Raw genomic sequence first — 229,050 nt, forward strand, 5'->3', positions numbered from 1 at the left:
CTCTGCCACGACGGACGCTCCAGCGCGCCGGCGCGCCGCGACCTGGTGCTGCTGGAGTCGAAGTCCGCCGACGGGAAGGCGCTGGTGGACAAGGTCCTGCGCCGGCTGGGGGTGCGGCCGGTCACCGTGAGCAAATACTGCCTGGCGGTCGCGGCGCTGCGGCACCTGCCCGCCAACCGCTGGCACCCGGTGCTGCGGCGCTATCTCGTCCTTCGTCCCGAACCAGGCGTCCAACGCCTGACGGCCAGGGCCTCGGCAGGGTGCTGGAGCCAGGCGGCCGCGCGAGGAGGCAGGCGGGTTTGCGCATAGCAACAGCGGCTTACGGGGTCCAGGCCGGGTCCCGGCCGATGATGCCGAGGAGGCGGTCGAACTGCGGGGCGCTGTCCGGCACTTCCACCGGCGGGCCGAAGGCGCCGCGTTGCCGGCCCATCTCCGCCATCTGGTCGGTGAAGCGGAGTGCCCGCGAGACGGCCTCGGGGTCCGGCTCGTAGTCCTGGCCGGTGGCCCTGGCCAGGTCCCAGCCGTGTACGACCATGTCGACGAGGTACATGTGGGCCAGCGTGGTCATCGGCAGGCCCATGGCGGGGCTGGTGCCCTCCCACGCCTCGGGGCGCGCCCAGGCGGCCAGCGTGCGCTCCGCCCGCTCGGGGAAGTCGCCCGCGTACGGCTCCTGCTCGGTCATCTCGCCCTGACGGCCCAGCGACTCGAACAGGTCCGCCACCCACTCGAGGTGGTTGATCAGGTCCTTGACGTCGAACTTCGCGCAGGGCGTCGAGCCCCCGAGCTGCTCCGGCCGCACCGCGCGGACCAGCCCCGCGGTCCGTTCGGTGGCATGCGTCATCAGCGGCATCATGTCATCCATGGCAGCCATGATGCCCCGCCCGCCCCAGGCGCGGCTTGTAGAAACGCGACAGCGCGGCTGGGTCGATCCGTACGCGGGGCTCGACGCCTTCGATTTCTTCCGGCAGGCGCCATCGGCGGAGATTGCGGCGTTCGTGGAGCACTTCTGGGTCGTCACCTGGACCGACCTCGCCGAGCCGTACGAACAGCGCATCGTCTCGCACCCCACCGTGAACCTGACGATCACCGAGGACTTCCACCAGTTCGCGGGGGTGATCAAGGGCGGGTTCTCGTACACGATGCGGGGCAGCGGCCGCGTGCTCGGCACGCGCTTCCGCCCGGGCGGCTTCCGGCCGTTCCTCGGCGCTCCGGTGTCGCGGTTGACCGACCGTTTCGTGGAGATCGGCGAGATGTACGGCGCGGCGGGCGCCTGCCTGGTCGAGCAGGTTCTGGCCGAGCCCGACGCGCGGGCCGCCATCGGGCTCGTCGAGAGGTTCCTGCTGGGTCTGGGACCGCAGCCGGATCCGCTGGCCGAGGAGGCCGCGGCGCTGGTGGCGATGGCCGAGAACGACGTCTCCTTGACCAGGGTCGATGAGCTGGCCGCCAGATCGGGGCGGTCGGTGCGCTCGTTGCAGCGGTTGTTCCGGGACTATGTCGGCATCGGCCCCAAGTGGGTGATCCGCCGCTTCCGGCTGCACGAGGCGGCGGAGCGGGTCTACGAGGGGCTGGACCTCGCGACGCTGGCCGTCGAACTCGGCTATACGGATCAGGCTCACCTGACCCGCGACTTCACCGCCGCGGTCGGGATGCCACCCGCGGCCTACGCCCGCCTCAGAGGATAGGCACGGACGTTAATCGACGAGGTGATTTGCCGGGGTTCGGGGGGTTTTATGGGAATTGTGGGTTTCTGCGCGTCCGAGAGCATCCCGGCCAGCGTAGCCGCTGCTCACGCGTTCGTGCCGCGAATCTGATGGGTACGGTCGTCATATGCTTGAGCGCATTCACGAGATATCGGGAGTCTTGCTAAGCGCGGACGGATATCTTGACGATTTCTGGCCGAATTTCCGGAACATTGATGACGTGTTCTGGAAGCTCCAGCGTATTCAGCGCTTCGAGGCCGGGGAGCCGAGTTGGCTGGCGATGATGGACGGCGACTGGGAACGCTCGCTCAAGCTGGTCGACGACACGGGCGACGGGGGCCGGAGCAGCGCCTACCCCTGCCGGCGGATCCGGATCGTCGAGCAACCCGTCACCCCTTACCTGCAGTGGGAGATGCACGTGCTGGCGCTGCGGGTGGAGGTGGCCGAGCAGGTGCGGGTGCTCGACGCGGGGGAGGTGTCCGACCTGGAGATCGACCGGCGCCTGCCGGAGCTCGTCGTGCTGGGGTCGTCCGTCATGTACGAGGTGACGTACGACGCCCGCGGCACCCACAGCGGCGCGAGGCGGATCGACGACCCCGATGTGATCGCGGCCTGCCGGGGCGAGCTCGACAAGCTGTTCGCGGCCGGGGAGGACTTCCAGGCCTACTACGAGCGGGAGATCGTGCCGATGCCGGCTCCCCGGGTGACGGCCGTCTGAGGCCGCCACCCTCGGATGACGGCCGTCACAGGGGCAGGCCGCCGGTGGCGGAGCTGGTGGAGCCGGTGGCCCGGTAGGCGGCGATGGTGCGTTCGGCGATGCGCATCTGGTGGATCTCGTCGGCGCCGTCGGCGAAGCGGGCCCAGCGGGCGTGCTGGAACATGCCGGCCAGCGGCGTGTCCGTCGAGTAGCCGAGCGTCCCCTGCACCTGGATCGCCCCGCCCCCTTGCACTGGTACAGCTCCGTGACTCCTCCGCTCCCTGAAGGGAGCGGCTTCTCGCTAAGCCGCTTGCGCAGCCTCGCGAAGGGCAAGCCCTGCCCTCAAGATGTTGGTCGCCGCGTTCACGTCGGCGTGCGCGGAAAACCCGCACGCCGTACATCGGAAGACGGCTTGGGTGACACGGTTGTCCTTCGCGCAGTGCCCGCAGCGCGAGCACGTACGGGAGGTGTTGGCGGGGTTCACTGCGATCAGCTCTCGACCGGCGCTTTCAGCCTTGTGCGAAAGGATCGTCACGAACGCGGACCAACCCGCGTCGAGAATGCTCTTGTTCAGCCCGGATTTAGCCGACTGGCCGTTAGCCAGGTAGCCGCCTTCGCGGTCCGGTTTCGGCGCGGCACGCCGGGTCATGCCCGCGACGTTCAGCGCTTCGTGCACGATCACGTCGTAGCCGCGAACCAGCGCAAGCGCGGCCTTGTGCGCCGAGTCGAGGCGTTGCCGCCGCACCTTGGCATGCAGGGCCGCCACCCGCGCGACGGCCTTACGGCGCCGCTGGGATCCTCGTTTCTTACCGGCGAGCTCCCGCTGGGCCGCTGCCAGACAGCGCGCGGAGGTGGCAAGGTGCCGCTGGTTGTCGAGGTGGTCGCCGTCGCTGATCGTGGCCAGCCAGGCGACACCCATGTCAACACCCGCAACCGCGCCCGTGGCGGGAAGGGTCTGTGCGGGCACCTCATCGCACGACAGCACGACGAACCAGCGGGCGCCTTCCCGCTTGATACTGATCGTTTTGACGGTGCCCAGCACACGACGGTGCCGGTGCACCCGCACATGCCCGACGCCCTGCAACCGCACGTAGGTCGCCGTCGGGTGCTCGGGTTGGGAGTCCCACCGGCAGCCGTCGCCGTCCTTGGGCCACTGGACCGTGTCGAACCAGCCCCGCCCCTTGAACCGCGGGAACCCTGGCGTGCGGCCTGCTTGGACGCGGTCGAAGAACGCCCGGTATGCCTTGTCCAGCCTGCGCAGGGTGGCCTGCTGGGAGGAGAACGACCACCGGCCCTGACCGTCGGAGTCGTCGGCGCGGATGTGCTTCAGCTCCGCCGACTGCTCGCCGTAACGCACCCTCACCCCGGCTTTGCGGTAGGCCGTACGGCGGTGTTCGAGAGCCGCGTTGTACAGCTCCCGGTGGTCTTCCAGGCACTGCGCGAGCGCGGCGGCCTGCTTGCTGGTGGGGCGCAGCAGGAACTTGAACGACCTGCGCACACCCCACCTCCCACGCTCGGTAACGAGACCACCACGGTATCGGCTGGCACCGACAAACCCGGAAGGAAAGCTGTGACGCGCGGACCTGACAGGTCAAGGCACGCTCGGTCCTTGGCGGCCCTCCCGCTCCCGATTCCCCCGTCGTCTAAAGGCGACGGTTCCTCGAGAGACTCTGATGGCCATACCCGCCACCGTGTCACGGCCGGCGGAGCGGCGTGAAGGCCCAGGACATGCGCGGCTCCACGGCCCAGTGGAAGACCCTGCGCACCGGCGGCGTGCAGAGCAGGGTGGCGGCGGCCACGCCGAGCAGGATCGACAGCGGCACGCCCAGCTCGAACCGCTCGGCGACCTTCACCACGAACCCGTGGAGCAGGTAAGCGTACATGGTGGCCGAGCCCAGCCCGCTGAACCACGTGTGCCGCGCCGGGGTCACCGCCAGGAACGCCGCCACCAGCACCGCCCCCGCCAGCAGCAGCCCCAGCCGCACGGCCGTGCCGGTGAGGTCGTCCACGTGCAGCGCCGAGTTGGGCAGCCGCCACCTGATCCACTCCGTCGGCACCTGGTCGTGCACGAGCAGCGCCGCCGCCAGCCCCAGCCCGAGCGTCAGGAAGCCGGTCAGCCGCATGTACGGCCTGCGCAGCCACGCGAAGTGCTCCGGCTTGAGCATCAGCCCGAGCACGTAGAACGGCAGCAGGGCGAACGTCCGGTTCATGGCCAGCTCGCCGGGCAGCGCGCTCAACCCGGTCAGCAGCGACAGCGCGACCGCGATCGCCAGCGGCCACCTGAGCTGCTGCCACACCGGCGTCGACAACCGCCACAGGAACAACGACAGCAGGAACCAGGTCAGGTAGTACGGGTCCAGCAGGGTCAGCTCGAACTTCCCGTACAGGATCAGCCGCGGCAGCGAGTACGCCACCTCGAAGATCAGGTACGGCACCGCCAGCGTGGAGATGAGCTTGCGCGCCTTCCCCGCCGAGAACGTGAACCGGCGCGACAGATAGCCGCTCAGCACGATGAACAGCGGCATGTGGAAGACGTAGACGTAGAAGTAGAGCGCGTGGGCGAGGGGATGATCCCGCTGGTCCTCGATGAGGTGACCGCACACCACGAGCAGGATGGCCAGGTATTTGGCGTTGTCGAAGAACGGGTCCCTGGCGGTCACGGACCGGGCGTCAAGGGTGGCGGGAGAAGTCACAGGCCCTCCTCCGTCGGACCTGTGACTTCAGCAGTGCTGTGTCCATGGGCTCGTTCGCTGCGCTCACTCACAGACCCCGCACCCTAGCCACCGAGCGCGTAACCGCCAGGAAACGCCGAGTGAGGGCTTACCGAAGGGCCGGTGTCGCCTCGCGTACCGTGTCCGCCAGCGCGGACGCGGCGGCGGCGTCGAGCCTGCCGTCCACCACGGCCGTCACGACCCGCCTGGTCAGCGTGTCCTCGACGACGAGCGGCCGGTCCCAGGCCAGCGCCTGCCCCACCCCCGGATAGTGCTCGACCCGCACGAACCACGGGTCGCCGTCCGACTGCACGAAGACGAGCGTCCAGTCCCGCCCCTCCGGCGTGGTGCCGGACAGGGCGACCCAGGGATCGCGGCTGCCGTGTACGGCCTCCTCGTCCCCGGGGAGCGCGATCCGGGCGGTGGAGGTGCCGGGTGCGCGCCAGAAGAAGCCGCCGTAACCCGCGCCTGCGCGCCCCTTGGTGGCCGAGCTGCGGACCTCCAGCGGCGCGCCGGTGAGGTTGGTGAGCGTGAACGCGAAGTCCAGCGCCCAGAAGTCCCCGAACGGCCGGGCCGTCACCGTCCGCTCCTCGCGCGCCACCAGCCGCCCGCCGGGCCCCGCCCACTCCAGGTGCTCGACGAAGCCGGAGTCGTCGAGCCGGGAGAACGACAGGTGCCGCTGCGTGCCGTGATCGTCCAGCCAGGCGGGCCCCTGGTCCTTGACGTACGTGCGGCCGCCCCAGAAGTTCGCCCCGCCCAGGTCGGAGATCGCCACCCCGACCCCGAGGTGGTGCACGTGGTCCTCGGGACGCACCTCGGTCACCTCGACGCCGCCCAGCGTCCGCACCCCGTGGAGGTAGGGCCGCGGGGAGTCGGTGGCCGGCAGGTCGGGCCGCAGCTCGTACGAGGCCACCGCCTGCCCGGAGGCCAGCAGCTCCACCCGGGTCCAGGGGACGTCCAGCTCCGAGTAGAGCGACAGCGTCTCGGCGCTGCGGGCCGTCAGGTCGGCGACACCCGGCAGGAACCGGTGCGTGACCTCGCCCGAGGCGGCGTCCCGCTCGACGTCCTGGAAGCGCTCCGGGATCGGCAGCGGCTCGGGAGCCAGCCGCACCGCGTCCAGCACCTGCGTGAACGACTCCGTGGCGGACAGCGGCACCATCAGAGCGGCGCCCGTGCGGACGTGGTCGATGAGGTTCTCCAGCAGGTCGGTCCGCTCGTACACGGTGGTCGTGACCGTGCCGTCCGGCAGCTCGACCTTGAGCCGGTCCTGCGTGTAGACGAGCGTGGCGCGGCCCGCGTCGCCGTGCACGACCAGGTACGGCTCGCTCCGGCCGGTCGCGCAGAGCGTCACCGCGATCGTGATCACGACGCCGTCTTCGAGGCGGATCCGCAGGCAGGACGTGTCGTCCGACTCGATCGGGTGGGCGTGGTAGAGCTCGGCCTCGATGCCTGCGACGGGGCCGTCCACCAGGGCGAGCGCGGTCGCGACGGCGTGCGCGAACGGGTTCGTCAGCGCGCCGTCCACCACGTCCACGCCGTCGAGCCGGCGCCTGCCCGACCAGGCCGAGCGGGTGAAGTAGGTCGAGGGCCGCTCCCAGGCGCCCGCGCCGCCGATGCCGCGCACGCGCCCGATGGTGCCGTCGGCGATCAGCGAACGCAGCGCGGGCACCGCCGCCGAGCCCAGCGACTGGAAGCCGACCTGGCAGGCCAGCCCCGTCTCCGCCACCGCCGCGGCGATGCGGGCGTGCGCGGCGGGGCTCGCCGCGGGCGGCTTCTCCAGCAGCACGTGGGATCCGGCGTGCAGGGCGGTCACCGCGAGGTCGGCGTGCGTGTGGATCGGCGTGCAGATGACCGTGATCTCCGCGCCGGTCTTCGCCAGGAGCTCGCCCAGGTCGGGCGACTGCAGCGGCGAGCCGAAGTCCACCTCGGCGGGCCGCACGTCGCAGATCCCCGCCAACTCGATCAGCCCCTGCTCGGCCAGTCTGCGCAGATTGCCCAGATGGTGCCGCCCATGGCCGTGCGCACCAGCGAGTACCACCTTCATCGCGACCACCTCAGTCCGAGCCCCGCGTGCGCGCCCGCCCGCAGGACCCCGTCGGAAATCTGCACCGGGTACGGCTCCGCCAGCAGCCCGAGGGCCGCGAACGACGCGTCCTCCACGTCCTCCGCCATGACCGGCAGCGGCAGGGCCAGCGCGAGCTGCCCGGACACCTCGCTCAGCAGATGCGGATAGACCGGCACGTCGTACGTCCTGGCCAGCTCCACGATCCGCAGGAACGGCGTGATGCCGCCGACCCGCACCACGTTCGGCTGGACGACGTCGCACGCCCCGGCCGCGAGCAGGTCACGGAAGCCGTAGGTGGTGTAGACGTTCTCCCCGACCGCCACCGGCACGTCGATGGAGCGCCGCAGCTCCACGTGCGCGGCCACGTCGTCGGCGGGCAGCGGCTCCTCGATCCAGTGCAGCCCGAACTCCCGCAACGCGGAGATGGCCCTCCGCGCCCGGTGCAGGTCCCACCGCTGGTTCGCGTCGATCATCAGCAGCCGGTCGGGCCCGATCACCTCGCGCACGGCGGCCACCCTGGCCACGTCCTCCGCCAGGTCGGGCCGGCCCACCTTGATCTTGACGCCCCGGTAGCCGGCGGCCACCCAGCGCCGCGCCTGCTCCACCAGCTCCTCCAGCGGGTAGTGCAGGTTGACGCCGCTGCCGTAGACCGGGACCTCGTCGCGCCGCCGGCCCAGCACGTCGGCCAGGCCGCCGTCGCCGCAGCGCAGGTCCCAGAGCGCCAGGTCGATCCCGGCCAGCGCGATCGTGGTGATCCCGCCCGGACCCGCCTCGCGCAGGTGCCGCCACAACCGGTCCCACACCACCTCGGGGTGCGCGGGCAGCCCGATCAGCGCCTCGCGCAGGTCGTGGTCGAGCAGCGCCCGTACGGCGTGCGCCCCGATCTGCGGCGTCCACGAGAACCCGGTGCCGGTCCGCCCGTCCTTCAGCGTGACCTCGCACACGATCACGTGGTTGGCCGGCACGTCCGCGCCCCAGGGCCGCGGCAGCGGGGCCGTCCGCAGCTCCGTGCGCAGATCCACGATCGTCACTGCGCCACCAACTCGAGCCCGGTCTTGATCAGCGCTTCCAGCTCCTCGAGGTGCTCGCCGGTCACGTCCACCAGCGGCGGGCGGACGGCGCCCACGTCCAGGCCGCGCAGCCGTACCCCGGCCTTGACCAGGGCGACCGGGTAGCCGGGGACCTTGCCGCGCAGCCGTACGAGCGGGGCGTAGAAGCCGGTGAGCAGCCGCTCGTCACCGTTCAGGTAGGCCAGCGCGATCTCCGGCGCGAACGCGAACACCGCGCTGGAGTACAGCTCCACGCCGATGCCCCGGTAGGCGGGCATGGTCAGCTCGGCCGTCGGCAGCCCGTTGAAGAACAGGAAGTCCGGGTACGCCTCCCGCACCGCCAGCACGGTCCGCTGCATCCGGTCGATGTCGCCGACGCCGTCCTTGAGCCCGATCACCCCGGGGATCCCGGCCAGCTCCACCACGGCCTCCGGCTCCAGCACCACCGAGCCCCGCTGGTAGACGATCACCGGCAGCTCCGCGGCCACCGCCGCCACGTACGCGGCGAAGCCGTGCCCGGGCCCCTGGGCCAGGTACGGCGGCATGAGCAGCAGCCCGTCGGCGCCCGCCTCGCGCGCGGCCCGCGCCTGGTTCAGCGCCGTGCCGAGCGGGCCGCCCGCGCCCGCGAACACCGGCACCCGCCCGCCCACGACCTCGGCCGCCACGCGCACCGCCCGCGCGTGCTCGGCCTCCGACAGCGCGGAGAACTCGCCGGTGCCGCACGCCACGAACACGCCGCCGGGACCGTGCTCCATGCCCTGCCGGATGTGCTCGGCCAGCACCTCCTCGGCGAGCCGGCCGTCGGCGTCGAAGGGGGTCACGGGGAAGAACAGCACACCGCTCAGGTTCATTCGGCTTCCTTCAGTTCGGTGCGCCAGCTCCGCTTGGGCTGCCAGCCGAGCAGGCGCTCTGCCTTGGTGGTCGAGAAGGCGGGGGTGGTGCCGGTGAGTCCGGCGGCGAACGGTTCGGTGCTGGGCACGACGTGGGGCAGCAGGTCGGCGAGCGGCTTGCGGGCCAGGGCGTCCGCGGCCCCGGCGAAGAACACCTCGCCGTTGGGCACTTCGGGCAGCGCCTCGGCCAGCACCGTGATCAGGTCGGCGCAGTCGCGGGCGTCGATGTAGTTGAACAGCGAGACCCCGCCCAGCTCCGGCCGGTCGAGGCGCTCGCGCACCGTGTGGCCCGACTGGGTGGGCGCGCCCGCCCACTCCTCTGGCGGGATGACGAAGCACGGCCTGACCGCGGCCATCCTGGTCGTCCCGGCCAGCGCGAACGCCTTCATGGTCTGCTCGGCCACGACCTTGGACAGGTTGTAGGCGTTCCACGGGCGCACCGGGTGGTCCTCGTCGATCGGCAGGTACGCGGGCGCCCAGCCGCCGGGGGCGCCGTACCCGATGACGGTGGGGCTGCTGGCCACCACGACGCCGCGCACGCCCAGCGCGACGGACGCCTCGCAGACGTTGAACGCGAGCTGGGTGTTGACCTTGAAGATCACCGATTCCGGGAGGCTGAACGGGGTCGCGATCGCGGCCAGGTGGATCACGGTCTCGGGCCGGAACCTGGCGATGACCTCGAAGGTCTCGCCGGTGTCCGTGAGATCGGCCGGTAAGGCGATCGCGGCCTCGGATGGCGTGCCCGGCGTTCTGTCGACGCCGATGACCTCGTGCCCGGCCGCCGCGAGCGTGGTGACCACGCTCCGGCCGAGGCGTCCTGCGCTTCCGGTGACGAGGACTCTGCTCACCGTGGGGGCTCCTTCAAGACTGCAAACAGTTGCACTAAACCTTTGTGTCCTCGGGGCGAGGTCGTCAAGAGGCGATTTCGCCCCCCGTGCTGGAGCAGGGGTTTCCTGAGGCAACGGGGCGGCAAGCGCTTTCATGGTACTCAGGGTTTCTGCAAGCGGTTGCGTTAGGGTGGGCGACTGTGACAGTGACGATTCGTGATGTGGCCCGGGCGTCGGGTGTGCATGTATCGACCGTGTCGCGGACGTTCTCCGCGCCGCACATGGTGAACGCGGCCACCCGCACCAGGGTGCTCACGGTGGCCGAGGAGCTGGGATATCGCCCCAACCGGGCGGCCAGGGCGCTCACGACGGGCCGCACCCACAACCTCGGCCTGATCGTGGCCGACATCGCCAATCCGTTCTTCCCCCCGCTGATCAAGGCGGCCCACTCGGCGGCCCGGCAGCGCGACTACCACCTGTTCGTGGCCGACACCGACGAGGAGGCGGCCACCGAGGAGGAGCTGGTGCAGGCGTTCTCCAAGCAGGTGGACGGCCTGGTGCTGTGCAGCCCGCGCTCGTCCAACAAGGCGCTGGAACGGCTGGCCGCGCGGGTGCCGTTCGTGGTGATCAACCGGCGGCTGCGCGGTGCCGCCACGGTGCTGATGGACGTCGGCCACGGGGCCAGGCTGGCGGTCGAGCACCTGACCGGGCTCGGCCACCGCCGCGTGGCGCTCGTGTCGGGCCCGGCCGGCTCGTGGACCAGCTCGGAGATCCGTACGGCCGCCGAACAGGTGGAGGGTGTCGAGCTGGTCGTCATCGGCCCCAACGCGCCCACCGAGCGGGGCGGGCTCGCCGCCGCGCGGCGGGTGCGGGACTCCGGGGCGACCGGCGTGCTCGCCTACAACGACCTGGTGGCGATCGGGCTCATCGAGGGGCTCGGTGACCTGGGGCTGGGCGTGCCGCGGGACGTCAGCGTGGTCGGGATCGACGACATCGTCTCCGGACGGCTGAACCGCCCCAGGCTCACCACCGTCGCCATGCCCACCGCCGCGGCCGGCCGGCTCGCCGTGGACCTGCTCATCCAGGAGGTGACGGCCACCACGTCGCTGGAGACGCGCCTGGTCATCAGGGACTCCACCGCTCCGCCACGATAGCTGGCCCGCTGCAAACGGTTGTACTAACTGCGCAGCGAATTCATCTGACTTCTCGGGCGATCAAGCTCTCTAACTGGGAAAACGTCGTAACGATATATCGGTAACGGCTATGTAACGTCTGCAAAGGGTTGACGTAACTTTCCCGCCAGCTATAGGAAAGCGCTATCCATTCACATCTCGCCGGAAGGTCCGTGAATGACGAATGAGTTCCGTCATGGCTGACACGGTGGCGGTGAAGACCCGAGCCCCGCGCAAACCGGCCACGCAGGCCGGCGGAGGCGGGCCCCGCTCCCTACGTGCCCGCCGCGAGGCGAGGGCCGCCTACCTGTTCCTGGCGCCCTGGTTCGTCGGCCTGCTGGTCATCACGGTCGGCCCGATCATCGCCTCGCTCTACCTGTCCTTCACCGACTACAGCCTCCTCAAGGAGGCCAAGTGGGTCGGGCTGGACAACTACATCAAGATGTTCACCGAGGACGAGAGGTTCATCGCCTCGTTGAAGGTGACCACGATCTACGTGGTCGTGTCGGTCCCGCTGCAGCTGGCCTTCGCGCTTGGGCTGGCCCTGGTGCTCGACCGGGGGCTGCGCGGGCTGTCGTTCTACCGCTCGATCTTCTACCTGCCCTCGCTGCTGGGCGGCAGCGTCGCCATCGCGATCCTGTGGCGCAAGGTCTTCGGCGCCGACGGCCTGGTCAACGCGGTGCTGTCGATCTTCGGCATCCAGGGGCCCGGCTGGGTCGGCGACCCCGACACGGCGCTGGGCACGCTGATCCTGCTGCACGTGTGGACGTTCGGCGCCCCGATGATCATCTTCCTCGCCGGGTTGCGCCAGATCCCCAGCAGCTACTACGAGGCGGCGGCGGTGGACGGGGCCGGGACCCTGCGCCAGTTCCGCTCGATCACGCTGCCGCTGCTGACGCCGATCATCTTCTTCAACCTCGTGCTCGAGGTGATCAAGTCGTTCCAGTCGTTCACGCAGGCGTTCATCGTCAGCAACGGCAAGGGCGGCCCGGCCGACTCCACCCTCTTCTACACGCTCTACCTCTATCTGAAGGGGTTCAAGAGCTACGACATGGGCTACGCCGCGGCGATGGCGTGGGTCCTGCTGGTCATCATCGCCGCCCTGACCGGAGTGAACTTCCTCGCGTCTAAGTATTGGGTCTTCTATGGCGACACCAAGTAGGCCGGTCCCGGTGCTGTTCCGCCCCTTCAAGGGCGGGCCGGTGGTCAAGCACATCCTGCTGATCGGCTTCGGCCTGGTCATGCTCTATCCGCTGCTCTGGATGATCTCCAGCTCGCTCAAGCCGGAGGAGCTGATCTTCCGGGAGCCGGGGCTGTGGCCCAGCCAGGTCACCTTCGACAACTACACCGCGGGCTGGACGGCGCTGAAGCACCCCTTCGGCTACTACCTGTGGAACTCCGCGGTCGTCACCGCGCTGTCCGTGGTGGCCAACCTGGTGGCCTGCTCGCTGGCGGCCTACGCCTTCGCCCGGCTGAACTTCCCGCTGAAGAAGCTCTGGTTCGCCATCATGCTGGGCACGATCATGCTGCCGCACCACGTCGTGATCGTGCCGCAGTACATCATGTTCTCGAAGCTCGACCTGATCAACACGATCTGGCCGCTGGTGATGCCCAAGGTGCTGGCGACGGACGCGTTCTTCGTCTTCCTCATGGTGCAGTTCATCCGTACGCTGCCGAGGGAACTGGACGAGGCGGCCGAGATCGACGGAGCGGGCTATTGGCGCATCTTCATCAGAGTGGTCATGCCGCTCTGCCTGCCCGCGCTGGCCACGACCGCGATCTTCACGTTCATCTGGACGTGGAACGACTTCCTCAGCCAGCTCCTTTACCTCAACAACCCGGACAACTTCACTGTCCCGGTCGCGCTGCGCACGTTCCTGGACGCCAGCAGCGACTCGCAATGGGGACCCATGTTCGCCATGTCGATCATCGCGCTCGGTCCCATCTTCGGCTTCTTCCTGGCCGGCCAGAAGTACCTGATCCGTGGCGTGGCCACGACGGGACTGAAGTAGTCCCATCCACCCCCCAACCAGAAGAAACCCCTAGGAGGTAGAGCCGTGAGCTCTGGCAAGAAGGTGTGGTCGGCGGCACTGCTCGCCACCGCGATGCTGGCGGTCACCGCGGCCTGCGGCAGCGGCAGCGGCGGCGAGAGCGCCGATGGCAAGATCAAGCTGCGCTTCTCCTACTGGGGTAGCGCCGCGCGGCAGCAGATGACCGAAGAGGCGATCAAGAAGTTCGAGGCCAAGAACCCGAACATCGACGTCGAGGGCGAGTTCTCCGACTTCGCGGCGTACTACGAGTCGCTGTCCACGAAGGTCGCGGCCAGCGACGCGCCCGACGTCATCACCCTCGAGATCCGCGGTCTGCGCGAGTACGCCGACCGCGGCACGCTGGCCGACCTGGCCAGCACCGTCAACACCGGCGACATCGACCCCAAGGTGCTGGGCACCGGCGCCATCGACGGCAAGCAGTACGCCATCCCCACCGGCGTCAACGCCTTCTCCCTGGTCGTCAGCCCGACCGAGCTGGAGGCCGCGGGGCAGAAGCTCCCCGACGACACCAAGTGGACGTGGGACGACTACGTCAACCTGGCGTCGAAGATCAGCGAGAAGAGCGGCGGGAAGATCTACGGCACGCAGCAGAGCTTCAACCCGGCCTACCTCCAGATCTTCGCCGCGCAGAAGGGCGAGCCCTTCTACAACGGCAACAAGATCGGCGTCTCGCCCGAGACCATCAAGGAATGGTGGACCACCCACCAGAACCTGATCAAGACCAAGGGCTCGCCCGACGCCGCCAAGACCGCCGAGATCGGCGCCCAGAGCGTGGACCAGTCGCTGCTGGCCACCGGCACCGGCGCGATGGGCATGTGGTGGAGCAACCAGCTCGGCGGCATCGCCAAGAAGTCCGGCAAGGACGTGGACCTGCTCCGGATGCCGAAGCGGCCGGGCGCCACGACCGGCGGCATGTTCCTGCAGCCGGCGATGTTCTACACCGCCTCGTCGAAGTCCGAGCACGCGGCCGAGGCCGCCAAGTTCATCGACTTCATGATCAACGACCCCGAGGTGGGCGGGATCATCCTCAGCGACCGCGGCCTGCCGGCCAGCTCCAAGGTGCTGGCGGCGGTCAAGGACAAGCTGCCGCCCACGGACAAGAAGACGCTGGACTTCCTCGACAAGGTCAAGGGTGAGCTGGCCGACCCGCCGGCCGCTCCGCCGAAGGGCGCCAGCGCCATGGAAGACATCCTCACGCGCTACTCCGAGGAGGTCCTCTTCGGCAAGATGACCCCCGACGACGCCGCGCAGAAGTTCATCACCGAGGCCAACGCCTCGATCGCAGGCTAAAGGAGAGACATGAAGTACGCGTTCGTCGGGCTCGGGCACCGCGCGCAGATGTACGTCGACGCGCTGCTCGGGGAGTGGCGCGACGCCGGCACCATCGTCGCCCTGTGCGACACGAACCGGACCCGCATGGACTACTACGCCGAGCGGATCGGTCACGAGGTGCCGCGCTTCACGCCCGATGAGTTCGACAAGGTGCTCGAGCTCGCCGACGCGGTCATCGTCACCACCGTCGACGCCACGCACGCCCGGTACGTGTGCGCGGCGCTCGACGCGGGGCGCGACGTCATCGTGGAGAAGCCGCTGACCGTCGACGCCGAGGGCTGCGCGGCCATCGCCGAGGCGGCCGAGCGCAGCAGCGGCAAGCTGATCGTCACCTTCAACTACCGCTACTCGCCGCGCAACTCGGCCGTGCGCCGCCTGCTGCAGGAGGGCGCGATCGGCCGGGTGACGTCCGTGCACTTCGAGTGGACGCTCGACACCATCCACGGCGCCGACTACTTCCGCCGCTGGCACCGCGAGCGGACCAACTCGGGCGGGCTGCTCGTCCACAAGTCCACCCACCACTTCGACCTGGTCAACTGGTGGCTGGCGGCCGCCCCGCAGACCGTCTTCGCCCAGGCCGACCTGCGCTTCTACGGCTCGGACAACGCCCGCGAGCGCGGCGTGACCGACCGTCCCGTGCGGGGCCAGGGCGCCCCGGGTCTCGGTACGGACCCGTTCATCCTGGACATCTCCAAGGACGCCCGGCTCAAGCGGCTCTACCTGGACGCCGAGCACGAGGACGGCTACCTCCGCGACCAGGACGTCTTCGGCGACGGGATCACCATCGACGACACCATGTCGGTGATGGTCCGCTACACCAACGGCGCCGTGCTCACCTACGCCCTGAACGCCTACGCACCCGCCGAGGGCTACCGGGTGGCGTTCAACGGCACGGCCGGGCGGCTGGAGCTGGAGGTCGTCGAGCGGGCGTGGACCCCGCCGCACGCGGCCATCGACCCGAGCGCCGCCTCCAAGAAGCACAAGGCCGACTCCTGGGAGAGGCTCACCCTGCACCGCCACTGGAGCGAGGCGGAGGAGGTGCCGATCGAGAGCGGCGCCGGCGGGCACGGCGGCGGCGACCGGCTGCTGCTGAACGACGTCTTCCGCGGCCCCGGCGACGACCCGCTGGCCCGGCAGGCCGGCTACCGCGACGGGATCCGCAGCGTGCTGACCGGCCACGCGGCCAACGTGTCGGCCGCGACCGGCGAGCCGGTGCACCTGGTGGACGACGGCACGCGTGTTCGCTGAGCTGGCCGAGGTCGCCGCCGCGCGGCTCGGGCCGTACCCGTCTCTCCCGGGGCCCGAGCTGCGGCAGGCCGCGCGGGCCGCGATGGGGGTGCTCGACCTGGCCGCCGACGACGTGCGGGTCGAGCGCTCGTGGACGGACGGGGACCTCGCCGGGGAGGAGCTCTCCTGGTCGGTGGGGTTCGGGCCGCGCACCCACGCCTACCTGCTGCGTCCCCGGGACGCGGCCGGGCCGCTGCCCGGGGTGGTGGCGCTGCACTGCCACGGCGGGATGAAGTGGGCCGGCAAGGAGAAGATCGCCGACGGCCCCGCCGAGCCTTCCCCCGAGGTGCGGCGGGTCAGGGAGCTCCTGTACGGCGGTCGCGCGTACGCGAACGAGCTGGCCCGGCGTGGGTTCGTGGTGCTGGCCCCCGACGTGCTCACCTGGGGCAGCCGCCGGTTCCCGCTCGGCGTGGACGAGCCCGGCCCTTACGACGCGGCCGCCAGGGATCACGAGCACGTGGTGGCCAAGTACTGCGCCGCGCTCGGCACGTCCTTCGCGGGCGTGGCGGCGGGCGAGGACCTGGCCGCGGCGGCCTACCTCCGATCGAGGCCCGACGTGAGCGCCGTCGGGTGCGTCGGGCTGTCCGGGGGCGGCCTGCGGGCCGCGCTGCTCGGCGCGTTCGACCCGGACATGCGGGCCGTCGTGGTCGCCGCGATGGTCTCGTCCTACCGCGACATGATCGACGGGTACGTCGAGAAGCACACCTGGATGCTCTGGCCGCCCGGGCTGCCGCGCCTGGGCGACTGGCCCGACCTGGTGGCGGCCCGCGCGCCCGAGCCGCTCATGGTCCAGTACGCCCTGCGCGACCGGCTGTTCCCCGAGCCGGGCATGCGCCGGGCGCACACCATGATCGAGGAACGTTACCGCGAAGCTCCTGACGCCTACGAGGCGGTGTGGGCAGACGTGCCCCACAGCTTCGACGTGACCAGGCAGGAGCAGGCCTTCGACTGGCTGGCCCAGCGGCTGAAGGCCTAGGAGACCGCCGCCGCCCGGGACCTGCCCCCGGGCGGCGGCGCTCTGCGTTCATTGGCCGAGCCTAGTTGCCCGACTTCCAGGTGGCGATGAGCTTGTCGTAGTCGAGCGTCTCCGGCCTGCCCCGCTCGTCGGCCAGCTTCGGCGCGGGCGCGCCCGGCTGGTCGAGCCAGTACTGGGCGGGCCGCTCCGGGTTGAGCTTCGGCGCGCAGTTGCCGCCGTAGCCGCGCCGCTCCAGCCGGGCCAGGATCTCGTCCTGCTGCTTGGCCAGGTTGTCCATCGACTGCTGGGCGGTCGTCTCGCCGGTCACCGCGGTGGCCACGTTCTGCCACCAGAGCTGGGCGAGCTTGGGGTAGTCGGGGACGTTCGTCCCGGTCGGGGTCCACTGCTTGCGGGCCGGCGAGGCGTAGAACTCGATGAGCCCGCCGTACTTCTTGGAGTTGTCGGAGAAGAAGTCGCTGCGGATGTCGGAGTCGCGGATGAAGGTCAGGCCCTTGATCGACTTCTTCAGCGACACCGACTTCGACGTGACGAACTGCGCGTACAGCCAGGCCGCGGCCCGGCGGTCCTGCGGCGTGTTCTTGAGCAGCGTCCACGAGCCGGCGTCCTGGTAGCCGAGCTTGTTGCCCTGCTTCCAGTAGGCGCCGTGCGGGCTCGGCGCGATGCGCCACTTGGGCGTGCCGTCACCGTTGACGACCGGCAGGCCCGGCTTGGTCATGTCGGCGGTGAACGAGGTGTACCAGAAGACCTGCTGGGCGATGTTGCCCTGCGCCGGCACCGGGCCCGCCTCGCTGAAGTTCATGCCCGCGGCCTCCCGGGGCGCGTACTTCTTCAGCCAGTCCACGTACTTGGTGAGCGCGTAGACCGCCGCGGGGCCGTTGACGTCGCCGCCGCGGGTGACCGACGAGCCGACCGGGCGGCAGTTCTCGACTCTGATGCCCCATTCGTCCACCGGCAGGCCGTTGGGGATGCCGGGGTCGCCGTTGCCCGCCATGGACAGCCAGGCGTCGGTGAAGCGCCAGCCCAGCGACGGGTCCTTCCTGCCGTAGTCCATGTGGCCGTAGACCTTCTTGCCGTCGATGGTCCCGTTGCCGTTGATCTTGTTGGTGAAGAAGTCGGCGATGTCCTCGTAGGCCGCCCAGTTGACCGGGACGCCCAGGTCGTAGCCGTACGCGGCCTTGAACTGCTTCTTGATCTCCGGGTCGGTGAACCAGTCGTAGCGGAACCAGTACAGGTTCGCGAACTGCTGGTCGGGGAGCTGGTAGATCTTCTTGTCGGGGCCGGTGGTGAAGCTGATGCCGATGAAGTCGTCCAGGTCGAGCGTGGGCGAGGTGACGTTCTTGCCCTCGCCCGCCATGTAGTCGGACAGCGGGAAGACGTAGTCGCCGCGCGAGTGGGTGCCGATGAGGTCGGAGTCGTTGACGTACGCGTCGTAGATGTTCTGGTTGCCCTGGATCTGGGTCTGCAGCTTCTCGATGACGTCACCCTCCTGGATCAGATCGTGCTTGATCTTGATCCCGGTGATCTCGGTGAACGCCTTGGCCAGTGTCTGCGACTCGTACTCGTGGGTGGTGATCGTCTCGGAGACCACGTTGATCTGCATGCCCCGGTACGGCGCCGCGGCCTTGATGAACCAGTCCATCTCCGCCAGCTGCTGGTCCTTGGACAGGGTGCTCGGCGTGAACTCCTCCGTCACCCACCGCTGCGCCGCCGCCTTGCCGTCGGACTCCTTGAAATCGCTCGTGGGCTTCTTCGCGCCCTGCGTGCAGCCGGCCACTACCAGGACGAGCGCGGCCAGACCTACCGCCGCGGACCTGCCTGCCCGATGCCTCATCGCTCGGCTCCTCCTCTGTTAGCCCCATATCCCGATCACGACCGCCACCAGCAGCGCGCAGCCGAGTGCGAGCCACATGGACAGGTCGGTGACAGCCATCCAGCCGGCCAGCACGACGGCCGCGCTGATCAGGCCGATGTAGAGCCGGTCGCCACGGTCGGTCTCGATGCGCAGGAAGCCGCGCCTGGCCACGGGAGGGGAGATGCGGGCCCAGACCGCCATGACGACCAGCAGCAGGGCGAGCCCGGCGAACACCAGGGCCGTCGGGACGGTCCAGACCATCCACTCCAGCATCCCTAGACCCTCCCCATGGTGAATCCCTTGGCTATGTAGTTGCGGACGAACCAGATGACGATCGCGCCGGGGACGATGGTGAGCACGCCCGCCGTCGCCAGCAGCGCCCAGTCCACGCCCGCCGCGCTCACCGTCCGCGTCATCGTGGCGGCGATCGGCTTGGCGTTCACCGAGGTGATCGTCCTGGCGATCAGCAGCTCGACCCAGCTGAACATGAAGCAGAAGAACAGCGTCACGCCGATCGCGGACCGGATCATCGGCAAGAAAATACGGATGAAGAAACGCGGCAGCGAATAGCCGTCGATGGCCGCGGTCTCGTCTATTTCCCGGGGAATTCCCGACATGAAGCCCTCGAGTATCCACACGGCGAGCGGCACGTTGAAGAGCATGTGCGCGATGGCGACGCCGAGGTGCGTGTCGAAGAGGCCGACGCTCTGGTAAATCTGGAAGAACGGCAGCAGGAACACCGCCGGCGGCGCCATGCGGTTCGTCAGGAGCCAGAAGAACAGGTGCTTGTCCCCGGCGAAACGGAACCGCGAGAACGCGTACGCCGCCGGCAGCGCCACGACGAGCGACATCACCGCGTTCATCGAGGTGTAGATGATGGAGTTCAGATAGCTCGAATACCAGGAGGAGTCGGAGAAGAAAGTGGCGTAGTTGTCGAACGTCACGCGCTGCGGGATGAGCGAGAAACTGCCGAGGATGTCCTCGTTCGGCCGGATCGACATGCCGAACATCCACAGCAGCGGCAGCATCAGCGTGGCCACGTACAGCCAGAAGACCGTCCGTGCCCAGGGCAGTCGCCGCTCGGTGCGCCTGGCCATCCGGGTCACCTCCCCGACCTGGTCAGCACGGTGAAGAAGACGTAGCAGAGGATCTGCACGATCAGGAAGTAGAGCAGCGAGAACGCGCCCGCCGGGCCCAGGTCGAACTGCCCGACCGCGATCTTCGACAGCAGGATGCTGAGGAACGAGGTGGCGTTCCCCGGGCCGCCGCCCGTCACCACGAACGGCTCGGTGTAGATCATGAAGCTGTCCATGAACCTGAGCAGGATCGCGATCGTCAGCACCCCGCGCAGCCTGGGCAGCTGGATGTGCCGGAAAGTCGCCCACGCCGACGCGGCGTCGATCTGGGCGGCCTGGAAGTACGGCTCCGGGATCGAGCGCAGGCCCGCGTAGGCCAGCAGCGCCACCAGCGGCGTCCAGTGCCAGACGTCCATGACCAGGACCGTGATCCAGGCGTCGGTGGAGTCCAGCGTGTAGTTGAAGTTGATCCCGAGGACGTTGTTGACCGCCCAGCCGCCCAGCCCGATGTCGCCGCGGGCGAAGATCTGCCAGATCGTGCCCACCACGTTCCACGGGATGAGCAGCGGCAGCGCGACCAGCACGAGCGCCACCGACACCCAGACGCCGCGGCGCGGCATCACCACCGCGAGCGCCACCCCGAGCGGGATCTCCAGCAGCAGCACCTGCGCCGAGAACAGCAGGGTCCGCACGAACGCCGAGCGCACCTCCGGGTCGCGCGAGATCTCGCGGAACCAGTCCAGGCCCACGAAGATCCGGTCATTGGGGTTGAAGACGTCCTGCACGGAGAAGTTGACCACGGTCATCAGCGGGATCACGGCGGTGAACGCCACCGACACGACCACCGGCAGCACCAGCCACCAGGCCCGGTTGTCCTTGCGCTTCAGGTCCGCGGCCCGCGGCTCCTCCTGGACCTCGCTCACGCCGTACCCCTTCCGTTCAAGGGCGCGAGGGAGCCGCACCTGACCTCGTCCCGGAACAGGAACGTCCGGTCCGCGGGGAAGTGGAGGAACTCGACCGAATCGAGCTGGTAGGGCGCGCCCGCCTCGGTCCTGGCGATCAGCGGGTGCTCGCCGACCCTGGCGTGGACCAGGTCGTACGCGCCCATCCGGTCGATGCCGGTCACCGTGGCCGGCACGCCCGGCGACCGGCCCGCGCCGGTGATCTCGACGAACTCCGGGCGCACCCCGATCCTGACCGGCCCCGGCGGCAACTCGTCCGCGTCGTCCGCGTGGACCAGGCCGACGTCCGCCTGGCCGACGCGTACGACGTCGCCGACGATCTCGGCCGGGAGCATGTTCATGCCGGGCGAGCCGATGAAGTGCCCCACGAACTCGTGCGCCGGCGACAGGAACAGCTCGGCCGGCTCGCCCGCCTGCACGATCGCCCCGTCGTTGAGCACCACGACCTCGTCGGCGAACGTCAGCGCCTCCGTCTGGTCGTGCGTGACGTAGACGAGCGTGTGGCCGGTGTCGCGGTGGATCTCCTTGAGCTTGCTGCGCAGCGTCCACTTCAGCGCCGGGTCGACCACGGTGAGCGGCTCGTCCAGCAGCACCGCCGCCACCTGGGAGCGCACCAGGCCGCGGCCCAGGCTGACGATCTGCTGGCGGCCCGCGTCCAGGCGCCGCGACCTGCGGCCGAGCAGGTGGTCGAGGCCGAGGAGCCGGGAGACCTGGCGGACCCGCTCGTCGATCTCCTTCTTCGGATATTTCCGGTTCCGGAGGGGGAAGGCGAGGTTGTCGTAGACCGACATCTCCTCGTACAGGACCGGGAACTGGAAGACCTGCGCGATGTTGCGGCCCGAGGTGGGCACGTCGGTGACGTCGCGGTCGTCGAAGAAGATCCGGCCCACCGTGGGGGTGAGCAGGCCGGAGATGATGTTCAGGAGCGTGGTCTTGCCGCAGCCGCTCGGGCCGAGCAGCGCGTACGCCCTGGAGCTCTGCCAGGTCCAGGTCATCGGCTTGAGCGCCCAGGTCTGGCCGCCGTCGTAGCTGTGGCCCACGCCTTCCAGGCGGATGTCAGCCATGCAGGTCGACCTCCGCGGCGCCGGTGGCGAGCAGGCGCCCGCCGTCCTCGTCGAAGACGAAGACGTGGGCGGGGTCCACGTACGCGACCGCGGGCTCGCCGGGCGTGAACAGCCGGGTGCCCGTCAGGTGCGCGACCAGGTGGACGCTCCCCTGCAGGAGCAGGTGTACGAACGTCGCGCTGCCGGTCACCTCGGCCAGCCTGATCTCGGCGGGCAGCTCCAGCGCCCCCGGCCCGGCGCGCTCGATGCTCACCTGGTGGGGGCGGATGCCGAGCAGGACCTCGCGGCCCGGCGCGTGCGCCCTGGGCGCGGGGAACGACGTGCCCAGGACCTCGATCCGGCCGTCACGTACGACGCCGGGCAGCAGGTTGAGCGGGGGGTCGCTGAGCGTGGCGGCCACGGCCAGCGTCGGCGGGTGCGCGTACATCTCGGCCACGTCGCCGACGTGCTGGATCCTGCCCTCGCCCAGGACCACGGTCGGGGCGGCGAACGTCAGCGCCTCGTTCGGGTCGGCCGTGGAGTAGAGGACCACGCCGGGGGAGTCGGCGAACATGGTCTTCAGGTCGGCGCGCAACTGCTCGCGGAGCTTGAAGTCCAGGTTGGCCAGGGGCTCGTCGAGCAGCAGCAGGTCCACGGGGCGGGCCAGCGCGCGGGCGATGGCGGTGCGCTGCTGCTGGCCGCCCGACAGCTCGGCGGGGCGGCGGTCGAGCAGCCCCGCGATGCCCATGAGCTCGGCGACCTCGCGCACCCGGCGGTCGATCCCCGCGCCCCGGAACTTCGGGTCGAGGCGGAGGGGAGAGGCGATGTTCTCGTGGACGGTCAGGGACGGGTAATTGATGAATTGCTGATAGACGAAGGCGACCGAGCGTTTTCGCACCGAAATCGCGGTGACGTCTTTTCCGTCGACCATGACGCGGCCCGAATCCGGCGGTAACAGTCCGGCGGCGACGCGCATCAATGTGGTTTTTCCCGCGGTCATCGGGCCGACGAGTGTGGTCATTCCGTTGGATAATTCCAGGCGAACGTCGTCAAGCCAGGTCTCCCCGCGCTGCCGTACGAAGACGCCATCGAGAATCAGCGTCACTGTGCCGGTCCTCTCTGCTCGCCTCCATCTAACATGATCTGTAACTGTGTGCAAAGAGGGCATGTGGTGTGACTGTGCAGAATGTGACGGATGAGTAATCACGATTCGATGTCGGGGCAGCCGTGAACGGCCGGGCCTATCACTCCGGCGGCTTTTTCCCTGCTCATCGACCGTTATCTGAAGATTTTCGTGACCAGCTCGTGGAGTCGCTCCCGCTCGCCGGCCGTCAGCGGCGCCAGCGTCTCCCGTTCGACGCGCTCCACCAGGGCCCGCCCCCGCTCCAGCGCGTCACGGCCCGCGGGCGTCAGCGAGACCCGGTAACGCCGCCGGTCGGCCGGGTCGCGCTCGCGCTCGGCCAGCCCCGCGCCGATCAGCTCGTCCATCAGGCGCACCATGTCGCTCGGATCGAGCCCCAGCCGGCCGCCGATCTCGCGCTGGGCGGCGGGCCCGGAGTCCGACAGGGTGGCCAGCACGGCGAACTGCCACAGGCTCAGCCCGGCCTCGTCCGCCAGCCGGGCCGCCACGGCGCGGCGGCTCCCCACCCCCACCTTGTGCAGGACGAAGGTCGTGATCGCGAGCAGGGTGGGCGGCAGGTCCATGCCTCTTAGTGTAGGTTGTCACCAATAATTGGTAGTTACCCACTAATTCTCGCTGGAGGCCCCCGATGGACGCGCTCTACCCCCGCCTGCTGGTGCGTGACTTCCCGGCCAGCGCCGCCTTCTACCAGGGCGTGCTGCGCGAGCTGCTCGGCGTCGAGCCGGTGAAGGTCCTGCCCGGATACGCCAACTGGGACATCGAGGGGGAGGCCGGGCTGGTCCTGTTCGGCCGGGACCGGCTCGCGGCCGCCATCGGCACCGCGGAGCCGCCCCAGGCTGCTCAGGACACGTCGATGCTGGTCATGAAGGTGGACGACGTCGACGCGGCCGCCGCCGTCCTGGCCCGACACGGCGCCACCGTCGTCGCCCCGCCCCAGGACCGCCCCGACTGGGCGCCCACCCTGCGGACCGCCCACCTGCGCGACCCGGAGGGCAACCTCATCGAGCTCCAGTCGTACTGAGCCTCGTCAGGGGAGGATCGAGTCCACGTAGCCGCCGTCCACCCGCACCGCGCCGCCCGTGGTCGCGGAGGCGAAGGGTGAGCTGAGGTAGACGACCATGTTCGCGATCTCCTCGGGCTCGATCAGGCGCTGCAGCAGCGACTGCGGCCGGTGCTCCCGCATGAACGCCCGCTGCGCCTCCTCCCACGGCAGCTCCCTGTCCACGAGCTGGTAGACGAAGTCCTCCACGCCCCCCGTGTGCGTCGGCCCGGCGAGCACCGAGTTGACCGTCACCCCCGTGCCCGCCGCCGCCTTGGCGAAGCCCCGGGAGACGCCCAGCAGCGCGGTCTTCGTCATGCCGTAGTGGATCATCTCGACGGGGATGGCCACGGCGGAGTCGCTGGCGATGTACTGGATCCGGCCCCAGCCGCGCTCGATCATGCCCGGCAGGTACGTACGGGTGAGCCGGACCGCGGCCAGCACGTTGACCTCGAAGTAGCGCCGCCACTCGGCGTCGTCGATCTCCAGCGCGGGCCTGGCTCCGAAGATCCCCAGGTTGTTGACCAGGATGTCCACCCGCGGCAGCGCGTCCAGCACCGCCGCGCAGCCCTCGTCCGTGGTCACGTCGCCGGGCGCCTCGATCAGGTCGCCGACGCCGATCTGCTCCATCGCCATCGCGACGGAGTTGGCGGTGCGGCCGTTGATCCCGACGCGGGCCCCCGCCATCACCAGCCCTTCGGCGATGGCCGCCCCGATGCCCTGGGTCGAGCCGGTGACCAGCGCGGTCTTGCCACTGAGATCGATGCGCACGATGTCATTGTCGGTGATCGGGTGCCGCAGGTCACGCCGGGACACGTGTACGGCGCGCCGGATGCGTAGGCTTGAGGTGGCGTGGAAGGGGCGTGGGTGCACCGGATCATCCTGTGGCTGGTCGTGGCGGGCGCCTTCGTGGCGAGTCTGGTCGTGCCCGGCGACTCCTCCGAGGTGGAGGAGTGCCAGTCCCGCGACACCCGGGTCGTCGCCCCGTACGCCGTCACCGGCTACTGGGTCATCCCCCGCGCCGATCCGTGCGTGACGCGGCGCATGGTCGAGGCCGTCCACGCGATCGGCGGCGACACGCTCATCACGTTCGGGCCGAGGTTCAGCGCCCGCGAGGACCCCGTCTTCGCCGACTGCCTCGTGGACGGGCGGCCGTGCGCCGAGGTGCCCGGCGTCCGGCGCGTCTACACGTACGTGACCAGCGAGGAGTTCGGGAAGGGGCTGCTGCGCTGCCCGGGGCTGGACCGGCGGATCGAGAGCCGGGGCCGGATCTTCTACCGGGTCTCGCTGGCCGGGTCCTGTGCGGACCCCGTCCACGATCTCGTGCTCGTCTCCACGGACGGCGACGGGCTCGGCAACCTGATGACCGAGGCGGCCGCGTACGGGATGACGGTGTTCCCCGGGCTGCCCGCCGCGCCCCAGCAGGAGGGCAAGCCGTGGCAGCCCGACGCCACGCACATCCCCGCGCTGAGCGCCTTCACCGCGCGGGTGCTGGCCGACTACCGGGAGCGGTTCGGGAGGTCGGCGGCGTTCGGCGGGGTCTACCAGTCGTTCGAGCTGGCCATGCGGGGGCGGGGACCGAAGGATCCGATCATCGAGCTGTACGCGGCCCAGCACGCGGTCGTCGCCGCGGCCCTGCCCGGGAAGAAGATCGTGGTCAGCCCGTACATCGACGCCCGGAGGGGCCGCGGGTTCCCGCCCGGGCAGGTGGAGAAGGGGCTGGCGGACATCGCCGCGACCCGGGCCGGGGCGCCCATGGCCGTCGCTGTGCAGGACGGGCGGGGGACGGGGAAGGTGCCGGTGTACGGGGTTCATGAGGGGGAGGCGCTCGTCGCTCGGCGATTGGTGCCGGTGGTCGGGGATGTGAGCAATGCCCGGGCGTACTACGGGTCCACGCGCGACTACATCGAGGCCGCGGCGCGGCGGGTGCCGTCCGGGGTGGAGCTGTGGGTGAACGTGGAGGGGTTCGAGCCGACGCCGGTGGAGGGGGAGTGCGGGCGGGTCGATCCGCTGCCGTTGCGCGGGCGCACCACGAAGAGCCGGATCGACTCGCAGGTGATGGCGGCGGGGACCCAGGCCGGAAAAATCATCTCTTATGGGTGGGACCCGTTCTTCACCTGCCAGGCCCGCTACGACACGCCCTCGCTGGCCGACGACATCGTGAACGGCTGGCGGCAGCCGATCATCGTCGGCGCCACCCGCAAGGAGATGAACGGACGGCCCGGCATCCTCGTCGAGGGTTACAACCTGCGCGGCGGAACGCTCCGCTTCGACCCGCAGGGGGCGGTGGTCAAACAGGAGTGGTACGGGCGGGGGCGGCTGGAGTCGGCGTGGGCCCCGTACGTACCCACGGGCCCCTGGACCTCGATCACCGCCACGAACGAAACCGGCCACTCGAGCACAAGCGGCTACACGATCCGTTAGGTCGGTGCTTAGGCCAGCGCCTTCACCAGGATGTCCGCCAGCAGGGCGGCCTGGCTGCCGTCCTCATCCAGATCCGGATCGAGGATCGTCACCTCCAGCCCGGCGGCTCCCGGCAGCTGCGTCAGGCCACGGATCAGCTCGGTGAGCTGCGCGGCGTCGAGCCCGCCCGGCGTGGGGGAGTCCACGGCGGACAGCACGGACGGGTCCAGGATGTCGGCGTCCACGTGGATCCAGAACCCGTCGAGCTCGTCCCGCACCAGCACCTTGCTCGCGTCGTCGAGGGAGATGTCGGTGCCCGGGAGGTGCGCGATGCCGCTGTCCGCGATGTCCCGCAGGTCCTCCTCGTCCCGGACCCCGATCACGATCACGTCCTCGTCCCTGACGTACGGCCGCAGCCCGTCGATGTCCGACAGGTAGTCGTCGCCGCGCCCGGTGATCAGCGCCAGGTCCTCCCCGGCCGCCGCCCCGACGTGCGGGCTGTTGCCCAGGTGCCGGAAGTCGGCGTGCGCGTCCAGGTACGCCACCCCGTACCGCCCGCTCCTGCGCAGGGCGAGGGCGGGGCCGAGCATGATCGAGCAGTCACCGCCGAGCAGCACCGGGAACCCTCCCGCCGCCCGGATGCCGGTCACCTTGTCGGCGAGCTCGCGGGTGTAGGCGGCGATGGCTCGTCCATTGCGCACGCCGCTCCCCGGCTCCCACGTGGCGACATAGCGCGGCGGCACCAACGTCCCCGCGTCGGCGGCGCCGAGCCGCCGCACGAGCCCCGCGTTCCGCAGCGCCCAGGGGGCCTTGTAGCAGCCGGGGATGGTGTCGGGGGCGAGCGGACGCAGGCCGAGATTGGACGGGGCGTCGAGGATCGTCAGATGTCTGTCAGGGGTTATTCTGTTCATAGTCGTGACGGTAACAGAGGGGGGATGGATGCGCCAGTTCGCTGAAACGGGTCTTGCGGCGCTGGATCTGGCCAACACGTGGGACGAGTACCTGGACGACCCGGAGCGCCTGCCGGACCCGGCGGCCCTGCACCGCTTCTGCCACGAACTGGACCTCCCGCCCACCTCCGCTCCACTCCCGACCACGCGGCCCGGACCGCGGGCGGGGGCGCGGCCGGAGCGGCCAGGGGAGGCTCAGCCGGCGGCGTCACCGGCGGCGTCACCGGCGGCGTCACCGACGGAGGGGTCGGCGGAGGGGCTGGAGGCGGGACCGGTGGCGTCACTGGCGGTGGGACCGGAGGCGCAACCAGTGGGGGAGCCGTTCGGAGGCGGGCCGAGCGAGGGTCCGGCGGGGACGGGCGGGCCGGACGCGGAGGACCTGCGAGCGGTGCGTGCGGTGCGGGAGCGGCTGCGCGCCGTGCTGTCCTGCGAACTTCCTGAGCGGACGCGCGCCCTGGCGCAGTGGGCGGGCGAGCTGCCGATCCGGGTAGTGGTGGAGGAGTCGGGCGGGGCGCCACGACAGCGGCTCACCGCGCCGCAGGGAGCCGACCTGGCCGAACGACTCGCGGTCCGGTCCGTCGCCGAACTGCTCGACCTCGCCGCCTCAGGCGACTGGGACCGCCTGCGCCTCTGTGCGGCCGACCCCTGCAAGGACGCCTTCGTGGACCACAGCCGGCCGGGCAAGCGCCAGTTCTGCTCGACCCGCTGTGCCAACCGCGCCCACGCCGCCGCCTCCCGCGCCCGCCGCCGCTGACGCCCCCCGCCGCTGCTCTTACGCGCCGACGCTGACACTCCCTGCTGCCCGCGCCGCCTCCCAGGCTCCCCGCCGCCTCCAGGCTCCCGGTGCCCACGCCTCCAGCGTCCATGCCCCCAGTGCCCGCGCCTCCGGTGCCCGCGCCCCCAGTGCCCGCGCCTCCGGTGCTGGCGCGCTCTGTGGCCTCCCGCGCGCCCTGGGGCGGCGTCCGGGCGGCGGGAATTGTCGGTCAGGGTCGATAGCTTTCGATCATCCCCCCGACGATGGAGGTTGGTCGATGTATCGACAGGGCGACATCCTGATCATGCCCGTGCCGGAGGAGTCCGCCCCGCGCACGCTGCGGCCGGAGCCGCGGGATGCGCGCGGCCGGCTGGTTCTGGCCCATGGCGAGGCCACCGGACACTGCCACGCGATCCCCGGCCCTGGCACCCTCTCCGGCGGCTTCCTGCACCTGCCCGAAGGCGGGCGGCTGGTGCACGAGGAGCATGCCGCGATCTCGCTGCCCAAGGGCTGGTACAGGGTGATCAGGCAGCGTGAATACGTGCCCGGCTCCCACCGGGTGGTGGCCGACTGATGACGACCTTGACGTGGGAGCGGGTGGCCGTGGCCACCGGGCCGGGGGAGGACCCGGAGGCGGCCGTCCGGCAGGCGTACCGCGAGGCCGGGCTGGCCGAGCCAGAACACGTGCTCGTGCTGCCCTCGCCCGCGGCCGGGGCCGTCGCGGCCGCCTGGCTGACGGGCGGCGACGCGGTGCGCCGCGCCCTGGAGCAGGCCGGGCTGGGCGCACTGCCGGACCGTTCACCGAGCGACGGCGGCTCACCGACCGGGTCACCAAGCGGGGACGGCTCATCGACCGGGTCACCGAGTGGGGACGGCTCGTCGGGGGATGACCGTGTCGTGATGCGCGATTCGCGTGGCGACAGCGGGGCCGAAGGGCGGGAGCCCGGTGACCAGGGCGTGCCTGAGCTGCGTCGGGCGATCGGCGAGGCGCTCAGGTCGTGGGAGTCGTACGGGGATCCCGGCCGGTCGGTGCGGGACGTGGTCCGTACGGTGCCGTGGGAGCGGGCCAGGGCGGCGGCCTACGCCGAGCTGGGCCCCGTCGGCTGGGCGGCGTTGTGGGACGAGACCGGCGGGCGGCTCTGGCCGCAGGCCAACCGGCTGGTCAACGACATCCGCCAGGGCATCGCAGCGCTCGGCGGCGAGGCCGGTGAGGCCGGCAGGGCCGGTCAGGTCGGCGAGGCCGGTCTGGCGTTGCGACGGGTGACGCTCGACGCGGTGCTGGGGCAGCACGACGCCCCCTGGCTGTCGGCGTTCGACGGGCACGAGGGGCTCGACGGGCTCAAGCGGGCGGCCGAGCGCACCGGCTGGTGGTGGCCGTTCGAGCGGCTGGCGATCGTCACCGAGCGACCCGCCGAGCTGCACCTCGACGAGATGGGGCGGTTGCATCGGGCGGTCGGCCCGGCCCTGTCCTACTCGGACGGGTTCGCGCTGCACGCCTGGCACGGCATGCCCGTTCCCGCCGATTTCGGCGCCGCGATGCGCGAGCTGACCGTCGAGCGGATCCGCGAAGAGGAGAACGCCGAGCTGCGCCGGGCCATGCTGGAGCACTTCGGGCTCGACCGCTATCTGGCCGAGTCGGGGGCCAAGCCGGTGCACTCCGACGAGACGGGTGTTCTGTGGCGGGTGGAGCTCTCCGACGACGAACCGCTGGTCATGGTGGAGGTCGTCAACTCCACGCCCGAGCCCGACGGCACCAGCCGCACCTACTTCCTGCGGGTGCCGCCGTGGGTGCAGCGGGCGCGGGAGGGGGTCGCGTGGACGTTCGGGGTCGTCGAGGAGGACTACCGGCCCGAGCGTGAGACCTGAGGTCAGGGCCAGACCGCGGGGATGCGTTCGAGGATGCCGCCGGTGAAGACGTCGTAGAGGCCGAGCGGCTCCAGGTGCACGTAGCCGATGTGGCAGTCGCAGGCCGCGGCCGGACAGGGCCGGGGCCGCAGCGCCGCACGGTAGGAGCCGTCGTACAGGTTGCCCAGCACCTCCGGGATGAAGTGGCAGCGGCGTACGGTGCCGTCGCCGTTCACCGAGATCACGCTGTCCCCCGTCCGGCAGGGCAGCCCGGCGCTCCGGTGCGGGAAGCGGCTGACGTGGAAGAGCGGGTCGATCGCCGACCACTCGGCCGCCTCCTCGTCGGTGTAGAGGCGGCCCTCCTCGGCGTTCACCCACAGGTACGTCTGCTCGGGCAGGTCCGACCGCAGCCGCCGCGCGTCCGGCAGGTGCGCCGGATCGCCGACGATGCCGACGCTGTGGCGCACCGGCAGCGAGCGGATCTTGCCCAGGAAACGGTCGTACGCGACCTGCGTCGGGTGGTACGTCACCCACAGCGCGGCCCGGTCCGACGCCTCGGAGAGCCAGTCGGTACGGCAGCTCAGGTTCGTCTGGATGGCGACCTTGGCGACGTTGGGCAGCCAGGAGAACTCCACGAGGGCCCGGCGGTACCACGACCTGACCAGCCCCTCACCCCACGGCGTGAACAGCACCGACACCTCGAACGGCTGCTCGCCCACCCAGCCCGCGAACCGCTCCAGCGCCTCCCGGTCGGCCCGTAACTGCTCGGGGCTGTCACGCCGCTTGGCGAACGGGCAGTAGGCGCAGTCGTAGTCGCAGCTCGCGAGCGGCCCGCGGTAGAGGATGGTCAGCATGCCGCGTACTCCTCCATGAGCCGCCTGACCTCGGGCGAGAAGAGGGCGGGCCCGATCGCGTCCGAATACGCCAGCCCCTCCGCCGTCAGCCGGACCGTCGCCGGGTCCGCCAGCAGCCACTCGCCGAACTCGTCCAGGGCGAAGTCGGCCAGCACGTCGCCGCCGAACCGCTCCGCGTACAGCCGCCGCGAGAGCCCGTCGCCCTGCAGCAGCGACTGGATGAGGTGGCGCCGCTTGCGCTCCTCCAGCGACAGCGAGAAGCCCACGTTGGCCACGTCGAACTCGTCCTGCCGCACGTAGTCGTCGATGATCGAGCGCACGTGCCGCGCCCCCACGGCGTACTCGAACGAGTAGTGGAGCTCGCTCGTGTACGAGCGGGCCCCGCACCCCAGCCCCACCATCCCGTCGGTCTGGCAGCAGTATCCGGTGGTCGAACCCGTGCCGGGCAGCCGGAACATCCGCATCGAAACCTGCTCGTACCCGGCGGCCAGCAGGTGCTCGCGCCCGGCCCAGTACAGTTCCAGCCGCTGGTCGTCCCACGCCCGGCCCTGCTTGCCGAGCCCCGTCAGCGGCCGGACGTAGAGCGGGTATAGGTACAGTTCCTCGGGCCGCCACCCGAGCGCGGTGTCCAGCGAGTACAGCCACGACTCCGGCGTCTGGCCGTCGATGCCGTAGATCAGGTCGATGTTGAGCACCGGCACGCCCGAGGCCCTGATCGCGTTGAGGGCCGCGTCCACCTCGGCCCGCTTCTGCGGGCGTACGGCGGAGCGGGCCTCGGCGTCGACGAAGCTCTGCACGCCGATCGAGACGCGGGACGTGCCGCGCTCGGCCAGGACGGTCAGGCGGTCGGGCGTGGCGGTGGCGGGGGAGGTCTCCACCGACAGGGGGACAGCGGCGAGATCCACCCCCATCGTGCGCTCGGTCAGGTCGAACAGCCGGGTCAGCTCGCGCGCGCTGAGGTACGTCGGCGTCCCGCCGCCGAACGCGGCCGTGGTGAACGCGGTCTCCTCCAGCGCGTCCCGCACCTGGACGGCCTGCCGCTCCAGGGCGTCGAGGTAGGCCGCGACCAGTTCCTCGGGGGCGCCGGTGCGGGTGAAGAGGTTGCAGAAGCCGCAGCGCATCTCGCAGAACGGGATGTGCACGTATAACGCGCCCGGCCGTTCCCCGGCCCACACCTCCTTGAGCCGCGGTCGCGGATCGAGCGGCCGGTAGGCGGTCTTGTGCGGATAGGCGTAGACGTAACCCTCATAAGGCCGCATTACTCTCCAGAACGAACTCGGTGTAGGGGACCGTCCAGACCACCTCGTGGCCGATCCGGTGGCCGACGTGGCCGTCCTCGCCGTACGCCGTGCCGTGGTCGGAGCAGACGATCACCAGGCAGGGACGGCGGCGGCGCATCAGCGCGTAGAGGCGTCCGATGTGCCGGTCGACGTACCGCAGCGCCGCCGCGTGGCTCTCCAGCGAGTCGCCGGCGGCTCCGGGCAGGTAGAAGTGGTTCGGCTGGTGCAGAGCCGACACGTTGACGAACAGGAAGACCGGTTCGCGCCGTTCGGCCAGCGCCTCCTCAGCGCGGTCGATCTGGCGCTCCAGCGACGACGGGTTCGTCACGCCGAACGCCGGCTCCCAGTGGCTCTCGGCGAACAGGCTCGGCAGTGCGGACCCGAGCGGGGTCAGCTTGTTGAAGAAGCCGACGCCGCCGACGCACACCGTGTGGTAACCGGCCCGCGCGAGCCCGGCGGGCAGGTCGGGCGCGTCGAACACCCACGTGCGGCCCCCGGTGGTCTCGCTGCCTGGGAACGCGGCCGCGAACAGCCGGTGATGCGGCCCCGGGGTCACCGGAGTGGGCAGGAACCCGGCGAACATGGCGGCGTGGGCGGCGTACGTGAAGCTGCCCGGGCTGTGCCGCCGCTCCCAGGACACGCCGGGCGGCAGGAGGTTCGGCAGCGACCCGGCGGCCTCGAGTGCGACCGCGACGTCGTAGCGGAGCGTGTCGAGCGTGACGAGCAGGATGTCATGGCTCCCCACGATCCCGTTCATGTCGAACGGCCCGCTCGCCGCTATGTCGCCCGTGACTGCCATGCCCTCGCCGCTTGCCGCGATGCCGCCCGTGCTCACCGTGCCCCCGCCAGGACCGCGCGTACCTGCTCTGCATACGTGTCCCGCCCGTGCCCCGCGAGATCTCCCAACCCCGGTAGCAGATCCCCGAACGCGTTCACCTCGGCCACCGCCACCGACCGCCAATCCGCCCCCACCATGACGTCCACCCCCGTGGCGAGGCTCCGCGGAAAGCAGGCCGCCGCCCGCGAGCACGCCTCCAGGACCCGCTCCCACAGGCCCGGCCGCGACCGTACGGCATCCAGATCGCCCCGCGACCCGCCAAGATGCAGGTTCGTCATCGGGCTGCGGCCGGCCCGCAGCACCGCGTGCGTCGGGACCCCGGCCACGGTCACCACCCGCAGGTCGAACACCCTCCCGCCGGTGGACGCCTTCGGAAACCACCGCTCGACGTGCAGCCCGTCGCCGGCGAGGAAGTCGACGATCCGCCGCACGTCACCGGCGGAGGTGTACGTGCGCACCCGCAGCGAGTTGCACAGCACCCCCTCAACCCAGGCCGCCGACGTGACGGCCCGCACCCGGTCGCCGTGCGCCTGGAACGCGATCACCCCGGACGCCGACGACCCGTGCGCGGGCTTGACGAACACCCGGGACCAGCCCCGGCGCTCCATCTCGGCCCGCAGCCTGTCGTACGAACCGGCCTCGAAGGCGGGCGGCACTGGCACCCCCGCCCCGGCCAGCACGGCGTGACAGCGCCGCTTGTCGAACATCACCGAGATCTCCTCGATGTCGCCGATCAGCCGCACACCCGGAAGGGCCGCCACCCGCGACAGCCCCGCCGTGAACGCTTTGTACCAGGTCGCCCCGCCGCCGACCCGCGCGGGATCACCCGGCCCGCGCAGCAACTCGTCGGCCTCGGCGTCCTCGCCCGGAGAGTCCACGCGCAACAACGAACCCTCGGGCGCGCCGATCTCCCGCCCGGCCAGCACGTCCCGCCACGGGATGACGTACGGCTCCGCCAGCCCGGCGGCCACGGCGGCGTCCCCGAACATCGTCACCCGCCGATCCCCGGGGGTCCCGACCACGGCGAACCGCACGTCACTCACTCCGTCACGGCCACGTAGCTCGAGTCCGGGCCGGACAGGTCGACGTCGACGCCCGGCAGCGCCGCGGTCAGGCGGGCTCTCATCTCGGGGCCGATGGCGTGGCGAGACAGGTCCAGCCGGCGCAGGTGGGTGAGCGGCTGGCCGCTGAGCAGCGCCTCCGCTCCGGCGTCGGTGACGACGCCCATCGCCAGGCTCAGCGTCTCGAGCCCGGCCACGATCGGCGCGGACGCCGCAGCGGCGGCGAGCTCGTCCTGGATCTGGCTGTTCTGCAGCCCCAGATGGCGCAGCCGGGGCAACCGCTCCCCGCTCAGGATTCCGGCGACGTCGCCGACCGTGGCGTCACCGCCGTACGTGTCGACCCCGAACCACATGTCGAGGTGCTCCAGCGCGGGCAGGTCGCACGCGCCGACCCCGCGAACCGCCTCGCCCGGCAGTCCTCCGGTCTCGAACCGCAACACCTTCAGCGCCTCGTGCCGCACCGGCGAGAACCGCAGACCGGTGCCGCCGCGCACCTCCAGCCGCTCCAGCTTCGGGTACGCCTCCAGCAGCGGCGCGATGTCGGACTGCGTGATCCAGGAGATCTCGCAGTCCTCCGGCGACATCGCGCCGAGGAAGAGCGAGCGCAGCTCGGGCAGCCTGCCGGCCTCGTCGGCCAGCCGGCTGACAATCTCACTGCTGTCGGTGTCGTAGGGCTCCTCCCACCCGCCGATCACGACGGCGGTGACCTGCGAGGTGTCGACGTGCTCGAAGAACCAGTCGAAGCACTCGGCGATGAGGTCGGGGAGGTCGTCGTCGTAGGTGTGGGCGCTGAGCCGCCAGGCAGCGGACCCGGCCTCGGGCGGCTTCTCGTCGCCCTGCCATGGCACCTCGGCCACCGGCAGGCCGACGTAGCTCTGGTCGTAGGTCTCGTAGTGGCTGGGCTGCTCGTCGAACTCCCGCATCACTCGTCCACCGCCACGTAACGCCACACTTCGCCGTCCTCTTCGTCCACGTCTGGCTCTTCGTTCTCGGAGACGTCGACCTCCACCCCGGGCAGCGCCTCGATCACCCGCCGCATCATCTCGTCGGACATGTAGTGGTGATGCAGGTCGAGCACGCGCAGATGGGTCAGCGGCTGGCCGCTGAGCAGCGCCTCCGCCCCAGCGTCGGTGAGCACTCCCATCGACAGGCTCAGCGTCTCGAGCCTGGCCACGATCGGCGCCGACGCTACGGCGGCGGCGAGATCGTCCTGGATCTCGCTGTCCTGCAGCCCCAGATGACGCAGCGCGGGCAGCCGATCGCCCCTGAGGATGGGCTCGACGTCAGAGACGTTGCTGTCGCCGCCGTACTCGGGGACGCCCAGCCAGAGCTCCAGGTGCTCCAGCGCGGGCAACTCGCTGAGGGCCACGGCGCGAACGGCTTCTCCGGGCAGCCCTCCGGTCTCGAACCGCAGCACTTTCAGCGCCTCGTGCCGCACCGGCCGCAGGCGGAGAGCGGAGCCGCCGCGCACCTCCAGCCGCTCCAGCTTCGGGTACGCCTCCAGCAGCGGCGTGATGTCGGACTGCTGGATCCAGGAGATCTCGCAGTCCTCCGACGAGATCGCACCCAGGAAGAGCGAGCGCAGCTCGGGCAGCCTGCCGGCCTCGTCGGCCAGGCGGCGGACGATGGGCGCACTGCTGTCGCTGTAGCAGTCTTCCCACGCGCCGATCACGATGGCCGTGACCTTCGCGGTGTCGACGTGCTCGAAGAACCGGTCGAAGCACTCGGCGATGGGGCCGTCGCCCGAGCTGCCGGCGCTGAGCCGCCACGCCACGGAACCGGCGTCGGTCTGCGGCCCGACCTCGTCCCTGGCGACCTCGGCCACCGGCAGGCCGGCGTAGGTCTCGGTGTAGCGGTCCGAGGGGCTCGGATTGTCGTCGTCGGTCACGGATGATCCTCGGGTCGGGGGCCTGACGCGTCCTGTCCTACCAGAACCTGCCGGCACTTCCGTCCCACCAGTTATGGTGCGCCGTACCCGATTTGATCTAGGAGGGCACGCCGATGAACGTGAGGGAGCCCGACTGGGCGTACGTGGCCAGGTCCTTGGTCAAGGTCTTGGCCGTCACCGCGGCGCTGTACCTGGCTTTCAGCACGATCGACCGGGTTCTGTGGTTGTTCGCCGACTACGACGACGAGCGGACGGCCCTGGTGTACGGCACGGCCGCCCGCGTCGCGAACCCGGACAAGCGCCTGTGGGAGGGGCATGGCGACGCCGGATGGCTGCTGAACACCACCTACACCCTGGAGGGCGAGCCGCGCCGGGCCGGTCACAGCGCGGGAGGGAAGGAGTACGAGATCGTGCCGAACTGGTTCGGCACCGTCCGGGCCCCCTCCCTCAACGGGCCGTCCGGCAGCTTCTCCTACGCGATCACTGTCCTGGAGACGAGACCCGACGTCGTCAAGAAAGACGTTCGGAAGACCATCGACGCTCTTCCTCAGACGCTCGACGCGGTCGCGGTCGTGCAGTTCGAGCAGCCGATGACCAGCGAGCAACTCATCGCCTTCAACCTCAGGCACAAGATCTGCGGAGGGAGGGACGTCTCCTACGTCTACGCCCCGTCCCGGAGCGAGTACGACGACTCCAGCAACGATCCCCCGCTGAACGCGGTCGTCTGGAACCGCGACATGACCGAGGACCTCATCCAGGGGGAACTCACCTATCGGTGCGAGGCCGAGCCCGAGACGGCGCTGGCGGAGTTCCGCAAGTGGGTGGGGCAGCTCGACAAGTGGGACGATCTCAGCGCGTTCATGCTGGACTACCGGTGGCTCAACTGGGCGGCCGAGGATGGTCTCGTACACGGGCTCGTCGTCGACGGCTGGAAGCTCGCCGACCTGCGCAAGCTCCTGGACGACTCCGAAGTGCGGACGATCCGGCTCGCCGACGTCGCCTTCGACTTCGACTTCGACGGGGATGAGTAGCACGAAGGCGTACGTCCTGTGGCATGTCCACCACGTCGCCGTAGACGAGGCCGGAAACTCGAACTGGTTCGATCCTGGCTATTATTCCCTCTCGGTCGTGTTGCCGAGCGTCCACAAGGACGCCATGGGGAGTGCGCGCAGCCTGTCGCCGAAAGGCAGGACCTGTTCGCCGGTATAGAGGACGAACCCAGCGCGAAATCTCGCTCCGAGCCGGTCGGCCAGGTGACGCAGTCCACGGAAGTCGTCGCCTCGCACGGTTTCGGCGGCTTTGATCTCAATGCCGATCACTTCGCCGGATGCGTGCTCCAGGACGACATCCACCTCCACTTTGTCGCGGTCTCGGTAGTGGAACAGCTGGACGGATTCGTTGGCCCAGGTGAGCTGACGCGCCACCTCACCGATCGCGAAATTCTCGAGCAGTGGGCCGACGGGGGCGGTGACGTCTCTGGCGCGTTCGGGTGACATGCCGATGAGCCGGCCGCCGAGTCCGCTGTCTGTGACGAGCAGCTTGGGCGTGGAGATGGCGCGGCGAGTGAGATTCGACGACCAGGCCGGTATGCGTTTGATCACGAAGACCAGTTCCAGGAGGTCCAAATAGCGGGAGAGCGTCATCCGAGGGAGCCCCACGTCGCCGGCGATCGACTGGACCACCGCCAGTCCGCCCATCCGGGCCGCTATGACGCTGAGAAGCCTGCGCATCTCCGCTGGACGTTCGATGTCGGAGATCTGGCGGACGTCTCTGGTGATCAGATCAGTTATGTAGGAGTCGAAGAACCTGTTGCGTCTGCGTCCAGGGTCCCGCCGGACCGCCTCCGGGTAGCCGCCGCGAAGGGCCCTGTCCACGTAGTCAGGCTTACGGAGCGAGCAGGGTTGCATGGAAACGTCGACGCCATGTGTGAAGACGTAGTCCACGAATCCGTCCGGAGCGCTGTCGATCTCCCCCTGGGACAGCGGCCACAACTCGATGGTCTCCGTCCTGCCGGGCAGGGCGTCCGGCAGATCGCGTAGGTCCAGCAGGCGTGCGGAACCGGTGAGGAGATAACGGCCTGCACGCGGATCCCGATCGACCTCGTGCTTGATCGGCAGGAGTAGTTGCGGGGCACGCTGGATCTCATCGATCAGCAGAAGTGCGTCGTGCCGGACGAAGGCGACGGGGTCCTCTTCGGCCGCGGCCAGGACCGCGGGGTCATCCAGGTAGAGCTGGCGGGCGTCGTCCACCTGGCCGGCGATCAAGCTCGCCAGCGTGCTCTTTCCCACTTGCCGAGCGCCGTTGACGACGACCACCCGTGTGTCCGCCAATGCTTCCAGCGTCATGGCTTGGGCGCGGCGAGAGAACAGAACCGGCTGTGTCACACTGACGCAGATTACCGCAGCTCACCTGCCCGTGTGGGCAGTTTGCCGCTAGCCTTGTGGGCGTTCTGCCGTACATTACGTGGGCGTTCTGCCGAAGGATGTGTGGGCGTTCTGCCGGAGAGTGTCCCCAGCGAAGGGTTCGGGCCACCCGCCTACTACGGCCCTCAGAAAAGGCGAGGTCGGGGCGCTGTCGCCGGTTCCGGATCAGTCCAGGAGGCGCGCCGCTCGTGACCAGGACACCCCCATGGGTCCCATGGGTTCGCTCCTGTCCTACCAGAACCGGCGGACACTCCACCCCGACAGTCTCCACGCATCACAGCCGCTATCGTGCGCCGTATCCGATTTGATCTAGACCGCAGGCAGGAGCGCGCCGATGAACGGGAGAGAGCCCAATTGGGCGTACGTAGCCTGGTCTCTCGTCAAGGTCCTCGCCGTCACCGCGGCGCTGTACCTGGCCTTCAGCGCGGCCGACCGGGTTCTGTCGGTGTTCGTCGACGACGACGAGCGCATGGGCCTGGTGTACGGCACGGCCGCCCGCATTGCGAACCCGGACAAACGCCTGCCGTACGGTCAGGGCGACGCCGGATGGCTGCTGAACACCACCTACACCCTGCACGGCGAGCCGCGCCGAGCCGGTCTCAGCGAGGGCCGGCGGGAGTACGAGATCGTGCCGAGCCTGTTCGGCACCGTCCGGGCCCCCTCCCTCGACGGGCCGTCCGGCAGCCTGGGCGATGCGGTCTCTTCCGTGGTACCGGACACCGCCGTCGACTCAGGAGATGTCCGGCAGACCATCGACGGTCTTCCCCAGACGCTCAAGGCCGTCGCGGTCGTCGAGTTCGCACAGCCGATGACCAGCGAGCGGCTCGTCGCTTTCAACCGGAGGCACAAGATCTGCGGAGGGGCGGACGTCTCCTACATCTACGCCCCGTACTACTACGACGACTCCACCAGCGAAACCCCGTTGAACGCGGTCGTCTGGAATCGCGGCATGACCGAGGACTACATCCGAGAGGACTTCGCCTATCAGTGCGAGACCGAGCCCGAGGCGGCGCTGGCGGGGTTTCGCCAGTGGGTCGGGCGGCTTGACGAGGGCGACGACCTCAGCGCGTTCATGCTGGACTACGCGTGGCTCAGCGAGGCGGCAAAGGAGGGCCTCGTATACGGGCTCGTCGTAGACCGCTGGAAACTCGCCGACTTACGCAAGCTTCTGGACGACTCCGACGTGGGGACGGTCCGGCTCGCCGACGTCGCCTTCGACCTCGGCGAGGCCGAGTAGCGTGAAGGTGTACGTCCTGTGGCATGTCCACCACGTCGCGGTGGACGAAGCCGGAAATGTCCCGCACTTCGAGGATGGCGAATTCTCGGCTCGTGAGGATTTGGGGGACGACGTCAAACTGCTGGGCGTCTATTCGACACCAGGTCGTGTCGAACAGCGCATCAGGGCGGCACGAAAACTTCCCGGGTTTCGAGACGAGCCTGACTGTTTCTGGTCTGCCGAGGTCGAAGTCGACGAAGACGCCTGGGCGTCGGGCTATGTGACGGAATGAGCCTCGCGGGACAGGAGCAGTCCGAAAACCCGAGTTCGGCGCGATGTGCGGTACAGCAGGCCAGGCTGCGCATCCATGGAACCAGCGGGTGAATGCTTGATGCTGGCAGGTGCGGTCCGGGCGGGACGAGGACGCTGTTCATGCTCCACGGCGGCGCGGCGGCAAGGCTGGCACTACCAAGAACCAGGGTGCAGCCAGCAATGCCGCTCTGCACGGCCGTGCGCGATTACCAGCGTGGCGGACAGGGTGAGGGGGTCGACATCTGAACTACTTCAGATAACCTGCTGAGGTGACGACTAAGAGCTTTCCGTACAGCGCGTTCCTCAGAGGCCCTTCTGAGGTGCTTCCCACACTGGACAACGCTGATGTCATCCTCGAACGACGCGATGACGAGAACCTCATCCTGATGCGCGCCGAGCGATTCCAGGCCGGGATGACCAGCCTGCGGATCGCCGCTCGCGCGCTGGCCATCGTCGCTCGCCGCAACAGCGCACTCGCGGAGGAAGTCCTCGCGGAGGAGCTTCCCTGGCTCACCTGGTTGCCCGAAACGGAACGTCAGGAGTGCGTACGTGAGTTGCTCAGCCACCTGATGGCGGGCGCGGACACGGGAGAGTTGCTGCCTTTCGGTAGGTCGTTGACCTCATGGCGCTCCACCGCGGTGATCTGGAGCGATCCGCACCTTGCCGGTGAGTTGCAGGGGCCCTTCGCCGGCGACGGGGCGGAGGTCGCGCGCCCGAAAGACGATTCGTGATGGCAGGCCGAGGAGACGACGTTCCGCGCCCCAACCCCTGGCGCGTTCGATTCGCCGATCGCCGCGCCGCCGAGGGGTGGACGCATCTGCTCGCCCAGGCTCCGGAAAATCTGGACCGGGCATGGGTGGCCATCACCAGCGATCCTCGACGTGTGGATTGCCGGCAGCACCCGCTCAAAGGTGCGCTCGGCATCGTAAAAGTGGCTGGTGCAGCACTCGAACAGTGGCAGTACGAAGCGACGTCCGGCGGGCGGCTGTGGTACGCGATCGACGACGAGCAACGCACCTTGTGGATCACGCGTGCGGGAACCGGACACCCAAAGCAGACCGACCAACGCCGTTGATCGCCGCCATCCCGCGGTCGGGAGCCTGGCAGGTCTCCGTCACTGACAGCGGGCCTTGCCTCGATTAACGGATCCACGCTCACCGGGTCTCCCTCACGAAGAATGCCGTCGCAGGCAGAGCCTGCGCTTTGGTGGGGGCGTCTGAGCGGAGCGAAGCCCGACAAAGGTCGGGGCTTTGGCCCGACTGGAAGCAGCGCCTGAGCTCCGTGCGCGAAGCGCCCCACTGCGAAGACCTTGCGCGCCGCCAGGCGCGCCCCGGGAAGGCGCCCGAGCGGCAGCGAGGACCGCTCGGGGCGGGGTCCAGCAGGCCCACCCGGTAATCGGGCAACGGGTGGGTGCTGCCGCGCAACCTACTGCTGACTATCCGAAGAGGGTGCGGCCCCAGTAGTCGCCGGCGTCGCGGACGCCTGGTGGGCAGGCGAACAGGCCGCTGGAGACGTGTTTGATGTACTCGTTCAGGGCGTCGTGCTTGGCCAGGTTCATCTGGATCGGTACGAACTGCTTGCGCGGGTCGCGCTGGTAGGCGATGAAGAACAGGCCCGCGTCCAGGCGGCCGAGGCCGTCGGAGCCGTCCACGAAGTTGTAGCCGCGGCGCAGCAGGTGCGCGTTGCCGTTGGAGGTCGGGTGGGCGAGCCGTACGTGGGCGTCGTCCTTGATGTACGGCTGCCCGTCGGCCCCCTTCGACGCGAAGTCCACCGGGTCGAACTCGGCCTTCTTGCCCAGCGGCGCCCCCTCGCCCTTGTCCCGGCCGAAGATCTGCTCCTGCTCCACGAGCGACGTGCGGTCCCAGGTCTCGATCCCCATCCGGATCTTCCTGGTCACCATGTAGGAGCCGCCCGCCATCCAGTCGCTGCCGTCCTGCGCGGAGGCCCACAGCTGGTCGCGGAGCAGGGCGGCGTCCTCCAGCTTGAGGTTGTTGGTGCCGTCCTTGAAGCCCATCAGGTTGCGGGGCGTCGCCTGGGAGCGGGAGGTGGACGACGTACGGCCGAAGCCGAGTTGCGACCAGCGTACGGAGACCTTGCCGAAGCCGATCCTGGCCAGGTTGCGGATGGCGTGCACGGCGACCTGGGGGTCGTGGGCGCACGCCTGCACGCAGATGTCCCCACCGGAAATTTCCGGAATGAGCTGCTCTCCCGGAAATTTCGGCAAGTCGGCGAGAGCCGCGGGCCGCTTGTCCGCAAGCCCGAAGCGGTCGTCGAACAGCGACGCCCCGAACCCGATCGTCAGCGTCAACCCCGACGCGGGCAGCCCCAGCGCCTCGCCCGTGTCGTCGGGCGCGGCCTCCGGCGCGCCGCCCACCGCCCCGTACGACCCCGCCTCCTTGCCCTGCGTGAGCCGCGCGGCCGCCGCCGTCCACTCCTGGAGGAGTTCGATCAGCTCGGCCCGCTTCTTCGTGGTGACGTCGAACGCCACGAAGTGCAGCCGGTCCTGCGCCGGAGTGACGATGCCCGACTGGTGCTCGCCGTAGAAGGGGAACGGGTCGGAGGTCGAGGAGGCGTGCGCGACCGGCGGCTCCTCGAAGAGCGTGTTCGAGGCCACGACACCGGCCCCGACCACGGCGGCGCCCGCGGCCCCCAGCCCGAACAGCCCCCTGCGGCTCACCCGCTGGCTCATTGCCGGAACCTCCCGCTACTTGGTGATGACCGGCGCGATCTTGCTGATCGGCTCGGCCAGCGCGTTGATCGCGTCCGACAGGGTCTTCAGCTCAGCCTTGGACAGCTCGTTGTGCAGCTTCCAGCCGTCGCCCTTCTGGTGCGCGTCGAGCGCCGCCTCGGCCGCCGCGAACTTCTCGTCCAGCGTCTTCACCAGGTCGGGAGCCCGGTCCTCCAGCACCGGCCTGAGCGACTGCACGGCCGCCTTGGAGCCTTCGAGGTTGGCGTCGAAGTCCCACAGGTCGGTGTGCGACCAGATGTCCTCCTCGCCGGTGATCTTGCCGGTGGCCACCTCGTCGAGGAGTTCCTTGGCGCCGTTGGCCAGGTTCAGGGGGGTCAGCTCGGCGGCGTTCGACTTGTCCACGATCGTCTTGACGTCGGCGATCAGCTTGTCCGCGACGGCGCCGTCCTTGCTGATGTCCTTCTTGATCCACAGGTCCTTCTCGATCCTGTGGAAGCCGGTCCACTCCTGGCCGTCGGCCAGGTCCGCCTCGCGGGCGTCGATGGCCGGGTCGAGGTCGCCGAAGATCTCGGCCACCGGCTCGATGCGCTCCCAGTACGTACGCGCGACCGGGAACAGCTCCTTGGCCTTGTCGATCTTCCCGGCCTTGACCGCGTCCACGAACTCCTGCGTCTTGACCAGCAGCGTGTCGCTCTGCGACTTGATGTAGCGCTTGTAGCTGGCGACCGCGTCGGAGAGCTCGGCGTCCTCGGTGAGCGCCTTGTGCTCGCCGGTCACCTTGAACGCGTTGCGGATGCCCTTGCCGATCATGCCGGGCTTGCACGCGGTCTCGTACGCGCCCGCCGGCAGCTCGGCGATGAGCTCCCTGGTCAGCCCGGGAACGATGTTCTCCACCTCGGCCATGACCCGGTCACCCGGGGCGTACACGTAGAACTCGGTCACCTTGGTGCCGCCGTTCGTGATCGTGAACGTCGTGGTGCCGGCCTCGACCTCGGCGGCGCCGACCTTGCACTCGGTGTCCGACGCGGCCACGGTGATCTTGCCAGGCCCTGCGGGGGCGGAGGAGGCGGCGGGGGTGTTCCCCGAGCCGCAGGCGGCCAGCGTCGCCAGGGCGAGCGCCCCGAAGGACAGGCGGATGGGGGTGCGCATGGTGCTCCTGTTCAGGCCGCGGAGGAAGCGGGCGACGGCGTGGACTTCACCCGCGTGTTGCGCAGGAAGAAGAAGAGGGTCGGGACGAGGTAGCAGACCCAGGCGATGACCTCGGCGACGCTGGGCTGGGGCGTGATGTTCAGCATGCCCGACAGCAGGGTGCCGTACCAGGAGTCGGCGGGGATGACGCCGCTGATGTCGAAGGCGTACGTGCTCAGGCCGGGCAGGAGGTTGGCCTCCTGCAGGTCGTGCACGCCGTACTTGAAGATGCCCGCGGCCACGAGGATCAGCAGCAGCCCCGTCCAGGTGAAGAACTTGGTGAGGTTGATCTTCACGGCGCTGCGGTAGAGGCCCCAGCCGATGAGTACGGACGTGAGCAGCCCCAGGCTGATGCCGATGAGCGGCTCCGGCGTGGTGACGGCGCCCTGCACGGAGGCGAAGAACAGGATCGCCGTCTCCAGCCCCTCGCGGGCGACGGCGAGGAAGGCCATCACGACCACCGCGATGGAGCCCAGCTCCAGCGCTTCGGAGAGCTTGCCCCGCAGCTCGCCGGAGAGCGCGCGGGCCGCCCGCCGCATCCAGAAGATCATCCAGGTGACGAACACGACGGCGAGCAGCGAGGTGATCGCGTCGAACAGCTCCTGCCCCGTGTGTCCCAGGTGGGCGGCGGTGAACGTCAGGAGTGCTCCGAACCCCACGGACAGCGCGACGGCCGCGCCCACTCCCGTCCACACTTGCGGGAGCTTGTCCTTGCGGTCACTTTTGACCAGGAAAGCGACCAGGACCGAGACGACGAGTGTCGCCTCGAGACCTTCGCGCAGTCCGATGAGGTAACTGGCGAACACCGTTACTCCCGTTAGCTGAGGTTTTGCTTGGCATTCCCTGAGGAAAGGCTTACCTAAATTAGGGCAGGCGAAGCATACCTAGCGCAAGGGCCGGAAGCGACAGTGTGCGGCGAGTCACGTTCGCAGGTGGAAGGTGATCATCCCTTCGTCGCGCCGGCGGTGAGGCCGCCGACGAGGTGACGTTCCGCGACGGCGTAGAACCCGAGCGCGGGCACCATGGCCAGGACGAGATAGGCCAGGATGCGGGCGGTGTCGGAGGCGTACTGGCCCTGGAACTGCTGGATGCCCAGCGGCAGCGTCCAGCTCGACTCCTCGTTGAAGACCACGAGCGGCAGCATGAAGTTGTTCCAGCTCCCCACGATGGCCAGCACCGAGACGGTGGCGATGGCCGGCCTGGCCATCGGCAGCAGGATCCGCCAGAAGAACCCGAACGGGCTGCAGCCGTCGATGATGGCCGCCTCCTCGATCTCGCCCGGGATACCGCGGAAGAAGCCGCGCAGAATGATGATCGTCAGCGGCAGGCCGAAGGCCGCCTGCGTCAGGATCACGCCGAGCGGGTTGCCCAGCAGCCCGAACGTGCGCAGCAGCACGAAGATCGGCAGGATGGCCACCGCGAACGGGAACATCAGCCCGGCCGTGAACAGCGTGAAGAACAGCTCCCTGCCACGGAAGGCGAACCTGGCGAAGACGAATCCCGCCAGCGCCGACACCCCGACGGTCAGCACGGTCGTCACGACCGCGATGAACGTGCTGTTCCACAGCTGCAGCCAGAACGAGCCGGAGCCGATCACGTCGGTGTAGTTGCCCGTCGCCCAGGTGTCGGGCAGCCCGAGCGGGTTGGTGGACAGCTCGCTGGTGGACTTGAAGCCGCCGATCAGCGCGTACACCACCGGGATGATGATGAACAGGCCGACGACCCACGCGATCAGATGCAGCGGCAGGGTGTTGCGCCGCGGCGAGGACTTCTTCCGATGGATCATCGGCGCTCTCCCATCGAGGTGGTCGCGCCCTCCAGGTCGCGGCGCATCACGAACCGCTGGTAGACGAGGGCGAAGACGAGGCTGAGCGCGAACATCACGACGCTGATCGCGCTGGCGTAGCCGACCTGGGAGCGCTTGAAGCCCCAGTCCATCATCGTGACGGCCATCGTCTCGGACGAGTGCGACGGCCCGCCCTGGGTGAGGATCCACACCAGGTCGAACAGCTGGATCGTGTAGATGACGGAGAGGAAGACGCTGATCCGGATCGTGGGCCCGAGCAGCGGCAACGTGATGTGCCGGAACGTCTTCCAGCTCGTGGCCCCGTCGATCTGGGCGGCCTCGATGAGCTCGTTCGGGATGCTCTGCCGCCCCGCGAGATAGATCATCATGTGGAAGCCGAAATATTTCCACATCATCACCAGGAAGAGCGACGGCATCACGGTGTCAGGGTCGGCCAGCCACTCCGAGTCGAGCCCGAACACCGACAGGAACTGGTTCGCCAGGCCGGACTCGGGCGAGAGGATCAGCGAGAACAGCACGCCGGTGATGACCTCGGAGAGCACGTACGGCGCGAAGAACACCACCCGGTACAGCGCCCGCCCGCGGATGCGCTGGTTCAGCAGCATCGCGATGGCCAGCGAGAACGGGAGCTGGATGCACACCGACAGCAGCACGAGGACCAGCAGGTGCCACAGGTCCTGGCCGAAAATTTCGGTGCCGAAAAGCCGGGTGAAGTTGTCGAGCCCGATGAAGTTGGTCGGCAGGCCGCCGAATCCGTTCCATCTGAACACGCTGGCGTAGAACGCCACGAGGATGGGCGCGACGACCAGCAGCAGGAAGAGGACCAGGGCGGGCAGCAGGAACAGGGCGATGGTCACCCAGCGGCCGCGCCGCCTGGCGGCAGGGGCGGGGGCCGGAAGCGTGACCGCCTCCGGCCCCTTGATGAGGGTCGTCATCCTTCGCTCTTGGCCACTTCGGTGATGGCCTTGCCGACTTCCTCCGGCGTCTTCGTACCGGCGATGAGCTCGGCCACGCTGTCGTTGACCTGCTGGCCGACGGCGGGCGGGTAGGCCTGGTCGAGGTAGAGCTGGTAGCCGCCGGCCGCGGCCAGCGCGGTCGCCACCTGCTTGAGGTTGGGGTCCTTGACCGCGCTCTCCTCGCCCTTGAGCACCGGCAGCACGCCGCCGGCCGCCACGGCCTTGGAGTGGTTGTCCATCTCGGTCATGAACTTCACGAACTGCACGGCCTCCGCCGGGGCGTCCGCGCCCACGGCCAGGCCGCCGCCACCGCCGAACGCGTCGGAGATCGAGCCCTTGCCGCCCTCGACCGCCGGGAAGGGGAAGAAGCCCAGGTCGTCGCCGAGGCCCTTGCCGGCGTCCTTCTGCACGGAGGGCGCCCACTGGCCCATCAGCTCCATGGCGGCCTTGCCGTTCGCCACGGTGGCCGCCTGGCCGTCCGGGGTGCCGTACCCCGCGCCGAGGAAGCCCTTCTGGAACGGCTGCAGGTCCGCCAGCGCCTTGACCTGCTGCCCGGCGGCCACGAAGTCGGGCTTGCTGAAGTCGTGGTCGACGGCCGCCTGCTTGAGCGCGTCGAGGCCGGCGATGCGCATGGCGAGGTAGGCCCAGTAGTAGTGGCCCGGCCACTTCTCCTTGCCGGCCAGGGCGATCGGGGTGACGCCCGCCGTCTTCAGCTTCTTGACGTCCTCGAGGAACGCCGACCACGTGGCGGGCGGCTGCGTGATGCCGGCCTTGGCGAAGAGTTTCTTGTTGTACCAGAAGCCGACCAGGCCGATGTCGGTCGGCAGCCCGTACGTCTTGCCGTCGATCTGGTACGCGCTGAGCGCGGCCGGCGTGAAGTTGGGCAGGACGTCGGCGACGTCGGAGGAGATGTCCTTGACCAGCCCGGCGTCGACCTGCTGCTTGAGCACGCCGCCGCCCCACGTGGCGAACAGGTCGGGGGCCTTGCCCGACTGCGTGATCGTGGTCAGCTTGGCCTTGTACGCGTCGTTCTCCAGAACCGTCGCCTTGATGGTGACGTTGGGATGCTTGGCCTCGAACTCCTTGGCCCGCTGCGCCCAGAGGGACTTGAGCGGCTCCGTGGTCGACAGGTGCCACCATTCAAGAGCGACCTTGGCGGCCGAGCCGCCCTGCTGGGGGGCCGTGCTGCTGCCTCCACCGCCCCCACCGCCGCAGCCGGTTATGAGCACTGCGGTCGCGATCAACACCAGACTGCGTTTCATCAGGGGTCCTCTCCTCAGACTGGCCCGGCCTGCCGTACGGACCCCCTGCACGTGATTCCTGGGACTCAGCGTGACTCATGGGGCACGGTACGACGCACCGCGCGTGAAAGTTTCGTTACCACCCCGATAGTTTCGCTGCCTGGATCGTAGGTAAACGCTGCGTAAAGCGTCAACACCTTGAGTGGGAGCGATCCCAAACCGAAACTTTCGGATACACTCCCGAACGTGTCAGCGAAGCGGCGGGTGACGATCGCACTGATCGCGGAAGAGGCCGGGGTCTCCATTCCGACGGTGTCCAAGGTCATCAACGGACGTCCAGAGGTCGCTCCGGCGACCCGCCATCGAGTCGAACGACTCCTGCAGGAACACGGCTACCAGCGGCGCATCAGCCAGGACGACACCCCGGCCGGCCTGGTCGACCTGGTCTTCGCCGAGATCGAGTCGCCGTGGGCCATGGAGATCGTGCGCGGTGCGGAGGGCGCGGCCCACGAGGCCGGTGCCAGCGTGGTCATCTCCGTCCTGCACACCCATGCCGGACCGGGCCGCGACTGGCTCGAACGCCTGGCCGCCCGCCGTACCGACGGCGTGGTCATCGTCGCCTCGCGCCTGTCCACGGGCATCCAGGCCCAGCTCAGCGCGCGCTCGCTCCCGTTCGCCGTGGTCGACCCGGAGGGCGAGCCCGCCCCCGGCGTCGTCTCGGTCGGGGCCACCAACTGGAACGGCGGCCTGGCCGCCACCCGCCACCTGCTCGAACTCGGCCACCGGCGCATCGCCATGATCAGCGGCCCCACGGACATGCTGTGCAGCCAGGCCCGCGTGGACGGCTACCGCGCGGCCCTGGAGACGGCCGGGGTGCCGATCGAACCGGAGCTGATCCGGCGCGGCACGTTCCTGGTGGAGTCGGGCCACGACGAGGGCCACGCGCTGCTCTCCCTGGACGAGCCCCCGACGGCGATCTTCGCGGGGAGCGACCTGATGGCCTTCGGCGTGTTCGAGGCGGCCCGCCAGCGCGGCCTTCGCGTCCCCGAGGACCTGAGCGTCGTGGGCTTCGACGACCTGCCCCTGTCCAAGTCGGCCTGGCCACCCTTGACCACGGTACGCCAGCCGCTGCAGGAGATGGCCGCCCTGGCCACCCGCACGGTCCTGGCCATGGGCCGCGGCGAGGTCCCGGAGACCAAGCGGGTCGAGCTGGCGACAGAACTCATCGTCCGAGACAGCACAGCCCGCCACGAGTAGGCATCCGGGTAGGTGGGCCGACGCTCACCCACCCGTTGCCCATCTGGATGGTGGGCCTGCTGGACCCCACCCCGACCGGTCCTCGCTCCGCTCGTCCCCGGCCGCGCCTGACGGCGCGCAAAGGTCTTCGCATGGGGCGCTTCGCACCCGGGGCTCAGGCGCTTCTTGTTTCAGGCGCCTTCGGCGCACCCCCCGCGCCTTGCGGCGCCATCGCCCACCCGTGACCCGGTTACCGGTCTGGCCTGCTGGAGCCCGCCCCGAGCGGGCCTCGCTTCGCTCGGCCTCAGGGGGCGCGACGACTTGCTCAGCGCCTGGCGCTGCTCCAGACCGTCGCAGTATCCCGGAGCAAGAAGCGGTCGTACCGCTGGGCGCCAGCCCCATGCAGTATTCGGGTGGCCCTGGTTGATGATGTGGACGCCGCGGAGAGGTGACGCCCCATCCGCTGGCAGCATCCGGATGCGGGGTAAGCATGCCATCGGTGCAACGGGAGCCCCGCGAGTAACCTGCCTCGCCGTACTCTGCAGAGCATGAAAGGCGTGTCATGAGCGCTCACCCCCTTCACCGCGGCATGACGACCTATGGCCGGGATGCTTGCTGATCCGTAGCTGTCAGCTGAAGTGTTTCGACGGTAGCCGCACTTACGGTGGCGATCCGCGAAGATCCATGACTCGCCGGAAGCGATCAAGTCGGAGCCTGTTCTGACGGCATTTACATGGCGCCATCGCCCAGGCAGCGATCTTCGAGGTGCGCGGTACAGGCCCACGGAGCACCCCATAGGCTCTGCCTGTGCTCACCATCGCCTTCGACGTCGGAGAAACGATAGTCCGAGACGACCGTTATTGGGCCTCGTGGGCCGACTGGCTCGACATCCCTCGCCACACCCTCTCTGCGCTGGTCGGCGCCGTTGTCGCCCAGGGCCGAGACAACGCCGACGCCCTCCGTCTGCTCCAGCCCGACATCGACCTTGACGCCGAGTACGCCGCCCGAGAGGCCGCTGGCCGTGGCGAGCGGATAGAGGAGGACGACCTCTATCCCGACGTTCGCCCAGCCCTCATCGCGCTACGCGCAGCGGGCCACCGCCTCGTGATCGCCGGGAACCAGACGGAGCGGGCCGCCGAGCTGCTGCGGGCGCTGCGTCTCCCGGTGGATGCGGTCGCCACGTCCGGCGAGTGGGGCGTCGCCAAGCCCGACCCTGGTTTCTTCGCCCGCCTGATCGAGTTCACCCAGGCCCCACCGGACCACATCGTGTACGTGGGCGACCACCCGGCCAACGACGTCGGCCCGGCCAAGGCGGCAGGCTTGCGCACCGCCCACATCCGCCGCGGGCCATGGGGCCACCTCTGGGCGGGCACGCCGGACGCCGCGGCGGCTGACTGGCAGATCTCCACGCTGACAGAGCTGGCGGCCATTGTCACTTAACCCTGGGTAGTCCTGTCACGAGGCCGCTACAGTCCGGAATGAAGCCTCGCACTAGAGCTCGTAGCGGGCATGGTCGGGATCGCTCCAGATATCGTCCCGTCGCCGTGCCGTACCCTGCAGCCTTCCCATCCCACGGCCGCTCTTCCCCCGCCTCCAGGTGCAGGACCTTGGGAAGGCCGTACAGGCATCGGTCCCTCGCCATCCAGTTCGAGGCCGGGCACCGCAGGGCAGCGCTGGCGCCCGCTTTGTCGCGGCCATGAACAACGGTGACCCCAGGCGATCGACCACGTCTACGAGGACGACGCCGGTCCTCGTCCCGGTGTCCGGCCACCCCGTCGCCGCCCCCGCGTCTCGCCGCCAACCAGCACCTGCAGAGCTTCGGGCTGCCGATCGAGGCGCGTCCGAGACACGTGTACGTGGCCGGTAACATCGCCCTGCTCATCGTGGACCGGTCGATGCGCGGCACGGCACGCGACGGCTCCGAGCTCGACATGAGCGGCACCGCCACCGACGTCGTCCGCCACGGCCCCGACGGCCAATGGCGCTACGTCATCGACAACCCCCACGGCACAGCCTGACCGGCTCAGCGGGCGAACTCGGCCGCATTGTTCCGCGTCCGTCGCCTGTCGGCGCGCGCGGGGCCACCGGTCACCTCCTCGACCGTGTTCGTGTCGGCACCGGCTCTCCGACCGAAATGATCTCGTCGCCTTCGATGAGCACCGTAGTGTCCGGCAGGGCTGGCCGCGGGAGGGGTTGATCATCGCCATAGGCACTGAGGATCGGGCGCAGGGAACCTGTCGAACAACGACAAAAAGCGCATGTAACCGTGGAGTTATCGAGGGGGCTGATCGCTCAAGGCCGTGACCAGCCGGGCGACCAGTACGCGCGTCTCCTCGAAGGAGGCTTCGCTCAGGGCGGGGCTGCCGAGGATCGAGCGCATCACGCCCATGCCGAGCAGGAGCGCCCCCACCATTTCGGCCCGCAGGGCGGGGTTCTCGCCGCCCATCCGCGCGGCGAAGTCGGGCAGGTAGCCCTCGCAGATCTGCGTACGCAACTGGTCGCGGATGGCCGGGTGGCCCGCGGAGCGCAGCATCACCAGGAGTGGGTGCTCGCCGGCGAACTGCTCCCAGTCGGCGAAGACGACGTCGTGCAGCAGCGTGTCGGTGATGTGGGGGAGCGGACGCGCCGGATCGTCCGTGAGGCCGGCCGGGATCTCCACGCGTACGGCCTCCTCGTGGAGTCGCTCCTTCGAGCCGAAGTAGCGGAAGACGAGAGCCGGATCGACACCCACGTCGGCCGCGATCTCACGTACGCCCGTGCCGTCGTAGCCCTGGCGGGCGAAGCGCAGGCGTGCGGCGTCGAGCAGCTTGGCGCGGGTGGCGGCTTTGTCGCGGCGTTTCGGCTGGTTCATGCAGGTCATCATAAGTCATCGATCGTTGACTTAGCAGGTCGCCGGGCCCTAGCATTCTTGTCACCGATCGATGACTTGAGGGGGTTCGGCAATGCGTACCTACGTGATCACCGGCGGCACGGACGGCATGGGCAAGGGCTTGGCGCTGCGGTTCCTGCGCCGCGGGGACAGAGTGATCGCCGTGGCCAGCGGGGAGGAGAAGGGACGTGCCTTACTCGCCGAGGCGCGCGGGCTCGGCGCCGAGGGCAGGGCCGTGTTCCTCCGTGCCGACCTGAGCACCGTCGCGGGGATGCGGCAGGTGGTCGAGGAGGTGGCGGCGACCGCCGAGGCCGTGGACGGGCTGGTGTTCGCGGCCCAGCGGTTCCGCCCCAAGCGCGAAGAGACGGCGGACGGGCTGGAATTCACCTTCGCGCTGGCCTACCTGAGCCGGTTCGTCATCGGCCACGGCCTGATGGAGCACCTGGAACGCGCGCAGGCGCCCGTCGTGATGAACATCGCCGGACCCGGTGGCCTGCCGGGCCGCGTCAACTGGGACGACCTCCAATGGCGCGAGGGCTACACGGGGATGCGCGCGGCGATGCAGTCCTCTCGCTGCAACGACCTGCTCGGAGCCGGTTTCCCCGCCCGCTACCCGGCCGCCCGTACGCGTTATGTCCTCTACAACCCCGGCTTCGTGAACACGAGCATGGCCGACCCGCTGCCGCAACCCAGGCGTGCCGTCACCAAGACGCTCGCCCGGTTCTTCGCGATGCCGGTCGGCAAGGCGATCGAGCCGATCACCGCACTGCTGGACACCGCGCCCGGACCCGCCGTCACCGCCTACATGCGCGGCAAGCCGTTGCCGCTGACCGGCAAGGACTTCGACCCGGCCGCCGCGGCTCGCCTCGACCGCGTGACGACGGACCTGCTCGGACAGATCGCCGCGACTCGGTGACGCGCGCGGCGGTGCGGATCGGGGGAGGGCCGTTCGGGCGGGCGATCGTGATCACGCGGGTCGGGTCGGGCGCTGGTCGGGTCGATCGCGGGGGTGACCGCCGCCAAGCCGCTCAGGCTCGACCCGCCTCTCAGCGGAAGTCGTCCGCGTGGTCGGCGGCCCATTCGGCGAACGTGTGCCCCGGGTGGCCGGTCACCTTCTCCACCACCGTCGAGGTCGGCGCGGGTATGCCGTCACGGGCCGCCCACTGCTTCATGATCACCTCGACGCCGACCGCCGGCACCGTCCGGCCCATCTCCTCCCGCGCCTGCGCCTCCGACACCACCTCGATGTCGATCGGACGCCCGATCGCCTCCCCGATGTGCTCGACCTGCCGCCGCAACGTGAGCGACTCCACCCCGTACACGGTGTACGCCTGCCGCTCGTGCCCGGGCTCCGTCAACGCCGTCACCGCGAGCGCCGCCAGGTCCTTCTCGTGGATGGGGGCGGTCTCGGACTCCGGGTACGGCAGGCGCACCACGCCCCTGGCCCGGATCGTCGCCTGCCACCACCACCGCGTGTTCGTCGCGAACATCCCCGGCCGGATGAACGTCCAGTCCAGCCCCGAGCTCTCCACGGCCGTCTCGACGATCCGGTGCTGCACGGCGATCGGGTTGCGTTCGGAGCCCTCCATCACGATCGCCGCCGACGACAGCAGCACCACCTGCCGCACCCCGGCCGACCTAGCGGCCTCGACGAAGCCCTCGACACCGTCCGGTTTGGCGTACACGAACACCTTCGTGGCGCCCTCCAGCGCGGCCGGCAACGTCTCGGGAAGCTCCAGGTCGGCCGCCACGACCTCCGCGGAATCGGGCAGGCCGCCCTTGCCCGGGTCCCTGCTCGTCACCCGCACCCGTTCGCCGGCCGCCAGCAGACCGGCGGCGACATGGCGCCCCACACTGCCGCGAGCCCCGAAGACCACCATCACCATTGCCGCAGAACCTCCCTAATCCTCGGCCGGGCCGAGCAGCCTGACCAGCTCATCGTGCAAGCGGCGGCGCACCTCGGGCGAGAGCGGCTCGTCGCCGAAGATGTCCCGGACGAACTGCGGCATCGTGATCGGCGCGAACACCACCGCGTAGGCGACCAGCAGCGCGAACGCCGGATCGACCCGCCCGGTGACCTCCCCGTCCGCCTGCCGCCCGCGCATCCGCTCCAGCGACTCGGCCATCCGGGCGCGTTGCGCCTGCGCGTACCGCTGCCCCTCCTCGGCGTCGGCGAACGGGCAGTCGCCCAGCGCCTGCCACACCACCAGCCGCGCCCATTCCGGGTCGTCGAGCGTGCGCGCCAGCTGGGCCCCGACCGACTCCGCGAACGAAGCCGACGCGGCGTCGGACGAGGCCTCGTCCGCCTGCCGGCGCCGCCGCAGCTCCTCCAGCAGCCCCTGCTTGCCGCCGAAGTAGTAGGAGATCAGCTGCTGGTTGACGCCGGCGCGGGCGGCGATCCCGGCGGTGCGCGCGCCGGAATATCCCTTCTCGCCGAACTCGCTCACGGCGGCCCGCAGGATCCGCTCCCGCGTCAGCTCCGCCGCCTTGCCGCGCTCCTCAGGGCGCGGCGCCCTCCGTGCCGCCATGCGTGGAACGGTAGAGCATCAATCATTTGGTTGACAAGTGTCACCTGGATGATTGAGAGCCCGTCAGGCGGTGGGACAACCAGGCGAGGGCGAGCGGGTAGCGGTACTCGATGGCGCCGTGGCCGGCGTCGAAGAGCTCGAAATAGACGTTCTCGTCCTTGACGCCCGCCGCCTCCAGCGCCCGCCGGAACGCCACCGCCCCGAAGTCCAGGAAGTACTCGTCCTTGCTCCCGGCGTCCACCCAGATCGCCCGCATCGATCGCAGGGCCTCGGCGTGCCGGGGGGCCATCAGCACGGGATCCCACGACAGCCAGCGCTCCCACACCTCCGGCACGACGGCGCCGGTGTCGTCGAAGGGCAGGCGTACGGTCCCGTCGGGGTCCGCGGAGTAGGCGGCCGCGTACGCGTACATCTCCAGCAGCTCCAGGTCCCCCTCCTTGGTCCCGGCCAGGCGGCCGCGGAAGTCGGCGAGGAAGGTGTCGTACGAGCCGCCGTACATGTCCCGCAGCCTGCGCGCCACCTCGGGGAACGACGGGCGCGAGCACACCTCGAACAACGCGTCACCGGCGTGCGTGGCCAGCGCCCCGAACACGTCGGGCGCCAGCATCGCGGTGACCATGGCCCCGTAGCCGCCGCTCGACTTGCCGGTGACCGCCCGGTGGTCGCGGTCGGCGATCGTGCGGTAGCGGGCGTCCACCCACGGCACGACCTCGTCCCGCAGGTAGGAGTGGTAGCGCCCGGTGCCGGGGGAGTCGAGGAACTGGCTGCCGCCGAGCGCGGTCCACGCGTCCACGTACACGACGATCGCGGGCGGGGCCTCCCCTGAGGCGAAGACGGCGTCCGCGAGCTCCGGGTACGGCTGCCGGAACGGAGCCCGGTTCAGCCACATGGCGACGTGGCCGGTGTAGCCGAGCAGCACGTAGATCGAGGGGTAGCGGCGGGAGGGATCGTCGTCGTACCCGGGCGGGACGTACACCATGATCGGGCGCTCGTGCGGGTCCCCCAGCGGGTTACCGCGCAGCAGGGCGCTGTCGATGACGTCGTGGTCGAGACGGCCGGCCAGTTCGGCGGACCAGGGCAGCATGAAGAATCCTCTCAGCCGGCGGACGAGGTCACCGTGTCGATGCCCGCCTGCGTGACGGAACGACCGGAGACCAGGACGAGTGTGAGCTTGCGCAGGTCGGCCAGGCGTTCGAGCGGATCGCCCCGGACCGCGATCAGGTCGGCCCGCTTGCCCGCCTCCAGGCTGCCGGTCACCCCGCCCACCCCGCAGGCGTCGGCGGCGCGCACGGTGGCCATCTCGATGATCTCCGCGTGGCCGAACCCGGCCTGCGCGAACACCTCCAGACCGGCGACGTAGCCGTCGGTCTCGTTGGGGATGCCGCCGTTGGCGAACCCGGCGTCGGTGCCCGCGACGAGCCGGATCCCGGCCTCCCGCATGGCGGACACCGTGTGCAGCCAGGCATCGATCATCTCGGGCCCGTAGGTCTCGCGCATCCGCCAGAACACGCCGTGCACCGTGGGGCACACGTACGTGCCGCTGGCCGCGACGAGGTCGGCCAGCTCGGCGTCGTATTCGTGCCCCGACGGGCCGAAGAACGTGCAGTGCTCGACGGTCGTGACGCCCGCCTCGATGGAGCTGCGGATGGAGGCGTGCGCGTGGGCGTGGGCGGCGACGCCCTTGCCGCGCGACGCGGCCTCCTCCACGACGACCCTGAGCTGCTCGGTGCCGTACTGCGGGACCCAGCTCGGCGGCGCGCCCGGCGTCATCAGGCCGCCGGAGGCCATCACCTTCAGGCAGTCGGCGCCCGCCCGGAGGTTCTCCCTGGCGACGCGGCGGATGGCGGGCTCGTCGTCGGCCTCGCCGCCCATGTACCAGCAGTGGCCGCCGGTGATCGTGATGGGCCTGGTGGCGGCCACGATGTGCGGGCCGACGGCCAGGCCCTCCTCGATCGCGTCGCGCAGGGCCAGATCGAGGAAGCCGCGCGAGCCCAGGTCGCGGGCGGTGGTGACGCCGGCGGAGACGAGCTTGCGCGCGTTCTCGGCCATGCGTAACAGCAGGTGGTGGTCGCTCTCGGGGCTGCGCCGCGTCACCGGGTCGACCTTCGCGTCGAACCCCAGGTGGACGTGCGCGTCGATCAGCCCGGGCAGCACCGTGTGGCCCGGCAGGTCGAGGACCTCGGCGGCCTCGCCCCCGCTGCCGCGCGGCCCCACGGAGACGATCCGGTCGCCGTCGAGGAGGACCTCGCCGTCGGCGATCACCTCTCCGGGCCGGCCGGTGAGCACTCTGGCGGCGCGAATGATCCTCATACCGCCAGCCTGCCACGCGCCTTAAGGCGACGAGAAGGAGATCTGAAGCGCGCCCTGCGACCTTGGAGACATCGAACAACCGGAAAGGACGCAACGATGACCCAGACCGCCGAGTACGAGATCAACTGCCTCTTCGACGCCCCCCGCGAGCTGGTGTGGGCCGCCTGGACCGAGCCGGAGCGCTTCTCGCGGTGGTTCGGGCCGCGGATGCTGAGCACGCCGGTCGGCCGGATCACCCTGGACACCCGCCCCGGCGGCGTCTGGCGGGCCACGCTGGTGGGCGAGGAGGGGTTCGAGGCGACGCTGGACGGCACCTACCGCGAGGTGACGGAGCCGGAGCGGCTGGTGTTCACCACGGGCGACCCGGACAACCCGGGCGAGGGCCCGGCGTCGGTGGTCACGATCGACTTCACCGAGGTGGACGGCAAGACGGGGATGCGCTTCCACCAGTACGGCGTCAACACCGACGCCGCGCACGCCGAGCAGGCCAAGGCGGGCTGGATCGAGTTCTTCGACCGGCTGGCCGAGTACCTTGCCTAGCCCTCAGAGCAGGTCGGCCGCCTCGTCGAGCTTGCGGGCGGCGCCCTGCCGGTACGCGGCCGCGAAGGCCTCCTCGCCGAGCGCCTCGCGTACCCTGGCCGCCGCCCGCTCGACGTCGGCCCGCTCGGCCGCCCCCGCGGGGGTCTGGTTGCGCTCCCTGGCGGCGGCCGCCAGCCCCAGCAGGACGGCCGCCTTCTCGGTCGGCCCCGAGGCCGCGGCCGCGCCCTCCACGGCGAACGCCATCGTCCTGACATCGCCCATCCTGCGGGCCGCGGCCAGCGCCTCCACGTGCATCTCCATGGCCGCGGCGGGGTCCCCGCGCAGCTCCGTGAGGTAGCCCAGCTCGATCAGCGTGTCCGGCACGTACAAGGGGGGCTCGACGCCCGGGCCGCGCGGCACCCCTTCGAGCAGCCGGCGCAGGTGCGTCTCGGCCAGATCCAGCAGCCCGGCCCGGCGCGCGGCGAAGGCGAGGCCCATCTCGCCCATGATCGCGCCCTCCACGTAGCCCTGGCTCTGCGCCAGCTTCATGGCCCGCTCGCAGAACTCCATCGACCGGTCGTAGTCGCCGGTCTGCATCGCGATCCAGCCCAGCCAGGCGATGCGCGTGGAGACCTCCGGCCACAGCCCCAGGTCCTCGGCCATCCGCAGCCCTTCGCCGAACAGCCGGGTGGCCCGCTCCGCGTCGGTCGCCATCTCGGCCAGTGACGCCAGCCAGGCGGTGGCCTGCAGCAGCCCCCACCGGTCGCCCAGCTCGGTGAACAGCCGCGCGCTCTCCTCGCCGGTCCGTTCGAGCGCTTCGATGTCGCGCGTCGTGAACGCGTCCCTGGCCTGCCTGGCGAGCGCCGCCGCGACGCCCCACCGGTCGCCGGTCTCCCTGAACGCGGGCAGCGCCCGGCCCACCAGCTCCTGTCCCGTCGGCATGTCCTTGACGTGCATGCCCACGAACAGCTCGGCCCTGGCCCGGTCGCCCGGATCCTCGACCGCCGCCAGCACGGGCTCCCAGTCGACCTCCTCGCCCAGCATGAGCGCGAACCCGGCCTCCCAGGCCGCCGCCCTGGCCCGTACCGGCGAGGCGTCCCCTTCGACGGACAGGGCCGCCGCCAGCGACCGCCGGCCCTCGGCCAGCCGGCCGCGCAGGAACCAGTACCAGGCCAGCGCGTTCACCAGCCGGGCCGCCCCGTCGGCGTCCTTGCCGGCGACCGCCGTGTCGAGCGCCGCCCGCAGGTTGGCGGCCTCCGCGTCCAGGCGCAGCAGCCAGTCCCGCTGGTCGTGCCCGTACAGCTCCGGCTCGGCCGCCACGGCCAGCGCCAGGTAGTGGCGCAGGTGCGCGAGGCGTACCCGGTCGAGCTCGCCCGCCTCCGACAGCCTGGCCCGGCAGTACTCCGACACCGACTCCAGCAGCCGGTACCGGACGCCGGCGGGGGCCTCGACGACGACCACGAGCGAGCGGTCGACCAGGCGGGCCAGCAGGTCGAGCACGTCGAGCTCAGGGGCGTCGCAGACGGATTCGGCGGCCTCCAGCGTGCAGCCGTCGGCGTGCACGGCCAGGCGGCGCAGGACGCGGCGCTCGTCCTCGGACAGCAGTTCCCAGCTCCAGTCGATCACCGCGGTGAGCGTCTGCTGGCGGGCCGGCGCGCCCCGCTGCCCCGAGGCCAGCAGCTTGAACCGGTCGTCCAGCCTGGCCACCACGCCCTGGACGCCCAGCGCCCGCACCCGGGTCGCGGCCAGCTCCAGCGCCAGCGGGATGCCGTCGAGCCGCCGGCAGAGCTGCGCCACGGCCGCCGCGTTGCGCGCGTCGAGCGCGAAGCCGCGGGCCGAGGCCGCGGCCCTGGTGACGAAGAGCCTGACCGCGTCCGAGCGCGCCATGACCGCCAGGTCGGCGCTGCCCGGCACGTCGAGCGGCGGCACGCTCCACAGCACCTCGCCGGCCACGGCCAGCGGCTCCCTGCTCGTGGCCAGGATCCGCAGGTCGGGGCAGGCGCGCAGGAGCGCCTCGGCCAGCTCGGCGACCTGCTCGACCACGTGCTCGCAGTTGTCCAGGACCAGCAGCATCCGCCTGGCCCTGAGCGCGGCGGCCAGCGGCCCCAGCGGGTCGGCGGAGGCCGCGTCCTCCCTGATGTCCAGCGCCGCCGTGACGGCCTCGACGGGGGAGCGGGACGCCTGGTCGAGCGCGACCAGCCAGGCCCCGTCCGCGAACCCGTCCACCAGCCGGTTCGCGGCCTCCAGCGCCAGCCGGGTCTTGCCCACCCCGCCGCTGCCGGTGAGCGTCACCAGCCGTTCGTCGCCCACCAGCGCGCACACCTCGGCCAGCGCCTCGTCCCGGCCGATGAGCTTGCTGACGGGGGCGGGCAGGTTCGTGACGGGGCGGTCGGCGGGCACGCTCAGGGCCGGGTCCTGCCCGAGTATCGCCTGGTGCAGGGCGACCAGCTCGGGTCCCGGGTCCAGGCCGAGCTCGTCGGCCAGCCGGTCCCGCAGCTCGCCGTACGAGGCCAGCGCCTCGCTCTGGCGTCCCGCGCGGTAGAGGGCCCGCATGTGGACGGCGCGCAGGCGTTCCCTGAGCGGATGCCTGGCCACCAGGTCGCCCAGCTCGCCCACCAGCAGCCCGTGCTCGCCCAGCTCCAGCCGCGCCTCTGCGTGCTGCTCCAGCGCGGACAGCCGCTGCTCCTCCAGGCGCAGGATGGCCGACCTGGTGTACTCCTCGTCGGCGAAGTCGGCGTACGCCGGCCCCCGCCACAGCGCCAGCGCGTCGGCCAGCAGCCCCGCCCTGGTCCTCGGGCTGTCACTGGCCTCCGCCCGGGCCAGCAGGGCGGCGAAGCGCGCCGCGTCCACGGCCCCGTCCTCGTGGCGCAGCAGGTAGCCGGGGGCGCGGGAGACGACGAGGTTCTTGCCGCCGGGCTCGGCGTCCTCGAACGCCTTGCGCAGCTGCGAGACGCGCACCTGCAGCGCCCCGGCCGGATTGCCCGGCGGCTCCGCGCCCCACAGGTCGTCGACCAGCCGGTCCGCGGACACGGGATGGCCCTCGTGGACGAGCAGGTCCACGAGCAGCGCCCGTACCTTGAGCCCGGGAACCGTGACGCTCTCGCCGGCGTCCGTCCACACGGCCAGCGGACCCAGCACCCCAAAACGCATGCACGTCACCTTATGCGCGGCCTTAAGCCCACGAAAAGAACATCGGAAGCCCCTTACAGCACTGTGAAGACAACTGAAAGGGGAACGAGATGAACACCACCACGCTGGAGGGCACGCCCACGGGCACCCGCGCCGGCCGCCGGGAATGGACCGGGCTGGCCGTCCTGGCCTCCGTGGCCCTGCTGCTCTCGGTCGACGTCAGCGTGCTCTACCTGGCGCTTCCGCACCTCAGCGCCGGCCTCGGGGCCAGCGCGCCGCAGCAGCTCTGGATCATGGACATCTACAGCTTCATGCTGGCCGGGTTCCTGGTCACCATGGGGACGCTGGGCGACCGGATCGGGCGGCGCCGGCTGCTGATGATCGGGGCGACGGCGTTCGGTGCGGCCTCCGTGGTGGCCGCCTACTCGGTGAGCGCCGAGATGCTGATCGTGGCCCGGGCGCTGCTCGGCATCGCGGGGGCGACGCTGATGCCGTCGTCGATGGCGCTGATCAGGAACATGTTCCACGACGCCAAGCAGATGGGCACCGCGATCGGGCTCTGGTTCAGCTGCTTCATGCTGGGCATGGCGGCCGGGCCGATCGTGGGCGGGCTGCTGCTCGAGCACTTCTGGTGGGGTGCGGCCTTCCTGATGGGGGTGCCGTTCATGGTGGCGCTGCTGGTGGCCGGGCGGACGCTGCTGCCCGAGTACCGCGACCCGAACGCGGGCCGGCTCGACCTCGCCAGCGTCGCGCTGTCGCTCGCGACCATCCTGCCGGTCGTGTACGGGCTCAAGGAGATCACGAGGAGCGGCTGGCACCCGGTGCCCGTGGTGGCGGTCGCGGCCGGGGCGGCGTTCGCCGTGATGTTCGTACGGCGCCAGCGCCGGCTCGCCGACCCCCTGCTCGACCTGCGCCTGTTCGGCAACCGGGCCTTCGCGACCACGCTCGGGACCATGCTGCTCGGCGGCATCGTGATGGCCGGGACGACGCTGATGACCACCCAGTACCTGCAGACCGTCGAGGCCATGTCCCCGCTGGAGGCCGGTCTCTGGCTCGTGCCGCAGAACCTCGCCATGATCGTCGCCCTGACCCTGGCCCCCGCCCTCGCCCGCCGCGTCGGCACCGCGTACGTGATGGCCGGCGGATTCGTCGTGGGCGCGGCCGGGCTGTTCCTGCACACGCAGGTGCCGAGCGCCGGTGGCACCGGCCTGGTCGTGACCGGGCTCGTCCTGGCCTCCGCGGGCATCGCGCTGCCGATGGGCGTGGGCAACGGCGTCATCATGACGGCCGCGCCCGCGGAGAAGGCCGGCTCCGCGGCCTCGCTGTCGGAGACGGGCGGCGAGTTCGGCGTCGCGGTGGGCGTGGCCGCGCTGGGCAGCCTCGGCAGCGCCGTCTACCGCGGGCAGCTCCCCGAGCACCTGCCGGTGGAGGCGGTCCGCGAGAGCATCACCGCCGCGGTGATCGCCGCCAAGGACCAGCCCGACCTGCTGGACCTGGCGCGGGCCGCGTTCACCACGGGGCTCAACACGGTGGCGGTGGTCAGCGCGATCACCTTCATCGGCCTGGCCGCCCTCACCCTCGCGGTCCTCCGGCGCCACGCGGCATGACCCTCCGCACCGCGACTCACGCCGGACCGGCCCCCGGGGCCTGTCCGGCGTCGTCGCGTTTCGCGGTTTCCCGGCGACGGGCGGCCAGCAGCAGCACGGCCGGCACCACCGCGAGCACGAACGGCGACGGCTCGAACAGCGCGGCACCACCCAGCGCCCACACCCCCACCCCGACCCCGAGATAGGCCGGCGGCACCTGCCCCCGCCGCCCGAACCCCACCACCAGCGCCCCGATCAGCGCCAGCGGCACCGCGAAGCTCCCCCAGACCAGCCAGAACGCCCCCACCTCCGGCGCGAGCCGCGACAGGTCCTCCGGCCCCGGCGGGAAGAACCACATGCTCCCGCCGAACCAGCCCGGAATGTGCGCGGCGCTCAGCACGGCGGTGGCGACCAGGTGCACGCAGCCCAGGAACACCAGCATCCCGCCCGCCCGCCTTACGAGAACGGAAGTATCGGAACTCATGGTTCCGAATCCTATAAGCTGGTCCGCATGAGCCAGCCGGTGGGTCGCCCCAGAGACGGACGCGTGGACGAGGCCATCGCCGCGGCGGCCCGCGAACTGCTGGCCGAGCAGGGGTACGCGCAGCTCACCGTGGACGCGGTGGCGGCGCGGGCAGGCGTCGGAAAGGCCGCCATCTACCGCCGCCACGCCACCAAGCAGGCCATGATCTTCGCGGCCGTCATGCACGACCTGGAGCTGGAGACACCCCCCGACACCGGCTCCCTCACCACCGACCTGGCCGCCCTCACCCACGTCATCGCCACCACCCTGAGCGCGCCGCCGCCCGGAGTCGTGCCGGGGCTGCTGGCGGACGTGCACGCGGACGAGGCGATGGCCGCCGCGTTCGCGGGCACGTTCGTCAGAGCCGAGCGCGAGTGCGTGACCGAGGTGCTGGACCGGGCGGTGGCGCGCGGCGAGCTGCCGTCCCGGCCGGATCCCGCGAGGGTCCACGCCATGCTCCTGGGGTCGATCTTCGCCTGGCTCTTCCTCCTGCTGGAAGACCCCGGCCGGCTGGACACCCTGGCGAACACCCTGGCCGCCGACGTGGCCCGCCTCCTGACCGGCAGCACCACCTGACGCTCACTGCGCCTATGGGGCCGCCTCAGCTGGAGGGCGGGGCCTTCTTGGCCGAGCCGCGGTAGCGGTCGGCGTCGTAGCGGCGGTCGTTGTCGTCCAGTTTGGCCTGGGCCGCCTCCACCAGGTCCACGCCCAGCACGTCGGCCAGCCGGATCAGGTAGAGGGTGACGTCCCCCAGTTCGGTGCGTATGCGGGCGAGCGCCTCGGGATCGGGCTTCCCGGACTCCTCGGCCGTGAGCCACTGGAACTCCGCCACCAGCTCCCCGACCTCACCCGCCAGCGCCATCGCCAGGTTCTTGGGCGTGTGGAACTGCTCCCAGTCCCTGACCCTGGCGAACTCGCGCAGGCGTTCGGCGAGGCGTTCCAAGTCCGTCGTCACGTCGCACGACCTTACCCATCACCGCCGGTATGTTGCTGCTCGTGAATGGGGTCGAGCTGTTCCTGTTGGGCCGGACGCTGATGAAGATCGGCGAGGAGGCCATGCCGACCGAGGGCATCGGTGAGCACTCCACGAGCGTGCGCACGGTGCTGATCGTGGTGAGCGATCTGCGCGGACACCCCGACACCACCGTGGGTGAGATCGCCGCCCGCACCGGGCTGCCGCAGAGTGCCGTGTCGGCGGCCATCGCGCGGCTGAGGTCCGTGGGCGCGGTGATCGCCGAGACGGACCCCGCGGATCGGCGGCGCACGATCATCCGCGAGGCGCCCGCGGTGTCCGAACGGGTGACGCAGGTCAGGGACACCCCGATCGACGCCGCGCTGGGGGCCGCGCTGGGCACGGACGACCCGGGGCGCGTGGCGGAGACCGTGGCGGTGCTGGAGGAGCTGGCCGCCAGACTGATCCCCGGGATAATGCATCGAACTTGATGTATCAAATTTGATGGATTAGCTTGGAGGTCATGAACGCAGACATCTTGCGCATGCCGGGCGTCGACCTCTACTACGAGGTGCGCGGCAGCGGTCCGCTCCTGCTGATCTCGCAGAGCGGCGAGGGCGACGCCGGTCGCACCGTTGACCTGGTCGATCGGCTGATGGACGCGTACACGGTGATCACGTACGACCGGCGCGGGCTCAGCCGCAGCACGGTGCCCGGCGCCGGTGTCAGCGTGCGCGAGCACGCCGACGACGCGCATCGGCTGCTGGCCCACCTGACCGACCAGCCCGTGATCATGCTGGGGCAGAGCCTGGGCGCCTCCATCGGACTCCACCTGGCCGTCGAGCACCCCGAGCAGCTCAGCCTGCTCATCGCGCACGAGCCCGTCTCGCCGTGGCTGCTGCCCGAGGCCGAACGCGCCGAGCACCGCAAGGAGCTGGCCGAGCTCCAGTCGCTCTACCGCGAAGGCGGCCTGCCGGCGGCGATCGGCCAGGTGAAGCGGGTGCTCGGCATCACCGAGGACGCCGAGAGCGACCTGACCCCGCAGCCCATCACGCCGCGACGGCAGGCGAACTTCGACTTCTTCATCCGCCACGACTTCACCGCCGTCGTCGAGGACGAGCTCGACCTGAGCGGGTGCCGTACCCGCATCCTGCCCGCGGCCGGGCACGCCACCCCGCACCACGTCTTCGACCGCCGGTGCGCGGCCGAGCTGGCGGAGCTGCTGGGCACGGAGCTGGTGGAGTTCCCGGGCGGGCACAACGGCAACACCAGCCATCCCCGGGCATACGCGGCCCGGCTCCGCGAGGTTCTCCAGTTCGCCGGCTGAATCACCAGTGTCACCCCGTACCTGTACGCTTCCGCGCGTGTCCGAATTATCGGTTTCCGGCTATGAGATCAAGGGTGTGCTCGGCCAGGGCGGCTTCGGGATCGTCTACCTCGCCCTGCAGTCGGCCGTGGGCCGCGAGGTCGCGCTCAAGGTCGACAACCGGGTGCTGCTGTCCGACCGCGACCGGCGCCGGTTCCTGCGCGAGGTCACGGCCGCCGGGGCCCTGTCCGGTCACCCGCACGTCGTGGCCGTCTACGACGCGGGGCTGCTGCCCGACGGGCGGCCGTACATGGTGCTCGAGCTGTGCCCCGGCGGGTCGCTGGCCGGACGCAGGCTCTCGCCGGTCGAGGCGCGTGACGTGGGCGTACGCATCGCCGACGCGCTGGCCGCCGCGCACGCGCAGGGGGTGCTGCACCGGGACGTGAAGCCGGGCAACATCCTGGTCGACCGGTACGGTCAGGTGGCGCTGTCCGACTTCGGGCTGGCCACCATGCCCGCGTCCGGGCCCGAGGCGTCGGTGACGCGCGAGTCCCTGACGCCGTCGTACGCCCCGCCCGAGGCGTTCGAGCTGGCCGAGCCGAGCCCGGCCGGTGACGTGTACGCGCTGGCCGCCACCGTCTACGCGCTGCTGAACGGCCGCCCGCCGCGCTTCCCCGAGAGCGGCGTGCCGAACCTGGCGATGATCCTGGCCCTGCACCGCCTGCCCGTTCCGGACATTCCCGGCGTGCCGCCCCAGCTGACCGCCGTGCTGCGCCAGGCGCTGGCCAGCGACCCGCGCCGGCGCACGCCCACCGCGCAGGCGTTCCGCGACGCCCTCGCTGCCGTCCCGCTCGGACCCGCCCCGGCTCCCTCCGGGGGACGGCACGCCGCGCCGTCGGCCCCCTCCCAGCCGATGCTCCCATCTCAGCCTCAGCCGACGGGGCAGCACCTGAGCCAGCCGGGCCCGCCGCCGGGTGGCCACGCGGACACCGTGCCACCCGCCCGGCGCGGCACCTCGAAGGCGCTGATCTCGATCGCCGCCGCCCTGGCCCTGGTGATCTCGACAGGCGTCGGCGTGGTCGTCTACACGTACGTCACCAGGGAGCCGGGCGGCAAGCACGAGTCGTCTCCCAGCGCTTCGGCCTCCACCCAGTCCACCGAAGAGGCGGAGACCGTGTTCAAGGGGCTGAAGACGTACACGGAGAACTGCCCGGCGAGCAAGGTGCGCGGCGGTGAGGCGGCGTGCGTGCAGGAGTCGGAGTGCTGGGGCGGCCTGGTCATCATCTCCGGCGACACGAAGGCCAGGCGGGTCGGGTGCGAGGAGCGGCACGCGTGGGAGACGTTCGCGGTCGCCCCGATCCCGTCGGACGCCGAGACGTACGTGCAGCAGGACCTCGCCAAGCACCCCACGGTCAAGCGGATCTGCAGCCGGGCGGTGCTCCTGGCCAGCAGGGTCGGGACGGCCAGGAACCTCGGTACGGCCGGATGGATGGTGGACGTGATGCCGCCGACGCAGGCGCAGTTCGAGAACGGCACGCGCTTCCTGCGCTGCATCGGCGGACTGAGCGGCCAGGAGCCGCGCCGGTCCTACTTCCACCGAGGAGCTTGACGGGCTCGCCACGCCGCCCTGACCCTCATGGTGGCGCAGCCCGCGGTGGTCAGGACGGTTAGGCTGCCGGAATGGACTTGAAGGATCGGGTACGCGAGCTGCGCGCCGAGGGCCGCTCCCCGAAAGAGATCGCCAAGGCGCTGAAGGTGTCGCCGTCCGTCGTGGCGCCGCTGGTGCGGGCCATCGCCTCGGAGGCCCCCGCCGCCGAGCCCGAGGTGGTCGGGTGCTGGGTCAACGTCGGCTGGAGCGCGGGGCTCACCGTCGACCCGGCCCGCGGATGGGTGGACGAGGCCCCCGGCGCCGGCCTGGGCGGTCTGGTGTGCGTGCTGGTCGCGCGGCGCCACACCTGGGACAGGATGACGGTGGCCGGCTTCCTCGCCGACGTCTACTGCCTCGGGGCGAAGAACGCGATCGGCCCCGACGTGCTCGACGACCGTGACCTGCGGCGCTTCCGCCAATACTTCTTCGGCGAGTACGCGGGCTTCCAGGAGGCGCCGATCGAGCTGGCCCGGAACCTGGTGTTCGGGTCCGTCGACTACGCGCGGACGCTCGGGTTCGAGCCGCACGAGGACTTCGCTCCGGCGGCCGACGTGCTGGGCAAGTGGGAGGGGGACGCGGCGATCACGTTCGGCCGTGACGGCAGGCCCTTCTACGCGCCGGGGCCGGACGACGACCCGGCGAGGGTGCTGCGGACGCTGCGGCGCACGCTCTCCGACGAGGACTTCGACTACGTCACCGAAGGCCCGTGACGCGCATCGTGATGTTGAGGCGGCCGGAGGCCAGGCCGGTGGCGGGATCGCCGGTGCCCGGACGGACCTTCGGCACGCCGTGGTAGGCGAAGCGCGACGGCCCGCCGAACACGAACAGATCGCCTGAGGCGAGTTCGACGTCGGTGTACGGCCGGCCGCGCGTCTCGGTGTTGCCGAAGCGGAACAGGCACCGGTCGCCGATGCTCAGCGACACCACTGGGGCGTCGGACTTCTCGTCCTTGTCCTGGTGCATGCCCATCCTGGCCTGGCCGTCGTAGAAGTTGATCAGGGCGGTGTCGGGTTCGTACGTGTCGCTGGGGCGTCCGTACGCGTCGGCCAGGGCGCGCCGCCCCAGCTCGCCCAGCCACGCGGGGAACTCGGCCACCTGCCGGCCGTTCACGTCGTGGGCGATGCGCGTGTACCGGTACGGCTGCCAGTGCCACCCCACGCACACCGTCTGGACCGACATCACGCCGCCCCTGGGCAGCACGGTGTGCCGGATCGGCACCGGCCCCGTGGCCCACTCGCGGCACGCCTCGACGAGGTGGCGCTGCTCGTCCAGCGTCAGCCAGCCGGGCACGTGTACCGCACCCGGCGCGATCTCCCGCCTCACGCCGTCTCCCGGCCCTTCCATGCCTGGTACGCCTCCGGCAAGCATCTCGAACACGGCCGGTACCCGGCCGCCACCGCGTCACCGGCGTCCGCGAAGAAGACCCGATGCCGGATATATCCCCCGCGGGCGATGGCGCGCAGCGCCGAGGGGCAGTCCAGCCGCCCGTACAGCCGGACCCCCCGATGCCCGCCCAGCGTGCCGGGCACCGCACTCGCGTACGGACGGCCGTCGGCCCCCACCAGCGTGTACGTCATTTCGCGTCGTGGAAGACGAGCCCCAGCGTATGCCGCAGCCCGGACCGGACGGTGCTCACCCCGTGCCGCACGGGGGAGGCCGACCAGCCCCGCGAGGAGCGCACGGGCCGGTCGCGCGTGGTGAAGATCAGCCCGTGCCCCTGCGGCAACAGCGTCACCGTCCCCCGCGACTGGGCCCGCGGCCGCTGCTCCACCAGCAGGAACTCGCCGCCGGTGTAGTCCTCGCCCGGCCGGTCCAGCCCGATCACGACCTGCAACGGGAACACCAGGTCACCGTAGAGGTCGCGGTGCAGCGCGTTCCAGTCGTCCCGCTTGTACCGCAGCAGGATGGGCGTCGGCCTGGTCTGCCCCGCTCTGTGGCACATGTCCAGCCACTCGTCGAAGTCGTCCGGCCACGGCGCCGGCTGGCCCAGCCTGGCCGCCCAGTCGCGGGCGATCGGCAGCAGCCGCGGGTAGAACGCCGCCCGCAACTTGTCCACCAGCGGCGGGAACGGCCGGCTGAAGTAGCGGTACTGCCCGGCGCCGAACCGGTGCCGCTCCATGTCGATCGTGGACCGGAACAGCCCGACCTCGTCGTACAGGCCGGCGATCTCCTTGCACTCCTCGGGGGTGAGCACCGGCGGCGTCAGCGCGCACCCGTACGAGTTGACCTCTTCCGCCAGTTTCGCCCAGTCCATCGTGACCTCCTTCGTCAGCTCCTCCGTCGTCTCCTTCGTCAGCTCTGCCGTCGTCTTCTCCGCCAGCTCCTCCGTTAGCTTCGCCGCGTTCATCCGACGGCGCTCCAGAGCTGCGGCTGCAGGGCGCCTTCGAGCGTGAGCAGCTCGTGCTTGCGCTCGATGCCGCCCGCGTACCCGGTCAGCGTGCCGTCCGCCCCGACGACGCGGTGGCAGGGCCGGACGACGAGCAGCGGGTTCGCACCGACGGCCGCGCCGACCGCGCGGATCCGCTCACGCGGCGCGCCCACCCGCGCGGCGAGCGCGCCGTAGGTCGTCGTGGTCCCGTACGGCAGCTCGTCCACGGCCTCCCACACCCGCTCCTGGAACGGGGTGCCGCGGGTGGCGAGCGGCAGGTCGAACGTGACCCGCTCGCCCGCGAAGTACTCGGCGAACTGCCGCTCGACCTCCTCGAACGCGGCCGGCTCCCACCGCAGACGAGCCCCTGCGCCCACGTCGAACGACACGCGCGTCAGCGCGGAGCCGTCACCGACGAGCAGGATCCGGCCCAACGGGCTTTCGATGATGCTGTGGATGTCCATACCTTCTTCAACACCGCCGAGCCCTCAAAGGTCAGCGGTTTTCGGACATCACAGCCCCTCCTCAACCCCACACCCCAGCCGCAGCCCCACCCCCCGCGCCCGCGCAGGACATGCCCCTCCACCGACGGACCTCGGCCGCCGCCTGTGGACGATCAAGCGATCATGGGCGTACGCTCGGTGACCATGGCCGAGTCGCGCGAACACACCTTCACCGGCACCACGGGCCTCAACACGGTCGGCGTATGGCCCCACGACCGGCCGCGCTACGTGGCCATCCTGATCCACGGGTACGGCGAGCACATCGGCCGCTACGAGTACGTGGCGGACCGGCTCGTCCGCCACGGCGCCGCCGTCTACGGCCTCGACCACATGGGCCACGGCAAGTCGGCGGGCGACCGGGTGCACATCGCGGACTTCGAGGACGTGGTCACCGACGTCTACTCCGTCGAGGAGCAGGCCAGGGACGACCACCCCGGCGTCCCCGTCGTGGTGATCGGCCACTCGATGGGCGGCATGATCGCGGCCCGCTACGCCCAGCGCTACGGCGACGGCCTGGCGGCGCTCGTGCTGTCAGGCCCGGTGATCGGCGAATGGGCGATCGTCCCGACCCTCCTGGCCTACGAGGAGCCCCCGGACGTCCCGATCGACCCGGCCACCCTCTCCCGCGACCTCTCGGTGGGCGCCGCGTACGCCGCCGACCCGCTGGTGTGGCATGGCCCGTTCAAGCGCACCACGCTGGAGGCGTTCGCCACGACCCTGGCCACGATCGCCAAGGGCGGCCGGCTCGGGCCCCTGCCCACGCTGTGGGTCCACGGGTCCGACGACGAGCTCGTCCCACTGAGCGGGAGCCGTCCGGGGGTCGAGGCGATCAAGGGTACGGACCTGACCGAACGGATCTACGAGGGCGCCAGGCACGAGGTCTTCAACGAGACCAACAAGGACGAGGTGCTGGACGACGTGACGGCCTTCATCGACCGGGCTATTTGACCGGCAGCCATACGTACCCCGAGCCCCGCGTACGGGTGAGCTCGATCTTCCAGCAGCCCCGCTTCGGAAAGACGAACCCCGTGCCCCACTCCTCGCCGGGTTTGTGCCAGCTCGACCCGCCGTGCTCCTCGGGCCCCCAGGCGAGCTTGGCCGGCGTACCGTCGGGCAGCGTCGCCTTGACCCGCAGCGGCCCTTCACCCGTCATCCGCCACACGATCTTGATCTCTTCACCGCGCGCCAGCGGCGGACCCGCCACGAACAGCAGCCCCCACAGCTCCGCCTCCCGCCCCACCCCCCGCACCTCGGGAAACCCTCCGGTGAAGAGCACCGAAGTCCCGTTGCACGCAGCCCTGGTAGCCGTCGCACTCGGACTTACGACACTCGGACTTACGGCACTCGGGCTTACAGGACTCGGGCTTATAGGACTGGGACCGACGGGACGGGGACTTACGGGACCCAGGACTGCCGACCGCGCCACGGACGCCACGGACGCCGGCTCGTGAACCTCAGCCGAACACCCGGCGGAGACCACCAGCAGCGTCACCATCATCAACCACTTCATGCAACCTGTACTCCGGCCGATCCCGGCAGGTTCCAGCCGGCGAGCCGGACTCGCACGAAGCATCGGCGACAACAGCCTGAAGCCTTGACGTGACCGGTTGGTCAGACCTTGCGCCAGCCCGGCACCCAGGCCCCGCCCTCCTCGACGACGTAGTCACCGAAGAGGGCAGGAGCTTCCTGGCGCATGAGCTCGCCGATGCGCTGGAACAGCAGGCGGATCTCCTCCTCCGCGCCGGCGGCGGTGCGGGCCTCGATCGTGTGCCGCAGCGTGCGCACGTTCGCGGTCCACACCAGCCCGGTCGCCACGCCCTCCGGGGCGAACCTGCGCATGAACGAGGTGCGGTGCTTCTTCTCCGAGAACGGCACGCCCTCCTCATCGAGCCCGAAGTGCTCGGCCATCCACAGCTGGAACTGCTCAAGCTGCTCCAGCACCGCCGTGGCCCGCTTCATCAGCTCGTCGTCCTCCCGTGCCCAGTCCGGGAACCAGAACGGCAGCTCGTCCAGCCGGACGAAACGCAGCGACTCCTGCGAGACGGCCACACCCGGGCGGTGCCGAACCAGCTCGTGGGTCAGCACCCGGCTGACGTTGTGGAGCACGAAGCTGAAGCTGACGTGCTCGAGGACCGAGCCGTGGGCGCTGGCCAGGATGTTGCGCAGGTAATCGTCCTGGTTCTCCCTGATCCTGACCACGTTGGGATTGAGGCCGGGCTCGAAGGAGCGGTAGCAGAGCCGACCGGCGAACTCGGCGAGGTTCTGCGCGTCGAGGTCGCCGCGATCGAGCCGCTCCAGCCAGCTCTCGCCGCCGACCTCGGCCAGGTAGCGGGCCAGCTCGTCGTAGTCCAGCGACGGACGGGCGACGATGAAGACCTCGGGTTCGACACTACGCATGAGAGAGCCCCCGCTCGGATCGGCTTTTGACGGCCCCAAGCCAACCAGCTCCTGCCGCTCGGCGCGAGTCGGTCGCCGCCCCCTGGACACTCCTCGCGGGCATCCCAAGTCCAAGTTCAGCCGGCGCCATGGTTCACGGCTTCGACCTCCCCGATCCCGCGACCGCTGAAGGTCTCGGGCCCCGCTCAGGCGAACGCGGGCTCCTCCGGCTTCTGTCGATGGGTCGCGTCGCCGATCCGTCATCGGCGGCCGCCTGCGCGAACGATCGTAGGGCGTGGACGGTGGCGTCGGGGATGGGCAGCGCGTCGAGATCGGCCCGAGCGAGGACGTCGGGTTGCGGAAACATCCTGGTGAGGCCGACTGGGGCGAGGCCGGGCACGACCGTGCCGAACCGGCCGGCGAGGTCACCCAGGATCGCCCGTGCCCGTGCGGCGTCCGCCACCCCGGCACGCACGATGTCATGCACGCCGACTTCGAACGGATCCCAGGAACCGCACGTCTTCGCAGGGTCGTCGAGGGCGAAGATGCGCCGGGCCCGGTGGACGTGGTGGATGAGTCCGTTGAGCCGGGGGAGATGGGCGACGAGCAGTAGTTCGGCAGGAGACCGCTGGGTGATCTCGATCATGCCGGGGTCCTGATCGATCAGGATGGTGCGCCGATAAGAGGTGGACGAGACCGCTTCGACAGTCGGTGTCGCGCGTGCGGCCAGGTGGGCCAGGGCGGCCGCGAAATCGAGTGACTTGTCATGAGTGAGCCGGAGGGCCAGTCCACCGTCGGCCTGGAGGCGGTCGGTGACCCGCCGCCGGGCCCGCAGCTCCCGCGGGGCGCCGTGGAAGGTGTCCGCGAGGACCCGGTTGAGCTGCCGAACGCTGCCGAAGCCCGCGGCGAAGGCAATGTCGGCTATGCGAAGGTCAGTGTCGTCGAGCAGCCGGCGGGCGAAGTGCGCGCGCCGGGAGCGGGCGAGCTGGTCGGGCGTGACCCCGGCATGCTGAAGAAACATGCGCCGCAGGTGACGTGGGGACACGCCGAGCCGACCGGCGAGACCGCTCTCCGTCGCCTCGTCCAGCGCTCCGTCGGCGATGAGTTCGACCCCGCGGCACACCAGCTCGGGCATGTCCGCGACGGCGGCCGATTCCTGCCGGTACGGGCGGCACCGATGGCAGGCGCGATACCCGGCCGCCTCCGCCGCGGCTGCGGACGGGTAGCGGGTGGTGTTCGCCGGGAGAGGGCGTCCCGGGCAGTCGTCCCGGCAGTAGATCCCGGTGGTCAGGACGGCGCCGACTGCGTTCACGCTTCCAGCATGGCATCCACCGGCCCGCCGGATCGGACGGATCCGGACCGGCTGCCAAGGCTGGCCGAATGTGACCAGATCTGCTGATCAGGGACCCGCGAGAATTCGGGCTCACCCATCTCCCCAAGGACATTCCATGAGCGCCGCATCGAACAAGCAACTCGTCATCGACGCCTGGCGGACCTTCGCCACGCGTGACGCCGGCCGGGTCCGCGACGTCTTCGCCCCTGACGCAGAGTGGCTCGCCCCTGCCGACAACGCGACCTCCCGCGCCATCGACGGAACACACCATCTCATCGGGCGGGACCGCATCGTGCGCTTCCTGACCGAGGAGTTCTCCACGGTCTTCGTCGACAACGTGTCCATCGAGTTCGGCGGCTTCCACGCCGACGGCGACACCGTGGTCGTCGAGCTGCGACTGCAGGCCACCCTTGCCCACGGCGGCCACTACGACAACGACTACTGCTTCATCTTCGAACTGGAGTCCGGTCTGGTCAAACGGGTCCGCGAATACATGGACACACAACGCGGCGCGGCATGGTTCCACTCACCCGCGAAGGCGAACCGACAGGACCGACCCGAAGCGCCCACCACCCACCACTAATCCGGAAGCCCAGGCCGGGGCCGGCGACGGCCGTAACCCCAAGGCCGGGGATGGCGACAGCCATAACCCAAGCCCGGGAGCGACGACGACCGTAACCCCAAGGCTGGCGGGGGCGACAGCCGTAACCTCCAAGGCCGGGGACGGCGACAGCCGTAACCCCCAAGCCCGGGAGCGACAGCCGTAACCCCAAGGCCGGGAGTGACGACGACCGTAACCTCAAGGCTGGCGGGGGCGACGGTCATAACCCCAGGCCCGGGGCGGCGACGCCGTAACCTCCAAGGCAGGGGCGGCGACGCCGTAACCTCCAAGGCCGGGGCGGCGACGCCGTAACCTCCAAGGCCGGGGATGGCGACAGCCATAACCCCCAGGCTGGCGGGGGCGACGCCGTAACCCAGAGGCCGGGGCAGCGACGGTCATAACCCCAAGGCCGGAGGCGACGACGGCCGTAAATCCTAGGCACATCGCCTCCAGCGGCGGATCGAGGTGCAGCTCGACCGCCCCCTGCGTGTATCCCAGGTAACTAGCCGCCGCCGTCGCCAGCCGCCCGTCGCCACGCCTGCTCGCGCAACCCGGCGGCCGTGGCCAGCCCGCCCTCCCTCTCCTGGAGAAAGGCCACGAACCGGCCACCGGATCCGAACGTGCCGCGCATGTCCTGCACGACGCCCTGCATACCCCGCCTGACCAGCATCGCGGCAGGTGCCCTGGCGCCAAGCTTGTGCCTGTGGTGCTCGTACGGAGTCCGTACGAGCACCACAGGCAGCGGCCACGCACCGCGCAGTCAGCAGCGGTCGGCGAGGAGCATCACACCATCGGGAATCGGAACGCGCAGGTCGTAAGCGCCTTCGCTATTGGGCGTCGTGGCGTCGAGCAATCAAAGGAACCGGTTGCGCGGTCCACGGAGCAGGCAACCCAAGGCACATCTCCCCTTCAGCCCGACCCCCACGCCTACGTGGGGGCCGATGACTTTCCCCGGGCACGCGGGTCTGCATATGAGAGGAGGCGATATGTGCGATCAAGAAAAGGCACTGGCCGCGGGGGTTGCGCTGCTGGAACGGGCGATCGACTACGCGCTGGGCAGCCTCCGCGTCGTCACCCCGGCCACCCTGTGCCGTCCCACTCCCTGCGCTGACTGGAACCTCCAGCACCTGCTCGACCACCTGGCCGACTCACTCCAAACCCTGAACGACGCCGCCTCCGGCCACATCCCCCCAGCACCGCCACAAATGCTGGGCATTCCGGCCCCAACATCCAGACCACCCAACCCACGCCCATCGCCCGCTCGGGCCCCCCAAAGGCCGACCACCCCCGCACCAGGCAACGGCAGTGGCGCTCCCTCACCGCGCAGCCTTCGCAGGCACACGGCACCCGCATCCGGCGGCACAGACCCCGCCTCCTTGCGCTCCGGCCTTCGTGGGCCGGCTGCATCCACGTCGGGCGGAGGGGATGGCGCCTCTTCGGGCACTGGCCTTTGCGGGTCGGCTGGATCCGCGTTGGGGGGAGGGGGCGGCGCCTCTTCGGGCGCTGATCTTCGTGGGTTGGCCGGATCGGCGTCGGAGGGAGGAGAGAGCGCCCCTTCGGGTACTGCTCTTCGTGGGGCGGCCGCATCCGCGACCGGAGGAGGAGAGAGAGCCCCTTCGAGCTCTGATGTCTGCGCGGTGGGTGCGTCCGCGACCGGAGAGGGAGACGGCACCGCTCTGTGCTTCAGCGGCTTTGCGCCGTGGAGGGAAGGATGCGGGGCCAACCCGGCCCTCTTTCTCAGGGACCGCGCCACAGAGGTGCTGGGTGTGTGGGTGGGCGCGGTTAACCATCCCGGCATGGTCTCCATAAGCGACCGCCACCTGACCGCCCCCATGGTGGCCGCCGCGGGTGCGATCGAGATTGCCGTGCACGGGTGGGACGTGGCCAGAGCCTGCGGTGAGCAGCACCCGATCCCCGCCCTCATGGCCGAGGAACTGCTGGACCTGGCCCAACTGTTCGTCACGGACGTTGACCGGCCGCACAGGTTCGCCCCGCGGAGGACCCCGGCCCCGTTCGCCTCAGCCCAGGACCACCTTCTGGCCTATCTCGGCCGTGACCCGAACTGGCCAACGGCCCTCTGACCAGCTCAACAATCCCAACCTCAAAGACAGAACAATCAGCCCATCCAGCATTTCTCGCTCACACGCCGTACGATCATCCTGTACCGCAACCACGTCGGGGATACCGACCACAGAGCCCAGCACATGTCCGGCCGGTCGTCAGCGGGCGGCGACACCCGATCGCCGTGACCCGGCCGACCAACGTGGTGGCGACGACCGTTCTTCGTGCGGCCGTCGCCACCACCACGCCTCGCGCTTCCCGCACAATGCGAACGCACGCCTGAGGCCTGCATCCGGGCCCGGGCTGCGACCGGGGCCGGGGCCGGGGCGTGGCGGGGCCTAGGGTCGTGGCCGCGATCCACGTCTGGGGTCCGCGACGGCGTCCAGGGATCATGAGCCCGCGCCTCAAGGCATGCTCCTAGCCCATGTTTCTGCCTGCTCTCTCAGCCCTCGGTCTCGGGTTCCCGCCCTCGGGTTCCCGCCCTCGGGTTCCCGCCCTCGGGTTCCCGCCCTCGGGTTCCCGCCCTCGGGTTCCCGCCCTCCGGTTTCCGGTCTCGGTCCTCTGCCCCGGTCACTGGCCTCGGTCCTCGGTCCTCGGTCCTCGTCGCCGGTTCCCAGCTCTCCTATCTCGGTGCCCGGTCTCGGTCCAGCCCAAGTTCCCGATCTCGCCATCTCGTCTCGCCGACCCCGCCTGGGTTCTTTCGTCTCGCGTCCCCGGTCTCGGCCCGGTCCATCGGGCCCCGTCTCGGTCCTTCCGCCTCGCGTCCCCGGTCTCGGCCCGGTGCATCGGCCCCGGTCTCGGTCCTCCCGACTCGCGTCCCGTCTCAGCCCCCTGCCTCACCCCTTTCTCGGCCCCGTCCGGGCCCCCGGGTTCGGCACTCGCGCCTCCGCCCCTGTGTAGTCGTACGCCTGGGTTGGTGCTTCAATCCCTGGCGTCGGGTGTCGGGTGTCGGGTGTCGGGTGTCGGGTGTCGGGTGTCGGGTGTCGGGTGTCGGGTGTCGGGCGGTTAGGTGTCGGCCTGGAGGACCTCCAGGACCTGTTCGCCGTACTTCGCCAGTTTGTTTTCTCCGACACCGTTGATCTGGCTCAGCTCCGGCAGTGAGGACGGTCGGGCGGTGGCGATTTCTCTCAGGGTCGCGTCGTGGAAGATGACGTACGCGGGTACACCCTGTTCCTTCGCGGTGGCGCCCCGCCACGAGCGGAGGCGCTCGAAGAGTGGGGCGGCTTCGGCGGACAGCTCGGCCACCGCCTGGGCTTTCGATGAGGTGGCGACCTTGGCTCGGGCGGGGCGCAGGGTGTCGCGGCGCAGCAGCACCTCGCGCTGTCCTCGTAGCACCGACGCGCTGTCGTCCGTGAGGACCAGGGCTCCGTAGTCGGACTCGACGGCCAGCAGTCCCTGCGCCAGCAGTTGCCGCACCACGCCGTGCCACTCCGCGTTGCCCAGGTCAGCGCCCACGCCGAACACGGTCAGCGTCTCGTGGCCGTGTTGCAGCACCTTGGCGGTCTTCTTGCCGAGCAGGATGTCGACCACCTGCCCCACCCCGAACTTCTGCCGCCGCTCGCGCGCCAGCCGCAGCACCGTCGACAGCACCTTCTGGGCGGGGACGGTGCCGTCCCAGGATTCGGGCGGATTCTGGCAGGTGTCGCAGTTTCCGCATGGTTCGGCGCCCTTCTGGCCGAAGTAGTCGAGCAGCATCACCCGCCGGCACCCCACGGTCTCGCACAGCGCGAGCATGGAGTCGAGGTGGACCACCTGGCGGCGGCGGTGGGCCTCGTCGCCTTCCATGGCCATCCGCCGGTGCTGGACGACGTCCTGGAGGCCGTACGCCATCCACACCGTGGCCGGGAGGCCGTCGCGGCCCGCGCGCCCGGTCTCCTGGTAGTAGCCCTCGACCGACTTGGGCAGGTCGAGATGGGCGACGAAGCGTACGTCGGGCTTGTCGATGCCCATGCCGAACGCGATCGTGGCCACCACGATCAGCCCCTCTTCGCGCAGGAAGCGGGACTGGTGGGTGGCGCGGGTGCGGGCGTCGAGACCCGCGTGGTACGGCACGGCGGCGATGCCGTTGTCGACCAGGAACTCGGCGATCTTCTCGACCGAGGAGCGCGACATGCAGTAGACGATGCCGGAATCGCCGGGATGTTCGGTGCGCAGGAACTCCAGCAACTGCCGCTTGGGCTCGCTCTTGGGCGTGATGCGGTAGTGGATGTTGGGCCGGTCGAAGCTGGCGACGAAGTGGCGGGCCTCGCTCAGGCCGAGTCTTGAGGAGATCTCGGCGTGCGTGGCCGGGGTGGCCGTGGCGGTCAGCGCGATGCGCGGCACGTCGGGCCAGCGCTCGTGCAGCGTGGAAAGCTCGAGGTAGTCGGGCCGGAAGTCGTGCCCCCACTGCGCCACACAGTGGGCCTCGTCGATGGCGAACACCGAGATCTCGCCCTTGGCCAGCAGCCGCAGCGTGGCGTCCACGCGCAGCCGCTCGGGGGCGAGGTAGAGGAGGTCGAGCTCGCCGGCCAGGAACTCCGACTCGACCAGCTGCCGCTCGTCGAAGTCCTGCGTCGAGTTGAGGAACCCCGCGCGTACGCCGAGCGCCCGCAGCGCGTCGACCTGGTCCTGCATCAACGCGATCAGGGGTGAGATGACGACCCCCACGCCGCGGCGCACCAGGGCGGGGATCTGGTAGCAGAGTGATTTGCCGCCGCCGGTGGGCATGAGCACGAGCGCGTCGCCGCCGGCCACGACATGGTCGATGATCTCCTGCTGCCCCGCCCTGAACGAGTCGTAGCCGAATACGCGGTGCAGAACGTCGGTGGGGGTATCCATGTGGCTACCTTACGTGTTCGCGGGTGAGCGTTTCGTGAGTTCCGCCGACGGCGATCGGGGGCTCCAACGCGCTCGCCTTGGCATCCCCCAGTCTGCCCGACGGTGATCGGTCCGTGAGCCCCACTCTTTCCACTCCGGCGGCGCTACGCCGTCCCGTTCGCGTCGCCGTCGCGCTCCGGTCCAGGGTGAGGAGGGCTGGGGTCCTTCAAGGGTCCCATTGAGGGAGGGGAGGGGAGGGGAGGGGACGGGTCCTTCGAGGAGGGGCTGAGGTCCTTAAGGGCTCCCGTGGGGCAGAGGCGCTGAGGTCCTTCGATGGGGGGAGGAGGGCTGGCGCCCGTCAAGGCGGGGAGGTGGGCTCAAGGTCCCGCAAGGGGGAACGGCGGGCAGGATGCTCCGTGCGATTGGGGATCAGGGCGGATTGTGGCTTGGCGTGGCGAGGGTTGGCGCCGGTGGCCGCGCAGGGTCAGGGCTGCTCGGTTGGAGGAGTGAGGTGTTTAGGCGATGGCGAGGGAGGGTTGACCGGCGGTGGCTGGTCACGGTGAGGCTGGTGGGTTGGAGGAGTGAGGTGTTTAGGCGATGGCGAGGGAGGGTTGATCGGCGGTGGCTGGTCACGGTGAGGCTGGTGGGTTGGAGCAGCGAGGTGTTTAGGCGATGGCTGGGCGAGGGGCGAAGGCGGTGGCTGGTCCCGGTGAGGCCGCTGGGGTTGGGGAAGTGAGGGTGGTTAGGGGATGGCGGGGCGAGGGTCTCGACGGGGTGGCTGGGCGCGGTGAGGGCGCTGGGCTGGGGGAGCGGGGGCTGGGGTTAGGCGGTGGCGGGGGCGGGGTGGGTGTTGCGGTGGTAGGCGATCAGGGAGAGGGCGCCCAGGGCGCAGGCGGCCGCCACCGCTCCCATCACCGCCGGATACCCCACGACCTGCGCGATCCCGGCCGCCAGCAGGGGCGCGACGGCCTTGGCGGTCGTGATGGGCAGCGCGAGTGCCCCGCTCAGTGACGCGTACGCTCCCGTGCCGTAGCGGTCGGCCAGAAGCGCCGGCCGGGCGATCGTGCCCACGCCGAACCCCAACCCGAACAGCACCACCCCCGCCACCGCCCCGGCCGGGCTCCGGCCGACCAGCGGCAGCAGCACCGCCGCCAACCCCTGCACCCCGAACATCACCGCGGTGATCAAGGCCACCGACCAGCGGCCCTGCAGGCCCGTGGTGACGAGTCGGCCCGTGACCGACAGCACCCCGAGCAGGCCCGCGACGGCGGCGGCGAAGACGGGAGCGTGGCCGAGGGTGATCAGGTACGTGACCAGCAGGACGCCCATGACCGACACCGCGCCGGTCTGGGTCAGGAAGGCCGCCGCCAGCAGCCAGAAGGGACGTTCGCGCAGGGCCGCCCCGACGACCTCGCGCCGGTTCACGTGCGGGGGCGCGGCCCGGCTCCGTACGGCCAGGGCGTGCAGCGGCACCGAGGTCAGGGCGTAGCCGGCGGCCAGGATGACCAGGGCCTGGCGCCACCCGTACAGGTCCACGAGGAAGCCCGTCAGCGGCAGGAAGATACTGGACGCGAAGCCCGCCACGACGGTTACCGCGAGTAACGCCCGCGCCCGCCGGGTCGCGTCGAACCAGGCCACGATCACGGCGAAGGCCGCCTCGTACAGCACCATCGCCGACGCCACGCCCAGCACGCCGCAGACCAGGTACAACTGCGCCACGGTACGCACCTGAGACCACGCCAGCACCGCGAGCCCGCCCAGCACCGACCCGAGGGTCATGAGCCCGCGCCCGCCGTGCCGGTCGAGCCAGCGGCCGATGAGCGGCGCCGCGACCCCGGACACCAGCACGGCCAGCGTGATCGCTCCGGTCAGCTGCGCGACCCCGGCGTGGAGGTCGCGGGACATGGGTGGGATGAACACCGAAAACGCGTAATAAAGCACGCCATATCCGGCGGTTTGCGTGATCGAGAGAGCGCCGATCATCCACATGGGGGACTTCGGCACGGTGGCGTCGATCACTCCAGGATCGTTCCCGTTCACCAGTCAGAAATACGGTGATAAATGTCACTTCGCCCGGTCAGGAATAGCGCACCGTGAAAGCGGAATAGCGTCGAGTCATGACCTTTTCCTATGTGGTGACCGGCGGCGGGCGTGGCATCGGAAAGGCCGTGGTCGAACGGCTCCTCGGCGAGCAGGACACCGTGGTGGCCGTCGAACGCGACCCCGACGCCCTCGCCTGGGCCGGCCCTCGAGTCATCCCGCTGATCGGCGACGCGGCCGACGAGGAGGTCGCCGCCTGGGCCGCCGACCTGGCCCAGGAGGCGGGCGTCCTGCGCGGCTGGGTGAACAACGCCGCCGTGTTCCGCGACGCCTCCGTACACATGTCCCCGATCGCCGAGGTCAGAGCCCTGATCGCGGCCAATCTCGACCTCGCCGTGGTGGGCTGTGCCACCGCCGTACGCCACTTCCTCGCGGCCGGTACGCCCGGCGCCGTCGTCAACGTCACCTCCCACCAGGCCACCAGGGCGGTGCCCGGCAGCCTCCCCTACTCGACCGCCAAGGCCGCCACCGAGGGCCTGACCAGGGCGCTGGCCGTGGAGTACGGCAGGCACGGGATCAGGGTCAACGCCGTGGCCCCTGGCTCCGTGGCCACCGAACGGTATGAGGCGTTCCTGGAGGCGCAGCCGCCGCAGGCGCGGCAGGCCGTCGAGGAGCAGCTGGCCACGCTGCATCCCCTCGGCCGGGTCGCGACGCCCGCCGAGGTGGCCTCCGTCGTGGCGCACCTCCTCTCGGACGAGGCGGCGTTCGTGAACGGCGCCACCATCCCCGTGGACGGCGGCCGTACGGTGCTGGGACTCGATCCCGAAGCTCGGGAATGAAAACCGTTGCCACCTGGTTGTGCAGGCCATGAAGAAGAACCTGCACCCCGCGTACGGCCCCGTCGTCTTCCGTGACCCGAGCGTCGGGTTCGCGTTCCTTACGCGCTCGACCCTCACCAGCGACAGGACGATCGAGTGGGAGGACGGCAGGACGTACCCGGTCGTCGACGTGGACGTCTCGTCCGCCAGCCACCCCTTCTACACCGGCCGCGGCCGCATCCTCGACACCGCGGGCCGCGTCGAGCGCTTCAACCAGCGCTACGCGAACCGCCGCAAGTGACGGGTGGCCCCGCGGGCACGGGTGTGCCCGCGGGGGAAGCCGCGCCGGTCCGCCAGTGGGGGCATGCCTGCGCTACTGCTGGGTAAAAGGTGGTCACCGGCGTCGGAGCAGTGGTGATGGCGATGAGTCTCTCTGGGAAGGAACGCCGCATTCTCGCTGAGATCGAGGAGGCCCTCGAGCGAGAGGACCCCGAGCTGGCCAGGCGCGTCGCGGCGATCAACAAGATCGAATCGGACGGGGACTTCCCCCGGGCGTACGGTGATCGCCTGCGCAGGTGGGTGCTAGCGCACGTCTGGATGATCTTCACGGCCGGCGCGCTCGTGATCTTCCTGCTCCTGCTCGCCGTACTGACCACCTGAGAGCAAGCCTCGCCGTACTGACCACCTGAGACCGAGCAGTCAGCGCCGCCGGCGCAGCAGCGCCAGGTCGGCGGCGGCCACGACGGCCACCACGGCGGCGATCGCGGCCTCCCAGCGCCAGACCTCCGCCCCCGTGTTCGCGGCGAGCACCGCGAAGAGCACCGCCGCCGCCATCCCCAGCACCAGCGCGACCAGCGACAGGATCCGCCGGGCGCGCAGCGGGCTGCGTGCGGTCACCGGCTCCGTGCCCGCCCGGTTACGCAGCCACATGGTCTGTCCCCTTTCCGTACGGTCAGGCGAGGCACCTCAGGGCCGCGACGACGCGCGGGTCGATCCCGTGCGACGCGGGCAGCCGCCCCACCGTGGCCTCCACGAACTCGGGGTACGACAGCGAGGCCGTGACCCCGTCCACGGCGGCCCAGATCTCGTCGGCCGTCTGCTCCACCTGCACCTTGGCCTCCTGCTCGGCCAGCACGAACCGCCCCACCGCCACCCGCCACAGCGTCCGCCCGTCGGCCTCGGCCTCGGGGACGGGCGCGCCGACGTCGTCGGCGTGGGTGGCGTACTCGGAGTCGTAGTGGAAGGCCTGCCGGCCGCACGGGTAGGGGCCGGCCATGGTGTCGATCAGCCCGCCGGGGCCGAGCTCGCGCATGCGGCGGCGCGTCTCGCCGTTCTGGGCCCGCCATTCCTCCAGCACTTCCGCCACGGGCCGGTCGCGCCGCTGCCGCACCGACCACTCGTTGAAGTCGTTGTAGCCGGACACACCGGCCGTGGAGAGCCCGGTCAGCAGGTCCTGCACGGTCCCGTCGAGGCAGGCGTGGTTGTACAGCTCCTCGCCCGCCAGGTGGCCCAGCACGTCGCGCACCGACCATCCCTCGCACCGGGACGGCCGCCGCCAGCCGGCCTCGTCGAGCCCGCTGAAGAACCGGTCGAGCCGGGCGGCCTCCGCGTCGAAGATGTCGAACGGATTGAAGTGTTTGAGCAGCTCGTCGGCCATACTCCGGACGCTACCCGCTACGTGCCCGCTTTCACGGCCATCGATCCGACGGCGGACCTGACCCGGTCGTACTCGCCGGCGCAGGAGGGCGCCCGCTCGGGCGGGACCCAGCCGCCCTGGGCGATCCGGTCGTATTTGCCGGGGTCGGCGCCGTACAGGAGGCAGGCGAACGTGGCCGATTCGGGCGGCCCCGACAGATGGTCGATGCCGGAGTGGCCGGCGAGCAGGTGGCGGGCCTCGGCGGCGGCCACCACGCGCTTGGGCGCGTCGGAGGCGAGCGTCAGCGCCGCGAACTGGTCGGCCTGCTCCTCGCTGTCGGCCAGGCCGTTCAGCGTGGCCAGGGCGTGGCCGAGCTGGTGGTGGAAGAGCACGGACAGCGCGCCGTCCATGCGGGCGGACCTGGTACGGGCGTCGGTCTCCTCGGTCTCGGAGATGCCGTCCATCACGCGGCGCACCTTGTCCACGAGCTGGTAGCAGATGGTGATCCGGCGCTCCTCCTGGTCCCAGGCGGCATCCGCCGCGTCGCAGTCACGGGCGACGACCTTGACCGGCGCGGGCAGCCGGATCCGGGTCTTGAGCGCGTCGCCGTCCTTGAGGAGCTCCCTGGCCTGCTCGGCGCTCGGCGAGCCCGGCCGCTCGTAGCGTACGGACAGTTCGGATGAAGGCGCCGCCCCCAGCGTGCTCGTCATACTCAGGACGAGGGCGATGAGGGGATGCGGCATACGAGGCTCCTTCGGGGGTCGGTAGATCCACGCAATGCGACTGTCCATGCGCGCAAAGCGTGATCCCTAAACCTGAGGGCCCCCGAAAAGCCCGAAGGCCCGGCCCCTGGGAAGGGACCGGGCCTCCGTCCTATGGATTAACGACGCCACCAGCTGCCGTAGACCCGCACGGAGTCCGTGCGGCTCTTGGCACCGTCGAGCTCGTCGTTGCCGTCGAACACGGCGCGGAAGGTGCCGCTCTTGTAGGCGCGGGTCTCGGCGTAGAACTTGCCGCCCCACTTGGTCTTGGCGGAGGCGACCCACTTCCAGCCGCTGGAGCCGTTGGCGCGGAAGTAGACGTTCACCTTCTCGCCGCGGACGCCCTCCCAGCCGTCGTCATCCACCTGGAGACGGCCGGAGAACTCGATCGTACGACCCTTGCGGATCTTGTACGGGTCGGCGGAGAAGCGCGAGATACGAGTCTCGGACTTGCTCTTCTCGAGCTCGACCGAGAAGAACGCCGTGTCCGTCGCGATCTGCTTGCCGGCAGAGTCGAAGGCTACAGCGGTGGCCTGCCACTTGCCCTGAGGGTCGCCCTCGGTGAAGCCGACGGCGAAGCGCCAGCCCTCGAGGTCCTTGACGTCCTTGGCGCGGAGCGTGCGGGCGCCCTCGGGCGCCACGCTGAGCTCGACCTTCTTGACGTCGGAGCTGGCCCCGATGTCGAAGTACGCGGTCGTCTCGGAGCCGGGCTCCACCACGACCGGATTAGGGTCGATGTCGCGGATCTTGAGCTGGGTGTCCACCTTGGTGGCCGCCGAAGCAGTGCTCGCGCCCGACATCAGCATGGCCCCGCCCACAAGGGCGGAAACGATACCAAGTGCGATCTTTCTCATGAGGGTGCTGATTCCTCTCCCCGTATTGACTTGGAGCCGGCTCGGGGTGGCCGACCCCTTTACTACTTTGAGCCATGAGAAGGGGAAAAGGTTGGCTAAAGTTACAGAAAATATTTGATCACGCTGATCACCAGCGGTTATGCGAGGAAAGTACTTGACCGGCTACAGTCTGGCGCATGACCGACGTCTACACGCTCGGCGAGCCCTTGGGAGTCGTCTCCAGCGGCCGGGTTCGCCACGAGAGCGAAGCCCGGCTGGACGTGTGCGGGCCCGAGTTCACCCTGGCCATCGCGCTGGCCAGGCTCGGGCACCGCAGTGCGTACCTGGGCAAGGTGGGCGATGACGAGCTGGGCGCGAGGGCGCTCACCGCGCTCAGGGGCGAGGGCGTGGACGTCACGGACATGCGCGTGTCCGAGGGGCTGCGCACGGGGCTGATCCTCAGGGAGTCCCGCGTCGGCCGCTCACTGAAAGTGACGCAGTACCGCGCGGGCTCGGCGGGCTCGCGGCTCACTCCGGGCAACGTGCCGATCGACCGGATCGCGGCGTCGAAGATGCTCCACGTGACCGGGCTCACGGCGGGCCTCGGCCGGGACGCGCTCGACGCGGTGCGCACCGCCGTGAGCGCCGCGAAGAACGCCGGGGTGATGATCTCCTTCTCCGTCGACTACGTGCCCGAGCTGTGGCCGTCGGTGCGCGAGGCCGAGGAGGTGCTGGGCGAGCTGGCCTGCGAATCGCACCTGCTCTTCCTCCGCCAGGACGAGCTCGACCTGGTCAAGCCCGCACTCACGCCGGAGCGCGAGGTCGTGGTGGACCGCGGCGCCAAGGGCGCGAGCGTGCGCGCCGACCGGATGCGCTACGACGTGCCGGGCTGGCAGGTCCCCATCGTGGACACGGCCGGCGCGGGGGAGGCGTTCGCGGCCGGTTACATCAGCGCCGCGCTCGACGGCCTCATCCCCCAGGAGCGCCTGCACCGCGGGGCGCTGTTGAGCGCCGCCGCGGTGACCAGCGTCAGCGACTGGCAGGGGTTGCCCACCAGGTCAGACCTCTAGTTCGTGGTCAGCGTGAAGGTCGAGGTCGTGTTCTTGATGTTCTGGTAGTTGTTGCTGAACTTCAGGTTGTTGATCGTGGCCGACCCGACGGCCGGGCCCTGCCCCGGCTCGGGCAGCTCGTTCACCCAGATGCCGAACCCGGACTTGGCGTCGAAGGCGTCGCCGCTCTTCTGCGCCCCGCTGATCGAGACGTTCGTGAGGATCGTGTCCTTGACCGGGTTCAGCGGCGCGCTGCCGGAGTAGCCGGTCTGGAACATGATCCCGCTGTACGTCGGGTCCACGATGTCCAGGTTGTTGACGCGGATGCCCTGGAACACCTTGGAGGAGGAGAACAGCCACAGCGCCGGGAACGTCTGCTGCCCCCAGAAGTGCCCGCCCGCCCGGACCAGCGAGATGTTGTCGAACGTCGTCGGCGGGCTGGCGCCGAACCCGTTCATCGGGATCCCGAAGTCCAGCGAGCTGATCGTGACGCCCGGGTAGGTCAGCGTGTCCGCGACGTAGATGTTCCTGAAGGTGTTGTCGTAGCCGCCGTACACGGCCACGCCCGCGGCCCGCCAGGTGAGCAGCGAGGTCAGGTTCTCGAAGACGTTGCCGGTCTGCTCGCCGGGGTTGTTGTCGGTGGCCGAGAACAGCGCGAAGCTGTCGTCGCCGGTGGCCCTGGCCTCGACGTTGGTGACGTGGTTGCCGGTGCTGCCGTTGGTCATGTTCAGGCCGTCGGCGAACAGGTTGCGGATCCGCGAGTTCCTGATCGTGATGTTGTCCGTGTTCGTGCCCCAGTAGAGGCAGATCTGGTGCTCGGCCCAGACGTTGTCGATCGTCATGTTGGCCACGTTCGAGAAGTCGAAGACCTTGCCGGGGCCGTCGATGCGCGAGGTGTAGTTGCCGAAGTAGGCGAAGTTCGCGAACGTCGAGCCGTTGGCCGAGGACTCCGTGCGGAAGCCCACGTCGGTGTTGTCCTGGCCGGTGGGGGAGTAGAACCTGGTGAACCAGGGGCCCGCGCCGACGATCTTGACGGCCTTGCCGTACACCTGGAACTTGCCCGAGGTCTGGTAGTCGCCCTGCGGCAGGTAGACGCCGGTCAGATTGGCGTCCATGCGGGCCTTGTCGAGCGCGTTCTGCACGTCCTGGTGGGTGAAACCGGTCGGTACGGCGTACTTCGCCGGGTCCGGGTTCGCGACCGGGGTCGCCTGCTCGAAGTCCACGAAGTCGATCGCGTACGTCTGGGTGTTGGCCACGTCCTTCTGCAGCCTGATCGTGCTGCCCTTGGGCACGGTGGCGCCGAGGAGCACGTTCGCCTCGTCGTAGATGTGCCTGGGCGGTCCAGAGCCGGGGGAGTTGGTGGGACTGGCCTCGGCGCCGTAGAGCCAGGCGTAGCGGGAGGTCAGGTTGACGGCCTTGAGGAACGAGCCGTTGACGTAGACGTTCAGGGTCGAGCTGAGCCCGCCGCCGCCCGCCGCGTCGGGCATGGAGAAGCGGGTGACCAGGGTGTTCGTGTCCGCCCTGGTGGTGAACTCGACGTACGCGCCGGTCTGGTTGAGCGTCACCGCGCGCCGCCCGGACGCCTCGCCGGCGATCGTGCCGATGTCCCTGCTCGGGCCCACGCGCGTGGCCCCGCCGCCGATCACGGCGTCCTCGGCCTCGTACGTGTCGTACGGCATGTTCGCGCCGCGGCCCACGAACAGCGGCAGCTCGCTGGTGTTGTTGGCGCGCTTGACGGGCAGCTCGTTGGCGTCGTCGGCGAGCACCGTCTTCACCGTGTATTTGCCGTTGGCCGCGGTCCACGTGCCCAGGCTCACCGGGCTCGTGGTCGCGCCCGCCGCGATGGCGCCGGCGGTCGAGCCGGTCAGGGTCTTGACGACGGTGCCGGAGCCGTTCGTGACGGTGAGCGTGATGCCGTGGGAGCCGCCGCTGGAGGCCACCGTGCCCTGGTTCTTGATCGCCACCGAGAACGTCACCGTGTTGCCCGCGGCCGGATTGCCCGGCGTCCAGGCGACGGGGGAGGCGATCAGGTCGGCCGTGTCGACCGGCTTCACGGTCAGGGTGCCGGTGGCGGTGTTGTTGGCCTCGTTCAGCTCGACGACCTTGCCGTCCTCGTCCACCTTGGCGGACAGCGGGTAGGTCCCGGCGTCCCTGGCGCCGATGTTCGCGGACACGGTGGCCGACGCCCCCGCGGCCAGCGCGCCCACGTTCGCGCTGCCGACCTTGGTGGTGCCCGCGTAGAAGTTCACGGAGGTCGCGGCGGCGGCCGCGGTGCCCGCGTTCCTGACCGTGGCCGACAGCGTGACCGCGTCGGTCTCGACCGGCGCGGCCGGGGACGACGAGAGATCGCCCACGGTCAGGTCGGGATTGGCCGACGGGGTGCCGAAGATCTGGAACTCGGCCACCTGCCCGCCCGGCGCGCCCGAGTTGGCGGTGATCTGCAGCCGGACGTCGGCGGCCTTACCGGTCACCGGGATCGTCACGGAGTTGCCGGTGGCCGGGTCGAAGGTGTAGACGGCCTGTGCGACCAGGGTGCTGAAGGCGCTCGCGCTCTGCTCCCGGCCCAGCACCTGGATGGTCTGGGTCCGCCTGGCCCAGGCGGGGTCGGGGTTGAGCTTGAGGGTGATCGAGCTCAGGTCGGCGTTGGCGCCGAGCTGCACGGTCAGCGTGCCGGGGTAGGCCGCGCCCTCCCAGTACGTCTGCAGGTTGTCGTCGTTGGCGTTGGCGGCCACGTACGTGTGGGTGTGCGAGGACTCGGTGATCGCCTTGCCGAGCGCCAGGTTGGCGCCGCCCGGCGGCGGGTTGTCCGGCGCGCTGCCCCACACCTCGAACTCGGAGAGCTGGCCCGCGGGCCAGCCGGTGTTCGCGGTGATCTGCAGCCGGACGTAGCGGGCGGTCGTGGGGGCGAAGGTGATCGTCGCGGTCGGGTTGAAGGTGTACGTCGCCGAGGCGACGATCGTGCTGAAGGGGGAGCCGGTCGTGCTGCCCTGGACGGTCAGCGTCTGGGTACGGCTCGGCCAGCCGGACGGCAGCTTCAGCACGAGCTTGTTGACGCTCGCGCTGACGCCGAGGTCGACCTGGACCCATTGCGGGAAGGCGTTGTTGGCCGACTCCCAGTAGGTGGCCTGGTTGCCGTCGGTCACGTTGGGGGCGGCGTAGACGTCGGTGGAGCTGCTCGCGGTGGCGGTCCTGCCGGCCGCGAGGTTGGTGTCGGCCGCCGCGTAGGCGGGTGTGGCCAGGAATCCGAGGACTAACGTAAGGGCGGCTAAGAGTGCTCTCATGGGGGTGGCCCTTCCGGGTAGGACGGATGGCCGAACCATAGGATGTCGAGCAGATAGCCGCAATATTTCGACGAGATTTCGCAAACAGTTGACTGACAGGAAGTGCCGCCCGCGGTCTTCCCTTGCTGGTCAGGAACTTGCGAGGGCTGGGAGAACGCTGCGGAGGCGGCGCAAAGCCTGACGTCGGATCAACGTAAGCCGTTGCAAGCGCTTGCGCTGAAGGCCGTATAGTTTGCGCATGACGCGACGACTCGCAGAGGTGGCCAAGAAAGTCGGAGTCAGCGAGGCGACGGTGAGCCGGGTGCTCAACGGCAAGCCCGGGGTCTCCGACGCGACCCGCGAGGCCGTGCTGACCGCCCTCGACGTGCTCGGCTACGAGCGCCCCACCCAGCTGCGCGGCGACCGGGCCCGGCTGGTCGGCCTCGTGCTCCCCGAGCTGCAGAACCCGATCTTCCCGGCCTTCGCGGAGGTGGTCGGCGGCGCGCTGGCCCAGCAGGGGTTCACCTCCGTGCTGTGCACCCGCACGGTCGGCGGCGTCTCCGAGGCCGACTACGTGGACCTGCTGCTCCAGCAGCAGGTCAGCGGCGTCGTCTTCGCCGGTGGCTTCTACGCCCAGGCCGACGCCGCGCACGGGCACTACGAGCTGCTGCACGAGCGCAAGCTGCCGACCGTGCTGGTGAACGCGGCCGTCCAGCACCTCGACTTCCCGCAGGTGTCGTGCGACGACACGGTGGCCGCCGAGATGGCCCTGGCCCACCTGCGCGCGCTCGGCCACGAGCGGGTCGGCATGGTGCTCGGGCCGAAGGACCACATGCCGTCGCGGCGCAAGCTGGAGACGTTCCAGGCCGAGGGCGGGGATCCCGGGCTGGTCGAGCACACGATGTTCTCGCTGGAGGGCGGGCACGCGGCCGCCGCCCGGCTGGTCAAGCGCGGGGTGACCGGCGTGATCTGCGCCAGCGACCTGCTCGCGCTGGGCACGATCAGGGCGGCCCGCCGGGCGGGGCTCTCCGTGCCGGGGGACATCTCGGTCATCGGCTTCGACGACTCGGCCCTGATGAACTGCACCGATCCGCCGCTGACCACGGTCCGCCAGCCGATCGACGCCATGGGCCGGGCCGCTGTCGACCTGCTGGTCGCGCAGATCGACAAGGCGGTGGTGCCGGCGGACGAGCTGCTGTTCGAGCCGGAGCTCGTGGTCCGCGCCTCCACCGCCCGCCCCCGCTCGGCGGCTTAGCGGCCGAGCCCGCCCCGTGCCCCCACCTCCCCCCGGGGGGCCTCAGCCCGTGCGGAGGGCCACGTAACTCAGTCGTTATCTTGCAATATGAAGTCGAAATATTGCGAACATCCGTCCCCGATCCTATGGTGTGGGCACCTCGCATCAGAAGGGTCAGACCATGCGGAGATCCACTGGGCTCTTGCTCGTATCCGTGCTCGGCCTCTCAGCCACAGCCTGCGGCTCCGGCAACCCCGCCACCCCGTCAGCCGGCGCCGGCGGTGCCAAGGCCGTGACGATCACGGTGGCCTGCCAGCCCGCCAAGTCCGCGCCGAAGGAGCGCCAGGCCTGGGACGACGACGTGGCCACGTTCATGAAGGCGCACCCGGGCGTGACGGTCAAGAGCACGGACCAGCAGCCCTGCTTCGACCCCAAGACGTTCGGCCCCAAGCTGGCCGGCGGCCAGATGGAGACCGTCTTCGTGGTCCCGGTGACGAACTACGACGACGTCATCGGCCAGGGCCAGGCGCTCGACATCACGCAGTACACCGGCAGCATCAAGAACTGGAACGACCTGCGCCCCGACGTGCGCGAGCTGGTGACCAAGGACGGCAAGGTGTACGGCGTGCCGAACGTCCACTACGGCGTCGGCCTGGTCTACAACCGCTCCCTGTTCACCAAGGCCGGCCTCGACCCCGACACCCCGCCCAAGACGTGGGCCGAGGTCCGCGAGGCCGCCAAGAAGATCGCCGCGCTCGGCCCCGGCTACGTCGGCTACGGCGAGTACTCCGGCGGCAACACCGGCGGCTGGCACTTCACCCAGGCCATCTACGGCCGCGGCGGCAGCATCCTGACCCCCGACAACAAGAAGGCCGCGTTCAACTCGCCCGAGGGCAAGGCCGTGCTGCAGAACCTGCACGACATGCGCTGGGTCGACAACAGCATGGGCAACAAGCTCCTGGTCGGCTGGGAGTCGCTCATGATGGCCATGGGCAGCGGCAAGGTCGGCATGATGCTGGGCGCGCCCGACGTGGTCACCGACGTGGTCAACAAGTTCAAGGGCAACGTCGCCGACTACGGCATCACCGGCTTCCCCGAGGCCAAGGCGTCGCTGAGCGGCGGCGAAGCGTTCATGATCAACCCGAAGGCCACCCCCGAGGAGGCCAAGGCGGGCCTGGAGTGGGTCGACTTCCGCTTCAACACCGTCGGCAAGGGCCGCTTCGACTTCGCCCGCGGCAAGGCCATCGGCAACCCGGTCGGCGTGCCCGACAACGCCGTCTACGGTGACTCGGCGACGGGCAAGGCCATCCAGGCCGACCGCGAGAAGAACGCCTCGCTGCCGGTCACGAACTACGCGCCGTACGTGCAGGCCGCCGCGACGATCCCGCCCAAGGCCGAGCCGGCGCACGCGCAGGAGCTGTACGCCATCCTCGACGTGGTCATGTCGGGCGTGCTGAGCCGTAAGGACGCCAGCGTCGACCAGCTCCTGACGGACGCCGAGACCAAGGCGAACTCCATGCTGGCGGCCAAGGGCTGACCTCGATGGGAATCTTGCGGCGCAACCTGACGGCCTACGGGTTCCTCTGCGCGGCCCTGATCTGTTTCACGGTGTTCGCCTGGTATCCGATGGTCAGGGAGTTCATTCTGAGCTTCCAGAAGACCGACCTGATCAACCCGCCCACCTGGGTGGGGCTGGACAACTTCAAGGCGGCGGTCCAGGACCCGGCCTTCGGCGAGGCCTGGCTGAACACCGTGGAGTTCACGCTGCTCGCGCTGCTGTGCGGCTATGCCGTGCCGTTCGTCGTCGCGCTCGTCCTCAACGAGCTGCGCCACGCCCGGGCCTACCTGCGGTTCGTGGTCTACCTGCCGGTCATGCTGCCGCCGATCGTGGCGGTGCTGCTGTTCAGGTGGTTCTACGATCCGGGGCCCGGGCTGTTCAACCAGGTGCTGGACTTCTTCCACCTGCCGCCGCTGGCCTGGCTGGACTCGTCGTCGACCGCCCTGATCTCCCTGGTCCTCGTCTCGACCTGGATGAACATGGGCAGCGCGACGCTGATCTACCTGGCGGCGCTGCAGAACATCCCGCCCGAGCTGTACGAGGCCGCCGAGCTCGACGGGGCCGGGATCCTCAAGCGGATCAGGCACGTCACGATCCCGCAGACCCGGCTGATCCTGCTGCTCATGCTGATGCTGCAGATCGTGGCGACCATGCAGGTGTTCATCGAGCCGTACATGCTGACCGGCGGCGGCCCGGAGAACGCGACCGTGAGCGTCGCATACCTGATGTACCAGTTCGCCTTCTCGCAGATGAACTACGGCCAGGCGGGCGCGCTCGGCATGCTGCTCATGCTCGCGCTCCTCGTCTTCGCGGCCTTCCAGCTCAGGACGACCCGTGAGGACAGGGCATGACGGCTACCGAACACAGGCGGGCCCCGGTGTCCGAGCCGCCCGGCAGGGCGAGGCCGACGCGGCGGCGAAGGTCGCCGAAACCGATCCAGGTGCAGTTCCGCACGATCGTCTCGCCGCACCAGCTCAACAGCAGGTGGGGCCGGCGGATCTACTGGCTGGTGCTGATCGCCGTCATCGTGGTCTTCACGCTGGCCTTCGTCTTCCCGCTCTACTGGATGATCACCGGCGCCATGAAGACGCCGGAGGAGATCGCCGAGATGCCGCCGTCGCTCGTCCCGGCCGATCCGACGCTGGAGGCGTTCTTCGAGGCCTGGGACCTGTTCGACATCGGCACGCTGCTGGCGAACACCGCGTACTACGCGCTGGGCGCGTGGCTGTTCTCCATGGCGGTGGACGTCACGGCGGCGTACGCGCTGTCGAAGCTGCGCCCGATGTTCGGCAACGTGATCCTCGGCGCGATGCTGGCCACGCTGATGATCCCGCCCATGGTCATCCTCATCCCGCTCTACGTCACGATCGTTGACCTGGGCCTGCTCAACAACGCCTGGGGCCTGTGGTTCCCGGCGGCGGCGAACGGCTTCAACATCTTCCTGCTCAAGCGGTTCTTCGACTCGATCCCGCGGGAGCTGATCGAGGCGGCGCAGATCGACGGCGCGGGCCCGCTGCGGGTGCTGTGGTCGGTCGTGCTGCCGGTCTCCAGGCCGATCCTGGGCGTGGTCTCCATCTTCACGATCGTCACCGCGTTCAAGGACTTCGTCCTGCCGCTGCTGGTCATGACCGACAGCGAGAAGATGACGATCAGCGTGGGCCTGTCGCAGACGGCGGGCGCGGTGACCCAGAACCAGATCATGGGCGGGCTGGTCATCGCCAGCATCCCCATGATCATCGTCTTCTTCGTCTTCCAACGGCACATCATGGCGGGGCTCACCGCCGGAAGCATCAAGGGATAAGCGCATGTCGCAAACGTGGTGGCGGGGGGCCGCGATCTACCAGGTCTACCTGCGTAGTTTCGCCGACGGGAACGGTGACGGGATCGGCGATCTGGCCGGCCTGCGCTCCCGCCTGCCGTACCTGAAGGATCTCGGGATCGACGCCATCTGGCTGAACCCGTGGTACCCGTCGCCGATGGCCGACGGGGGCTACGACGTGGCCGACTACCGCGACATCGAGCCGGTGTTCGGCACGCTGTCCGAGGCCGAGCGGTTCATCGAGGAGGCGCACCAACTCGACATCAGGGTCATCATCGACGTGGTTCCGAACCACAGCTCCACGGAGAGCGCCTGGTTCAAGGAGGCTCTGGAGAACCCCGCGGCGCGCGAGCGCTTCTGGTTCGCCGACGAGCCGCTGAACGACTGGCAGTCCATCTTCGGCGGCTCGGCCTGGACCCAGGTCCCCGACGGCCAGTGGTACCTCCACCTGTTCGCCCCGGAGCAGCCGGACTTCAACTGGACCAATCCCGAGGTCCACCGGGAGTTCGAGGACGTGCTGCGGTTCTGGTTCGACCGCGGCGTGGACGGCGTGCGCATCGACTCCGCCGCCCTGCTGATCAAGTCGGACACGAAGTACGAAGACCTCGACGAGGTCCACGACGTCTACCGTCGGTGGCGCGAGGTGGCCGACGAGTACGGCGAGCGCATCCTGATCGGGGAGGTCTGGCTCCCCGACCAGGAGCGTTTCGCGCGCTACCTGCGGCCCGACGAGCTCCACACGGCCTTCAACTTCGACTTCCTGTCCTGCCCGTGGGACCCGGCCGAGCTGCGCAGGGTCATCGACCTGACCCTCGCCACCCACACCCCCATCGGCGCCCCGCCGACGTGGGTGCTGTCCAACCACGACGTGACGCGCCCGGTCACCCGGTACGGCCGCGCCGACACCACGTTCGCGCACGGGGGCCGCCTCCACGGCACCCCCTCCGACCTGGAGCTGGGCTACCGGCGGGCCAGGGCGGCGGCCCTGCTGGCCATGGCGCTGCCCGGCTCCGTGTACGTCTACCAGGGCGAGGAGCTGGGCCTCCCCGAGGTCGAGGATCTCGCGGACGAGCTCCGCCAGGACCCGATGTACGCCAGGTCGGGCGGGACGAACCCGGGCCGGGACGGCTGCCGCGTGCCGCTGCCGTGGTCGGGGGAGGAGCCCCCGTTCGGCTTCGGCGCGGGCACGCCGTGGTTGCCGCAGCCGGAGGGCTGGCGCAAGCTGACGGTCGAGGCCCAGCGCACGGACCTGGGCTCGATGCTCAACCTCTACCGGACGGCCCTGGGCCTGCGCCGTGACCTGCTGGGGGACGGCACGCTGACCTGGCTCCCGGCGGGCGGCGAGGTCCTGGCCTTCACCAGGGACTCGGGCCTGACGAGCGTCACCAACCTGGGGCCCGACCCGGTTCCGCTGCCCGCGGGCCGGCTCCTCCTGGCCAGCGGCGCCCTGGAGGACGGCGCGCTGCCCTCCGACACCACGGCCTGGCTGACGAGGGACTGACACCGAGCACCATCAGCCCGGGGGCGGCCGGCACCGCCCTCAGGCGGCGCACATGCACGTGACGAACGCGTCCACCAGCCGCCGCACGGCCTGCCGCCGGTCGCCGCGCCGCCAGACGACGGCCAGCCGGCTCGGCGGCAGCCCCACCACGGGCCGGCTGACCACGTCGTCACGCCGGTAGAGCTCGGCGTTCCCGGCCGAGACCAGCACCACGGCCCGCCCCGACGCGACCAGCTCGAACGCCTCCTCGGCCGTCTCCGCCTCCGCCCCCACCACGGCGGGCGCCGGCCGTTGATCGCCGGCCAGCCAGAAGTCCCGCATGGGCCCGGCGGAGACCGGCAGCGCCACGAACGCCTCCCCGGCCAGGTCGGCGAGCGTGACCTCGGGGCGGGCGGCCAGCGGATGGTCGGCGGGCAGCGCCACCCAGCGCTCCTCCGTGCTGACCACCGTCCAGTCGTACTCGTGGCCGGGCACGGGCAGCCACGCGACGGCCACGTCGACCTGGCCGTCGCCCAGCCCCACGGTGGGGTCGCTCCACGGCACCTGCCGGAAGCGCAGGTCCCAGCCGGGCAGCGCGGAGGAGATGGAGGGCACGAGCCCGCGCCCGATCCGCGTCTGGAACCCGACGACCAGCATCCGCTCCTCGCGCGCCGCCGCCACCGCCCGCTGCGCGCCCTCCCACTGCTCGATGATCCGCCGGGCCTCGGGCAGCAGCGCCGCCCCCGCCGCCGTCAACGCCACGGTACGGCGGTCGCGCTCGAACAGCTTGGCCCGCAGCGACAGCTCCAGCTGCCTGATCTGCCTGCTCAGCGAGGGCTGCGAGATGAAGAGCCGCTCGGCCGCCGCCCGGGTGAAGCTCAGCTCCTCGGCGACCGCCACGAAATACCTGAGATCCCGAATATGGGCATCCATAGCAAAAAGCTATAACAGCCGGTCTTGGACGGGCTGGTGAGCCGCGACCCACGATGGAGCGCATGAGAGATCTGTCAGGAAAGACGGCATTGGTAACCGGAGCGTCGCGCGGCATCGGGCGGGCGATCGCGGAGCGGCTGGCCGCCGACGGGGCCCGGGTGATCGTCCACTACGCCAGCAACGACGACCTGGCCAAGGAGACGGTGGCCGCGATCGAGAGCGCGGGCGGGCAGGCGTACGCGGTGAAGGCGGCGTTCGAGGACGGCGTGGACGCGTTGTTCGAGGGCCTGCGGGGGGAGCGGCTGGACATCCTGGTCAACAACGCCGCCATCCTCGCCGGGGTGCTGGGCACGGTGAGCGAGGAGCAGTTCGACCGGGTCTTCGCCGTGAACGTGCGGGCGCCGTACTTCATCATCGAACGGGCCCTGCCGCTCCTGAACGACGGCGGCCGGATCATCAACATCTCCTCGGCCGTCGTCCGCATCGCCCTCCCGGACCTCGTCTACTCGATGACCAAGGGAGCCCTGGACACGCTGGGCTTCAGCCTGGCGCCCCTCCTCGGCGACCGGAACATCACCGTGAACACCGTCTCCCCGGGCGTCACGGAGACGGACATGAACGCCTGGCTGCGCGCGGACGACGGCACCGCCGAGCGCGCGGTCACCGAGGTGACGGCGCTGGGCCGCATCGGCCGCCCGCAGGACATCGCGGACGCCGTGGCGCTGCTCGCGAGCGAGGGGTCCCGGTGGATCACCGGTCACGTCCTGGACGTCACCGGCGGCTACTTCCTCGGCCCGCGCGGCGGCGTGATCCCTGGCTAGGGGGGCCGGTCCAGCGGGTGGCGCCGCTGGGGTCCCGGAGCCACGCCTCCAGCGCCGCGCGGGCGTCGGCGGCTCCGGCGGGCAGCCGCAGCGCCCTGAGTAGCATCCACAGCGTCCCCTGCAGCGCGCGCCGCGCCGCTCGGCCAGGTGCGCGTGCGCGTCCCGCAGCCGGGCCAGCACGTCGGGCGGGACCTGCCCGTCGAGCAGCTCCAGCAGCCGCAGCGGCTCGTCGAGCACCGGCCCGAGATAGGGCAGCTCGCCGGGAAACCCCCGCAGCGCCTCGTGCAGCTCGGCGAGCGCCCGCCCCAGTGCGGTCACCGTCGGCACCCGCGCCACGACCGGCGCGGGGCGCAGGTGGATCCGGAGGTTGAACGAGTCGTTGAGGACCACCGGCTCCAGGACCCGGATGCCGTGCTCCTCGGCCAGGGCGACGGCGGCGGCCACAGCGGGGACCATCTAGGCGGACTCCCTGATCACCAGCTCCGTGGGCATGATCACCGGCTCGGCCGGCCCGCCCTCGAACAGCCCGAGCAGGAGCTGGACCATGGCCGTCGCCTGCTCGGCCACCGGGTGCCTGAGCGTCGTCAGCGGCGGCTCGGTGTATTTGGCCGCCTCGATGTCGTCGAAGCCCACCACGGCCACATCGTCCGGCACCCGGCGGCCGGAGTGGCGCAGTGACTGCAGGGCGCCCACGGCCATCAGGTCGTTGGCCACGAAGACGGCGTCGAGGTCGGGGTCGTCGCGCAGGAGCTGCCGCATCGCGACCGCGCCCGACTCGCGGGTGAAGTCGCCGATCGCCACGATCGACCTGAGGTCGGAGTCGCGCAGCACGTTGCGGTAGCCGGCCAGCCGGTCCTGGCCGCCGATCATGTCCTGCGGGCCGGCGATCGTGGCGATCCTGCGCCGTCCCGTCTCCACCAGGTGCCGGACCCCGATCTCCGCCCCGCCGACGTTGTCGTTGTCGACGTACGGGATGTCCACGGGGACGGCGGGCCGCCCGTAGGAGACCACGGGGACGCGCAGGCGCGACAGCGCGGCCGGCAGCGGGTCGGCGCCGTGCATGGAGATCAGCATGACCCCGTCGACGTGCCCCCCCGAGATGTAACGCTCCACCCGGGCGTGGCTCTTGGCGGAGGAGGCCAGCATGAGCACGACCTGCTTGTTCACCGCTTCGAGCGCCACGGACGCCGACCTGATCACCGTGGAGAACATCGGGTCCTCGGAGAAGACCCGGGTGCCCGGCTCGCTGACGACCAGGGCGATCGAGTCGGTGCGCTGGGTGACCAGGCTGCGCGCGGCCGAGTTGGGCACGTAGCCCAGCTCGTCGATCGCGCGCTGCACGGCGTCGCGGATGTGGGGCGCCACCGTCGTCTGGCCGTTGACGACCCGGGAGGCGGTGGCGCGCGAGACCCCCGCCCGGGCGGCGACCGCCTCGAGGGTCGGGCGTCTCATGAATGCACCAAGTGGGAGAGCACGGAAAAAATCTACAGGCCGTTCCTGGTGATGACGTCTCTGTACCAGAGAGCGCTGTCCTTGAGGACCCTGGCCTGGGTCGCGTAGTCGACGTGCACGATGCCGAACCGGCGCCGGTAGCCCTCGGCCCACTCGAAGTTGTCGAGCAGCGACCAGACCAGATATCCGCGCAGGTCCGCGCCCGCCCCGATGGCCCGGTGCACCTCGCGCAGGTGGCCTTCCAGGTACGCCACCCGCTCGTCGTCGTGGACGCGGCCGTCCTCCACGACGTCGTCGAAGGCCGCGCCGTTCTCCGTGACCATGAGGCCGACCTGCGGATAGTCCTTCGAGAGCCGTACGAGGAGCCGCGACAGGCCGTCCGGCACGATCGGCCAGCCCATCGCGGTCGTCGGCGCGTCCGCCGCCGCGAACCTGACGCCCTCCGAGCCCGGCCACGCCGCGTCGGCCGGCAGCCCCGGGCACGACTCGACCACGCACGGGTTGTAGTAGTTGACGCCGACCAGGTCGATCGGCGCGTTGATGAGCTCGAGGTCGCCGTCCAGGACGTGCTCCGTCCCGCCGTTGCGCGCCGCCGCCTCCAGGACCTCCGCCGGGTACGTGCCGTGCACCGCCGGGTCGAGGAACTGCCTGGTCAGCAGCGCGTGGACGCGGTCCGCGACGGCCGCGTCCGCCTCGCCGGCCACCGCCGAAGGGTCGTTGACCTGGGCGGGGGTGAGCACGGGGGAGGAGTTGACCACCAGCATGAGGCTGCGCGCGCCGGACGCGCGCAGCCGGCGCGCGGCCAGCCCGTGACCGAGCAGCAGGTGGTGCGCCGAGCGCAGGGCGTCGGCCGGATCGCGGCGGCCCGGCGCGTGGACGCCGTTGCCGTAGCCGAGGAAGGCCGACACCCACGGCTCGTTCAGCGTGGTCCAGTCGCCTACCCGGTCGCCGAGCCGGTCGTGGACGGCCTGGGCGTAGTCGGCGAACCGGTAGGCGGTGTCGCGATTGGTCCACCCACCACGGTCTTCGAGGGCTTGGGGAAGATCCCAGTGATAAAGCGTGACATAAGGCGAAATTTCGGCGGCGAGTAGCTCGTCCACGAGCCGGTCGTAGAAAGCCAGCCCGCGCGGGTTGACCGGACCCGCGCCGTCCGGCTGCACGCGCGGCCACGCGACCGAGAACCGGTAGGCCGCCAGCCGCAGCTCGCGCATCAGCCCGATGTCCTCGCGGTAGCGGTGGTAGTGGTCGCAGGCCACGTCGCCGGTGTCGCCGTCCGCCACCTTCCCGGGGGTGTGGGAGAAGGTGTCCCAGATCGACTGGCCCCGCCCGTCCTCCTTGACCGCCCCCTCGATCTGGTACGAGGCCGTCGCGGCACCCCAGACGAACTCCTCGGGAAAGATCATCCCTTAACAGCTCCTTGCATGATTCCACCGATGATTTGCCTGCCGAACAGGGCGAAGACGGCCACGAGCGGGAGCGTGCCGATCGCCGTCCCGGCCAGCCCGAGCACGTAGTCGTTGACGTAGCCGCTGGCCAGCGTGGACAGCGCCACCTGGACCGTCGGGTTGTCCGGGTTCAGGACGACCAGCGGCCAGAAGTAGTCGTTCCAGGCCGACATGAACGTCAGCATGCCGAGCACCGCCGCCGCCGGACGGGCGGCGGGCAGCACGACGTGCCAGAACAGCCCCCACGTCGAGCACCCGTCCACCCGGCCCGCCTCCAGCAGCTCCGTGGGCAGGGCCCGCGACAGGTACTGGGTCATGAAGAACACGCCGAACGCGTTGACCAGCGCCGGGACGATCAGCGCGTAGTTGGTGCCGGTCCACTCCAGCTTCACCATGAGCATGTAGAGCGGGATGATGCCGAGCTGGGCCGGGACCATCATGGTGGCCACGGTGATCACGAGCATGACGTTCCTGCCCCTGAACTTCAGCTTGGCGAAGGCGAACCCGGCCAGCGTCGAGAAGAACATCACCGCGATCGAGATCGACCCCGCCACGATGACGGAGTTGACCAGCGCGAGCCCGAAGGGGACGGTGTCGAAGACCCGGGAGACGTTGGCGAAGAAGTTGCCGCCGGGGATCAGCGGCGGCGGCACCTGGGCCAGCGCCGAGTTGTGCCGGGAGGCCACCACGACGCTGTAGTAGAGCGGGAAGGCCGAGAAGAAGGCCACCGCCGTCAGGGTCAGATAACGCAGCCTCATATGACGCCCCCTTTCACCCTGTGGGTGATCAGGAAGTTGACCAGCGCGACGATCACCACGGCCAGGAACATCAGCCACGACGCGGCCGAGGCGTAGCCGAAGTCGAACGTCGAGTTCGCGAAGCCCTGCTCGTAGACGAACAGCGCCAGCGTCTGGAACTGCCGGTCGGGCCCGCCGGTGGCGATGCCGCCCCCGCCGCCGCTGCTCTGCCCGAACAGCAGGGGCTCGGCGATGATCTGCATGGCCCCGATCGTCGAGACGATGACCACGAAGACGATCGTCGGCCGGATCATCGGGATCGTGATCCTGCGGAGCTGGGTGAAGCCGCTCGCGCCGTCGAGGGTGGCGGCCTCGTACAGCTCGCGCGGCACGGCCTGCATGGCGGCCAGGAAGATCAGCGCGTTGTAGCCGGTCCAGCGCCACATGATCATCACGGAGAGCGCGAGGTGCGAGGTCGCGGTGCCGGCCGCCCAGTCGATGTTGCCGGCGCCGAACCACGAGAGCACCCAGTTGATCAGCCCGAAGTCCCGGCCGAAGAGCTGGCTGAAGATGACCACGACGGCCACCACGCTCGTGACGTTCGGCAGCAGCAGCGCCACCCGGAACAGCGTCTGGAAGCGCAGCCGCCGGTTGAGCAGGTGCGCCAGCCAGATGGCCAGCAGGAGCTGCGGCACGGTCGAGAGCACGCCGATGGACAGGGTGTTGAACGTGGCGTTCCAGAAGTACCCGTCGCTCAGCAGCGTCGAGTAGTTGTCCAGCCCGATGAACGTCTGGGTCTCCGACAGCAGCGACCACTCGTGCAGGCTCACCCAGGCCGTGTAGACCAGCGGGAACAGCCCGAAGGCGCAGAAGAGCAGGAAGAACGGCGCCACGTAGGCGTACGGCGACACCCTCAGGTCGAGGGTGTGCCGCACGCTGCGCCTACGCCGTCGCGGGACCGCGAGGGGAAGGGAGCTCATTTGATCTTCTTGACGTCCTCGAGCACCTGCGCCCACGCCTCGTCGGGCGTCTGCTTGCCCTGCTCCACGCGGCCGAGGCCGTTGCCGATGGCCGTGCGCACGTCGGCCTCCTTGGGGCCGAGGTGCTGCGGCTTGAGCGCCTTGGCGGCGTCGGAGTAGATCTTGCCGATGGGGGCGTCGCCGAAGAACGGCTTGGTGAAGTTCTGGATCGACGGGTCGTCGTACAGGGCCGGGATCGACGGGAACGTGCCCTCCTCCTTGAACACCTTGGCCTGGTTGTCCTTGGAGGTCAGGAAGTCGATCAGCTCGGCCGCCTCCTTCGGGTGCTTGCTCTGCTTGGGCACCATGAGGTGCGAGCCGCCGCTGTTGCCCGAGCCGCCGGGCACGGTCGCGATGTCCCACTTGCCGGCCGAGTCCTTGGCCTGCTCCTGGATGAAGCCGGTCATCCAGGCCGGGCAGATGATCGTGGCGAACGAGCCCTTGGCGAAGCCGGTGTTCCACGGCGGCGTGAAGGCCGCCAGCTTGGCGGTCAGGCCCTCCTGGGTGAGCTGGTTGGACAGGTCCCAGGCCTTCTTCACGTCGGGGTTGGAGGCCGCGATGATGTTGTCCTGGGCGTCGTACAGGCCGACGGGCGCCTGGTTGACCATCGCGCGGAAGATCTCGCCGGGGGAGTCCACGAACTTGGCGCCCGCCAGGTTCGCCCCGGCGAACTTCTTGCCGGTCGCGATGTACTGCTCCCACGTCGGCCAGAGGGCCGCCACCTCGGTCCGGCCGGTCGGCAGCCCGGCCTTCTTGAACAGGTCCTTGCGGTAGCACATGGCCAGCCCGCCCACGTCGGTGCCGAGGCCGAGCACCTGCGTGCCGTCCTTGCTCAACCCCTGCTGCCACTTCCAGTCGAGATAGTCGGGCTGCCGCTTGTCCAGCCCGTACTGCTTGAGATCGACGAACTTGCCCGGCTGGGCGGTGAACGTGCTGATGTAGCCGACCTCGACCGCCTCGACGTCGCCCGCGCCGGCGTTCGTGGCCAGCCGCTTGACGAGGTTGCTGTGGTGGTCGTTGAACTGGGTGACGTTCTCGACGATCTCGATGTCGGGGTGGGTCTTCTTGTACTCCTCGTAGAGCGGTTTGAAGCCGAAGTCGCCGAAGAGGCCGACGGTGAGCTTGATCTTCTCTCCCGGCTTGGCGCTCTGCGCGGCGGTGCTCCCGCCGCCGCCGCCTCCGCCGCCGCAGGCCGTCGCCAGGGCGAGCAGGGACGCGGTGATCAAGGGCATGGCGAATCGCCGGACGCGAGGGGTCATGGAACCCTCCATGGTCGGTGCTTGCGAGGTAGGTGAGAGAGCGCTCTCTCAAGAGATTCGCGGCGCTCACACCGGCCTGTCAACGGGGGTTAAATAACGATCCGGCTTAGCGAGAGAGCGCGTTCACGGGTTGAGCGCGCGGCCGGCCATGCGGGCGTACATCTGGCCGGGGCTCGGGGCCTCGGTGAGGAAGCCAGGCAGCACGGGCAGCTCGATGGCGAACGGGTCGAGCCGCTCGTACAGCTCGTTCGCGTCGGCGGGCCGGTCGTCCGGCAGCTTCTCCAGCAGCTGCGACAGCAGCGCGCCCAGCTCGCGGGGCAGCCCGGGGATGGCCGGCGGGCGCTCCTTGACCTGCTTCTCGAAGACCATGTAGTCGGTGGGCCCGGTGAACAGCTGGCGCCCGGTCAGCATCTCGTGCAGCACGCAGCCGAGCGAGTAGAGGTCGCTGCGCGGCTCGGCGACGCCGTGCTGGATCTGCTCGGGAGCCATGTACGCCGGCGTGCCCAGGATCTGCCCGATCCTCGTGAACGTGGTGACGTCGGCGTCCCGCAACATGGCCAGCCCGAAGTCGAGCACCTTCACGCTGCCGTCGGGGCAGAGCATGAGGTTCGTGGGCTTGAGGTCGCGGTGGCAGATCGCCAGGGCGTGGGCCGCCGACAACACGGCGCACGCCTGGGCCGCGATCGCGGCGGCCCAGGAGACGGGCAGCGGGCCGTGCTCGCTGACCACGTCGGCCACGGTGACGCCCTCGATGAACTGCATCACCTGGTAGAGCCGCTGCTCGTGGGTGCCGAAGTCGTAGAGCACCGGCGCGCCGGGATGCTCGAGCCGGGCCAGGATGCGGGCCTCGCGGATGAACCTGCGCTCCAGCTCGTGATCGTGCCCGCTGGGCAGCCTGAGCAGCTTCACCGCGACCCGGCGGTCCAGGTGGCGGTCGTGGCCCGCGTAGACGGCGCCCATGCCGCCTTGCCCGAGAGGGAGGTCGTCGAGCACATAGCGGTCACCGATGACCATTCGCCCCTCCCCGCAGCCTTCCGGGAAAAAACTACACCGTCACGAGAGGGAATGCCGTCCTCTCCCGCGACGGCTCCCCAGCGACCGAGCCCGCCTCACGAAGTGAGGCCATGAGCAGGGGGATGAAGGTGGCCGTCGGCGAGGCCGTCGAGGCCGAGCCTGATCAGCGCCTGCCCCAGCGTCGAGGTCTCGCGGATGGCGTCTTCGAGCACGGCGAGCTGCCGGAAGGCGTCGCCGTAGGCCTTCTGCTCCTTCAGCGACAGGCGCGGCAGCCGGGTGCGGCGCACGTCGAACCTGCTGGAGCCGGTGGTCGCCCGGCCGCCGGCGGCCCGTAGGAAGCCCGCGAGGAAGTCGGGGTCGAGCCGGCGCGCGTCCACCCGGTAGAGCGTCAGATGGGGCCCCAGCATCGCGCCGCCACCGTCGCCCATCACGCGCACGCTGGAGTAGGAGGCCACCACGTCGCCCGGCCGGATCGCGATCAGGCCCTGCTGCAGGGTGGTGGAGCCGGACGGCGACGTGCCGTTGAGCACGTCGTCGGAGGTCAGCACGGGCACCTCGCCGCCGTCCACCGTCATCTTGGGCGGGGCCTGCGACGTGGTCACCAGACCTTCCTTGATCAGGTCGCCCAGCGTGGTCGCGGGCTGGTCGAGCGGCTGCTCCAGGACCTTCAGGTCGGGCGGCGCGGAGGCGGCGGCCATGAAGCGGTCGCGGGCCTCGGCGTAGGCCTTGCCGACGTCGTCGCGCCGCTGGTGGCGGGCCGGGGTCATGTCGACCTCGTCGGCCAGCAGGTCGATGATGCGCACGGTCTGGTCGGAACGGTCCTCCAGGTACGCCTCCCAGGCCGGCTCGACGCTCGCCAGGTCGGCCGTGGCGTCGAGGATCAGCACCTCGGACGGCGGCCGCTCGCCCGCCGCCGGCCGGCGCAGCAGCCAGAGGTCCGACCCCGGCAGCGCGATGACGGCCCGCAGGGCGCCGGCGCGCAGCAGGTTGGCCCGGATGCGGCGGCCCGCCTTGCGGCTGGCGGCGGCCGGGGGCATGAGGATGGCGACCAGGCCGCGCGGCTTGACGTGGGTGAGGCAGTGCTGCACCCAGGCCAGCTCCGGCTCGCCGCGCGGCGGCAGGCCGTACTCCCAGCGCGGGTCGCCGGTCAGCTCCTCGTAACCCCAGGCCCGCTCGTTGAACGGCGGATCGCACACCACGGCGTCGGCCCGCTCCCCGGCGAACCCGTCGTCGCGCATCGAGTCGCCGGCCACGACCTCGGCCTCGACGCCGCGCAGCCGGAGCCTGGAGGCGGTGATGGCCGCCGAGGTCTCGCTGAGCTCCTGCCCGAGCATCCTGGCCGTCCCCGGCTCCGCCTGGGCGTGCTGGTCGTGGCCGGGGGCGAGGAGCAGCGTGCCGACGCCGCAGGCCGGGTCGAGGATCGTCGAGCCGCCCGGCCGTACGAGCCTGACCATGAGCCCGGCCACGTCCTCGCGGGTCACGGAGAGCTGCCGCGAGTGCGCCTCGAGATAGCGCTCACAGAGGAACTCGTACGCCGTCAGCGCGCCGAGCTGCTCGGCCAGCTCCAGGACGAGCTCCGCCAGCTCCGGCTCCAGCCCGCCCTCGGCGGGCGATCCGGGACCCGGTTCATTCTGGGGGGCCGGGCGGGTCAGCAGGGCGCCTGCCTGGGCCACCAGCTCGCCCAGCCGCAAATCGCCCGCGGCTTTCAGGCGTTGCCACACCCGATCTCCCAGGGAGACCTGGTAGGACTTCCCATAGCGACGTAGCCAGGACTCGACCTGCCGGAGCGAGAAGAGCGGCTGGTTGGCCGTGCCGCCGATGGGAGCGGGGAAGTCGTCGTGGCGACGGCGCCAGTTGCTCACCGCGGCACGCCCGACACCGGCGAGCCGGGCGATGTCCCCGGCGTTGACGGTCGGGTCGTGGCTCATGGTGCCCAGAGTAGTTCACAAGAGTCTTCAGCGCATCTGCTTGTGAAGTCTTTCAACCAATGATTTACTGCTGGGTATGAAGCACAACATCCGCTATGCCGCCGGATCAGACGTGGGCCGCCGCAGGGAGCAGAACGAGGACTCCGGCTATGCGAGTGGCCGGCTGCTCGTGGTGGCCGACGGGATGGGTGGACACGCGGCCGGCGAGCTGGCGAGCTCGGCGGCGATCGCCGTCATGCGCGAGCTGGATGCCACGCTTCCCGAGACGGGCTCGGACCTCGAGGGGGCCCTGGAGGGCGCCGTGCACGAGGCGGCGCGCAGGCTGGTCGAGCTGGCCGACATCGACCCCGCGCGCAGGGGGATGGGGACCACGGTGACCGCCATGCTGTGGGACGGCTACCGGTTCGCCCTGGCTCATCTCGGTGACTCCCGCGGATATCTGCTTCGCGATGGTGCTCTCTACCAGATGACCAAGGATCACACACTTGTGCAGTCGATGGTGGACGAAGGGCGGATAACCGAGGACCAGGCCGCCGTGCACCCCCGGCGTTCGATGGTGCTGCGGGTGCTGGGCAGCGAGGGCAGGGCGGAGCCTGACATGGCGCTGCGCGAGGCCGAGCCTGATGACCGCTACCTCCTCTGCTCCGACGGCCTCACGACCGTACTCGGTCCCGAGGTTCTGCACGAGGTCCTGACCACCGTGGCAGACCCGGCCTCGGCCGTCCAGCGGCTGATCGATCTGGCCAACGAGGGCGGCTCGCCGGACAACGTGACCGTGATCGTGGCCGACGTGGTCGCGCCGGGCTCCGGCGAGGCGGCCGTCTATCGCGTGGGGGCAGGTGCTTAACTGGAGTCCCAGGAGGCTCACCTGCCTCACCAGTCACAAAACCGAAATATTGGCTAATAGCACGACACTTTCCGAGTGATTCGCGCAATTTCCCGATGGCGCTACTACAGTCCATCGTGATTTATCGGTTTTCTGGGAGGAGTCACCCTGGACCCGATCGCGGACGAGCTGCTGAAGACGGTGCGGCAGGAACTCGGCTACAAGGAGAAAAGCGGCCAGTTCACCAAGTTCGGCCAGTGGTATGCGGATCGCGTCCAAGACACCCAGTACCGCAACGGGCCGTGGTGCGACATGTTCATCGCCTGGGCCGCGGACAAGGCCGACCTCAGCCAATATGTGGGCGAGTTCGCCTGGACGCCCTCCCACGCCGCCTGGTTCATGAAACAGGGGGCGTGGACGCAGAAGCCCGAGCCGGGTGCGCTCGTCTTCTTCGACTGGAAGGGCGGCAAGAGCTACAAGGGCATCGACCACGTGGGGATCGTGGAGAAGGTCAGCGGCAAGAAGATCCACACGATCGAGGCGAACGTGGACCGGATCTGGCTCAAGCGCAAGACGCGCGAGACGGACAAGGTCGTCGGCTACGGCATCCCGCGCCTGGTCAAGGCCAGCGCCGACAAGCTAGGGGAGATCCGCTCGACCGAGCGGCCCTTCGTGCCGGCGCCGCGCGTGGAGACCGGGCAGGGGTCGCCCCTGGACTTCCTGGGCACGCCGCCCGCGCTGCTGACCGCGATGGTGCTCATGACCGTCGCCCTCTCCCTCCGCGTCACCGGCCGCCGCCGCGGCACCCACCGCCGCCTCACCTGGCCCTGGAACGCACCAACCACCCCGGACGCGCCACCCGGGCCCGCGCTCGAACGGGTCACGATCCGCGCCAAGGCGGCGCCCCCGGAGCCCGCGCAGGCCGAATCCCGTCTCACTCCGGCGCCGGCGGCCCGCCCGGCCAGGGCGCGCGTCCCGGCCGCCGCGGCCACCAGGCCCCCGACCTCGACGAGGCGCAAGCCCTACGAGCCCGGCTAGCCCGCGCTCCGGCCCGCGAAGGGTTAGGCCGTGAGGTCGATGACCACCTTGACGTCGTGGCCGCGCTCGAAGGCGTCCAGGGCGCGCGACAGCGGGACCCGGCGCGTGATCAGCCGTTCGAGCCACCCGAGGTCGGCCTTGACCAGCGCGTCGGCGGCGTCCCTGTAGTGCCGCAGGTTGGCGTTGACGGTGCCGAAGACCACGTCGTTCTCCAGGACGATGTCCCGGTTGATGAGCCCCGCGTCCACCCGGTGCTCACGCCCTCCGGGTGAGAGCCCGGCCAGGCAGACGATCCCCGCGGCGGCCGTGCCCACCATGGCGTCGATGACGAGCGTCCCGGCCCCCGTGCACTCGATGATGACGTCCGGCCTGACCGTGGTGAGCTCCTTCAGCGACGAGCCGGAATGGTAGGTCCCGCCCAGGTCCTCCACGAGCCGCGACTTGAGCCCCGCGGATGAGCGGTTGAGCACGTGGACCTCCAGCCCCCGCTGCCGCCCCATCAGCGCTGCCAGCAGCCCGATGGGCCCGGCCCCGGTGACCAGCAGCGTTCGGGGCTCGAACCAGGCCCGCGACCCGATCCGCTCGATCTGCTCCCACGCCTTGGCGACCACCGACGTGGGCTCGACCAGCACGCCGACGCTCTCCAGCGACGGATCCAGGCGCACGGCGTAGCCGCCCTCGACCGTCCAGCGTTCGGAGGCGTACCCGTCGATCTCCTTGATGCCCCGCTCGGTGTACTCGCCGTTGCGGCACATGTCGAACTCGCCCCGCTTGCAGGCCCCGCAGGGCACGGGGTCGGGCCGCCGCACCACCCCGACCACCAGGTCGCCGCGGGAGAACGCGGACCCGTCGGGCACCTCCAGCACCCGGCCCAGCGACTCGTGCCCGAGCACCATGCGCTCCTTGCCGGGCGGCGGCCAGCCGTAATCGGCGGTGATCAGCTCCCTGTCGGTCCCGCAGACTCCCAGCGCCAGCCCCTGGACCAGCAGTTCGCCCTTGCCCGGCGCGGGCTCGGGGACCTCCTCGACGGCGAGCGTCCCCTGCTTGCCCGGTGCGAACGTCAGTGCGCGCATGCGGTGTCACCCCCTCGGGCCCCCTACCCGGATGCCGGGGAGAAATAGTAGGACGTCCAAGTACCAATTAATAGGACGTCCTAGTATCTTCGGAAGGAGAGCCCTCACGAAGGAGTGAACAGGCGTGCACGTCCCGGTACACCCAGTCCGTTTCGTGACCGCCGCGGCCTTGTTCGACGGCCACGACGCGGCGATCAACATCATGCGGCGCATCCTCCAGTCACAGGGGGCCGAGGTCATCCATCTCGGGCACAACCGGTCCGTGGACGAGATCGTCACGGCCGCTCTCCAGGAGGACGTCCAGGGCGTGGCGATCAGCTCCTACCAGGGCGGCCACGTGGAGTTCTTCACCTACCTCGTGGAGCTGCTGCGCGAGCGCGGGGCCGGGCACGTCAAGGTGTACGGCGGCGGCGGGGGAGTGATCGTCCCCGAGGAGATCGAGCTGCTGCACTCGCGCGGCGTCACCCGCGTCTTCTCGCCCGAGGACGGCCAGCGGTACGGGCTGCCCGGCATGATCAACCAGCTCATCGAGGAGTGCGACGTCGAGCTGGACGGCTCCCCGTCGATCGAGGCCGTGGTCTCGGGCGACCAGGCGGCGCTGGCCCGCGCGATCACGCTCATCGAATCGGGGCGGGCCCCGGAGGCGCTGGTCGAGGGCCTGAAGGGCGCCGCGACGGGCAAGAGCGCCCCCGTGCTCGGCATCACCGGTACGGGCGGCTCCGGCAAGTCCTCGCTCACCGACGAGCTGGTCCGCAGGTTCCGCGTGGACAACGACGACAAGCTGCGCATCGCGGTCATCGCCATCGACCCCACCCGCCGGCGCGGCGGCGGCGCGCTGCTCGGCGACCGCATCAGGATGAACAGCCTGAGCCCCCAGACCTACTTCCGCTCCCTGGCCACCAGGGGCGCCGCCAACGAGGTGCCCGCCTGCCTCGACGAGGTGATCACCGCCTGCCGGGCCGCGGGCCACGACCTGGTGATCGTGGAGACGCCCGGCATCGGCCAGGGCGACGCCGGGATCGTCCCCCACGTGGACGTGCCGATCTACGTGATGACGCCCGAGTTCGGGGCGGCGTCGCAGCTCGAGAAGATCGACATGCTGGACTTCGCCGAGGCCGTGGTGATCAACAAGTACGAGCGGCGCGGCGCGGAGGACGCCCTGCGCGACGTGCGCCGCCAGCTCGTACGCAACCGCGAGGCGTTCGGCGCCAGGCCGGAGGACATGCCGGTCTTCGGCACCATCGCGGCCCGCTACAACGACGCCGGGGTCACGGCCCTCTACCAGCACCTCAAGCCCCTCCTGCTGGGCGAGCCCGGGCCGGGGCTGCTGCCGAAGGTGTCCGGGCGCACCTCGCAGGCGTCGGCCGCCATCGTGCCGCCGGCCCGGGTCCGCTACCTGGCCGACATCGCCGAGACCGTGCGCGCCTACCACGCCGAGACGCTCGCCCAGGCCGAGGTCGCCCGCCGCCGCCAGCAGCTGGCCGCCGTGCGCTCCCTCCTGGAGGACTCCCGGCTGGAGGAGCTGGAGGCGCAGGCGGAGCGGGAGCTGAGCGAGGAGAGCCGGGCCCTGCTGGCCGCCTGGCCCGCCGTCAAGGAGCGCTACACCGCCGACGAGCTGGTGGTGAAGGTGCGCGACCGCGAGATCCACACCCCGCTCTGGCGCGAGACCCTGTCCGGCAACCGGATCCCGCGCGTGGCCCTGCCGCGCTACAGCGACCACGGCGACCTGCTGCGGTTCCTGCGCGCCGAGAACCTGCCCGGATCGTTCCCCTTCACCGCCGGCGTGTTCCCGTTCAAGCGCGACGACGAGGACCCGACCAGGATGTTCGCCGGTGAGGGCGACCCGTTCCGCACCAACAGGCGCTTCAAGCTGCTGTCCGAGGGCCAGCCCGCGACCCGGCTGTCCACGGCGTTCGACTCGGTGACCCTCTATGGCCATGACCCGGACCTGCGGCCCGACATCTACGGCAAGGTCGGCACCTCGGGCGTCTCGATCGCGACGCTCGACGACATGAAGGTGCTCTACGACGGGTTCGACCTGGCGGCGCCGAACACGTCCGTGTCCATGACGATCAACGGTCCCGCGCCCACGATCCTGGCCTACTACCTCAACACCGCCGTTGACCAGGCCCTCGACCGCTTCCAGGCCGAGCAGGGGCGCCCGCCGTCGGCCGAGGAGGCCGCCGGCCTGCGCGCCCGTACGCTGGCCACGGTCAGGGGCACCGTGCAGGCCGACATCCTCAAGGAGGACCAGGGCCAGAACACCTGCATCTTCTCCACCGAGTTCTCGCTGCGGATGATGGCCGACATCCAGGAGTGGTTCATCGAGAACGGCGTGCGCAACTTCTACTCGGTCTCGATCTCCGGCTACCACATCGCCGAGGCCGGGGCCAACCCGATCAGCCAGCTCGCCTTCACGCTGGCCAACGGCTTCACGTACGTGGAGGCGTACCTGGCCAGGGGCATGAAGATCGACGACTTCGCCCCGAACCTGTCGTTCTTCTTCTCCAACGGCATGGACCCCGAGTACAGCGTGCTCGGCCGGGTGGCCCGCCGCATCTGGGCGGTGGCCATGAGGGAGCGCTACGGCGCCGGGGAGCGGTCGCAGAAGCTGAAGTACCACATCCAGACCTCGGGCCGGTCGCTGCACGCCCAGGAGATGAACTTCAACGACATCCGCACCACCCTCCAGGCCCTGATCGCCATCTACGACAACTGCAACAGCCTGCACACCAACGCCTTCGACGAGGCGGTGACCACCCCGTCGGCCGACTCGGTGCGCAGGGCCATGGCCATCCAGCTCATCATCAACCGCGAATGGGGCCTGGCCAGGAACGAGAACCCGCTGCAGGGCTCGTTCGTCGTGGAGGAGCTGACGGACCTGGTGGAGGAGGCCGTGCTCGCCGAGTTCGAGCGGCTGTCCGACCGGGGCGGCGTGCTGGGCGCGATGGAGACCGGCTACCAGCGCGGCAAGATCCAGGACGAGTCCATGCTGTACGAGATGCGCAAACACGACGGCTCGCTGCCGATCGTCGGGGTCAACACGTTCCGCAACGGCACGGACGAGCCTCCGGCGCACAAGCTGGAGCTGGCCAGGGGCACCGAGGAGGAGAAGCGCTCGCAGCTCGACCGGCTGCGCGCCTTCCACGAGCGCAACCGCTCGGAGGCCCCGGCGCAGCTCGCCCGGCTGCGCGAGGTGGCGATGTCGGACGCGAACGCGTTCGAGGTGCTGATGGACGCGGCCCGCGTCTGCTCGCTCGGCCAGATCACGGAGGCGCTGTTCGAGGCGGGTGGCCAGTACCGCCGCAACGTCTGATCCTCGCGCGTGGGTGATGAGGGGGCTCGGGAGCCGCGCGGATAGGATCACGAATCGGGAACATCGCTATCCAGGAGGCTTTCATGTCCGACGTCACTTTCAAGGGCACGCCCGTCGCCGTGGGCGGCACCTTCCCGCGGCCCGGCGACAGCGCGCCCGCGTTCAAGCTGGTGGGCGGCGACCTGGCCGAGCACTCGCTGGAGGACTACGGCCAGAAGACCAAGGTGCTCAACATCTTCCCGAGCCTCGACACCGGCGTCTGCGCGGCCTCGGTGCGGCGCTTCAACGAGGTGGCCGCCGAGCACCCCGAGGTGGCCGTGCTCTGCATCTCCGCCGACCTGCCCTTCGCCCAGAAGCGGTTCTGCGGCGCCGAGGGTCTCGACAGCGTGGTCACGCTCTCGCTCATGCGGGGCCGTGAGTTCCTGACCGACTACGGCGTGGCGCAGGAGTCGGGGCCGCTGGCGGGGCTGGCCGCGCGCGCGGTGGTCGTGCTCGACGGCGACAACCAGGTGGTCTACTCCCAGCTGGTGTCGGAGATCACCCAGGAGCCCGACTACGACGCCGCGCTGACGGCGCTCAAGTAGCTCAAGCGGTGAGACCGGGGGTCCAGTCCAGGACGTGGACCCCCGGTCTCAGCTCCTCCTGGCCACGCCGCACAGGATCAGCGACGACTCGGGCCCGTCGACGAAGTCGATCATGTCGGCGTGGTCGGGACGCCACTCCGGCAGCCAGACGAGGCCCGGGTCGACCAGCTCGAACCCCTCGAACAGCGCCGCGATCCGGCCCCGGCTCCGGAACGTGAGCGGGGCGTTGGTGCCCCGGTAGACCTCGGTGATCGCCTTCACGGCCGCGGCGCGGGCGTCGCTTGTGCCGTGGGACATGACCAGGTAGCTGCCGGGGGCCATGGCGTCGCGCAGGCTCGCCATGATCTCCCGGGGGTGGTCGGAGTCGGCGACGTAGTGCATGGTCGCCGTCAGCAGCACGCCGACCGGGCGGCTGAAGTCGATCGCCGCCATCACCTCGGGATTGCGCAGGATGCCCTCCGGCTTGCGCAGGTCGCCCTCCACCGCCGTCGTGTCACCCTGCCCGGCCAGCAGCGCCCTGGCGTGTACCAGCACCACCGGATCCCGGTCCACGTAGACCACCCTGGCCCCCGGGGTGATCTTCCTGGCCACCTCGTGCACGTTGTCCTGGCCCGGCAGCCCCGTGCCGAGGTCGAGGAACTGCGTGATGCCGGACTCGGCGAGGTAGCGGACGGCACGCCCCAGGAACGCGCGGTTCGCCCGGATCGCCGCGCGTAACTCCGGAGCCGTGTCGAGCAGCTTCTCCGCCGCGGCCCGGTCGGCAGGGAAGTGGTCCTTGCCACCCAGGAAGTAGTCGTAGAGCCGGGCGACGTTGGGAGTGTGCGGATCGAAGGCTGGCGACTCTCGTTCCAACCGTCATTCCCCCGATCAAGAGTTAACGATCTTCGACCTGGATTCTACGGATCTATACCGACATTCACTGCCGAATACCCTTCGATCTAGGCTGATGTTGTGGACGACACCGGTGTGCCCGTGGAGATCCCCGAGACGGTCCGGCGGATCGTGTCCCTGGTGCCGTCCCTGACCGAGTCGGTGGCGGCGACCGTGCCGGAGGCGCTGATCGGGGCGACCGACTGGTGCTCGCACCCGGCCGACCTGGACGTGACCAGGGTCAGGGGCACCAAGAACCCCGACCTCGACGCGATCAGGAGGCTCCGGCCCGACGTGGTCCTCGCCAACGCCGAGGAGAACCGCGCGCCCGACATCCAGGCTCTGCGCGAATCGGGCATCGCGGTCTGGGTGACGAAGATCGAGACGCTGGATCAGGCTTTCGGGTCGCTGGAGCGCATGTTCCGGGAGGCGTGCCGTGCCGGACGCCCCGAGTGGCTGGACGCGGCGGAGCAGGCGTGGCGCGCGCCCGTGGAGGGACCGCGGCGCACGGCCGTCGTCCCGATCTGGCGGCGGCCGTGGATGGTGGTGGGGCGCGACACGTTCACCGGGGACGTGCTCAGGCGGCTCGGCGTGGACAACCTCTACGCCGGCCACGAGGAGCGCTATCCCAGGATCCCGCTGCCCGAGCTGGTCGAGCGGCGGCCCGACCTGGTGGTGCTGCCGGACGAGCCGTACGCGTTCTCGGAGGCGGACGGCCCCGAGTGCTTCCCCGGGCTCGCCTGCGCGCTGGTCAGCGGGCGGCTGCTCACCTGGTACGGCCCCTCGCTCGTGCAGGCGCCCGCCCTGCTGCGGAGCGCTCTCACCGGATCAGCGGGCCCGTAAGCGTCCGGCGGCGGCCAGGGCGGCGTCCACGGAGGCGGCGGAGAGCACGTGCTCCATGACGATCACCGCCATCCCCACGATCCCGGCCCGGTCCTCAAGCGAGGTGGGCACGATCTCCAGGTTCCTGGTCGTGTACGGCAGGCTGTGCCGGTAGACGATCTCCCTGATCCCGGTCAGATAGTGCTCCCGGGTCTCCGCCATGTCCCCGGCCAGCACCAGGACGCCCGGATTGAGCAGGCTGACCGCGGTGGCCAGCACGAGGCCCAGCGTGCGCCCCGCCTCCTGGGTGCGGGCGATGGCCGCCGGATCGCCCGCCTGCACCAGGCGTACGACGTCGCGGCTGGACCCCTGGCCCAGGTCGGTGGCCAGGGCGTGGCCGCTGGCCAGCGAGGCCACGCAGCCGCGCGAGCCGCACGTGCAGACCCGGTCGTCGTGCTCGTTCAGCCGCACATGCCCGATGTTGCCGGCGGCCTCCTCGACGCCCCGGTAGATCTGCCCGTCGAGCACGATCCCGGTGCCGATCCCGGTCGAGACCTTGATGAGGATGAGCGAGTCCGTGTCGCGCCACGACGACCACCACTCGCCCAGTGCCATCGCGTTGGCGTCGTTCTCGACCAGGACGGGCACGTCGTAGGTCTCGCCGATGGCCTCGCCCACCGGATAGCCGTCCCACCCGGGCATCAGGAACGATCTGATCATCCGCCCGGTGGTGTGGTCCACGGAGCCGGGCAGGTCGAGCCCGATGCCGCACACGTCGCTCGCCGGCCGCCCGGCCCGGTCGAGCAGCCGCTGGAACGCCTCCCGCACCCACGACAGGACCGCGTCGGGGCCGAGCTCGATGCGCATCTCGGCCCGCTCCTCGGCCAGGGCGCGGGCGGCCAGGTCGGTGAGCGCCACGCCGGCGTGGCTGGCGCCCAGGTCGGCCACCAGCATCAGGCGCCGGCCGGCGTCCACGTCGAGCACCGAGGGCGGTCGCCCGCCCCCGGAGGCCGCGACACCGGACTCGTGGATGTATCCGGCGTCGATGAGCCGGTCGACCCGGTCGGTGATCGTCGACCGGGACAGGCCGGTGTACTCGATCAGTTCTTTGCGCGTACGGCAGGTGCCATGGCGGATGAGCTGGAGGATCTGCCCTGCCGTCAGCATGATCTATCCCTTCTCCGCCCCTGCCGTGAGGCCCTCCGTCAGCAGTCGCTCACTGGCGAAGAACACGATCACGATGGGCAGCGTGAGCACCACCGAACCTGCCATCAGGACCGTCGTGGGGATCTCTATGCTCCCCGCCAGCTGCGAGAGGCCCAGGGACACCGTCCAGCTCTCCCGCTTCTCCACGAGGAAGAGCAGGGCGAACAGGAACTCGTTCCACGCGATCATGAACGCGTAGAGGCCGGTCGCCATCAGCGCGGGTTTGGACAGCGGCAGCACCACGCGCCAGATGGTCGAAAGCCTCGTGCACCCGTCGATCGCGGCCGCTTCCTCCACGCTTCGCGGCACGGTCTCGAAGTAGTTGCGGAGCATGTATACCGTGACGGGCACGGTTTGCGCGATATACACGAGGATCAGTCCGAAAAGGGATCCGCGTAGCCCCAGCATCGTGAAGAGTACGAAGAGGGGGATGGCCAGCACGATCGCCGGAAACAGGTACACCGCCAGGAAGAGGAAGTGCACCTGCCGCCGCCCGAAGAAGCGCAGCCGCGCGACCGCGTACGCGCCCGGGATCGAGATCAGCAGCGTGACCGCCACCGAGGCGAGCGCGACGATCGCGCTGTTCCTCAGGAAGCTCAGGAAGCCCTGGCGGGTCAGCACGTCCACGTAGGTGTCCAGGGTGAAGCCGCGCGGCCAGAGCGAGCCCGGCTCCAGGATCAACTCCTGGATGTCGCGCACGGACAGCATCACCATGTAGAGGAAGGGGAACGCGGTCATCAGGACGAGCACCATGATGACCAGCGGCTTCAGCACCCGGAGGAGGGCCCGCTCGAACCTATCTCTGCTCACCTTCACCCCCGCCGAAGAACCGCAGGTAGACGACCAGGAACACGACCAGGAAGACCGCCAGCACGATCGCCTGCGCGGCCGAGGCGCCGATGTCGTCGCGGGCGGTCAGGAAGTTGTAGACCCGCACGCTGACCACCTCGGTCCCGGCCCCGCCGCCGGTCAGCAGGTAGACGTCGTCGAACTTGGTGAACGTGAACACGAACCGCAGCACCGACAGCAGCGCGATGATCCGCCAGAGCTGCGGCATGATCACGTATCGGAACCGCTGGGTCGGCGTGGCCCCGTCCACGACCGCGGCCTCGTCCAGCTCCGCGGGCAGCGCCTGCAGCCTGGCCAGGATGAACAGGAACGCGAACGGGAAATACCGCCACGCCTCGAACGCGATCACCGTGAACAGCGCCACCGGCACCCGCACGCCCAGGAGCTCGCCCCTGGCCTGGCTGAGGAACGCGATCGGCTCGTGGAGCCAGGTGTTGACGATGCCGTACTGGGGGTTGAGCATCGTCTCCCACAGGAACGCCACGGCCACGACCGGCGCCACGTACGGGATCAGGATCGAGGCCCTGACCAGGGTCCGCCCCCTGAACCTGTCGCGCAGCGCCAGCGCCGCCACCAGCCCGATCGCGATCGACAGCGCGGTCCCCGCGACGGTGTAGACGAGCGTGTTGACCAGGGACGACCAGAAGCCGGGCTCGGAGATCACGTACGAGAAGTTCTCCAGCGTGTAGTGGCCGAAGATGCCGACCCGGCGGATGTTGATCAGCCGGGCGTCCTGGAACGCCAGCATGATCGCCCACAGCAGTGGCAGCACCACCACGACCAGCGTGATGACGAGCGTCGGCGAGATGAGCGCCAGCCCGGCCCGCCCTTCCCGCTGCCGCAGAGTGGGGGTCACTGGCGGATCCCGCGCTTGATCGTCTCCACGTCGGCCTTGGCCCGGGCGGCGGCGGCCTGCGGGGTCAGGGAGCCGTCCACGACCGCGCTGAGCGCCTTGGGCACGGGCAGCTCGCCCATGGTGGCGCCGATCAGCTTGCCCTGCCCCTGCGGGATCCCCCAGCGGGCGAAGGTGTCGGGACTCTTGCGCAGGGCGTCCAGCACGTCGGCCGGGTAGATGCCGGCCAGCGGCTTCTTGGAGTCGACCCCGGCGGGCAGCTTGTTCCATTTGTCCTCGAAGCCCTTGCGGGTCGGGAACTTGCCCTCGGGCGCCATGCCGATCCAGCGCTCGTAGCCCTCGTTCATCATGTAGGCGACGAACTTCGCGGCGGGGTCCTTGGCGGCGTCACGGGTGACCGCCCAGGAGACGATCTCGCCGTACTGCGCGGGCGCGCTCCCGTCGGGCCCCTTCAGCGCCGTGACCACGCCGGTGTTCTTGGCCAGCCACTCGGGGTCGGCGCGGCACTCCTGGCAGCTCGGCAGCGCGTCCTTACGGAGCCCGGCCAGCTCGTCGAGGATGAACGACGACCAGATCGTCATGGCCGCCTTGCCGGAGAAGTAGGTGGCCCGGGTGGAGTCGACGTCCTGCTTGCCCTTGACGGAGTAGTCCTTGGCGAGCTTGCCGTAGAACTCGAACGCCTTCACGCACTGCGGCGAGTCCAGGGCGACATTTCCGGAATTGTCGACGAGCTGGCAGCCGTTCGCGAGCGCGACGTGCTCGAAGCTCTGCGCGGTGAACGAGTCCTTCGGCGCGATCGCCAGCGTGATGCCCGCGACGCCTCCCGTGTTGAGCTTGGCGGCCGCCGCCTGCAGCCGCTCGTACGTGTCGGGCGGCTGCAGCCCGGCCTTGTCGAACAGGTCCTTGCGGTAGAGGATCAGCTGCGCCCACCCGTCGCTCGGCACCGCGAGCAGCTTCCCGCCCGAGCTGTCGAGCTCCAGGGCCCGCGGCGAGAAGGAGTCGCGGCCGAGCTGGTCGACGACCTTGCCGGGGGTCTCGGTGTCGAGCAGGTCGTTGGCCTCCAGCTCGCGCACCGCCGCCAGCGGCAGCGCGCCGATCACGTCCGGCAGGTCGCCGGCCGCGGCGGCGGCCGTCACGGCCTGGCTGAACTGGTCCTCGGCCATGGCGACCAGCTTCACCTGGATCCCGGTCTTCTTGGTGAAGTCGGCGGCGATCTGGTTCTGTACGGCCATCCGGTCGTTGAGGTTCTCTTCTGTCCAGACGGTGATCTGGTTGCCGGCGGACGACTCGCCACCGTCGCCGCACGCCGCCAGTGAGGCGGTGGCCAGCAGCGCGACGGAGAGGACGGCGGTTACCTTCTTCGGCATGGCACGCTCCTCCGATTCGGGGATATGCCGCCCTTACCCTCGCCATGACCTCGGCAACGTTCGGTAGTCGATAACGAGACCGGTCTGTACCCGCTCCGTGCCTACACGCCTATGATCGGATCTTTGTCGCAAAAGATCTACTTTGGGGCATTTCGGTCATCCGGAGGTCACTGCACTAGCTAGAAAGCCCAGGTGTGCGGCCTGGCAGGCGATGTCGGTAAGGTCACTTTCCGGAAGACACGCTGCCAGAAACCCCAATTTCACCAGCCGCCCCCGGCGGAAGTCGTAGACTTAAGAGTGTTACGAGCGCAACTATCGTATGCAAACAAGTACTAAAGCTTTGACTTTTGTTTGATCATTAAGCGTAAGTGTGGGGAATGCGCGTCATCACGTTCGAGCAGCCAGGCCGTGTCCGCGTCAGCCTGGAATCGCCAGCCGACCTGGCGCCGGGATCCGTACGAGTCCGTACGATCTACTCCGGCGTTTCGGCAGGCACGGAGCTCACCGCCTATCGCGGCACAAATCCATATCTCAACCGTCATTGGGACACCGAGCGCCGCCTCTTCGTCGATGGCCAGACGCACGCCTACCCGCTGACCGGCTGGGGCTACCAGGAGGTCGGCGAGGTCGTCGAGGCCGCGCCCGACGTCGCCGACCCGCCGGTGGGCAGCATCGTGTGGGGCATCTGGGGCCACCGCGCCGAGGCCGTCGTGCCGGCCGAGAAGCTGGTGGGGCACGTGATGCCGCCCGGCGCCGACCCGCTGACCGGCGTGTTCGCCCGGGTCGGGGCCATCGCGCTCAACGCGGTGCACGCCTCCGACGTGCACCTCGGCGACCAGATCGCGATCTTCGGGCAGGGCGTCATCGGGCTGCTCGCCACCCGCCTGGCCGTGCTGAGCGGCGCCCGGGTGGTCGCGGCCGACGCCATCCCCGACCGGCTGGAGCTGGCCAGGAGGTTCGGCGCGGCCGAGGTGTTCGACGTGCGCTCCGGGTCGGTGGCCGAGTTCATGCGCAAGCGCGTCGAGGGCGCCGACACGGTCATCGAGCTGAGCGGCACCCACCAGGGCCTGCACGAGGCCATCAGGACCGTGCGCAAGGGCGGCAGGGTCGTGGCCGCAGGCTTCTACCAGGGCGACGGCGTCGGGCTGCGGCTGGGCGAGGAGTTCCACCACAACCAGGTCCAGCTCGTCTCCTCCCAGATCGGCGGCGTGGCCTCGTGGCTGGCGCACCGGTGGGACGTCGAGCGGCTGCAGCGCACGTTCATGGCGCTCGTGCACGAGGGCCAGATCGAGGTCGGCGACCTGATCAGCCACGTGGTCCCCGTCGAGAGGGCCGCGGAGGCCTTCGACCTGATCGACAAGCACCAGTCCGAGGTGCTCCAGCTCGTCTTCACCTTCGAGGAGTGACAGTGAAGCTCGCCGTACAGGAGCAGCTTCTGCCCGGCCGCACGCTGCAGGAGAAGTTCGCGTTCGCGCTCGATGCCGGGTTCGACGCCATCGAACTGCGCGGCAAGGGCGATTTCCACTTCGCGGGCCGCCTGACGGAGCTCAAGCGGGCGCGGGCCGACGGCGTGGTCATGCCGACGGTGTGCGTGGACATGCCGCACTTCATCGGCGACTTCGACCCGGCCAAGCGCAAGGACGCCATCCAGCAGCTCAGATCGCAGCTCACGGTGATCGCCGAGCTGGGCGGCGTCGGCGTCATGACGCCCGCCTCCTGGGGGCAGTTCTCGCTCCGGCTGCCGCCGTTCCAGCCGCCGCGCAGCGCGCAGGATGACCGCGAGGTGCTGACCGAGGCGCTGGGCATCCTGGGCGAGCACGCGCAGCGCAACGGCGTGCTGATCATGCTCGAACCCCTCAACCGGTACGAGAACCACATGGTCAACACCCTGGCCGAGGCCGTCTCCTACTGCTCGATGGACTCGATCAGGATCGTCGGCGACACCTACCACATGAACATCGAGGAGGACGACCCCTGCCGCTCGCTGGTCGAGGCCGCCCCCTACCTCGCGCACATGCAGATCAGCGAGTCCAACCGCAACCAGCCCGGCACCGGTCACATCGACTGGGGCGCGCAGCTGGCCACGCTCGACGCCGTCGGCTACGACGGCTACCTCGCCCTGGAATGCCGCCTGCGGGGCGAACCCGAGATCGTCCTCCCCCAGACCGCGGCCTTCGTCAGGAAATACCTATGATCCTCCGCGACGCCGTGCGCGTGCTGGTGGCCAACTGGGACGGCAGCTACACGGTCCCCTCCCGCCGCCTGTACCCGCACCAATGGAGCTGGGACTCCGCCTTCATCGCGATCGGCAACGCCCGGTGGTCGCCGCGAAGGGCCAGGATCGAGCTGCTCTCCCTCTTCGGCGCGCAGTGGCGTGACGGCAGGGTGCCGCACATCGTCTTCAACCCCGCGGTGCCCGAAGGGGCCTACTTCCCCGGGCCCGAGTTCTGGCAGGCGCACGCACCGGGAGGGTCCGCGACCTCCGGCATCGTCCAGCCGCCGGTCCACGCGCTGGCCGCGTGGAAGACGCACCTGGCCGAGCCCGACCCGGCGTTCCTGCGCCGGATCTACCCCCGGCTCGTGGCCCAGCAGGAGTTCCTGCGCGCGGCCAGGCGCTCCCCTGAGGGGCTGATCTCGATCGTGCACCCCTGGGAGTCGGGCATGGACAACAGCCCGGCCTGGGACCTGCCGCTGCGGGCCGTACGGCGCGACACCGTGGGCTTCGTCCGCCGCGACCTCGCCACGGTCAGCGCCGAGGAGCGGCCCACCGACCGCGACTACGAGCGCTACGTCTCGCTCGCCCGTGCCTACCGCGACTCCGCCTACCGCGCTCCGGGGGAGTTCCAGGTCGAGTGCCCCCTGTTCAACGCCGCGTACGGCGTGGCCGAGTCGACGCTGGCCCGGATCGCGCAGGTGTGCGGCCTCGACCCCGAGCCGCACGAGCGCGAGGCGGCCGCGATCACCGAGGCCATGGTCGAGCACCTCTTCGACGGCGGCCTCTTCCAGGCCCGCGACGTGCGCACGGGGCGGCTGCTCCACTCCAGCAGCACTGCCGGGCTGACCCCGCTCATGCTCCCGCACCTGCCGGACGAGGTCGCCGAGGCGCTGATCGGCTCCACGCTCGACCGGTTCGCTTTCAAGGACGGGGCGCTGCCCAGCTACTCTCCCGCGGCGCTCGACTTCGACCCGGCCCGCTACTGGCGCGGCCCGAGCTGGATCAACCTCACCTGGCTCGTCTGGCAAGGGCTCAAGGACCGCCGCCCCGACCTGGCCGACCTGGTCGCCGAAGGGATGGTCAACTCGGTCGCGCGATCGGGCTTCCGCGAGTACTTCGACCCCTTCAGCCTGCACGGCCACGGCAGCCACGACTTCAGCTGGTCAGCCGCCCTCCTCCTCGACGTGGTCGCTGAGCACGGCCTGGACGGTCTGCCGGCGTCTGGCCGCGAGGTCGGACAGGAACCGGGGGGCCTCGGCGAACCCGACGACGTCGGTGATCACGTGCTCACGTAGCCGCCCTCCGTACCGCCTGAGCAGGGCGATCGTCTCGTGCGAGAGCCGCTCGCGGTCCCAGGAGTGCGCCAGGCCGCGCGGCACCCGGCCGATCTGGGCGCAGCGCAGCGTCAGCCCGTTGTGGTGGAACTCCTCGCCCAGCCGCACCTCCTGCGCGCCCTGCGTGTAGAAGGCGAGGTCCACCAGCGTGCCCTGCGGGCGCAGCATCCTGAGCCCGAGGGCCAGCGCCCTGGTCTGGCCGCGGCACTGGAACACCACGTCGGCGCCCCGGTCGTCGCGGCCGTGCCGCCAGCGGCGCTTCAGGTCCACGGCGGGATCCTCGTCAGCATCCACGTCGGCGGCCAGGACGTTCGCGCCGAGCGCCGCGGCGATCGCCAGCCTGGCCGGGGTCTCGTCCACGACCACGACCTCGGCCGCGTCGCAGGCCATGGCGAAGCAGGCCGTCAGCAGCCCCACCACGCCCGCTCCCACGACCGCGACCCGCCGCCCGCGCACGCCGTCGCCGAGCCGCTGCACGGCCGGGCCGTGCAGGTCGTGCGCGGCGTGCAGGAGGCCGTTGGCGCAGATCGGGCCCATGTGGGCGACGTAGACGCCGAGCATGGGGTCGAGGTCCTCCGGCAGCTCCACGAACCGGTCGGCCATCGGGTCCGCCACGTACGCCGTGCGATGTCCGTAACACATCGCGACCAGCGCACCCTCGCTCACCGCCCGTGTACGCGTCTCGACCACCAGGCCGACCTGCATGTAGCCGATGCCGCGCACCGGGTAGGCGATCGACGGCGTGCCCTCGGAGAACAGCCCGAGCGCCGGGTCCCAGGTCGAGGACAGGTAGGGGTTGGTGCCCTTGACGTAGGTCAGCTCGGTCCCGGCCGAGACCCCGCTGTGGGTGGTGGCCAGCATGAACCCACCCTCGGGGATGCCCGGCAACTTCTCCTCGACCAGGCAAACTTCCCCGGGCGCCTCGATACTCAGGACACTACTCATCCAGCACCACCGGCCTCCGTTCCGCCGCGGACTGCGCGAGTGCCAGCGCCAGGCGATGCGTCCGCAGCGCCTCCCCGTACGGTACGCGCACGTCGGCGTCCTTACCCTGCACCGCGTTGACGAACTCCCGGTCCACGCGCGTCTTCGCCTGGCCGTCGTCCTCGATCACCCGCCGGCCGTCCACCAGCAGCCGCGTCTCGCTGAGCTCCAGCGCGAGGCCGTCGGCGCACACCTCCAGCCCCACCCGGTGCTTCTGGGTGAGCAGGCAGGAGGTGGCCAGCAGCCCGGCCGCGCCGTCGGCGAAGCGCAGGACCGCCGCCGTGGCCCGGTCCACCTCGCCGTCGCTGTGGTTGGCGGCGGGGACGGCGTGCACCATCGACACCTCGCCCACCAGGACCCGGGCGAGGTCCAGCACGTGGACGGCCTGCTCGACGATCTGGCCGCCGGACATGCTCGGGTTCAGCCACCAGGCGACCGGCGGCACCTTGTCCAGCCAGTGGCCCAGGGCGAGCCGTACGGGGCGCTCGGCGAGCAGGTCACGGGCGTGTCCGATGAGGTCGAGATAACGCCAGTGATGACCGACCGCGGTCGGCAGAGATCTTCGCTCGATTTCGGACGCGATGTTTTCTGCGGTTTGGAGGTCGAGCGAAAGGGGTTTTTCCACAAAAAACGGTAGATTACACGACAGAACATCATGTTCGGGGGTGCCGTGCGCGAAAGGAGGCACACAGACGTAAACAGCATCGAGACCGCCGGCGCTGAGTAGGTCGGCATGGTCACCATAGGCGGGGGCGCCGTGCCGGGAGGCCAAAGCCTCGGCCCTGTGGAGATCAATGTCGGCGATTCCCGCGATCGAGACATCTGGGAAGCCGGACAGTACATCTGCGTGGCGAGCGGCGACATTTCCGGCACCGATGATGCCGATGCGGGTCATTGGGGACACATTCCGGCATATGCCACATCTGATCGCCGTCAAACAAAGAGGTTCAAAGGCGCATAGATCGGGCAGAAGTCGTGACCTCGTGAGATCGGGGCTTACTGCATGGAGAGAAACCTGCGAGCCTTGGCCAGAATCCAGGAATGGTACGGTCCGCACTCGAGCACGGCAGCCGAGTGGCCGGTCGACGCCCTGATGCTGGCCAAGGGATCCACCACGGTAAGTGTCATCCTGCCGGCTCGTGACGAAGAGCGCACAGTGGGTGACATCGTCCGTGTGATCCGCCGCGACCTCGTCGAACGGGTTCCGCTCGTCGACGAGATCCTCGTCGTCGACTCCAACTCGATCGACGCCACCGCCGAACGCGCCCGCGAGGCGGGCGCCCGCGTGGTGGCGCAGAACCAGGTGCTCTCCCACCTTCCGCCCTTGACGGGCAAGGGGGAGGCCCTGTGGAAGGGGCTGGCCGCCTCAAGGGGCGACATCGTCGTGTTCGTGGACGCCGACCTGCTCGACTTCGGCGCCCACTTCGTGTCCGGCCTGGTCGGACCGCTGCTGGTGGACAGTGACATCAGCTTCGTCAAGGCGACCTACGAACGTCCGTTCACGGGCGAGGACGGCGTGGTCCGCCGCGCCGGGGGCGGCCGGGTGACCGAGCTGGTCGCCCGACCCTTGATCAACATGTTCTGGCCCGAGCTGGCCGGGTTCGCCCAGCCGCTCGGCGGCGAGTACGCGGCCAGGCGCGAGGTCCTGGAGCAGGTGCCCTTCGTCACCGAGTACGGCGTGGAGTTCGGCCTCCTCGTCGACCTGCTCCAGCTCGTCGGCCTGGACGCGATGGCCCAGGTGGACCTGGGCAGCCGAACGCACACACACCAGTCGATGAGCGCGCTCGGCCGCATGGCCGGGCAGATCATGCTCACCGCCTGGTCCCGCCTGGAGCGCCAGGGGCGCGTAATGGCGGCTCAGGGCCCCGGGCACACGATGCTGCAGTTCGGGATCGACGGGGCGGACCTGGTGGACGTGGCCGTGGCGGAGCGACCTCCGCTCGCCTCCCTCGTACAAGAGGAGGATGTGGCATGAAAGTCCTGGTCAACGCGGGACCGTGGCTCGCGGTCCCGCCCCCCGGCTACGGCGGGATCGAGAACGTCGTGGCCACGCTGGTGCCCGCGCTGCGCGAGCGCGGCGTGGAGGTCGTCCTGGCCTCCGTCGGGTCCAGCACGCTCGAGGTGGACGAGCTGATCAGCGTGTACGACGACGGCCAGTTCACCGAGTTGCAGAAGCCGTACAACCAGGTCATGGGCATCGCGCACGCCCACCAGGCCAGGGTGGCGGCCGAGTTGCGCGCCCGCGGCGACATCGACCTCGTCCACGACCACGTCGAGGTGGTCGGGCCGGCGGTCCTGTCGGCGTTCGGCGGGCCGCCCGTCCTGCACACCCTGCACTGGGACCTGCGCAAGCATCCCGCGTTCTACGGCGCGTTCCCGCCGTCGATCGCGGTCAACGGCGTCTCGGAGTCGCAGCTCGCCCGCGCCCCCGACGCCCTGCGGGCGGCCTCGCTCGGGGCCGTCTACCTGGCCAGCCCGCTCGCCGACCGCGACGTGCGGGTCGATCGGGGCGAATACCTGCTGGTCATGGGCCGCATCTGCGGGCTCAAGGGCCAGCACGTGGCGGCCAGGATCTGCCAGAAGCTGGGGCTCCCGCTGGTTCTGGCGGGGCCGGTCAGCGGCCGGAACACCCCCGCCGAGCTGGACGACGTGGTCCAGAACCCCGACCACCCGCTGCACAGCCACCCCGACGTCCGCTACCACCTCGACCAGGTGTCCCGTTACCTCGACGGGGACCTGGTCAGGTGGGTCGGCGCCGTGGGCGGCGAGGCCAGGGACCAGCTCTACGCCAAGGCCAGGGCCGCGCTCTTCCCCATCCAGTGGGACGAGCCCGGCGGCACGGCCGTCGTCGAGGCACTCGCGCTCGGGGTGCCGCCGGTCGGGCTGCGCCGGGGCTGCCTGCCCGAGATCATCGACCACGGCCGCACCGGCTTCCTGGCCGACTCCGAGGAGGAGCTGGCGGAGTGGGTGCTGCGGGTGGACGAGATCGACCCGGAGGAGTGCCGCAGAGAGGCCCGCCACCGGTTCTCGCCGTCCGTCATGGCGGAGCGCTACCTGGAGCTGTACGAGGCCGCCACGGCCCGCTGACCTCGTGCCGCGATGAAGAGGCGCCCGAGCCGGATGGGAAGCCGGCTCGGGCGCCCGCGCGCGTCCGGTGTCAGGCGAAGCCGCGGGGGAGCACGATGACCGGGCAGGGCGAGGCCCGCAGCGCCTTCATGGCCAGCTCGCCCAGGAACACCCGGTGCGGCTGCGCGTCCTCGCTGGCCGCGCAGACCAGCAGCTCGCCCGGCAGCCACTCCACGTCCTCCAGCGCGGCGGCCACGTCGTGCCCCTCGGCCACCTCCGCCTCCGCCTCCATCCCGGTGCTCTCCCAGGCCAGCCGCACGGCCAGCGCGAGATCGTCCCTGAGCTTGCCCGGATCGTCCGTGCGCAGGTCGAGGGTGATCAGCCGGAGCGGGATGCCCAGCCGCAGCGCCGCCTGCGCCATCCGCTCCACCGCCTCGTCGCACTGCGGCCGGTGGACGTAGGCCAGCGTGAGGCGCTCGGGCCCGTCGACCGGGACGTACTGGGCGGGCGCCAGCATGACCGCCTCGGACGACAGGTGGAGCAGGTGGTTGGAGGTGGCGCCGATGGTGATGCGGCCGTGCCGGCCGCCGTCGGCCGAGCCGACCACGATCAGGTCGGCCCTGATGCGGCTGGCCAGCACCGACAGCCCGCGTCCCGAGCCCCTGCTCTCGTAGGTGAGGTAGCCGGCGGGGATCGAGCCGAGCTGCTCCGCGGCGTGCGCCAGGTTGGCCTGCGCCTCCACCGCCAGCCCCGGGCTGCCCGGCGGGTAGATCGTGGCCACCGTGAGCTCTCCGCCGGTGACCCGGGTGATCGCGGCGGCCAGGGCCAGGGCGTCGCGCCCGCCCGGGGCGTTGGTGTAGCCGACGATCACGTGCTCTCCGATCACGACTGCCCTCCTACCCGCTCTGAGCTGGGAATACGCGGCCTTGATCGGAACGTTGTAAACCATCGGAGGCGCAAAGAAGTGAAGATCACTCTTGACATCAGCTTCAACGGGGCCCGCGGTCCGGTCACCCTCCGTGAAGCGGTCCAGCAGCTCAAAGCCCGGGATCTGGCCTGCACGGTGGCCGCCGACACCGTGGAGCAGAAAGTGACCGTCTTCTCCGCCTGCGTCGAGCGCGGGTTCACGCCGCTCCGCAGCGAGATCATGGCCGCCTACTACGTCGCCGAGCGCGACGCCACCTCCGAGGCGTTCGACCGGGGGCTCATCACCAGGGCCGAGCTGGAGATGCAGCACGCCGCCCTCGCGCGCAAACTTCTTTCTTAGGACATTTCTCGACTTTTGGTCTTATGGTCGAGGCGCTTGACGGCGAGAGTTCGTAAGGTCGTGTCCATTGCCCATTCACGGATTGGACACACGTGTACCGCGACATTGTCGACTTCGCCCTGACCACGCCCGGGTGGCTGCACACCCTCGCCGAAGTCGGGACGGATGCCGGGTTATTCCTGTTCGTGGCGCTGTACGCGGCGGCCGCGCTCCGGGCGTGGCGGGCTCCGGCCCGCGACCTGGCACTGGTGATCGCGGGTCCGGCCGGGGTCGTGTTCGCGTACGTCGTGAGCGAGGTCGCCAAGACCATCATCAGGGAGGACCGGCCCTGCCGGGGCGGGGTCACGACGATCTCCGCCTGCCCGCCCTCGGGCGACTGGTCCTTCCCCAGCAACCACTCGGTGATCGCGGCCGGGGCCGCCGCCACCCTCGTGCTCGCCTGGCGGGCGCTCGCGTGGGTGGTGCTGCCGCTGGCCGCGGTCATGGCGTTCTCCCGCGTCTTCGTGGGCGTGCACTACCCGCACGACGTGGCCGCGGGGTTCCTGCTCGGCCTGGCGCTGGCGCCGCTGTTCGCCCTGCTCCTGGTGGGGGCCGTCACCCCCGCGGTACGGCTCGCGAGAACCCGTCTGTCGCCTCAATGAGCCGGTCCAGGATGCCCGGCTCGCTGAAGGCGTGCCCGGCGTCGTGGATCATGTGGAAGTCGGCCTCGGGCCAGGCCCTGTGCAGGTCCCAGGCGGTGGTCGCGGGCGTGCAGGCGTCGTAACGGCCCTGCACGATCACGGCGGGGATGTGCCTGATCTTGTCGACGTCCCTGATGAGCTGCTCGGGCTCGAACCAGCCGCCGTGGTGGAAGTAGTGGTTCTCGATGCGGGCGAAGCAGACGGCCAGCTTGTCCTCGCCGAACGACGCGACGAGCTCGGGGTCGGGCAGCAGCGTGATCGCGCCCGCCTCCCACTGCGCCCACGCCTTGGCCGCCGCCAGCCTGGCCTCCCCGTCCTGCCCTTCGAGCCGCCTGCGGAAGGCGGCCATGAGCTCCCCGCGCTCCTCGGCGGGGATGGGCGCGAGGAACGACTCCCACTGGTCGGGGAACAGGTAGGAGGCGCCCTCCTGGTAGAACCAGTGCAGCTCATGGGGGCGCAGCGTGAAGATCCCCCGCAGGATCAGCTCGGTCGTGCGGTCGGGGTGGCGCTGCGCGTACGCCAGGGCCAGGGCGCTGCCCCACGAGCCCCCGAAGACCTGCCACCTGTCGATGCCGAGGTGCTCGCGCAGCCTCTCCATGTCGGCCACGAGGTGCCAGGTGGTGTTGGCGGCGAGGTCGGTGGCGGGGTCACTGGCATGGGGCAGGCTGCGGCCGCAGTTGCGCTGGTCGAACAGGACGATCCGGTAGCGCTCCGGGTCCCACTGGCGCCGGTGCTTGGCCGAGCACCCGCCGCCGGGCCCGCCGTGCAGCATGACAGCGGGCTTTCCCTCGGGGTTGCCGCAGACCTCCCAGTAGATCTGGTTGCCGTCTCCCACGTCCAGCAGGCCGGACTCGTAGGGTTCGATGGGCGGGTACAGCGTTCTCATAATCCTCGATCCTGCCTCATTCCGGCGACCCGTAGGGTGATCGCATGGACCTGGTGACGATCGACGACATCCGGACGGCGGCCGAGGAGATCAAGGGCGTGGCGGTGCGGACGCCGCTCGTGCGGATGGGCGAGGCGTGGGTGAAGCCGGAGAGCCTGCAGCCCGTCGGGGCGTTCAAGCTCCGGGGCGCGTACAACGCCGTGGCCTCGCTGCGGCCCGACGGCGTGGTCACGCACTCGTCCGGCAACCACGGGCAGGCCCTGGCCTTCGCGGCCAGGGAGTTCGGGGTGCCGTGCGTGGTCGTCGTGCCCGAGGGGACGCCCCGGGTGAAGACGGCGGCCATCGAAGGGTGGGGCGCCGAGGTCGTCGTCGTGCCGCCCGAGCAGCGGGAGATCGTGGCCGGGAAGCTGGCCGCGGAGCGGGGGCTGACGCTGGTGCCGCCCTATGACCATCGGGCGGTGATCGCGGGGCAGGGCACCGTCGGGCTGGAGATCGTCGAGGACCTGCCCGACGTCGAGGTGGTGCTGGTGCCGGTGGGCGGCGGAGGGCTCGCCTCCGGGGTCGGCACGGCCGTCAAGGCGCTGCGGCCCGACGTCCGGGTGATCGGGGTCGAGCCGGAGCTGGCCGCCGACGCCGCCGAGAGCCTGGCCGCCGGCCACCCCGTGGAGTGGGGGACGGACCGGACGTTCCGGACCGTCGCCGACGGGCTGCGTACGGCACTGTCGGAGCTGACCTTCGCGCACATCAGCCGCCGGCTCGACGAGATCGTCACCGTGTCGGAGGACGAGATCAGGGCCGCCATGGGGCACCTGGCGCGCTCGGCCCGGCTGGTGGCCGAGCCGAGCGGGGCGGTCACCACGGCGGCGCTGCTGTCCGGCCGGGTCGCGGCCGGGCGCACGGTGGTCGTGCTGTCCGGGGGGAACGTGGACCCCGAGCTGTTCAGGCAGGTGGTCTAGGCCCACTCGTGGCGCGTCAGGAACGAGCGGTCGCCCGTGGCGTACTCGCTGAAGGCGGCCTGCACCTCCGCCAGCTCCGGCACCATGGTGCGGATGAGCGTGCCCTCCTTGTACTCCAGCTCGTAGCCGGGTGACACCTGCAGGAAGTGCCGCCCGAAGTTGACCAGGGCCACGAACGGGTTCTGCGCCGACAGCGTGGCGAGGACGTCGTGGACCAGGCCGAGGTCCGGGTCGTGGACGACCATGCCGTCGCCCGTGTGGAGCTGCATGCCCTCATAGACCCCCAGGGGCGCCACGTTGTGCACCAGGTCGCGCTGAGGGTCGTAGCAGACCAGCCCGTGCGCCCGCGCGATCGTGAACACCTGCGCGGACATCTCGTCCATCGTGTCCAGGTCCATCGTCACCAGCACGTGGCCCGGGTAGGTCGTGACCTCCCCGGGCAGCTCCTTGGCGACGTCGGGTGCCTCCCCGGTCACAGGGGAGTCCCGCTTGACCGCCAGATAGGTGGCGCGGGCCTGGTCCCTGCTGATGGGCACCGGCTCGTCCCACACCATCAACTCAACGCTCATCGGTCCATCTTGACGGACGGGCGCCGTACTCGCGCGACACGGCACCCCATGTGCCGGAAAGCCGTGCCGGACAAAGTTACGCGGGTTTCTCCGAATCCGGCACCAGCTCGACCGTGCAGGCGGCGCACCGCCGGGCCTCTGCGGGGATGTCGGTGAGGCATTCGGGGCACTGCTTGGTCGTGGCGTCCTTGTCCCGGTCGAGCAGGCTGATCAGCCGGGTCATCGGGGCCACGATCAGCCAGTACACGACGGCGGAGACCATGAGGAAGGTGAGGAGGTGGTTGAGGAAGTCGCCGTACTTGAACCGGCTGCCGTTGACGGTGAAGGAGTATTCGGCGAAGTTCGGCTGCCTGCCGCCGGTGACGGCGCCGATCAGCGGGGTGATCAGGTCGGCGACGAGCGCCTGCACCAGGCCGCTGAAGGTGGCGCCGACGATCACCGCCACGGCGAGTTCGACGATGTTGCCGCGGAGTAAGAACTTCTTGAAGCCGCCCATGGCACCACCACGTAGCCAGGATCGGCGCCGGCAAACCATGCTTGGGCTCTGGGGGGACGGCTCACTTCGGTCAACTGGAATAACGACCTGGTGAGGATGGGAAGGAACAAAGCGGCTTGTCCGGGTGAGCGGGGGAACGGAACATGGGGAGAGACCGCAAGGGAGCCTCGATGATCGAGATCTGGCCGGGAGACCCCTATCCGCTCGGGGCGACCTACGACGGTGCGGGCACGAACTTCTCGCTCTACACCGAAGTCGCCGACGCCGTCGAGCTGTGCCTGTTCGACGAGGACAACGTCGAGTCGCGGGTGCCGCTGACCGAGGTCGACGGGTTCATCTGGCACGGCTACCTGCCGGGGATCGGGCCGGGCCAGCGCTACGGTTACCGCATCCACGGCCCGTACGAGCCGGCGCGCGGGCTGCGCTGCAACCCGGCCAAGCTGCTGCTCGACCCGTACGCCATGGCCATCGAGGGCGGCGTGTCCTGGAACGAGGCGGTCTACGGCTACCGGTTCGGCCAGCCCGACACGCGCAACGACGCCGACTCGGCCCCGTACGTGCCGCGGTCCATCGTGATCAACCCGTTCTTCGGGTGGGGGCACGACCGGCCGCCCGCGACGCCGTACCACGACACCGTGATCTACGAGGCCCACGTGCGGGGGCTGACGGTCAGCCACCCCAAGATCCCCAAGCACCTGCGCGGCACGTACGCGGCGCTCGGCCACCCCGAGATCCTCGACCACCTCACCAAGCTCGGCGTCACGGCGTTGGAGCTCATGCCGGTGCACCAGTTCGTGACCGACCACATCCTGGAGCAGCGCGGCCTGTCCAACTACTGGGGCTACAACTCGATCGGGTTCTTCGCGCCCCACAACCGCTACTCCAGCCAGGGCCAGCGCGGCGGGCAGGTGCTGGAGTTCAAGGCCATGGTCAGGGCGCTGCACGAGGCGGGCATCGAGGTCATCCTCGACGTCGTCTACAACCACACCGCCGAGGGCAACCACCTCGGGCCCACGCTGGGGCTCAAGGGGATCGACAACGTCAACTACTACCGGCTGGTCGACAACGACCCGCGCTACTACGTGGACACCACGGGCACGGGCAACAGCCTGCTCATGCGCTCGCCGCACGTCCTGCAGATGATCATGGACTCGCTGCGCTACTGGGTCATCGAGATGCACGTCGACGGGTTCCGCTTCGACCTCGCCTCGACGCTGGCCCGGGAACTGCACGAGGTCGACCGGCTGAGCTCGTTCTTCGACCTGGTGCAGCAGGACCCGGTCCTGTCGCAGGTCAAGCTGATCGCCGAGCCGTGGGACGTGGGGCCGGGCGGCTACCAGGTCGGCAACTTCCCATCGCGGTGGACGGAGTGGAACGGCCGCTACCGCGACACGATCCGCGACCTGTGGCGCGGGCAGCCGGCCACGCTGCCCGAGTTCGGGTCCAGGTTCACCGGGTCGAGCGACCTCTACCAGGACGACAGCCGCCGCCCCGCGGCCTCGATCAACTTCGTCACCTGCCACGACGGCTTCACCCTGCAGGACCTCGTCTCGTACGACGGCAAGCACAACGAGGCCAACAAGGAGGGCAACCGCGACGGCACCGACGACAACCGGTCCTGGAACTGCGGCGAGGAGGGCCCGGCGGGCGACTCCGTGGAGGCGCTGCGCGAGCAGCAGAAACGCAACTTCCTCACCACGCTCTTCCTGTCGCAGGGCGTGCCGATGCTCTCCCACGGCGACGAGCTCGGCCGCACCCAGAAGGGCAACAACAACGGCTACTGCCAGGACAACGAGCTGACCTGGGTCGACTGGTCCGACGTGCGGGAGAACTGGCTGCTGCTGGAGTTCACGCAGAGCCTGGCCGCGCTGCGCAAGCGGCATCCGGTCTTCCGCCGCAGGCGCTTCTTCTACGGCAAGCCGGTACGCGGGCTCAACGACATCGCCTGGCTCACGCCGTCCGGCGAGGAGATGACGGACGGCGACTGGAACGTCGGATACGCCAAGTCGCTGGCCGTGTTCCTCAACGGCGACGCCATCACCGAGCCCGACCGGCGGGGCCGCCCGATCAGGGATGACTCGTTCCTGCTGCTGTTCAACGCCCACTACGACACGATCAAGTTCACGATCCCCAAGGACTACGGCGAAATGTGGCACACGGAGATCGACACCGCCATGCCGATCATGCTCGACGCGCCGATGTGCCGCGGCGGGGAGGCCATCGAGGTGCCCGGACGCAGTGTGCGGGTGCTGCGCCGTGTCTAGGCCCTCTTCCACCTACCGGGTGCAGCTGACCCCCGACTTCGGCTTCGCCCAGGTGGCCGAGATCGCCGGCTACCTGCGCGACCTCGGCGTGAGCCACGTCTACCTGTCGCCGATCCTGCAGTCCACGCCGGAGTCGCGGCACGGCTACGACGTCACCGACCACTCCAGGATCAGGGAGGAGTTCGGCGGGGCGACGGGGTTCAGGGAGATGGCGCAGCAGCTCGCCGCCCATGACCTGGGCATCGTGGTGGACATCGTGCCCAACCACATGAACACGGTCAACGCTCAGTTCTGGTCCGTGCTCAAGGACGGGCCCGCCTCGCCGTACGCGCACTGGTTCGACATCGACTGGCAGGACGGGAAGGTCGCGCTGCCCGTGCTCGGCGACGACACGGAGCCGTACGTGCACGGCGACGTGGTGCGCTACCACGGGCACACCTACCCCTACCCCGGCCACTACCGGCTGGTCGACTGGCGCGAGGGGCCCGGCTACCGGCGCTTCTTCGACGTGTCCTCCTTAATCGGCCTGCGGGTGGAGGATCCGTCGGTGCTGTTCGCCACGCACGAGGTGATCTTTTGGCTGCTCGACGAGGGGCTGGTGGACGGGCTGCGGGTCGACCACCCCGACGGGCTGGCCGACCCGCGGGGCTACCTCGAACGGCTGCGCGCCAGGGCGGGCGAGACCTGGACCGTGGTCGAGAAGATCCTCATCGGGCCCGAGCGGCTGCCGGGCGACTGGGCCTGTGACGGCACCAGTGGCTACGACGTGCTCAACCGGGTGAACGGGCTCTTCGTCGATCCCGACGGCAAAGCACCACTGGTCCAGCTTTTTGCCGACATAACCGGGCAGCCCTCCGAGTACCGGCCCGTGATGGCGGAGGCCAAGCGGGAGGTGATCGACCTGTTCTTCGGCGCCGAGGTCGCGCGCCTGGCCAGGGCCGCCCGGCAGGACCCCGCCGCCGTGCGCGAGCTGCTGGCCGCGATGCCGGTCTACCGCGCGTACGTGGTGCCCGGCGAGCCGCCGCCGCCCGAGTCCGTCGAGATCGTCGAGCTGGCCGCCGAGGCGTGCTCGCCCGCCGTGCTGCCGCTGGCCCGCGAGGTCCTGTACGGCTCCGACGAGGCGATCGTACGGTTCCAGCAGGCGTGCGGGCCCGTCATGGCCAAGGGCGTGGAGGACACGGCGCTCTACCGGTGGTATCCGCTGGCGTGCCTCAACGAGGTGGGCGGGGAGCCGGACGCGTTCGGGGTGCCGGTGGAGGACTTCCACGACTTCTGCGCCGAGCTGCGGCCGTACACGATGACCACGCTGTCCACGCACGACACCAAGCGGTCGGAGGACGTGCGGGCGCGGCTGTCGGTGCTGTCGGAGCTGCCCGAGGAGTGGGCCGCGGCGGTGGCGTCGTGGTCGGCCTCGGTGTGCTTCGACCCGCAGCTGGACTATCTGGGCTGGCAGAACCTCATGGCGGCCTGGCCGATCTCGGTCGAGCGGTTCACGGACTACCTGCTCAAGGCGGCGCGGGAGGCCAAGACCGCCATTTCCTGGATAAATCCGGATCCGTCCTATGAGCGCGGGTTGCGGGAGTTCGCGGCTGCGGCGGTGCGGCAGCCGGTCGGCGAGTTCACCGCGCGGATCGAGCCCTACGCCATGTCCAACTCGCTCGGGGCCAAGCTCGTGCAGCTCATGATGCCCGGGGTGCCCGATGTGTACCAGGGCAACGAGACGACCGACTTCTCGCTGGTCGACCCGGACAACCGGCGGCCGGTGACCTACCCCCGCAAACCCGAGACCGCGTGGGACGCGGCCAAGCTGCTGGTGACGGCGCAGGCGCTGCGGCTGCGCCGCCGTCTCGGGGGAGCGGCGCCGTACCGGCCGCTGTGGGCGGAGGGGCCGGCGGCGTCGCACGTGATCGCCTTCGCCCGCGGGGAGCGGCCGCAGGCCGTCGCGGTCGCCACCCGGCTTCCCGTGCGTCTGGCCCGGTGCGGATGGGGCACCACGTCCCTGACGCTTCCCGGCGGGACCTGGCGGGACCTGCTCACCGGCGGCCTCTACACGGGGCGGATCCCGCTCGCGCACCTGCTCGGTCAGTATCCGGTCTCACTGCTGGAGCGACATGATCTTTGAGGTCTGGGCACCGAAGGCCACTGCTGTCGAACTGTCCGTCGCGGACGCACCCCACGCGATGTCGCGCGGGGAGGGGGGCTGGTGGTCGGTCGAGGTGGCGGGGGCCTCGCACGGCACGCGGTACGCGTACCGGGTGGACGGCGGCGGGCCGTACCCGGATCCGCGGTCGCGGCGGCAGCCCGAGGGCGTCTTCGGGCCGAGCGCCGTCTACGAGCACGCTCGCTTCACCTGGTCCGACCACGAGTGGAAGGGCCGCGACCTGCGGGGGGCGGTGATCTACGAGCTGCACGTGGGGACGTTCACGCCGGAGGGGACGTTCTCGGCGGCCGTCGAGAAGCTGCCGCACCTGGTGGAGCTGTCGGTCGACTTCGTCGAGGTCATGCCGGTCGCGCCCGTGCCCGGGGAGCGGAACTGGGGTTATGACGGGGTGGATCTGTACGCGGTCAACGAGACGTACGGGGGGCCTGACGGGCTCAAGTCGTTCGTGGACGCGTGCCATCGGGCGGGGATCGGGGTCATCCTGGACGTCGTCTACAACCATCTCGGCCCGTCGGGGAACTTCCTGCACCCCTTCGCCCCCTATTTTTCCGGATTTAAGGGCAGTTATTGGGGCGATGCGGTCAATTTGGATGGGCCGGGCTCCGACGAGGTGCGGCGCTACTTCGTCGGCAACGCCGTGCAGTGGCTGCGCGACTACCACATCGACGGGCTGCGGCTGGACGCCGTCCACGCGCTGCACGACCGCCGCGCCGAGCACCTGCTGGCGGAGCTGTCGGCGGAGGTGGACGCGCTGGCCTGCTCGCTCGGCCGCCCGCTGTCCCTGATCGCCGAGTCCGACCTGAACGACCCGCGCATGGTGCGCTCGCTCGACGCCGGCGGCCTGGGCATGACCGCCCAGTGGTGCGACGACGTCCACCACGCCCTGCACTGCGCGGTGAGCGGCGAGTCCCACGGCTACTACGCCGACTTCGCCTCCCTGCCGGCGCTGGCCAAGGTGCTGACCTCGGGAGTGCTCCACGACGGCACCTACTCCTCCTTCCGCGACCGCTCCCACGGCCGCCCCTTCACGGGCGTACCCGGCCACCGGCTGGTCGCCTGCCTCCAGAACCACGACCAGATCGGCAACCGCCCCGGCGGCGACCGCCTGCCCGTCCCCGCACTCAAACTGGGCGCGGGCCTGCTGCTGACCTCGCCGTTCACGCCCATGCTGTTCATGGGGGAGGAGTGGGGGGCGCGCACGCCGTTCCTGTTCTTCTCCGATCACGTCGAACCCGCGCTGCGGGAGAGCGAGGCGGTGCGGCGGGAGCGGGAGTTCGAGGGGTTCGGGTACGTCTGGGACGCGCCCGACCCGTCGGACGAGGACACGTTCCTGCGCTCGAAACTGGACTGGAGCGAGGTGAAGGAGGAGGAGCACTGGTCGCTGCTGTGCTGGTACCGCGACCTCATCGCCCTGCGCAAGGCCCTGCCCGAACTGTCCGACCCGCGCATGGACCGGGTCAGGGTGGAGGTGGATCCGCTGGGGAAGTGGCTGGTGATGTGGCGGGGGTCGCTGGCGGTGGCGGTGAACTTCGCCCAGGACACGGCCACCGTACCGGTGCCCTCCGGGACGGTGCTGCTGGCCTCGGACGACCCGGTCATGGCGGACGGCCACTCCCTGCGCCTTCCCGCCCAATCCATGGCCATCTGCAAACCTCACTCCAACCCGTGAGGGGGTGGGCTCGATTCGCGGCGCGGGGTCGTAGTTCGTCGGGCGGGCTCTTCGACCCGGCCCCGACCCCGCCGTAACGCTGGCCGGCGCTCATAACGCCCCTACCGCACCCACCACGCAACCGCCGTGCCCGTCCGGCCTGCGCGTGTCCGTCCGGCCTGCGCGTGTCCGTCCGGCCTGCGCGTGTCCGTCCGGCCTGCGCCGTGCCCGTGCGGCTTGCGCTCCCGCCCTCACTGGCAACAGGACCCGCACCGATCTCCGCGCTCTCCGGGGGCGTGGGGCTTGGAGTGCTCCGGGCTCGGGGTGCTTCAGATGCCCTGCGGTCCCAGGCACCTCGTGGCTCCAGGCGCCCTGTGGCCCTCGGCGCGCTGATATCGACGAGCCGGGCGTGACGCGCGCCTGCTCGGGCCTGCGCAGGCCCGCCCAACGGGGGGCCTACCCCGCACGAGCCCTCGGGGGCCTGCCCCGCATGGGCCCACGGGTGCCTGCCCCGCACGAACCCATAGGGGCCTGCCCTGCGCAGGGCAGGCCCCGTCCCGTCAGGCCCCGTCCCGTACTGGGCAGGCGGCCCGACTCGGCCAAGATCTCAGGCGCTCGGCCCTAGGCGCTAGGGATAGCGCCGCTTCTCGTAGTCATCGATGATCTTGCCGAGCTTGGCGAACTTCTCGGTGAACCAGACGTTCTCGGCGCCCGTCGGCGGGCGGTTGGAGTCCACGTACTGGTAGCCGAGGTTGGAGAACATCGTGACGACGTAGGTGCGACCGCCCTTGCCGGGCAGGGCCTTCACGATGCCCGCGTCGGCGCCGGAGTTGTTCACCCAGCCGTTCTTGTGGGCGTACGTCACCTCGGCCGCCTCGTTGCACGGCCGTACGTCGTGGCCGTACGCGATGCCCTGGCCGGGGATGGTCACGGTGCCGTCGGCGCCGATCCACCGCGAGGGCGTGAGCTGCGGGATGCCCGGGGCGGGGTAGGCGGCGCCACACCAGTTGGTGGTCGACAGAGCGACGTTCATGCCCTGATCGCCGAGCTTGCCCTTGAAGAACGCGCGGGAGGCGTCGCTGAGGACGGCGGCGGTGACGGCGGTGCCGTTGGGAGCCGTCCACAGGGTGCCCAGGCCGCCGTTGACCAGCATCAGCAGCTTGGCCGTGTCGAGCGAGCTCATGGTGACGGGGTTGCCCCAGCGTGCGCCGTTGGCCGGGTTGGTGTTCTTGAGCTGCAGCGTCTCCAGGCCCAGGTCCTGGAAGGTCTGGTTGAGGCCGTCTACCGCGCTGCGGTCGTGCAGCAGCTTGACCATGGCACAGGTGGCGGCGTTGGACGACCAGGTGAGTGAGGCGTCGAGATAGTTGCGGACCGTGTTGCTGCTGGCCGGGCCACACAGCGAGCTGATCGTCGTCGGCTGGTAGTCGTAGGTGTCGTCGAGCGAGATCTGGCCCTGGTCCACCAGGCGCAGCACCCCGAAGGCCACCATCAGCTTCAGCACCGACGCGGGGTAGGGGCTCATGAAGTCGATGGAGGCGTTCTCGCGGTCCGGCACCACGTCGATGGTGCCCTGACCGTGGTTGGCGTACCAGCCGGCGTCGTCCCACTGCCGCCAGCGGACATCCGTGGTGTGCAGGTTGCGGTCGACCGGTACGACCTTCCCGTCCGGATACTGCGGGCTCATCAGCACGGTGCCCGAGGAGACGGGGCGGCCCGCGCGGTTCAGCTCGATGACGGTCAGGTCGATCTGCGGCTGCTGCGAGATCGGCTCGGCCGCCGCGACGGCCGAGAGCAGGTCAGCCTTCTTCGGCGGCTTCCTTGCCTCCTTGTCGACGCTGTCCTGCCGCAGCGCGTTCAACCCGGCCGTACCGACGGGCGGATTGGTGTCCAGGACCTGCTCGAACTGCAACTGGTCGAGAGCCCGGCGTAAGTGATGCGCGAGCACGCTCGCGGAGCCGTCCTCCGCCGCGGCGGCCGGAGGCGGCGCGACCAGACCACCCAGCAGTACGGCTGCGGTGGCGAGCCCGGCGAGACCTCGACTTCGATTTCTGGATCTTGAGAGGTTCACCGCGCCACTCTAGCCAGCGATCAAGTGGGCGGCGCGAAATATCTTGGACTACTTGATCTACGGACTGACGGGCGGCGGCTGTCGTGCCTACTGGCCGCTTCCTGAGACTCCGCGCACGTCACGCGTCTCCGACGCAGACCGTGGTTCCTGCTGACCAACTGCCCGGAGCCACCGCAAAGCCGCTCGGACGCGGCCTGACGATCAGCGCGGACGGACGATCGGCACGGGCGTCGCCCTCTAAGCGAGGCCGACGACGGTGGCGCCGCCGTTGAAGGCGACCACGACCGTGCCCGAGAACGGTAGGAGGTTCAGCGCCCGCGGCTGGAAGTCGACGATCTGGCGGTAGCCCATGTCGATGGAGATGCTCCTCGGCTCGGTCTTGCCCCAGCCCGCCATGTGAGTCCCAATGCTCACCGTGTCAGCCTTGATCGTCGCCTGCGCCACGAGCAGGCCGTCCTTGAGCGGGAGGCGCCGTACCTTCCACAGGTCGCCTCCCAGCGCCGGCAGCTCGGCCGTCTTCGGCTCACCGCCGCCGTACGACTCCCAGCGGTACGTCGCCCGCCCGCTCTCGTCCGACTCGGTCAGATAGCCGTCCGCGTTGAACACCTGGACCACCTTCGCGGGCGAGTCGACGGTTCCCACGTCCTCCCCGTGCTCCTGCGCCAGGACCACCTCCTTGGTCACCGTCCCGTCGCCGTCCCTGAAGGTCAGCCCCAAGGCGCTGCCGTCCTCCGCAGGGTCGGCCTCGATATCGGGTTTGCCGTCGGTCCGCGGCCGCTCATAGCGCCACACCTCGTCTCCGTTCCGCGGGTCCAGGGCGATCACCGCGACGTTCCGGTCGCAGGACACCGGCAGGGCGATCACGTCACGAAGTTCCACCTGCCAGGACTCCGACCGGGTGCCCTGCTCGGAGTCGGCGTGGCATCCTCTGGGCAGTCGATACGACCAGACGGGCTCCCCGGTGTCCGGCAGGCCCCATCCGACCACCGTCCCGTCGTCGGGGTCGGCCGTGACGAAGCCGTACGAGGTGAAGGCGGCGTTCGAGCGCAGCTCCTGGGCCTGCTCGGAGCCGACCTCGCCGGTGTAGGCGTCCAGCAGCACCGTCCGGGCCCTGACCTTCTGTGCCCCCCTCACCGTGCCGAACTCCACCGCCACCATGCCGCCGTCCGGGGTGGCCACCATCTCCACGGTGACCGCTCCAGGACGGCGGTAGTGCCAGCGTTCACGGCCCGTGACGGAGTCCACCGCCACCACACCGTCGAACGTGCGCACGACCACGTGCCCGCCCGCGGCCACCACCTGCCGGACGGTTTCGTCACCCGGCGGTCTCCACTGCCAGGCGACCTTGCTCACCGAAGCGGGACCGGGATTCGGCGCGGCATGACCCGTACTCACCTTGGAGGGACCTGGCCCCACCCCGGAGGGACCTTGAGTCACCGCGACGGGCACCATGGTGGACGCCGCGGTGGTGGCCTCGACCGGCAGTGCCGCGGTGGTGGCCTCAACGGGCAGTGTCTCGGCGGCCAGCAGGCCGGCCTGTGCCACGGCCGCCACCGTCAGCAGCCCCGCGCACAGGCTCGTCAGCGACCGGCCGGTCAGGTCGGCCGCGGCTCTGCCCAGCACGGCAAGCCCGGCCGCGGCGAACGTCATGCCAAGGCCGAACAGGACGTCACCGGGCTCGGGCAGCCCGCCCATGAAGCCGCGTTGCAGACGGACCAGGCCGTACAGGGCGAACGGGATCACGACCAGCACCGCCAGGCCGGCCCGCCCGCGTACGCTGGCCACCGCGTCCGAGACCGGACTCAGGTTCCCCTCAGGACGGGCGGGTCTGCGAGCGAGCCTGACCAGCGCGGTCAACAGCACCAGCAGCAACCCGGCCGCCAGGAGGAGCCCGATGTTCGTCCCGACCGACGGCTCCTCGACCAACGACCAGCGCAGGACGTGACCCCACCCGGCCGCCCCCACGCCGGCGATCACGAGCCCCGCGCCGAACCAACCCCAGCGCATGCCCGCCACGCGGCGCTCCGGAAGCTGTCCCGAAGGGGCCTCGTCGCGATCACTGTCGTGATGCGTCATGATGTTTCCCCCTGATTGGGGGCGCCGCACTGCCGCTTCCGCCGCGGATCGGCGTCGCACGCGGGGATCTTGTCTCCGCCGCTGAGGACCAGCCGCCGGTCGCCGAGCGGTTTGTCGAGATGGAGGGCCTTTCGTTGCGGAAAGGCCTGGTATTCGCCGCGGTTCGCGCACCCCGCGCCGAGGCGTCCACCAGGGCCACGCTCCGACTCCTCGAAGAGGCTGACCGTCACCTCGCGGGAATTCTCCTCGAACGCTTGGTCGCCGCGGCGAGCACACGGCGACACCGTGAAGAAGATCGTCACATTGTCGTCGTCGACGTTGCCGTAACGGTCGACGTAATGCCTGTAGCCGATGATGCGTCCGGAGAGCCGATCCGACTTGGGCTTCAGCCCGAGCTCGCGAACCTCACCCCTCTTGATCCTCGAAGCGCGCTCCAGGGTCAGCACGTCGCAGGCTTTCGCGCGCTCCGGGTCGTCCTCGCACCTGGGGATCTCGGCGCCGTCCCAGGTGGTGATCCGCCGGCCGCCGACCGGCGCGTCGAGCGCAAGGGCGCTGATCCTGGGTACGGAGGTGTCGGGCAGGCCTTTCCCGCACCGGAGGCCCTCGACGATGCGCACCCTGATCTGCTTCTCTTTCTCGTCGAACACGTTCCGCTCGAGACGTGCGCACATCGAGACCTTGTAGATGACGCGCACGGACCTTGTGTCGCTGCCGCCGCTGTAGCCGACGATCTGGCCGGTGTGCTCGTCCGAACCCGGTGCGACCCCGAGGTCCCGCGCGTCGCCGCTCTTGATCAGCTTCTCGATCTGCTGGTCGCGCTCCGCCCTCTCTGCGGCATTCTTCTGCCGCCGCTCCTCGGCCAGAGTCCGCATGGGGTCGTACGTGACCGCGTCCCTGTACAGGAACATCCCGGCGACCAGGACGACCAACGCCGTGATCGACCACCAGCGCGCGGAGTCAAGGGGAAGCCGCCTCCAGACGAACACCCTCTGGCCCAGCTCGGGGTTGATCGCGGACGCAATAAGGGCGACCACCAGGACGATGATGATCAGCCATAACAGAACCATGAAACCTACGCCTTGTCGAAGCCGCCGCGGAAAGCAAGCACTGTAGCTTCGGGCGCTGAAACGGCACTGAAACGGGAGGCAGACCCACCCGGCGACGCCGAGCAGCCGATCGCATGGCGACGCCGAGCACCGGATCGCATGGCGACGCCGAGCACCGGATCGCATGGCGACGCCGAGCACCCGATCGCATGGCGACGCCGAGCAGCCGATCGCGCGGGGACGCCACGCTGCTGATCGCACGGCGATGCCACGCTGCTGATCACGCGCCGACCTCACGCAGCATCGGACGACGACGCCACGGCGACCCGCTCCCAGCCGATCTCACGCCATCGGTCCCTCTCCCGCAGATGGCCGGGATCCCCGTGAAACGGAGCGATTGAACGAACCTCGGGCCGCGGACCGCAGCGTTATCCACAGGGTCGAGCACAATCCCAGGCGTTATCCCCAGAACCCCGCTCCACTCCGCCCAAGCCCCCTGCGATCGCCGATGATCCTGAGTGCCTCACCAACCCCAACAGTGGGACACCTCAACCCTCAGCACCCAACAGACAGACACCCACAGCACCCCGAGAGCCGGACCTCCGGAGCACCTCAACCCAATGCCTCCACCGACAGCAATTCACCACCTAGAAGCACCGCCATCACCACAGCACCCCAACACCGCAGCACCTCCACCACCACAGGACCCCAGCACCGCAGCATCGCGAAGCACCCCAGCACCGCCGAGCACCTCAGCACCGCCCAGCACCCCAACACTGCGGGCAGCACCCCAGCACCGCGCCATCACCCCAGCACCGCAGAGCACCCCCAACACCGCGCACACCCCAACATCACCAGTACCCCAGCACCCGCAACATCCCCGCCTCAACCCCCTGGTTTGCGCGGACCCTAGAGACAACCCGGAGCGCATTCACCATGAAGATCATCCTGCCTTTGCCCGCCACGCTGACCTCCCTCTTCATCGTGGCCACGGAGCACCTGCCGTTCGACGTCGACTCCTTCGTGCCCTGGCGCATAGCCGGCCCGTACAGAAGAGCCGCGATCACCGCAACAGGCAGCGGCTCCTTGACGGTGACCCACCACCAGACTCCCTGGAAACCGACCGCGACCAACCTCACAGACGAGGAAAGCCGCCACCTACGCCGCACCGGCCACCACGTGGTGGTGTCCACGACCGCACCCCCGCACAAGCTTCCGACCAGCATTCAGGCGGCGAGAGCGACGGCCCGCGCCCTGGCTAGGGAGTGTGACGGCCTCCTGATCGACCCGCTGACGGGCGCCACCATCCTCACCTGCGGAAGATGCGCAGGCGAGCCCACGGACTTCCGCCTCACCGACGACTGGCTGTCCTGGGACGTCCAGGTCCACGATGCCGCGACCTGTCCACCCTGGGATCCGTCCGACATGGGCGTGTGCGACTGCCTACGCGTCACCTCCCGGGGCCTGCGCCGCTTCGCCCTTCCCGAGATCACCCTCGACGGCGCTGCCTGCGCCCACAACCTGTGCGCGACCAACCTCCTCCGCACAGTGGCCCACCGCCTGGTCGCAGACCATCTGACCTACGTAGCCGCTCACCCGGAGGCCACCGACCGTAAGATCGACGACTTCCTCCAGATAAGCCCCGCAGACCAGCCAGACGGCGGCCTCCCTTTCGGCGTTCAGCTAACGCCCTACGACGCGGAACAGGGCGAGCTGGGCCGCACAGGCACCATCCGCCGCCTCAAGATCGGCCCACCACCAGGCGCCGGCCAGATCACCTGCCTGAAGGTCGGCCCACCGTCAGGCTTCCCCGGCTCCCTGAACGACTGGCTATGCGCCACCCAAAAGCCTGCTCATCCTCCACTCGCCTTGATCAACTGCGACCCCTCAACCCCGCCCATCCCCTCACTCCCAGCGCCCTTCCCTCCAGCACCCCTGTCCCCGCCCCGCCCCCTGGAGCCAACTCGAGCCGTACAGCCAGCCCCCTCCGCTACACCAGCTCACACCCTGGCCACCGCGCCGGCTCCGGCTCCCGCCCACCTCCTGCGCACGGAGACCGAGCGTGCAGCCGCCTAAACCTCAGCCCCAGCGACCCCGCCTACAGCGTCGAGCTAGCTCGTCCACAGCCCAGGCACCGACCCCAATGCCAGCCTCCCGACACCAGCACGCAGGTTGCCCTGGCCCAGACTTGGTCCTTCGACGCACCTCCGCGCCGCCAGGCCCCTCAACTCCATCCCAGGCTCCGGCTCCAGCAGGTCACAGTCCACCGTGACCGGGCCCATTGACAGGTGGTCGGTCCTCGCGGTGCGCGGCCACCTCTCCGGTCGTCTGCAGCTGGGTTGCCGGTCTTGCCAGTCCGGTCGTCTGCAGCTGGGTTGCCGATCTTGCCAATTCGGTCGCTCATAGCTCAGCTGCCGGTCTCGCCAAGCTCAGCGGGTCATGGCGGTCTCCCGCGCCACATGCGACAGCTTCTCGGGATTACGCACGTGGTAGGCGCCGGTGACGTAGCCGTTCTCCACGCGCACCGCCACCACTCCGTCGATCTCCCCGTCGAGTCGTACGAGCAGCCCAGGTCCGCCATTGATCTGGACCAGCTCGACCGACCTTTCCGCGTCGCGTTTCCACCAGCCGACGGCCAGCAGGCGAGCCACGTTGTCGACCCCCACAACGGGCCGCAGCAGGGCATGCCTGATTCCGCCGCCGTCGCTCAAGGCGACGACATCCGGCGCGAGGACGTCGAGCAGGCTCTGCAACTCGCCGGTTTCGACCGCTCGCTGGAAGGCCTGGAGCGCGGCTCGGTGCTCGGCCGGGGAGCCGGTGCCGCGTGGTCGGCGCGCGGAGACGTGTGACCGTGCCCGGTGGGCGATCTGGCGTACCGCGGACGGGCTCTTGCCGACGGCTTGGGCGATCTCCTCGTAGTCCAGATCGAACACCTCGCGCAGCACGAACACCGCCCGCTCGGTCGGCCCGAGCGTCTCCATCACCAGCAGCATCGCCATCGAGACGCTGTCCGCCAGTTCGACGTCCTCGGCCACATCCGGCGCGGTCAGCAACGGCTCGGGCAGCCACGGCCCAACATAGGACTCCTTGCGCCGGCCCAGCGTACGCAGTCGTTTCAGCGCCTGCCTGGTGGCGATCCTCATCAGGTACGCGCGCCGGTCCAGCACCGGGCCCAGGTCGACGCCCACCCACCGCAGCCAGGTCTCCTGCAGGACGTCCTCGGCGTCGGTGGCGGAACCGAGCATCTCGTAGACGAGGGTGAACAGCAGGTTGCGGTGGGTGACGAACGCCTCGGTGGCCGCGTCCATGCGGTTGTCACGAGGGAAGGGCCCGCCCGCGCCCGTCAGTTGCTCGCTTCGTTCGCTCATCGCTGGTTCCCGCCTGTTCGCGACCGTGTCATACCCATACGATCCCGACGCCCGCTGCTCTGTGACACCAACAGTCGGTGGTCCATGTCACAGAGGCCTCGCTGTCACAAGGAGCGGGTCACCGGGATCTCTTGCTCGTAACGACGCGACACCACGAGTAAGGAAGCCCCCGTCATGTCCACACCTACGACGACCGGCCTGCGGTCGCGCATGCCCAACCCCCTTCCCTTCCTCCCCGAGATGGCGGAAGTCGGCGAAGGTCTGCACAAGGCCCTCCGGAACGGTGCGATTTCGCCGACGACCATCAGCCTGCTGCAGTTGCGCGCCGGGCAGATCCTCGGCAGCACGTACTTCACCATCCGGGAAACCGGCAACCTCCGCAGGATCGGGGAATCAGAGGAGCGCATCACCGCCGTGGCCACCTGGCGCGACGCCACCTACTTCACCGGCGCCGAAAGGGTCGCGCTGGAGCTCGTGGAGGCGGTCCTCACCCCGAACCCGTCCGGGGAGCGCGTCCCCGATGAGCTGTACGCCAAGGCGTCCACGCACTACGACGACAAGGCGATGTGGTCGCTCATCATGGCGATCGCCCACATCGGCTTCTTCACCCCCGCCGCTCTCATCGCCAAGCCGATCCCCGGCATGCCCCCCGGCCAGAACTACAGCGAGTAAGAAAGGCACCCAGCATGAGCATCACCAAGTTCGCGGTGGCGGGAGCGACCGGGCGGTTGGGCCGCCACGTCGTCGACGTCCTGGCTGAGAGGGGACACCAGGTCGTGCCGATGTCCCGAGCCACCGGCGTGGACATCATCACCGGTGAGGGCCTGGCCGAGGCCCTCACCGGGGTCGAGGTCATCATCGATGTCGCCTCGTGGCACGCCTCCGACCAGGAGGCGGCGACGGAGTTCTTCCGCACGTCGGCCCGCAATCTGCACGAGGCGGGCCAGAAGGCGGGGGTCGCCCGGATCGCCATGGCGTCCATCATCGGCGTCGACAAGGCAACCGCCGGTTTCGTCGCCGCCAAGAAGGTGCACGAGGAACTCCTCCTGTCCGGCCCGCTCCCCGCCCGCATTCTGCGGGCCGCGCAGTTCCACGAGTTCGTCGGTCAGCTCCTGGACTGGCAGCAGGGCGACGTCGCCTACGTCCCGGCCCTGCCCACCCAGCTCGTGGCCTGCCGCACCGTGGCCGAGACACTGGTCGACCTCGCCCTCGACCCCGAGGCGCCCGCTCCAGGAAGACCGATCCCCGAGATCGCCGGACCCCGCAAGGAGACCATGTCGGAGGCGGCCCAACTCCTCGGCGCCCGCCGAGGCATCAAGGTCGTCGGTGTCGACGGCTCCGGCATGCCCGATGCCGAGATCGCCGCCAACGGCGGGTTCCTGCCCAGCCCGCACGCCAAGCTCGCCGGACCCTCCTTCCAGGAGTGGCTCGACACCCAACCCTGAGCAGGCCGTACGGCACGCCCTTGCCCTTGCTCTCGAAACTCCACGGCCGGAGCCTCGAGAACAAGGGCTCCCTATGACCTCGCCCTCGGAGACTCGGCGGTTACTCATGCGCCAAATGCGCCGTCCGATCTCTCTGGGTGCCTGGATTCGTCCCGCTTCCTGAGAAAGAGGGCTCACTCATGCCCGTCACCATGATCGGCATCGGTCCGCCGGTTCCTCAACGCCGGTATCGGCGGTCCCGAGGCGCAGGCGCTTGCCGACGTCCAGCCGCACTTCACCGTACGACCGGACGTGCTTCCAGAACAGCGGGGTCTGCGCGCGTTGCACTGCGCCGGGAGGAGTACCCGACCCAATAGTCATGCAGCGAATCGAGCCGAAGGCTCCCCGGAGTCCCAGTTGCCCGACCGACTCGGCCTCCTCGCGTAGTCCCTCCCAGGGGACTCTGCTCCAGTCAGAAGTGGCCGGCGTTCCAGACGGTCGCGACGACGTCACGTGCTTGCCCGGATATGTGATGGCCCCCTTCGGGAACTGGAACAGTCGCGCTCTTGCCGTGGCCGCGTCCCGCATCAGGGTGCGGATTTCCGCGCCACTCGCCCGTAGAGCCTCGGTATCGGTCGGATCCCCAGGCACCAATGCCGGTCATCTGTTTCCACCACACCGTGGTTGCTGCGTATCGGACAGCCGTGCAGCGACCTCGCTCCCCCTCTCAACCCAGTGAACGTGTCAGCGGCTGAGGAGTTCGGTCATGATCTGGTCGAGGGTGGCTGCCGGGTTCGGGACGGGGCCCGGGGAGCGCCAGGCCACGAAGCCGTCCGGTCGGACCAGGACGGCGCCGCCCCCGCTGACGCCGTACCGCTTCCGGAAGCACCCCTCCACGTCCTTCAGCTCCTCGTCCACCACCAGCCGCGTGAGCTGGACGCCGAGGCGCTCCTTGACCAGGCGTCCGGCGTCCATCCAGGCCTGGCCGCCCTGCCTGTCGGCCAGCAGTACGAAGCCCGAGCCGAAGAGGTCGATGGTCGAGATGCACTGGCCTTCCCAGTCGAGCACCACGTGTGGGGCGCGGCTGCCGGGACGGCCGGTGGGTACGCGAGGATCCTCCAGGATGGACCCGTCGTCGCCTGGTTCGTCCAGGATGGCGGTGGAGTGGTAGCGGTATCCGATGATGACGCTCATGAAGTCCTCGAGGGGCTCCGGGTAGCCGACGCGGGCGGTCGGAGGCATGCGTACGCCGAGGTTGGCGAGCTGGGCGTCGGCCGTGAGCGTGCCGATCGGGCGGCGTTCGGCGTCGTACGTGTCGAGGAAGCCGGGCCCGGCCTGGCCTGTGACGACGAGCCAGAGCCGCCAGGCGAGGTCGCAGCCGTCCTGGAGCGCCGTGCTGCCGCCCTGCCCGCCGGTGGGCGGCATGGTGTGTGCCGCGTCCCCGGCGAAGAAGACCCGGCCGGCGCGGTACGTGTCGGCCACCACGTGCCCCAGGGAGAACGACGTCTTGTCCAGTAACTGAACATCCAGGTCGGGTCGGTCGGCCGCGATGCGTACCAGCTCTCTGCAGCGCTCCTCGGTGAAGTCGGCTTCGCTCTGGCCATCGGCGTAGTTGACGCCCAGCACGTGCGCCCCGACGCCGGTACCGGTCACGATCACGCCGGTGAAGATGTCGTTCTGCAGGTACCAGAGTGTGACCTCGCGCTCGCGTACCAGCCCGCTCAGGTCCGCGTCGAACATGATCGAGCACATCCGGCCCAGCTCGCCCTTGCCTGAGGTGGGGACGTTCAGGAGGCGGCGGAGCGGGCTCCGGTAGCCGTCCGCGGCCACTACGTAGTCGGCTCGTACGAGACGGTCACCGACGGCGTCGCGGATCAGTGCGGTCACGCCGTCCTCGTCCTGTTCCAGCGAGACCAGCTCGGTGGAGAAGCGCAGGTCGGCGCCCAGCTCCTCGGCCGTGAACCGCAGCAGCCGCTCGACCGCGGCCTGGGGCGCCCCCACCTGCGCCGCCGGGGTGATGTCGGCCAGGAAGGCCATCTCTTCCTGCTCATCGTTGATGATCATGTGGGGGTTCGGGTCGGCCAGGCTTTTGGCGATCGCCATGCGCATGCTGTCGCCGATGCCTGCCCAGGTCTCGCGGAGCTCCTGCTCGATGCCGGGTACGGGGCGCAGCAGCTCGATGGCTCGGGGGCCGACACCGAACGCCTTGGGTTGGATCGAGGTGCTCGGATGCTTCTCCACCAGCATGACGGGTACGTCGCGCCAGGCCAGGAGTGTTGCCGCGCTCAAGCCCGCGTATCCACCGCCCACCACCAGGACGGGCACCCGCTCTTGTTCCATGCTTGTCCACCTCCGGAACGCGTAGTATCGCGTCTATGGTCGAGGACAAGATATGTCGCGTCGGAGGGAGTGGTCAAGACATATCGCGTTTTGTGGAGAGTGGGGTGGTGACGATCGAGGGTTGAGGGCGGTCTTCTCGCAATCAGGGTGAGCGTGAATGACGATCGTCGGTGTCGGTGTCGGTGTCGGTGTCGGTGTCGGTGTCGGTGTCGGTGTGGGTGTGGGTGTGGGTGTGCGCGGTTGGCGCACGGCGCTTGTGGGGTGTGGGTGTGTGCGGTTGGCGCTCGGCGGTTGTGGGCGCGGGCTGTGGTCCGCCCGACAGGGCGAGCGAGCGCCGGTCCCTGCACGACCCGGTCTGTCGCCGGGGTGGCTGGATGCGGTGTGGCGGGTGACTGGCAGGGGGCCGGTGCGGAGTAGGGGTTGAGCGAGGAAATGCTGGCCTGCACGGACCGGGTCGGTCGATGGAGTCGCTGGATCTGGGGTGCGGGTGACTGAGAGGGGGTCCTGTGGAGTGGCGGTGCGGCGATGGGGTGGCCTGTGGGCCCGGACGGTACGGGGGTGTGGCGATGGTCTGATGGCCTATGCGGGCCCGACGGTACGGGGGCGTGGGGTGCTGGTCTGTGCGGGCCTGACGGTACGGGGGCGTGGGGTGCTGGCTTGTGCGGGCCCGCCGGTACGGAGGCGTGGGGCGATGGTCTGTGCGGGCCTGACGGTACGGGGGCGTGGGGTACGGGTGTGGCCTATGCGGCCCCGACGGAACGGGTCGTGGGGTGATGGGGTGCGGGCCGGACGGTACGGGCGTGTGGGTGTGTGTGGATGGCACCGGGGTTTTGGGCGGGACGCGGCCCGCGATGGCGCGCGCCGAGGGCCCGCCGCGCGGTGATGTCGCATCTGGGGCCGGGATATATGCGGCGGTCGCGGCCTTGTGAGGGGTGGTGGACCCGCGCTTGGGGGGGCGAGTCCACGAGTGGGTGCGGTGGGTTGTTGTCAGTGGACCAGGCCGGGGACGGAGGTTGTTCCGTAGTCGTGTAGGGCGAAGAGTTCTCGGGTTTTGCCGGTTCGTACGTCGATGGCATAGACCACCGGCACGGGTCCGCGTGATGACTCGGGGATGGCGACCACGGTCACCTCGGTGGAGTTCAGCCAGCTGCCGAGACTCGATGGATGGAGCTCTTCCGGGATGCCGGAGATCGGGATCCGGGTTTCGCGACCGCCCTGCACGGCGTCGAACACGACGATCGAGCCGTCCCGCTGCACCATCGGGCGGCGGTCCGGGTCGAAGGTCTGGCCCAGCCGGGCGAGGGTGCGGCCGTCGGGGGCGAGGGCGCTGTAGTCGTAGGTGAAGTCCGGGATGGTGATCGGGTCGTGGCCGAGCACCCACACCTGGCTCGCCTCGTCGTACGGCTTGGCCAGCACGACGGGGCCGGATCCGTCCGACACGCTCACCGGCCACCAGCCGCGCGGCAGGTCGGACACCGTGCCCCGCTCCACGTCCACCAGCTTGTTGGGCTCCCGTCGCCCGCCCCAGCTCGACACGATGAACCGCAGCCCGCTGGGCGACAGTCGCAGGGTGTATTCGCCCGAGCCCGAGAAGTCCTCCGCGGGCTGCTTCAGCGGGGACTTCCAGGTTCTGCCGCTCGCCAGGTCCCGCACCACGATCGTGCGCTGCTTCGAGCTGTAGTACGCCAGCCGGCGGCCGTCCGCCGTGACCTCCAAGGGGCCGATTCCCGAGGCCGCGGTCAGTTCGTAGGTGGCGCCGTCGCGGGTCACGAGCCGCCAGGCGCGCTTCGCGCACGTGGCGGCGTAGCAGTCCTGCCGGTACGCCTGCTCGATCGGCGCGACGCCTTCCGAGGGCAGCGGGGAGACCGTCGTCTCCGGCGGGGTGAGCACGACCGGGGGTTCGGGGCGTAGCTGCTGGAGGAGCACGGTGCCGCCGCCCGCGATGAGGCAGGTCGCCGCGGCGATGGCCACGGTCAGGCGGGTGGCGCGCCGGCGGCGGGCGCCCCGCACCGCCTGGGCCGCCAGGTCGACGGTGGGCGCCTGTTCGGCCAGCGCGTGCAGGTCTTCGCGCAGCGGGTTCACCGGTACACCTCCTGGGGGACGAGCGCGCGCAGTTTCGACAGCGCGTAGTGGGTCTGGCTCTTGACGGTGCCGACCGAGACGCCCATGAGCTGCGCGGTCTCGTGTTCGGTGCGATCCTCGTAGAAGCGCAGCACGATCAGCGCCCGCTGTTTCGGCGTGAGCCGCGCCAGCGCGTGGAGCAGGGCGAGTCGGCGTACGGTCGCCTCGTCGTGCGGCTGCCCGGACGCCGCGAACTCCGGCAGTTCGGCCTCAGGAAGCTCGATCCGCTTGCGCTTGCGCCAGGAGATGGTCTGGTTCACCAGGGCTTTGCGCGCGTACGCCTCGGGGTTGCCGCCTTTGGCGAGCTTGGCCCAGTGGGAGGCGACGCGGGTGAGGACCGTCTGCAACAGGTCCTCGGCGAGGTGGGCGTTCCCGGTGAGCAGGTACGCCGTCCGCATCAGCGACTGCTGGCGTGTTCGTACGAACTCGTGGAACCCCTCGTAACGGTCCATGCATGAAACAACTTCGCCGAAGGGTCCAAGGTTGGAAAATCGGCTATTCGGAGAGGTGGCGTTCCAGGGACTCGAGCTTGCTGGTCATCCCGTCGGTGACCCCCTGCCGGAGGTCGGCCTTGAGCACCAGGCTGACCCGGGGCGCGACCTCCGCCACCGCGTCCACCGCGCGCTTCACGACGTCCATGACCTCGTCCCACTCGCCCTCGATCGTGGTGAACATGGCGTCCGTCCGGTTGGGCAGGCCGCTGTCGCGGACCACCTTGACGGCGCGGGCGACGGGCTCGGCGACTCCTTCGCCGACGCCCAGCGGGGTGATGGAGAATGCGACGATCACTGCGTGCCTCCTTGGGGCGGGCCGGAGGGTTTCGATCTTAGCGAGCCGCAAGGTCTCAGCCAGTCACGAGGTCTCAGCCAGCCGCCAGGTCTCGGTCAGCCGTCGTGGAGAAGCTCGTGGAGAAGCTCGTGGAGAAGCGAAAAGCCACGACGCCTCTCAGAACGCCGTGGCCACCGCCGCACTTCACCCACGCGTCACGCGTGGTCGTGCTCCTCTTCGTCCTCGTCCTCGCTGGGCCCCTCGGAGGGCTCCACGCCGAGGACGGCCTCGCGCGGCTCGATCTCGTTGATGTGGTCGACGAGCTGCAGCACGTGGTCCGGCTCGATGAGCCACTGCAGCGCCGAGGCGCCCGTCTCGTCGGAGCTGACCAGCTCGGCCTGCTCGGTGCGCTCCTCGGCGGTGAGGTCGGCGTCCGGGTGCCTGATCTCGGCCAGCGCCGCCGCCTGCAAAGCGTCCACGTCAAGCACCTCGACGGTCAGCTCGACCGTGAGGCGCAGGAACTTCGGTTCATCACTCATGGCGACGACTCTAGGGCAGCTTCCACTCGACAGGTGCCGCGCCTTGCTGTTCCAGCAGCTCATTGGCCCGGCTGAAGGGGCGCGAGCCGAAGAAGCCGCTGCGCGCGGACAGAGGGGAGGGGTGGGCGGACTCGATGCGGGGCACGTCGCCGAGCATCGGGGCCAGGTTGCGGGCGTCGCGGCCCCAGAGGATGGCCACCATCGGCTTGTTGCGCGCCACGAGGGCGCGGATGGCCTGCTCGGTGACCTGCTCCCAGCCCTTGCCCCGGTGGGAGGCGGGCTTGCCGGGCATCACGGTGAGGACCCTGTTGAGGAGCAGGACGCCCTGCTCGGCCCACGGCGTCAGGTCGCCGTTGGAAGGGCGGGGGAGGCCGAGGTCGGTCTCCATCTCCTTGTAGATGTTGACCAGGCTGCCGGGCAGCGGCCGCACGTCGGGCGCCACCGAGAACGACAGCCCGACCGGGTGACCGGGCGTGGGGTAGGGGTCCTGACCCACGATCAGCACCTTGACGTCGTCGAAGGGCTGGTTGAAGGCACGCAGCACGTGCGGGCCCGCGGGCAGGTACTGCCTGCCATCGGCGATTTCCTTGCGCAGGAACTCGCCCATCAGGGAGATCTGCTCGGAGACGGGCTCGAGCGCGCGAGCCCATCCGGCTTCGACGACTTCGTTCAGTGGACGACCGGCCATGGCCGATGAGCCTACCCAGCTCTGGTACGGCTTGCTGCCGAAACGTCGGGTCCAGCCGTACCAGAATGATCACAAGGTGCCCGCGCGGACCGCGCGGGCACCTTGATCACTTCACGGAGCCGGCCATCATGCCCTGGACGAAGTACCGCTGGAAGGCGAAGAACAGGACCAGCGGGATGATCAGCGACAGGAACGCGCCGGACGAGAGGATGTCCACGTTCGATCCGAACTGCCGCATCTGGGACTGCAGGGCCTTGGTCATCGGCTGGTTGTCGGTGTCGGCGAAGACCAGCGCGATGAGCATGTCGTTCCACACCCACAGGAACTGGAAGATGCCCAGCGAGGCGATGGCGGGCTTGCCCAGCGGGAACACCACCGACACGAAGATCTTCCACTCGGGCGCCCCGTCCATCCGCGCCGCCTCCAGCAGCGAGGACGGGATGCCGACGAAGAAGTTGCGCAGCAGGAAAATGGCGAACGGCAGGCCGAACGCCGTGTGGAACAGCACCACGCCCGGGATCGAGCCGAAGATCCCGATGCCTCCGTAGAAGGACGCGACGGGGATCAGCGCGATCTGGATGGGCACGATCAGCAGCCCGACCACGACGAGGAACGCCCCGTCACGCCCCGGGAACTCCATCCACGCGAACGCGTAGGCGGCCATGGCCGCGATGCCGATCACGAGGACCGTGGTCGGCACCGTGATCAGCACGGTGTTCCAGAAGGACGCGGTGAAGCCGCTGGCCAGCAGGTCCCGGTAGTTCGCGAGGGTCAGCTCGGCCGGCTTGGTGAAGATGGTCCACCAGCCCTCGGCGTTGTTGACGTCCGTCGTACGCATCGAGACGACCAGCAGGCCCAGCGTCGGCACCAGCCAGAACAGGCCCAGCACGATCATGACCACCTGGACGGCGCCGCCGCCGAGCCGGTCCACGATCTTGCTCACCGCGCTCCTGCGCGGCGCGCCCGTCTCCAGCCCCGAAGGGGCGGTAGCCGTGGCTGTCGTCATGATTCGTCCCTCCTGAACCGGCGAATGTTCATGATCATGAAGGGGAGGACCAGAACGAGCAGGAAGACGGCCAGCGCGCTGCCCAGACCCTGGTTGTTCCCGCCGCCGAACGACACGCGCCACATCTCCAGCGCGATCACGTTCGCCTGGGGTTGGACCGAGGCCGGCGCGATGATGAAGACCAGGTCGAACACCTTCAGCGTATTGATGATCATCGTCACGAAGACGACGAGCAGCACCGGCGACAGCAGCGGCACGGTGATCTTGCGGAACACCTGCCACTCCGTGGCGCCGTCGATGCGGGCCGCCTCCAGCGCGTCCCGCGGGATCGCCGCGAGCCCCGCCGCGATCAGCACCATGGCGAAACCGGCCCACACCCAGACGAACGCGCCGATGATCGCCGGGGTGATGAGTGTCGGGCCGAGCCAGCTCAGGCCTCCGTAGGCGGCCTGGAAGTTCTCCGACGGGAGTCGTACGACATAGGAGCCCGCGGGCAGGCCCTGGAAGCGGAACGAGCCGTCGTCGGCCGTCGTGGCGGTCGCGGCGACCTTGCCGTTCTGCACCGCCTCGACGGTCATGCCCGGCAGGCCCTTCTCCGAGGCGTCCACCTCGCCGTTCTTGCCGCCGCCTCCCGGCGTGAAGTCGAACCACACGGTCCCCGAGAGGCCGTCGCCGGCCGCGGGGGCCTTGGCGGCCTGGGCGTTGGCCGGCAGGAAGTTCGGCTTGACGCCCACGATCGGGATCAGCACCGGCTGGCCCGCCTGGGCGGGCTGCTTGGTGACGACCGCGCCGCCGTCGGCGGCGACCGGCGACTGGTCGCCCTCGCGCGGGCGCGCCTCCGGGTAGCCCTGCGAGGAGGAGAACGTGTCGTGCACGGTGGTGAGCACGGCGTTGGCCACGCCCTTGGCGGGGTCCTGCTCGTAGACGAGGCGGAAGATCACGCCCGCCGCCATCAGGGAGACCGCCATGGGCATGAACACGATCAGCTTGAACGCCGTCGACCACCTGATCCGCTCGGTCAGGACCGCGAAGATCAGGCCCAGCGTGGTCACCACGATCGGCCCGACGACAACCCAGATGAGGTTGTTGCGGATCGTGGTGAGCATGCCCGAGTCGGTGAAGATCGTGGCGTAGTTGCCCAGTCCCACGAATCCGGTGCCCGCCGAGTCGAACAGGCTCCGGAAGATGGAGTAGACGATCGGGTAGACCACCCAGATGCCCAGCAGCACCGCCGCCGGGAGGAGGAAGGCTATGGCGACCGCCGGCGAGGGGCCGAGGCGTCTTTGCGTACGGGGGGTTTCAGCCGGTCCGGTGGAGGGCTCGTCCGCGGTGTCCGCGGACGAGACCTGCGGGCCGTCCAACCGTTCGGTCACGGCCTTACCTCTTTACTTCTTCCAGGCCTTCTTGGCCTCGGCTTCCAGTGTGGTCTGAGTGCCCTTGATGTCGCTCGGGTTGCGCAGGAAGTCCTGCAGCGCCTTCCACTCACCCTTGCCGTCGGTGCCGCCGAACGCGCTCGGCGCCAGGTCGGACATGTCGTAGCGGACGGCGTCGCCGGCCGAGACGATCGTCTGGCCGAGCTGCTTGGTCAGCTCGTCGGGGTAGTTGTCGGGGGAGACGTTCTTGTTGGGCGACAGGTAGCCGGGCAGCTTGGCCCAGATCTCGCCACCCTCCTTGGAGGCCAGGAACTGCAGCAGCGCCATCGCGCCGGGGGAGTCCTTCATCGCGACCGCGACGTCGCCGCCCAGGACGACGGGGGCCGTGTCACCGGCCTTGGGGAACGGGAAGTACTTGGCCTCCTCGCCCACCTTGGCCTTCGACTGCACCGCGGAGACGGCCACGAAGTCGGCCTCGATCACCATGGCGGCCTTCTTGTCGCCGTAGACCTTGGTCACGCAGCCGGGGAAGTCGGTCTGCAGGGCTCCGGCGTTGCCGCCGACCAGGAACTCCTTCTTGCCCGCGATCTGCGCGATCTTCTCCAGCGCGGTGGTCACGGTCGGGTCCGTCCACGGGATCTCGTGCTTGGAGAGCTTGTCGTAGTTCTCCGGCCCGGCGGTGGACAGGTAGACGTTCTCGAAGAGGTCCGTCAGCGTCCAGCCGGAGGCGCCGCAGAACGAGAACGGCGCGGTGCCGGAGTCGGCGATGGTCTGCGCGTTCTTGACCAGCTCGTCCCAGGTGGTGGCCGGCTGCACGCCCGCGTCGTCGTACGCCTGCGACCGGTACCAGACCAGCGACTTGTGCGCCGCCTTGATGAGCACGCCGTACACCTTGCCGTCGGCGGAGCCGAGCTCCTTCCAGTACGGGGTGTAGTTGGTGTCCACCTCCTTGATGACGTCGTCGGTCAGCGGGGTGAGCGCCTTCTGGTCGGCGTACTGCTGCACCAGGCCCGGCTGCGGCAGGATCGCGACGTCCGGCGGGTTCTTGCCCTGGATGCGCGGGCCGAGGTAGGCGCCGGTGTCCTCACCGGTGGAGGCGTACGTGACCTCCGCGCCGGTCTTCTCGGTGAAGGCCTTGAGCACCTGCTCGAAGTTCTTCTGCTCGTCGCCGGTCCACTTGGCGGCGACCTCGAGCTTCACGCCCTGCAGCGGCTTGGCGCCGGCGGCGGGGGCCGACGCCGAGCCCGAGGCGTCGGTGGACGGCGAGGTGTTCGTCGGGGCGTTGCCGCAGGCGGCGACGGCTACCGCGAGCCCGGCCAGGATTGCTGCTGCTCTGGCGTTTCGCATGGCTGCCTCACTGTGTTCTGATGATCTCTTCGATTTCGGACTTCATCGAGACCGCGACGTCGTCCGCGGACTCGGTGGAGGGGTTGCCGAGCGCCTTGGCGACCGAACTCGCGATCACCAGGCTCAGCTGGTTGTAGTTGGCGCTCACCGGCCGTGTCTTGGCGGCGAGGATGCTCTCCTTGAGCACGGGCAGGTAGGGGAAGCGCTTGATCAGGGCGGGGTCGTCGTAGAGCTCCGTCCACACAGGTGGGAAGGAGCCCTCGGTGAGGACGCGGCGCTCGTTCTCCAGACTGGTGAAGTACCGGATGAACTCCTGCGCCGTGTGCTGATGCTTGGAGTACGCGCTGATGGCGAGGTTGGCGCCGCCCAGCGTGCTGGACCCGGGGCCGTTGAGCCCCGGCAGCCGGGTGACCCCCAGCTTGTCGCCCAGTTTCGCCCTGGCCGGGCCGTAGCCGTGCGGCCAGTTGCGGGCGAAGGCGAGCCGGCCGTCCTGGAAGGCCAGGCGCGTCTCCTCCTCCTTGTAGCTCAGTGACTCCTTGGGGATCCAGCCCTCGCGCAGGCCCTGGAGCAGGAAGTCGAGCGCGACGCGGGTCTTGGCCGGATCGAGGGTCACCTCGGTGCCGTCCTTGCTGACGATCTGCCCGCCGGCGGACTGCAGAGCCTCGGAGAAGTTGACGGTGAGCCCTTCATACGCCAGGAACTGCCCGGCATAGCCTCCAATATCGTGCTTTTTCGTTATCTGTCGTGACTGGTCGCGAAGCTCGGCCCACGTCCGGGGCGGCTTCTTGACCAGGTCGGTCCGGTAGTAGAGCAACCCTGCGTTGCTCGTGTACGGGACGGCCCAGAGCTTGTCCTTGTAGACCGCCGTTTCCACGACAGGCGGCAGGAACCTGTCGAGCGGGAACAACCCGCGCTCCAGGGGGATGATCCAGCCGTTCTCCGCGAACTCGGCGGTCCAGACCACGTCGAGCCCCAGTACGTCGTACCGGCTGCTCTTGGCCTGGAGGTTGGCCACCATCTGAGCGCGCTGCTCGTCGGCGGCCTCGGGCAGCTCCAGCAGCGTCACCTTCTCGGCCGGGTGGGCCTGGTTCCAGCGGTCCAGCAAGGGTTGCAGGTACGCCGTGGTGTCGCGGCCGGTGGCGAACGTGATGGGGCCTGTGCCGCCCGTGCCCGTTTCGCCGCCGCCCTCATTGCTCGCGGGCGCGCAACCGGCCGCCGCCAGGAGGACGACCAGGGAGAGCGTGAGCGAGCGCACTCTGTTTCCTCCACGTTCAGAGTGATTTACATACGTGTTAGGTAGATGCATTCATGTTATGCACACATGTAATCTGTAGGTCAACGGCTTGATACGTAACGCGTTCGTAACACGGCGGGGAGGTGGGGCGGTGCGGCTTCACCTGCTGGCGCTCCTGGCGAAAGAGCCGGCCCATGGGTACGAGCTCAAACAGGCGCTGGAGCAGACGTTCGGCAGCGCCTATCCGTCGCCCAACATCGGCCAGATCTACGTCACGCTCGGCAGGCTGGAGAAGGACGGCCTCGTCAGGGCGGTCGACGTGGAGCAGTCCAACCGGCCCAACAAGAAGGTCTACTACCTCACCGCCAAGGGCCGGGACGTGCTCACCCTCTGGGTGGACGAGCCCACCGAGGGTCCCAGGGTGCGCGACGAGTTCTTCATGAAGCTCGTGCTGGCCCCGCTCACCGGCATCGCCGACCGGATGGCGCTGATCAGCCGGCAGCGCCGCCACTACCTGTCGCTCATGAGCGATCTCAACGACCTCCTGGCCCGCACCGCGCCGACCGACCGGGTCGCCATACTCCTCATCGAGGGCGCCATGCTCCACCTGCAGGCGGATCTTGACTGGCTGGAGCGTTGCCAGGAGGATCTGGCATGAGCGCGGTTGTGAAAACGGTCAATCTGGTCAAAATCTACCAGGATGGCGCGGTGCCCGTGCCTGCCGTACGCGGCGTGGACCTGCAGGTCGAGCCGGGTGAGTTCGTCGCGATCATGGGTCCGTCCGGCTCCGGGAAGTCCACGCTCGTCCACATGCTGGGCGGGCTCGACACCCGCACGAGCGGCGAGATCTGGCTCGACGGCAAGCGCGTCGACACGCTCTCGGAGAGCGCGTGGGCGCTGCTGCGGCGCAAGAAGGTCGGGTTCGTCTTCCAGTTCTTCAACCTCGTCGCCAACATGACCGTGGGCGACAACGTCGAGCTGCCCGCGCTGCTGGCCGGGGCCTCGCCCAAGGTGGCGCGCGAGCGCAGGGAGAGCCTGCTCGGCGCGCTCAACCTCAGCGACCGCGCCGACGCCTCGCCCGCCCAGCTCTCCGGGGGCGAGCAGCAGCGGGTCGCGCTGGCCAGGGCGCTGGCCAACCAGCCCAGCGTGCTGCTGGCCGACGAGCCCACCGGCAATCTCGACAGCCGCAACACCCGCGACGTGCTCCGCCTGCTCAGCGACGTCCACAAGGAGGGCCAGACGATCGTGATGGTCACCCACGACGCGCGCGTGGCGAGCCTGGCCGACCGGCTGGTGTCGCTGTTCGACGGGGAGATCGTGGACGACGGCCGCATCGCGCGCCGCCGCACGCGCACGGCCGGCGAGGTGATCGACCTCCGATGAGTGCCACCTTGGCGGGGAGCCGGTGGATCAAGGCCGACCTGCGGGCCCGCAAGGGCCAGGCGGTGCTGACGGTGCTCACCGTGGCCGGGATCGTGGCCGCGCTGATCACCGCGGCGACCCTGCTGGAGGAGGGCACCAACCCCTGGCGAAGCCTGTTCGCCCAGACCGAGGGCGCCCACGTCTGGCTCTACACCGACGACAGCCCCCAGGCCGACCTGAGCGGCATCGACGGCGTGACGCAGATCGCGGGCCCCTACCGCTCGGCGCCCGTGACCGTGGCGCAGGAGGGCAAGAAGGAGCCCGCGGCGCTGCGCGCGATGCCCGCCACGCCGCCGCAGGTGGCGCACCCGGTGGTGGCCGAGGGCAGGTGGCTGGATCCCTCCCAGCCCGACGGCGTGGTCGTCGAGCGCTCGTTCGCGACCTCGCTGCGGCTCAGGATCGGCGCCCCCTTCACGATCATCGCGCTCAGCGGCAAGCGCCACACCCTGTACGTACGCGGCATCGCCGACTCCGCCGAGCAGGGCTTCTACCCCCAGTGGACGCCCGGCCTGGCCTACGTGCTGCCCGTCATGCTCGACCGCATCGAGCCCATGCTGGGCCGCAGCGAGTGGGTGACCGGGCTGCGCCTGGCCGACCCCGACGCCACGCAGGTCGTCTCGCAGCGCGTGGTCGTCATGCTGGAGGACAAGCTCCAGCGGGTCTACACCTGGCGCGAGGTCAGGGCCGCCATGGAGCTGGACAACCGGCTGCTGGGCACGCTGCTGGCGCTGTTCGGCGTGGTCGGGCTGGTGGCCGCGGCGCTCGCCCTGGCCAACGCGGCCGGCGGCCGGGTGCTGGCCCAGCTCCGCGACCTGGCCACGCTCAAGTCGATGGGCTTCACCAGGGGCCAGATCGCGCTGCTGCTCCTGGCCGAGCACGGAGCGCTGGGCCTGCTGGGCGTCGCGATCGGCGCCGTGGTGGGCTGGGGCGTGATGGCGGCGATGCTCGGCGCGACGTCCGTGGCGCCGATCCCGGTGCTGGCCATCGTGGCGGGCACGGCCCTGGTGGTGCTGGCCGCCGTGGGGCTGCCCGCCTGGCGCGGCGGCCGCACGCCGCCGATCCCCGACGCGCCCGCTCTCCCCCCGCGCGGCCACCTGTCCAGGCTGGCCCGGCTGGCCCTCCTCGTACGCCTCCCGCCCGCCCTCGTCCTCGGCACCAGGGACGCCTTCACCAGGCGCGTGCCGGCGTTCCTGACGGCGTTCGGGCTGGCCGTGCCGATGATGATGATCACGATCGGGCTCGGCGTCTGGGCCACGCTCGACAACTTCGCCGACCACCCCGAGCAGGTGGGCCAGCACGCGAGCCTGTACGTCAGGCCGGGCAAGGCGGAGCCGGCCGAGGCCGAGCGCGTCGCCAGGCTGGACAGGGACGTGGCGGAGGTCTATCCCGGCACCGACGTGGACGCCCTGGCGCCCGGCATGGCCCGCTCGGTGCGCGTGCGCGCCATCGGCAGCTCGACGCAGCCGTACCCGTTCCCGGTGGTCGAGGGGCGCATGTACGGCCGTCAGGGGGAGGCGGTGGCCGGGCAGGGCCTGCTCGATCTGCTGGGCATCAAGATCGGCGACCGGGTGCGGCTGACCGTGGGCGGCACGCCGCTGATCGTCAGGATCGTCGGCAGGACCGTCGAGCCCGACCTCGACGGCGAGGTGATCTCCGTGGGGCTCGACAGCCTGGCGGCCAAGGACTCGGTGCCGCCGGAGTTCTACGCGCTCGCCCTCAAGAAGGGCGCGGACGCCGCCGAGGTGCGCGGGCGGCTGCTGGCGGAGTCGGCCGAGAGCCTCGACGTGCAGGCCGCGGTCAACCCGGCGGACCGGCTGTCGATCATCCGGGTGGTGATCGTGGCGCTGATCGCGGTGCTGATGCTGATCGGCCTGGCGAACCTGCTCACCGCCAGCGCGCTCGGGCTGCGCGACCACGCGTTCGACCTGGCCGTGCTCAAGGCCATGGGGCTGACGCCGCGCCAGGTCATGGCCACGCTGGTGACGGGCACCGGGCTGCTGGTCGTGCTCGGCGTCGGCGTGGGAGCCGCGGCGGGCATGTCCGTGGTGACCGGGCTGATCGACCTGCAGGGTCACACGAGCGGCGTCGGCGCGGGCATCGGGCGCGCGCCCTCCGCCCTGACGCTGGCCGTCGCCGTCGTGGGTGCCGTGGGCACGGCCCTCGCGGTGGCGCTCATTCCCGCCCGCCGCGCGGCCCGTGCCCAGGTGCCGGTCACGTCGCGCTGAGAGCGGCCTTTTCCTTCTTCTTCAGCGCGAACCAGTAGAAGCCGTGCCCCGGCAGCGTCAGCAGGTAGGGCAACTCGCCGACCGGCGGGAACTCCACCCCGCCCCGCGCCTCGACCGGGACCATCCCCTCGAACCTGCGCAGGTCCAGCTCGACCGGCTGCGGGAACTTCGACAGGTTGTTCACGCAGAGCATGATGTCGTCGCGGTCCTCGCGGACGAAGGTGAGCACGCAGGGGTTCGAGGACCACATTTCCGTGTACGCCCCCACGCCGAACACCGGGTGGTTGCGCCGGATCTCCAGCATCTTGCGGGTGAAGTGGAGCAGCGAGCCCTCATGGCGCTGCTGGGCCTCCACGTTGACCGCCTGGTAGCCGTAGATCGGGTCCATGACCGCGGGCAGGTAGAGCCGTCCGGGGTCGGCCGAGGAGAACCCGGCGTTGCGGTCGGGGCTCCACTGCATCGGCGTGCGGACCGAGTCGCGGTCCTCCAGCCAGATGTTGTCGCCCATGCCGATCTCGTCGCCGTAGTACATGACCGGCGAACCGGGCAGGCTCAGCAGCAGGGCCGTGAACAGCTCGATCCGGTCCCTGTCGTTGTCGAGCAGCGGGGCCAGGCGCCGGCGGATGCCCAGGTAGGCGCGCATGCGCGGGTCCTTGGCGTACTCCTTGTGCATGTAGTCGCGCTCTTCCTCGCTCACCGTCTCGAGCGTGAGCTCGTCGTGGTTGCGGAGGAAGATGCCCCACTGCGCCTTGTCGGGCAGCTTGGGCGTGCGCGACATGATCTCGGAGATCGGCTCGCGGGTCTCCTTCTTGACCGCCATGTAGATGCGCGGCATGAGCGGGAAGTGGAAGGCCATGTGGCACTCGTCGCCCCCGGTGGTGGGGTCGCCGAAGTATTCGACCACGTCCTCGGGCCAGCCGTTGGCCTCGGCCAGCAGCACCCGGTCGGGGTAGAGGCGGTCCACCTCGGCCCTGATCTTCTTCAGGTACGCGTGCGTCTCCGGCAGCCCCGAGCACGCGGTGCCCTCACGCTCGAACAGGTACGGCACCGCGTCCAGCCGGAACCCGTCGATGCCCAGGTCCAGCCAGAACCGCAGCACCTCCAGCATGGCCTCCTGCACCGCCGGGTTGTCATAGTTGAGGTCCGGCTGGTGGTGGAAGAAACGGTGCCAGTAGTACTGCTTGCGCACCGGGTCGTAGGTCCAGTTGGACTCCTCGGCGCCGATGAAGATGATCGGGGCGTCGGGATAGCCGCCAGGATGGTCCGACCACACGTAGAAGTCGCCGTACGGACCCTCGGGGTCGTGCCGGGACGCCTGGAACCAGGGGTGGCGATCGCTGGTGTGGTTCATCACGAGGTCGGTGATGATCCGCAGGCCACGTTCGTGAGCCTTCTCGATCAGCTGCACGAAGTCTCCCAGGTCCCCAAAGTCCGGAAGGATCTTCATGTAGTCCGAGATGTCATACCCGCCGTCGCGCAGAGGCGACTCGTACAGCGGCAGCAACCACAGGCAGTCCACGCCGAGCCACTCGAGGTAGCCCAGCTTCTCGATGAGACCGCGAAGGTCGCCGGTGCCGTCGCCGTTGGAGTCCTTGAACCCCCGGACGAGGACCTCGTAGAACACCGCCCGCTTGTACCAGGCCGGATCCTCAGAGACGAACGTCTCGGAGATCGGCTCCGGCGATGGGGATGCGTTGATCATAATGTCGCTCACAGGAAGAGATGTGGGCAGGACGAAGTCACCGGTTGCCCCGGCGTTACTATCTGGTGACCGCGCCGCGTGGAGTCGTCATCCCTGCGTACTCCACTGCCCTAGAACGAGACCGGATTTGTGATCTGGTGCCCGTTTGTGCGGCGCTTACGGGCCGAACACTACCAGCCCGTTGGCTTTCCGGAACCCGCTTCTGCTGTGCAGGGGTTAATACCCGTGAGATCCGTACGTAATCGCCCTGTTACCGAGAGTTCACTAAAAAGGTGGCGCAAGGTCCGAGAGGTCTTCTTCGAAGTCGCTCAGCCACAGCCCGAAGAGCACCAACCCTCGCACCCAGAAACGATCGTTCCAGCCGTTGAACCTGGTCAAAGCGTCGGGGCCGCCTGAGACCACCTCGTGCAGCTCGTCCGACAGCAGTCCCGGCACTCTCCTCACCACAGTCTCCAGCATGCGGTGCGAATAATTTCGGGCGGGGGCGGCCGTCGAACGCAGCGGCACCCTTTGGAGTGGCTGCTTGACCACATTCGTCGAGGGAAGTGCGGCCACCCGTGGATTGGCCGCGTGGAGCACTTCGCGGTAGAAACGGCCCTTGTCCTTGCGGGCCACGCCCACCGATAGCGCGGCGTCGAAGAAGCGCGGGTCGATGAACGGCGCCGCGAACGACGCCTCGGGCCCCACCAGGTTGACCGCCGAGCGCGCGATGCCGCGCACGGTCCTGGTGTGCAGCACCGACAGCGGCAGCTCGGCGCGGTGCCCGTGGAGCATGGAGGTGGCGGCCAGGAACTGCTCGCGCACGGTCTCCTCCATCCACTGGGCGGCGGCCTTGGACAGGAACGGCTGCGAGGGCGCGCCCAGCGACAGCGAGCCGAGCACGGCCGCCGAGCGCTCGGCCTGCGTCGTGGCCTCCAGCGCGGCCCCGCTGACCATGAAGTTCTTCAGCAGCGGGCCGCCGGCCAGGCCGTCGACCAGGATCCGGCCCGCCTGGTGCACCTCCTTGGCGAAGGGCGCGTACCAGGCGTGGTGCGGCGTCAGGTATTCGAGCCTGCGGGCCACCTCGACGGCGTCGTCCGGGTAGTCGGCGGCGTCCTGGGTGATCACCCGGTGGGGGATGCCCAGCTCCCTGGTGATCGACCTGGCGAACGCGATGTCGGTGTCGGTGCCGTCGTCCGGGCTGGTCGTCCACGACTCGACGTCCATGCCGCGGGCCTTGGCCACGCTGGCCAGCAGCCGCGAGTCGTAGCCGCCGCTGACCGGCACGAGCAGCTTGCGGTCCGCGTAGTCCTGGTAGACCTCGTCCAGCAGCTCGACGATCTCGCGCGGGCTGATCCACCGCTCGTACGGCTCCGAACGCAGCCAGCGCGGCAGCCTGCGCTCGGTCGCCAGCCTGCCGTGCCGCCACACCAGGGCGCTGGAGCCGGGCAGCCGCTTGACGTCCGCGTACGGCGTCGCCTCGCCCAGCGGGAACGTCACCTGCAGGATCGACGCCCACGCCGACCAGTCGATCTCGACCGGCACCAGGCTGAGCAGCGGCTTGATCTGCGACGAGAAGTAGACCGCGTCGCCGAGGCGGACGTAGTAGACGTCCACGAGGCCCAGGGCGCCCGTGTGGAGCGTGACACTGTCGCCGTCGCCGATCAGCCCGGGGGTCTCGAACGTCTCCGCGACCGTCATCCAGTCGTCGTCCCCGGAGGGCTTGCGCTCGCCCCAGGAGAACGCGTACGAGTGCCCCAGGCGATGGTAGGGCGGCAGGGGCGCCGAGCTGAACAGCGCCGCGTCGGCCGACTGGAGCGCGGGCAGGAGCCTCGGGCCCGCCGTGGTCAGCTTGCCGAGTACGGCGGGATCGATCCGGCCGAGAGCGCCGCAGACGTAGGGCCGCACATTGAACTGCACCGGATCTCATCCCTTCGAGACGCTTCAGGCAAAAAGAGTATCCTTTGCCGGGCTGAGGGAGCGGAGGGTCAATTGTCGACGGAGCTTGAGAGCACTCGCCGGGCGTTGCGGGATGCCGTCGCGCAGGCCGAGCGCGCCGCAGAGCTGGCCAGGCTGCTGGACGCCGCCGAGGCCAAGCTGGCCGCCGCCGAGCAGAGCGCCGCGGAGGCCAGGTCGCTGGCCGAGCGGCTGAGCGAGGCCGAGGAGCGGCTGGAGGTCGAGCGGACGGCCGCCGACAAGCTGCGCAGGGAGCTGGCCGAGCAGCGCTTCCAGGCCGAGGTGGCCAACTGGAAGCTGTCCTCGATCAAGGTCGCCCGCTGGAACCGCCTCGGCGACGCGATCAAGAGCGGCAAGAGCAACCCGGTCCGGCTGGCCAAGGGGCTCAGGGGCGCGGCCAAGCCCGTCAAGCGGCCCATCGCGCCCAAGCGCAAGCCCCCCACGGCCGCCAAGGCCAAGGACGAGCGCCCCGGGGCGGCGTTCCAGGCCACCACCACGACCAGGACGCTCGGGGGCGCCTCCTTCAAGCTCAAGCCCTTCCGGGTGCCGACCGGGCCCAACACCAGGCCGCACCTGACGGCCGCGGTCATCGCCGACCCGCACGCCGAGGCGCTGCTGCGGTACGAGTGGCGGCAGACGACCGGGTTCACGCCGCGCGACTTCGCCAGGGTGCTCCCGCTGGAGGTGCCCCACCTGCTGGTGGTCGAGTCCGTCGAGCACGGCCCGTGGGCCGAGGAGATCACCGGCGAGCCGGGCGAGGGGCTCAAGGCGCTGCTGGCCTGGTGTGCCGAGCGCGGCATCCGCACGGTCTTCTGGCACACGCGGGGCGACGTGACCGCGTACGCGGCGGCGGCCGAGCTGTTCGAGCACCGGTTCACGACCGATCTCACGGTGGCCTGGCCGCGGTTGCAGTTCGGGGTGCAGCCGCGGGTGCACAACCCGCTGCCGCTGTCCGGCGGGCGCATCGACCGGGTCCTCACGCTGGACCAGCTCCTGCCCGGCCACCTGACGTACCCCGACGTGCTGACCTCCTATCGCTGGCCGGCCGCAGTGGACTGCCCGCCGGGCACGCCCCAGTGGCGGCTGGCCGAGCTCGCCGCCTGCGGCACGCCCATCGGCACCGAGGCCGACACGCGGCGGGCGCACGTGGCGCTGCGGCGGGCGTACCAGATGGGCACGATGACCGAGCGGATCGACGAGCTCCTCGACGCGATCGGCCTGCCCAGCGCCCGCGCCACGCTCAACACCTCGGTGCTGCTGCCGATCATGGACCCGTACCTGATGGAGCACGCGCTGGCGCAGGTCGCCAAGCAGTCGGGGGTCGACCAGCTCATCGTCATCGGGCCGCCGGAGTCGGAGCTGCGGGCCCGCGACGTGCTGCCGGACGTGGAGATCGTCTACCGCCGCCCGCACCCGGCGATGACCGAGGGCGCGATGCTCGACGCCGGCATCGACCTGTGCGAGTCCGACCTGGTGGCGGTCATGGACCCGCGCGACGTCTACGGCCCGCACTACCTGTCGGACCTGCGACGGGCGTTCCTCTTCAGCACCGCCGACATCGTCGGCAAGGCGGCCTTCTACGCACACCTCCGCAAGCCGCAGGCCACGCTGCTCAAGCAGCCCGAGGCCGAGTACACCTACCTCCCCGAGATCGCCGGGGCGACCCTCCTGGCCCGCCGCAACACCCTGCGTGAGATCGGCTTCGCCGACCTCACGGACGGGTGGGACGAGGTGCTCATGCGGCAGTGCCGGACGGACGGGATCAAGGTGTTCTCGGCCGACCGGTTCGGCTACGTGCGGGTACGCGACGAGGACCGCTGGCTGCTCGGCGCGGCCCACCTGGTCGAGTACGGCTCCGCCGAGCCGCACGCGCTCATCTAAGGTTTCGGCCATGACACCCGCGGAGCTGGCCGAGGTGCTGGGGGAGCCGCCGGTGCCCGAGGGGACGTGGGAGGCGGAGGCCGTCTACGTCTCCGCCGCGGCGCTGCGCCGGAAGGTCCCCGCCGAGTCGCTCGCCGGGCGGGTGCGCGAGCTGGACGGGGTGTCCCTGGTGGAGGTCCGGCGGGACGGCTTCCTGCGGATCGTGGTCAGCCGGCCGGGGGAGCTGGTGGCGGGCGTCGCGCCGCTCGACATTCCGGAGCCCCCGTGGCCGGACTTCCCGCGGACCTGGGACAACCCCGGGTTCGTGGTGCGCTACGGGCACGCCCGGGCGCGCGCGGTGCTCAGGTGGGCGCGCGAGCTGGGGGTGGCGCCGGAGGGGTTCAGGGGGGAGCTGCTCGACGGCCCCTACGACCGGCGGGTGCTGCGGGTGCTGGCCGAGCTGCCCGGGCGGGCGGTGAGCAGGGAGCCGGGGTGGGAGACCTACCTGGTGCGGCTGGCCCTGGCCTATCACGACGCGCACGAGCACGCGCCCGCCGTCCCGGTCGGCGACCAGCCGCCGGGGCCGGTGCACACGGCGCGGGTGCGGCTGGCCGGGGCTGTGGCGGGTGTGCTTCCTGGGCCAGAACGAATGTAGCGAGTCGCAAAATATTCGGCCAAACGGCGAAAAAGCGTAAAAATATCCCTTGCGGAGCTTGATCGCGTCTCGATACGTGGTCAGAGGGTCATGGCTCAGTTGCGGTTCCGATAGCCTCGATCAGGTGAGTCGATTCGTCCATCCCGCCGGGGACCGGCACGCCGAGATGCTGCCCCACGAGCGCCCTCCGCTGGCGCCCGCCGACCTCAACCGGATCAACCCAGCGATCTGGCCGCGAACGTCGACCCGGACCGATGGCACGCTCACCGTCGGCGGCGTCGACGTGCGCGAGCTGGCTCGCGAGCACGGCACGCCGCTCTACGTCCTCGACGAGGACGACGTGCGCTCGCGCATGCGCGACTACGCCACGGCCTTCGCCGGCTCCGAGGTCCACTACGCGGGCAAGGCGTTCCTGTGCAGGGAGATCGTGCGCTGGCTCGACGACGAGGGCCTCGGGCTCGACGTGGCCAGCGGCGGCGAGCTGGCGGTGGCGCTCAGCGTCGGCTTCCCGCCCGAGCGCATCACGATGCACGGCAACAACAAGTCCGTCGCCGAGCTGACCAGGGCGCTGGAGGTCGGGGTCGGCCACGTCGTGGTCGACTCCTACGAGGAGATCGCCAGGCTCGGCCACCTCGCCCAGGAGCTGGGCAAGCGGCCCAAGGTGATGATCCGGGTGACCACCGGGGTCGAGGCGCACACGCACGAGTTCATCGCGACGGCGCACGACGACCAGAAGTTCGGGCTGTCGCTCAACACCGGGGCGGCCGCCGAGGCCGTCCGCCGGATTCTCGCCCTGCCGCAGCTCGAGCTCGTCGGGCTCCACTCGCACATCGGCTCCCAGATCGTCGACACGGCCGGGTTCGAGGTGGCGGCCAGGCGCCTGACCGCGCTGCTCGTGCAGATCAAGGAGGAGCACGGCGTCGTGCTGCCCGAGCTCGACCTGGGCGGCGGCTACGGCATCGCCTACGTCGAGGGCGACGAGGCGCCCGACATCAAGGAGCTGGCCGACGGGCTGCGCGAGATCGTCACCAAGGTGTGCACGGACGCCGGCCTGCCCGTGCCCAGGCTGACCGTGGAGCCGGGGCGCACCATCGTCGGGCCCGGCGGCATCACCCTCTACTCGGTCGGCACTGTCAAGGACGTCGAGGGCCTGCGCACGTACGTGAGCATCGACGGCGGCATGAGCGACAACGTGCGCACCGCGCTCTACGGCGCCGAATACACCGCGGCGCTGGTCAGCCGCGAGAGCACCGCCGAGCCCATGCTCAGCCGCCTGGTCGGCAAGCACTGCGAGAGCGGCGACATCATCGTGCGCGACTTCCACCTGCCCGCCGACCTCGCCCCCGGCGACCTGGTCGCGGTGGCCGCCACCGGCGCCTACTGCCGGTCGCTGGCCAGCAACTACAACTACCTGCCCAGGCCCGCCGTGGTCGCCGTCTCCGGCGGCAAGTCGCGCGTGATCGTGCAGGGCGAGACCGAGGACGACCTGTTGAGGGGGCAGCTGTGAAACCGCTGAAAGTGGCGCTGCTGGGCTGCGGCGTCGTCGGCTCGCAGGTCATCAGGCTCATGCACGAGCAGGCCGCCGACCTGGCCGCGCGCATCGGCGCCCCGCTGGAGCTGGCCGGGGTCGCCGTACGCCGGCTCGGCCGCAAGCGCGACGTCGAGGTGGACCCCGAGCTGCTCACCACCGACGCCGAGGCGCTGGTCACCCGCGACGACGTCGACATCGTCATCGAGGTCATCGGCGGCATCGAGCCCGCCCGCTCGCTGATCGTCGCCGCCCTGTCCAAGGGCAAGTCCGTGGTCACCGCCAACAAGGCGCTGCTGGCCGAAGACGGCGCCACCCTGCACGAGGCCGCCAGGCAGGGCAACGGCGACCTCTACTTCGAGGCCAGCGTGGCCGGCGCCATCCCGCTGCTGCGACCCCTGCGCGAGTCGCTGGCGGGCGACCACGTCAAGCGCGTGCTCGGCATCGTCAACGGCACCACCAACTACATCCTCGACAAGATGGACACGACGGGCGCGTCCTTCACCGACGCCCTGGAGGAGGCCCAGACGCTCGGCTACGCGGAGGCCGACCCGACGGCCGACGTCGAGGGCTTCGACGCCGCCGCCAAGGCCGCCATCCTGGCGGGGCTCGCCTTCCACAGCCGCGTCACGGCCGCCGACGTGCACCGCGAGGGCATCACCGAGATCACCGCCACCGACGTGGCCTCGGCCAAGGCCATGGGCTACGTCATCAAGCTGCTGGCCATCTGCGCCCGCTCCGAGGACGGCCGCTCGTTCGGGGTGCGGGTGCACCCGGCGATGATCCCGCGCTCCCACCCGCTGGCCGGGGTGCGGGAGGCGTACAACGCGGTCTTCGTGGAGGCGGAGTCGGCGGGGCAGCTGATGTTCTACGGCAAGGGGGCGGGCGGGGCGCCCACGGCCTCCGCTGTGCTCGGCGACCTGGTGGCCGTCGCCCGCAACCGCCTGGCGGGCACGCACGGGCCGGAGGAGTCGACGTACGCGGACCTGGTGGCCCATCCCATGGGCGACACGGTCACGCGCTGCCACGTGGCGCTCGACGTGGCCGACAAGCCGGGCGTGCTGGCGCGGGTGGCGGAGCTGTTCGCCAAGCACGACGTGTCGATCCAGACCGTGCGCCAGGAGGGGCACGGCGACGACGCCCAGCTCGTCATCGTCACCCACCGCGCCACGGACGCCGCGCTGTCGGCGACCATGGAGGGGCTGCGCGAGCTCGACATCGTCCGCGCCGTGGCCAGCGTGATGCGCGTGGAGGGCGACGACTAGCCTTCGCGTGCGGGAGAGTCGTCGGGGAAGGCCAGGGCGCGGACCTTGCGGACGGCTCGTTTGAGCACCGTGCGGTTCTGGGCGCGGGCGAGGCGGACCGCCTCCCTGCGCCAGGCCTCGGCCTTCTCGCGCCAGCGCGCCGCGTCCCTGGCGTTCTTGCCCGCCTCCCGCCGCAGCTGCGCGAGCTCCGCGCGCAGGGCGGCGGTGCGCTTGCGGTAGAGGGCGATCTTCTTCTCGTGCTCGGCGGCGAGCCGGTCGAGCTCCGGGACGGGTCTCTTGCGCGGCGGGTAGACGGCGGGGCGGCGCTTGAAGCCCCAGCTCTCCCCGTCCAGCCACTCCAGGCCGAAGAGGGCGTCGATCAGGTCGTCCCACTCGTCGTCCGGGGCCGCCACCAGGGCGGCTCTCGACTGGGCTGACGTGCGGTCCAGCCTGGCCATCGTGACGCCCTGCGCCGTCTCCTCCAGCGCCAGGCAGAGGGAGCCCAGGTCGTGCTGCTCCATGTGGTCCACCAGGCGTTCCACCGTGTCCTTCGACGGGACCCAGCCGGGCGGCACCGAGAGCCGGAACGGGGGCGTCCCCTCCAGGGGCGTGGTCAGGTGGACGCGGGGGTCGCCGGCGAAGTTGGCCTGGATGAGGCGGAGGTCGAGGTGCGGGTCGGCGAGCGGGGAGCGGCGTTCGGCGGTCAGGGACTCCCAGGGGCCGGGGACGGTGACCCGGAGGTCCGGGATCGTGCCGGCCAGGAGGCCGTCCACCGTCGCCCGCACGTCCTCGTACGGGCCCGCGGGCACCGTCGCGTCCACGTACGGCACCAGCCACTGGCGCCCCGGGTCCGTGCGGAGATAACGGCGGTAGGGGACCCGGTCGGCGACGAAGGGGTCGTTGTAGCGCTTCAGCGCCGCGAACTCGCGCATCGCCGTGGGCAGCCCGACGTGCCAGGCACGCGACTCCGGGTCCGGGACGAACACCACGCCCGCCTGGGTGAGCCGGTAGCCGAGCTCGGTGTCCTCGGCCAGCACCAGGGACGTGTCCAGGCCGCCGATCGAGCGCAGGAGCCCGGCCGGGTACGACGCCGTGGCGCCCACGTGGATGCGGGTGGCCAGGGAGCTGGGGGCGGTGCGCAGGCCGTCGTGGTCGTGGATGATCTGCTCGGCCCAGTCGTGGCGGTGCGGTGACAGGGGGAAGAGCTCGCCCTCCTCGCCCGACTCCAGCGCCTGGCGTACCCGCTCCTGCGTCGGGAGGTCGGTCGCGGCGGTGAAGTCGATCCAGCCCAGGGCCACCACGTACGGGGCCAGGTGGTGCCAGCGCAGCTGGGCCTCCACGTGGTGCCGGTGCGGGACCATGTCGGCGTCCAGGACGAGGACGACCTCGCCGGTCGCGAGGTCCAGGCCCGCCTGGACGGCCCAGGCCCGGCCCCAGCCGCCCGGCGGGCTGGAGATCAGCTTGGTCCTGGCCGGGACGAGCTCCGGGAGGTGGATCGGGGTGGCGCTGCCGTCGTCCACCACGACGACGTCGAGCAGGTGCTCGGGGTAGCTCTGGGCGGACAGGGCCGCCAGGGTGAGGTCCAGGGTCTCCTGACGGTCGTGGGCCGGGATGACGACGGTGACGGTGAGCGTGGGCTCCCAGGCGCCCAGGGCGGGCGGTGAGAGGACGCCGAAGTCGTTGCGGCGGATGCGGGGGATGCCGGTCATGGGACGGGGCTCCCGTCCAGGGCCATGAGGGCGTTCGGGCGGAAGCCGCGCCACTGCTGCCGGTTGCGCTGCAGGAACGTCCCGATCGGCTCCTGCCAGGTGTGGTTGGCCGCCGGGCCCCTGCGCAGGATGTAGCCGAGCCCGTGCGTACGGTAGATCTGGCCACCCGCCGCCTGCAGCGCCTCCTGGAACTGGGTGTCCACCGAACGCCGCAACGGCCGGAACCCGCCCACCGCCTGGAAGGCCGAGCGCTCCACCAGGATCGTGCCACCGGCGACGAAGCTGGTGATCTGCTCGGTGACCTGCCTGCGGTGCACGGTGACGTCGATGGAGGTCAGGTACACGAACTCCGGCACCGTGCCCACCACCTGGGCGCCCGAGTACGAATGCGCCAGCAGCAGGTCGGACAGGAAGTCGGGGCCGTACCAGTCGTCGTCGTCCATCTTCAGCAGGAACGAGCCCGAGGCCCTGGCGGCGGCGTGGTTCAGCACCTCGCCGAACACGTCCTGGCGCTCGGCCTCGAACACGGTCAGCGGGCCCTCGAACGCCTCGATCGCCCTGGCCACGTCCGGGTGGGCCTTCGGGACGCCGTGCAGGGCGAGGATCACCTCGAGCTCGGCGCCGCGCTGGCGGGCGACCTGGTCGAGCGCGAACGACACCATGTCGGTCCGGCGCGTGGCCAGCAGGACCGAGGTGAGCGGGGGCGCGGGGGCGGGCGCGCCGAGCTGCTCCCACCGCGCGGCGACGCCGTGCGTACGGAGCGCGGCGCGGCGCAGGCGGATGCTGTGCTCCTCGCGCCGCAGGTCGTCCGAGAGGTCCGGGCACTGCCCGACGAGTTCGACGAGCTCGTCGCCGAGCGCGCCCGCCCAGCGCGGCACGGCCTGCGCGCGCAGCGGCACCCCGGCGGCGGCCAGGCCGGCCAGCACCCGTACGGCGGCCAGGGGGCCGCTGTGCGCGTGCCGCCAGTCCACCTCGACGCCGCGGATCTGCCGGAGCCTGGCCACGTCGGCGTCGGTGACCCCGCCGGACTCGGCGAACGACGTCACGACCTTGTCGTCCAGCACCACCGACCAGCGGCCGTCCCGCTCCACCAGGGAGGCCATGCCGCGGGAGGGGGTGGTGACGAAACCCTGGGGGTTCACGAGGCGTTCGTCCACGGGCGGGACCATGGAGGGCTCGCCGAGCACGTCGGGATCGGCCAGCGGGGAGTCGGCCATGCCCGGCCGTCCAAGGTGCTCCCAGGTCACGGCCCGGAGCGTCGGCCGTTCGATGGGCGTCTCGTCCCCGGCCCACTCCACGGTCTCCGCGTCGTCGTCAGCCGGTGCGGCATCAGGAACGGGGGAGGCGCTCTCCACCGACGGGTGGCCGAGGGTGCGCAGGACCACGTCGCTGCCCGGCGCGCCGACCCGTTCCGGCACCGGCCCCGTCACCTCGGCGGGGGTCGCGTTGGGGTCGCCGGGGCGCCAGTCGGCCGCCCCGACGCCCGCGATCGCCGCCGCCGGGGCCGCGATCACGTCGAGGCGGTGGCCCGCGAACGCCCGCGCCGTCGCGGTCACGGTACGGCCCGCGGGCGTGGCGGCGGAGAACCGGGCGTCGACCACCCAGACCCGGTTCCTGGGCTGGTAGACCCGCAGATCCGTCAAGGACCGCCACCGGTGCGCGGGGGTGGGGGTGGGGACCGGCGCGGGATGGGCGGCGGGCGTGTCGAGCACGGCCACGACCACCCGCTCGGCCTGGGGCAGCAGCTTGTGCAGCGTCGCGATCCTGCGCAGGTCGGCCGGGGTCTTGGCAAGCACGAGGACCTCGCCCACCTGCTCGGTCTCGGCGGGCGGCTCCAGCAGGTCCCGATCGAGGTCCACGACCTGCCGGTCCTCGCAGGCCGTCCCCGAAGAGTGCCGGCGGGCGCCCGTGGACGCCCCGGCGGACGCGGAGGCGGTCGCGGGGTAGAGGGGGGCGACGTCGTCGATCCCGGCGAAGAAGACCCGCGCTCCGGGCAGCTCCGCCAGCAGCTGACGGATCATCCGGCGCTCCGCAGCTGCTTGATCAGCGAGCTCAGCCCGCCCCGCTCCGCGGCCTCGTCGGCGGGCGGCGCGGCCGACAGCCGTTCGACCTCGGCCGCGAGCCGCTCCACCTCCGCCCGCAGCTCCTTGACCTCCCGCAGCCGCTCCCCGGCCAGGGCCCGCCATTTCGCGGGGTCGCCGGCCAGCGGCTCGGCCTCCTCCGCCGGCGCGAACCCGTACTCGCCCCCGCTGACCCACTCCGACCCGAACATCTCGTCCACCAGGTTGTCCGCCTCGCCCTCGTGGAGCGCGGCGCGCGAGAAGGCGGCCGTGCGCTCCAGGCGGGCGGCCGCGACCCCGGAGGCGTCCTCCGACAGTGCGACGCTGACCAGACCGAGCAGGTCGCCGTCGGCGTGGCGTACGAGCCTGGACAGCGTGTCGGCGCCCAGCGTCCACCCGGAGGGGACGTGGAGCAGGAAGGGGGCGGGCGCGGCGGAGGTGGGTACGCTCTCCGCGAACACGACCCGGGGCTCGTGCGCGTAGAGATTGTGCAGCAGGCGCAGGTCGAGGAGGGGGTCGTCGAGGCTGGAGCGGCGCTCGCCGGTCAGCTTGCCCCAGGGGCCGACGAGGGTGACGGCCGCGTCGGCGAGGGTGCCCGCGAGGGCCGAGTCGACGCTCGCCCGCGTCCGCTCGTAGGTGGTGGCCGTCACGACGACCCGCACGTACGGCACCCGCCAGTGACGCCGGGGGTGGCTGCGCAGCCAGCGCAGATCGGGGATGAGATCGCCCAGGTAGGACCAGTTGTGCCGGTGCACCTCCTTCTCCCGCAGCATCACGGTGGAGGCTCCGACGTGCCAGGCCCTGGCCTGCGCGTCGGGGACGAACACCGCCCCCGCCTGCGCCAGCCGGTATCCGAGCTCGGTGTCCTCCGCCATGTTCAGGGAGGTGTCCACCCCGCCCGCCGCGCGCAGCAGATCGGCCCGTACGGACGTGGACGCGCCCGTGTGCAGCAGGTACGCGCTCGCGCCCGCGTCCTTGAGCCACCTGGTCGACTCCAAGGTCTTCCTCGTGTACTCGGACTGGACGCCCTCCTCGCCCGGCTCCTCGACGAACCGGACGTCCCCGATCACCACCGCGTGGTCGATCAGGTGGTGCCAGCGCATGTGCGCCTCAAGGTGGTCGTCCGCGAGGAGCATGTCGGAGTCGAGCCAGTGGATCACGTCCCCGGTGGCCGCGAGCTGCCCGGCCTGCCGGGCCGCGCCGCGTCCCCACCCGTCGGCCACGCGTACGACCCGCGCGCCCGCCACCTCCAGCGGCGGCTCGCTGCCGTCGTCCGCGACCACGATCTCGACCAGTTCGGCCGGGTACGTCTGCCGTGCCAGCGCCGGGACCGTGCGCTCCAGCGCCTCCGCGCAGTCGTAGGCCGGGATGACCACGGAGACCCGCAGCGAGGGCTCCCACGCCCCCACCGCCGGCGGCCGCAGCGACCCGTAGTCGTTGTGCCGGACCCGCGTCATACGGAGTCCCTGGCCAGCGCGCGAACCTCCGCGCGCAGCTCCTCCACCTCTCGCGCCCGCGCCATGGCGTTGACCCGGTCCTCTCCAAGTGAGGCCAGGATGGCGCCGAGGTCGTCGGCCCGCCGCGCGGCGGAGTCCTCGACGGCCTGCACCAGCAGGTCCAGCCTGGTCTCGATGTTCTTGAGCGCTGTGGTGGTCCTCGCCAGCTCGGCCTCGTACTTCTTGATCCGCAGATCGATGCGGTGCGCCTTGCCGTCGAGGCGGCGCACGGTGAGCACGAGGAAGGCGAGGCCCGCCAGGGTGACCAGGAAGGCCACCGTGACCGCTGCCGCGCCGAAAGTGATCAGGCCGGCGAGGACGAGCAGGGCGAGCACGCCGGCGGTGAGAGCTGCGAGGAGTGCGGCGGTCGCTGCCAGTCGGCGGGGCGAGAGCATCCGCGCATACCTTTCGTTTGGAACATCAGAGGCGTCGAGGACATCACGGGATTATTGACACCTTAATAAACACCGGCACCTACCGTGCCATAGCTTCCTGGAGGAAAACTGAGAATCGCCTCCGCTCCACCTGCGGCGTAGGGCCTGCCGAATGTGGTGGCCGCGTCTACCCGTCAGTAAAACCGGCGTAAGGTAGGCGCCGACCAAGTCCCAAGGAGGCCCATGTCCATCACCCCTTGTGGCTTCGCGCGTACGCCGGAGAAGGGGCTGGCCCGCCTGCACTGGGCGCACGACGGCTGGGCGGTGGAGGGCGGGCGCCCCGACGTGCCCGCGCTGCGCCCGCTGCGCGGGCTGGAGATCGAGTGGCCCGCCGCCGAGGTGCCCTTGGAGGGGTTGCTGCGGCTGGCCGCCGCCGGGGTGCCGCTGACCGCCGAGCGCGCCGCGCCCTGGGTGCCCGGCGACCTCGCCGCGCTGCTCACCGACCGCGACTGGCTCGGCCACGCGGCCGACGGGACCGCGCGTTCGCTGGCCGACCTGCGGCGGGAGGAGCACAGCGTACGCCTGCGCCGCCTGGCGCACCGCGCCTCCATGCCCTCGGTCCGGCCCTCGGTCAGCATCGTGATGTCCAGCAAGCGGCCGGGGATGGTGGGGTCGGCGCTGGCCCAGATGGGCCGGCAGCGGGACGTTGAGGCCGAGGTGCTGCTCGGGCTGCACGGGGTGGGCTTCGAGGAGGTGCGGGAGGCGGTCGAGTCGTGTTCGCTGCCCGTGAAATGGATCGAGGCTTCGCAGGACGTTCCGTTCGGAGAGGTGCTCAACCGGTTGGCGGCCCTGGCGCGCGGCGACCACCTGGTGAAGTGGGACGACGACGACTGGTACGGGCCGCGCCACCTGGGGGATCTGCTCATGGCGCTGGCCTACTCGGGGGCCGACGTGGTCGGGACGACGGCCGAGTTCTTCTACCTGGAGCCGCTGCGGGCCACGGTGCGGCGGACGACTTTCGCGAGCGGTGCGGCGTATCCGAGCGAGGTGTGGGCCGATCATGTGGCCGGAGGGACGATCTTGATTTCCCGGGCGAAATTTCAAGAAATTGGGGGATTTCCTAGGCTGTCGCGGGCAGTCGATCTCGAGTTTCTCAAAGCAGCACAAAAGGCCGGTGCGCGCGTCTACCGTACCCACGGGCTGGGCTACGTTCTGCGCCGGGGGCTCAGCGACGAGCACACCTGGCAGCTGCCCCTCGCCCACTTCCTCAAGGTGGCCGCCGGCCAGTGGCGCGGCTTCCGCCCGAGCCTGCTGATGGAAGCCGCATGACCACGGATGTCGCCGGTACGGCCAGGGTGCGCGGCAACGACTACCGGATCCTCCAACCCCTCCAGGAAGACCTCACCCCGGAGCTCACGGTCAGCGTGGTCATCCCGGCCTACGGCGGGCAGGACAAGCTCGACCTGGTGCTCGCCGGGCTGGCCGGGCAGACGTACCCGGCGGAGCTGACCGAGGTCATCGTCGTCGACAACGGCAGCGCGCCCCCGCTGCGCCTGCCCGCCGTCCGCCCCGAGCGGACCCGCCTGATCGTCTGCGCGGAGCCGGGCCGGGCCAGTGCCCGCAACGCCGGGCTGGCCGAGGCGACCGGCGACGTGATCCACTGGCTCGACTCCGACGTGGTGCTCACCCCGGGCGCGATCGCGGCCCACATGCGCTGGCACCACGCCGCCCCCTACCTGGTCGTCACCGGCTACATCCGCTTCACCGACGCCGAGGTGCCCCGCGAGCTGCCCGACGACCTGGAGAGGCACTTCGAGCCCGCGGCGCCGCACGCCTGGATCGTCGATCTCGTCGAGCGCACCGACGGGCTCACCGACAACCCGCAGCGCCCGTTCAGCCTGCACGTCGGGGGCGCGACCTCGGTCAACGCCCGGCTGATCGAGGCCGCCGGGCCGATGGACGACGAGCTGATCCTGGGCCAGGACACCGAGATGGGCTACCGGCTCGGCCAGGCGGGCGCCGTCTTCGTGCCGGAGCCGTCGGCCCGCGCCTACCACCTCGGGCCCACCATGCGGATGCGCGGCAAACAGCCGATCGACCGGGTGAGCCACGCGTTCGTGGCCGACCGCATCCCGGCCTACCGGTGGCTGCGGGGGCATCCCGGGCGGCAGTGGAAGGTGCCGTACGTCACCGTGGTGGTGGACGGCACGGCGGGCTACGACTCGGTGCGCGCGACGGTGGACGCGCTGCTCGCCGGCACGTTACCCGACCTGTCCGTGCTCGTCCTCGGGCCCTGGGACACCCTCGGCCGCGACCGCCGCGCCCCCCTGAAGGACCCCGACCTCGACCTGGTGCTGGTCCAGGGCCACTATCGCCATGAAGGCCGGGTACGCCTGTCCGCCACGGAGTCCGTCGACCCCGCCGTGCCCTTCGTGCTGCGCCTGCCGCCCGGCTGGGTCCCCGGCGAGGACTCCCTGGCCCGCCTGCTCGACCTGGCCCGCGACGAGGGGCTCGGCCTGGTGAACGTGCTGCTCCACGAGTCCTCCCAGGGGGTCGTCGCGGCCCGCCTGGAACGCGCGTCCGCCTTCGCCCGCGCCCGCATCGTGGTGTCGCCGGGGGAGGACCTGGACGACGCGGTGGACTCGGTGTCGGGCGTCACCTGGGTGGAGGCGGGGACGTACGGCTTCACGACCGAGCCTGGGACGATCCTCGGGCGGCGGGGAGCGTACCGGGCGCGCCTGGAGGCGCAGGCCGAGGCGGCCCGGCTGGCCAAGGAGGCGGAGCGGCTGCGGGCGCAGGTGGCCAAGTGGCGGGACGAGGCGGGGCGCTGGCGCAAGTCGACCGTGGAGCTGCGGCGCGAGGTCGGCACGCTGCGCCGCCAGCTGGCCGCCGCCGGCCGCGCCCAGCAGAGCCTGCGGGTCCTGGTCTCGACGACCATGAAACGCGCCTTACGCAAACGCCTGCGCGGCTGACCCGCCCGCCCTTGAAGGGGCCCTTGGAGGGGGCGGGTCAGTTGGGGCGGAGGGCGGACTTGAGGCGGCGCAGCAGCGTGTTCTCCGGGGGCACGCCGTTCTCTGGGGGCACCGTGTTCTCCGGCGGCACCGGGACGGTCACCGGGGCGGCAGCCGGGGCCGGGGCGGGGATGGCGACCGGGTCGGGCTGCGCGGGAGCGGGCGCGGGCCAGTAGCGGTCCGGCGGCTCGTGGCGTACGCCGTGGGTGGTGGCGATGAGGTCGTCCACGTCGGCGGTCCCCGGGTCGGCGAGCAGGACCGCGCGGCCGAGGGCGGAGGTGCGCTCCAGCCGGGCCGTGCGCCCGTCGGGCAGGTCGACGATCAGCACGCCGGCGAGGTCCTTCTGCACCGACTCGATCATGCGCTCCAGCGTCGCCCGGTGCAGCGGCACGTCGACCGGCCCCCGGTAGCGGAACGGCGTGGGCGCCGGGGTGGGGGCGGCCTCGTCGATCAGGCGGACGCGGTCGTCGTGCGCGAACAGGTCACGCATCAGCCGCAGCTCGAAACACGGGTCCGACAGGACGGACCGGCGCCCGGAGGCCAGCCGCGACCACGGCCCCACCAGCGTCACCACCACGTCCTGCAGCTTGCCGTCCAGCGCCGCCGCCACCGCCTGCCGCACCACCGACTCGGAGGTGTCCGTGACGTCGAGCACGATCTCCACGTACGGCACCAGCCACCGCCGCCCCCGGTCCTTGCGCAGGTCCCTGCGCAGCGGGATCCGGTGCGCCAGGTACGGCTCCACGGCCCGCACGGCGCGCTCCCTGTCGCGGTGCTGCGCGGGCAGCCCCAGGTGCACGGCCTGCGCGTCCATGTCCGGGACGAACACCACGCCGTGCATGGCCAGCCGGTAGGAGAACTCGGTGTCCTCGCCCCGCGCCACGTTCGGGTCGAGACCGCCCACGGCGTGGAAGACCTCCCGGGGCAGGGCGAAGGTCGGCCCCGTGCACACGTGGTACGGGTTGCGGCTCTTGCGCAGCCCGTCGGTCTTGGCGATCGTCGCCTCGGTGGAGCTCGACACGGCCCCGGCCAGGTCGAACAGCTCTCCCAGGTGTCCCGCGCGGAAGACCTGGCGCGGCGTGACCGGCGGCGCGTCCACGAACTTCTTCATCCCGATCGTGACGAGATAGTCCGTCACGTGGTGCCAGCGGGCCAGGGCCTCGATGTGCTCACGGCAGGCGACCATGTCGGCGTCGAGACGCTGGATGATCTCGCCGTCGGCGGCCTTCGCGCCGGTGTTGACGGCGTTGGAGATGCCCCAGCCGTCGCGCACCCGTACGACGCGGGTGTTGACGGGGCGGATCTCGGGCAGCCGGATGGGAGGCTCGCTGCCGTCGTCGACGACGAGGACCTCCATGAGATGGTCCGGGTACGTCTGCGCCGCCAGCGCCGCGAGTGTCAGGTCGAGCCGGTCCTGCCCGCCGTGAGCGGGTATCACCACGCTCACGGAAAGGGCGGGTGACCAGGTGCCGAGCTCCGGCGCCGCGATCGGCGAATAGTCGTTCTGCGTCAAAGCAGGACGCGCGTCCATGGTGGTGACCCCCTGGCCCGAGACCTTATCGGGAGATGCTGAGAATTTCCTGAATAGCGCCCCTGTCCAACGGAGGTGTCCGGCGGGTGGACGCGGATCCGCGCGGGCCCGCCGCACCCCGTACACTCTGTGCCCAACACCGCAGGTAGGGAGTCATCATGAGCAGGTCGTGGCGTGGCCTCATCGAGGAATACCGCGAGCGTCTTCCTGTCACTCCGAAGACGCCTGTCATCACGCTGCTCGAAGGCGGCACGCCGCTGGTCCCCGCCAACCGCCTGTCGGCGCTGACGGGGTGCGACGTCTACCTGAAGGTCGAGGGAGCCAACCCGACGGGCAGCTTCAAGGACCGCGGCATGACCATGGCCATCAGCAAGGCGGTCGAGGAGGGGGCAAAGGCGGTCATCTGCGCCTCCACCGGCAACACCTCGGCGTCGGCGGCGGCCTACGCCGTACGCGCCGGGCTGACCTGCGCCGTGCTGGTGCCACGGGGGAAGATCGCCATGGGCAAGCTGGCCCAGGCGCTCGTGCACGGCGCCACGCTGCTGCAGGTCGAGGGGTCGTTCGACGACTGTCTCGAGATGACCCGCAAGCTGTCGTCCAGCTACCCGATCGCGCTGGTCAACTCGGTCAACCCGTTCCGGCTGCAGGGCCAGAAGACGGCGGCGTTCGAGATCGTCGACACGCTGGGTGACGCCCCGGACATCCACTGCATCCCGGTGGGCAATGCGGGCAACATCTCGGCGTACTGGATGGGCTACCAGGAGTACGCGGCCGACGGCGTGTCGACGAAGCGGCCGCGCATGTTCGGCTTCCAGGCCAGCGGGGCGGCGCCGATCGTCCAGGGCGCGCCCGTGTCCCATCCGCACACGATCGCCACCGCCATCCGCATCGGCAACCCGGCCTCCTGGTCGCTGGCCACCGCGGCGCGCGACGAGTCGGGCGGCGTCATCCAGGCGGTGACCGACCGGCAGATCGCGGCGGCGTACAAGCTGCTGGCGCAGGAGGAGGGCGTGTTCGTGGAGCTGGCCTCGGCCGCCAGCGTCGCGGGACTTTTGCAGGCCCACGCGCAGGGGCTCGTCGACCCGGGGCAGCGCATCGTCTGCACGGTCACCGGCAACGGGCTGAAGGACCCCGACTGGGCGATCTCGGGCGCGCCCGCGCCCGTCGTCATCCCCATCGACGTCCACGCCGCCGCGGCGGCGCTCAACCTCGCCTGACAGGGAGTACATGTGCGGACCGTTGAGATTCGCGTGCCCGCCACCTCGGCGAACCTGGGTCCCGGGTTCGACGCGCTCGGACTGGCGCTGAGCCTGTACGACGACGTCGAGGCCGCGCTCACCGACGAGGCCGGGGCTCACGTCACCGTCGAGGGCGAGGGCGCGGGCGAGGTGGATCTCGGAGAGGGTCACCTGATCGTCAGGGCGATGCGGACGACGTTCGACCGCATGGGGATCAAGCAGCCCAGCGGCATCCGCCTGCACTGCCGTAACAGGATTCCGCACGCGCGCGGGCTGGGATCCTCCTCGGCCGCCCTTTGCGCGGGCATCCTGGCGGCCCGCGCTTTGGCTGAGGGCGAACAACTTTCTGAGCGCGGGCGATTTTCGGACGACGACGTTTTCGCGCTGGCCACCGAGATTGAGGGCCATCCCGACAACGTCGCCCCCTGTCTGGCCGGCGGTCTGACCGTGGCCTGGTACGACCAGTCCGGGGCGCCGCATATGGTGAAACTGGTTGCTGACACGCGCATCCGCCCGGTCGTGGTCGTTCCTGCCACCCGGCTGGCCACGGAGACCGCGCGGGGGCTGCTGCCTAAGGACGTGCCCCACAAGGACGCATCGTTCAACGCCGGCAGGGCTGCGCTGCTGATCGCGGCGCTGACCCAGCGACCGGAGCCCGGGCTGCTGCTCGCCGCCACCGAAGATCGACTCCATCAGCATTACCGCGCGCCTGCGATGCGGGACAGCGCGAATCTGGTAGAACGTCTCCGTGCAGTGGGCGTGCCCGCGGTCGTTTCGGGAGCGGGTCCCACGGTTCTTGCGTTTTCGACATCGGATACGCAGGATTTGATCGCGCCAGAAGTGGGTAATGACTGGCACATCCAGCAAATGGACGTCGACCCGGTTGGTGCGAACGTTCAGTTCCCCGAGACACGCTGATGCCTCTTTAGACCTTCAGGGAATAGCCGTGTGCGCTGGTGATGTTAGGCTGATAGCCGCACCAGATGCCCCCTTGGTGGGTGCGTGCTTGTCAGCCACACATCGCTGCATCATGCTTCACGTCGCGAGGCGTGAGCAGCGCGGCTGTCTCCCCGGACTCCGTCGCCTCCGGTTGGCCCACACCCGGTTGGCTCGAAACGAGGCGGCGACGACGGGGATCTGCGCGTTCGAATCACATCGACATCTGGTTGGCGACAGCAATCTGGGGGGTGTCAGCCACGCGCCACGGCCATGTGGCCGCTTGGACGAGCCCCTCCCCAAGAGTGGCGGCCGTCCACAGCGACAGCCGAAGATCGCAGAGTGCACCCCGACCCGGTCTGTCCCGCCGGATCGCAAGCACCTCCGGGACGCCCGGCAGAACGAAACCGGCGCCCGACCCCTGGGAAGGACCTTTTAGTTGAGCGACACCACCGAACTCCTCTCCGACGCATCAGGCGCTGAGCCGGCGTCCGGCGACACCCCCACCCGCGCACCGGCGAAGACCACCCGTGCGCGTCGCTCCGGCACCGGCCTGTCCGCCAAGGTGCTGCCCGAGCTGCAGAAGATGGCAGCGGAGCTGGGCATCAGCGGGACCGGGCGCATGCGGAAGAGCCAGCTCATCGCGGCCATCCAGGAGAAGCAGGGTGGCGGTCCCGGCGAGGCCGCACCGGCTCCCGCCCCGGCCGCCGAGGCGCCCGCCGTCGCGGCTGACGCCGCCCCGGCCGCGGAGCGGCCCACCCGTACGCGCAGGGAACGTTCCCGCGCCAAGACCGCCGACGAGCCCGCGGCCCAGCCCGTCGCGCAGCCGGCGGAGCCCGTCGCCGCGGCCCCCGAGCCCGTCGCGGCCGCCGCGCCGGCCGAGCCGGTCGTGGAGCCGCAGGCCCAGGCCGTGGAGAGCGGCCAGAGCGAGACGCGCGCCGAGCGCGGCGAGAGCCGTCGCGAGCGCCGCAGCCGCGGTGAGCGCCGCGAGCGGGGAGACCGCTCCGGCAGTGACCGCGGGGAGGGCGGCCGTGCCGAGAGCAGCCGTGACGGCGGGCGTGACAGCCGTGACAGCCGCGACGGCGGTCGTGACAGTGGCCGTGACGGCCGCGACGGCGGTCGTGACAGTGGCCGTGACAGTGGCCGTGACCTCGGTCGTGACGGTGGCCGTGGCGAGCAGCGCGAGCGCGCCGCCGACGCGGGCCGGAGCGACCAGCGCGGTGACCAGCGCGGTGACCAGCGCGGCGGCGGCATGGACGACGACGAGCGCGGCGGGCGCGGTCGCCGGGGCCGCTTCAGGGAGCGCAACCGCGGTCGCGGCCGTGACCGCTTCGAGGGCAGCGAGCCCGTCATCGGCGACGACGACGTGCTCATCCCGATCGCCGGCATCCTCGACATCCTCGACAACTACGCGTTCGTCAGGACCAGCGGCTACCTGCCGGGCAGCAACGACGTCTACGTCTCGCTCGCCCAGATCCGCCGCAACGGCCTGCGCAAGGGCGACGTCATCACCGGCGCCGTCCGGCAGCCCCGCGACGGCGAGCGGCGCGAGAAGTTCAACGCCCTGGTCCGCCTCGACACCGTCAACGGCATGGACCCGGACCAGGCCCGCAACCGGCCTGACTTCAACAAGCTGACGCCGCTCTACCCGCAGGAGCGCCTGCGCCTCGAGACCGAGCCGAACATCCTCACCACGCGGATCATCGACCTCGTCTCGCCGATCGGCAAGGGCCAGCGCGGCCTCATCGTCTCGCCGCCCAAGGCCGGTAAGACGATGGTGCTGCAGTCCATCGCCAACGCGATCACCCGCAACAACCCCGAGTGCCACCTGATGGTCGTGCTCGTGGACGAGCGGCCTGAAGAGGTCACCGACATGCAGCGGTCGGTCAAGGGCGAGGTCATCCACTCGACCTTCGACCGTCCGGCCGAAGACCACACCACGGTCGCCGAGCTCGCCATCGAGCGGGCCAAGCGCCTGGTGGAGCTGGGCCACGACGTGGTCGTCCTGCTCGACTCGATCACCCGCCTCGGCCGCGCCTACAACCTGGCGGCCCCGGCGTCCGGGCGCATCCTGTCGGGTGGTGTCGACTCCACGGCGCTCTACCCGCCCAAGCGCTTCTTCGGCGCCGCGCGCAACATCGAGAACGGCGGCTCGCTGACGATCCTCGCCACGGCCCTGGTCGAGACCGGGTCCAAGATGGACGAGGTCATCTTCGAGGAGTTCAAGGGCACCGGCAACGCCGAGCTCAAGCTCAACCGCTCCCTGGCCGACAAGCGGATCTTCCCCGCGGTGGACGTGGACGCGTCCGGCACGCGTAAGGAAGAGATCCTCATGGGCAAGGACGAGCTCCAGATCGTCTGGAAGCTGCGCCGGGTGCTGCACGCGCTCGACATGCAGCAGGCGCTTGAACTGCTCCTGGAGAAGATGAAGGAGACCAAGTCCAACGCGGAGTTCCTCCTGCAGGTCCAGAAGACCACGGTGAGCAACGACCGCGACTAGCGGCTTCCTGAGAGGGGCGGCATGGGGGTTCGTCCCCGTGCCGCCCTTTTCGCGCCCGGGGGGCGACCGGGATCGGCTGGTTCGTCGCCGTGCTCACGTCCCTCACGCTGACCGTCGTCTGGGTGGTCGTGCCGCTGATGATGGCCACGGTGCTGATGTGGCGCGGCGGGCGATGCCGCTGACGCCCGGCCTGGTCGGGACCGCCGTGTCGGTCGTCCTGTGGTTCACGGCGGTGATGCTGATCATCCAGCCCGTCCTGATGTCGCTGTGGGCGGCGGCGGGCGTCTACACGAGCTGACCATCGACAGCAGGCCGGGGGCCGTCGTCGCCGTGGTCTTCGGGGATGCTGGTGTTCGTGCTCGCGGCCTACCTCGTACGCGGGATGGCCTGGTTGCACGGGACGTCTCCGTCGAGCTGCTGCGACGCCCGGCCGGCCGTCACGGAAGGCGCCGTGGAGAAGCACATTTCCGGTATCTTCCCCAAGCTGGCCCTGGGGCCTGCGCCCGAGGATCACCGCCGTGTGCCGGCCGTGCTCACCGATCTGGGCCGCCGACGGGAATGCGCGATGGCCTGGGATGGTTGGACGATCTGGCACACTGGTAGCTGACCATTTAGCGGTTCCGGTTCACGCCGTGCGTGAAGGCGACCCGGCGGCCGCACCCCGAAAGGACAGCGATGAAGCGCGACATCCACCCTGACTACAACGTGACGCAGGTGAGCTGCTCCTGCGGCAACACGTTCACCACCCGTAGCACCGCCAAGAACGGCGTCATCCACGCCGACGTCTGCTCTGCCTGCCACCCGTTCTACACCGGCAAGCAGAAGATCCTCGACACCGGCGGCCGGGTGGCCCGCTTCGAGAAGCGCTTCGGCAAGAAGGCCACGGGCAAGTAGCTTCACCGACGCCGGCCCGGACGCACGCCCGTGCGCTGGGCCGGCGTTACTGGTGTAAGCCCCAAGACTAAGGACACACGGTGAACCTCGACGAGTTGCTCAAGGAGTATTCCGAGCTGGAGCTGCAGCTCGCCGATCCCGCCGTGCACGCCGACCAGAACAAGGCCCGCACCCTCGGCAGGCGTTACTCGCAGCTCACGCCGATCGTCACGACGTACCGCGAGCTCGACTCGACGCGCGACGACCTGACCGCCGCCAAGGAGCTGGCCGGTGAGGACGAGGCGTTCGCGGCCGAGGCGGCCGAGCTGGAGGAGCGCATCCCGCACCTCGAGGAGAAGCTCAGGCACCTGCTCATCCCGCGCGATCCCAACGATGACAAGGACATCATCATGGAGATCAAGGCGGGCGAGGGCGGCGAGGAGTCCGCGCTGTTCGCGGGCGACCTGCTGCGGATGTACCTGAGATACGCCGAACGGCTCGGCTGGAAGACCGAGGTCATCGACAGCCAGCCCTCCGACCTGGGCGGCTACAAAGACGTCACGGTCGGCATCAAGGCCAAGGGCGACGAGGGCGTGTGGTCCAGGCTCAAGTACGAAGGCGGCGTCCACCGCGTGCAGCGGGTGCCCGTCACCGAGTCGCAGGGCCGCATCCACACCAGCGCCGCGGGCGTGCTCGTCTACCCCGAGGCCGAGGACGTCGACGTCCAGATCGACCCCAACGACCTGCGCATCGACGTCTACCGCTCCAGCGGCCCCGGCGGCCAGAGCGTCAACACCACCGACTCGGCGGTCCGCATCACCCACCTGCCCACCGGCGTGGTCGTCTCGTGCCAGAACGAGAAGAGCCAGCTCCAGAACAAGGAGTCGGCCCTGCGCATCCTGCGCGCCCGGCTGCTGGCCATCGCGCAGGAGCAGGCCGAGGCCGCCGCGCAGGCCGAGCGCAAGTCGCAAGTCCGCACGGTCGACCGCTCCGAGCGCGTACGCACCTACAACTTCCCGGAGAACCGCATCTCCGACCACCGGGTCGGCTTCAAGGCGTATAACCTCGACCAGGTTCTCGACGGTGAGCTCAACGCCGTCACCCAGGCCCTCATCGACGCCGAAATGGCGGAGAAGCTCGCACAACACTCATGACATTTCTGCTGGACGAGATCGCCCTCGCCACCGCCCGGCTGGCCGAGGCAGGTGTTCCCTCACCGCGCACCGACGCTGAGGAGATCGCGGCGTTCGTCCACGGCGTGCGCAGGAGCGAGCTCCACACGGTCAAGGACTCCGACTTCGACGCGCTGTTCTGGGAGGGCGTGGCCAGGCGCGAGGCCCGCGAGCCGCTGCAGCACATCACCGGCCACGCCTACTTCCGCTACCTCGAACTGTCGGTCGGCCCCGGCGTCTTCGTGCCGCGGCCCGAGACCGAGGTGGTGGCGGGCTGGGCCATCGAGACGCTGCGCGCGATGGACGTGACCGCCCCGCTCGTCGTCGATCTCGGCACCGGCTCGGGCGCGATCGCGCTGTCGATCGCCCAGGAGGTGGCCTTGGCCGAGGTCCACGCCGTGGAGGTCGACCCCGGGGCGTACACGTGGGCCAAGCGCAACATCTCCGAGCTCGGCCAGGGCCGCACCCACCTGCACCCCGAAGACCTGGCCGAGGCGCTGCCCGAGCTCAACGGCAAGGTCGACCTGGTCATCTCCAACCCGCCCTACATCCCGCCCGGCGCGATCCCGCGCGACCCCGAGGTGCGCGACTACGATCCCACCAGGGCGCTGTACGGCTCCGGCGAGGACGGGCTCGGCGAGGTGCGCGCGGTCGAGCGCACGGCCCGCCGCCTGCTGCGGCCCGGCGGCTGGGTGGTCGTCGAGCACGCCGACCAGCAGGGCAGGGCGGCCTATCTGACGTTCCCCGAGGACAACGGCTGGCGCGACGTGCGCCTTCGCCAGGACCTCACCAGGAGGGACCGCTTCGTCACGGCCCGGCTGGGCCAGGACTAGGATCCATGCGAGCGAGGTGACAGGACCGATGGCCAGACGCTTTGACTGCTCCGACCTGGAGCAGCGGACCGTGGGCGTGATGGAGGCCGCCGCCGCGGTGCGGCGGGGCGAGCTCGTGGTGCTGCCGACAGACACCGTCTACGGCATCGGCGCCGACGCGTTCACGCCGGCGGCGGTCACGGCACTGCTCGACGCCAAGGGCCGGGGCCGCGAGATGCCGCCGCCCGTGCTCGTGGGCACCGTCAGAGCCGCCACAGCGCTCATAGAGGACCTCGGGCCGTACGGGCAGGACCTGATAGACGCCTTCTGGCCCGGGCCGCTCACGCTCGTCTGCAAGGCCAACAGGGCCCTTTCCTGGGACCTGGGGGAGACCAAGGGCACGGTGGCGGTCCGCATGCCGCTCCACCCGGTCGCGCTCGACCTGCTCAAGGAGACCGGCCCCATGGCCGTCTCCAGCGCCAACCGCTCCGGCGCCCCCGCCGCCACCACGGCGGAGGAGGCCCAGGAGCAGCTCGGCGACTCGGTCGAGGTCTATCTCGACGGCGGCAAGACCACCGACGACACGCCCTCCACCATCCTCGACCTCACCACCGCCGTGCCCCGGTTGCTGCGGCGCGGGGCCATCCCGGTGGAGAAGCTGCGGGGCATCATCGGCTACGTCGCCACCGACGCCTGACCGAAGCCCGCCGAAGCGCAGACCCTGTCCTCGAGGACGGCCCTTCGCCGCGTCGGCGGGCAGGAAAGAAACCAGGTATACCGTCTGCTTATCCCGGCTGCGATCGCGCTCCGGCCGACATTACGGTGAGGCCCGGAGCGGCGATTACGTCCGGGAGTGGCCCATGGGCAAGTACGACGGCATGGATCCCAAGCTGGTCCGTGACCTGCTGACCGAGGTGAAACACGCGGCCACGCAGATGCGTACGGTCGAGGACCAGGTCAGGGCCGCCATGCACCGCGCCGGGCTGTCCACCCAGACCACCCACCGCCCGGTACAGGTCGCGGAGTCCGTCGACGCGATGGTCAAGGACGTCAACGTCCGGCTCGGGGTGCTGGAGAAGCGCGTCGAACCGCCTCGGATGGGGGCGGGGGCTACTGAGGACGACGATCCCAAGCAGGTGCGAGGGGATCGGGACAAGTACGACAACCCCCGGGCCGACGAGCCACCGTCGAAGGGCGACGACACGAAGCCGGATTCCGACGGCAAGACCGGCGCTGATGGGAAGTCGGACTCGGACGGTAAGACGGGTGCTGATGGGAAGTCGGACTCGGACGGTAAGACGGGTGCTGATGGGAAGTCGGACTCGGACGGTAAGACGGGTGCTGACGGGAAGTCGGACTCCGACGGTAAGACGGGCGCTGATGGGAAGTCGGACTCCGACGGTAAGACGGGCGCTGACGGTAAGACGGGCGCTGACGGGAAGGCTGACGGTAAGACGGGCGCTGACGGGAAGTCGGACTCCGATGCCGATGGGAAGAGCTGCGATGGTGCCAAGGACACCGGGACCGGCCAGGACACCGGAAGCGATGGCAAGACCGGTGATCAGCCCGTTGACCAGCCCAAGGACGACGATGTGGGCAGCAGGCGCGATCACGGCGCCGAGTCGGACGGCGGTGCGGTCAACACCCCCGCCAAGGACCAGCAGGACCCGACCAAGCCGCACATCGTTGAAGTGGACGGCGTAAAGGTCCTCCAGATACCCATCGACCCGCCAACGGCCGAGCAACTGGAAAACATCCTCGATAACGCCGACAAGGTGCAACCGGCGGAAATGCCGAAGGTTCCCGCCGACAGCACCACCGCCGCGAACGTCAACGCCTGGGCGAACGACGGCAGCGACGTGGTCTCCGCCGACACCACTCCGCCCAACCTGGACGCGCTGAAGACGGTGGTGGGACACCACCGGGAGATCCCGCCGCTGGACATGCCGGGATTAGCGGACACTTCTGGTTACGACACCACCCCCACGGGCACTACCGCCACGGACACCACCCCCACGGACACCACCCCCAGGGGCGCCGCCACCACCGCAGACGGCACCGCTTCCACCGCAGGCACGAACGACGCCTGCGCCTCCAACGGCACGGACACCACGCCGGGCGCCAAGGACACGACGCCGGACCAGCCCTCAGGCGGTGACTCAGGCCAGCGGACGGGCGGTGACCAGCCAACGGGTGACCGAGGGACCGGCGACCAAGGCCGAGGAACGGGCGACCAGGGAACCTACGGCCAAGGCGGCCAGGGCGATCAGGGGACCCGCGATCAGGGTGGCCAAGGGGTGGGCGACCAGCGAGGCCATGGGGCAGGCGCAGGGGATCAGGGCGGCCAGGGCACCCGCGATCAGGGCGGTCAAGGGGCCGGTGACCAGCGAGGCCACGGCGCAGGGGGCCATGGTGGTCAGGGTGGTCAAGGGGTGGGGGAGCAGGGCGGCCAGGGGAGAGGCGATGGTGCGGCGACCGGTGATCAGGGGACGCGGGGTCAAGGGGCGCCCGTTGCCATTCCGCCGACCAACCCCTCGGTCCAGGTGCAGATCGCATACGGGACGGAAGCCGCCTATCCCACCGGATCCGACATCAACGCCTGGGCGAACGACGGCAGCGACGTCGTCTCCGTGAACGCCTCTCCACCCAGCCTGGACGCCCTCCGGATGGTCGTGGAGCACCACCGCGAGATCCAGCCTCTCGACATGCCCTCAGTAGAGGTTCCGCCCGGGGAGTACGGCAAGGGCGAGTGGGCGCCCCGGGACATCCGGCCTGACGGCCCGCCCGGCGACATCGATCCCGGTACGCCGGAAAGGAGCGCGTGATGTACGTCGACCCGCCGGCGCCCAGGCCCAGAGAGCGTGACGAGACCCCTCCGGCCGCCCCCTCAGGGCCCCTGGACAGCCCTCAGAGGGCCTGGGAGTTCAACCCTGACTACCAGCGCCTCGTACTGGCCTGGAACACCGTCCTGCCCCAGCTGGAGACGCTCAGGATGGCACTCGACAAGGCGTACAGCCTGGCCAAGAGCCCTCAGACGTGGGATGCCCCGGTGGGCGAGCGCTATGTCCAGGACATCCGCGAATGGCGCACCAGGCTGGCCGTCTATCGCCACTCCGTGCTGACCGCCATCAGCGACGAGGCGGCGGACACGCCCAGGTGGATCCCCACGACAGCCAACGCGCCACATGCGTTCCAGTAGCCCGGCTGAGGTCCTTTGAGGGAAGGCGCCAAGAGGTCCGTTTGAGGCGGCAGTGGAGAAGGTCACTTCTGGCGCAGCAGCGCGAATCCGCCTGCTGGGGGACCGGTGGGAAAAGTGTGGCTTGGGGGAAATGGCGGGACGACGTCGTTTCAGAGGCGGGCGGCCTCAGCAGCGTGGCCTGAGGGGAGTGGCCGGATGGCGCGAGCTGAGGGAGGCGGTTGAGGCAGCGGCCTGACGGCGCAGGCTGGGGGAGGTGCTTGAGGCGGCGGTCTGACGGCGCAGGCTGGGGAGGCGCTTGAGGCAGTGGGCTGATGGCACGCGCTGGCAGCGGCGGTTGAGGCACCGGCTTGAGGGAGTGGCTTCGGCGGCGGCTCGGAGGGCGCCGGTGGGGAGTGGGGGACGGTGCCCCGTTGACGTAGGCGGGGAGGGGCTGGTTGAGGGGAGGCGGGGAGGCGGCTGGTTGAGGGGGCGGTGAGCATGGGGAGGGGGTGTGGCTGGGAGAAACGGACATCAGGTCGTACAGTGGGGAAATGGGTGGGGAACCCTACTACGGTCCCGACTTCGGGTCGCTGCAGAGGCAGGACCCGGAGGTCGCACAGGTGCTGCTCGACGAGCTGGAGCGGGTGCGCGGCGGGATCCAGCTGATCGCGAGCGAGAACTTCACCTCGCCCGCCGTCCTGGCCGCCCTCGGTTCCACCCTCACCAACAAGTACGCCGAGGGCTACCCCGGACGGCGCTACTACGGCGGCTGCGAGGTGGTGGACCGGGCCGAGCGGCTGGCGATCGAGCGGGCGCGAAAGTTGTTCGGGGCCGAGCACGCCAACGTGCAGCCCCACTCCGGCGCCTCCGCGAACCTGGCGGCCTACGCCGCGCTCCTGCAACCCGGCGACACCATGCTGGCCATGGCGCTGGCGCACGGCGGCCATCTCACCCACGGCTCCAAGGTGAATTTCTCGGGAAGATGGTTCGACGTCGTGTCGTACGGCGTGCGACGCGACACCGAACTCATCGACTACGACGAAGTCCGGGATCTGGCCCTGCGGCATCAGCCGAAGCTCATCGTGTGCGGCGCCACGGCGTACCCCAGGCTGATCGATTTCGCCGTTTTCCGCGGCATCGCGGACGAGGTGGGCGCGTGGCTGATGGCCGACGTGGCGCACCCGATCGGGCTGATGGCCGGCGGCGCGATCCCGTCGGCGGTGCCGTACGCGGACGTGGTGACATTCACCACTCACAAGGCGCTGCGCGGGCCGCGCGGCGGGGCCATCCTGTGCACGGAGGAGCTGGCCGGGAAGATCGACCGGGCGGTGTTCCCGTTCATCCAGGGCGGGCCGCTGATGCACGTGGTGGCGGCCAAGGCGGTGGCGTTCGCGGAGGCGATGCGCCCCGAGTTCGCCGATTACACCAGGCAGGTGGTCGCGAACGCGCAGGCGCTGACGGAGGCGCTGGCCGGGCAGGGGATGCGGCCCGTGTCGGGCGGTACGGACACCCATCTGGCGCTGATCGACCTGCGGGATCTCAACGTGTCGGGCGCCGAGGCCGAGCGCAGGTGCGCGGCGGCCGGCATCACGCTCAACCGGAACGTGATCCCGTACGATCCCGAGCCCCCGTCGATCACGTCGGGGATCCGCGTCGGCACGCCGTGCGTGACGACGCAGGGCATGGGGCCCCAGGAATTGAAGGAGGTCGGGACGCTGGTGACCCGGGCGGTGCGACATCCGGCCGGTGCTGCGGAGGTCCGGGAGAGAGTTTCGGCGCTCCTGGCCATCCATCAGCCATATCTCAGCGAATATTAAGCTGGTCTGTGTCGTTTTCCGGTCCCAGTGGGCCGGAGGATCCGGGAAACTAGGTCCGTGCGCGAATACCTGTTCATGGCGCTCATCGCCGCGGCGGTGACCTATCTGCTGGTCCCGCTGGTGCGCCGCTTCGCCATTCGCATCGGCGCCATGCCGGAGATTCGCGATCGCGACGTGCACACCACGCCGACGCCCAGGCTGGGCGGCCTGGCCATGTACGGCGGGCTGGTCGTGGGCCTGCTGCTGGCCGGCCAGCTGACGCATTCGGGCGAGGCCCTGGCCGGCACGGGCGCCAATCCGGTGCCCGCGCTGATCATCGCGGGCGGGCTCATCACGTTCACCGGCTTCCTCGACGACTGGTGGGGCATGGACGCCCTCATCAAGCTCGCCGGCCAGATCGCGGCCGCCGGGGTGCTGGTCTTCTTCGACATGCGGCTGACCTCGATCCCGCTCCCCGAGAGCTGGGGCGGCTCGACCAGCCTCGACTACACGCTCAGCACGATCATCACCATCCTGGTCGTGGTCGTGACGATCAACGCGGTCAACTTCGTCGACGGGCTCGACGGCCTGGCCGCCGGGATCGTGTGCATCGCGGGCATGGCCACCTGGGCCTACTCGATCATCATCAGCCAGGACATCACCGGCAGCAACATCACCGCGACGGCCGCCATCGCCGCCGTCCTCATCGGCGCCTGCCTGGGCTTCCTGCCGCACAACTTCCACCCGGCGAAGATCTTCATGGGCGACACGGGCGCCATGCTGATCGGGCTCGTGCTCGCATCCTCCATCGTCACGGTGACGCCGGTGGACACCTCCGCCATCGTGGAGATGAACAAATTCCCCGTGCTGCTGCCGCTGCTCGTCCCCGCGGCGGTGCTGGTGCTGCCGCTCATCGACCTGATCACCGCCGTCGTGCGGCGCACGTCGCAGGGCCTGTCGCCGTTCGCGCCCGACCGCGGTCACCTGCACCACCGGCTGATGGACATCGGCCACTCGCACCGGCGTTCGGTGCTCATCATGTACGCCTGGACGTTCCTGTTCTCGTTCGGCATCGTCGGAATGTCCAGGGTCGGCGTGCCCGTCCTGCTCTTCCCCGCGGTCATCGTGCTCGCCCTGGCCGTCCTGGTGCTGATGGCCCTGCCACGCTGGCGGGGCAGGGGCGGGGCGCACGCGGCGCCGCGCGACGACAACCCCGACGACGACGGGCCGCCCACCGGGCCGATGCCGCCGATCCTGCCCCAAGATCCGCAGGTCAGGAGACAGGCGCCGCCTTCGGACGGCGCCCGCGCGAGCGCCGATGGCAAACCGGTCATTCCCGCCTTTCCGAGCCGTTCTTGATCGCGAACTAGAAACGGCAGGTAAAAGCGGTCTTCCGTGAGCTTGTGATATCTTTCACGAGCAGGGACTCCAGACCTACCGGTTCTGGAGGTAGCAAACGCTCGCTTGATAATTTATTGATGGAGCACCGATGCAGGCCAACGACGTGCGCGTACTCAAGAGCGCCGCGATTCCGACCTTCGCGGTTGGGGTGGTCGCCGTGGCTGTGTCGCTCCTGACGATTGGCGGCAAGGGAGCGCTGGGCGCCGCGATCGGCACCTTGCTCGTCGGGGTTTTCTTCAGCATCAGCGTGGTGGCGGTGTCCTATGCCGCGCGGGTCTCCCCCCAGATGATGGCGATCGCGGCGATGGTCAGCTACCTCGTCAAAGTCGTCGCCATCATGGTCGTGCTGGCCTCGTTCCGCGACACCACGGTCTGGAACACCCAGGCCTTCGCCTGGACCGTCGTGGTCTGCACCCTTGTCTGGACCGGCTTCGAAGTGCGTGCCTTCATGAAGACCAAGATCCTCTACGTCGACCCCGAAGCCGGGGTCCCCCGGAAGGGCGATTCATGACGGCAGGTAAAACGGGCGGGGTCCGATATGACTAGTCCTCTACTTGCCTGCTATCGTCAAGGCCGCGATGAGCGCACAGGAACGCCGACCCGAAGAGGACGGTCGCGACTTCGCCGACGCCATGTGGTCAGTCCCGAGCTACTTGATCGCCGGGATGGCTTTCTATGGAGGCGCCGGCTGGTTGCTGGACCGGTGGTTGGACATGTCCGCGTTCTTCCCCATAGGCATCGTCCTGGGGCTGGTGCTCGGTGGCTACCTGGCATACCGGAAGTTCGGTCGCTAGCCCGTACGGCAGTAGATCGCTTCGCTGAGGAAAACCCTTGTGATCCACACTACGACGTTGAAGGGAACGCCGCGTGATTGCGCTGACGGTCCTCGCTCCTCCTGAAGACCAGTTCCGGGCCCCATCGCCTGACGAGCTGTTCAACTCCTTTACCCCGATCATTCCCGGGGTCGACTGGTTCACCAAGCCGGTTCTCCTCGCCATCCTCAGTGCGGTCCTGGTGATCGGCTTCTGCTGGGCGGGCTTCGCCAATCCCAAGATCGTCCCCAAGGGTCTGCAGAACGTCGCCGAGTACGGCTACATGTTCGTCCGCGACCAGGTCGCCCGGCCCTTCCTGGGCAAGGACGCCGACCGGTGGATGGGCCTGCTGCTGACGCTGTTCTTCCTGGTCCTCGTCTGGAACCTCATGGGCGTCGTCCCGGTGCTGCAGTTCCCGGTGGCCTCGCACATCGCCTTCCCGGCCGTCCTCGCGGGCTCGATCTACGTGCTCAAGGTCTACCTCGGCATGAAGCACCAGGGCCCGATCGGCTACTTCAAGAACATGATGTTCCCGCCGGGACTGCCCAAGCCGATCTACCTGCTGCTCTCGCCGATCGAGTTCCTGTCGAACCTGATCATCGCGCCGTTCACGCACGCGGTCCGACTCTTCGCGAACATGTTCGCCGGTCACATGCTGCTGGCGTTCTTCAGCATGGTCGGCTTCTGGTTCCTGTTCGAGAAGCTGACGCCGCTCGGCGCCGGGGTGGGCGTGATCGGCGTGGTGATGACCATCATCTTCACGGCCTTCGAGATGTTCATCCAGTTCCTGCAGGCATTCCTCTTCGCGATGCTGGCCTCGATGTACATCGGCAACGCGCTGCACCCAGATCACTGAGATCCACGTACCGGAATATCCATGACCGGTGAGACTCCGCTTCACCGGCCGTCCAGTAAAGGAATACAGCAATGAGCGTTCTCGCTGAGGTCTCCGGCAACGTCACCGCCATCGGTTACGGTCTCGCCGCCATCGGCCCCGGCATCGGCGTCGGCATCATCTTCGGTCAGGGCGTGCAGGCCATCGCGCGCCAGCCCGAGGCTTACGGCCTGATCCGCCAGAACATGCTCCTCGGCTTCGTCCTCACCGAGGCCCTCGCCCTGCTCGGTCTGGTCGCGCCGTTCATCTTCCAGGCCCTCTAAGACCAGAAGAATTCCCTGACGAAAGGCTGCAACCATGACTAAGGCAGCTACGCTCCTCGCGGCGGAGGAAGGCGCTAACCCGCTCCTTCCGCACACTTTCGAGCTCGTCGTCGGTATCTTCTCGTTCCTCGTCGTCCTCGTTGTCGTCGGCAAGATCCTCGTCCCGCGCATTCAGAAGACGCTGGCCGAGCGGACCGACGCCATCGAGGGTGGCATCAAGAGGGCCGAGGAGGCCCAGGCCGAGGCGCAGGCCCTGCAGCAGCAGTACCGCGACCAACTGGCCGAGGCCAGGCACGAGGCGGCCCGGCTGCGCGAGGAGGCTCGCGAGCAGGCCGCGCAGATCAAGGTCGAGCTCCGCGAGGAGGCGCAGGCCGAGGCCCGCCGCCTCGTCGAGGCGGCGCACGCGCAGATCGAGGCGGACCGCCAGGCGGCCTTCGCCCAGCTCCGCACCGAGATCGGCCGTCTGTCGACCGAGCTGGCCGGCCGCATCGTCGGCGAGTCCCTCGAGGACGAGGTCCGCCAGAGCCGCATCGTCGACCGGTTCCTCGACGAGCTCGAGTCCACGCCGCAGGCGGTGCGCTAATGAGAGGTCTGAGCAGGACGTCGCTGGCAGAGGTCGAAGAGCGGTTCAACGCGGTCGCCGGTAGTGCCGACCTCGGTGCGCTCTCCGACGAGCTGTTCGCGATCGCGGATCTGCTCGACCGCGAACACGGCCTGCGCCGGGCGCTGTCCGACCCGGCCAGGCCGGGCGAGCAGAAGGCGGCCACCGTGCGCGCGCTGCTCGCGGGCAAGGTCAGCGAGGCCGCGATCGCCACGACCGAGGCCGCGGTCTCGGTCCGGTGGTCGCGGGCCGGTGACCTGGCCGACGCGATCGAGCGGCTCGGCGTCGTCGCCGCGGCCGCGGAGGCGGAGAGCCAGTCCAGGCTCGACGACGTGGAGGACGAGCTCTTCCGCTTCGGCCGCATCGTCGCCGCCAACCCCGACCTGCGTCGCGCGCTCGCCGACCAGGCCGCTCCGGAGGCGGGCAAGGAGCAGCTGCTCGGCGACCTGATCGGCCGGAAGGTCGCGCCGACCAGCCTGCGCCTGCTCAAGCAGGTCGCAGTGCATCCGCGTGGGCGTAGCCTGGAGTCGGGCCTGGAGGAGTTCATCCAGCTCGTGGCCCAGCAGCGCCAGCGCCTCGTGGCGGTGGTGCGTAGCGCGGTCGAGCTGACCGAGGCGCAGAAGCAGCGCCTCACGGCGTGGTTGAGCGCCTCCTACGGCCGTGACGTGCACCTGAACGTCGAGGTGGACAAGCGAGTGCTCGGTGGGTTCTCGGTCCGCATCGGCGACGAGATCATCGACACCACCATTGTGGGACGAATCGAAGAAGTCCGCCGCCGGTTGGCCGGCTAGGCGAATAGGGAGACAGAGTAGAGATGGCGGAGCTTACGATCCGGCCGGACGAGATCCGGGACGCGCTTGAGCGCTTCGTCCAGGCGTACGAACCGGAAGGCGCCGCGCGCGAGGAGATCGGGACCGTCGTCGACGCCGGCGACGGCATTGCCCATGTCTCCGGCCTTCCCTCGGCGATGGCGAACGAACTGCTCGAGTTCGAGGACGGCACGCGCGGCCTGGCGCTTAACCTCGACACCCGCGAGATCGGTGTCGTTGTCCTGGGCGACTTCAGCAAGATCGAGGAAGGCCAGACGGTCCGCCGGACGGGCGAGGTCCTGTCCGTGCCCGTCGGCGACAACTTCCTCGGCCGCGTGGTCGACCCCCTGGGCATCCCGCTCGACGGCAAGGGAGCCATCGAGGCCGAGGCCGTTCGCGCCCTCGAGCTTCAGGCGCCCACCGTCGTCCAGCGGCAGCCCGTGAAGGAGTCGCTGGCGACCGGCATCAAGGCGATCGACGCCATGACCGCGATCGGCCGTGGCCAGCGCCAGCTGATCATCGGTGACCGTGGCACCGGCAAGACCGCGATCGCCGTCGACACCATCCTCAACCAGCGCGAAAACTGGGCCTCCGGTGACCCCACCAAGCAGGTCCGGTGCGTCTACGTCGCGGTCGGCCAGAAGGGCTCGACCATCGCGCAGGTGCGCGCCCGGCTGGAGGAGGCCGGCGCGATGGAGTACACCACCATCGTCGCCGCTCCGGCCTCCGACCCCGCTGGTTACAAGTACATCGCGCCCTACGCCGGCTCGGCGATCGGTCAGCACTGGATGTACCAGGGCAAGCACGTCCTGATCGTCTTCGACGACCTGACCAAGCAGGCGGACGCGTACCGCGCCGTCTCGCTGCTGCTGCGCCGCCCGCCGGGCCGTGAGGCCTTCCCCGGCGACGTCTTCTACCTCCACTCTCGTCTGCTGGAGCGCTGCGCCAAGCTCTCCGACGACATGGGCGGCGGCTCCATGACCGGCCTGCCGGTCATCGAGACCAAGGGCAACGACGTCTCGGCGTTCATCCCGACCAACGTCATCTCCATCACCGACGGCCAGGTCTTCCTCGAGACCGACCTGTTCAACGCCGGTGTGCGGCCCGCCATCAACGTCGGCGTCTCGGTGTCCCGAGTCGGTGGCTCCGCGCAGGCCAAGGCCATGCGCAAGGTCGCGGGCACGCTGCGTCTGTCGCTGTCGCAGTACCGTGACCTGGAGGCCTTCGCGGCCTTCGCCTCCGACCTGGACGCCGCGTCCAAGGCTCAGCTGGAGCGCGGTCAGCGGCTGGTCGAGCTGCTCAAGCAGCCCCAGTACAGCCCGTTCTCGCTGGAGCGCGAGGTGGCCTCGATCTGGGCGGGCACCACGGGCGAGCTGGACGACGTGCCGATCGAGGACGTCCGTCGCTTCGAGCAGGAGTTCCTGGACTACATCCAGGCCTCCCACAAGGGCATCTTCGACACCATCCGTGAGACCAGGGACCTGTCCGACGACACGGTGACCGCTCTGAAGGACGCTGTGACGGACTTCAAGAAGGGGTTCACCACCTCTTCGGGCGAGCTGCTGGTCAAGGACGAGCCGGTGGCGCCGCTGGGCGCCGAAGAGGTCGGCCAGGAGAAGATCAAGAAGGTCGTCCGTCCGGCGGAGAAGAAGTAGGACATGGGTGCCCAGCTAAGGCTGCTGCGGCGGCGGATCAGCTCGGTCAAGTCGACCGCGAAGATCACGCGCGCCCAGGAGCTCATCGCCTCCTCGCGGATCGTGAAGGCGCAGCTGCGGATGCAGGCGGCGCTGCCGTACGAGCGTGAGATCACTCGCGCCGTCACCGGCGTCGTCAGCAACGCGGCCAGCGTCGACCATCCGCTGACCGTGGCGAAGGAGAACCCCACCAAGGCGGGCGTCCTCATCGTCACCAGCGACAGCGGGTTCTGCGGCGGCTTCAACGCCAACGTGCTGCGCGAGGCCGAGGCCCTGCGCGGGCTGCTGGAGACCCGCGGTCTGACCGTGGTCCCGTTCGTCACCGGGCGCAAGGGTGTCACCTGGCACTCCTTCCGCGGCCGTGACATGGGCGGCCAGTGGGTCGGCTTCTCCAGGAACCCGGCCTACGCCGACGCCAAGGAGATCGCGCAGACGCTGATCGACTCGTTCAAGGACGAGAACGGGATCGACGAGATCCACATCGTCTCGACCGAGTTCGTCTCGATGCTGACCCAGAACGTCGTGGTCAAGCGCGTTCTGCCGCTGGAGGTCGAGGAGACCGAGGCGACGGAGACGACCGCGATCCCGCCGTACTTCGAATTCGAGCCGACCGCTGCCGACGTGCTGGAGTCGCTCCTGCCACGTTACGTGGAGTCGCGCATCTTCACGGCGCTGCTGCAGTCCGCGGCCTCCGAGGAGGCCGCGCGGCGGCGCGCGATGAAGTCCGCGACAGACAACGCCAACGAGCTGATGCGGGTGCTCACCCAGCAGATGAACCAGGCTCGCCAGGCCGAGATCACCCAGGAAATCAGCGAGATCGTCGGTGGCGCCAACGCGCTCGCTGACGCCGCAGCGGGGAAAGAGTGAAATGACTGCAGAGGCTGTTGAAACTGTAGAGGCCGCGGCGGCCGGCACAGGCCGCGTGGCACGTGTCACCGGCGCCGTCGTCGACGTGGAGTTCCCCGTCGAGGCGATGCCCGACATCTATAACGCGCTCAAGGTCGAGGTGACCCTCGGCGAGGAGACCAAGACCCTGACCCTGGAGGTCGCCCAGCACCTGGGTGACAACCTGGTCCGGACCATCTCGATGCAGCCCACCGACGGCCTGGTCCGTGGCCAGGCGGTCCAGGACACGGGCGCCCCGATCTCGGTGCCGGTCGGCGACGTCGTCAAGGGCCACGTGTGGAACGCGCTGGGCGAGACGCTCGACGTGCCGACCGCGTCGCTCAAGATCGAGGAGCGGTGGGGCATCCACCGTCCGTCGCCGCCGTTCGACCAGCTCGAGTCCCGCACCGAGCTGCTCGTCACGGGCATCAAGGTCATCGACCTGCTCACCCCGTACGTGCAGGGTGGGAAGATCGGTCTGTTCGGTGGCGCCGGCGTGGGCAAGACCGTTCTGATCCAGGAGATGATCCGCCGCGTCGCCCGTAACTTCGGCGGCACCTCGTGCTTCGCCGGTGTCGGCGAGCGCACCCGTGAGGGCAACGACCTCTGGCTGGAGATGGAGGAGGCGGACGTCCTCAAGGACACCGCGCTCGTCTTCGGTCAGATGGACGAGCCGCCGGGCACCCGTCTGCGGGTCGCCCTGTCGGCGCTGACCATGGCGGAGTACTTCCGCGACGTGCAGAAGCAGGACGTGCTGCTCTTCATCGACAACATCTTCCGCTTCACGCAGGCCGGTTCCGAGGTCTCCACCCTGCTCGGCCGTATGCCGTCCGCCGTGGGTTACCAGCCCACGCTGGCCGACGAGATGGGTGTGCTCCAGGAGCGCATCACCTCGACGCGCGGTCACTCGATCACCTCCATGCAGGCGATCTACGTGCCCGCGGACGACATCACCGACCCGGCCCCGCACAACGCGTTCGCGCACCTCGACGCGCAGACCGTTCTCTCGCGGCCGATCTCGGAGAAGGGCATCTACCCCGCGGTGGACCCGCTCGACTCCACCTCCCGGATCCTCGACCCGCAGATCGTGGGCGAGGAGCACTACCGGGTGGCCCAGGAGACCAAGCGGATCCTGCAGAAGTACCGCGAGCTCCAGGACATCATCGCGATCCTCGGTATCGACGAGCTGTCCGAGGAGGACAAGGTCACCGTCCAGCGGGCCCGCCGCATCGAGCGCTTCCTGTCGCACCCGATGTACGCGGCCGAGGCCTTCACCGGCCAGCCGGGCGAGACCGTTCCGCTGGACGAGACCATCGCCTCCTTCAAGGGCCTGTGCGCGGGTGAGTACGACCACCTGCCCGAGCAGGCGTTCTTCATGGTCGGTGGCATCGAGCAGGCCGTGGCCAAGGCCAAGGAACTCGAGCGTAGTTAATCGCCCTGCAGCGGGTCGTCTTCGGCGGCCCGCTGCACCTACGGTGGTGCTTTGGGGTATGAACGGGGCACCACCACCAGATCGGAAAGGAACCTACACAGGTGGCGAAGCTACGCGTAGGGGTTGTCTCACCCGAGCGTGAGATCTGGTCGGGCGAGGCCGACATGGTGATTGCCAAGACCGTGGACGGCGAGATCGGTATTATGCCGCAACACGCACCTGTGCTCGGCGTCCTTGTCGAGGGCGGCGTGCTTCGCGTGAAGCGGGAGGGCGAAGGCGACCTCGTGGCGGCCGTGCACGGCGGATTCATCTCCGTGGCCGACGACGAGGTGTCGGTGCTCGCCGAGGTGGCCGAGCTCGGTTCCGAGGTCGACGTCGCGGCTGCCCGTGACGCTCTCGATCGGGCCCAGGCCTCGATCGAGGCCAACCAGGAAGACGCCGACGCGGCGATCGAGGCCAAGCGTGCCAGGGCCCGGCTCCGCGCGGCGGGCGAAGAGGTTTAAAGATCCAGGCTTTTGGGGGCGGCATGGCTACGATGGTTCTGATTCTCGTATTGTTTGCCGCCCTCATCGTCCTGCGCGGGATCACGCTGGCCCGTTCCAGAGGCAACGTGCCCTGTCGGCTGCGGGTCGGCGACCGGGGCTGGCAGAGCGGGGTAGCCCGCTACGCCGACGGGGAGCTCCACTGGATCCCGCTCCTGGGTGTGCGACTGAGGCCGCGCCACGCGATCGCGAGGCGCGGCCTCGTCGTTTCCGCCCGTCGTGAGATCGACGGCGGGCTCTACGCGGTCGACTGCGGCGGCACCACCCGCGGGATCTCGCTCGCGATGAGCGCCGACGCTATGACGGGCTTCCTCGCGTGGCTGGAGTCCGCTCCGCCCAGCGCCTACCTGGACGTCGCCTAGCCCCTTCCACCGGAAGGGCTCAGCGGGTGCCGCCGGGCTTCCAGAGGATCTCCTCGCCCGCGTGCGCGACCCGGCAGGCGATGAAGAGCAGGTCCGACAGGCGGTTGAGGTATTTGGCGGTCAGCGCGTTCATGTCGTCGTGCGCCTGCAGGGCCGCCCACGTCGAGCGCTCGGCCCTGCGGACGGTGACCCTGGCCACGTGGAGCGCGGCCGTCGCGGGGTCGCCGCCGGGCAGCACGAAGCTGCGCAGGGGCTTGAGGTCGGCGTTGAACCGGTCGCACTGCTCTTCCAGCCAGTCGATGTACGACTGCTCGACCCGCAGCGGCGGGAACTCCGGCTCCTCCACCACCGGCGTGGCCAGGTCCGCCCCCACGTCGAACAGCTCGTTCTGGACGCGGGCGAGCACCTCGACGAGGTCCGCGGGCAGCGTGCGGAACGAGAGCGCGAGCCCCAGGTGGGCGTTGGCCTCCTCCACGTCGGCATAGGCGGCCAGCCGCGGATCGGTCTTGGACGCCCGGCTCATGTCGCTCAGCGCGGTGGTGCCGTCGTCGCCGGCCCGGGTGTAGATGCGGGAGAGAACGACCGGCTTGTCCTTGTCGGCGCGCGTCATGGCTTCGAGAGTACTGGCACCTCGGTTAATGACAAATGTCATCCGGAAGGGACGCGGGATCCATGTCGGGCCGGTGATTTACGCGACTAGCAGGGCTAATGCCTTCAAAGCCACGATTTACCCATGACGAAGGAGATGACCTGATGCTCGAGATCAGCGAGCTGCGCAAGCGCTTCGCGGGCGGCCCGGACGCCCCCGGTGGGAAGGTCGCCCTGGACGGCATCAGCTTCGCCGTACGGCCTGGCGAGATGTTCGGGTTCGTGGGCGCGAACGGCGCCGGCAAGACCACGACCATGCGCATCGTGATGGGCGTGCTTCAGGCCGACTCGGGCTCGGTCAGCTGGCAGGGCCGGCCGCTCGGCTCCGACGACCGGCGGCGCTTCGGCTACATGCCGGAGGAGCGGGGGCTCTACCAGAAGATGCGGGTCGCCGAGCAGATCGAGTATTTCGGCCGGCTGCACGGTCTGAGCGTGGCGGCCGCGAAGCAGGCCACCGACGACCTGCTGGAGCGGCTGGGGCTGACCGAGCGCAGGGGCGACGCGGTGCAGACGCTCTCGCTGGGCAACCAGCAGCGCGTGCAGCTCGCGGTGGCGCTGGTGCACGACCCCGAGGTGCTGGTGCTGGACGAGCCGTTCTCCGGGCTGGACCCGATCGCGGTGGACGCGCTGGCCACGGCGCTGCAGGAGCGCTGCCGGGGCGGCGTGCCGGTGATCTTCTCCAGCCACCAGCTGGAGCTGGTCGAGCGGCTGTGCGACTCGGTGGGCATCGTCTCGGCAGGTCGCATGGTGGCCACCGGCACGGTGTCCGGACTGCGGTCGGCAGAGAGCGACACGTTGCGCGTGGTCGTCCGCGACCCGGCCCCCGGCTGGGCGGACGGCCTGCCGGGCACGGTCACGGTGAACGGCGACAGGCACGTCCTGCACACCGCGGGCGGCGATGACCAGGAGATCCTGCGCCGCGCGATGAAGGCGGGGCACGTCGAGCACTTCGGGGTCGAGCAGCCGACCCTCACCGAGATCTTCAAGGAGGCCGTGGCGTGAACGGACTGATGCTGGTCGCCCGGCGGGAGATCACCACGCAGGTGCGGACCAAGGCGTTCGCGATCGGCCTGCTCATCACGGCCGTGCTGGTGGCGGCGGTCACCTTCGCACCCAAGATCCTCGGCGGGCCGGACGAGTACACGCTCGGTACCGTCAACTCCCAGCAACTGCCGCTGAAGGCCGCCGCGCCGGACACGGAGGTCGAGTGGCGCAGCTTCCCCGACGAGGCCGCCGCCAAGAAGGCCGTGCTCGACGGGGACGTGGACGCGGTGCTGGTCGACGGGACCCGGGTCCTCACGGACGGCGAGATCGACAGCCGGCTCGGCGTGCTCCTGCAGAGCGTCAACCGTGAGGTGAAGCTGGGCGCCGCGGGCATGGCGATCCCGCCGCTGAAGGTGGAGTCCGTGGGCGCCGACACCCGCTACGAGGCCGCCCGCGCCGGGATCGCCGTGGTCCTCGTCCTCGTGCTCTTCATGCTGCTCATGGGTCAGGTCATGATGGTGGCCATGGGCGTGGTGGAGGAGAAGGGCAGCAGGATCGTGGAGATCCTGCTCTCCACGATCCGGCCGTGGCAGCTGCTCGGCGGCAAGATCATCGGGCTGGGCGTGCTCGGCCTGATCAACCTGGTCACGATCCTGGCCGTCGGCCTGGCCGCGTCCGCGGTCTCCGGGATCGCCGCCGACTTCCCGCCCGGGCTGCCGGGGCTGGTGGCGGGCGTGCTGGTGTGGTTCGTGCTCGGGTACGCCTTCTTCGCCACGCTGGCGGCCGCCCTGGCCTCGCTGGTCTCGCGCCAGGAGGAGGTGAGCAGCGTGATGACGCCGCTCACCATGGTCATCATGGTCACGTACTTCGTGGCCTTCTACGCCACCAATGACCCGACGGGCACGCTTTCCACGGTCCTGTCGTACGTGCCGCCGTTCTCCGCCATGATCATGCCGGTGCGGATGGCGGCGACCGAGGTGCCGATGTGGCAGGTCGGGCTGTCGATGGGGGCCATGGCGCTGGCCGTGCTCGCGGTCCTGAGCTTCGGCGCCAAGATCTACGAGCGGGCCGTGCTCCGGACGGGGGCCCGGCTCAAGCTCGCCGACGTGCTGCGCGCGGGCTAGATGGACGCGATCAAGCGGGCGCGGCGCCTGACCTGGAAAGTGCTCCTCTCGAACTTCGTCGCGGTGTGGCTGCTGGTCATCATGGCCTCGGTGGTCGCCTTCGGGGAGGGGAGGCTCCAGTGGTGGCGTGCCGCGCCCGCTCTGATCGCGCTGATCTGTTTCACCTGGCTCTGCCCGCGCATCATCAACGCGGCGCTGGATCGCCGCTACCCCACCCGGGAGGTGGTGCTGGCGGGGGGCCTCGCGGTGGTCGCGGCGGCGCTGGGCGGGGGCGAGCCGTTCGGCTGGGGTTTCGTGCTCGTCTGCTGGCTGGGCCTGGCCACGCTCCAGGTCCCCAGGCGCACGGTCTACCTGATGGCCGTGGGCACGTGGGCGGTGGGCGTCGGGATCGGCGTGCCGGCCGTGGCGCTCGGGGTGGCCAGCTTGGGCTCGGGAATGAGCGTCGGTGAGGCGCTGGTCTTGTACATGATCACGTACGCCGTCTGGTGCGTGATCATGCCGCCGTCCAACCGGATGTGGATGTGGATCTGGTCGCTCGCCGTACAGGCTCATGAGGGCCGCGAGGCGCACACGCGGCTGGCGCTGGCCGAGGAGCGGCTGCGCTTCGCCAGGGACCTGCACGACCTGGTCGGCCACCAGCTGTCCGCCATCGCCGTCAAGACCGAGCTGGCCGTACGGCTGTCGGACGTGGACGCCGACGCGTCCAAGGCCGAGATGGCCGAGGTCAACGCGCTGACCAGGAAGGCGCTCAGAGAGCTGCGGCAGGCCGTGCGCGGCTACCGCGAGCTCGACCTGGCCGCCGAGCTGAACAGCGTGAAAGGCGTGCTCGAAGCGGCCGGGATCCGCTGCGAGGTGCACCTGCCCTACCGGGAGCTGCCCGACGGAGTGGCGCCGGTGTTCGCCTACGCGGTTCGCGAGGCGGTGACCAACGTCCTCAAGCACAGCACGGCGACGTTCTGCGACATCTCGATCCGCTTCACGGCGCAGGAGGCGGAGCTGAGCGTCCGCAACGACGGGGTGCGGCGGCGGCGGGCCGCCGACCTCGGCAGCGGGCTGGCGGGCATGGGGGAGCGCCTGGCCGCCGTGGGCGGCAAGCTGAGCGCCCATCCGACGGAAGACGGAGAGTTCATCCTGAACGCGGTCGTGTCACTTCCGCTGGGTGGGTAGGGGATAGGGCACGGGTTCACCTCCATGGACGCTCCGCGTGCGGAGGTGACTACACCGTGTGTGATTGAGGAGGTGGCATGCGGGTCCGGGGCAATCCGAGTGCCCAGGTGGTGCGGATCGGCGCCAGGCTCGACGCAGGCACGTCGGCCGGTGTGCGGGAGCGCCTGCACGAGGCTCTCGACTCGGGTGAAGGTGATCTGATCCTGGATCTCTCCCAGCTGGAGATGATCGACGCGACCGGCCTCGGGGTGCTGGTGGGCTCGCATCGGCGCGCGCTCAGCGTGCAGCGCCGCCTCGTTCTTCGGGGGGTGCCCCCGCGGATCATGCGGATACTGGCGGTGACCCGGCTGAATCGGGTGCTGCACATGGAGGTTCCGGCGGCCGCGGTGGCCTGATGTGACATATCGAGGGCGGGCAACGATCAGCCGTTGCCCGCCCTTTTATTGAGTGACACGAAATGGCGATTCCGGGCCGTCCATTATGAATGGCCGGTGAATGGTCACGGTGTGCCGAGGCTGCGGATGAAGATGTGCACGGCCACGTCGGCGAGTTCGCCGATCGGCGGCTGCTCGTCCGAGTGCAGCCACTCGATGAGTAACTCTTGTAGCGCTCCAATCACTCCCAGTGCCACCAGTCGCCGATTCAGCCCCGCGGCCTGGGGGAAATCGGCCGACGCCTCCTCGACCAGCCGCGCGAACGCGTCCACCGCGCGTTGACGGGACAGTGTCAGAACATCTCCTGAACGGCGAACCTCAACATGCATGATGCGGGCCCGCCGCCAGTCCGCCGTGGTGAACTCGATATAGGCGCGAATCCCCGCCTTGACTCGATCGTCAAGTGTCTTCGGCGCCTCCTGGACAGCCTTGGCCACCACGGCCAGGCTTTCTTCCACGCAGCGCTCGTGCAGCGCCTGGAGGAGTTCCTCGCGCCCACCGAAACATTCGTAGAAGGCGCGGTTGGAGATCCGCGCCTCCGAGCACAGCCTTTCGATGGTCGTCGCCGTGAACCCCGGCTTCGCGTATAGCGTGTAGGCGGCCGTCATCAGCCGCTCCCGTCTGTCTGCCAGCCTTTGCTCAGCCGACATTCCCCGGTAAGACCGGTTCACATTCCACCCGTCCAACATGATCGTGGCCCCCAGAGCACACAATTATGGACGGATGATCCGTTTTGGGAAAGGGTAAGAAGATTATCTTTTACGTCGCCCATGCAAGAAGGTCACGAGCCTGATCAGCCGCTCAAGCTCGGAGGGCCCTCGGGTGAACGAGGTCAGGTTCATCCCCGGCATCGCGAAGCGCTGGCGGGAGATCGCTTTGGGCCTGGCGAACTCGCGTAGACCGTCGGCCCCGTGGATCCGTCCGAACCCCGAGTCTCCCACTCCGCCGAAGGGCAGCGCAGGAACTCCGGCGAACGAGATGATCGAGTTGATGGCGGTCATCCCGGTACGCATCCTGCGGGCCAGCTCCGTCGCCCTGCGCGCGTTCCGGGAGAAGACCGTCCCGCCCAGGCCGTACGCGGAGGCGTTGGCCAGCTCCAGGGCCTCCTGGGCGTCGCGGGTGCGGCGGACGGTGATCGTCGGGCCGAACGTCTCCTCGCGCACCGCGGGGGAGTCCTCCGGCACGTCCTCGACGATCACGGGCTCCACGTAGGGGGCGCGAACGGAGCCGGGGCCGCCGGTCACGATTTTTCCGGACTTGGTGGCGTCGTCGATGTGGCGCCGGATGATGTCCACCTGGCCCGGCATCGTGATCGGGCCGTAATCCTCGCCCGCCCTCACCTTCGTCGCCCGGTCGGACAGCTCGCGCATGAAAGGTTCATAGACGGCGTCGACGACGTAGACGCGTTCGACGCCCACGCAGGTCTGGCCGGCGTTGGACATCGCGCCCCACAAGCAGGCGTCGGCGGCCCTGGCGAGGTCGGCGTCGGCGTCCACGATGAACGCGTCCTTGCCGCCGCACTCGGCCACGATGGGCGTCAGGTTCTCGGCGCAGGCCGCCATGACGCGCTTGGCGGTGGCGGTCGAGCCGGTGAACGCCACCTTCCCGACCCTCGGATCGGCCGCCAGCGCCGCCCCGGTCTCGCCCAGCCCGGTCACGGCCTGGAAGACGGGCTGCTCGGGCACCGACTCGGCGAAGAGCTCGGCCAGCCGCACGCCGATGCCCGGGGTGAGCTCGCTGGGCTTGAACACCACGGCGTTGCCGGCGGCGAGGGCGTAGGCGATGGAGCCCATGGGGGTGAAGACCGGGTAGTTCCACGGGCCGATCACCCCGACCACGCCGAGAGGGAGGTATTCGAGCGTGGCGGCCAGGTTGAGGCCGATCATGCCGGTGCCGACCCGGCGGCGGCCCAGCACCTTGCGGGCGTTGCGGGCGGCCCAGTCGAGGTGGGTGATCGCCAGCACGATCTCCAGCGTGGCGTCGCCCACCGGCTTGCCCGTCTCCTCGTGCACGAGCCGGCTCAGCTCTCTCAGGTGCCGGGTGAGGACGGCCTTGTAGTCGAGCAGCCGCTGCCTGCGCGCGGCGTGGCCGAGCCCGGCCCACCAGGCCGCCGCCTCCGCCGCGCGGCCCACGGCCTCGTGGACGGCGTCGGGGCCCTGCCGGGGATGGGTGCCGACGACCTCGCCGGTCGCCGGGTTGAGCGAGTCGAAGGTGAGCGTCGCCATAACGTCACGATAGTCCGGTAAGCCAGTACTTACTAGGCTGCGTTCGGTGTCGGCGGCCCTGGCCGCCCCCTACGCTGGCCGAGGCCGCGGCGGCCGGGCTGTGGCCCGGTCCGGGCAGAGCCCGGCCGCGGGCCGGCTGTGTTGACCTGTGCCGTCCAACGGGGGAGACCGATGCGCATCCTGTTCACGACCGTCGCCCTGCCGGGCCACTTCTTCCCGCTGGTCCCGCTGGCCTGGTCGTTACGGTCGCTCGGCCACGAGGTGCTGGTGGCCGCCGCCGAGAACTTCGTGCCGGTCGTCTGCCGCTCCGGCCTCCCGGTCGCCACCTGCGGCCCGGCCGCCGACTTCGTGACGCTGGCAGCCGAGGAACGACGCGCCGGATCCCCGGGCGCCGGTGGCATTCCGCAGAGCGTCGGGGCTCGGCACGCAGGCGGTGTTCCGCAGGGCACCGGATCCCCGGACGTCGGTGGCATCCCGCAGGGCGAGGAGGGGGCGCGCGGACATGGGCGGCGCTTCGGGCGGCTCGCGGCCAGCGGCCTGCCCGGCATGCGGGCGCTGGTGGCGGCGTGGCGGCCGGACCTCGTGGTGAGCGAGCGGGCGGAGTTCGCCGGTCCCGTCGCTGCGGCGGCGCACGGGGTGCCGCTCGTCGAGTACCAGTGGGGCGTGGCGCCGCTGGACGCGTACCGGGAGGGTGCGGCGGAGGCGCTGCGCGACGAGCTCGCGGCGGCCGGCCTGGCCGTCCTCCCCGAGCCGGACGAGGTGCTGAACCCCTGGCCGCCGAGCCTGCGGCTGCCGCACGCCGCCGGGCACCAGAGCCTGCGCCACATCCCGTACAACGGGGACGCGCACGTGCCGGCGTGGGCGTTCGAGCCGGGGCGCAGGCCGCGGGTCTGCGTCACCATGGGCACCCTCATTCCCCGGCTCGGCCCGCGCGGCGTGCGGGAGCTCGTGCTCCCGATGCTGGAGCGCCTGGCGGAGCTGGACGTGGAGCTGCTGGTGGCGGTGGACGACGCGGTCGTGGCCGGCTGGCCGCCGCTTCCCCCGGCCGTCCTGGCCGCCGGGCGGATGCCGCTGGCTCACGTGTTGCCCGGCTGCGCGCTCGCGATCAACCATGGCGGGCAGGGCAGCAACCTCACCGCCCTCGCCGCCGGCTGCCCGCAGCTCGTCCTGCCGCAGTTCGACGACCAGTTCGACAATGCGGGCGCGGTCGTCAGGGCGGGCGCCGGGGTGAGCCTGCCGCCGGAGGAGCTCACGCCGGAGGCGGTGGCGGACCGCTGCCGCGCGCTCCTCTCCGACCCCGGCTACGGCCGCGCCGCCTCGGCCGTCGCCGCCGAAATGGCCGCCCTACCCGGCCCCCAGGAAATCGCCGACGCCCTCCACAAGCTCGCCTCCTGACAGTTTCCGGATTCCCGCCATGCCGACAATTCTGCGGGCATTTATCGGCGGGTCGAAGAAATCGGGGTCAGTTCTTGGATCTGTGAACAGGCGGATCGGCCCGGCGCAGCAGCACGGCCGCGACCAGGCGGGCGCGGTCGGCTGCGGCGGCTCGCCCGCGACCGTGACGACGTAGGGCCCGGGTGTCTCGGCCGTCTCCGAGCACGTTCAACCCCTGTCACGAATGGCGGCGTCTGACAGCCTGTCAAGGATTGAGTTCGGTATTAGAAGAGAGTCGGATTCTCCGGCTCGATGCCGCGCAGCGCGTCGTAGTCGAGGGTGACGCAGTCGATGCCGCGGTCGGTGGCGAGCACGCGCGCCTGCGGCTTGATCTCCTGCGCCGCGAAGACGCCGCGCACCGGCGCCAGCAGCGGGTCGCGGTTGAGCAGCTCCAGATAGCGCGTGAGCTGCTCGACGCCGTCGATCTCCCCCCGCCGCTTGATCTCCACCGCCACGGTCGCCCCCAGGGCGTCCCGGCACAGGATGTCGACCGGCCCGATCGCCGTCATGTACTCGCGCCGGATCAGCGAGTAGCCGTCCCCCAGCGTCGTGATGTGCTCGGCGAGCAGCTCCTGGAGGTGGGCCTCCACGCCGTCCTTGATCAGCCCGGGGTCGACGCCCAGCTCGTGGCTGGTGTCGTGGAGGATCTCCTCCATCGTCAGCACCAGCTTCTCGCCGGTCTTGCCGTGGGTGACGGTCCAGGTGCCGCCGTCCTCCTTGAGCTTGCACGGCGGGTTCATCCAGTTGAGCGGCTTGAAGGCGCGGTCATCGGCGTGGATGCTCACGCTCCCGTCCGCCTTGATCAACACGAGTCGGGGCGCCATGGGGAGGTGCGCCGTGAGCCGTCCGATGTAATCCACGCTGCATCGCGCGATGACCAGCCGCATGACGCCCCACCTTAGCGGCTCTGGAAAACTGGACGCATGGCGTTCGAACGGGTGGGAGTGGTCGGGCTCGGCACGATGGGGGCCGGGATCGCCGAGGTGTTCGCGCGGACCGGCCTTCGCGTGATCGGCGTCGAGGCCGACGCCGAGGCGCTGGCCAGGGGTCGCGGGCATCTAGAGCGCTCCACCGGCAAGGCCGTCGACAAGGGCAGGCTGGAGCCCGGGCAGCGCGAGGAGATCCTCGGCCGCGTCACGCTGACCACCTCGCGCGAGGACCTGCGGGACGTGGATCTGGTGGTGGAGGCGATCCCCGAGATCCTCGACTACAAGATCGCGCTGTTCAAGGACCTCGACCGGATCTGCGAGCCCGGCACCGTCCTGGCCACCAACTCCTCCTCGCTGTCCGTCACCGCCATCGCCGCCGCCACCGGCCGCCCCGGGCAGGTCGTGGGCATGCACTTCTTCAACCCGGCGCCGGTGATGAGGCTGGTCGAGGTCGTGGGGACGGTGGTGAGCGCGCCCGGCGTGGTGGCGGACGTCGCGGCGCTGGCGGGCAGGCTGGGCAAGACGCCCGTGGCGGTGGGTGACCGGGCCGGGTTCGTGGTCAACCGGCTGCTCCTGCCCTACCTCAACCAGGCGGCCGCGCTCATGGAGCTGGGCGTGGCCGGGCGCGACGACATCGACGCCGCGATGAAGCTGGGCGTGGGGCTGCCGATGGGGCCGTTCACGCTGCTCGACCTGATCGGGCTCGACACCGCGTACGAGGTGATGGGGGTGCTGTTCGACGAGACGCGCGACCGGCGGCACGCGCCCGCGCCGCTGCTGCGCGAGCTGGTCACGGCCGGGCTGCTGGGCCGCAAGTCGGGCCGGGGTTTCTACGGAGACTCGCCGCGGGAGGAGCCGGCGAAGTCGAGGCTGGGCACGTTCGGCGTGATCGGGAGCAGCGGAGACGGGCCGGCTGAGGGGCCGCGGGCGGCCGGGAGCGGTGGCGGCGGGCCGGTGGAGGGGCCGCGGGCGGCCGGGGGCGGTGGCGGCGGGCCGGCGGAGGGGGCGCGGGCGGCTGGGGCCGGTGGCGGCGGGTTGGCGGAGCGGCTGCGGGCGGCCGGGTTCAAGGAGGCCGAGGACCCCGACGTCGTGCTGTGCCTGGCCGACCGCCCCGTGATCGAGCACGCCGTACGCCTCCCCGACCCCGCCAGGATGGTCGGCGTGCACCTCGTCGGCGACCAGGTGGCCGAGCTTGCCTCCACGGTGCTGACCTCGGAGGAGGCCGCGAGCGCCGCCAGGGACCTGGTGAAGATCGCCGGGCTGACGCCGGTGCCGTGCAAGGACCGGGCGGGGTTCGTGGTCGACGCCCTGCTCTTCCCCTACCTCAACGACGCCGTGCGGATGCACGAGTCCGGGTACGCCTCGATCGACGACATCGACGCGGCCATGCGCCTGGGCTGCGGCTACCCCGCCGGGCCGTTCGAGATGCTGGAGTCACTGGGCCTGGCGAAGGTCCGCGACGGGCTGAGAGCCCTCTACGCCGAATACCGCGAGCCCGCCTTCGCGCCCGCCCCCCTGCTCGACCAGCTCGTCACCGCCGGCGTCAGCCGATTCCCGCGTCCATGAGCCCCCGCCGCGCCCGCCGCAGGGAGTCCTCTCGTCCCTTCGGCTTCCCGACCGGGCTGGACAAGGTGGAGGAATGGCCCGACGGCGAGTGGAAGGTGCGCATGCTCACCGGCGCCTCCTCGACCAAAAACTACCGATGTCCGGGCTGCGACCAGGAGATCCGCAGCGGCCAGTCGCACCTCGTCGCCTGGCCCAACTGGCCGGGAGGCGACGAGGAGCGCCGCCACTGGCACACCGCCTGCTGGCGCAAGAGACTCGACCGCGGCCCCGGCCGCACCCGTTACTGAAGGGAACCCCCGAAGTGGAGATTCGCGCGGCCACCGTGCTGCCCGCCCGGCGCGAGCCGATCGAGCTGGAGACGGGCGACGGCCTGACCCTGGTCGGCGAGCTGGCCCTGCCCCTCGACCGTCCCCCCGTCGCGACGCTGGTGACGCTGCACCCGCTGCCCACCCACGGCGGGTTCATGGACAGCCACGTCTACAAGAAGGCCGCCAACCGGCTGCCCGCCCTCGCCGACCTGGCCGTGCTGCGCTTCAACACCCGGGGCACGTCCAGCGAGCGCGGCACCTCGGAGGGGACGTTCGACGGGGGCGAGGGCGAGCGGTTCGACGTGGCGGCGGCGCTGGAGTACGCCGAGTTCCACGACCTGCCCCACGTGTGGGTGGTCGGCTGGTCGTTCGGCACGGAGCTGACGCTGAAGTGGGCGCACGACCCGCTGGTGGAAGGCGCGATCCTGCTCTCGCCGCCGCTGCACCGGGCCACCGACCAGGACCTGGACGCCTGGGCGCGGTTCGGCCGGCCGCTGACGGTGCTGGTGCCCGAGTTCGACGACTACCTGCGGCCCGACGAGGCCCGCGCGCGGTTCGCGCGGGTGCCGCAGGCCGAGGTCATCGGGGTGGACGGGGCCAAGCACCTGTGGGTGGGGGAGCCGTACGTCCGCATCGCGCTGAACGAGATCGTCAAGCGGGTCAATCCGGCCGCGTGGCCGCTGCCCACGGACGTCTGATGCGCCATGACGGAAATTTCCGGACAAATGAGGTTTGTGAAGGAAATTTGAGCAGAATGAGCAAAACTCTAGACCTCTCGTGTTGCCAGAGTGAAAATCCGATCGTCAACAGAAGATCGTGGAGACGCCGGGCGGGTGCCCCTTCCCGCGCGTAACCCCTGCTCACCATGGGTGAGGACGTATGCGGGCAGTTCGTGGGTTGGTTGCGGCGGCGTTAGCTTTCACGGTCTTGGCGGTGCCTGATCCGGCGCCCGCCGTCGCGGCGAAGACCGTGGAACCCCCGCAGACCGTCCAGCCGCCCGAGGACTCCGCGCTCGCCCTCGCCCGCAGCGCGGGCAAGCCCGTCGAGGTGGAGTCGCAGCGCAGCGAGACCCGCCAGGTCTGGGCCAAGCCCGACGGCACGTTCACCCTGGAGCAGTACGTCCGCCCAGTGCGCGTGCGCAAGTCCGACGGCTGGGTCCCGGTGGACACCACGCTCCGCCTGCGCCCGGACGGCGCGGTCGAGACGGTCGCCACGGCGGCCGACCTGACGTTCTCCGGCGGTGGTTCCGGACCGCTCGCCCGCATGGCGCGCGGCGCCAAGACGCTGGAGCTGGGCTGGCAGGGCACGCTCCCCAAGCCCACGCTGAACGGCGACACCGCCACCTACGCCGAGGTCATGCCGGGCGTGGACCTCCAGGTCACCGCGGACGTGGACGGCTTCTCCCACGTGCTGGTGGTCAAGTCCCGGGCCGCGGCGGCGGGCCTGACCGAGCTCGCCTACCCCCTCTCGGTCACCGGCCTGTCGGTGAAGACGGACAGCGCGGGCAACCTGGAGGCCGTCGACGAGAGCGGAGGGACGATCTTCATCGCGCCCACGCCGAAGATGTGGGATTCCGAGGGCATCGCCGGCCCGAAGGCGCTCAGGGAAGGCCGTTCCCCGGAGGCCCGCGAGTCCGCGATGGGCGTGGAACTGGCGGGCAGGCAGCTGCGGCTGAGGCCGGACAAGAAGATGCTGGCGGATCCGAAGACCAAGTTCCCCGTCTATCTGGACCCGTACTTCTCGGCCGCCCGCGGCTCGTGGACGGCGGTCTGGAAGAACTGGCCCAACTCCAACTACCTCAACTCCAGCGACGTCGCCCGGGTCGGCAAGATCAGCTCCACCCAGACGAACCGCTCGTTCTTCCAGATGGCCACCGGCTCGACCATCCACGGCAAGCAGATCATCAAGGCGACGCTGCGCACGTACGAGACGTGGTCGTACTCATGCAGCGCCCGCAAGGTGGAGGCCTGGGGGACCGGCGCGATCAGCAAGAGCACCACCTGGAGCAACCCGCCGGCGAAGACCAGGTTGCTCTCCACGGTGAACGTGGCCAAGGGCTATGGCACGGGGTCCTGCGCGCCCGGCGGCGTGGAGTTCGACGTCACGTCGTGGGCCGCCGACGCCGCCGCCAAGAAGTGGAGCTCCATGACCATCGGTCTCTATGCCACCAGCGAGACCGACCTGTACGCCTGGAAGAAGTTCAAGAACAACCCGGTCGCCGTCATCGAGTACAACTCGATCCCGTCCGACCCGGTGGCCGCCGACGCCTGGTCGGACCCGGGCGGCCCCTGCGTCTCCGGTGACGGGCGGCCGGTCATCAGCACGGCCAGCCCCAAGCTGTGGGCCAAGCTCAAGGACACCGACAACTCGGTCAAGGGCCGCTTCGAGTGGTACAACGCCGCCGGGACGAAGACCGGCGAGTACGTCACCGCGACCGGTTCGTCCGGCTCCGCCTACTACGCGACGATCCCGGTCAGCCTGTACGCGGACGGCGCGCTGATCCGCTGGCGGGTCCGGGCCGAGGACGGCAAGGCCAACAGCGCCTGGAGCCCTTGGTGCGAGGCCACCGTGGACGCCACCGCCCCCGGCAGGGAGCCGGTCGTGACCTCGCCCGAGTACGCCGAGGAGGGCTGGAACGACGGCGTCGGCCTGGCCGGCACCTTCAAGTTCGACCCCAACGGCGTCACCGACGTGGCCGCGTACGTCTACGGCCTGGACACCACGCCCAAGTCCGAGGTCGCGCCCGCCGCGGACGGCACGGCCACGATCGCGCTCACCCCGCGCCACGACGGCCCCAACGTCCTGTCGGTGCGCAGCAAGGACCGCGCGGGCCAGCTCGGCCCGATCCGCACCTACGTCTTCAACGTCAACAGCGGCAAGGGCCCGAACGGCCACTGGGCGCTGGACGAGGGCCAGGGCACCGTGGCCGCCGACGCCGCCAACGCGCACCCGGCGACGCTGTACGGGGCCACGTGGACGACCGGGAAGACGGGCATGGGGCTGCGCCTGGCCAACGCGTACGCGCAGACCTCCGGCCCCATCGCCGACACCAGCCGCAACCTCACCGTCACCGCCTGGGCCCGCCTGACCGGCAACGCGGCCACCGCCACGGTCGTCACCCAGGAAGGCTCCAGGACCGGCGGCTTCACGCTCCAGTACTCCAAGTCCGACGACCGCTGGGCGCTGGTCCGCGCGAGCTCCGACGCCGACGGCGCCGCGACGGTCAAGGCCCTGTCGGCCGCCGCCCCGAGGCTGAACGAGTGGACCCACCTGGCCGGCGTCTACGACTCCGCCGCCGGCCAGATCTCCCTCTACGTCAACGGCAAGCTCGAATCCACGGTCGCCTTCACCCAGCCGTGGAACGCCACCGGGCCGCTCACCATCGGCCGCGGCAAGGTCAACGGAGCCGCGGCGGAGTCCTGGCCGGGCGACGTGGACGAGGTCCGCGTCTACGGCCGGGCCATGTTCGCCGACGAGGTCGCCGACCTGGTCAACAGCGCCGCCACGCTGGTCGGCCACTGGAAGCTGGACGAGGAGTCGGGCACGTCCGCCGCGGAGTCCTCGGGCCGCTCCACGGCCGCGACGCTGGCCGGGGGCGCGTCGTGGACGGACGGCTGGCTGGACGGCGCGCTCGCGCTCGACGGAGTCAACGGCTACGCCCAGACCACCGGCTCCGCCGTGAGCACCAGGTCGAGCTTCACCGTGGCCGCCTGGGTCCAGCTCGACTACCTGCCCACCGCCGACACCGCCGCCGTGGCCCAGCCGGGCAGCCGGGCGGCCGGGTTCCAGCTCGGCTTCGACAAGGAACAGCAGCGGTGGACCCTCGGCATGAGGGCCGCCGACACCGACACAGCCACCCTCGTACGCACCCGTTCCGACGACATCCCCAATCCGCTGGAGTGGACGCACATCGCGGGCGTCTACGACGCGCTGGCCGGCGAGCTGCGCATCTACATCAACGGCCGGCTCTCGACCACCACCATCACGTCCCACGCGAGCGCGTGGAACGCCACCGGCCCGCTGCAACTGGGCCGGACCAAGACCGCGGGCGCCTTCACCGGCTACTGGCCAGGAGCCGTGGACGACGTCCGCACGTATGACGGCGTGCTGAGCGCCGAGCAGATCGCTCAGCTGGCCGCCCAGTAAATCACTACCCACCCCAGTAAGTCCGATCTGCACCCCGACTGGGAGAGGTTCATGGACCTGCCGAGTGAGTTAGACCTGCCCGAATCCCGCTGGAATCGACCTCACGAACCCGACGAACCCGACAATCCCGACTCTTACTGGAACCGTTTCGTCAAGCCGAAGCCCGAGTCGCCCTGGCCTCGCAGACTCGCGGCGGTGCTTTCCATCGCCCTCGTCGTCCCCCTCACCTACGCCATGCCCGCGCAGGCCGCGTCCCGGCCGGCCCCCTCGGTGGAGAACGAGAAGCCGATCAAGGGCAAGAACGTCCCGGTCCTGCCCCCGATGGCCAATCCCGTCGAGAAACAGGCGTGGAAGGCGCCACCAGGGGTCGCCTGGCCCAAACCCCAGGCGGCGGAGCTGGGCGGCACCGGGGCGAGCACCCTGGCGGCGACCGGCTTCCCCGTGAAGCTGGCCCCGCAGAAGGGCGCCGCCGCCGCCAAGGCCGAGACCCCCGACCCCGTACGCGTCGAGCTCGTAGACTCCAAGCTGCTCGGCCTCGCGATGCGCGTATCGCCCGGCCAGGGAGCGAGCCTCAAGGCCGCGTCCGGCAAGAAGACCCGCCTGCAGATCGACTACTCCGGCTTCCGCTACGCCTACGGCGGCGACTACGGCGCCCGGCTGCGCGTGGTCAAGCTGGAGGAGTGCGCCCTGACCGGGGCGGACGGCTGCGCCGCCCCCCAGCCGGTCAAGAGCGAGAACGACTCGAAGGCGGGCACGCTGACGGCCGAGTTCGAGCCGGCAGGCCTGTACGCGGTCACGGCCGCCGCCTCGGGCCCGTCCGGCGACCACTCCGCCACCTCGCTCGCCCCGTCGGCGAGCTGGGGCGTCGGTCCCCAGACCGGTGACTTCAACTGGGACTACGACCTGCGCACCCCTCCCGCGCTGGGCGGCGACGAGCCGGAGTTGTCGATCGACTACTCCTCCCAGAGCGTGGACGGTCGCACCGCCTCCACCAACAACCAGGCGTCCTGGGTCGGTGAGGGCTTCGAGCTCAACCCCAGCGGCTACATCGAGCGCCGCTACAAGTCCTGCATGGTCGACGGCAAGAAGACCGGCGACCTGTGCTGGGACGGGGAGAACGTCACCCTGTCGCTCGGCAACTCGGCCGTCGAGCTGGTCAAGGACGCCACGAGCAAGCAGTGGCGGCCCAAGCGCGACGACGGCACCCGGATCGAGTACCTCACCGGGGCCACCAACGGCGACAACAACGGCGAGTACTGGCGGGTCACCGGTGCTGACGGCACCCAGTACACCTTCGGCCTGAACCGCCTGCCCGGCTGGGTCACCGGCAAGCCGGAGACCAAGTCGGTCCAGACGGTGCCGGTGTTCGGCAACAACAGCGGCGAGCCCTGCTACAACAGCACCCCGGCCAACGCCTGGTGCCAGCAGGCCTACCGGTGGAACCTGGACTACGCGGTGGACACCCACGGCAACGCCACCACGTACTGGTACGCCCAGGAGAAGAACTACTACGGCCGCAACATGAAGCCCGAGCTGGGCACCGTGTACGACCGCGCGGGCTACCTCACCCGCATCGACTACGGCTACCTGCAGAACGAGCTGTTCACCAAGGCTCCCGCCGCCCGCGTCGTCTTCGACGTGGCCGAGCGCTGCCTGCCCAGCGGCACCATCACCTGTGCCGCCGACCAGCTCAAGAAGGAGACCGCCAGCAGCTGGCCGGACGTCCCGTTCGACCAGATCTGTGACTCCGGAGTGAAGTGCACCGACCGCCTGGCGCCGACGTTCTTCACGCGCAAGCGCCTGGTCAAGGTCACCACGCAGATCGTCAACACCTCGGGCCAGTACACGTCGGTGGACTCCTGGACGCTCGAGCACCAGTTCCCCGCCTCGGGTGACGGCATGAGCCCGGCGCTGTGGCTGGCGTCGATCCAGCAGACCGGTCACGTGGGCGGCACGATCACGCTGCCCAAGGTCACGTTCATCGGCGTCCAGCTGCCCAACCGGGTGGACGCCAACGAGGGCCGCGCCCCGCTGGTCAAGTGGCGCGTGCAGGCCGTGAACAACGAGTCCGGCGGTGAGCTGCGGGTCAACTACTCCGCCGCCGACTGCAAGCCCGGCGACGTGCCCGCCGCCGACAAGAACGCCAGGCGCTGCTTCCCGCAGCGCTGGTCACCGCCGAACGAGGCTGAGGTGACCGACTGGTTCCACAAGTACGTGGTCACGCAGACGATGGAGGTGGACCGCGTCGGCGGCGCCCCCAACGTCGTCACCGACTACGAGTACCTGGACGGGACCGCCTGGCACTACGCCGAAAACGTCCTCGTCAAGCCCGAGCACCGCACGTGGTCGGAGTTCCGGGGCTACGGCCGGGTCCGGGTGCGCCAGGGCGACGGCCAGGACACCAAGCGCACGCTGACGGAGTTCCGGTACTTCCGCGGCATGCACGGTGACAAGCAGGCCGACGGCTCCAAGCGCAGCGCGCAGGTCACGGACTCCGAGGGCGTCAAGCTCGACGACCTCGACCAGCTCGCGGGCTTCGAGCGCGAGGAGATCGTCTACGACGGCGACGGCGGGTCCATCCTGAGCGCGACGCTCGAGGAGCCCTGGTCCGTCAAGACCGCCGAGTCCACGCAGAGCGGCGTCACCAAGGCCGCGTACGTGGTCGAGCCCAAGTCCATGGTCACCCGCACCGCGCTGGAGGGAGGCAAGTGGCGTCGTACCGGCGAGGAGCGCGAGTACGACACCAAGGGCCTGCTCACCCAGGTGGAGGAGAAGGGCGACCTGGCCACGACGGATGACGACCAGTGCACCCGCTACACCTACGCCCGCAACGACAGCAGCTGGATGCTCGACTACACGAGCCGGATCCAGAAGGTCGCCGCCGGCTGCGGCACCGCCGTGTCCAAGCTGGCCGCCGGTGAGGTCATCTCCGACCAGAAGGTCCAGTACGACAACAAGGCGTACGGCCAGGCGCCGACCAAGGGTGACGTGACCACCGTCGAGAACACCGTCTCCGGGGACGGCGCGACGATCGTCGAGAGCACCCACACCTACGACGCCTACGGTCGCGAGACCAGCGAGACCGACGCGCTGGGCACCAAGTCGACCACCACCTACACCCCGACCGCGGGCGCGCCCCCGACGGAGATCAAGGAGGTCAACCAGCTGGGTCACGTCGAGCGCACCCTGCTCGAGCCGGCCTGGGGCGAGCCGTACGCCGAGATCGACGCGAACAACCGCCGCATCGACATGGAGTACGACGCGCTCGGCCGCCTGGTCAAGGTCTGGCAGCCCGACCGCAGCAAGGCGGCCAACCAGTCGCCCAGCACCGAGTACGCCTACACGATGCGCACCGATGGTCCGAGCTTCGTCACCACGAAGACGCTGAACGCGGACGGCACCTACAGCGCGAGCCACGAGCTGTACGACGGCCTGATGCGCAAGCGCCAGACCCAGGAGCCCGCGCCCCGCGACGAGCAGACGCAGGACCCGGCGCTGCGTGACGGTCGCACGATCACCGACACCATCTACAACTCCCTCGGCGAGGCGGCGAAGTCGAACACCGGCTACTTCGCCACCGGGACGCCCTCCACCGACCTGTTCGGCGTGGCCGACGCGGACGTGCCCAACCAGGTCGTGGTGACCTTCGACGGCAGCGGTGACGCCAACGCGCAGATCCTCAAGGCGAAGGGCCAGGAGAAGTACCGGGTCAGCACCACGCAGCAGGGCGACCGGGTCCACATCACGCCGCCGCCCGGCGGCACCGCCACGACCCGCATCGGCGACGCCGACGACCGGCTCATCGAGCTGCGCCAGTACAAGGGCGCCACTCCGACGGGCGAGTACGAGTCCACCAAGTACACCTACGACCACGCCGGACGCCTGTCCACGGTGACCGACGCGGCGGGCAACGTGTGGCGCCACCACTACGACATGCGCGGCCGCGAGATCAAGATGGAGGACCCCGACAAGGGCGTCACCACGATGACGTACAACGACGCCGACGAGCTGGTCACCACGACCGACTCGCGCGGCAAGACGTTGTACTACGTCTACGACGCGCTGGGCCGCAAGAAGGAGCTGCGCGACGGCTCCGCGACCGGTCCGCTGCTCGCCGAGTGGCAGTACGACGCGCTGGCCAAGGGCCACATGAACGCCAGCATCCGCTACACGGGCGGACAGGCGTACAAGGCCGAGATCAACGCCATCGACACCGATTACCGCACGCTGCGCGAGACCGTCACCATCCCCGAGCGGGAGGGCAAGCTGGCGGGCTCCTACCAGCTCAACACCCGCTACACGATCGACGACCAGGTCCAGTCCGTCAGCTTCCCGGCCGCGGGCGGCCTGGCGGAGGAGCAGGTCGTCTACACCTACGACGAGCTCAGCCAGCCGACCAAGGTCAGCGGCCTGTCGACGTACGTGACCGCGACCCGCTACTCCAAGCTGGGCGAGACCCTGCAGACGGAGCTGAGCACCGGAGGCAAGAAGACCTGGCTCACCTACACCCATGACGAGGCCACCCGCCGGATGTCCAGGATGCAGGTGGACAGGGAGGGCGCCCCGGCGACCGACCTGGACCTCAACTACACCTACGACGCGGTCGGCAACATCACCAGGATCGCTGACAAGGGTGCGAGCGGCCAGGACACGCAGTGCTTCAAGTACGACCATCTGCGCCGGATGACCTCGGCGTGGACGGCCACCGACGACTGCGCCAGCGGCAGCCCGCAGTCCGACAAGATCGGCGGCGTGGCCCCGTACGCGCTCAGCTACGAGTACGACGCCACCGGCAACCGGCTCAAGGAGATCAAGCACGCCTGGGGTGGCGCGGGTGAGACCACCCGTACCTCCACCTACCCGGCGGCGGGCGGCAAGCAGCCGCACGCGCTCCAGACCGTCGGGTCGGACCTCTTCGAGTACGACGCCGCGGGCAACACCACCAGGCGCAAGGTCGGCAACTCCGACCAGAGCCTGGTCTGGGACGCCGAAGGCAACCTGGAGTCGGTGACGGAGGCGGGCAAGACGACGTCCTTCGTGTACAACGCGGAGGGCGACCGGCTGATCCGCAAGACGCCGACCGACTCGACGCTCTACATCGACGACATCGAGTTGCGCTTCGACTTCGCCAAGGACGCCGTCGAGCAGACCCGCTACTACACCATCGGCGGCGAGCCCATCGCGGTGCGCACGCCGGACAACCAGGTGTACTTCCTGGTCAACGACCACCAGGGCACCGCTCAGGCGGCCGTGAACGCAAGCACCGGTGAGCTGGCCGTACGCAGGACGACGCCGTTCGGCGAGAACCGGGGATCGCCACCGGCGTTCTGGCCGGGGCAGCGCGGATTCGTGGGAGGCACGCAGGATTCCACGACCGGGCTGGTCCACCTCGGGGCCCGCGAGTACGACCCCAAGAACGGGCGCTTCCTGTCGGTCGACCCCGTCATGGAGGAGCAGACCCCGCAGCAGCTCAACGCCTACGCCTACGCCAACAACAGCCCCGTCACCATGAGCGACCCCGACGGCCAGCTGTTCTGGTTCGTCGCGGCGGTCGTGGTGCGGGTCTCGGCGCAGATCATCGCCAGGAGGCTGGCGATGGCCGCCGCCAGGCGGGCCGCCATCGCGGCGGCGCGTGCGGCGGCGAGAAGGGCCGCCCTCGCGGCGGCACGGCGCCGGGCACTGGCGGAGGCCAGGCGGAGAGCCGCGGCCGAGGCCAAGAAGCGGGCCCTGGAGGCGGCGCGGAAGAAGGCCGCGGCCGCGGCCAGGAAGAAGCTCCAGGAACAGGCCAAGAAGAGGGCGGCCGAAAGGGCCAGGAAGGCGGCGACGGCACGGGCGCAGCGGCGGGCCGCGGCGGCGGCGAAGAGAGAGGCGCGGAGAAAGGCCGCTGAGCAGGCGGCGAAGCGCCGGGCCGCGGCGGCGGCCAGGACGCGCAACAGGCGGGCCGGCCGGGTCCCCAGCGGGATCCAGCGGGCACGGCAGCGTCCGGCGCAGCGTCCGACCAGCCACAGGGCGCAGCAGCGGCAGTCGCCGCCCAGGGACAGCCGGCAGCCGATGCAGCCACGGCCGAGTCAGATCTACCGCAACGACGGCTCGACTCAGCCGACGCAGTCCTACACCGTCTACCGCGACGGCCGGATGTATCCGGACGGACCGCCACCGGCGGCCCGGCCCGGCGGCTCCGGCCAGGGTGAGCGTCAGATCTTCAGGCCGGAGAAGATCGAGCCCGAGAACACGAGGACGGGCACGATCGCCGAAGCCGGCTTCAAGGTCAACCAGTATCTCGACAAGAGCGGAATAGCCGACGCACTCGACATCATCATCTGGGGGCTGGGAGGTTAGCCCCTACTGACCGGACACCGGCGCGGGACCCTCACGGGTTCCGCGCCGGTGGCGTTTTCGGGTGCCATGTCCCTAGAATCTTGTTCGGTAATGACTCGAGGAGGCAGCGTGGGCGCGTTCGATCTCAGTGGGAAGCAGGCTCTGGTCACAGGGGCGTCGAAGGGGATCGGGCGGGGCATCGCGCTCGCCTACGCCGAGGCGGGGGCCGACGTGGCGCTCGTGTCGCGGTCGGCCGAGAGCCTGGCCGAGGTGGCCAAGGAGGTCGAGGCGCTGGGCAGGCGCGCGGTCGTCATCCCCGCCGACCTCACCGACCGCGACGCGGCCGCGGGGGCCGTCGCGGCGGCGATCGACGGGCTCGGGCACCTCGACATCGTGGTCAACAACGCGGGCGGGTCCAACTTCCTCGTCGAGTTCAAGGACCTGCGGCTGTCGGGGTGGGACAAGCTGATGCGGCTCAACCTCGACTCGGCCATGATCGTCTGTCACACGGTCGCGCCCCACCTGCTGGAGCGGGGCGGCGGCACGGTCATCAACGTGGCCTCGGTGGCGGCGCTCGGCGCGCCCTTCCTCGCCCCGTACGCCGCCGCCAAGGCCGGGCTGGTGGCGCTGACCAAGACGCTGGCCGTGGAGTGGGCGCGGACGGGGGTGCGGGTCAACGCGCTGTGCCCCGGCTGGACGGCCACCGACCTCAACCGGAACCTCTGGGAGGACGAGACCTCCGGGGCCGCCACGGTCGCCACGGTGCCCATGCGGCGCTGGGGGACGGTGGCGGAGATGGCCCAGCCGGCCGTGTTCCTGGCCAGCCCGGCTTCCGCGTACATGACGGGCCAGGTGCTGTTCGTGGACGGCGGCGCCACCGCCATCTAATTGGGTACGCGATTATTGGCCGGCCAATGCCAGCTTTATAGCCGACATTGGCGAAATGCCGCCTTTATTGGGAGCCTTTAGCGAAGCGGTCTCGGTTTTCGGCAGATATAGGCATACGACATTGAGTGCTTGCGGCCGTGAACCGGGCTACCGTGTGGTCCGTGCAGCTCTACACGAGATCGGCCGGAACCGGGCTCCCGGTTGTGCTGCTTCACGCGTTCCCGCTCTCGTCGGCCATGTGGCTGGCCCAGCGCGAGGGACTGGCCAAGGCCTGCCGGGTCATCACCCCCGACCTGCGCGGCTTCGGCGGTTCCCGTCTGGGCGACGACGAGCCGTCGCTCGACCTGATGGCCGACGACGTCGCCAGGCTGCTCGATGACGAGGGCATCGAGCGGGCGGTGGTGGGCGGGCTGTCGATGGGCGGCTACGTGACCATGGCGTTCTGCCGCCGGTACCCCGACCGGGTGCTCGGCGTGATCCTGGCCGACACCAAGGCCGGCGCCGACCCGCCCCCGGCGAAGGAGAACAGGGAGCGCATCGCGCAGGCGGTGCTCTCCGACGGCAGCGAGGTGCTGGTCAGCGAGGTGCTCCCGGCGCTCATCGGGCCGACCACCAAGGAGCGGCGGGCCATGGTGTTCGGGCGCGTCAAGGGGCTCGTGCAGTCCGCGCCGCCGGGCGCGGTCGCCTGGGCGCAACGGGCGATGGCCGCCCGGCCCGACTCCTTCGACACGCTGAGCGCCCTGAAGGTGCCGCTGCTGGTCGTGGTGGGGGAGGAGGACGAGCTGTCGCCGCCGGCCGAGGCGGAGGCGATGGCGCGCGCCGTGCCCGACGGGCGACTGGAGATCATCCCTAAGGCCGGCCATCTGAGCGCGGTGGAGCAGCCCGAGGCGTTCAACACGGCGATCACCGAATTCCTCCGCACCGACCTGACCACCCCTGGCCCCTAGCCCCAACCCGAAGGACCCCAGCCCTCCTTCAGGGGACCTCAGCCCTCCCTGAGCGGATCCCAATCTCCCCAGGGGCCTCAGCTTCCCCTCTCCTTCTCCCGAAGGGCCTGAGCCGAAGTGAGACGGGTGATGGGGAGGCGGCGGTCAACCGGGCTCGGCCCTCCCCCGGGAGGCCCTCAGGCGTGGTCCTGGCGCGGCAGCACCACCTCACGGACGATCAACGCGATGGCCGCCGCCACCGGAATCGCCAGCAGCGCCCCGACGATCCCCAGCAGCGCCCCGCCGAACAGCGCGGCGATCACCGTCACCGCCGGCGCCACGTCCACCGAGCGCTTCATCACCCTCGGATAGATGAAGTAGTTCTCGACCTGCTGATAGACCACGAAGAAGATCGCGCACGCGATCCCCGCCGGCACCGACTGCAGCAGCGCGACGCCGGTCACGAGCACCGCGCCGATCGTGGCGCCCACCAGCGGGATCAGGTCCGTCAGCGCCACGACCAGGGCGAGCGCGAGCGCGTACTGCACCCCCGCGACCGACAGGAAGATCCAGGTCAGGAAGCCGGCGATGACCGAGATGAGCACGTTGCCCGCCACGTACCCGCCGATGCCGGAGAGGATCTGCTCGCTGATCGCCCTCGTCCGGGTCCTGCGGGAGGCCGGTACGAGCTTGAGCAGGTAGTCCTTGATCGTCTGCAGCGAGCCGAGGAAGTAGAGCATGAGCACCAGCAGCGTCACCGTCGTGTAGACGCCGTTCAGCACCACCAGCCCCGCGCCCATGATGCCGCTGGCCAGCGACGGCCCGAGCGTGTTCGTCACGAACGTCTTGAGCTGCGCCAGGATCTGGTACTCGGCGTCGAGCTGGTGCAGCGTGGGATTCTTGCCGAGCTCGGTGACGTACGTCGGCACCGCCGCCACGAACTCCGACAGCTGCTGGCTCACCGGCGGCACCACGGCCAGGCCGAACAGCGCGAACGCCACGATGACCCCGGCGAACACGATCGAGATCGCCCCCCGCCGGGCCAGGCCGCGGCGCTGGAGGGCCTCGACGGCCGGGTTGAGGCCGACGGCCAGGAACATGGCCACGACGACCAGGATGATCGTGCTCAGCGACGCGACGACCATCTGGGCGATCGCGATCGCCGTCAGCACCCCCAGCCCGCCGACCAGCCCGAACAGGAAGGGGCCGCGGGCGAGCGGCTTCCCGGGCAGTCCGTACGGCTGCGGGCCGCTCTCGCCCTCCTGGGCCCTGGCAGCTCTTTTCGTGGTCGTGGATTCTTCGGACTCAGTGGGCTCCGGGGCGGCGGGTTCGACATCCGCGGACAAGGCGACACTCCCGAGATTGTCGGCAAACAGCAAAGAGAGAGCCTAGCGACCATCGGATCGCCAGGCTCTCTCCAGCCTGCTCTTCAGCCCCCGTGTGCAGTCCCGACGTGTGGGCCGGTGGTTACTCCTGCCACCATTCGGCGTCGTCCTCGGACTTGGTCTCGACCTTCGCCGCGGGCGTCGTGGCCGGGGCCTCGGCCGCGGGAGCGGCGAGCGCGGGCTTGGCCGGCGCCGCCGTGACCGCGGGCTCCGGCTCCATGCCGGGCAGGGCCGCGCCGCCGAGCAGCTGGCGCAGCTGGGCGAGGTGGCTGGTGATGCTGTCGCGCTGGCGGGTGAGCTCGTCGACCTGGCGCTGCATGGTCGTGCGGGTGCGCTCGGCCTCGTTCTTCGCCTCGGTGACGATCGTGTCGGCGCTCGCCTTGGCCTCGGCCACGATCGTCTCGGAGCTCTTGCGGGCGTTGGCGACGAGCTGCTTGGCGTGCAGGTCGGCCTCGCGGCGGGTCTGCTCGGCCTGCTGGGTGGCCTTCGTGGCCCGCGACTCGGCCGTGGCCGCGCGCTGCTCGGCCTCGGCGACCATGCGCTGGGTGTTGGCCTGGGCGGTGGCGTGGCGCTCGGCCTCCTGGCGCTCGGCCTCCTCGCGGCGGGAGGCGAGCTGGATCTCGAACTCCGCCTCGTCCTGCGCCCGCTTGGCCTCCGACTCCTCCAGCACCCGCTGAGCCTGCGCGCGCATCTCGTCGGCCTGCCGCTTGGCGGTGGTCAGCACCTCGTCGCGCTCGCGCTTGGTCGAGGCCCGCAGCTGGGCGACCTCGCGCTCGGCGGTGGTGCGCAGCTTGGCGATCTCCCGCTCGGCGTCTGCCCGCTTCTCCGCCACCTCGTGGTCGGCGGTGGCCCGCAGCTTGGCGACCTCGCGCTCGGTGGTGTTGGTCAGCTCGTCGGCCTCGCGGCGGGCGGTCGAGCGGGTCTCCTCCGCGTCGCGGTCGGCGGCCGAGCGCATCTCGTCGCTCTCCCGCGTGGCAACCGCGCGCTTCTCGGCGGCCTCGGCCTCGGCGGCGGCCCGCAGGTCGGCGGCCTCGACCTTGGCCGCGGCCTTGATCTCGTTGGCCTCGGACCTGGCGGCCTGGACGAGCTCGGTGGCCTGCTCCTCGGCCAGGCGCAGCAGCTGCTCGATGCGGGCGCCGAGACCGGAGTAGGTGGGGCGCTCCTGCTCCTGCAGCTGGCGCTGGGAGTCGGAAAGGTCGCGCTGAAGGCTCGCCAGCTGCTCGCGGGACTGCCGTAGCTCTCCGTCTAGCTGCTTCAGATGATCGTGGACCTGATGCCGGTCGTAACCGCGGAGCACCACGTCGAACTCGCGTGCGGGGGCGTCCTCGAAGAAATTGTTGAGCTGGGCGTCGATGTCGGACTGCATGGAGGCTCAATCCTGGGTTGTCGAGACGGCTACACGGGCCGGACGGGGGGTTCGGGGCATCCGATCCAGGAGCCTGTGCCAAAGGGCAGGCTCCATGTCCGGTGGAAGGTCAAGCGTACTCCGCTGGTGCCACCTGCGAAGCCCCGTCCAACTTTCTGCGTGACTAGTTACATATGAACGTTTTTTAACATTTGTCAGGGCCGGCT

207 protein-coding genes and 2 pseudogenes (1 of these 209 only partly in view) are annotated in these 229,050 nt (G+C 70.1%); 109 read left to right on the forward strand and 100 right to left on the reverse strand.

Going from position 1 to position 229,050, the window contains the following annotated elements; genetic code table 11:
- A protein-coding gene (locus H4W80_RS43610) for a polyphosphate polymerase domain-containing protein (RefSeq protein WP_192790417.1) crosses the window boundary here: on the forward strand, positions 1-309 show its 3' end. The gene continues 552 nt to the left of window position 1, outside the view; only the last 309 of its 861 coding nucleotides appear in the window; its start codon lies off the left edge, out of view; the stop codon is at positions 307-309.
- 10 nt (positions 310-319) lie between these two features.
- On the opposite strand, the gene H4W80_RS43615 is transcribed toward H4W80_RS43610, so the two are convergent.
- Positions 320-862 carry a TIGR03086 family metal-binding protein gene (locus tag H4W80_RS43615; RefSeq protein WP_192790418.1) on the reverse strand — a complete coding sequence of 181 codons (543 nt, stop codon included), beginning with the start codon at positions 860-862 and terminating at the stop codon, positions 320-322.
- On the opposite strand from H4W80_RS43615, the gene H4W80_RS43620 reads away from it, so the two are divergent.
- Both H4W80_RS43620 and H4W80_RS43625 read left to right on the forward strand, forming a co-directional pair.
- The gene (locus tag H4W80_RS43620; RefSeq protein WP_192790419.1) at positions 861-1,682 is read left to right on the forward strand and encodes a helix-turn-helix domain-containing protein; all 822 of its coding nucleotides are present in this window, start codon (positions 861-863) and stop codon (positions 1,680-1,682) included. The genes H4W80_RS43615 and H4W80_RS43620 overlap by 2 nt on opposite strands.
- 145 nt (positions 1,683-1,827) lie before the next feature.
- Positions 1,828-2,418, forward strand: a complete 591-nt coding sequence (locus tag H4W80_RS43625) for a DUF6879 family protein (RefSeq protein WP_337960010.1) — start codon at positions 1,828-1,830, stop codon at positions 2,416-2,418.
- A gap of 25 nt (positions 2,419-2,443) precedes the next feature.
- On the opposite strand, the gene H4W80_RS43630 is transcribed toward H4W80_RS43625, so the two are convergent.
- From H4W80_RS43630 to H4W80_RS43660, 7 genes are all read right to left on the reverse strand, one after another.
- Positions 2,444-2,650: an acyl-CoA dehydrogenase family protein gene (locus H4W80_RS43630; RefSeq protein WP_318787328.1), complete on the reverse strand. Its 207-nt coding sequence runs from the start codon at positions 2,648-2,650 to the stop codon at positions 2,444-2,446.
- 48 nt (positions 2,651-2,698) lie between these two features.
- Positions 2,699-3,895: an RNA-guided endonuclease InsQ/TnpB family protein gene (locus H4W80_RS43635; RefSeq protein ID WP_192790421.1), complete on the reverse strand. Its 1,197-nt coding sequence runs from the start codon at positions 3,893-3,895 to the stop codon at positions 2,699-2,701.
- Between the two features lie 196 nt (positions 3,896-4,091).
- Complete coding sequence (locus H4W80_RS43640; RefSeq protein ID WP_192790422.1) at positions 4,092-5,090, reverse strand: acyltransferase family protein; 999 nt, start codon at positions 5,088-5,090, stop codon at positions 4,092-4,094.
- Positions 5,091-5,217: 127 nt separating this feature from the next.
- Positions 5,218-7,152 carry a DUF6807 family protein gene (locus H4W80_RS63985; protein ID WP_192790423.1) on the reverse strand — a complete coding sequence of 645 codons (1,935 nt, stop codon included), beginning with the start codon at positions 7,150-7,152 and terminating at the stop codon, positions 5,218-5,220.
- Positions 7,149-8,204 (reverse strand): mandelate racemase/muconate lactonizing enzyme family protein, encoded by a 1,056-nt coding sequence (locus tag H4W80_RS43650; RefSeq protein ID WP_192790424.1) that lies wholly within the window; start codon positions 8,202-8,204, stop codon positions 7,149-7,151. The genes H4W80_RS63985 and H4W80_RS43650 overlap by 4 nt, the downstream gene beginning before the upstream one ends.
- Positions 8,201-9,073, reverse strand: a complete 873-nt coding sequence (locus tag H4W80_RS43655; RefSeq protein ID WP_192790425.1) for a 5-dehydro-4-deoxyglucarate dehydratase — start codon at positions 9,071-9,073, stop codon at positions 8,201-8,203. The genes H4W80_RS43650 and H4W80_RS43655 overlap by 4 nt, the downstream gene beginning before the upstream one ends.
- Positions 9,070-9,960, reverse strand: a complete 891-nt coding sequence (locus tag H4W80_RS43660; protein WP_192790426.1) for an NAD-dependent epimerase/dehydratase family protein — start codon at positions 9,958-9,960, stop codon at positions 9,070-9,072. The genes H4W80_RS43655 and H4W80_RS43660 overlap by 4 nt, the downstream gene beginning before the upstream one ends.
- 179 nt (positions 9,961-10,139) lie before the next feature.
- On the opposite strand from H4W80_RS43660, the gene H4W80_RS43665 reads away from it, so the two are divergent.
- From H4W80_RS43665 to H4W80_RS43690, 6 genes are all read left to right on the forward strand, one after another.
- On the forward strand, positions 10,140-11,093 hold the full coding sequence (locus H4W80_RS43665; protein ID WP_192790427.1) for a LacI family DNA-binding transcriptional regulator: 954 nt from the start codon (positions 10,140-10,142) through the stop codon (positions 11,091-11,093).
- Between the two features lie 214 nt (positions 11,094-11,307).
- Positions 11,308-12,273, forward strand: coding sequence for a carbohydrate ABC transporter permease (locus tag H4W80_RS43670; protein ID WP_192790428.1), 966 nt, complete (start codon positions 11,308-11,310; stop codon positions 12,271-12,273).
- Positions 12,257-13,123: a carbohydrate ABC transporter permease gene (locus H4W80_RS43675; protein ID WP_192790429.1), complete on the forward strand. Its 867-nt coding sequence runs from the start codon at positions 12,257-12,259 to the stop codon at positions 13,121-13,123. Before H4W80_RS43670 ends, H4W80_RS43675 begins: the two co-directional genes overlap by 17 nt.
- 45 nt (positions 13,124-13,168) lie before the next feature.
- Positions 13,169-14,452 carry an ABC transporter substrate-binding protein gene (locus H4W80_RS43680; RefSeq protein WP_192790430.1) on the forward strand — a complete coding sequence of 428 codons (1,284 nt, stop codon included), beginning with the start codon at positions 13,169-13,171 and terminating at the stop codon, positions 14,450-14,452.
- A gap of 9 nt (positions 14,453-14,461) precedes the next feature.
- The gene (locus tag H4W80_RS43685; RefSeq protein WP_192790431.1) at positions 14,462-15,742 is read left to right on the forward strand and encodes a Gfo/Idh/MocA family protein; all 1,281 of its coding nucleotides are present in this window, start codon (positions 14,462-14,464) and stop codon (positions 15,740-15,742) included.
- Entirely contained in the window at positions 15,732-16,757 is a 1,026-nt protein-coding gene (locus H4W80_RS43690; protein ID WP_192790432.1) for an alpha/beta hydrolase family protein, read from the forward strand. Before H4W80_RS43685 ends, H4W80_RS43690 begins: the two co-directional genes overlap by 11 nt.
- Before the next feature lie 61 nt (positions 16,758-16,818).
- Here the strand turns inward: H4W80_RS43690 and H4W80_RS43695 are convergent, their stop codons facing one another.
- The 7 genes from H4W80_RS43695 to H4W80_RS43725 all read right to left on the reverse strand — a co-directional run bounded on the left by H4W80_RS43695 (position 16,819) and on the right by H4W80_RS43725 (position 23,394).
- A complete protein-coding gene (locus H4W80_RS43695) occupies positions 16,819-18,588 on the reverse strand; it encodes an ABC transporter substrate-binding protein (RefSeq protein ID WP_192790433.1) in 1,770 nt (589 codons plus the stop codon).
- An 18-nt stretch (positions 18,589-18,606) separates the two neighbouring features.
- Positions 18,607-18,882 (reverse strand): DUF2160 domain-containing protein, encoded by a 276-nt coding sequence (locus H4W80_RS43700; RefSeq protein WP_225963982.1) that lies wholly within the window; start codon positions 18,880-18,882, stop codon positions 18,607-18,609.
- Positions 18,883-18,884: 2 nt separating this feature from the next.
- A complete protein-coding gene (locus H4W80_RS43705; RefSeq protein WP_192790434.1) occupies positions 18,885-19,706 on the reverse strand; it encodes a carbohydrate ABC transporter permease in 822 nt (273 codons plus the stop codon).
- A 5-nt stretch (positions 19,707-19,711) separates the two neighbouring features.
- Positions 19,712-20,608: a carbohydrate ABC transporter permease gene (locus H4W80_RS43710; RefSeq protein ID WP_318787329.1), complete on the reverse strand. Its 897-nt coding sequence runs from the start codon at positions 20,606-20,608 to the stop codon at positions 19,712-19,714.
- Positions 20,605-21,711: an ABC transporter ATP-binding protein gene (locus H4W80_RS43715; RefSeq protein ID WP_192790435.1), complete on the reverse strand. Its 1,107-nt coding sequence runs from the start codon at positions 21,709-21,711 to the stop codon at positions 20,605-20,607. Before H4W80_RS43715 ends, H4W80_RS43710 begins: the two co-directional genes overlap by 4 nt.
- Positions 21,704-22,858, reverse strand: a complete 1,155-nt coding sequence (locus tag H4W80_RS43720; protein WP_192790436.1) for an ABC transporter ATP-binding protein — start codon at positions 22,856-22,858, stop codon at positions 21,704-21,706. The genes H4W80_RS43715 and H4W80_RS43720 overlap by 8 nt, the downstream gene beginning before the upstream one ends.
- Before the next feature lie 110 nt (positions 22,859-22,968).
- Complete coding sequence (locus H4W80_RS43725) at positions 22,969-23,394, reverse strand: MarR family winged helix-turn-helix transcriptional regulator (protein WP_192790437.1); 426 nt, start codon at positions 23,392-23,394, stop codon at positions 22,969-22,971.
- Positions 23,395-23,459: 65 nt separating this feature from the next.
- On the opposite strand from H4W80_RS43725, the gene H4W80_RS43730 reads away from it, so the two are divergent.
- Positions 23,460-23,852, forward strand: coding sequence for a VOC family protein (locus H4W80_RS43730; RefSeq protein ID WP_192790438.1), 393 nt, complete (start codon positions 23,460-23,462; stop codon positions 23,850-23,852).
- A 6-nt stretch (positions 23,853-23,858) separates the two neighbouring features.
- Here the strand turns inward: H4W80_RS43730 and H4W80_RS43735 are convergent, their stop codons facing one another.
- Positions 23,859-24,641: an SDR family NAD(P)-dependent oxidoreductase gene (locus H4W80_RS43735; RefSeq protein ID WP_192790439.1), complete on the reverse strand. Its 783-nt coding sequence runs from the start codon at positions 24,639-24,641 to the stop codon at positions 23,859-23,861.
- Between the two features lie 96 nt (positions 24,642-24,737).
- Here H4W80_RS43735 and H4W80_RS43740 point away from each other — a divergent pair, with 96 nt between their 5' ends.
- Positions 24,738-26,294: a DUF4434 domain-containing protein gene (locus H4W80_RS43740; RefSeq protein ID WP_192790440.1), complete on the forward strand. Its 1,557-nt coding sequence runs from the start codon at positions 24,738-24,740 to the stop codon at positions 26,292-26,294.
- An 8-nt stretch (positions 26,295-26,302) separates the two neighbouring features.
- On the opposite strand, the gene H4W80_RS43745 is transcribed toward H4W80_RS43740, so the two are convergent.
- Complete coding sequence (locus tag H4W80_RS43745) at positions 26,303-27,184, reverse strand: arginase family protein (protein WP_192790441.1); 882 nt, start codon at positions 27,182-27,184, stop codon at positions 26,303-26,305.
- Between the two features lie 28 nt (positions 27,185-27,212).
- On the opposite strand from H4W80_RS43745, the gene H4W80_RS63065 reads away from it, so the two are divergent.
- The 3 genes from H4W80_RS63065 to H4W80_RS43760 all read left to right on the forward strand — a co-directional run bounded on the left by H4W80_RS63065 (position 27,213) and on the right by H4W80_RS43760 (position 29,843).
- The gene (locus tag H4W80_RS63065; protein ID WP_192790442.1) at positions 27,213-27,977 is read left to right on the forward strand and encodes a CGNR zinc finger domain-containing protein; all 765 of its coding nucleotides are present in this window, start codon (positions 27,213-27,215) and stop codon (positions 27,975-27,977) included.
- Between the two features lie 277 nt (positions 27,978-28,254).
- Positions 28,255-28,551 (forward strand): hypothetical protein, encoded by a 297-nt coding sequence (locus tag H4W80_RS43755; protein ID WP_185071231.1) that lies wholly within the window; start codon positions 28,255-28,257, stop codon positions 28,549-28,551.
- Positions 28,551-29,843 carry a DUF6745 domain-containing protein gene (locus H4W80_RS43760; protein ID WP_192790443.1) on the forward strand — a complete coding sequence of 431 codons (1,293 nt, stop codon included), beginning with the start codon at positions 28,551-28,553 and terminating at the stop codon, positions 29,841-29,843. Before H4W80_RS43755 ends, H4W80_RS43760 begins: the two co-directional genes overlap by 1 nt.
- Positions 29,844-29,845: 2 nt before the next feature.
- Here the strand turns inward: H4W80_RS43760 and H4W80_RS43765 are convergent, their stop codons facing one another.
- The 6 genes from H4W80_RS43765 to H4W80_RS43790 are packed head-to-tail and all read right to left on the reverse strand — an operon-like array spanning position 29,846 to position 35,743.
- Positions 29,846-30,676 carry an STM4011 family radical SAM protein gene (locus H4W80_RS43765; RefSeq protein WP_192790444.1) on the reverse strand — a complete coding sequence of 277 codons (831 nt, stop codon included), beginning with the start codon at positions 30,674-30,676 and terminating at the stop codon, positions 29,846-29,848.
- A complete protein-coding gene (locus H4W80_RS43770; protein ID WP_192790445.1) occupies positions 30,670-31,935 on the reverse strand; it encodes an STM4012 family radical SAM protein in 1,266 nt (421 codons plus the stop codon). Before H4W80_RS43770 ends, H4W80_RS43765 begins: the two co-directional genes overlap by 7 nt.
- Entirely contained in the window at positions 31,922-32,755 is an 834-nt protein-coding gene (locus H4W80_RS43775; RefSeq protein WP_225963983.1) for an STM4013/SEN3800 family hydrolase, read from the reverse strand. The genes H4W80_RS43770 and H4W80_RS43775 overlap by 14 nt, the downstream gene beginning before the upstream one ends.
- A gap of 32 nt (positions 32,756-32,787) precedes the next feature.
- On the reverse strand, positions 32,788-33,828 hold the full coding sequence (locus H4W80_RS43780) for an STM4014 family protein (protein WP_192790446.1): 1,041 nt from the start codon (positions 33,826-33,828) through the stop codon (positions 32,788-32,790).
- A 5-nt stretch (positions 33,829-33,833) separates the two neighbouring features.
- The gene (locus tag H4W80_RS43785) at positions 33,834-34,778 is read right to left on the reverse strand and encodes an STM4015 family protein (protein ID WP_192790447.1); all 945 of its coding nucleotides are present in this window, start codon (positions 34,776-34,778) and stop codon (positions 33,834-33,836) included.
- Positions 34,778-35,743, reverse strand: coding sequence for an STM4015 family protein (locus tag H4W80_RS43790; RefSeq protein ID WP_318787330.1), 966 nt, complete (start codon positions 35,741-35,743; stop codon positions 34,778-34,780). The genes H4W80_RS43785 and H4W80_RS43790 overlap by 1 nt, the downstream gene beginning before the upstream one ends.
- A gap of 113 nt (positions 35,744-35,856) precedes the next feature.
- On the opposite strand from H4W80_RS43790, the gene H4W80_RS43795 reads away from it, so the two are divergent.
- Positions 35,857-36,774: a hypothetical protein gene (locus H4W80_RS43795; RefSeq protein ID WP_192790448.1), complete on the forward strand. Its 918-nt coding sequence runs from the start codon at positions 35,857-35,859 to the stop codon at positions 36,772-36,774.
- A gap of 81 nt (positions 36,775-36,855) precedes the next feature.
- Here H4W80_RS43795 and H4W80_RS43800 read toward each other — a convergent pair whose 3' ends face one another.
- Positions 36,856-38,127: an ATP-binding protein gene (locus H4W80_RS43800; protein ID WP_318787331.1), complete on the reverse strand. Its 1,272-nt coding sequence runs from the start codon at positions 38,125-38,127 to the stop codon at positions 36,856-36,858.
- A 373-nt stretch (positions 38,128-38,500) separates the two neighbouring features.
- Between H4W80_RS43800 and H4W80_RS43805 the strand changes: the two genes are divergently transcribed.
- The 4 genes from H4W80_RS43805 (at position 38,501) to H4W80_RS43820 (ending at position 40,769) form a co-directional block, all read left to right on the forward strand.
- Positions 38,501-39,403 (forward strand): hypothetical protein, encoded by a 903-nt coding sequence (locus tag H4W80_RS43805; protein WP_192790449.1) that lies wholly within the window; start codon positions 38,501-38,503, stop codon positions 39,401-39,403.
- A 1-nt stretch (position 39,404) separates the two neighbouring features.
- On the forward strand, positions 39,405-39,674 hold the full coding sequence (locus H4W80_RS43810) for a DUF7336 domain-containing protein (protein WP_192790450.1): 270 nt from the start codon (positions 39,405-39,407) through the stop codon (positions 39,672-39,674).
- 289 nt (positions 39,675-39,963) lie between these two features.
- The gene (locus H4W80_RS43815) at positions 39,964-40,425 is read left to right on the forward strand and encodes a hypothetical protein (RefSeq protein ID WP_192790451.1); all 462 of its coding nucleotides are present in this window, start codon (positions 39,964-39,966) and stop codon (positions 40,423-40,425) included.
- Positions 40,422-40,769: a hypothetical protein gene (locus H4W80_RS43820; RefSeq protein WP_225963984.1), complete on the forward strand. Its 348-nt coding sequence runs from the start codon at positions 40,422-40,424 to the stop codon at positions 40,767-40,769. The genes H4W80_RS43815 and H4W80_RS43820 overlap by 4 nt, the downstream gene beginning before the upstream one ends.
- Before the next feature lie 360 nt (positions 40,770-41,129).
- Here H4W80_RS43820 and efeB read toward each other — a convergent pair whose 3' ends face one another.
- From efeB to H4W80_RS43850, 6 genes are all read right to left on the reverse strand, one after another.
- A complete protein-coding gene (efeB, locus tag H4W80_RS43825; protein ID WP_192790452.1) occupies positions 41,130-42,383 on the reverse strand; it encodes an iron uptake transporter deferrochelatase/peroxidase subunit in 1,254 nt (417 codons plus the stop codon).
- A 15-nt stretch (positions 42,384-42,398) separates the two neighbouring features.
- The gene (efeO, locus tag H4W80_RS43830; RefSeq protein WP_192790453.1) at positions 42,399-43,532 is read right to left on the reverse strand and encodes an iron uptake system protein EfeO; all 1,134 of its coding nucleotides are present in this window, start codon (positions 43,530-43,532) and stop codon (positions 42,399-42,401) included.
- Positions 43,533-43,543: 11 nt separating this feature from the next.
- Positions 43,544-44,377, reverse strand: coding sequence for an iron uptake transporter permease EfeU (gene efeU, locus H4W80_RS43835; protein WP_192790454.1), 834 nt, complete (start codon positions 44,375-44,377; stop codon positions 43,544-43,546).
- Positions 44,378-44,514: 137 nt separating this feature from the next.
- Positions 44,515-45,357, reverse strand: coding sequence for a carbohydrate ABC transporter permease (locus tag H4W80_RS43840; RefSeq protein WP_192790455.1), 843 nt, complete (start codon positions 45,355-45,357; stop codon positions 44,515-44,517).
- The gene (locus H4W80_RS43845) at positions 45,354-46,313 is read right to left on the reverse strand and encodes a carbohydrate ABC transporter permease (RefSeq protein WP_192790456.1); all 960 of its coding nucleotides are present in this window, start codon (positions 46,311-46,313) and stop codon (positions 45,354-45,356) included. The genes H4W80_RS43840 and H4W80_RS43845 overlap by 4 nt, the downstream gene beginning before the upstream one ends.
- On the reverse strand, positions 46,310-47,596 hold the full coding sequence (locus H4W80_RS43850; RefSeq protein ID WP_192790457.1) for an extracellular solute-binding protein: 1,287 nt from the start codon (positions 47,594-47,596) through the stop codon (positions 46,310-46,312). Before H4W80_RS43850 ends, H4W80_RS43845 begins: the two co-directional genes overlap by 4 nt.
- Before the next feature lie 225 nt (positions 47,597-47,821).
- Between H4W80_RS43850 and H4W80_RS43855 the strand changes: the two genes are divergently transcribed.
- The 3 genes from H4W80_RS43855 to H4W80_RS61755 all read left to right on the forward strand — a co-directional run bounded on the left by H4W80_RS43855 (position 47,822) and on the right by H4W80_RS61755 (position 50,829).
- The gene (locus tag H4W80_RS43855) at positions 47,822-48,832 is read left to right on the forward strand and encodes a LacI family DNA-binding transcriptional regulator (RefSeq protein ID WP_192790458.1); all 1,011 of its coding nucleotides are present in this window, start codon (positions 47,822-47,824) and stop codon (positions 48,830-48,832) included.
- Between the two features lie 786 nt (positions 48,833-49,618).
- Positions 49,619-50,251 (forward strand): HAD family hydrolase, encoded by a 633-nt coding sequence (locus H4W80_RS43860; RefSeq protein ID WP_192790459.1) that lies wholly within the window; start codon positions 49,619-49,621, stop codon positions 50,249-50,251.
- 416 nt (positions 50,252-50,667) lie between these two features.
- Positions 50,668-50,829, forward strand: a complete 162-nt coding sequence (locus H4W80_RS61755; RefSeq protein WP_225963985.1) for a Cif family virulence factor — start codon at positions 50,668-50,670, stop codon at positions 50,827-50,829.
- Between the two features lie 254 nt (positions 50,830-51,083).
- On the opposite strand, the gene H4W80_RS43870 is transcribed toward H4W80_RS61755, so the two are convergent.
- Positions 51,084-51,662 carry a TetR/AcrR family transcriptional regulator gene (locus tag H4W80_RS43870; protein ID WP_192790460.1) on the reverse strand — a complete coding sequence of 193 codons (579 nt, stop codon included), beginning with the start codon at positions 51,660-51,662 and terminating at the stop codon, positions 51,084-51,086.
- A 91-nt stretch (positions 51,663-51,753) separates the two neighbouring features.
- Here H4W80_RS43870 and H4W80_RS43875 point away from each other — a divergent pair, with 91 nt between their 5' ends.
- On the forward strand, positions 51,754-52,596 hold the full coding sequence (locus tag H4W80_RS43875; RefSeq protein WP_192790461.1) for an SDR family NAD(P)-dependent oxidoreductase: 843 nt from the start codon (positions 51,754-51,756) through the stop codon (positions 52,594-52,596).
- A 130-nt stretch (positions 52,597-52,726) separates the two neighbouring features.
- On the opposite strand, the gene H4W80_RS43880 is transcribed toward H4W80_RS43875, so the two are convergent.
- From H4W80_RS43880 to H4W80_RS43895, 4 genes are read right to left on the reverse strand one after another with little or no spacing between them, the layout of a single operon-like run.
- Positions 52,727-53,566, reverse strand: a complete 840-nt coding sequence (locus tag H4W80_RS43880) for an NAD(P)H-binding protein (RefSeq protein ID WP_192790462.1) — start codon at positions 53,564-53,566, stop codon at positions 52,727-52,729.
- Positions 53,567-53,581: 15 nt separating this feature from the next.
- Positions 53,582-54,208, reverse strand: a complete 627-nt coding sequence (locus H4W80_RS43885) for a TetR/AcrR family transcriptional regulator (RefSeq protein WP_225963986.1) — start codon at positions 54,206-54,208, stop codon at positions 53,582-53,584.
- Between the two features lie 40 nt (positions 54,209-54,248).
- Entirely contained in the window at positions 54,249-55,292 is a 1,044-nt protein-coding gene (locus H4W80_RS43890) for an alpha/beta hydrolase (RefSeq protein WP_192790463.1), read from the reverse strand.
- Positions 55,293-55,303: 11 nt separating this feature from the next.
- Positions 55,304-56,518, reverse strand: a complete 1,215-nt coding sequence (locus tag H4W80_RS43895) for an amidohydrolase family protein (protein WP_192790464.1) — start codon at positions 56,516-56,518, stop codon at positions 55,304-55,306.
- A 96-nt stretch (positions 56,519-56,614) separates the two neighbouring features.
- Here H4W80_RS43895 and H4W80_RS43900 point away from each other — a divergent pair, with 96 nt between their 5' ends.
- A complete protein-coding gene (locus H4W80_RS43900; RefSeq protein ID WP_192790465.1) occupies positions 56,615-57,058 on the forward strand; it encodes an SRPBCC family protein in 444 nt (147 codons plus the stop codon).
- A 3-nt stretch (positions 57,059-57,061) separates the two neighbouring features.
- Here H4W80_RS43900 and H4W80_RS43905 read toward each other — a convergent pair whose 3' ends face one another.
- Positions 57,062-60,187: an AfsR/SARP family transcriptional regulator gene (locus H4W80_RS43905; RefSeq protein ID WP_192790466.1), complete on the reverse strand. Its 3,126-nt coding sequence runs from the start codon at positions 60,185-60,187 to the stop codon at positions 57,062-57,064.
- Positions 60,188-60,276: 89 nt separating this feature from the next.
- Between H4W80_RS43905 and H4W80_RS43910 the strand changes: the two genes are divergently transcribed.
- Positions 60,277-61,773, forward strand: coding sequence for an MFS transporter (locus tag H4W80_RS43910; RefSeq protein WP_192790467.1), 1,497 nt, complete (start codon positions 60,277-60,279; stop codon positions 61,771-61,773).
- A gap of 16 nt (positions 61,774-61,789) precedes the next feature.
- Here H4W80_RS43910 and H4W80_RS43915 read toward each other — a convergent pair whose 3' ends face one another.
- Positions 61,790-62,236, reverse strand: a complete 447-nt coding sequence (locus H4W80_RS43915) for a hypothetical protein (RefSeq protein WP_192790468.1) — start codon at positions 62,234-62,236, stop codon at positions 61,790-61,792.
- A gap of 27 nt (positions 62,237-62,263) precedes the next feature.
- Here H4W80_RS43915 and H4W80_RS43920 point away from each other — a divergent pair, with 27 nt between their 5' ends.
- The gene (locus tag H4W80_RS43920; protein ID WP_192790469.1) at positions 62,264-62,851 is read left to right on the forward strand and encodes a TetR/AcrR family transcriptional regulator; all 588 of its coding nucleotides are present in this window, start codon (positions 62,264-62,266) and stop codon (positions 62,849-62,851) included.
- A gap of 25 nt (positions 62,852-62,876) precedes the next feature.
- On the opposite strand, the gene H4W80_RS43925 is transcribed toward H4W80_RS43920, so the two are convergent.
- Positions 62,877-63,230, reverse strand: coding sequence for a nucleotide pyrophosphohydrolase (locus H4W80_RS43925; RefSeq protein WP_192790470.1), 354 nt, complete (start codon positions 63,228-63,230; stop codon positions 62,877-62,879).
- Between the two features lie 29 nt (positions 63,231-63,259).
- On the opposite strand from H4W80_RS43925, the gene H4W80_RS43930 reads away from it, so the two are divergent.
- From H4W80_RS43930 to H4W80_RS43945, 4 genes are all read left to right on the forward strand, one after another.
- Positions 63,260-63,718 carry a MarR family transcriptional regulator gene (locus tag H4W80_RS43930; RefSeq protein ID WP_225963987.1) on the forward strand — a complete coding sequence of 153 codons (459 nt, stop codon included), beginning with the start codon at positions 63,260-63,262 and terminating at the stop codon, positions 63,716-63,718.
- A 32-nt stretch (positions 63,719-63,750) separates the two neighbouring features.
- Positions 63,751-64,554 carry an alpha/beta fold hydrolase gene (locus H4W80_RS43935; RefSeq protein ID WP_192790471.1) on the forward strand — a complete coding sequence of 268 codons (804 nt, stop codon included), beginning with the start codon at positions 63,751-63,753 and terminating at the stop codon, positions 64,552-64,554.
- Between the two features lie 37 nt (positions 64,555-64,591).
- Positions 64,592-66,142 carry a protein kinase domain-containing protein gene (locus tag H4W80_RS43940; RefSeq protein WP_318787332.1) on the forward strand — a complete coding sequence of 517 codons (1,551 nt, stop codon included), beginning with the start codon at positions 64,592-64,594 and terminating at the stop codon, positions 66,140-66,142.
- Between the two features lie 71 nt (positions 66,143-66,213).
- A complete protein-coding gene (locus H4W80_RS43945; RefSeq protein WP_225963988.1) occupies positions 66,214-66,891 on the forward strand; it encodes a helix-turn-helix domain-containing protein in 678 nt (225 codons plus the stop codon).
- On the opposite strand, the gene H4W80_RS43950 is transcribed toward H4W80_RS43945, so the two are convergent.
- The 4 genes from H4W80_RS43950 to H4W80_RS43965 are packed head-to-tail and all read right to left on the reverse strand — an operon-like array spanning position 66,875 to position 69,013.
- Positions 66,875-67,525, reverse strand: a complete 651-nt coding sequence (locus H4W80_RS43950) for an alpha-ketoglutarate-dependent dioxygenase AlkB family protein (RefSeq protein WP_192790473.1) — start codon at positions 67,523-67,525, stop codon at positions 66,875-66,877. The two genes, H4W80_RS43945 and H4W80_RS43950, sit on opposite strands and share 17 nt — an antisense overlap.
- Positions 67,501-67,758 carry an Ada metal-binding domain-containing protein gene (locus tag H4W80_RS43955; protein WP_192790474.1) on the reverse strand — a complete coding sequence of 86 codons (258 nt, stop codon included), beginning with the start codon at positions 67,756-67,758 and terminating at the stop codon, positions 67,501-67,503. Before H4W80_RS43955 ends, H4W80_RS43950 begins: the two co-directional genes overlap by 25 nt.
- The gene (locus tag H4W80_RS43960; RefSeq protein ID WP_225963989.1) at positions 67,755-68,528 is read right to left on the reverse strand and encodes a 2OG-Fe(II) oxygenase; all 774 of its coding nucleotides are present in this window, start codon (positions 68,526-68,528) and stop codon (positions 67,755-67,757) included. The genes H4W80_RS43955 and H4W80_RS43960 overlap by 4 nt, the downstream gene beginning before the upstream one ends.
- Complete coding sequence (locus H4W80_RS43965) at positions 68,525-69,013, reverse strand: methylated-DNA--[protein]-cysteine S-methyltransferase (RefSeq protein WP_192790475.1); 489 nt, start codon at positions 69,011-69,013, stop codon at positions 68,525-68,527. The genes H4W80_RS43960 and H4W80_RS43965 overlap by 4 nt, the downstream gene beginning before the upstream one ends.
- A gap of 183 nt (positions 69,014-69,196) precedes the next feature.
- Here H4W80_RS43965 and H4W80_RS43970 point away from each other — a divergent pair, with 183 nt between their 5' ends.
- A complete protein-coding gene (locus H4W80_RS43970; RefSeq protein WP_192794087.1) occupies positions 69,197-70,000 on the forward strand; it encodes an alpha/beta hydrolase in 804 nt (267 codons plus the stop codon).
- On the opposite strand, the gene H4W80_RS43975 is transcribed toward H4W80_RS43970, so the two are convergent.
- The 3 genes from H4W80_RS43975 to H4W80_RS43985 form a co-directional block, all read right to left on the reverse strand.
- Positions 69,993-70,328, reverse strand: coding sequence for a hypothetical protein (locus H4W80_RS43975; protein WP_192790476.1), 336 nt, complete (start codon positions 70,326-70,328; stop codon positions 69,993-69,995). The two genes, H4W80_RS43970 and H4W80_RS43975, sit on opposite strands and share 8 nt — an antisense overlap.
- Positions 70,329-70,663: 335 nt before the next feature.
- On the reverse strand, positions 70,664-71,449 hold the full coding sequence (thyX, locus tag H4W80_RS43980; protein WP_192790477.1) for an FAD-dependent thymidylate synthase: 786 nt from the start codon (positions 71,447-71,449) through the stop codon (positions 70,664-70,666).
- 133 nt (positions 71,450-71,582) lie between these two features.
- Complete coding sequence (locus H4W80_RS43985; protein WP_192790478.1) at positions 71,583-72,740, reverse strand: helix-turn-helix domain-containing protein; 1,158 nt, start codon at positions 72,738-72,740, stop codon at positions 71,583-71,585.
- A gap of 136 nt (positions 72,741-72,876) precedes the next feature.
- Here H4W80_RS43985 and H4W80_RS43990 point away from each other — a divergent pair, with 136 nt between their 5' ends.
- On the forward strand, positions 72,877-73,344 hold the full coding sequence (locus tag H4W80_RS43990; RefSeq protein ID WP_192790479.1) for a nuclear transport factor 2 family protein: 468 nt from the start codon (positions 72,877-72,879) through the stop codon (positions 73,342-73,344).
- 520 nt (positions 73,345-73,864) lie between these two features.
- On the opposite strand, the gene H4W80_RS61760 is transcribed toward H4W80_RS43990, so the two are convergent.
- Positions 73,865-74,098: a CocE/NonD family hydrolase gene (locus H4W80_RS61760; protein ID WP_318787334.1), complete on the reverse strand. Its 234-nt coding sequence runs from the start codon at positions 74,096-74,098 to the stop codon at positions 73,865-73,867.
- Positions 74,099-74,348: 250 nt separating this feature from the next.
- Between H4W80_RS61760 and H4W80_RS64785 the strand changes: the two are divergent.
- Positions 74,349-74,552 (forward strand): annotated as a pseudogene (locus H4W80_RS64785) (maleylpyruvate isomerase N-terminal domain-containing protein); the annotation flags it as partial.
- 606 nt (positions 74,553-75,158) lie between these two features.
- Complete coding sequence (locus H4W80_RS44005; protein WP_192794454.1) at positions 75,159-75,443, forward strand: DinB family protein; 285 nt, start codon at positions 75,159-75,161, stop codon at positions 75,441-75,443.
- A gap of 985 nt (positions 75,444-76,428) precedes the next feature.
- Here H4W80_RS44005 and recQ read toward each other — a convergent pair.
- Both recQ and H4W80_RS44015 read right to left on the reverse strand, forming a co-directional pair.
- Positions 76,429-78,240, reverse strand: a complete 1,812-nt coding sequence (gene recQ, locus H4W80_RS44010; protein ID WP_192790480.1) for a DNA helicase RecQ — start codon at positions 78,238-78,240, stop codon at positions 76,429-76,431.
- A gap of 801 nt (positions 78,241-79,041) precedes the next feature.
- Positions 79,042-80,208 (reverse strand): MFS transporter, encoded by a 1,167-nt coding sequence (locus H4W80_RS44015; RefSeq protein ID WP_318787644.1) that lies wholly within the window; start codon positions 80,206-80,208, stop codon positions 79,042-79,044.
- A 128-nt stretch (positions 80,209-80,336) separates the two neighbouring features.
- Here H4W80_RS44015 and H4W80_RS44020 point away from each other — a divergent pair, with 128 nt between their 5' ends.
- The 3 genes from H4W80_RS44020 (at position 80,337) to H4W80_RS44030 (ending at position 81,737) form a co-directional block, all read left to right on the forward strand.
- A complete protein-coding gene (locus H4W80_RS44020; RefSeq protein ID WP_192790481.1) occupies positions 80,337-81,098 on the forward strand; it encodes an SDR family NAD(P)-dependent oxidoreductase in 762 nt (253 codons plus the stop codon).
- Positions 81,099-81,126: 28 nt separating this feature from the next.
- Positions 81,127-81,378: a type B 50S ribosomal protein L31 gene (locus tag H4W80_RS44025; protein ID WP_192790482.1), complete on the forward strand. Its 252-nt coding sequence runs from the start codon at positions 81,127-81,129 to the stop codon at positions 81,376-81,378.
- Positions 81,379-81,500: 122 nt separating this feature from the next.
- Complete coding sequence (locus H4W80_RS44030; RefSeq protein ID WP_192790483.1) at positions 81,501-81,737, forward strand: DUF3040 domain-containing protein; 237 nt, start codon at positions 81,501-81,503, stop codon at positions 81,735-81,737.
- Positions 81,738-81,776: 39 nt separating this feature from the next.
- Here H4W80_RS44030 and H4W80_RS44035 read toward each other — a convergent pair whose 3' ends face one another.
- From H4W80_RS44035 to H4W80_RS44050, 4 genes are all read right to left on the reverse strand, one after another.
- Positions 81,777-82,007, reverse strand: a complete 231-nt coding sequence (locus tag H4W80_RS44035) for a DUF6343 family protein (protein WP_192790484.1) — start codon at positions 82,005-82,007, stop codon at positions 81,777-81,779.
- Between the two features lie 22 nt (positions 82,008-82,029).
- Entirely contained in the window at positions 82,030-82,734 is a 705-nt protein-coding gene (locus H4W80_RS44040) for a maleylpyruvate isomerase family mycothiol-dependent enzyme (RefSeq protein ID WP_192790485.1), read from the reverse strand.
- A gap of 17 nt (positions 82,735-82,751) precedes the next feature.
- Positions 82,752-83,456 (reverse strand): DUF4344 domain-containing metallopeptidase, encoded by a 705-nt coding sequence (locus tag H4W80_RS44045; RefSeq protein WP_192790486.1) that lies wholly within the window; start codon positions 83,454-83,456, stop codon positions 82,752-82,754.
- A gap of 137 nt (positions 83,457-83,593) precedes the next feature.
- The gene (locus H4W80_RS44050) at positions 83,594-84,292 is read right to left on the reverse strand and encodes a hypothetical protein (RefSeq protein ID WP_192790487.1); all 699 of its coding nucleotides are present in this window, start codon (positions 84,290-84,292) and stop codon (positions 83,594-83,596) included.
- Between the two features lie 212 nt (positions 84,293-84,504).
- Between H4W80_RS44050 and H4W80_RS44055 the strand changes: the two genes are divergently transcribed.
- Entirely contained in the window at positions 84,505-85,377 is an 873-nt protein-coding gene (locus tag H4W80_RS44055; protein WP_192790488.1) for a sugar kinase, read from the forward strand.
- On the opposite strand, the gene H4W80_RS44060 is transcribed toward H4W80_RS44055, so the two are convergent.
- Positions 85,374-88,637, reverse strand: a complete 3,264-nt coding sequence (locus H4W80_RS44060; protein ID WP_192790489.1) for a discoidin domain-containing protein — start codon at positions 88,635-88,637, stop codon at positions 85,374-85,376. The two genes, H4W80_RS44055 and H4W80_RS44060, sit on opposite strands and share 4 nt — an antisense overlap.
- 238 nt (positions 88,638-88,875) lie before the next feature.
- Here H4W80_RS44060 and H4W80_RS44065 point away from each other — a divergent pair, with 238 nt between their 5' ends.
- The 5 genes from H4W80_RS44065 to H4W80_RS44085 all read left to right on the forward strand — a co-directional run bounded on the left by H4W80_RS44065 (position 88,876) and on the right by H4W80_RS44085 (position 94,728).
- On the forward strand, positions 88,876-89,871 hold the full coding sequence (locus tag H4W80_RS44065; protein ID WP_192790490.1) for a LacI family DNA-binding transcriptional regulator: 996 nt from the start codon (positions 88,876-88,878) through the stop codon (positions 89,869-89,871).
- 193 nt (positions 89,872-90,064) lie between these two features.
- On the forward strand, positions 90,065-91,387 hold the full coding sequence (locus tag H4W80_RS44070) for an ABC transporter substrate-binding protein (RefSeq protein WP_318787335.1): 1,323 nt from the start codon (positions 90,065-90,067) through the stop codon (positions 91,385-91,387).
- Positions 91,388-91,392: 5 nt separating this feature from the next.
- Positions 91,393-92,259 (forward strand): carbohydrate ABC transporter permease, encoded by an 867-nt coding sequence (locus H4W80_RS44075; RefSeq protein ID WP_192790492.1) that lies wholly within the window; start codon positions 91,393-91,395, stop codon positions 92,257-92,259.
- Positions 92,256-93,209, forward strand: coding sequence for a carbohydrate ABC transporter permease (locus H4W80_RS44080; RefSeq protein ID WP_225963991.1), 954 nt, complete (start codon positions 92,256-92,258; stop codon positions 93,207-93,209). Before H4W80_RS44075 ends, H4W80_RS44080 begins: the two co-directional genes overlap by 4 nt.
- 4 nt (positions 93,210-93,213) lie before the next feature.
- The gene (locus tag H4W80_RS44085; RefSeq protein ID WP_192790493.1) at positions 93,214-94,728 is read left to right on the forward strand and encodes a glycoside hydrolase family 13 protein; all 1,515 of its coding nucleotides are present in this window, start codon (positions 93,214-93,216) and stop codon (positions 94,726-94,728) included.
- Between the two features lie 39 nt (positions 94,729-94,767).
- Here the strand turns inward: H4W80_RS44085 and H4W80_RS44090 are convergent, their stop codons facing one another.
- A complete protein-coding gene (locus H4W80_RS44090) occupies positions 94,768-95,640 on the reverse strand; it encodes a LysR family transcriptional regulator (protein ID WP_192790494.1) in 873 nt (290 codons plus the stop codon).
- A gap of 62 nt (positions 95,641-95,702) precedes the next feature.
- On the opposite strand from H4W80_RS44090, the gene H4W80_RS44095 reads away from it, so the two are divergent.
- Complete coding sequence (locus tag H4W80_RS44095) at positions 95,703-96,461, forward strand: SDR family oxidoreductase (RefSeq protein ID WP_192790495.1); 759 nt, start codon at positions 95,703-95,705, stop codon at positions 96,459-96,461.
- 456 nt (positions 96,462-96,917) lie between these two features.
- Here the strand turns inward: H4W80_RS44095 and H4W80_RS44100 are convergent, their stop codons facing one another.
- From H4W80_RS44100 to H4W80_RS44130, 7 genes are all read right to left on the reverse strand, one after another.
- Positions 96,918-97,913, reverse strand: a complete 996-nt coding sequence (locus H4W80_RS44100; protein WP_192790496.1) for a LacI family DNA-binding transcriptional regulator — start codon at positions 97,911-97,913, stop codon at positions 96,918-96,920.
- Between the two features lie 32 nt (positions 97,914-97,945).
- Positions 97,946-99,316, reverse strand: coding sequence for a GH1 family beta-glucosidase (locus H4W80_RS44105; protein ID WP_192790497.1), 1,371 nt, complete (start codon positions 99,314-99,316; stop codon positions 97,946-97,948).
- Positions 99,313-100,116, reverse strand: coding sequence for a carbohydrate ABC transporter permease (locus tag H4W80_RS44110; RefSeq protein ID WP_192790498.1), 804 nt, complete (start codon positions 100,114-100,116; stop codon positions 99,313-99,315). Before H4W80_RS44110 ends, H4W80_RS44105 begins: the two co-directional genes overlap by 4 nt.
- A complete protein-coding gene (locus tag H4W80_RS44115) occupies positions 100,113-101,075 on the reverse strand; it encodes a carbohydrate ABC transporter permease (protein ID WP_192790499.1) in 963 nt (320 codons plus the stop codon). The genes H4W80_RS44110 and H4W80_RS44115 overlap by 4 nt, the downstream gene beginning before the upstream one ends.
- Positions 101,072-102,373, reverse strand: coding sequence for an ABC transporter substrate-binding protein (locus H4W80_RS44120; RefSeq protein WP_192790500.1), 1,302 nt, complete (start codon positions 102,371-102,373; stop codon positions 101,072-101,074). Before H4W80_RS44120 ends, H4W80_RS44115 begins: the two co-directional genes overlap by 4 nt.
- A 123-nt stretch (positions 102,374-102,496) precedes the next feature.
- Positions 102,497-103,387 carry a serine/threonine-protein kinase gene (locus tag H4W80_RS44125; RefSeq protein WP_192790501.1) on the reverse strand — a complete coding sequence of 297 codons (891 nt, stop codon included), beginning with the start codon at positions 103,385-103,387 and terminating at the stop codon, positions 102,497-102,499.
- A gap of 95 nt (positions 103,388-103,482) precedes the next feature.
- Positions 103,483-105,315, reverse strand: a complete 1,833-nt coding sequence (locus H4W80_RS44130; RefSeq protein ID WP_192790502.1) for an N-6 DNA methylase — start codon at positions 105,313-105,315, stop codon at positions 103,483-103,485.
- Between the two features lie 76 nt (positions 105,316-105,391).
- Here H4W80_RS44130 and H4W80_RS44135 point away from each other — a divergent pair, with 76 nt between their 5' ends.
- Together H4W80_RS44135 and H4W80_RS44140 are read left to right on the forward strand one after the other, a co-directional pair.
- The gene (locus H4W80_RS44135; protein WP_192790503.1) at positions 105,392-106,162 is read left to right on the forward strand and encodes a PP2C family protein-serine/threonine phosphatase; all 771 of its coding nucleotides are present in this window, start codon (positions 105,392-105,394) and stop codon (positions 106,160-106,162) included.
- A 180-nt stretch (positions 106,163-106,342) separates the two neighbouring features.
- Positions 106,343-107,179, forward strand: coding sequence for a CHAP domain-containing protein (locus H4W80_RS44140; protein ID WP_318787336.1), 837 nt, complete (start codon positions 106,343-106,345; stop codon positions 107,177-107,179).
- A gap of 23 nt (positions 107,180-107,202) precedes the next feature.
- On the opposite strand, the gene H4W80_RS44145 is transcribed toward H4W80_RS44140, so the two are convergent.
- Positions 107,203-108,252, reverse strand: coding sequence for a glucose 1-dehydrogenase (locus tag H4W80_RS44145; RefSeq protein WP_192790504.1), 1,050 nt, complete (start codon positions 108,250-108,252; stop codon positions 107,203-107,205).
- Positions 108,253-108,376: 124 nt separating this feature from the next.
- On the opposite strand from H4W80_RS44145, the gene icmF reads away from it, so the two are divergent.
- On the forward strand, positions 108,377-111,568 hold the full coding sequence (icmF, locus tag H4W80_RS44150; RefSeq protein WP_192790505.1) for a fused isobutyryl-CoA mutase/GTPase IcmF: 3,192 nt from the start codon (positions 108,377-108,379) through the stop codon (positions 111,566-111,568).
- 83 nt (positions 111,569-111,651) lie between these two features.
- Positions 111,652-112,152: a thiol peroxidase gene (gene tpx / locus H4W80_RS44155; protein WP_192790506.1), complete on the forward strand. Its 501-nt coding sequence runs from the start codon at positions 111,652-111,654 to the stop codon at positions 112,150-112,152.
- Positions 112,153-112,200: 48 nt separating this feature from the next.
- Here the strand turns inward: tpx and H4W80_RS44160 are convergent, their stop codons facing one another.
- Entirely contained in the window at positions 112,201-113,004 is an 804-nt protein-coding gene (locus H4W80_RS44160; RefSeq protein WP_192790507.1) for an SAM-dependent methyltransferase, read from the reverse strand.
- A gap of 99 nt (positions 113,005-113,103) precedes the next feature.
- Between H4W80_RS44160 and H4W80_RS44165 the strand changes: the two genes are divergently transcribed.
- Entirely contained in the window at positions 113,104-113,865 is a 762-nt protein-coding gene (locus H4W80_RS44165) for a helical backbone metal receptor (protein ID WP_192790508.1), read from the forward strand.
- Here H4W80_RS44165 and H4W80_RS44170 read toward each other — a convergent pair.
- Genes H4W80_RS44170 through H4W80_RS44185 form a run of 4 tightly spaced genes read right to left on the reverse strand, consistent with a single transcriptional unit; the run spans position 113,851 to position 118,119 of the window.
- The gene (locus H4W80_RS44170; RefSeq protein WP_192790509.1) at positions 113,851-115,011 is read right to left on the reverse strand and encodes an ROK family transcriptional regulator; all 1,161 of its coding nucleotides are present in this window, start codon (positions 115,009-115,011) and stop codon (positions 113,851-113,853) included. The two genes, H4W80_RS44165 and H4W80_RS44170, sit on opposite strands and share 15 nt — an antisense overlap.
- Positions 115,012-115,014: 3 nt before the next feature.
- Complete coding sequence (locus H4W80_RS44175; protein WP_318787337.1) at positions 115,015-115,860, reverse strand: carbohydrate ABC transporter permease; 846 nt, start codon at positions 115,858-115,860, stop codon at positions 115,015-115,017.
- On the reverse strand, positions 115,847-116,755 hold the full coding sequence (locus H4W80_RS44180; RefSeq protein ID WP_192790510.1) for a carbohydrate ABC transporter permease: 909 nt from the start codon (positions 116,753-116,755) through the stop codon (positions 115,847-115,849). Before H4W80_RS44180 ends, H4W80_RS44175 begins: the two co-directional genes overlap by 14 nt.
- Positions 116,752-118,119 (reverse strand): ABC transporter substrate-binding protein, encoded by a 1,368-nt coding sequence (locus tag H4W80_RS44185; RefSeq protein WP_192790511.1) that lies wholly within the window; start codon positions 118,117-118,119, stop codon positions 116,752-116,754. The genes H4W80_RS44180 and H4W80_RS44185 overlap by 4 nt, the downstream gene beginning before the upstream one ends.
- Positions 118,120-118,496: 377 nt before the next feature.
- Between H4W80_RS44185 and H4W80_RS44190 the strand changes: the two genes are divergently transcribed.
- From H4W80_RS44190 to H4W80_RS64790, 3 genes and pseudogenes are all read left to right on the forward strand, one after another.
- Positions 118,497-119,525 (forward strand): zinc-dependent alcohol dehydrogenase, encoded by a 1,029-nt coding sequence (locus tag H4W80_RS44190; protein ID WP_192790512.1) that lies wholly within the window; start codon positions 118,497-118,499, stop codon positions 119,523-119,525.
- Positions 119,526-119,527: 2 nt separating this feature from the next.
- Positions 119,528-120,313, forward strand: a complete 786-nt coding sequence (locus tag H4W80_RS44195; RefSeq protein ID WP_192790513.1) for a sugar phosphate isomerase/epimerase family protein — start codon at positions 119,528-119,530, stop codon at positions 120,311-120,313.
- Positions 120,310-121,488: pseudogene (locus H4W80_RS64790) on the forward strand (MGH1-like glycoside hydrolase domain-containing protein); the annotation flags it as partial. The gene H4W80_RS44195 and the pseudogene H4W80_RS64790, both read left to right, overlap by 4 nt.
- 9 nt (positions 121,489-121,497) lie before the next feature.
- Here the strand turns inward: H4W80_RS64790 and H4W80_RS44205 are convergent.
- Entirely contained in the window at positions 121,498-122,613 is a 1,116-nt protein-coding gene (locus H4W80_RS44205) for a zinc-dependent alcohol dehydrogenase (RefSeq protein WP_192790514.1), read from the reverse strand.
- On the reverse strand, positions 122,606-123,490 hold the full coding sequence (locus tag H4W80_RS44210) for a Gfo/Idh/MocA family protein (RefSeq protein ID WP_318787645.1): 885 nt from the start codon (positions 123,488-123,490) through the stop codon (positions 122,606-122,608). Before H4W80_RS44210 ends, H4W80_RS44205 begins: the two co-directional genes overlap by 8 nt.
- Between H4W80_RS44210 and H4W80_RS63990 the strand changes: the two genes are divergently transcribed.
- From H4W80_RS63990 to H4W80_RS44220, 3 genes are read left to right on the forward strand one after another with little or no spacing between them, the layout of a single operon-like run.
- On the forward strand, positions 123,437-123,613 hold the full coding sequence (locus H4W80_RS63990) for a hypothetical protein (RefSeq protein ID WP_318787662.1): 177 nt from the start codon (positions 123,437-123,439) through the stop codon (positions 123,611-123,613). The genes H4W80_RS44210 and H4W80_RS63990 overlap by 54 nt on opposite strands.
- Before the next feature lie 42 nt (positions 123,614-123,655).
- Positions 123,656-124,627: a glucosyl-3-phosphoglycerate synthase gene (locus H4W80_RS44215; protein ID WP_192790516.1), complete on the forward strand. Its 972-nt coding sequence runs from the start codon at positions 123,656-123,658 to the stop codon at positions 124,625-124,627.
- Complete coding sequence (locus H4W80_RS44220; RefSeq protein WP_192790517.1) at positions 124,624-125,739, forward strand: glycosyltransferase; 1,116 nt, start codon at positions 124,624-124,626, stop codon at positions 125,737-125,739. The genes H4W80_RS44215 and H4W80_RS44220 overlap by 4 nt, the downstream gene beginning before the upstream one ends.
- 70 nt (positions 125,740-125,809) lie before the next feature.
- Here H4W80_RS44220 and H4W80_RS44225 read toward each other — a convergent pair whose 3' ends face one another.
- Positions 125,810-126,604, reverse strand: a complete 795-nt coding sequence (locus H4W80_RS44225; protein WP_318787338.1) for a universal stress protein — start codon at positions 126,602-126,604, stop codon at positions 125,810-125,812.
- A gap of 78 nt (positions 126,605-126,682) precedes the next feature.
- Between H4W80_RS44225 and H4W80_RS44230 the strand changes: the two genes are divergently transcribed.
- Complete coding sequence (locus H4W80_RS44230; protein WP_192790518.1) at positions 126,683-126,985, forward strand: hypothetical protein; 303 nt, start codon at positions 126,683-126,685, stop codon at positions 126,983-126,985.
- Positions 126,986-127,077: 92 nt separating this feature from the next.
- On the forward strand, positions 127,078-127,626 hold the full coding sequence (locus H4W80_RS44235) for a phosphatase PAP2 family protein (protein WP_192790519.1): 549 nt from the start codon (positions 127,078-127,080) through the stop codon (positions 127,624-127,626).
- Here H4W80_RS44235 and pip read toward each other — a convergent pair.
- The gene (gene pip, locus H4W80_RS44240; RefSeq protein ID WP_192790520.1) at positions 127,580-128,551 is read right to left on the reverse strand and encodes a prolyl aminopeptidase; all 972 of its coding nucleotides are present in this window, start codon (positions 128,549-128,551) and stop codon (positions 127,580-127,582) included. The genes H4W80_RS44235 and pip overlap by 47 nt on opposite strands.
- Positions 128,552-128,595: 44 nt before the next feature.
- Between pip and H4W80_RS44245 the strand changes: the two genes are divergently transcribed.
- On the forward strand, positions 128,596-129,507 hold the full coding sequence (locus H4W80_RS44245; RefSeq protein ID WP_192790521.1) for a threonine ammonia-lyase: 912 nt from the start codon (positions 128,596-128,598) through the stop codon (positions 129,505-129,507).
- On the opposite strand, the gene H4W80_RS44250 is transcribed toward H4W80_RS44245, so the two are convergent.
- Both H4W80_RS44250 and mscL read right to left on the reverse strand, forming a co-directional pair.
- Complete coding sequence (locus H4W80_RS44250) at positions 129,504-130,076, reverse strand: hypothetical protein (protein WP_225963992.1); 573 nt, start codon at positions 130,074-130,076, stop codon at positions 129,504-129,506. The genes H4W80_RS44245 and H4W80_RS44250 overlap by 4 nt on opposite strands.
- A gap of 76 nt (positions 130,077-130,152) precedes the next feature.
- Positions 130,153-130,572: a large conductance mechanosensitive channel protein MscL gene (gene mscL / locus H4W80_RS44255; protein WP_192790522.1), complete on the reverse strand. Its 420-nt coding sequence runs from the start codon at positions 130,570-130,572 to the stop codon at positions 130,153-130,155.
- 170 nt (positions 130,573-130,742) lie between these two features.
- Between mscL and glgX the strand changes: the two genes are divergently transcribed.
- The 3 genes from glgX to treZ are packed head-to-tail and all read left to right on the forward strand — an operon-like array spanning position 130,743 to position 136,666.
- Positions 130,743-132,836 carry a glycogen debranching protein GlgX gene (gene glgX / locus H4W80_RS44260; protein ID WP_192790523.1) on the forward strand — a complete coding sequence of 698 codons (2,094 nt, stop codon included), beginning with the start codon at positions 130,743-130,745 and terminating at the stop codon, positions 132,834-132,836.
- A complete protein-coding gene (treY, locus tag H4W80_RS44265) occupies positions 132,829-134,958 on the forward strand; it encodes a malto-oligosyltrehalose synthase (RefSeq protein ID WP_192790524.1) in 2,130 nt (709 codons plus the stop codon). Before glgX ends, treY begins: the two co-directional genes overlap by 8 nt.
- Positions 134,948-136,666, forward strand: a complete 1,719-nt coding sequence (gene treZ, locus H4W80_RS44270) for a malto-oligosyltrehalose trehalohydrolase (protein ID WP_192790525.1) — start codon at positions 134,948-134,950, stop codon at positions 136,664-136,666. The genes treY and treZ overlap by 11 nt, the downstream gene beginning before the upstream one ends.
- A 607-nt stretch (positions 136,667-137,273) precedes the next feature.
- Here treZ and H4W80_RS63995 read toward each other — a convergent pair.
- The 3 genes from H4W80_RS63995 to H4W80_RS44285 form a co-directional block, all read right to left on the reverse strand.
- Positions 137,274-138,713, reverse strand: a complete 1,440-nt coding sequence (locus H4W80_RS63995) for a serine hydrolase (RefSeq protein WP_192790526.1) — start codon at positions 138,711-138,713, stop codon at positions 137,274-137,276.
- Between the two features lie 237 nt (positions 138,714-138,950).
- Positions 138,951-140,789 (reverse strand): PQQ-binding-like beta-propeller repeat protein, encoded by a 1,839-nt coding sequence (locus tag H4W80_RS44280; RefSeq protein WP_192790527.1) that lies wholly within the window; start codon positions 140,787-140,789, stop codon positions 138,951-138,953.
- On the reverse strand, positions 140,786-142,036 hold the full coding sequence (locus H4W80_RS44285) for a hypothetical protein (RefSeq protein ID WP_192790528.1): 1,251 nt from the start codon (positions 142,034-142,036) through the stop codon (positions 140,786-140,788). Before H4W80_RS44285 ends, H4W80_RS44280 begins: the two co-directional genes overlap by 4 nt.
- Positions 142,037-142,771: 735 nt before the next feature.
- Here H4W80_RS44285 and H4W80_RS44290 point away from each other — a divergent pair.
- Entirely contained in the window at positions 142,772-143,911 is a 1,140-nt protein-coding gene (locus tag H4W80_RS44290; protein ID WP_192790529.1) for a hypothetical protein, read from the forward strand.
- A 353-nt stretch (positions 143,912-144,264) separates the two neighbouring features.
- Here the strand turns inward: H4W80_RS44290 and H4W80_RS44295 are convergent, their stop codons facing one another.
- Positions 144,265-145,203 carry an RNA polymerase sigma-70 factor gene (locus H4W80_RS44295; protein ID WP_192790530.1) on the reverse strand — a complete coding sequence of 313 codons (939 nt, stop codon included), beginning with the start codon at positions 145,201-145,203 and terminating at the stop codon, positions 144,265-144,267.
- Between the two features lie 174 nt (positions 145,204-145,377).
- On the opposite strand from H4W80_RS44295, the gene H4W80_RS44300 reads away from it, so the two are divergent.
- A complete protein-coding gene (locus H4W80_RS44300; RefSeq protein WP_192790531.1) occupies positions 145,378-145,875 on the forward strand; it encodes a carboxymuconolactone decarboxylase family protein in 498 nt (165 codons plus the stop codon).
- Positions 145,876-145,889: 14 nt separating this feature from the next.
- Entirely contained in the window at positions 145,890-146,648 is a 759-nt protein-coding gene (locus H4W80_RS44305; RefSeq protein WP_192790532.1) for an SDR family oxidoreductase, read from the forward strand.
- A 723-nt stretch (positions 146,649-147,371) separates the two neighbouring features.
- Here the strand turns inward: H4W80_RS44305 and H4W80_RS44310 are convergent.
- From H4W80_RS44310 to H4W80_RS44355, 10 genes are all read right to left on the reverse strand, one after another.
- Positions 147,372-148,967, reverse strand: a complete 1,596-nt coding sequence (locus tag H4W80_RS44310) for an FAD-dependent monooxygenase (RefSeq protein WP_192790533.1) — start codon at positions 148,965-148,967, stop codon at positions 147,372-147,374.
- A gap of 987 nt (positions 148,968-149,954) precedes the next feature.
- On the reverse strand, positions 149,955-151,049 hold the full coding sequence (locus H4W80_RS44315; RefSeq protein ID WP_192790534.1) for a hypothetical protein: 1,095 nt from the start codon (positions 151,047-151,049) through the stop codon (positions 149,955-149,957).
- On the reverse strand, positions 151,046-151,540 hold the full coding sequence (locus H4W80_RS44320) for a SigE family RNA polymerase sigma factor (protein ID WP_192790535.1): 495 nt from the start codon (positions 151,538-151,540) through the stop codon (positions 151,046-151,048). Before H4W80_RS44320 ends, H4W80_RS44315 begins: the two co-directional genes overlap by 4 nt.
- A 43-nt stretch (positions 151,541-151,583) precedes the next feature.
- Complete coding sequence (locus H4W80_RS44325; protein ID WP_192790536.1) at positions 151,584-151,877, reverse strand: MTH1187 family thiamine-binding protein; 294 nt, start codon at positions 151,875-151,877, stop codon at positions 151,584-151,586.
- A gap of 194 nt (positions 151,878-152,071) precedes the next feature.
- Positions 152,072-152,395, reverse strand: coding sequence for a hypothetical protein (locus H4W80_RS44330; RefSeq protein WP_185071335.1), 324 nt, complete (start codon positions 152,393-152,395; stop codon positions 152,072-152,074).
- Between the two features lie 10 nt (positions 152,396-152,405).
- On the reverse strand, positions 152,406-153,083 hold the full coding sequence (locus H4W80_RS44335; RefSeq protein ID WP_192790537.1) for a uracil-DNA glycosylase: 678 nt from the start codon (positions 153,081-153,083) through the stop codon (positions 152,406-152,408).
- 106 nt (positions 153,084-153,189) lie between these two features.
- Positions 153,190-154,089, reverse strand: coding sequence for a carbohydrate ABC transporter permease (locus H4W80_RS44340; protein WP_192790538.1), 900 nt, complete (start codon positions 154,087-154,089; stop codon positions 153,190-153,192).
- Positions 154,086-155,462, reverse strand: coding sequence for an ABC transporter permease (locus H4W80_RS44345; RefSeq protein ID WP_192790539.1), 1,377 nt, complete (start codon positions 155,460-155,462; stop codon positions 154,086-154,088). Before H4W80_RS44345 ends, H4W80_RS44340 begins: the two co-directional genes overlap by 4 nt.
- A gap of 12 nt (positions 155,463-155,474) precedes the next feature.
- Positions 155,475-156,809, reverse strand: coding sequence for an ABC transporter substrate-binding protein (locus H4W80_RS44350; protein ID WP_192790540.1), 1,335 nt, complete (start codon positions 156,807-156,809; stop codon positions 155,475-155,477).
- A gap of 7 nt (positions 156,810-156,816) precedes the next feature.
- Entirely contained in the window at positions 156,817-158,064 is a 1,248-nt protein-coding gene (locus H4W80_RS44355) for an ABC transporter substrate-binding protein (RefSeq protein WP_192790541.1), read from the reverse strand.
- A gap of 130 nt (positions 158,065-158,194) precedes the next feature.
- Here H4W80_RS44355 and H4W80_RS44360 point away from each other — a divergent pair, with 130 nt between their 5' ends.
- The 3 genes from H4W80_RS44360 to H4W80_RS44370 are packed head-to-tail and all read left to right on the forward strand — an operon-like array spanning position 158,195 to position 161,690.
- On the forward strand, positions 158,195-158,701 hold the full coding sequence (locus H4W80_RS44360) for a PadR family transcriptional regulator (RefSeq protein WP_192790542.1): 507 nt from the start codon (positions 158,195-158,197) through the stop codon (positions 158,699-158,701).
- Complete coding sequence (locus H4W80_RS44365; protein WP_192790543.1) at positions 158,698-159,426, forward strand: ABC transporter ATP-binding protein; 729 nt, start codon at positions 158,698-158,700, stop codon at positions 159,424-159,426. The genes H4W80_RS44360 and H4W80_RS44365 overlap by 4 nt, the downstream gene beginning before the upstream one ends.
- Entirely contained in the window at positions 159,423-161,690 is a 2,268-nt protein-coding gene (locus H4W80_RS44370; protein ID WP_192790544.1) for an ABC transporter permease, read from the forward strand. The genes H4W80_RS44365 and H4W80_RS44370 overlap by 4 nt, the downstream gene beginning before the upstream one ends.
- Here the strand turns inward: H4W80_RS44370 and treS are convergent.
- Positions 161,677-163,392: a maltose alpha-D-glucosyltransferase gene (gene treS / locus H4W80_RS44375; protein ID WP_192790545.1), complete on the reverse strand. Its 1,716-nt coding sequence runs from the start codon at positions 163,390-163,392 to the stop codon at positions 161,677-161,679. The two genes, H4W80_RS44370 and treS, sit on opposite strands and share 14 nt — an antisense overlap.
- Before the next feature lie 264 nt (positions 163,393-163,656).
- A complete protein-coding gene (locus H4W80_RS44380) occupies positions 163,657-165,291 on the reverse strand; it encodes an asparagine synthetase B family protein (RefSeq protein ID WP_192790546.1) in 1,635 nt (544 codons plus the stop codon).
- A 72-nt stretch (positions 165,292-165,363) separates the two neighbouring features.
- Here H4W80_RS44380 and H4W80_RS44385 point away from each other — a divergent pair, with 72 nt between their 5' ends.
- The 4 genes from H4W80_RS44385 (at position 165,364) to H4W80_RS44400 (ending at position 170,635) form a co-directional block, all read left to right on the forward strand.
- Positions 165,364-167,208, forward strand: coding sequence for a hypothetical protein (locus H4W80_RS44385; RefSeq protein ID WP_192790547.1), 1,845 nt, complete (start codon positions 165,364-165,366; stop codon positions 167,206-167,208).
- A gap of 10 nt (positions 167,209-167,218) precedes the next feature.
- Positions 167,219-167,842, forward strand: coding sequence for an anticodon-binding protein (locus tag H4W80_RS44390; protein WP_192790548.1), 624 nt, complete (start codon positions 167,219-167,221; stop codon positions 167,840-167,842).
- Between the two features lie 124 nt (positions 167,843-167,966).
- A complete protein-coding gene (gene lysA / locus H4W80_RS44395) occupies positions 167,967-169,349 on the forward strand; it encodes a diaminopimelate decarboxylase (protein WP_192790549.1) in 1,383 nt (460 codons plus the stop codon).
- Positions 169,346-170,635, forward strand: a complete 1,290-nt coding sequence (locus H4W80_RS44400) for a homoserine dehydrogenase (protein ID WP_318787339.1) — start codon at positions 169,346-169,348, stop codon at positions 170,633-170,635. Before lysA ends, H4W80_RS44400 begins: the two co-directional genes overlap by 4 nt.
- Here the strand turns inward: H4W80_RS44400 and H4W80_RS44405 are convergent.
- From H4W80_RS44405 to H4W80_RS44420, 4 genes are read right to left on the reverse strand one after another with little or no spacing between them, the layout of a single operon-like run.
- Positions 170,632-172,323 (reverse strand): glycosyltransferase family 2 protein, encoded by a 1,692-nt coding sequence (locus H4W80_RS44405; RefSeq protein WP_192790550.1) that lies wholly within the window; start codon positions 172,321-172,323, stop codon positions 170,632-170,634. The genes H4W80_RS44400 and H4W80_RS44405 overlap by 4 nt on opposite strands.
- Positions 172,320-174,344 (reverse strand): glycosyltransferase, encoded by a 2,025-nt coding sequence (locus tag H4W80_RS44410; RefSeq protein WP_192790551.1) that lies wholly within the window; start codon positions 174,342-174,344, stop codon positions 172,320-172,322. The genes H4W80_RS44405 and H4W80_RS44410 overlap by 4 nt, the downstream gene beginning before the upstream one ends.
- A complete protein-coding gene (locus tag H4W80_RS44415) occupies positions 174,341-175,840 on the reverse strand; it encodes a glycosyltransferase family 2 protein (protein ID WP_192790552.1) in 1,500 nt (499 codons plus the stop codon). Before H4W80_RS44415 ends, H4W80_RS44410 begins: the two co-directional genes overlap by 4 nt.
- Positions 175,837-176,274, reverse strand: a complete 438-nt coding sequence (locus H4W80_RS44420) for a hypothetical protein (RefSeq protein WP_192790553.1) — start codon at positions 176,272-176,274, stop codon at positions 175,837-175,839. Before H4W80_RS44420 ends, H4W80_RS44415 begins: the two co-directional genes overlap by 4 nt.
- Positions 176,275-176,496: 222 nt before the next feature.
- Here H4W80_RS44420 and H4W80_RS44425 point away from each other — a divergent pair, with 222 nt between their 5' ends.
- A complete protein-coding gene (locus H4W80_RS44425) occupies positions 176,497-177,582 on the forward strand; it encodes a glycosyltransferase family 2 protein (protein WP_192790554.1) in 1,086 nt (361 codons plus the stop codon).
- On the forward strand, positions 177,579-179,225 hold the full coding sequence (locus H4W80_RS44430; RefSeq protein ID WP_192790555.1) for a glycosyltransferase family 2 protein: 1,647 nt from the start codon (positions 177,579-177,581) through the stop codon (positions 179,223-179,225). Before H4W80_RS44425 ends, H4W80_RS44430 begins: the two co-directional genes overlap by 4 nt.
- Positions 179,226-179,262: 37 nt before the next feature.
- Here H4W80_RS44430 and H4W80_RS44435 read toward each other — a convergent pair whose 3' ends face one another.
- Complete coding sequence (locus tag H4W80_RS44435) at positions 179,263-180,795, reverse strand: glycosyltransferase family 2 protein (protein ID WP_192790556.1); 1,533 nt, start codon at positions 180,793-180,795, stop codon at positions 179,263-179,265.
- Positions 180,796-180,953: 158 nt separating this feature from the next.
- Between H4W80_RS44435 and thrC the strand changes: the two genes are divergently transcribed.
- The 24 genes from thrC to H4W80_RS44555 all read left to right on the forward strand — a co-directional run bounded on the left by thrC (position 180,954) and on the right by H4W80_RS44555 (position 202,996).
- Positions 180,954-182,012 (forward strand): threonine synthase, encoded by a 1,059-nt coding sequence (gene thrC / locus H4W80_RS44440; RefSeq protein ID WP_192790557.1) that lies wholly within the window; start codon positions 180,954-180,956, stop codon positions 182,010-182,012.
- 12 nt (positions 182,013-182,024) lie between these two features.
- Entirely contained in the window at positions 182,025-182,951 is a 927-nt protein-coding gene (thrB, locus tag H4W80_RS44445) for a homoserine kinase (protein ID WP_192790558.1), read from the forward strand.
- Between the two features lie 457 nt (positions 182,952-183,408).
- A complete protein-coding gene (rho, locus tag H4W80_RS44450; protein WP_192790559.1) occupies positions 183,409-185,469 on the forward strand; it encodes a transcription termination factor Rho in 2,061 nt (686 codons plus the stop codon).
- Between the two features lie 157 nt (positions 185,470-185,626).
- Positions 185,627-185,767, forward strand: coding sequence for a hypothetical protein (locus H4W80_RS44455; RefSeq protein WP_192790560.1), 141 nt, complete (start codon positions 185,627-185,629; stop codon positions 185,765-185,767).
- A gap of 45 nt (positions 185,768-185,812) precedes the next feature.
- Positions 185,813-186,076 (forward strand): hypothetical protein, encoded by a 264-nt coding sequence (locus H4W80_RS44460; RefSeq protein ID WP_192794455.1) that lies wholly within the window; start codon positions 185,813-185,815, stop codon positions 186,074-186,076.
- Between the two features lie 68 nt (positions 186,077-186,144).
- Entirely contained in the window at positions 186,145-186,363 is a 219-nt protein-coding gene (gene rpmE / locus H4W80_RS44465; protein WP_106248153.1) for a 50S ribosomal protein L31, read from the forward strand.
- An 80-nt stretch (positions 186,364-186,443) separates the two neighbouring features.
- Positions 186,444-187,496 (forward strand): peptide chain release factor 1, encoded by a 1,053-nt coding sequence (gene prfA, locus H4W80_RS44470; RefSeq protein WP_192790561.1) that lies wholly within the window; start codon positions 186,444-186,446, stop codon positions 187,494-187,496.
- Positions 187,493-188,347: a peptide chain release factor N(5)-glutamine methyltransferase gene (gene prmC / locus H4W80_RS44475; protein ID WP_192790562.1), complete on the forward strand. Its 855-nt coding sequence runs from the start codon at positions 187,493-187,495 to the stop codon at positions 188,345-188,347. Before prfA ends, prmC begins: the two co-directional genes overlap by 4 nt.
- A gap of 28 nt (positions 188,348-188,375) precedes the next feature.
- Positions 188,376-189,023 (forward strand): L-threonylcarbamoyladenylate synthase, encoded by a 648-nt coding sequence (locus tag H4W80_RS44480; protein ID WP_192790563.1) that lies wholly within the window; start codon positions 188,376-188,378, stop codon positions 189,021-189,023.
- A gap of 163 nt (positions 189,024-189,186) precedes the next feature.
- A complete protein-coding gene (locus H4W80_RS44485) occupies positions 189,187-191,151 on the forward strand; it encodes a hypothetical protein (protein ID WP_192790564.1) in 1,965 nt (654 codons plus the stop codon).
- Positions 191,151-191,525: a hypothetical protein gene (locus H4W80_RS44490; RefSeq protein ID WP_192790565.1), complete on the forward strand. Its 375-nt coding sequence runs from the start codon at positions 191,151-191,153 to the stop codon at positions 191,523-191,525. Before H4W80_RS44485 ends, H4W80_RS44490 begins: the two co-directional genes overlap by 1 nt.
- 530 nt (positions 191,526-192,055) lie before the next feature.
- Complete coding sequence (locus tag H4W80_RS44495) at positions 192,056-193,321, forward strand: serine hydroxymethyltransferase (RefSeq protein ID WP_192790566.1); 1,266 nt, start codon at positions 192,056-192,058, stop codon at positions 193,319-193,321.
- 57 nt (positions 193,322-193,378) lie between these two features.
- Positions 193,379-194,659 carry a glycosyltransferase family 4 protein gene (locus H4W80_RS44500; protein ID WP_192790567.1) on the forward strand — a complete coding sequence of 427 codons (1,281 nt, stop codon included), beginning with the start codon at positions 193,379-193,381 and terminating at the stop codon, positions 194,657-194,659.
- A 130-nt stretch (positions 194,660-194,789) separates the two neighbouring features.
- Positions 194,790-195,212, forward strand: a complete 423-nt coding sequence (locus tag H4W80_RS44505; protein ID WP_192790568.1) for a Cg1360 family ATP-synthase-associated protein — start codon at positions 194,790-194,792, stop codon at positions 195,210-195,212.
- A 67-nt stretch (positions 195,213-195,279) separates the two neighbouring features.
- A complete protein-coding gene (locus tag H4W80_RS44510) occupies positions 195,280-195,495 on the forward strand; it encodes an AtpZ/AtpI family protein (RefSeq protein WP_225963995.1) in 216 nt (71 codons plus the stop codon).
- 73 nt (positions 195,496-195,568) lie between these two features.
- Positions 195,569-196,369, forward strand: coding sequence for a F0F1 ATP synthase subunit A (gene atpB / locus H4W80_RS44515; protein WP_192790569.1), 801 nt, complete (start codon positions 195,569-195,571; stop codon positions 196,367-196,369).
- 71 nt (positions 196,370-196,440) lie between these two features.
- A complete protein-coding gene (gene atpE, locus H4W80_RS44520) occupies positions 196,441-196,671 on the forward strand; it encodes an ATP synthase F0 subunit C (protein WP_185071369.1) in 231 nt (76 codons plus the stop codon).
- Between the two features lie 34 nt (positions 196,672-196,705).
- Positions 196,706-197,254 carry a F0F1 ATP synthase subunit B gene (locus tag H4W80_RS44525; RefSeq protein ID WP_192790570.1) on the forward strand — a complete coding sequence of 183 codons (549 nt, stop codon included), beginning with the start codon at positions 196,706-196,708 and terminating at the stop codon, positions 197,252-197,254.
- Positions 197,254-198,063: a F0F1 ATP synthase subunit delta gene (locus H4W80_RS44530; RefSeq protein ID WP_192790571.1), complete on the forward strand. Its 810-nt coding sequence runs from the start codon at positions 197,254-197,256 to the stop codon at positions 198,061-198,063. Before H4W80_RS44525 ends, H4W80_RS44530 begins: the two co-directional genes overlap by 1 nt.
- A 23-nt stretch (positions 198,064-198,086) precedes the next feature.
- A complete protein-coding gene (atpA, locus tag H4W80_RS44535; protein ID WP_192790572.1) occupies positions 198,087-199,736 on the forward strand; it encodes a F0F1 ATP synthase subunit alpha in 1,650 nt (549 codons plus the stop codon).
- Positions 199,737-199,739: 3 nt separating this feature from the next.
- Positions 199,740-200,642: a F0F1 ATP synthase subunit gamma gene (locus H4W80_RS44540; RefSeq protein WP_192790573.1), complete on the forward strand. Its 903-nt coding sequence runs from the start codon at positions 199,740-199,742 to the stop codon at positions 200,640-200,642.
- Position 200,643: 1 nt separating this feature from the next.
- Positions 200,644-202,092 (forward strand): F0F1 ATP synthase subunit beta, encoded by a 1,449-nt coding sequence (gene atpD, locus H4W80_RS44545; RefSeq protein ID WP_192790574.1) that lies wholly within the window; start codon positions 200,644-200,646, stop codon positions 202,090-202,092.
- Between the two features lie 101 nt (positions 202,093-202,193).
- Positions 202,194-202,595, forward strand: coding sequence for a F0F1 ATP synthase subunit epsilon (locus H4W80_RS44550; protein ID WP_043616272.1), 402 nt, complete (start codon positions 202,194-202,196; stop codon positions 202,593-202,595).
- A gap of 32 nt (positions 202,596-202,627) precedes the next feature.
- Positions 202,628-202,996, forward strand: a complete 369-nt coding sequence (locus tag H4W80_RS44555; protein WP_225963996.1) for a DUF2550 domain-containing protein — start codon at positions 202,628-202,630, stop codon at positions 202,994-202,996.
- A 19-nt stretch (positions 202,997-203,015) separates the two neighbouring features.
- On the opposite strand, the gene H4W80_RS44560 is transcribed toward H4W80_RS44555, so the two are convergent.
- Positions 203,016-203,606, reverse strand: coding sequence for a cob(I)yrinic acid a,c-diamide adenosyltransferase (locus H4W80_RS44560; RefSeq protein ID WP_192790576.1), 591 nt, complete (start codon positions 203,604-203,606; stop codon positions 203,016-203,018).
- A gap of 143 nt (positions 203,607-203,749) precedes the next feature.
- On the opposite strand from H4W80_RS44560, the gene H4W80_RS44565 reads away from it, so the two are divergent.
- From H4W80_RS44565 to H4W80_RS44580, 4 genes are all read left to right on the forward strand, one after another.
- A complete protein-coding gene (locus H4W80_RS44565; RefSeq protein ID WP_192790577.1) occupies positions 203,750-204,646 on the forward strand; it encodes an ABC transporter ATP-binding protein in 897 nt (298 codons plus the stop codon).
- Complete coding sequence (locus H4W80_RS44570) at positions 204,643-205,752, forward strand: ABC transporter permease (RefSeq protein ID WP_192790578.1); 1,110 nt, start codon at positions 204,643-204,645, stop codon at positions 205,750-205,752. Before H4W80_RS44565 ends, H4W80_RS44570 begins: the two co-directional genes overlap by 4 nt.
- Positions 205,753-206,919, forward strand: coding sequence for a sensor histidine kinase (locus H4W80_RS44575; protein ID WP_192790579.1), 1,167 nt, complete (start codon positions 205,753-205,755; stop codon positions 206,917-206,919).
- Between the two features lie 77 nt (positions 206,920-206,996).
- Positions 206,997-207,314: an STAS domain-containing protein gene (locus tag H4W80_RS44580; RefSeq protein ID WP_185071380.1), complete on the forward strand. Its 318-nt coding sequence runs from the start codon at positions 206,997-206,999 to the stop codon at positions 207,312-207,314.
- Between the two features lie 104 nt (positions 207,315-207,418).
- Here the strand turns inward: H4W80_RS44580 and H4W80_RS44585 are convergent, their stop codons facing one another.
- A complete protein-coding gene (locus H4W80_RS44585) occupies positions 207,419-207,961 on the reverse strand; it encodes a TetR/AcrR family transcriptional regulator (protein WP_225963997.1) in 543 nt (180 codons plus the stop codon).
- A gap of 144 nt (positions 207,962-208,105) precedes the next feature.
- The gene (locus H4W80_RS44590) at positions 208,106-209,578 is read right to left on the reverse strand and encodes an aldehyde dehydrogenase family protein (protein ID WP_192790581.1); all 1,473 of its coding nucleotides are present in this window, start codon (positions 209,576-209,578) and stop codon (positions 208,106-208,108) included.
- 171 nt (positions 209,579-209,749) lie between these two features.
- Here H4W80_RS44590 and H4W80_RS44595 point away from each other — a divergent pair, with 171 nt between their 5' ends.
- Positions 209,750-210,973: a nucleotide disphospho-sugar-binding domain-containing protein gene (locus H4W80_RS44595; RefSeq protein WP_192790582.1), complete on the forward strand. Its 1,224-nt coding sequence runs from the start codon at positions 209,750-209,752 to the stop codon at positions 210,971-210,973.
- A 263-nt stretch (positions 210,974-211,236) separates the two neighbouring features.
- On the opposite strand, the gene nucS is transcribed toward H4W80_RS44595, so the two are convergent.
- Positions 211,237-211,899, reverse strand: coding sequence for an endonuclease NucS (gene nucS / locus H4W80_RS44600; RefSeq protein WP_192790583.1), 663 nt, complete (start codon positions 211,897-211,899; stop codon positions 211,237-211,239).
- A gap of 36 nt (positions 211,900-211,935) precedes the next feature.
- Between nucS and H4W80_RS64000 the strand changes: the two genes are divergently transcribed.
- The 7 genes from H4W80_RS64000 to H4W80_RS44635 all read left to right on the forward strand — a co-directional run bounded on the left by H4W80_RS64000 (position 211,936) and on the right by H4W80_RS44635 (position 226,114).
- Complete coding sequence (locus H4W80_RS64000; protein ID WP_192790584.1) at positions 211,936-213,507, forward strand: 3-hydroxyacyl-CoA dehydrogenase family protein; 1,572 nt, start codon at positions 211,936-211,938, stop codon at positions 213,505-213,507.
- Positions 213,504-213,794, forward strand: coding sequence for an ATP/GTP-binding protein (locus H4W80_RS44610; RefSeq protein ID WP_192790585.1), 291 nt, complete (start codon positions 213,504-213,506; stop codon positions 213,792-213,794). Before H4W80_RS64000 ends, H4W80_RS44610 begins: the two co-directional genes overlap by 4 nt.
- Before the next feature lie 14 nt (positions 213,795-213,808).
- On the forward strand, positions 213,809-214,513 hold the full coding sequence (locus H4W80_RS44615; RefSeq protein ID WP_192790586.1) for an alpha/beta hydrolase: 705 nt from the start codon (positions 213,809-213,811) through the stop codon (positions 214,511-214,513).
- A 235-nt stretch (positions 214,514-214,748) separates the two neighbouring features.
- Positions 214,749-217,961 (forward strand): LamG-like jellyroll fold domain-containing protein, encoded by a 3,213-nt coding sequence (locus H4W80_RS44620; RefSeq protein WP_318787340.1) that lies wholly within the window; start codon positions 214,749-214,751, stop codon positions 217,959-217,961.
- A gap of 195 nt (positions 217,962-218,156) precedes the next feature.
- On the forward strand, positions 218,157-224,300 hold the full coding sequence (locus H4W80_RS64005) for an RHS repeat domain-containing protein (protein ID WP_192790588.1): 6,144 nt from the start codon (positions 218,157-218,159) through the stop codon (positions 224,298-224,300).
- A 108-nt stretch (positions 224,301-224,408) separates the two neighbouring features.
- The gene (locus H4W80_RS44630) at positions 224,409-225,167 is read left to right on the forward strand and encodes an SDR family NAD(P)-dependent oxidoreductase (RefSeq protein ID WP_192790589.1); all 759 of its coding nucleotides are present in this window, start codon (positions 224,409-224,411) and stop codon (positions 225,165-225,167) included.
- A 161-nt stretch (positions 225,168-225,328) separates the two neighbouring features.
- Positions 225,329-226,114, forward strand: coding sequence for an alpha/beta fold hydrolase (locus H4W80_RS44635; protein ID WP_192790590.1), 786 nt, complete (start codon positions 225,329-225,331; stop codon positions 226,112-226,114).
- A gap of 176 nt (positions 226,115-226,290) precedes the next feature.
- Here H4W80_RS44635 and H4W80_RS44640 read toward each other — a convergent pair whose 3' ends face one another.
- Entirely contained in the window at positions 226,291-227,439 is a 1,149-nt protein-coding gene (locus tag H4W80_RS44640; RefSeq protein WP_192790591.1) for an AI-2E family transporter, read from the reverse strand.
- 121 nt (positions 227,440-227,560) lie between these two features.
- The gene (locus H4W80_RS44645) at positions 227,561-228,844 is read right to left on the reverse strand and encodes a DivIVA domain-containing protein (protein ID WP_192790592.1); all 1,284 of its coding nucleotides are present in this window, start codon (positions 228,842-228,844) and stop codon (positions 227,561-227,563) included.
- Positions 228,845-229,050: the final 206 nt, after the last annotated feature.

Origin of the sequence: Nonomuraea angiospora (assembly GCF_014873145.1) — a bacterium.
Lineage (GTDB): Bacteria > Actinomycetota > Actinomycetes > Streptosporangiales > Streptosporangiaceae > Nonomuraea > Nonomuraea angiospora.

Bases quoted from the DNA above. Each gene is read 5' to 3' on its own strand.
- H4W80_RS43905 (WP_192790466.1), bottom strand. From the start codon at position 60,187: ATGCGTTTTGGGGTGCTGGGTCCGCTGGCCGTGTGGACGGACGCCGGC.
- H4W80_RS44250 (WP_225963992.1), bottom strand. From the start codon at position 130,076: ATGAGCGTTGAGTTGATGGTGTGGGACGAGCCGGTGCCCATCAGCAGG.
- efeB (WP_192790452.1), bottom strand. From the start codon at position 42,383: ATGAGCCAGCGGGTGAGCCGCAGGGGGCTGTTCGGGCTGGGGGCCGCG.
- treS (WP_192790545.1), bottom strand. From the start codon at position 163,392: ATGATCAACGCATCCCCATCGCCGGAGCCGATCTCCGAGACGTTCGTC.
- prmC (WP_192790562.1), top strand. From the start codon at position 187,493: ATGACATTTCTGCTGGACGAGATCGCCCTCGCCACCGCCCGGCTGGCC.
- atpE (WP_185071369.1), top strand. From the start codon at position 196,441: ATGAGCGTTCTCGCTGAGGTCTCCGGCAACGTCACCGCCATCGGTTAC.
- H4W80_RS44510 (WP_225963995.1), top strand. From the start codon at position 195,280: ATGAGCGCACAGGAACGCCGACCCGAAGAGGACGGTCGCGACTTCGCC.
- glgX (WP_192790523.1), top strand. From the start codon at position 130,743: ATGATCGAGATCTGGCCGGGAGACCCCTATCCGCTCGGGGCGACCTAC.
- H4W80_RS43910 (WP_192790467.1), top strand. From the start codon at position 60,277: ATGAACACCACCACGCTGGAGGGCACGCCCACGGGCACCCGCGCCGGC.
- H4W80_RS43870 (WP_192790460.1), bottom strand. From the start codon at position 51,662: ATGAACCAGCCGAAACGCCGCGACAAAGCCGCCACCCGCGCCAAGCTG.
- H4W80_RS44565 (WP_192790577.1), top strand. From the start codon at position 203,750: ATGCTCGAGATCAGCGAGCTGCGCAAGCGCTTCGCGGGCGGCCCGGAC.
- H4W80_RS44610 (WP_192790585.1), top strand. From the start codon at position 213,504: ATGAGCCCCCGCCGCGCCCGCCGCAGGGAGTCCTCTCGTCCCTTCGGC.
- H4W80_RS44060 (WP_192790489.1), bottom strand. From the start codon at position 88,637: ATGAGAGCACTCTTAGCCGCCCTTACGTTAGTCCTCGGATTCCTGGCC.
- H4W80_RS44205 (WP_192790514.1), bottom strand. From the start codon at position 122,613: ATGAGTAGTGTCCTGAGTATCGAGGCGCCCGGGGAAGTTTGCCTGGTC.
- H4W80_RS43895 (WP_192790464.1), bottom strand. From the start codon at position 56,518: ATGAGGATCATTCGCGCCGCCAGAGTGCTCACCGGCCGGCCCGGAGAG.
- H4W80_RS43805 (WP_192790449.1), top strand. From the start codon at position 38,501: ATGAACGGGAGAGAGCCCAATTGGGCGTACGTAGCCTGGTCTCTCGTC.
- H4W80_RS44130 (WP_192790502.1), bottom strand. From the start codon at position 105,315: ATGAGCCACGACCCGACCGTCAACGCCGGGGACATCGCCCGGCTCGCC.
- H4W80_RS43695 (WP_192790433.1), bottom strand. From the start codon at position 18,588: ATGAGGCATCGGGCAGGCAGGTCCGCGGCGGTAGGTCTGGCCGCGCTC.
- H4W80_RS44245 (WP_192790521.1), top strand. From the start codon at position 128,596: ATGGACCTGGTGACGATCGACGACATCCGGACGGCGGCCGAGGAGATC.
- H4W80_RS43625 (WP_337960010.1), top strand. From the start codon at position 1,828: ATGCTTGAGCGCATTCACGAGATATCGGGAGTCTTGCTAAGCGCGGAC.
- H4W80_RS44370 (WP_192790544.1), top strand. From the start codon at position 159,423: ATGAGTGCCACCTTGGCGGGGAGCCGGTGGATCAAGGCCGACCTGCGG.
- H4W80_RS43850 (WP_192790457.1), bottom strand. From the start codon at position 47,596: ATGAAACGCAGTCTGGTGTTGATCGCGACCGCAGTGCTCATAACCGGC.
- H4W80_RS44215 (WP_192790516.1), top strand. From the start codon at position 123,656: ATGGAGAGAAACCTGCGAGCCTTGGCCAGAATCCAGGAATGGTACGGT.
- H4W80_RS44135 (WP_192790503.1), top strand. From the start codon at position 105,392: ATGAAGCACAACATCCGCTATGCCGCCGGATCAGACGTGGGCCGCCGC.
- H4W80_RS44490 (WP_192790565.1), top strand. From the start codon at position 191,151: ATGTACGTCGACCCGCCGGCGCCCAGGCCCAGAGAGCGTGACGAGACC.
- H4W80_RS43950 (WP_192790473.1), bottom strand. From the start codon at position 67,525: ATGGAAGGGCCGGGAGACGGCGTGAGGCGGGAGATCGCGCCGGGTGCG.
- H4W80_RS44045 (WP_192790486.1), bottom strand. From the start codon at position 83,456: ATGCCGCATCCCCTCATCGCCCTCGTCCTGAGTATGACGAGCACGCTG.
- H4W80_RS44170 (WP_192790509.1), bottom strand. From the start codon at position 115,011: ATGCTGACGGCAGGGCAGATCCTCCAGCTCATCCGCCATGGCACCTGC.
- mscL (WP_192790522.1), bottom strand. From the start codon at position 130,572: ATGGGCGGCTTCAAGAAGTTCTTACTCCGCGGCAACATCGTCGAACTC.
- H4W80_RS43705 (WP_192790434.1), bottom strand. From the start codon at position 19,706: ATGGCCAGGCGCACCGAGCGGCGACTGCCCTGGGCACGGACGGTCTTC.
- H4W80_RS43960 (WP_225963989.1), bottom strand. From the start codon at position 68,528: ATGAACGCGGCGAAGCTAACGGAGGAGCTGGCGGAGAAGACGACGGCA.
- H4W80_RS44590 (WP_192790581.1), bottom strand. From the start codon at position 209,578: ATGGCGACGCTCACCTTCGACTCGCTCAACCCGGCGACCGGCGAGGTC.
- H4W80_RS44530 (WP_192790571.1), top strand. From the start codon at position 197,254: ATGAGAGGTCTGAGCAGGACGTCGCTGGCAGAGGTCGAAGAGCGGTTC.
- H4W80_RS44055 (WP_192790488.1), top strand. From the start codon at position 84,505: ATGACCGACGTCTACACGCTCGGCGAGCCCTTGGGAGTCGTCTCCAGC.
- pip (WP_192790520.1), bottom strand. From the start codon at position 128,551: ATGAGAACGCTGTACCCGCCCATCGAACCCTACGAGTCCGGCCTGCTG.
- H4W80_RS44020 (WP_192790481.1), top strand. From the start codon at position 80,337: ATGACCTTTTCCTATGTGGTGACCGGCGGCGGGCGTGGCATCGGAAAG.
- H4W80_RS44390 (WP_192790548.1), top strand. From the start codon at position 167,219: ATGACACCCGCGGAGCTGGCCGAGGTGCTGGGGGAGCCGCCGGTGCCC.
- H4W80_RS44085 (WP_192790493.1), top strand. From the start codon at position 93,214: ATGTCGCAAACGTGGTGGCGGGGGGCCGCGATCTACCAGGTCTACCTG.
- H4W80_RS44335 (WP_192790537.1), bottom strand. From the start codon at position 153,083: ATGGCCGGTCGTCCACTGAACGAAGTCGTCGAAGCCGGATGGGCTCGC.
- H4W80_RS44145 (WP_192790504.1), bottom strand. From the start codon at position 108,252: ATGCGCGCACTGACGTTCGCACCGGGCAAGCAGGGGACGCTCGCCGTC.
- H4W80_RS44340 (WP_192790538.1), bottom strand. From the start codon at position 154,089: ATGACGACAGCCACGGCTACCGCCCCTTCGGGGCTGGAGACGGGCGCG.
- H4W80_RS44320 (WP_192790535.1), bottom strand. From the start codon at position 151,540: ATGGACCGTTACGAGGGGTTCCACGAGTTCGTACGAACACGCCAGCAG.
- H4W80_RS44300 (WP_192790531.1), top strand. From the start codon at position 145,378: ATGTCCACACCTACGACGACCGGCCTGCGGTCGCGCATGCCCAACCCC.
- thrC (WP_192790557.1), top strand. From the start codon at position 180,954: ATGAGCAGGTCGTGGCGTGGCCTCATCGAGGAATACCGCGAGCGTCTT.
- H4W80_RS43700 (WP_225963982.1), bottom strand. From the start codon at position 18,882: ATGCTGGAGTGGATGGTCTGGACCGTCCCGACGGCCCTGGTGTTCGCC.
- H4W80_RS43745 (WP_192790441.1), bottom strand. From the start codon at position 27,184: ATGAACAGAATAACCCCTGACAGACATCTGACGATCCTCGACGCCCCG.
- nucS (WP_192790583.1), bottom strand. From the start codon at position 211,899: ATGCGGCTGGTCATCGCGCGATGCAGCGTGGATTACATCGGACGGCTC.
- H4W80_RS44425 (WP_192790554.1), top strand. From the start codon at position 176,497: ATGTCCATCACCCCTTGTGGCTTCGCGCGTACGCCGGAGAAGGGGCTG.
- H4W80_RS44035 (WP_192790484.1), bottom strand. From the start codon at position 82,007: ATGTGGCTGCGTAACCGGGCGGGCACGGAGCCGGTGACCGCACGCAGC.
- H4W80_RS44220 (WP_192790517.1), top strand. From the start codon at position 124,624: ATGAAAGTCCTGGTCAACGCGGGACCGTGGCTCGCGGTCCCGCCCCCC.
- H4W80_RS44495 (WP_192790566.1), top strand. From the start codon at position 192,056: ATGGGTGGGGAACCCTACTACGGTCCCGACTTCGGGTCGCTGCAGAGG.
- H4W80_RS43930 (WP_225963987.1), top strand. From the start codon at position 63,260: ATGTTGCTGCTCGTGAATGGGGTCGAGCTGTTCCTGTTGGGCCGGACG.
- H4W80_RS44105 (WP_192790497.1), bottom strand. From the start codon at position 99,316: ATGATCTTTCCCGAGGAGTTCGTCTGGGGTGCCGCGACGGCCTCGTAC.
- H4W80_RS43775 (WP_225963983.1), bottom strand. From the start codon at position 32,755: ATGGCAGTCACGGGCGACATAGCGGCGAGCGGGCCGTTCGACATGAAC.
- H4W80_RS43730 (WP_192790438.1), top strand. From the start codon at position 23,460: ATGGACGCGCTCTACCCCCGCCTGCTGGTGCGTGACTTCCCGGCCAGC.
- H4W80_RS44410 (WP_192790551.1), bottom strand. From the start codon at position 174,344: ATGATCCGTCAGCTGCTGGCGGAGCTGCCCGGAGCGCGGGTCTTCTTC.
- H4W80_RS44585 (WP_225963997.1), bottom strand. From the start codon at position 207,961: ATGACGGCCGCCTACACGCTATACGCGAAGCCGGGGTTCACGGCGACG.
- H4W80_RS43935 (WP_192790471.1), top strand. From the start codon at position 63,751: ATGAACGCAGACATCTTGCGCATGCCGGGCGTCGACCTCTACTACGAG.
- H4W80_RS43620 (WP_192790419.1), top strand. From the start codon at position 861: ATGGCAGCCATGATGCCCCGCCCGCCCCAGGCGCGGCTTGTAGAAACG.
- H4W80_RS43915 (WP_192790468.1), bottom strand. From the start codon at position 62,236: ATGAGTTCCGATACTTCCGTTCTCGTAAGGCGGGCGGGCGGGATGCTG.
- H4W80_RS43785 (WP_192790447.1), bottom strand. From the start codon at position 34,778: ATGCGGGAGTTCGACGAGCAGCCCAGCCACTACGAGACCTACGACCAG.
- H4W80_RS44350 (WP_192790540.1), bottom strand. From the start codon at position 156,809: ATGCGAAACGCCAGAGCAGCAGCAATCCTGGCCGGGCTCGCGGTAGCC.
- H4W80_RS44580 (WP_185071380.1), top strand. From the start codon at position 206,997: ATGCGGGTCCGGGGCAATCCGAGTGCCCAGGTGGTGCGGATCGGCGCC.
- H4W80_RS43840 (WP_192790455.1), bottom strand. From the start codon at position 45,357: ATGATCCATCGGAAGAAGTCCTCGCCGCGGCGCAACACCCTGCCGCTG.
- H4W80_RS43900 (WP_192790465.1), top strand. From the start codon at position 56,615: ATGACCCAGACCGCCGAGTACGAGATCAACTGCCTCTTCGACGCCCCC.
- H4W80_RS44295 (WP_192790530.1), bottom strand. From the start codon at position 145,203: ATGAGCGAACGAAGCGAGCAACTGACGGGCGCGGGCGGGCCCTTCCCT.
- H4W80_RS44540 (WP_192790573.1), top strand. From the start codon at position 199,740: ATGGGTGCCCAGCTAAGGCTGCTGCGGCGGCGGATCAGCTCGGTCAAG.
- H4W80_RS44305 (WP_192790532.1), top strand. From the start codon at position 145,890: ATGAGCATCACCAAGTTCGCGGTGGCGGGAGCGACCGGGCGGTTGGGC.
- H4W80_RS44575 (WP_192790579.1), top strand. From the start codon at position 205,753: ATGGACGCGATCAAGCGGGCGCGGCGCCTGACCTGGAAAGTGCTCCTC.
- H4W80_RS43720 (WP_192790436.1), bottom strand. From the start codon at position 22,858: ATGCCCTCTTTGCACACAGTTACAGATCATGTTAGATGGAGGCGAGCA.
- H4W80_RS43685 (WP_192790431.1), top strand. From the start codon at position 14,462: ATGAAGTACGCGTTCGTCGGGCTCGGGCACCGCGCGCAGATGTACGTC.
- H4W80_RS44015 (WP_318787644.1), bottom strand. From the start codon at position 80,208: ATGTGGATGATCGGCGCTCTCTCGATCACGCAAACCGCCGGATATGGC.
- H4W80_RS44555 (WP_225963996.1), top strand. From the start codon at position 202,628: ATGGTTCTGATTCTCGTATTGTTTGCCGCCCTCATCGTCCTGCGCGGG.
- H4W80_RS44025 (WP_192790482.1), top strand. From the start codon at position 81,127: ATGAAGAAGAACCTGCACCCCGCGTACGGCCCCGTCGTCTTCCGTGAC.
- H4W80_RS44290 (WP_192790529.1), top strand. From the start codon at position 142,772: ATGAAGATCATCCTGCCTTTGCCCGCCACGCTGACCTCCCTCTTCATC.
- H4W80_RS44120 (WP_192790500.1), bottom strand. From the start codon at position 102,373: ATGACCCCTCGCGTCCGGCGATTCGCCATGCCCTTGATCACCGCGTCC.
- H4W80_RS43965 (WP_192790475.1), bottom strand. From the start codon at position 69,013: ATGGACATCCACAGCATCATCGAAAGCCCGTTGGGCCGGATCCTGCTC.
- H4W80_RS44405 (WP_192790550.1), bottom strand. From the start codon at position 172,323: ATGACCGGCATCCCCCGCATCCGCCGCAACGACTTCGGCGTCCTCTCA.
- H4W80_RS43920 (WP_192790469.1), top strand. From the start codon at position 62,264: ATGAGCCAGCCGGTGGGTCGCCCCAGAGACGGACGCGTGGACGAGGCC.
- H4W80_RS44435 (WP_192790556.1), bottom strand. From the start codon at position 180,795: ATGGACGCGCGTCCTGCTTTGACGCAGAACGACTATTCGCCGATCGCG.
- H4W80_RS44485 (WP_192790564.1), top strand. From the start codon at position 189,187: ATGGGCAAGTACGACGGCATGGATCCCAAGCTGGTCCGTGACCTGCTG.
- H4W80_RS43795 (WP_192790448.1), top strand. From the start codon at position 35,857: ATGAACGTGAGGGAGCCCGACTGGGCGTACGTGGCCAGGTCCTTGGTC.
- H4W80_RS44460 (WP_192794455.1), top strand. From the start codon at position 185,813: ATGCTGGTGTTCGTGCTCGCGGCCTACCTCGTACGCGGGATGGCCTGG.
- H4W80_RS44280 (WP_192790527.1), bottom strand. From the start codon at position 140,789: ATGACGCATCACGACAGTGATCGCGACGAGGCCCCTTCGGGACAGCTT.
- H4W80_RS44505 (WP_192790568.1), top strand. From the start codon at position 194,790: ATGCAGGCCAACGACGTGCGCGTACTCAAGAGCGCCGCGATTCCGACC.
- H4W80_RS64000 (WP_192790584.1), top strand. From the start codon at position 211,936: ATGGCGTTCGAACGGGTGGGAGTGGTCGGGCTCGGCACGATGGGGGCC.
- H4W80_RS43845 (WP_192790456.1), bottom strand. From the start codon at position 46,313: ATGACGACCCTCATCAAGGGGCCGGAGGCGGTCACGCTTCCGGCCCCC.
- H4W80_RS44065 (WP_192790490.1), top strand. From the start codon at position 88,876: ATGACGCGACGACTCGCAGAGGTGGCCAAGAAAGTCGGAGTCAGCGAG.
- H4W80_RS43760 (WP_192790443.1), top strand. From the start codon at position 28,551: ATGACGACCTTGACGTGGGAGCGGGTGGCCGTGGCCACCGGGCCGGGG.
- H4W80_RS44185 (WP_192790511.1), bottom strand. From the start codon at position 118,119: ATGCCGAAGAAGGTAACCGCCGTCCTCTCCGTCGCGCTGCTGGCCACC.
- H4W80_RS44005 (WP_192794454.1), top strand. From the start codon at position 75,159: ATGGTCTCCATAAGCGACCGCCACCTGACCGCCCCCATGGTGGCCGCC.
- H4W80_RS44190 (WP_192790512.1), top strand. From the start codon at position 118,497: ATGCGCGTCATCACGTTCGAGCAGCCAGGCCGTGTCCGCGTCAGCCTG.
- H4W80_RS63065 (WP_192790442.1), top strand. From the start codon at position 27,213: ATGCGCCAGTTCGCTGAAACGGGTCTTGCGGCGCTGGATCTGGCCAAC.
- atpA (WP_192790572.1), top strand. From the start codon at position 198,087: ATGGCGGAGCTTACGATCCGGCCGGACGAGATCCGGGACGCGCTTGAG.
- H4W80_RS43990 (WP_192790479.1), top strand. From the start codon at position 72,877: ATGAGCGCCGCATCGAACAAGCAACTCGTCATCGACGCCTGGCGGACC.
- H4W80_RS44115 (WP_192790499.1), bottom strand. From the start codon at position 101,075: ATGAGCTCCCTTCCCCTCGCGGTCCCGCGACGGCGTAGGCGCAGCGTG.
- H4W80_RS44525 (WP_192790570.1), top strand. From the start codon at position 196,706: ATGACTAAGGCAGCTACGCTCCTCGCGGCGGAGGAAGGCGCTAACCCG.
- H4W80_RS44040 (WP_192790485.1), bottom strand. From the start codon at position 82,734: ATGGCCGACGAGCTGCTCAAACACTTCAATCCGTTCGACATCTTCGAC.
- H4W80_RS63985 (WP_192790423.1), bottom strand. From the start codon at position 7,152: ATGAAGGTGGTACTCGCTGGTGCGCACGGCCATGGGCGGCACCATCTG.
- H4W80_RS44310 (WP_192790533.1), bottom strand. From the start codon at position 148,967: ATGGAACAAGAGCGGGTGCCCGTCCTGGTGGTGGGCGGTGGATACGCG.
- H4W80_RS44365 (WP_192790543.1), top strand. From the start codon at position 158,698: ATGAGCGCGGTTGTGAAAACGGTCAATCTGGTCAAAATCTACCAGGAT.
- H4W80_RS44420 (WP_192790553.1), bottom strand. From the start codon at position 176,274: ATGCTCTCGCCCCGCCGACTGGCAGCGACCGCCGCACTCCTCGCAGCT.
- efeO (WP_192790453.1), bottom strand. From the start codon at position 43,532: ATGCGCACCCCCATCCGCCTGTCCTTCGGGGCGCTCGCCCTGGCGACG.
- H4W80_RS43970 (WP_192794087.1), top strand. From the start codon at position 69,197: ATGGCCGAGTCGCGCGAACACACCTTCACCGGCACCACGGGCCTCAAC.
- H4W80_RS44645 (WP_192790592.1), bottom strand. From the start codon at position 228,844: ATGCAGTCCGACATCGACGCCCAGCTCAACAATTTCTTCGAGGACGCC.
- recQ (WP_192790480.1), bottom strand. From the start codon at position 78,240: ATGGATACCCCCACCGACGTTCTGCACCGCGTATTCGGCTACGACTCG.
- H4W80_RS43875 (WP_192790461.1), top strand. From the start codon at position 51,754: ATGCGTACCTACGTGATCACCGGCGGCACGGACGGCATGGGCAAGGGC.
- H4W80_RS43765 (WP_192790444.1), bottom strand. From the start codon at position 30,676: ATGCTGACCATCCTCTACCGCGGGCCGCTCGCGAGCTGCGACTACGAC.
- rpmE (WP_106248153.1), top strand. From the start codon at position 186,145: ATGAAGCGCGACATCCACCCTGACTACAACGTGACGCAGGTGAGCTGC.
- H4W80_RS44415 (WP_192790552.1), bottom strand. From the start codon at position 175,840: ATGACGCGGGTCCGGCACAACGACTACGGGTCGCTGCGGCCGCCGGCG.
- treZ (WP_192790525.1), top strand. From the start codon at position 134,948: ATGATCTTTGAGGTCTGGGCACCGAAGGCCACTGCTGTCGAACTGTCC.
- H4W80_RS43770 (WP_192790445.1), bottom strand. From the start codon at position 31,935: ATGCGGCCTTATGAGGGTTACGTCTACGCCTATCCGCACAAGACCGCC.
- thyX (WP_192790477.1), bottom strand. From the start codon at position 71,449: ATGCGTAGTGTCGAACCCGAGGTCTTCATCGTCGCCCGTCCGTCGCTG.
- H4W80_RS43655 (WP_192790425.1), bottom strand. From the start codon at position 9,073: ATGAACCTGAGCGGTGTGCTGTTCTTCCCCGTGACCCCCTTCGACGCC.
- H4W80_RS43880 (WP_192790462.1), bottom strand. From the start codon at position 53,566: ATGGTGATGGTGGTCTTCGGGGCTCGCGGCAGTGTGGGGCGCCATGTC.
- H4W80_RS44125 (WP_192790501.1), bottom strand. From the start codon at position 103,387: ATGGTCATCGGTGACCGCTATGTGCTCGACGACCTCCCTCTCGGGCAA.
- H4W80_RS43725 (WP_192790437.1), bottom strand. From the start codon at position 23,394: ATGGACCTGCCGCCCACCCTGCTCGCGATCACGACCTTCGTCCTGCAC.
- H4W80_RS44030 (WP_192790483.1), top strand. From the start codon at position 81,501: ATGAGTCTCTCTGGGAAGGAACGCCGCATTCTCGCTGAGATCGAGGAG.
- H4W80_RS43890 (WP_192790463.1), bottom strand. From the start codon at position 55,292: ATGCTGCCCTGGTCCGCCGAACTGGCCGGCCGTCTCGACCACGACGTC.
- H4W80_RS43755 (WP_185071231.1), top strand. From the start codon at position 28,255: ATGTATCGACAGGGCGACATCCTGATCATGCCCGTGCCGGAGGAGTCC.
- H4W80_RS43715 (WP_192790435.1), bottom strand. From the start codon at position 21,711: ATGGCTGACATCCGCCTGGAAGGCGTGGGCCACAGCTACGACGGCGGC.
- H4W80_RS43615 (WP_192790418.1), bottom strand. From the start codon at position 862: ATGGATGACATGATGCCGCTGATGACGCATGCCACCGAACGGACCGCG.
- H4W80_RS43885 (WP_225963986.1), bottom strand. From the start codon at position 54,208: ATGGCGGCACGGAGGGCGCCGCGCCCTGAGGAGCGCGGCAAGGCGGCG.
- H4W80_RS44480 (WP_192790563.1), top strand. From the start codon at position 188,376: ATGGCCAGACGCTTTGACTGCTCCGACCTGGAGCAGCGGACCGTGGGC.
- H4W80_RS44330 (WP_185071335.1), bottom strand. From the start codon at position 152,395: ATGAGTGATGAACCGAAGTTCCTGCGCCTCACGGTCGAGCTGACCGTC.
- H4W80_RS44075 (WP_192790492.1), top strand. From the start codon at position 91,393: ATGGGAATCTTGCGGCGCAACCTGACGGCCTACGGGTTCCTCTGCGCG.
- H4W80_RS44560 (WP_192790576.1), bottom strand. From the start codon at position 203,606: ATGACGCGCGCCGACAAGGACAAGCCGGTCGTTCTCTCCCGCATCTAC.
- H4W80_RS43955 (WP_192790474.1), bottom strand. From the start codon at position 67,758: ATGACGTACACGCTGGTGGGGGCCGACGGCCGTCCGTACGCGAGTGCG.
- H4W80_RS44110 (WP_192790498.1), bottom strand. From the start codon at position 100,116: ATGAGGCTGCGTTATCTGACCCTGACGGCGGTGGCCTTCTTCTCGGCC.
- H4W80_RS44095 (WP_192790495.1), top strand. From the start codon at position 95,703: ATGAGAGATCTGTCAGGAAAGACGGCATTGGTAACCGGAGCGTCGCGC.
- H4W80_RS43675 (WP_192790429.1), top strand. From the start codon at position 12,257: ATGGCGACACCAAGTAGGCCGGTCCCGGTGCTGTTCCGCCCCTTCAAG.
- H4W80_RS44090 (WP_192790494.1), bottom strand. From the start codon at position 95,640: ATGGATGCCCATATTCGGGATCTCAGGTATTTCGTGGCGGTCGCCGAG.
- H4W80_RS44430 (WP_192790555.1), top strand. From the start codon at position 177,579: ATGACCACGGATGTCGCCGGTACGGCCAGGGTGCGCGGCAACGACTAC.
- H4W80_RS43670 (WP_192790428.1), top strand. From the start codon at position 11,308: ATGGCTGACACGGTGGCGGTGAAGACCCGAGCCCCGCGCAAACCGGCC.
- H4W80_RS44080 (WP_225963991.1), top strand. From the start codon at position 92,256: ATGACGGCTACCGAACACAGGCGGGCCCCGGTGTCCGAGCCGCCCGGC.
- tpx (WP_192790506.1), top strand. From the start codon at position 111,652: ATGTCCGACGTCACTTTCAAGGGCACGCCCGTCGCCGTGGGCGGCACC.
- atpD (WP_192790574.1), top strand. From the start codon at position 200,644: ATGACTGCAGAGGCTGTTGAAACTGTAGAGGCCGCGGCGGCCGGCACA.
- H4W80_RS44595 (WP_192790582.1), top strand. From the start codon at position 209,750: ATGCGCATCCTGTTCACGACCGTCGCCCTGCCGGGCCACTTCTTCCCG.
- H4W80_RS44100 (WP_192790496.1), bottom strand. From the start codon at position 97,913: ATGAGACGCCCGACCCTCGAGGCGGTCGCCGCCCGGGCGGGGGTCTCG.
- H4W80_RS43945 (WP_225963988.1), top strand. From the start codon at position 66,214: ATGGACTTGAAGGATCGGGTACGCGAGCTGCGCGCCGAGGGCCGCTCC.